This window comes from Streptococcus parasanguinis, from assembly GCF_047465465.1.
Lineage (GTDB): Bacteria > Bacillota > Bacilli > Lactobacillales > Streptococcaceae > Streptococcus > Streptococcus parasanguinis_AI.
Genome location: NZ_JASGZU010000003.1, coordinates 1 through 230,686, shown reverse-complemented (window position 1 = coordinate 230,686; position 230,686 = coordinate 1). Strand labels below are relative to the sequence as shown.

General features: G+C 41.5%; 179 protein-coding genes, 5 tRNA genes, 1 rRNA gene, 1 other RNA gene, 7 pseudogenes and 1 riboswitch. Of the genes and pseudogenes, 50 read left to right on the top strand and 143 right to left on the bottom strand.

From position 1 onward, the window contains the following. Positions 1 to 49: 49 nt before the first annotated feature. The 5 genes from QM351_RS07150 to QM351_RS07130 all read right to left on the bottom strand — a co-directional run bounded on the left by QM351_RS07150 (position 50) and on the right by QM351_RS07130 (position 7,987). Positions 50 to 1,711, bottom strand: coding sequence for a ribonuclease J (locus QM351_RS07150; RefSeq protein ID WP_003008950.1), 1,662 nt, complete (start codon positions 1,709 to 1,711; stop codon positions 50 to 52). A gap of 203 nt (positions 1,712 to 1,914) precedes the next feature. Then, positions 1,915 to 2,457 carry a hypothetical protein gene (locus QM351_RS07145; RefSeq protein WP_070590225.1) on the bottom strand — a complete coding sequence of 181 codons (543 nt, stop codon included), beginning with the start codon at positions 2,455 to 2,457 and terminating at the stop codon, positions 1,915 to 1,917. Between the two features lie 1,037 nt (positions 2,458 to 3,494). Beyond that, on the bottom strand, positions 3,495 to 4,259 hold the full coding sequence (locus QM351_RS07140) for an ABC transporter ATP-binding protein (RefSeq protein WP_021154011.1): 765 nt from the start codon (positions 4,257 to 4,259) through the stop codon (positions 3,495 to 3,497). Next, positions 4,256 to 5,122, bottom strand: coding sequence for an ABC transporter permease (locus QM351_RS07135; protein WP_003008955.1), 867 nt, complete (start codon positions 5,120 to 5,122; stop codon positions 4,256 to 4,258). Before QM351_RS07135 ends, QM351_RS07140 begins: the two co-directional genes overlap by 4 nt. 162 nt (positions 5,123 to 5,284) lie before the next feature. Continuing rightward, complete coding sequence (locus tag QM351_RS07130) at positions 5,285 to 7,987, bottom strand: GbpC/Spa domain-containing protein (protein WP_414327088.1); 2,703 nt, start codon at positions 7,985 to 7,987, stop codon at positions 5,285 to 5,287. Between the two features lie 612 nt (positions 7,988 to 8,599). Here QM351_RS07130 and QM351_RS07125 point away from each other — a divergent pair. Next, positions 8,600 to 12,487 carry a glycoside hydrolase family 66 protein gene (locus tag QM351_RS07125; protein WP_414327087.1) on the top strand — a complete coding sequence of 1,296 codons (3,888 nt, stop codon included), beginning with the start codon at positions 8,600 to 8,602 and terminating at the stop codon, positions 12,485 to 12,487. 435 nt (positions 12,488 to 12,922) lie between these two features. Here QM351_RS07125 and QM351_RS07120 read toward each other — a convergent pair whose 3' ends face one another. From QM351_RS07120 to QM351_RS07085, 8 genes and pseudogenes are all read right to left on the bottom strand, one after another. Further along, positions 12,923 to 26,266 (bottom strand): SspB-related isopeptide-forming adhesin, encoded by a 13,344-nt coding sequence (locus QM351_RS07120; RefSeq protein WP_414327086.1) that lies wholly within the window; start codon positions 26,264 to 26,266, stop codon positions 12,923 to 12,925. Between the two features lie 250 nt (positions 26,267 to 26,516). Further along, positions 26,517 to 27,011, bottom strand: coding sequence for a beta-class carbonic anhydrase (locus tag QM351_RS07115; RefSeq protein ID WP_414327085.1), 495 nt, complete (start codon positions 27,009 to 27,011; stop codon positions 26,517 to 26,519). Positions 27,012 to 27,299: 288 nt separating this feature from the next. Further along, positions 27,300 to 28,661, bottom strand: a complete 1,362-nt coding sequence (gene radA, locus QM351_RS07110; RefSeq protein WP_414327112.1) for a DNA repair protein RadA — start codon at positions 28,659 to 28,661, stop codon at positions 27,300 to 27,302. A 10-nt stretch (positions 28,662 to 28,671) separates the two neighbouring features. Continuing rightward, positions 28,672 to 29,188, bottom strand: a pseudogene (locus tag QM351_RS07105) (histidine phosphatase family protein). Positions 29,189 to 29,212: 24 nt separating this feature from the next. Then, positions 29,213 to 29,410, bottom strand: a pseudogene (locus QM351_RS07100) (isochorismatase family protein); the annotation flags it as partial. Continuing rightward, positions 29,409 to 29,570 (bottom strand): annotated as a pseudogene (locus QM351_RS07095) (DNA repair protein RadA); the annotation flags it as partial. The pseudogenes QM351_RS07100 and QM351_RS07095, both read right to left, overlap by 2 nt. A gap of 10 nt (positions 29,571 to 29,580) precedes the next feature. Next, positions 29,581 to 30,120, bottom strand: a complete 540-nt coding sequence (locus tag QM351_RS07090) for a histidine phosphatase family protein (RefSeq protein WP_223141548.1) — start codon at positions 30,118 to 30,120, stop codon at positions 29,581 to 29,583. A 1-nt stretch (position 30,121) separates the two neighbouring features. Continuing rightward, positions 30,122 to 30,568, bottom strand: a complete 447-nt coding sequence (locus QM351_RS07085; RefSeq protein ID WP_009731797.1) for a dUTP diphosphatase — start codon at positions 30,566 to 30,568, stop codon at positions 30,122 to 30,124. 437 nt (positions 30,569 to 31,005) lie between these two features. Between QM351_RS07085 and QM351_RS07080 the strand changes: the two genes are divergently transcribed. Further along, positions 31,006 to 32,820, top strand: coding sequence for an Ig-like domain-containing protein (locus QM351_RS07080; RefSeq protein ID WP_414327084.1), 1,815 nt, complete (start codon positions 31,006 to 31,008; stop codon positions 32,818 to 32,820). A gap of 240 nt (positions 32,821 to 33,060) precedes the next feature. On the opposite strand, the gene pgfM1 is transcribed toward QM351_RS07080, so the two are convergent. The 5 genes from pgfM1 to QM351_RS07055 form a co-directional block, all read right to left on the bottom strand. Next, positions 33,061 to 35,988, bottom strand: a complete 2,928-nt coding sequence (pgfM1, locus tag QM351_RS07075; RefSeq protein ID WP_414327083.1) for a glycosyltransferase PgfM1 — start codon at positions 35,986 to 35,988, stop codon at positions 33,061 to 33,063. A gap of 17 nt (positions 35,989 to 36,005) precedes the next feature. Then, positions 36,006 to 36,965: a glycosyltransferase PgfS gene (pgfS, locus tag QM351_RS07070; RefSeq protein ID WP_155200159.1), complete on the bottom strand. Its 960-nt coding sequence runs from the start codon at positions 36,963 to 36,965 to the stop codon at positions 36,006 to 36,008. Between the two features lie 71 nt (positions 36,966 to 37,036). Continuing rightward, on the bottom strand, positions 37,037 to 39,112 hold the full coding sequence (locus QM351_RS07065; protein ID WP_414327082.1) for an Ig-like domain-containing protein: 2,076 nt from the start codon (positions 39,110 to 39,112) through the stop codon (positions 37,037 to 37,039). Between the two features lie 162 nt (positions 39,113 to 39,274). After that, positions 39,275 to 41,278, bottom strand: a complete 2,004-nt coding sequence (locus tag QM351_RS07060) for a DUF2079 domain-containing protein (RefSeq protein ID WP_414327081.1) — start codon at positions 41,276 to 41,278, stop codon at positions 39,275 to 39,277. 114 nt (positions 41,279 to 41,392) lie between these two features. After that, the gene (locus QM351_RS07055) at positions 41,393 to 42,082 is read right to left on the bottom strand and encodes a gamma-glutamyl-gamma-aminobutyrate hydrolase family protein (protein WP_414327080.1); all 690 of its coding nucleotides are present in this window, start codon (positions 42,080 to 42,082) and stop codon (positions 41,393 to 41,395) included. A gap of 273 nt (positions 42,083 to 42,355) precedes the next feature. Between QM351_RS07055 and QM351_RS07050 the strand changes: the two genes are divergently transcribed. Next, positions 42,356 to 43,372, top strand: coding sequence for an NAD(P)H-dependent glycerol-3-phosphate dehydrogenase (locus tag QM351_RS07050; protein WP_037608137.1), 1,017 nt, complete (start codon positions 42,356 to 42,358; stop codon positions 43,370 to 43,372). Positions 43,373 to 43,417: 45 nt separating this feature from the next. Next, positions 43,418 to 44,326, top strand: a complete 909-nt coding sequence (galU, locus tag QM351_RS07045) for a UTP--glucose-1-phosphate uridylyltransferase GalU (RefSeq protein ID WP_118396341.1) — start codon at positions 43,418 to 43,420, stop codon at positions 44,324 to 44,326. Between the two features lie 160 nt (positions 44,327 to 44,486). Here galU and QM351_RS07040 read toward each other — a convergent pair whose 3' ends face one another. The 20 genes and pseudogenes from QM351_RS07040 to QM351_RS06945 form a co-directional block, all read right to left on the bottom strand. Beyond that, positions 44,487 to 46,469, bottom strand: coding sequence for a C69 family dipeptidase (locus tag QM351_RS07040; RefSeq protein ID WP_414327079.1), 1,983 nt, complete (start codon positions 46,467 to 46,469; stop codon positions 44,487 to 44,489). Positions 46,470 to 46,918: 449 nt separating this feature from the next. Next, positions 46,919 to 47,596: a rhomboid family intramembrane serine protease gene (locus tag QM351_RS07035; RefSeq protein ID WP_414327078.1), complete on the bottom strand. Its 678-nt coding sequence runs from the start codon at positions 47,594 to 47,596 to the stop codon at positions 46,919 to 46,921. Then, entirely contained in the window at positions 47,580 to 48,119 is a 540-nt protein-coding gene (locus QM351_RS07030; RefSeq protein WP_414327077.1) for a 5-formyltetrahydrofolate cyclo-ligase, read from the bottom strand. Before QM351_RS07030 ends, QM351_RS07035 begins: the two co-directional genes overlap by 17 nt. 109 nt (positions 48,120 to 48,228) lie before the next feature. Next, entirely contained in the window at positions 48,229 to 49,362 is a 1,134-nt protein-coding gene (locus tag QM351_RS07025) for an N-acetyldiaminopimelate deacetylase (RefSeq protein ID WP_414327076.1), read from the bottom strand. Positions 49,363 to 49,415: 53 nt separating this feature from the next. Continuing rightward, entirely contained in the window at positions 49,416 to 50,114 is a 699-nt protein-coding gene (dapD, locus tag QM351_RS07020) for a 2,3,4,5-tetrahydropyridine-2,6-dicarboxylate N-acetyltransferase (protein WP_003016885.1), read from the bottom strand. A 65-nt stretch (positions 50,115 to 50,179) separates the two neighbouring features. Next, on the bottom strand, positions 50,180 to 51,088 hold the full coding sequence (locus QM351_RS07015) for a hypothetical protein (RefSeq protein ID WP_269796622.1): 909 nt from the start codon (positions 51,086 to 51,088) through the stop codon (positions 50,180 to 50,182). A 14-nt stretch (positions 51,089 to 51,102) separates the two neighbouring features. Further along, entirely contained in the window at positions 51,103 to 51,792 is a 690-nt protein-coding gene (locus tag QM351_RS07010; protein ID WP_045759977.1) for a hypothetical protein, read from the bottom strand. Between the two features lie 5 nt (positions 51,793 to 51,797). After that, a complete protein-coding gene (locus QM351_RS07005) occupies positions 51,798 to 52,496 on the bottom strand; it encodes a hypothetical protein (protein ID WP_414327075.1) in 699 nt (232 codons plus the stop codon). Between the two features lie 118 nt (positions 52,497 to 52,614). Next, positions 52,615 to 53,703 (bottom strand): hypothetical protein, encoded by a 1,089-nt coding sequence (locus QM351_RS07000; protein WP_414327074.1) that lies wholly within the window; start codon positions 53,701 to 53,703, stop codon positions 52,615 to 52,617. Positions 53,704 to 53,979: 276 nt separating this feature from the next. Beyond that, a pseudogene (gene pgi / locus QM351_RS06995) lies at positions 53,980 to 54,456 on the bottom strand (glucose-6-phosphate isomerase); the annotation flags it as partial. A 440-nt stretch (positions 54,457 to 54,896) separates the two neighbouring features. Beyond that, positions 54,897 to 55,268 carry a PTS glucitol/sorbitol transporter subunit IIA gene (locus QM351_RS06990; RefSeq protein WP_008808177.1) on the bottom strand — a complete coding sequence of 124 codons (372 nt, stop codon included), beginning with the start codon at positions 55,266 to 55,268 and terminating at the stop codon, positions 54,897 to 54,899. 98 nt (positions 55,269 to 55,366) lie between these two features. Then, positions 55,367 to 56,347: a PTS glucitol/sorbitol transporter subunit IIB gene (locus QM351_RS06985; RefSeq protein ID WP_020992831.1), complete on the bottom strand. Its 981-nt coding sequence runs from the start codon at positions 56,345 to 56,347 to the stop codon at positions 55,367 to 55,369. 13 nt (positions 56,348 to 56,360) lie between these two features. Then, entirely contained in the window at positions 56,361 to 56,906 is a 546-nt protein-coding gene (locus QM351_RS06980) for a PTS glucitol/sorbitol transporter subunit IIC (protein ID WP_001015684.1), read from the bottom strand. After that, positions 56,903 to 57,400, bottom strand: coding sequence for a transcriptional regulator GutM (locus tag QM351_RS06975; RefSeq protein ID WP_001086645.1), 498 nt, complete (start codon positions 57,398 to 57,400; stop codon positions 56,903 to 56,905). The genes QM351_RS06980 and QM351_RS06975 overlap by 4 nt, the downstream gene beginning before the upstream one ends. After that, positions 57,400 to 59,226 (bottom strand): BglG family transcription antiterminator, encoded by a 1,827-nt coding sequence (locus tag QM351_RS06970; protein WP_080981318.1) that lies wholly within the window; start codon positions 59,224 to 59,226, stop codon positions 57,400 to 57,402. The genes QM351_RS06975 and QM351_RS06970 overlap by 1 nt, the downstream gene beginning before the upstream one ends. Positions 59,227 to 59,288: 62 nt before the next feature. Continuing rightward, a complete protein-coding gene (locus tag QM351_RS06965) occupies positions 59,289 to 60,089 on the bottom strand; it encodes an SDR family oxidoreductase (RefSeq protein ID WP_001000837.1) in 801 nt (266 codons plus the stop codon). A gap of 186 nt (positions 60,090 to 60,275) precedes the next feature. Further along, positions 60,276 to 61,625 (bottom strand): glucose-6-phosphate isomerase, encoded by a 1,350-nt coding sequence (locus QM351_RS06960; RefSeq protein WP_008808173.1) that lies wholly within the window; start codon positions 61,623 to 61,625, stop codon positions 60,276 to 60,278. 485 nt (positions 61,626 to 62,110) lie between these two features. Continuing rightward, positions 62,111 to 62,206, bottom strand: an RNA gene (gene ffs / locus QM351_RS06955) — signal recognition particle sRNA small type. A 38-nt stretch (positions 62,207 to 62,244) separates the two neighbouring features. Further along, entirely contained in the window at positions 62,245 to 62,757 is a 513-nt protein-coding gene (tadA, locus tag QM351_RS06950) for a tRNA adenosine(34) deaminase TadA (protein WP_414327073.1), read from the bottom strand. A gap of 219 nt (positions 62,758 to 62,976) precedes the next feature. Continuing rightward, positions 62,977 to 64,269, bottom strand: a complete 1,293-nt coding sequence (locus QM351_RS06945) for an adenylosuccinate synthase (RefSeq protein WP_023919809.1) — start codon at positions 64,267 to 64,269, stop codon at positions 62,977 to 62,979. A gap of 319 nt (positions 64,270 to 64,588) precedes the next feature. Between QM351_RS06945 and hslO the strand changes: the two genes are divergently transcribed. Together hslO and dusB are read left to right on the top strand one after the other, a co-directional pair. After that, a complete protein-coding gene (gene hslO / locus QM351_RS06940; RefSeq protein WP_287312555.1) occupies positions 64,589 to 65,461 on the top strand; it encodes an Hsp33 family molecular chaperone HslO in 873 nt (290 codons plus the stop codon). Further along, the gene (dusB, locus tag QM351_RS06935) at positions 65,448 to 66,425 is read left to right on the top strand and encodes a tRNA dihydrouridine synthase DusB (protein WP_049471951.1); all 978 of its coding nucleotides are present in this window, start codon (positions 65,448 to 65,450) and stop codon (positions 66,423 to 66,425) included. Before hslO ends, dusB begins: the two co-directional genes overlap by 14 nt. Before the next feature lie 304 nt (positions 66,426 to 66,729). Here dusB and QM351_RS06930 read toward each other — a convergent pair whose 3' ends face one another. From QM351_RS06930 to QM351_RS06875, 12 genes and pseudogenes are all read right to left on the bottom strand, one after another. Further along, complete coding sequence (locus tag QM351_RS06930) at positions 66,730 to 67,416, bottom strand: YoaK family protein (protein WP_070665058.1); 687 nt, start codon at positions 67,414 to 67,416, stop codon at positions 66,730 to 66,732. 128 nt (positions 67,417 to 67,544) lie between these two features. Further along, positions 67,545 to 68,321, bottom strand: coding sequence for an NUDIX domain-containing protein (locus QM351_RS06925; RefSeq protein ID WP_414327072.1), 777 nt, complete (start codon positions 68,319 to 68,321; stop codon positions 67,545 to 67,547). Next, positions 68,322 to 68,408 (bottom strand): annotated as a pseudogene (locus tag QM351_RS06920) (nicotinamide riboside transporter PnuC); the annotation flags it as partial. A gap of 145 nt (positions 68,409 to 68,553) precedes the next feature. Next, a complete protein-coding gene (locus tag QM351_RS06915) occupies positions 68,554 to 69,615 on the bottom strand; it encodes an AAA family ATPase (protein ID WP_414327071.1) in 1,062 nt (353 codons plus the stop codon). Between the two features lie 164 nt (positions 69,616 to 69,779). Then, on the bottom strand, positions 69,780 to 70,505 hold the full coding sequence (locus QM351_RS06910) for a hypothetical protein (protein WP_045759992.1): 726 nt from the start codon (positions 70,503 to 70,505) through the stop codon (positions 69,780 to 69,782). A gap of 318 nt (positions 70,506 to 70,823) precedes the next feature. Beyond that, positions 70,824 to 71,231 (bottom strand): DUF4430 domain-containing protein, encoded by a 408-nt coding sequence (locus QM351_RS06905; RefSeq protein ID WP_118396313.1) that lies wholly within the window; start codon positions 71,229 to 71,231, stop codon positions 70,824 to 70,826. Then, positions 71,209 to 71,697, bottom strand: coding sequence for an ECF transporter S component (locus QM351_RS06900; protein WP_118396311.1), 489 nt, complete (start codon positions 71,695 to 71,697; stop codon positions 71,209 to 71,211). Before QM351_RS06900 ends, QM351_RS06905 begins: the two co-directional genes overlap by 23 nt. A 9-nt stretch (positions 71,698 to 71,706) precedes the next feature. Further along, positions 71,707 to 74,136, bottom strand: a complete 2,430-nt coding sequence (locus QM351_RS06895; protein WP_414327070.1) for an ATP-dependent Clp protease ATP-binding subunit — start codon at positions 74,134 to 74,136, stop codon at positions 71,707 to 71,709. Then, positions 74,137 to 74,601 carry a CtsR family transcriptional regulator gene (locus QM351_RS06890; protein ID WP_155200171.1) on the bottom strand — a complete coding sequence of 155 codons (465 nt, stop codon included), beginning with the start codon at positions 74,599 to 74,601 and terminating at the stop codon, positions 74,137 to 74,139. A gap of 215 nt (positions 74,602 to 74,816) precedes the next feature. Continuing rightward, on the bottom strand, positions 74,817 to 78,527 hold the full coding sequence (locus tag QM351_RS06885; RefSeq protein WP_414327069.1) for an alpha-L-fucosidase: 3,711 nt from the start codon (positions 78,525 to 78,527) through the stop codon (positions 74,817 to 74,819). Positions 78,528 to 78,630: 103 nt separating this feature from the next. Continuing rightward, the gene (locus QM351_RS06880; RefSeq protein WP_414327068.1) at positions 78,631 to 85,461 is read right to left on the bottom strand and encodes an Ig-like domain-containing protein; all 6,831 of its coding nucleotides are present in this window, start codon (positions 85,459 to 85,461) and stop codon (positions 78,631 to 78,633) included. A 214-nt stretch (positions 85,462 to 85,675) separates the two neighbouring features. Next, on the bottom strand, positions 85,676 to 86,197 hold the full coding sequence (locus QM351_RS06875; RefSeq protein WP_003001978.1) for a Dps family protein: 522 nt from the start codon (positions 86,195 to 86,197) through the stop codon (positions 85,676 to 85,678). A gap of 154 nt (positions 86,198 to 86,351) precedes the next feature. Between QM351_RS06875 and QM351_RS06870 the strand changes: the two genes are divergently transcribed. After that, the gene (locus QM351_RS06870) at positions 86,352 to 86,822 is read left to right on the top strand and encodes a COG2426 family protein (RefSeq protein ID WP_003002130.1); all 471 of its coding nucleotides are present in this window, start codon (positions 86,352 to 86,354) and stop codon (positions 86,820 to 86,822) included. A 329-nt stretch (positions 86,823 to 87,151) separates the two neighbouring features. Here the strand turns inward: QM351_RS06870 and tsf are convergent, their stop codons facing one another. Next, on the bottom strand, positions 87,152 to 88,192 hold the full coding sequence (tsf, locus tag QM351_RS06865; RefSeq protein WP_003001949.1) for a translation elongation factor Ts: 1,041 nt from the start codon (positions 88,190 to 88,192) through the stop codon (positions 87,152 to 87,154). A gap of 82 nt (positions 88,193 to 88,274) precedes the next feature. Continuing rightward, entirely contained in the window at positions 88,275 to 89,057 is a 783-nt protein-coding gene (rpsB, locus tag QM351_RS06860; protein WP_003002189.1) for a 30S ribosomal protein S2, read from the bottom strand. Between the two features lie 264 nt (positions 89,058 to 89,321). On the opposite strand from rpsB, the gene QM351_RS06855 reads away from it, so the two are divergent. Together QM351_RS06855 and QM351_RS06850 are read left to right on the top strand one after the other, a co-directional pair. Beyond that, positions 89,322 to 89,392 (top strand) — tRNA-Cys (locus QM351_RS06855). A gap of 147 nt (positions 89,393 to 89,539) precedes the next feature. Then, positions 89,540 to 90,298 carry a hypothetical protein gene (locus QM351_RS06850; protein ID WP_023919832.1) on the top strand — a complete coding sequence of 253 codons (759 nt, stop codon included), beginning with the start codon at positions 89,540 to 89,542 and terminating at the stop codon, positions 90,296 to 90,298. Between the two features lie 236 nt (positions 90,299 to 90,534). Here the strand turns inward: QM351_RS06850 and nusG are convergent, their stop codons facing one another. From nusG to rpmG, 3 genes are all read right to left on the bottom strand, one after another. Next, positions 90,535 to 91,071 carry a transcription termination/antitermination protein NusG gene (gene nusG / locus QM351_RS06845; RefSeq protein ID WP_003002077.1) on the bottom strand — a complete coding sequence of 179 codons (537 nt, stop codon included), beginning with the start codon at positions 91,069 to 91,071 and terminating at the stop codon, positions 90,535 to 90,537. 187 nt (positions 91,072 to 91,258) lie between these two features. Further along, positions 91,259 to 91,435, bottom strand: a complete 177-nt coding sequence (gene secE, locus QM351_RS06840) for a preprotein translocase subunit SecE (RefSeq protein ID WP_003002261.1) — start codon at positions 91,433 to 91,435, stop codon at positions 91,259 to 91,261. Positions 91,436 to 91,444: 9 nt separating this feature from the next. Then, positions 91,445 to 91,597: a 50S ribosomal protein L33 gene (gene rpmG / locus QM351_RS06835; protein WP_003009043.1), complete on the bottom strand. Its 153-nt coding sequence runs from the start codon at positions 91,595 to 91,597 to the stop codon at positions 91,445 to 91,447. 144 nt (positions 91,598 to 91,741) lie between these two features. Between rpmG and QM351_RS06830 the strand changes: the two genes are divergently transcribed. Then, the gene (locus tag QM351_RS06830; protein ID WP_049492562.1) at positions 91,742 to 92,653 is read left to right on the top strand and encodes a neutral zinc metallopeptidase; all 912 of its coding nucleotides are present in this window, start codon (positions 91,742 to 91,744) and stop codon (positions 92,651 to 92,653) included. A gap of 41 nt (positions 92,654 to 92,694) precedes the next feature. Here QM351_RS06830 and pbp2a read toward each other — a convergent pair whose 3' ends face one another. Continuing rightward, entirely contained in the window at positions 92,695 to 94,929 is a 2,235-nt protein-coding gene (pbp2a, locus tag QM351_RS06825) for a penicillin-binding protein PBP2A (RefSeq protein WP_023919836.1), read from the bottom strand. Between the two features lie 103 nt (positions 94,930 to 95,032). On the opposite strand from pbp2a, the gene QM351_RS06820 reads away from it, so the two are divergent. After that, positions 95,033 to 95,896 carry an RluA family pseudouridine synthase gene (locus QM351_RS06820; RefSeq protein WP_049472713.1) on the top strand — a complete coding sequence of 288 codons (864 nt, stop codon included), beginning with the start codon at positions 95,033 to 95,035 and terminating at the stop codon, positions 95,894 to 95,896. A 191-nt stretch (positions 95,897 to 96,087) separates the two neighbouring features. On the opposite strand, the gene QM351_RS06815 is transcribed toward QM351_RS06820, so the two are convergent. The 36 genes and pseudogenes from QM351_RS06815 to QM351_RS06640 form a co-directional block, all read right to left on the bottom strand. Then, positions 96,088 to 98,541 (bottom strand): GBS Bsp-like repeat-containing protein, encoded by a 2,454-nt coding sequence (locus tag QM351_RS06815; RefSeq protein ID WP_414327067.1) that lies wholly within the window; start codon positions 98,539 to 98,541, stop codon positions 96,088 to 96,090. Positions 98,542 to 98,679: 138 nt separating this feature from the next. Further along, positions 98,680 to 102,153, bottom strand: a complete 3,474-nt coding sequence (locus tag QM351_RS06810; RefSeq protein ID WP_414327066.1) for a GBS Bsp-like repeat-containing protein — start codon at positions 102,151 to 102,153, stop codon at positions 98,680 to 98,682. A 144-nt stretch (positions 102,154 to 102,297) separates the two neighbouring features. Next, a complete protein-coding gene (locus tag QM351_RS06805) occupies positions 102,298 to 103,350 on the bottom strand; it encodes a galactofuranosyltransferase (RefSeq protein WP_414327065.1) in 1,053 nt (350 codons plus the stop codon). 15 nt (positions 103,351 to 103,365) lie between these two features. Beyond that, positions 103,366 to 104,463, bottom strand: a complete 1,098-nt coding sequence (gene glf / locus QM351_RS06800) for a UDP-galactopyranose mutase (RefSeq protein WP_070594623.1) — start codon at positions 104,461 to 104,463, stop codon at positions 103,366 to 103,368. 81 nt (positions 104,464 to 104,544) lie between these two features. Beyond that, positions 104,545 to 105,702, bottom strand: coding sequence for a polysaccharide polymerase (locus QM351_RS06795; RefSeq protein ID WP_214259985.1), 1,158 nt, complete (start codon positions 105,700 to 105,702; stop codon positions 104,545 to 104,547). 139 nt (positions 105,703 to 105,841) lie between these two features. Next, positions 105,842 to 107,260, bottom strand: a complete 1,419-nt coding sequence (locus QM351_RS06790) for a flippase (RefSeq protein ID WP_414327064.1) — start codon at positions 107,258 to 107,260, stop codon at positions 105,842 to 105,844. A gap of 6 nt (positions 107,261 to 107,266) precedes the next feature. Then, positions 107,267 to 108,292, bottom strand: a complete 1,026-nt coding sequence (locus tag QM351_RS06785) for a zinc-binding dehydrogenase (RefSeq protein WP_414327063.1) — start codon at positions 108,290 to 108,292, stop codon at positions 107,267 to 107,269. A 1-nt stretch (position 108,293) separates the two neighbouring features. Then, a complete protein-coding gene (locus QM351_RS06780; protein WP_287299870.1) occupies positions 108,294 to 109,001 on the bottom strand; it encodes a 2-C-methyl-D-erythritol 4-phosphate cytidylyltransferase in 708 nt (235 codons plus the stop codon). Positions 109,002 to 109,058: 57 nt separating this feature from the next. Continuing rightward, positions 109,059 to 110,024: a glycosyltransferase family 2 protein gene (locus QM351_RS06775; protein ID WP_414327062.1), complete on the bottom strand. Its 966-nt coding sequence runs from the start codon at positions 110,022 to 110,024 to the stop codon at positions 109,059 to 109,061. Further along, a complete protein-coding gene (gene wecB / locus QM351_RS06770) occupies positions 110,024 to 111,118 on the bottom strand; it encodes a non-hydrolyzing UDP-N-acetylglucosamine 2-epimerase (protein WP_201037434.1) in 1,095 nt (364 codons plus the stop codon). The genes QM351_RS06775 and wecB overlap by 1 nt, the downstream gene beginning before the upstream one ends. Continuing rightward, complete coding sequence (locus QM351_RS06765) at positions 111,115 to 112,200, bottom strand: glycosyltransferase family 4 protein (protein WP_414327061.1); 1,086 nt, start codon at positions 112,198 to 112,200, stop codon at positions 111,115 to 111,117. The genes wecB and QM351_RS06765 overlap by 4 nt, the downstream gene beginning before the upstream one ends. After that, on the bottom strand, positions 112,175 to 112,900 hold the full coding sequence (locus QM351_RS06760; protein ID WP_371106568.1) for a WecB/TagA/CpsF family glycosyltransferase: 726 nt from the start codon (positions 112,898 to 112,900) through the stop codon (positions 112,175 to 112,177). Before QM351_RS06760 ends, QM351_RS06765 begins: the two co-directional genes overlap by 26 nt. Before the next feature lie 17 nt (positions 112,901 to 112,917). Further along, positions 112,918 to 113,703, bottom strand: a complete 786-nt coding sequence (locus QM351_RS06755) for a LicD family protein (protein ID WP_023919863.1) — start codon at positions 113,701 to 113,703, stop codon at positions 112,918 to 112,920. A 3-nt stretch (positions 113,704 to 113,706) separates the two neighbouring features. Next, entirely contained in the window at positions 113,707 to 115,083 is a 1,377-nt protein-coding gene (locus QM351_RS06750) for a sugar transferase (protein ID WP_414327060.1), read from the bottom strand. Positions 115,084 to 115,102: 19 nt separating this feature from the next. Continuing rightward, a complete protein-coding gene (locus QM351_RS06745) occupies positions 115,103 to 115,795 on the bottom strand; it encodes a tyrosine-protein kinase (RefSeq protein ID WP_021154082.1) in 693 nt (230 codons plus the stop codon). A gap of 12 nt (positions 115,796 to 115,807) precedes the next feature. Then, positions 115,808 to 116,503, bottom strand: a complete 696-nt coding sequence (locus QM351_RS06740; RefSeq protein WP_023919869.1) for a Wzz/FepE/Etk N-terminal domain-containing protein — start codon at positions 116,501 to 116,503, stop codon at positions 115,808 to 115,810. 44 nt (positions 116,504 to 116,547) lie between these two features. Beyond that, on the bottom strand, positions 116,548 to 117,279 hold the full coding sequence (gene cps4B / locus QM351_RS06735) for a capsular polysaccharide biosynthesis protein Cps4B (protein ID WP_045760016.1): 732 nt from the start codon (positions 117,277 to 117,279) through the stop codon (positions 116,548 to 116,550). Further along, positions 117,276 to 118,745 (bottom strand): LCP family protein, encoded by a 1,470-nt coding sequence (locus QM351_RS06730; protein WP_254728654.1) that lies wholly within the window; start codon positions 118,743 to 118,745, stop codon positions 117,276 to 117,278. Before QM351_RS06730 ends, cps4B begins: the two co-directional genes overlap by 4 nt. 187 nt (positions 118,746 to 118,932) lie before the next feature. Further along, positions 118,933 to 119,532: an anaerobic ribonucleoside-triphosphate reductase activating protein gene (nrdG, locus tag QM351_RS06725; RefSeq protein WP_009731855.1), complete on the bottom strand. Its 600-nt coding sequence runs from the start codon at positions 119,530 to 119,532 to the stop codon at positions 118,933 to 118,935. Continuing rightward, entirely contained in the window at positions 119,498 to 120,043 is a 546-nt protein-coding gene (locus QM351_RS06720) for a GNAT family N-acetyltransferase (protein WP_009731856.1), read from the bottom strand. The genes nrdG and QM351_RS06720 overlap by 35 nt, the downstream gene beginning before the upstream one ends. A 9-nt stretch (positions 120,044 to 120,052) precedes the next feature. After that, positions 120,053 to 120,208: pseudogene (locus QM351_RS06715) on the bottom strand (GNAT family N-acetyltransferase); the annotation flags it as partial. Then, positions 120,199 to 120,279 (bottom strand): annotated as a pseudogene (locus QM351_RS06710) (anaerobic ribonucleoside-triphosphate reductase activating protein); the annotation flags it as partial. The pseudogenes QM351_RS06710 and QM351_RS06715, both read right to left, overlap by 10 nt. Positions 120,280 to 120,283: 4 nt before the next feature. Further along, positions 120,284 to 120,784, bottom strand: a complete 501-nt coding sequence (locus QM351_RS06705; RefSeq protein WP_009731857.1) for a GNAT family N-acetyltransferase — start codon at positions 120,782 to 120,784, stop codon at positions 120,284 to 120,286. Between the two features lie 43 nt (positions 120,785 to 120,827). Next, entirely contained in the window at positions 120,828 to 120,968 is a 141-nt protein-coding gene (locus QM351_RS06700) for a hypothetical protein (protein WP_009731858.1), read from the bottom strand. 11 nt (positions 120,969 to 120,979) lie between these two features. Next, entirely contained in the window at positions 120,980 to 123,190 is a 2,211-nt protein-coding gene (gene nrdD / locus QM351_RS06695) for an anaerobic ribonucleoside-triphosphate reductase (RefSeq protein ID WP_031574358.1), read from the bottom strand. Positions 123,191 to 123,312: 122 nt separating this feature from the next. Next, positions 123,313 to 125,151: an MFS transporter gene (locus QM351_RS06690; RefSeq protein ID WP_414327059.1), complete on the bottom strand. Its 1,839-nt coding sequence runs from the start codon at positions 125,149 to 125,151 to the stop codon at positions 123,313 to 123,315. A gap of 171 nt (positions 125,152 to 125,322) precedes the next feature. Beyond that, positions 125,323 to 126,858, bottom strand: coding sequence for a cardiolipin synthase (gene cls / locus QM351_RS06685; protein WP_257738365.1), 1,536 nt, complete (start codon positions 126,856 to 126,858; stop codon positions 125,323 to 125,325). 276 nt (positions 126,859 to 127,134) lie between these two features. Then, on the bottom strand, positions 127,135 to 127,545 hold the full coding sequence (locus tag QM351_RS06680) for an SP_0198 family lipoprotein (RefSeq protein WP_049482839.1): 411 nt from the start codon (positions 127,543 to 127,545) through the stop codon (positions 127,135 to 127,137). Between the two features lie 76 nt (positions 127,546 to 127,621). Further along, positions 127,622 to 128,854, bottom strand: coding sequence for a bifunctional folylpolyglutamate synthase/dihydrofolate synthase (locus tag QM351_RS06675; RefSeq protein ID WP_214260171.1), 1,233 nt, complete (start codon positions 128,852 to 128,854; stop codon positions 127,622 to 127,624). Positions 128,855 to 129,110: 256 nt separating this feature from the next. After that, positions 129,111 to 129,416 (bottom strand): DUF1292 domain-containing protein, encoded by a 306-nt coding sequence (locus QM351_RS06670; RefSeq protein ID WP_003001941.1) that lies wholly within the window; start codon positions 129,414 to 129,416, stop codon positions 129,111 to 129,113. Between the two features lie 22 nt (positions 129,417 to 129,438). Then, a complete protein-coding gene (gene ruvX, locus QM351_RS06665) occupies positions 129,439 to 129,858 on the bottom strand; it encodes a Holliday junction resolvase RuvX (RefSeq protein WP_257738367.1) in 420 nt (139 codons plus the stop codon). Continuing rightward, entirely contained in the window at positions 129,858 to 130,124 is a 267-nt protein-coding gene (locus tag QM351_RS06660; protein WP_003002070.1) for an IreB family regulatory phosphoprotein, read from the bottom strand. The genes ruvX and QM351_RS06660 overlap by 1 nt, the downstream gene beginning before the upstream one ends. Positions 130,125 to 130,248: 124 nt before the next feature. Then, entirely contained in the window at positions 130,249 to 130,845 is a 597-nt protein-coding gene (locus tag QM351_RS06655; RefSeq protein WP_257738368.1) for an SP0191 family lipoprotein, read from the bottom strand. Positions 130,846 to 130,980: 135 nt separating this feature from the next. Continuing rightward, positions 130,981 to 131,379, bottom strand: coding sequence for a transcriptional regulator Spx (gene spx, locus QM351_RS06650; RefSeq protein WP_003009108.1), 399 nt, complete (start codon positions 131,377 to 131,379; stop codon positions 130,981 to 130,983). An 87-nt stretch (positions 131,380 to 131,466) separates the two neighbouring features. Further along, complete coding sequence (gene recA, locus QM351_RS06645; protein ID WP_003002082.1) at positions 131,467 to 132,612, bottom strand: recombinase RecA; 1,146 nt, start codon at positions 132,610 to 132,612, stop codon at positions 131,467 to 131,469. 119 nt (positions 132,613 to 132,731) lie between these two features. Next, positions 132,732 to 134,000, bottom strand: coding sequence for a competence/damage-inducible protein A (locus QM351_RS06640; RefSeq protein WP_049472112.1), 1,269 nt, complete (start codon positions 133,998 to 134,000; stop codon positions 132,732 to 132,734). Positions 134,001 to 134,374: 374 nt separating this feature from the next. Between QM351_RS06640 and QM351_RS06635 the strand changes: the two genes are divergently transcribed. Further along, on the top strand, positions 134,375 to 135,406 hold the full coding sequence (locus tag QM351_RS06635) for a S66 peptidase family protein (protein WP_049523365.1): 1,032 nt from the start codon (positions 134,375 to 134,377) through the stop codon (positions 135,404 to 135,406). 211 nt (positions 135,407 to 135,617) lie between these two features. Here the strand turns inward: QM351_RS06635 and QM351_RS06630 are convergent, their stop codons facing one another. The 3 genes from QM351_RS06630 to mutL are packed head-to-tail and all read right to left on the bottom strand — an operon-like array spanning position 135,618 to position 138,751. Next, complete coding sequence (locus tag QM351_RS06630) at positions 135,618 to 136,184, bottom strand: DNA-3-methyladenine glycosylase I (protein ID WP_414327058.1); 567 nt, start codon at positions 136,182 to 136,184, stop codon at positions 135,618 to 135,620. A gap of 9 nt (positions 136,185 to 136,193) precedes the next feature. Then, a complete protein-coding gene (gene ruvA, locus QM351_RS06625) occupies positions 136,194 to 136,787 on the bottom strand; it encodes a Holliday junction branch migration protein RuvA (RefSeq protein WP_414327057.1) in 594 nt (197 codons plus the stop codon). Positions 136,788 to 136,807: 20 nt separating this feature from the next. Continuing rightward, entirely contained in the window at positions 136,808 to 138,751 is a 1,944-nt protein-coding gene (gene mutL, locus QM351_RS06620) for a DNA mismatch repair endonuclease MutL (RefSeq protein ID WP_414327056.1), read from the bottom strand. Between the two features lie 248 nt (positions 138,752 to 138,999). Here mutL and QM351_RS06615 point away from each other — a divergent pair, with 248 nt between their 5' ends. Beyond that, on the top strand, positions 139,000 to 139,440 hold the full coding sequence (locus tag QM351_RS06615; RefSeq protein WP_049503862.1) for a LytTR family DNA-binding domain-containing protein: 441 nt from the start codon (positions 139,000 to 139,002) through the stop codon (positions 139,438 to 139,440). Beyond that, on the top strand, positions 139,434 to 139,889 hold the full coding sequence (locus QM351_RS06610) for a DUF3021 domain-containing protein (protein WP_021154102.1): 456 nt from the start codon (positions 139,434 to 139,436) through the stop codon (positions 139,887 to 139,889). The genes QM351_RS06615 and QM351_RS06610 overlap by 7 nt, the downstream gene beginning before the upstream one ends. Before the next feature lie 34 nt (positions 139,890 to 139,923). Here the strand turns inward: QM351_RS06610 and mutS are convergent, their stop codons facing one another. Beyond that, on the bottom strand, positions 139,924 to 142,473 hold the full coding sequence (gene mutS, locus QM351_RS06605; protein ID WP_414327055.1) for a DNA mismatch repair protein MutS: 2,550 nt from the start codon (positions 142,471 to 142,473) through the stop codon (positions 139,924 to 139,926). A gap of 120 nt (positions 142,474 to 142,593) precedes the next feature. Continuing rightward, positions 142,594 to 143,034 carry an arginine repressor gene (argR, locus tag QM351_RS06600; protein WP_023919910.1) on the bottom strand — a complete coding sequence of 147 codons (441 nt, stop codon included), beginning with the start codon at positions 143,032 to 143,034 and terminating at the stop codon, positions 142,594 to 142,596. Between the two features lie 104 nt (positions 143,035 to 143,138). Here argR and argS point away from each other — a divergent pair, with 104 nt between their 5' ends. Continuing rightward, complete coding sequence (gene argS, locus QM351_RS06595; RefSeq protein ID WP_414327054.1) at positions 143,139 to 144,827, top strand: arginine--tRNA ligase; 1,689 nt, start codon at positions 143,139 to 143,141, stop codon at positions 144,825 to 144,827. A 153-nt stretch (positions 144,828 to 144,980) separates the two neighbouring features. Beyond that, positions 144,981 to 145,226, top strand: coding sequence for a hypothetical protein (locus tag QM351_RS06590; RefSeq protein ID WP_023919916.1), 246 nt, complete (start codon positions 144,981 to 144,983; stop codon positions 145,224 to 145,226). A gap of 240 nt (positions 145,227 to 145,466) precedes the next feature. Here QM351_RS06590 and nrdI read toward each other — a convergent pair whose 3' ends face one another. The 5 genes from nrdI to malQ form a co-directional block, all read right to left on the bottom strand. After that, positions 145,467 to 145,922 (bottom strand): class Ib ribonucleoside-diphosphate reductase assembly flavoprotein NrdI, encoded by a 456-nt coding sequence (gene nrdI, locus QM351_RS06585; RefSeq protein WP_155125189.1) that lies wholly within the window; start codon positions 145,920 to 145,922, stop codon positions 145,467 to 145,469. 61 nt (positions 145,923 to 145,983) lie between these two features. Beyond that, positions 145,984 to 146,499, bottom strand: a complete 516-nt coding sequence (locus QM351_RS06580) for a hypothetical protein (protein ID WP_414327053.1) — start codon at positions 146,497 to 146,499, stop codon at positions 145,984 to 145,986. Positions 146,500 to 146,925: 426 nt separating this feature from the next. Next, entirely contained in the window at positions 146,926 to 149,754 is a 2,829-nt protein-coding gene (locus QM351_RS06575; protein WP_414327052.1) for a GbpC/Spa domain-containing protein, read from the bottom strand. A 485-nt stretch (positions 149,755 to 150,239) separates the two neighbouring features. Further along, positions 150,240 to 152,498: a glycogen/starch/alpha-glucan family phosphorylase gene (gene glgP, locus QM351_RS06570; RefSeq protein ID WP_049471794.1), complete on the bottom strand. Its 2,259-nt coding sequence runs from the start codon at positions 152,496 to 152,498 to the stop codon at positions 150,240 to 150,242. Between the two features lie 45 nt (positions 152,499 to 152,543). Continuing rightward, positions 152,544 to 154,073, bottom strand: coding sequence for a 4-alpha-glucanotransferase (malQ, locus tag QM351_RS06565; RefSeq protein WP_134974269.1), 1,530 nt, complete (start codon positions 154,071 to 154,073; stop codon positions 152,544 to 152,546). A gap of 449 nt (positions 154,074 to 154,522) precedes the next feature. Here malQ and QM351_RS06560 point away from each other — a divergent pair, with 449 nt between their 5' ends. The 6 genes from QM351_RS06560 (at position 154,523) to pulA (ending at position 162,074) form a co-directional block, all read left to right on the top strand. Next, a complete protein-coding gene (locus QM351_RS06560) occupies positions 154,523 to 155,779 on the top strand; it encodes an extracellular solute-binding protein (protein ID WP_371608868.1) in 1,257 nt (418 codons plus the stop codon). A gap of 126 nt (positions 155,780 to 155,905) precedes the next feature. Continuing rightward, complete coding sequence (locus tag QM351_RS06555; RefSeq protein WP_003009143.1) at positions 155,906 to 157,204, top strand: carbohydrate ABC transporter permease; 1,299 nt, start codon at positions 155,906 to 155,908, stop codon at positions 157,202 to 157,204. 1 nt (position 157,205) lies between these two features. Continuing rightward, on the top strand, positions 157,206 to 158,048 hold the full coding sequence (locus tag QM351_RS06550; protein ID WP_254728674.1) for a sugar ABC transporter permease: 843 nt from the start codon (positions 157,206 to 157,208) through the stop codon (positions 158,046 to 158,048). A gap of 143 nt (positions 158,049 to 158,191) precedes the next feature. Continuing rightward, on the top strand, positions 158,192 to 159,004 hold the full coding sequence (locus QM351_RS06545; protein ID WP_342986788.1) for a DUF1189 family protein: 813 nt from the start codon (positions 158,192 to 158,194) through the stop codon (positions 159,002 to 159,004). Positions 159,005 to 159,015: 11 nt separating this feature from the next. After that, the gene (locus QM351_RS06540) at positions 159,016 to 159,999 is read left to right on the top strand and encodes a LacI family DNA-binding transcriptional regulator (RefSeq protein WP_414327051.1); all 984 of its coding nucleotides are present in this window, start codon (positions 159,016 to 159,018) and stop codon (positions 159,997 to 159,999) included. A gap of 8 nt (positions 160,000 to 160,007) precedes the next feature. Beyond that, positions 160,008 to 162,074, top strand: coding sequence for a type I pullulanase (gene pulA, locus QM351_RS06535; RefSeq protein ID WP_414327050.1), 2,067 nt, complete (start codon positions 160,008 to 160,010; stop codon positions 162,072 to 162,074). A 35-nt stretch (positions 162,075 to 162,109) separates the two neighbouring features. Here pulA and QM351_RS06530 read toward each other — a convergent pair whose 3' ends face one another. The 11 genes from QM351_RS06530 to QM351_RS06480 form a co-directional block, all read right to left on the bottom strand. Beyond that, positions 162,110 to 163,051: a YitT family protein gene (locus QM351_RS06530; RefSeq protein WP_155125183.1), complete on the bottom strand. Its 942-nt coding sequence runs from the start codon at positions 163,049 to 163,051 to the stop codon at positions 162,110 to 162,112. Positions 163,052 to 163,126: 75 nt separating this feature from the next. Next, entirely contained in the window at positions 163,127 to 164,881 is a 1,755-nt protein-coding gene (gene aspS / locus QM351_RS06525) for an aspartate--tRNA ligase (RefSeq protein WP_414327049.1), read from the bottom strand. A 97-nt stretch (positions 164,882 to 164,978) separates the two neighbouring features. Then, a complete protein-coding gene (locus QM351_RS06520) occupies positions 164,979 to 165,206 on the bottom strand; it encodes a hypothetical protein (RefSeq protein WP_045760041.1) in 228 nt (75 codons plus the stop codon). Positions 165,207 to 165,457: 251 nt separating this feature from the next. Next, entirely contained in the window at positions 165,458 to 166,726 is a 1,269-nt protein-coding gene (gene dltD, locus QM351_RS06515) for a D-alanyl-lipoteichoic acid biosynthesis protein DltD (RefSeq protein ID WP_414327048.1), read from the bottom strand. Continuing rightward, positions 166,719 to 166,958: a D-alanine--poly(phosphoribitol) ligase subunit DltC gene (gene dltC, locus QM351_RS06510; protein WP_024055455.1), complete on the bottom strand. Its 240-nt coding sequence runs from the start codon at positions 166,956 to 166,958 to the stop codon at positions 166,719 to 166,721. Before dltC ends, dltD begins: the two co-directional genes overlap by 8 nt. A 14-nt stretch (positions 166,959 to 166,972) precedes the next feature. Beyond that, positions 166,973 to 168,226, bottom strand: a complete 1,254-nt coding sequence (gene dltB, locus QM351_RS06505) for a D-alanyl-lipoteichoic acid biosynthesis protein DltB (protein ID WP_414327047.1) — start codon at positions 168,224 to 168,226, stop codon at positions 166,973 to 166,975. Further along, positions 168,223 to 169,773, bottom strand: a complete 1,551-nt coding sequence (gene dltA / locus QM351_RS06500; RefSeq protein ID WP_414327046.1) for a D-alanine--poly(phosphoribitol) ligase subunit DltA — start codon at positions 169,771 to 169,773, stop codon at positions 168,223 to 168,225. The genes dltB and dltA overlap by 4 nt, the downstream gene beginning before the upstream one ends. 18 nt (positions 169,774 to 169,791) lie before the next feature. Next, positions 169,792 to 169,920 carry a teichoic acid D-Ala incorporation-associated protein DltX gene (locus tag QM351_RS06495; protein WP_251457995.1) on the bottom strand — a complete coding sequence of 43 codons (129 nt, stop codon included), beginning with the start codon at positions 169,918 to 169,920 and terminating at the stop codon, positions 169,792 to 169,794. 169 nt (positions 169,921 to 170,089) lie between these two features. Further along, on the bottom strand, positions 170,090 to 171,349 hold the full coding sequence (locus QM351_RS06490) for a S41 family peptidase (protein ID WP_414327045.1): 1,260 nt from the start codon (positions 171,347 to 171,349) through the stop codon (positions 170,090 to 170,092). Positions 171,350 to 171,441: 92 nt separating this feature from the next. Further along, a complete protein-coding gene (locus QM351_RS06485) occupies positions 171,442 to 172,125 on the bottom strand; it encodes a DUF4956 domain-containing protein (protein ID WP_414327044.1) in 684 nt (227 codons plus the stop codon). Beyond that, positions 172,118 to 172,897 (bottom strand): polyphosphate polymerase domain-containing protein, encoded by a 780-nt coding sequence (locus QM351_RS06480; protein WP_414327043.1) that lies wholly within the window; start codon positions 172,895 to 172,897, stop codon positions 172,118 to 172,120. Before QM351_RS06480 ends, QM351_RS06485 begins: the two co-directional genes overlap by 8 nt. A gap of 214 nt (positions 172,898 to 173,111) precedes the next feature. Between QM351_RS06480 and QM351_RS06475 the strand changes: the two genes are divergently transcribed. Further along, positions 173,112 to 174,359: a carbohydrate-binding domain-containing protein gene (locus QM351_RS06475; RefSeq protein WP_414327042.1), complete on the top strand. Its 1,248-nt coding sequence runs from the start codon at positions 173,112 to 173,114 to the stop codon at positions 174,357 to 174,359. Positions 174,360 to 174,448: 89 nt separating this feature from the next. Continuing rightward, positions 174,449 to 175,132, top strand: a complete 684-nt coding sequence (locus QM351_RS06470; protein ID WP_414327041.1) for a DUF4947 domain-containing protein — start codon at positions 174,449 to 174,451, stop codon at positions 175,130 to 175,132. A gap of 86 nt (positions 175,133 to 175,218) precedes the next feature. On the opposite strand, the gene QM351_RS06465 is transcribed toward QM351_RS06470, so the two are convergent. Further along, on the bottom strand, positions 175,219 to 178,014 hold the full coding sequence (locus QM351_RS06465) for a YhgE/Pip family protein (protein ID WP_414327040.1): 2,796 nt from the start codon (positions 178,012 to 178,014) through the stop codon (positions 175,219 to 175,221). Between the two features lie 134 nt (positions 178,015 to 178,148). Between QM351_RS06465 and QM351_RS06460 the strand changes: the two genes are divergently transcribed. Beyond that, entirely contained in the window at positions 178,149 to 178,682 is a 534-nt protein-coding gene (locus tag QM351_RS06460) for a TetR/AcrR family transcriptional regulator (RefSeq protein WP_003001962.1), read from the top strand. 150 nt (positions 178,683 to 178,832) lie between these two features. Here the strand turns inward: QM351_RS06460 and rpsD are convergent, their stop codons facing one another. The 12 genes from rpsD to QM351_RS06400 form a co-directional block, all read right to left on the bottom strand. Then, positions 178,833 to 179,444: a 30S ribosomal protein S4 gene (gene rpsD / locus QM351_RS06455; RefSeq protein ID WP_003002210.1), complete on the bottom strand. Its 612-nt coding sequence runs from the start codon at positions 179,442 to 179,444 to the stop codon at positions 178,833 to 178,835. A 205-nt stretch (positions 179,445 to 179,649) separates the two neighbouring features. Beyond that, positions 179,650 to 180,381 carry an ABC transporter ATP-binding protein gene (locus tag QM351_RS06450; protein ID WP_414327039.1) on the bottom strand — a complete coding sequence of 244 codons (732 nt, stop codon included), beginning with the start codon at positions 180,379 to 180,381 and terminating at the stop codon, positions 179,650 to 179,652. Further along, positions 180,374 to 181,369: an ABC transporter substrate-binding protein gene (locus QM351_RS06445; RefSeq protein ID WP_023919971.1), complete on the bottom strand. Its 996-nt coding sequence runs from the start codon at positions 181,367 to 181,369 to the stop codon at positions 180,374 to 180,376. Before QM351_RS06445 ends, QM351_RS06450 begins: the two co-directional genes overlap by 8 nt. A gap of 57 nt (positions 181,370 to 181,426) precedes the next feature. Beyond that, complete coding sequence (locus QM351_RS06440) at positions 181,427 to 182,185, bottom strand: ABC transporter permease (RefSeq protein ID WP_155200082.1); 759 nt, start codon at positions 182,183 to 182,185, stop codon at positions 181,427 to 181,429. A 74-nt stretch (positions 182,186 to 182,259) separates the two neighbouring features. Then, positions 182,260 to 182,361: riboswitch (TPP riboswitch) on the bottom strand. Between the two features lie 34 nt (positions 182,362 to 182,395). Then, on the bottom strand, positions 182,396 to 182,668 hold the full coding sequence (locus QM351_RS06435) for a Veg family protein (protein ID WP_003009183.1): 273 nt from the start codon (positions 182,666 to 182,668) through the stop codon (positions 182,396 to 182,398). A gap of 1 nt (position 182,669) precedes the next feature. Then, on the bottom strand, positions 182,670 to 184,028 hold the full coding sequence (gene dnaB, locus QM351_RS06430; protein WP_070449606.1) for a replicative DNA helicase: 1,359 nt from the start codon (positions 184,026 to 184,028) through the stop codon (positions 182,670 to 182,672). A gap of 25 nt (positions 184,029 to 184,053) precedes the next feature. Next, entirely contained in the window at positions 184,054 to 184,506 is a 453-nt protein-coding gene (rplI, locus tag QM351_RS06425; RefSeq protein WP_003002156.1) for a 50S ribosomal protein L9, read from the bottom strand. Next, positions 184,503 to 186,482 carry a DHH family phosphoesterase gene (locus tag QM351_RS06420; protein WP_414327038.1) on the bottom strand — a complete coding sequence of 660 codons (1,980 nt, stop codon included), beginning with the start codon at positions 186,480 to 186,482 and terminating at the stop codon, positions 184,503 to 184,505. Before QM351_RS06420 ends, rplI begins: the two co-directional genes overlap by 4 nt. A gap of 194 nt (positions 186,483 to 186,676) precedes the next feature. Continuing rightward, positions 186,677 to 188,587 carry a tRNA uridine-5-carboxymethylaminomethyl(34) synthesis enzyme MnmG gene (gene mnmG, locus QM351_RS06415; RefSeq protein WP_061455868.1) on the bottom strand — a complete coding sequence of 637 codons (1,911 nt, stop codon included), beginning with the start codon at positions 188,585 to 188,587 and terminating at the stop codon, positions 186,677 to 186,679. Between the two features lie 8 nt (positions 188,588 to 188,595). Beyond that, positions 188,596 to 189,051: an NUDIX hydrolase gene (locus tag QM351_RS06410; protein WP_155168208.1), complete on the bottom strand. Its 456-nt coding sequence runs from the start codon at positions 189,049 to 189,051 to the stop codon at positions 188,596 to 188,598. A 136-nt stretch (positions 189,052 to 189,187) separates the two neighbouring features. After that, entirely contained in the window at positions 189,188 to 190,309 is a 1,122-nt protein-coding gene (mnmA, locus tag QM351_RS06405; protein WP_414327037.1) for a tRNA 2-thiouridine(34) synthase MnmA, read from the bottom strand. Between the two features lie 204 nt (positions 190,310 to 190,513). After that, positions 190,514 to 191,056, bottom strand: a complete 543-nt coding sequence (locus QM351_RS06400) for a LysM peptidoglycan-binding domain-containing protein (RefSeq protein ID WP_003009194.1) — start codon at positions 191,054 to 191,056, stop codon at positions 190,514 to 190,516. Between the two features lie 228 nt (positions 191,057 to 191,284). Between QM351_RS06400 and sdaAB the strand changes: the two genes are divergently transcribed. From sdaAB to QM351_RS06385, 3 genes are read left to right on the top strand one after another with little or no spacing between them, the layout of a single operon-like run. Further along, positions 191,285 to 191,956 carry an L-serine ammonia-lyase, iron-sulfur-dependent subunit beta gene (gene sdaAB / locus QM351_RS06395; protein ID WP_414327036.1) on the top strand — a complete coding sequence of 224 codons (672 nt, stop codon included), beginning with the start codon at positions 191,285 to 191,287 and terminating at the stop codon, positions 191,954 to 191,956. Positions 191,957 to 191,965: 9 nt separating this feature from the next. After that, positions 191,966 to 192,838 carry an L-serine ammonia-lyase, iron-sulfur-dependent, subunit alpha gene (gene sdaAA, locus QM351_RS06390; RefSeq protein ID WP_003012869.1) on the top strand — a complete coding sequence of 291 codons (873 nt, stop codon included), beginning with the start codon at positions 191,966 to 191,968 and terminating at the stop codon, positions 192,836 to 192,838. Between the two features lies 1 nt (position 192,839). After that, a complete protein-coding gene (locus QM351_RS06385; protein WP_414327035.1) occupies positions 192,840 to 193,469 on the top strand; it encodes an HAD hydrolase-like protein in 630 nt (209 codons plus the stop codon). A 24-nt stretch (positions 193,470 to 193,493) separates the two neighbouring features. On the opposite strand, the gene QM351_RS06380 is transcribed toward QM351_RS06385, so the two are convergent. From QM351_RS06380 to yfmF, 8 genes are all read right to left on the bottom strand, one after another. After that, positions 193,494 to 194,144, bottom strand: coding sequence for a LysM peptidoglycan-binding domain-containing protein (locus QM351_RS06380; protein ID WP_201087699.1), 651 nt, complete (start codon positions 194,142 to 194,144; stop codon positions 193,494 to 193,496). Positions 194,145 to 194,301: 157 nt separating this feature from the next. Continuing rightward, positions 194,302 to 195,099 (bottom strand): energy-coupling factor transporter transmembrane component T family protein, encoded by a 798-nt coding sequence (locus QM351_RS06375; RefSeq protein ID WP_118396220.1) that lies wholly within the window; start codon positions 195,097 to 195,099, stop codon positions 194,302 to 194,304. Next, positions 195,092 to 195,934: an energy-coupling factor transporter ATPase gene (locus tag QM351_RS06370; protein ID WP_414327034.1), complete on the bottom strand. Its 843-nt coding sequence runs from the start codon at positions 195,932 to 195,934 to the stop codon at positions 195,092 to 195,094. The genes QM351_RS06375 and QM351_RS06370 overlap by 8 nt, the downstream gene beginning before the upstream one ends. Further along, positions 195,919 to 196,743: an energy-coupling factor ABC transporter ATP-binding protein gene (locus QM351_RS06365; protein ID WP_003010767.1), complete on the bottom strand. Its 825-nt coding sequence runs from the start codon at positions 196,741 to 196,743 to the stop codon at positions 195,919 to 195,921. Before QM351_RS06365 ends, QM351_RS06370 begins: the two co-directional genes overlap by 16 nt. Beyond that, positions 196,744 to 197,283, bottom strand: a complete 540-nt coding sequence (gene pgsA / locus QM351_RS06360; RefSeq protein ID WP_003009208.1) for a CDP-diacylglycerol--glycerol-3-phosphate 3-phosphatidyltransferase — start codon at positions 197,281 to 197,283, stop codon at positions 196,744 to 196,746. Positions 197,284 to 197,314: 31 nt separating this feature from the next. After that, a complete protein-coding gene (locus tag QM351_RS06355; RefSeq protein WP_003002050.1) occupies positions 197,315 to 197,722 on the bottom strand; it encodes a helix-turn-helix domain-containing protein in 408 nt (135 codons plus the stop codon). A 26-nt stretch (positions 197,723 to 197,748) separates the two neighbouring features. Next, positions 197,749 to 199,023 (bottom strand): EF-P 5-aminopentanol modification-associated protein YfmH, encoded by a 1,275-nt coding sequence (yfmH, locus tag QM351_RS06350; protein WP_414327033.1) that lies wholly within the window; start codon positions 199,021 to 199,023, stop codon positions 197,749 to 197,751. An 8-nt stretch (positions 199,024 to 199,031) separates the two neighbouring features. After that, the gene (gene yfmF, locus QM351_RS06345) at positions 199,032 to 200,279 is read right to left on the bottom strand and encodes an EF-P 5-aminopentanol modification-associated protein YfmF (protein WP_414327111.1); all 1,248 of its coding nucleotides are present in this window, start codon (positions 200,277 to 200,279) and stop codon (positions 199,032 to 199,034) included. Positions 200,280 to 200,434: 155 nt separating this feature from the next. Here yfmF and yaaA point away from each other — a divergent pair, with 155 nt between their 5' ends. Both yaaA and recF read left to right on the top strand, forming a co-directional pair. Continuing rightward, complete coding sequence (gene yaaA / locus QM351_RS06340; protein ID WP_134974248.1) at positions 200,435 to 200,797, top strand: S4 domain-containing protein YaaA; 363 nt, start codon at positions 200,435 to 200,437, stop codon at positions 200,795 to 200,797. Next, on the top strand, positions 200,797 to 201,891 hold the full coding sequence (gene recF / locus QM351_RS06335; RefSeq protein WP_195529262.1) for a DNA replication/repair protein RecF: 1,095 nt from the start codon (positions 200,797 to 200,799) through the stop codon (positions 201,889 to 201,891). The genes yaaA and recF overlap by 1 nt, the downstream gene beginning before the upstream one ends. A gap of 45 nt (positions 201,892 to 201,936) precedes the next feature. Here the strand turns inward: recF and guaB are convergent, their stop codons facing one another. Together guaB and trpS are read right to left on the bottom strand one after the other, a co-directional pair. After that, complete coding sequence (gene guaB / locus QM351_RS06330; RefSeq protein WP_414327032.1) at positions 201,937 to 203,418, bottom strand: IMP dehydrogenase; 1,482 nt, start codon at positions 203,416 to 203,418, stop codon at positions 201,937 to 201,939. A gap of 142 nt (positions 203,419 to 203,560) precedes the next feature. Continuing rightward, entirely contained in the window at positions 203,561 to 204,589 is a 1,029-nt protein-coding gene (gene trpS, locus QM351_RS06325; protein WP_003002236.1) for a tryptophan--tRNA ligase, read from the bottom strand. Positions 204,590 to 204,794: 205 nt separating this feature from the next. Between trpS and QM351_RS06320 the strand changes: the two genes are divergently transcribed. After that, a complete protein-coding gene (locus QM351_RS06320; RefSeq protein WP_049486042.1) occupies positions 204,795 to 206,420 on the top strand; it encodes an ATP-binding cassette domain-containing protein in 1,626 nt (541 codons plus the stop codon). Positions 206,421 to 206,469: 49 nt separating this feature from the next. Continuing rightward, positions 206,470 to 209,037, top strand: a complete 2,568-nt coding sequence (locus QM351_RS06315) for a YfhO family protein (protein WP_414327031.1) — start codon at positions 206,470 to 206,472, stop codon at positions 209,035 to 209,037. A 99-nt stretch (positions 209,038 to 209,136) separates the two neighbouring features. Here the strand turns inward: QM351_RS06315 and QM351_RS06310 are convergent. From QM351_RS06310 to rlmH, 6 genes are all read right to left on the bottom strand, one after another. Further along, positions 209,137 to 209,210 (bottom strand) — tRNA-Asn (locus QM351_RS06310). 8 nt (positions 209,211 to 209,218) lie between these two features. Further along, a tRNA-Glu gene (locus tag QM351_RS06305) sits at positions 209,219 to 209,290 on the bottom strand. Between the two features lie 50 nt (positions 209,291 to 209,340). Next, positions 209,341 to 210,099, bottom strand: a complete 759-nt coding sequence (locus QM351_RS06300) for a response regulator transcription factor (RefSeq protein WP_003009229.1) — start codon at positions 210,097 to 210,099, stop codon at positions 209,341 to 209,343. Continuing rightward, positions 210,096 to 211,436 (bottom strand): GHKL domain-containing protein, encoded by a 1,341-nt coding sequence (locus QM351_RS06295; RefSeq protein WP_021154164.1) that lies wholly within the window; start codon positions 211,434 to 211,436, stop codon positions 210,096 to 210,098. Before QM351_RS06295 ends, QM351_RS06300 begins: the two co-directional genes overlap by 4 nt. Before the next feature lie 349 nt (positions 211,437 to 211,785). Beyond that, positions 211,786 to 211,859: transfer RNA gene (locus QM351_RS06290), tRNA-Arg, on the bottom strand. A 42-nt stretch (positions 211,860 to 211,901) separates the two neighbouring features. Beyond that, positions 211,902 to 212,381 (bottom strand): 23S rRNA (pseudouridine(1915)-N(3))-methyltransferase RlmH, encoded by a 480-nt coding sequence (gene rlmH / locus QM351_RS06285; RefSeq protein ID WP_021154165.1) that lies wholly within the window; start codon positions 212,379 to 212,381, stop codon positions 211,902 to 211,904. Between the two features lie 204 nt (positions 212,382 to 212,585). On the opposite strand from rlmH, the gene QM351_RS06280 reads away from it, so the two are divergent. The 5 genes from QM351_RS06280 to QM351_RS06260 all read left to right on the top strand — a co-directional run bounded on the left by QM351_RS06280 (position 212,586) and on the right by QM351_RS06260 (position 217,717). After that, positions 212,586 to 213,758 (top strand): S1C family serine protease, encoded by a 1,173-nt coding sequence (locus QM351_RS06280; RefSeq protein WP_414327030.1) that lies wholly within the window; start codon positions 212,586 to 212,588, stop codon positions 213,756 to 213,758. Between the two features lie 71 nt (positions 213,759 to 213,829). After that, positions 213,830 to 214,591, top strand: coding sequence for a ParB/RepB/Spo0J family partition protein (locus tag QM351_RS06275; RefSeq protein ID WP_414327029.1), 762 nt, complete (start codon positions 213,830 to 213,832; stop codon positions 214,589 to 214,591). 267 nt (positions 214,592 to 214,858) lie between these two features. Further along, on the top strand, positions 214,859 to 216,217 hold the full coding sequence (dnaA, locus tag QM351_RS06270; protein ID WP_049485692.1) for a chromosomal replication initiator protein DnaA: 1,359 nt from the start codon (positions 214,859 to 214,861) through the stop codon (positions 216,215 to 216,217). 159 nt (positions 216,218 to 216,376) lie between these two features. Then, positions 216,377 to 217,513: a DNA polymerase III subunit beta gene (gene dnaN / locus QM351_RS06265; RefSeq protein WP_414327028.1), complete on the top strand. Its 1,137-nt coding sequence runs from the start codon at positions 216,377 to 216,379 to the stop codon at positions 217,511 to 217,513. A gap of 12 nt (positions 217,514 to 217,525) precedes the next feature. Continuing rightward, the gene (locus tag QM351_RS06260; protein ID WP_003002008.1) at positions 217,526 to 217,717 is read left to right on the top strand and encodes a DUF951 domain-containing protein; all 192 of its coding nucleotides are present in this window, start codon (positions 217,526 to 217,528) and stop codon (positions 217,715 to 217,717) included. A gap of 35 nt (positions 217,718 to 217,752) precedes the next feature. On the opposite strand, the gene QM351_RS06255 is transcribed toward QM351_RS06260, so the two are convergent. After that, on the bottom strand, positions 217,753 to 218,250 hold the full coding sequence (locus QM351_RS06255; protein ID WP_049495817.1) for a DUF1307 domain-containing protein: 498 nt from the start codon (positions 218,248 to 218,250) through the stop codon (positions 217,753 to 217,755). A 177-nt stretch (positions 218,251 to 218,427) separates the two neighbouring features. Here QM351_RS06255 and ychF point away from each other — a divergent pair, with 177 nt between their 5' ends. The 13 genes from ychF to QM351_RS06190 form a co-directional block, all read left to right on the top strand. Then, on the top strand, positions 218,428 to 219,543 hold the full coding sequence (ychF, locus tag QM351_RS06250) for a redox-regulated ATPase YchF (protein ID WP_003010773.1): 1,116 nt from the start codon (positions 218,428 to 218,430) through the stop codon (positions 219,541 to 219,543). Between the two features lie 68 nt (positions 219,544 to 219,611). Beyond that, the gene (gene pth, locus QM351_RS06245; RefSeq protein ID WP_414327027.1) at positions 219,612 to 220,181 is read left to right on the top strand and encodes an aminoacyl-tRNA hydrolase; all 570 of its coding nucleotides are present in this window, start codon (positions 219,612 to 219,614) and stop codon (positions 220,179 to 220,181) included. Between the two features lie 4 nt (positions 220,182 to 220,185). Further along, on the top strand, positions 220,186 to 223,680 hold the full coding sequence (gene mfd, locus QM351_RS06240) for a transcription-repair coupling factor (protein WP_254728722.1): 3,495 nt from the start codon (positions 220,186 to 220,188) through the stop codon (positions 223,678 to 223,680). Positions 223,681 to 223,748: 68 nt separating this feature from the next. Further along, positions 223,749 to 224,015 (top strand): RNA-binding S4 domain-containing protein, encoded by a 267-nt coding sequence (locus QM351_RS06235; RefSeq protein ID WP_003002258.1) that lies wholly within the window; start codon positions 223,749 to 223,751, stop codon positions 224,013 to 224,015. Continuing rightward, on the top strand, positions 224,008 to 224,376 hold the full coding sequence (locus tag QM351_RS06230; protein ID WP_003009251.1) for an FtsB family cell division protein: 369 nt from the start codon (positions 224,008 to 224,010) through the stop codon (positions 224,374 to 224,376). The genes QM351_RS06235 and QM351_RS06230 overlap by 8 nt, the downstream gene beginning before the upstream one ends. A 3-nt stretch (positions 224,377 to 224,379) precedes the next feature. Continuing rightward, complete coding sequence (locus QM351_RS06225; RefSeq protein ID WP_003009253.1) at positions 224,380 to 224,508, top strand: SP_0009 family protein; 129 nt, start codon at positions 224,380 to 224,382, stop codon at positions 224,506 to 224,508. Continuing rightward, positions 224,480 to 225,766: a serine hydrolase gene (locus QM351_RS06220; RefSeq protein WP_414327026.1), complete on the top strand. Its 1,287-nt coding sequence runs from the start codon at positions 224,480 to 224,482 to the stop codon at positions 225,764 to 225,766. Before QM351_RS06225 ends, QM351_RS06220 begins: the two co-directional genes overlap by 29 nt. Continuing rightward, positions 225,766 to 227,040 carry a tRNA lysidine(34) synthetase TilS gene (gene tilS / locus QM351_RS06215; RefSeq protein ID WP_254728728.1) on the top strand — a complete coding sequence of 425 codons (1,275 nt, stop codon included), beginning with the start codon at positions 225,766 to 225,768 and terminating at the stop codon, positions 227,038 to 227,040. The genes QM351_RS06220 and tilS overlap by 1 nt, the downstream gene beginning before the upstream one ends. A 4-nt stretch (positions 227,041 to 227,044) precedes the next feature. Continuing rightward, positions 227,045 to 227,587, top strand: coding sequence for a hypoxanthine phosphoribosyltransferase (hpt, locus tag QM351_RS06210; protein ID WP_003018402.1), 543 nt, complete (start codon positions 227,045 to 227,047; stop codon positions 227,585 to 227,587). 10 nt (positions 227,588 to 227,597) lie between these two features. After that, positions 227,598 to 229,571: an ATP-dependent zinc metalloprotease FtsH gene (gene ftsH, locus QM351_RS06205; protein ID WP_254728735.1), complete on the top strand. Its 1,974-nt coding sequence runs from the start codon at positions 227,598 to 227,600 to the stop codon at positions 229,569 to 229,571. 91 nt (positions 229,572 to 229,662) lie between these two features. After that, positions 229,663 to 229,734: transfer RNA gene (locus QM351_RS06200), tRNA-Glu, on the top strand. Between the two features lie 154 nt (positions 229,735 to 229,888). Next, positions 229,889 to 230,368 (top strand): sigma-70 family RNA polymerase sigma factor, encoded by a 480-nt coding sequence (locus QM351_RS06195; protein WP_049473250.1) that lies wholly within the window; start codon positions 229,889 to 229,891, stop codon positions 230,366 to 230,368. A 242-nt stretch (positions 230,369 to 230,610) separates the two neighbouring features. Further along, positions 230,611 to 230,686, top strand: a 16S ribosomal RNA gene (locus QM351_RS06190); the annotation flags it as partial.

Here is a 230,686-nt window from a genome sequence, read left to right as displayed (position 1 = left end):
TAAAAACACTCGGCAAGCCTCTGGCTGCCAAGCGTTTCCATTTCTTCTATTATTTCACTTCCATCACGACTGGTAGGATGGCTGGACGGCGTTTGGTTTGTTCAAATAAGAACTTAGACAAGTTGTCACGCACCAAACCTTTCAATTCCCCCCAGTCAAAGCTGTCTTGTGCCAAATAGTCTTCAACACTTTGGTTGACCAATTCGCAACTTTCACGAAGAATATCCCGACTCTTCTTGACATAGACAAAACCACGGGTGTGCACGCGCGCTTTGGAAATAATCTTCTTCTCTTTGCGATTCACGGTGAGCGCCACGATAAAGATCCCGTCTTCTGACAAGACCTTGCGGTCACGAAGGACGATATTGCCCACATCACCAATGGCATTCCCATCGATCATGACATCTCCAGCTGAGACGCTACCGGCAGGGACGAAGTCCCCCTTTTCGTACTCCATCACAGTGCCGCGTTTTGGAATAAAGATATTTTCAGGCAAGATACCGACTTCCATCGCTACTCGTGCATGGGCATCCAATTCGCGGTATTCCCCTTGGATCGGGAAGAGGTATTTAGGACGAAGAAGGTTGATCATCAACTGCAAGTCCCGTGCGTTTCCGTGACCAGACACGCGCAAGCTTGACGTGATCAATTTGACAATGCCACCTGCTTGGTAGATCATGTTTTCCACACGAGCCACCACAGCTTCTTTAGCAATAGATGGTGTTGTGACGACGTAGACCAAGTCCCCATCTTTGATTTCCACATAACGGTGACGACCAATCGACATCTTGCGCAAACCGTTGATCGGCTCACCCATCCGGCCTGTTTCCAAAATGATCAATTCATGATCTTCAAAACGGCTCATTTCTTTTGGCTTGATCAAGAGTTTTTCGTTGGCAAGAGACAATTTGTTCAAGCGAATAGCTGTGCGGACGATGTTTTCCACATCAAACCCTGTCAAGACCACTCGACGGCCAGTCTCAGCCGCAGCGTCAAAGACCTGCTGGATCCGAGAAAGGTTGCTGGCTACCGCCGCCACGATGACACGACCATCCCAGTCTGCAATCGTATCTAAGATAGCATCGCCCACTTCTTGCTCACTGGCAACTTGAATATTACTATCCGCATTAGCCGAATCACTCAAGAGGGCAAGCACACCTTCGCGTCCAATCTCAGCTAGGCGAGCAAAGTCTGTCGCGTACGACTCGCTGGCAGTTTGGTCAAATTTAAAGTCTCCTGTGTAGACGATATTGCCCTCAGGAGTGCCAATCACAATCCCGATACTTTCAGGGATGGAGTGGGTTGTTTGAAAGAAAGATACGACGGCATCACCAAAATCAATCTCAGAATTCTGATCGATGACATGGAAGTCGTTGAATTTCTTCACACTGTCATTGCTTTTGACAAAGAGTTTAGCCAACTCAATGGTCAACTCTGTCCCGAATACAGGGACTTTCGCTTCCGCCAAAAGATAAGGCAAGGCCCCAATGGCATCCGCATGACCGTGGGTCAAGAAAACACCCGCAATACGGTCCTTATTTTCAAATAGATAATCCATGTTGGGGATGACGACATCCACCCCAAGTTGCTCATTTTCTGGATACTTCAAACCTGCATCCAAGACAAAAATTGAATCGTTCACTTCGGCAACGTAGAGATTTTTTCCATTTTCTCGAACACCGCCAAGAGTGACTAATTTAATACTACTCACTGTTGTCTCCTTTAGTGTGATTATTTTAATACTTACGGTCCTTGGTTGCCCAAGTCGAATTACAGCTTTGCAAATACTTGCATATCCACTCTATTATACAATTTTTTTCTCTTTTTTTCAAAAAGCTTTCCACAGCAAAAAAGTCCTCTCATCTGAAGTAGATGAGAGGGCTTCTAGGCGCCTATTTTTAGGGGGAAAAGACCCTAAAGATGATAATCTCCCCGTTTATTTTCAATGATCCGCATAGCTGCCTTGATCACATGAAACTTGCCTAACAATTCCTCTAGGCGCTTACTATTTCGCTCGCTCAATTGGCCGTTCTTTACTGCTTGGGACAGGCGATAAAAATCATCCAAGTCCTCCCCAATGTTTTCAAACAGCTCTTTGGCTTCCTTGAGTCGGTAGCGATTGACTAGGTGGTTCACATCTTTTTTGAAGGAAGCGACATTGTTTTCGTGAATGTCCGTATAGGCTTCCTCTTCTTCCTTAGATTCTTGGTAATTAACCGCCTTAAAACAGGTGATAAACTCCCGACTTTTGATATTGCAGACAAAGATGACACCATCACTGGCTACATAGGCTTCTGTATTAGCTGGTTGAACCGCATTACTATCATAAGGAGAGAGGGAGGGGAGGTGTTGGTTGATCCACCTGTTCAGGTGCTGATCATCTACGCCAAAGCGCTCAAAAGCTCTTTGCCGAAAATGGTCACGACAACTATATTCTTGCGCATACGACAATCCCATACTCTCACCTCCTCCTGGGTATTTTATAAAAAATGGCCTCCAGTCTTACGGGACTAGAGGCCTGGTCTGCTTCGCTGACTTGGTGCAATTAACCTATTGGCTAACAAAACAATGTTTATGATGTTGATTTCATTTAATAGTATTTGTGTAAAATACCAGAGGTTTTCTTTGCTATCCCAAATCTAAATTTATGAGCTTTCGACTGGACGCATTGAAGTTTGAAAACCTTTATAAAAAGCTTCTACCTACTATTTCCACGTTTTCTTATGTCTCCGGACAAACTAAGCAGGCTTGCCCGACCGTCCAACCGATCCGACACACACGACATAACTGCTCTTTTACGATAAGAGCATGAACAGCTATCAGCAAAACAGGCCTAAAACGAAGTAACCTAAATTTTAACTCGATAAGGCATTGGTATCAATCCCTTCTTCATCTTTCTAACTACATTATACTCACCTACCTGAGTGATTGCAAGCGATTTCAGCTGAAACTAGTTCCTATTTTTATGTGGTTTTATAGATGATTTAAGAAAAAGAAAAGAAGCTGGGACAAAAGTCCTAGCCTCTCAATTATTTTTGGATTGTCGAGTAAGACGCAGTGGTTGAGTGGGCTCTACTACGCTGATTTCACCAGCTTTTACAGCCCTACTCAACTGTGCGGAGGTGGGACGACGAAATCGAATTCTAACGAATTACCGATTTCTGTCCCACTCTCTAGCATGCAGACAAACTACTTCCACATCAAACAATCTAAGTGATATCGCTTCTGTCCTACTCCCTATTTTGACTTTGCATTTTACGGGCTTTGTATCTTAGTAATTGAACACGCCCTAAATGCTGTGTGAAAAAGATAAATTCTCTTGTGAGCATCGCTCACTGCAAGAATTTCCTATTTTCACTTTGCATTTTACGGGCTTTGTATCTTATTAAATGAACACGGGCTGCGGATTGTGTCAAAAAGATGAATCCTCCTAGAATCTGAAGATTCTGCGTCGTATTCCCTATTTTGACTGTATCCGCTACGCCCTTTGTATCTTATTCTTTCTCAAATAATTCATAGTAGTCTGCGATGGCCATTTGGGCTTTTTCTTCTTGATTGAGATCTTGGACGATATGTCCATCTTTCATCACAATCAAGCGATTGCCATATTTCAAAGCATCTTCCATATGGTGGGTGATCATAAGGGCAGTGAGAGCATCTTGTTTCACAAACTCATCCGTCAAGGTCATCAGAGCCTGGCTGGTTTTCGGATCCAAGGCTGCAGTGTGTTCATCTAATAGCAAAAGTTCTGGACGTTTTAGTGTCGCCATCAACAAGCTCAAAGCTTGACGTTGCCCCCCTGATAGAAACTCAACTGCTGTATCGATATGATTTTCCAAGCCATTGCCGATCTTAGCAAGAACTGTTTGAAACTCTTCTTTATAGCTTGCCAAGTGACGCGGAATCAAACCACGTTTTTCTCCACGAAACTTCGCTACCAAGAGATTTTCTGCCACTGTCATACGAGGCGCTGTTCCCATTTTAGGATCTTGAAAGACACGAGATAGGTACTTGGCTCTCTTCTCAGGAGAGTAGTTGGTCACGTCTTCCCCTAGAATATAGATCTTCCCGCTACTAACTGGAAGTGTCCCAGCAATGGTATTAAAGAGGGTTGATTTCCCAGCTCCATTGCCCCCTAAAATCGTGATAAAATCATGCTCTCGAATTTCCAAGGAGACATCATCCAGAATGACTTTTTCTTCATTCATCCCATTGCTCACAGCTTTGGTTACATTTTTTAATTCTACAATTGCTGTCATTTACTGAGTTTCGCTCCTTTCATGATTTTTCCCTTAAAGGTTGGAATCATCAGGCAGATAGCCAAGATCAAGGCACTGAAGATTCGGATATAGCTTGTATTGATGCCAAGCGCAATCACGGCCCAAATCAAAAATTGGTAGGCGATTGAACCGATTGCAATACTGAGCAAGCGCTCTGTCAAGGTGACATTTGAAAAGAGAACCTCTCCAATAATGAGGCTGGCAAGCCCGATAACGATGACACCAATCCCACGTGAAGCGTCCGCATAGCCTTCTTGTTGAGCCATCAGTGCACCAGAAAGAGCAATAATCCCATTTGAAATGACCAAGCCCATCAATTCCATCCGGTCGGTGTTGATCCCAAAACTTTTGGCCATGTCTGGATTGTCCCCTGTCGCAATATAGGCTTGACCCAAGCGTGTATCCAAGAAGAAGATCAAACCAAGGATCACAAGCGTTACGAAAATTAAACCAATCAGGATCTCATTAAACCCACTGGCAAAAGGAAGAAATTCCTGAATTTTTTTATAACCCAAAAGTCCCAGATTAGCCCGCTGCATGACAAAGAGAATAACCGAGTTACAGGACGTCATCACCAGGATCCCTGACAAGAGCGTGGGGATTCTTCCTTTTGTGTAGAGAAGGCCCGTTGCAAGTCCCGCTAAGCATCCTGCACCAATAGCAGCCAGCGTCGCAAGGAGCGGATTGACCCCCTTGGTAATCAAGGTAACCGCCACCGCTCCTCCAAGCGGGAAGGACCCTTCTGTCGTCATATCTGGAAAATCTAGAATTCGGAACGTCATAAAGATTCCTAACCCTAAAATGGCCCAAATCAAACCTTGTGAAACAATTGAATTAATCATAGTTTCTCCCTTCGATAATAGTAGTTTAATTGTATCACAAATATGGAGGAGAACCTATAGGAAATTGTCATCAATTCCCTTTTCATGCATTATAAAAAAACCAAAAGGTTGTGCCTTCTGGTTTTTAATCGTGATATTTTTTTAAAGGATTAAAAGAAAATCTTAGTCTTCTTTTTTCTTTCGAGCAAGACCCAAACCTGTTGCGATCACACCAAGTAAGCCAAGGCTGGTAAGAGCGGTTGCTGATTCTGTACCTGTGTGTGGCAATACTTCTTTCACCTTCACAACATCTGAGACCAAATTTTCTTCAACTTTTTGCTCTACCATTGGCGCAGGCGTATGGTAGCCAATAGTTGGTTTAGGCTCTGGCTTAGGTGCTGGTTGTGGTTTTGGCTGTGGTTTTGGCTGTGGTTCTGGCTGTGGTTTTGGCTGTGGTTTTGGCTGTGGTTCCGGTTGTGGCTCCGGTTGTGGTTCTGGCTGTGGTTCCGGTTGTGGTTCTGGCTGCGGCTCTTCTTTTGTAACAAGAATATTATTTTTATGCCATTCTACAGTCGGTTTTACAGTTTCTTTTAGCACCGGATCCTTTTCCAATTCAGGAGCTGTTGGCTTCACTGGTTGTTCAGGAACTTTTGGTTCTACCTTGTAAAGTGGACAAGCCGGCGGAACAGGAACTTCCTTTTCAGCTGGAACATCTTTGATTTCAGGTTTTTCAGGGGCTGTTGGAGCAGTTGGAGCGGTTGGTTTCACCGGCTCTTCTCCTGGATCTTGTGGAAAGGCAACATTTGAATTGATTGAGAACCAATAGAGGGTTGCTTCATCCGTAGCATTCGCTCCCTTAGCAGTGAACTCAAGATGGCCGTCTTTCAAGACAACTGCACCACCACCATAGTAGAGATACGGACTTTTTGGATCATCCCATCCCTTAGTTGAACTTGAAGGATCCGCATTAAAAGTTGCACCTTCGTTCATGTACTGGTTTTGTTCCTTGGCAAATACTTCTTTTGTAGTTGGATCTTGGTCAACACTAGAATTTGGCAATTTAATAAATTCTTTATTTCCAATATTTACAGACTCTACGTGAGGTGTATTTTGGTGCTTCATCCGTGGGGTATAGGTCAAAATCCCTGATCCCGCATCAACTGCATAGGTGCCGACAATATCAGAATTATCCCCAAATTGATAGTCTTCTGTTCCGATAGAATGACCATTTCCTCCACCAGAAGCATTGACCGTCGTCACATCAAGGACAGTTTCTTCACTGACTGAGAAGCCATTCCCATCCCAAGTTGCTTTTTGACCAACGATCTTCAATGGATTATCAGCATCATTAAAGACTTGAGCGCTACCGAAGTTTGCATAGCCACGCTTCACAGCGACATCTGCTCCATCAAGACTAGGGTTACTACCATCTGAATAAGGATCCCAAGTTCCACGAACAGTGTTTCCATTGATATCTTTAGCTTCTACAAGAAGGGCACGAGGTTTGTCATTTTCAACATAAGAAGCTCCATTCCAGTGGTTTAAGGAATTCAAAGCCAAAATGGCATTATGGTTAGCTAAATTAATCAATTGATCATTTTCATCATAAAATTCAACATCAACACCAACTGTGACGGGTTGGTCTGTGTCAGTTGAGCTTCCGATCGTCATTGTTACCGCTGGATCATTGTAAATTTGAACGATTCCTCGACCGTCATTAGATGGCAAGCTTTTCACTTCATACTTGTAGACCACTTTAGCGATACTCTTGATATCACGACCTTCTTTGATATTAGCCTGGCGAAGACCCTTGTAAGTGACATCGAACTTGTCTCCAACTTTAACGACTGCCCACTCGATTTCATTATCTGCATATGGGTTCGTTGTTGTCAAATCGGAATCTTGTAGGTTCTTGGTTTCATACATCTTGGTAGCTTTACCGTCCCCATACAAGCGAGATTGACCTTCTTTTGTCAAATACGTAGTAAGACCTGTTGTTTGGTGGTAAAGCGTCGTTGTTTCCCCATCTGCCAACTCTTCTGGAAGTAAGGTCAAATCTTGTTTGTACTTCTCAGGGTTTCCACCACGCTCTGCAACCATCTTATTGAAGGCATCTTTAGCATCATCGTATTGCGCTTTTTTCTTCTTGTATAGTTCATTATCAATCAAGTAAGCTGCTTGCGCTTCATCATAGAGGCGCTTTTTCTCCTTGTAGTCGGCTAATTTGATATCGTAAGCCTTTTGGGCCAAATTGTTTTCTGTCTCAACGGCTTGTTTGGCTTTAACAGACTCAATATAAGCTTTAAAAGCAGTTTGGTATTCTTCAAAGGCTTTTTCATAAGCCGCTTTTGCAGCCTGATTATCTGCTAGGGCTGCAGCATTTTCAGCCACTGCTTTTTCGTAAGCAACTTGCTCTTTGTTATAGGTTTCAACTTCCTTGTCATAAGCTACCTGAGCCGCTGCATTTTTCGCATCTACAACTGCTTTTTCCTTCTCATAAGTTGCTTGATTCGCTGCAACTTCTGCCTTATAGTCTGCTACGGTCTTATCCATAGCAATGGCTTGCTTCGCATAATCTTGCTCAGCAGTTTTTTCATCTGCTTGGGTCTTTGCTTCTGTTTCTGTAACTTCAAGTCCAGTAGTTACCGCATCGGTTTTCGCAGTCTCTAAATAATCTGGTACAGCAACTTCTTTAGTCTCAGTTGTCGATCTTGTTGGAGTAGCCGTTGTTGAAGTGACTGTTGTAGTAGCTGAAACAACTTCATCTGCAGAAACAGATGCAGCACCTGCTACTGCAAGAACCGTAGCGACTGCTACAGAACCAAAAGCGACAGACGTTTTACGCAAGGCATATTTGGTAGTCTTGCTATCTTTAATTAGTGACATATAATTCCTTCTAACCTCTTTTTCAAATTTCTCCTTACAAAAATCAACACTTTAAATATTAATGTCGATTTTTGTAAGGAGATATTAACACTTGCCCCCTTATGTGTCAATATTATTTTTTGATTTTTTTCACATCTCCATTCAAATTTTGCTTCTTTTTTGATAAAACTCCTTGTTTATAAAAGCTTTCTTTTTAGTTTTCTTCTATATATGTCAAACGTTTGACATCTGATTTTTGCCGGTTCATTTTTCTAAAAAAAATTTTTTAACTTTATTTACAGAAATAAAAATAGAATAAACTGCAGAAATTCTTTTACTAATGGGCCTTACAGCTTATGCAAACGTTTCTCCTTGTTTTGTTTTTTATCACTAATTTGTACTATTTTTAAAATGCGGGGAAATTTTGTGTCAAACGTTTTTTGGTTTTTCATTTTTATGAATCAAAAACCCCTATTTAAGGCCATTTTCTAACACTTCCATGAAAATTTTCAAACAGACTTTCGTTCTTAAATTGACACTATCTAGTGAAATGTCGTATACTTATTGGCATCGATAGAACAATTTACTTTAAACTGTTCAACGAACTATACAAACAGTATGTGGGAGAAAAAAATGAATCAACAAAAAAATAGTGTCTCTGAAAAAGGGCACGGCTATTTTCGCAAGCGCAACAAGGCATTAGTCTCTATGATTACCCTTTTTGGAGCCTTGATGTTAAGCTCTGTTGCCATGGCTGACGAGGTCAACACCAATCCGACTTCTGAGATCCCATCAACCGCTCAACCAGTAGCAACCAATAGCAGTACTCCTACCACTACTAGTGAGGAAGTTGCTACAACTGAAGTTGCATCTTCTTCATCGGAATCAACACCAACTGTAACTGCCACTCAATCGGTCAGTGCAGCTCCAGCAACTACTTATAATACTCCAAAAATCACCAACGACGTCACCTTTGATAAAGCGACTTATAAAAGTGGGGAAGACGTCCGCATCTCTATCAACAACCCTGAAGTGGTTTCATCTGATGTCACTGTCTCTCATTTAGATCAGGTCATTTATGAAAAGAAAAACGTTGAAGGTAGCGAACTGACAATTCCAAGTACTGTCTTTTCACCTAATGCTGGATTTATCGTAGATGTCCTTGGTAAGAAAGCAGATGGTTCCCAAGCCTTTCATAAGGCAGCGGGTCTTGCTGTTGAAGATGACTGGACGATCTACCCACGTTATGGGGTGGTTGCCGGCTCAAAAGACAATCACAACTCCATCACCAATGATCAGGTAGAAGGCTACAAGAATAGTATTGACCAATTGGCCAATATGCACATCAACAACTACTTCTTCTACGACGTTTACAATACGCCAGCTAACCCATTCCCAGCAAATGTTGAACGTTTCACTCAAGACTGGGCGACTTTCTTGATTCCAAATAACGAAACAGATCCTGACAAGCGCAAATCCTACTTACCTGTCATCGATACAGAAGCCGTCAAAGAGCTGGTGGCTCATGTCCATACAACTGGTGCCAAAGCCATGCTGTATAACATGATTTACGCAGTTTCCCTCGAAGAAGGGGTCCCAAATGAAGTGAAAAGCGCCATTGTTCGCAATCTACAAGACCATTTCAACTTTGGTAAAAAGGGGGATGTCACAGCGACCGATATCCAACAATTTCTCGATCCAGGCGACCCAAATTGGCAAAAATTTATCATTGAAGTCATGACTAAAGCCATGAAAGAAGGAAATTTTGATGGATGGCAAGGGGATACCATGGGATCTAACTGGGTGGAAAAAGTCAGTGAACCTGGAAAAGGCTTCTCTTTGAGCGAACACTATCCAGAACTAGCCACAGCTGCGACAGAGGCCCTCAAAAAAGAAGGCTATGATTTCATGATCAACGATATCTCCACTGGAGATGCGGATCGACTAGGTAAGACCAATGTCTCTGCACCTTATGCGGAAGTTTGGGGCGATAGCATTGCCTATGACTCTACCTACCAAGCCTTGACGCGCCTTACCGAACGGATGCGTGATCTATACAAGGGGAAATCTCCTATCATCGCAGCCTATACCCATCGTGGTAAAAATGCATCAGCCCTCAGCAAAGACAACGAATTGCTGACAGATGCCATCATCGCAGCGAGCGGTGGTTACCATATGACGACTGCAGCCCTCAATACTTCTCAGGATGCTAAAGGTTTTGGGGTGATCCAAGCAGAATGGTATCTCAATCAAAACCTACCAGTCAATGCTGACTTTGCTAATGCAGAATTCAACTACCAAGAATTCATCGTTGCTTATCAAGAACTTCTCCGCGGGCGCGACACCTTGGCACATGATACTCGTCGGATTGTAGACAATACAAATGTACTGGTGAACGGCAACTTCATCGGATCCAACCTAGATAATGCTGACGGGGTTCAACCTGGAACCGTTTATACCATTACAAAAGAAACCAAGACAGGTGATCGGATTGCTCACTTGATCAATTTGGTCGGCATCACTGAAAACAAATGGAACAGCTCTGTGAATACAACCGAAAAACTAACCAATATTCAAGCTTTTGTTCCACTCGGAAAAATCACAAAAGACCAGGCTGAACACGCCAGCATTTACTGGGCAACACCCGATGCTGTTGAAGGAAAATACAACATCAACCTCCGAGAAACAAGCGCAAATGTTTATTATGACGGAGGGGCTGGCCAATGGATGGCTGCTATCGATGTTCCGAGTTTAGATGTATGGGATATGCTCTATGTCAAACTCAATGAAGCCGCTCATGTTCTTTATCAAGACGAAAACGGAGTTGAGCTCGAGCGTTCCAGTGACTTGGTTGGTCATACAGGTGAAAAGATCAACTACTCTACAAAAGAAACCATTGCCAACTATTTGAAGAAAGGCTATGAACTAGTAGAGAATGGCTTCGATGCAGACGGACAACCAAACTTTGACCGCGACGCTACCAACACCAATGAAGATGGGGTTCAAGAGTTTATTGTCCGCTTGGCACCAAAAATTGTGGAATTTTCTGCAACACAGCCCATCCAAGCCGGTCAAGTTGTTCCAGGAGATAGCGAGGGGCGTGTCTATCCAACTCCTCTAGCTCCAGCTGGTCAAACAACGGCTGATCTGGATCATTTATCTGAAACAGTGATCCGTACAGTGACCTATGTAACAGAGGATCAGGATGGATCTAACCGCCAGCCTGCAGGAATGGCTGATCAAACTGACAGCCTTCATTTCACTCGCAAGGGAACCATCAATTTGGTGACAGGCGAGACAAGTCTTGAAGACTGGACAGCGCAAGACGGCACAAGCTTTGTAGCTCTTGAAAATCCCGTCAAAAAAGACTATGTTGTCGTAGCAGAAGAATCAACTGATGCCATCACTTCTGATCTGACAAAAGCAGGAGAACATACTGGCATTCATGCTGATGCAGCAGACATCACAGATACGGTCATCTATCGCCCAGTCGGGGCTTATAAGATCAGCTATGCTACTGGTAAAGAACCAGCCCATGCTCAAAAAGAGATCCCTTATCTAAATGATCCCACAAATCCAACCGCCATCGCGTCTCCTACTGCTATCCTTCCTTACGTGGAGGGATTAGAGCCAAAAGATGCTCGTGGACAAGTCTTAAACCTTGTGGATCCACTTGACGAAACCAAAGGCTATCTTCTTCCAAGCCCTGAGTCTCCAACAGCTGATACCGCTATTTCCTACACTATCACCAAAGGATCGGTCAGAGTACGATTCCTCACTGAGGGAGGCGATACTGATCTGCAAGAGGCGCAAAACCTCGCTACAGAGGCAGATTTCGGCACCAAGTACACCAGTGAGGCCCCAACAGAAATCACAAAAGATGGTCGTATCTACCATCTAGTTGGACACCGTGCTGATTCTGCTGATCCAAGTGGCACAGTCACTAAGGGAATGAAAACCGTCATCTATGATTACAAGTTAGCTACGGGAACGGTCATCGCGCGATTTGTCATCCAAGATACTAACACTGAATTGCAACCAGAGCTTGCTGTTGCAACAAATGTGGACAATGGAACCCATTACGTCGCTAGCGCACCAGATGAAATCTCCTACGACGGCCACATCTATGAACGGATCGGTGCAGCTGAACAAACTGGGAACGTAGAAGTGGGAACAACCATCTTGATCTTTGCCTACAAGGTCAAAGAAATCCCTACTCCACAACCATCCCCAGAAACAGAAAAAGAAGAAACAGTCAGCCCTCTTCCTTCCGTGACAAAAGCAAACACGACTGATGCTCATGAAGAAAAGGGATCAGCACTTCTCTCTAACAAAGAAGAGGAGAAACCTCTTGAAACAACAAGCCAAAAAGAGGAACTCCCTGAAGTTGTTCCTAACACCCCTCAAGAAGGAACTCATCTACCTGCAACAGGTGAAGAAACCTCTCAGCTAGCCCTACTTGGACTTGGCCTCTTAGCAGGTCTGTCCAGTCTTATCCCTTACAAAAAGAAACAAGAGTAGATCCCAAACACAAAGAAACTTCCTATGGAATTCTGTTCCAAGGAAGTTTTTTTATATTTATACAACTCATTCAGAGTCTAGATCCCTTTTATGAGGGTGACTGACGACAATAAGGGTGTGAAGTACTACCACTCCAAACCCTACTGTATTCCAATTCAAAGTGGATTCATTCCCCTTGTTGCCGGCAGTTTGAAAGATCAAATTGCTTTACTAGTATACTGTTTTCTCTACTTCAAGTCAATGGAATTTTACTGAAACTAGTAACCGAATGAAATGAATATATAGAATTTTACTGAAACTTTTTCATCACATTTATGCATGTTTTTCTAAGTTTCCAATACCAAACAAAGAGGCCTTGCTCTTTCGAGCAAAGCCTCTTCCTGTTGGATCTAAAATTGTCACCTCATCAACAAGTTTGCTGATGTCACCTCAATTTTAGTCTTCGCGTTTTTTGCGTTTTGCAAGTCCCGCAAGGCCAACCATACCAAGTGCAGCACCTAACAATGCAGCAGATGCTGATTGTTCTTCACCAGTTTCAGGAAGTGCTGGAGCTGGAGGAGTTGTAGGTGTTGGTGGCGTTGGTGGTGTTGGCGGTGTTGGTGGTGTTGGCGGTGTTGGTGGTGTTGGTGGCGTTGTCGGCGGTGTTGTCGGTGGTGTATTCGGTGGTGTTGTTGGTGGTGTATTTGGCGGTGTTGTTGGCGGTGTTGTTGGCGGAATAACAGTGTTGTTAAACTCTGTATCTTCTGGCAACTGAGTAATAGCCGTCAATACTTTACCGTCTTTGTTAATCATAATACCCACAGTGGCAACCATCTTATCGTATTCGATGCTAGAATCTGTGCCACGGATTTCTTCTACATGGTAGAGATGAGTTCCTTCTTCACCACGTTTGAATTCAAGATTTGAGAAGGTGATCTTACCAGCCGCATCATTGGTTACGGTTTCGATCACATTTCCTTTTTCGTCCTTAAGAACGAAGCTGAATTCACCAGCCTTCAATGCACGACCTTCCAATTTCTTAGTGAATTGGAATTGAACCTTAACTGGAATGTTGACTACACGTTTTTCAGTTGGTTTTTCTGGTTTTTCTACAGTCTTCTTAGTTGGATCGTATTGGTGTACGATTTGTGAAGCTGTATTTTCAATGTCCACACCATCTTGAGCAGATTGTTTAATTTCTGCAGGAATTTCAAACTTGTAGTAACGTCCAAAGGCCAACTTAGTTGTGTCGATAACTTGTGTATTTTCTGCATCGCCAAGTGACTTAGTCAAGTCTGCTTTAGATGTTGCAGTAATCACACCGTTTTCAACCTTGATATCAAACTTAGCTGTTACATCTTCTCCTGTTACAGAGTCGTATGCCTTAATATCAGCTCCGTTGACAGTCAAGTTTGCACTGTCATATTTATCTGTCACACCAACAGATTGAATATTGTGTGCTTCAGTGAATTTAGTTGTATCCAACCATACTTGGTAGTATACTTTATCACCTTTCTTGAGTGTCTTCGTATTGATATTTTGAGCTTCGTTGTTATCAGTCTTATCAACGTAAGGATTTGCATTTGTGTCCGCAACTTTATTCTTCAACTCGTCATCATCGTCGAGAAGTTTCACACCTGTAAGATCGAATTTAGATTCGTTCAAGATGTATTTCTCTGGGTTGAATTCTGGAGTTTCAGGTGGGCGAACAGTGTTATTGAATTCTTTGTCTGATGGATCCGTTACCTTAGTAAGGAGAGCTTTCGCTGTTCCATCATGAGAAACTTCAACTGTTACAACTGCTTTCATCGTGTCATAAGTAACGGTTGTATCAGTTCCTTTGACTTCTTCTACAGTGTAGTTGTAAGTTCCTTCTTGACCTTTCTTGAATTCAAGAGCTGAGAACTTAACGTTACCAGATGCATCGTTCTTAACTGTTTCAACAACTTTACCTGTTGAATCTTTAAGTACAAAGCTGAATTCGTTAGCTTTAAGCTCACGGCCTTCCAAACGTTTCGTGAAGTTGAATTCTACTGAAACAGGGATGTTCACAACACGTTTTTCAGTTGGTTTGTTTGGTTTCTTCACTGTCTTGCTTGTTGGATCGTATTGGTGAACGATTTGAGCTGCAGTGTTTTCAATATCCGCACCACCCTTAACAGTATCTTTCACTGTTGCTGGGATGTCGAACTTGTAGTAACGTCCAAACGCAAACTTAGTTGTGTCGATCACTGGAGTATTTTCTGCGTCTCCAAGTGACTTAGTCAAGTCCGCTTTAGAAGTTGCAGAGATCACACCGTTTTCAACCTTGATATCAAATTTAGCTGTTACATCTTCGCCTGTTACAGAGTCGTAAGCTTTGATGTTTGCAACATTGATGTCAAGCTTGTCTTCTTCGTAGTCATCAGTAACACCAACAGATTGGATGTTGTGCGCTTCAGTGAATTTCGTTGTATCCAACCATACTTGGTAAACAACCTTATCACCACGTTTCACTGTCTTAGTATTGATGTTTGCTGCTTCATTATTGTCAGCCTTATCAGCGTAAGGATTTGCGTTTGTTTCCGCAACCTTGTCTGCCAATTCTTTATCATCATCAAGAAGTGATTTACCAGTAAGGTCGAATTTCTCAGCGTTCAAGATGTATTTCTCTGGGTTGAACTCTGGAGTTTCTGGAGGAGTCACCTTGTTGTTAAATTCTTTATCCGCAATGTCGCCAACTTTCGCGATCAGAACTTTAGCTTTTCCGTCGTGTGAAACTGTGACTGTTACATTTGCTTTCATTGTGTCGTATGTAACGGTTGCATCGCTTCCTTTAACTTCTTCTACTGTGTAGTTGTGTACGCCTTCTTGACCTTTCTTGAATTCAAGTTTAGAGAACTTAACGTTACCTGAGGCATCGTTCTTAACAGTTTCAAGAGTCTTACCTTCTGAATCTTTAAGCACGAAGCTGAATTCATTGGCTTTAAGCTCACGGCCTTCCATACGTTTAGTAAAGTTGAATTCCACTTCAACTGGCACGCTGTTGACACGTTTTTCAGTTGGTTTGTTTGGTTTTTCAACTTTCTTAGTAGTTGGGTTGTAGTAGTTTACAACTTGAGCCGCAGTATTTTCGATGTCTACTCCACCTGCAACGTCAGCTTTCACTGTAGCTGGGATATCAAACTTGTAGTAACGTCCGAATTCGAATTTAGTTGTGTCAATCACTTGTGTGTTTTCCGCATCTCCAAGTGACTTCGTGAAGCCATCTTTAAGGGTTGCAGTAATCACACCGTTGTTCACAGTGATATCGAATTTAGCTGTTACATCCGCACCAGTCTTACCATCATAAGCTTTGATTTCTGAACCATCAACATCAACTTTAGCCTCATCGTAGTCATCTGAGATTCCTACTGATTGGATATGGTCTTTGTTGTTTGCGTCAAATTTAGTTGTATCCAACCATACTTGGTAAACAAGTTTTTGACCTGGTTTAACTGATTTAGTATTGATATTCGCTTTTTCGTTATTAGATGCATCGTCCGCATATGGGTTCGCATTGGTATCTGCGACCTTGTCTGCCAACTCTTTATCATCATCTAATAATGAAGTTCCAGTTAAATCAAATTCTTTTTCGTTCAGAACATATTTTTCTGGATTGAATTCTGGAGTTTCTGGAGGAGTCACACGGTTGTTAAATTCTTTATCCGCAATGTCGCCTACAGTCGCGATAAGAACTTTAGCTGTTCCGTCGTGTTTCACTGTGACTATTACATTCGCTTTCATTGTGTCGTATGTAACGGTTGCGTCGCTTCCTTTAACTTCTTCTACAGTGTAGTTGTGAACACCTTCGTCACCCTTCTTGAATTCAAGAGCTTTGAACTTAACGTTACCAGATGCATCATTGCTTACAGTTTCAAGAGTCTTACCTTCTGAATCTTTAAGCACGAAGCTGAACTCGTTAGCTTTAAGCTCACGGCCTTCCAAGCGTTTAGTGAAGTTGAATTCCACTTCAACTGGAACATTATTTACACGTTTTTCAGTTGGTTTGCTTGGTTTTTCAACTTTCTTAGTTGTTGGGTTGTAGTAGTTGACAACTTGAGCCGCAGTATTTTCAATATCCACACCACCAGGTACATCAGCTTTCACTGTTGTTGGGATGTCGAACTTGTAGTAACGGCCGAATTCGAATTTAGTTGTGTCGATCACTTGTGTGTTTTCTGCGTCGCCAAGTGACTTAGTGAAGCCATCTTTAAGGGTTGCAGTAATCACACCGTTGTTCACAGCGATATCGAATTTATCTGTTACTTCTGCACCTGTTACTGAATCGTAAGCTTTGATCTTAGTAGAATCAAGTTCCAACTTAGTTTCATCGTAGTCATCTGAGATTCCTACTGATTGGATGTTGTCCTTGTTAGATGCGTCGAATTTAGTTGTATCCAACCATACTTGGTAAACCAACTTGTCGCCACGTTTCACAGTCTTGGTATTCAAGTTTTGTTTTTCGTTGTTTGATGCATCGTCCGCATATGGGTTCGCATTGGTATCTGCGTACTTGTCTGCCAACTCTTTATCGTCATCAACGAGTTTGTCACCTGTGATATCGAATTTCTCTTCAGAAACAACGTATTTCTCTGGTTGGAACTTAGGTTCTTCTGGAGGAGTCACACGGTTGTTAAATTCTTTATCCGCAATGTCGCCTACAGTCGCGATCAGAACTTTAGCAGTACCATCGTGTTTCACTGTGACTGTTACATTCGCTTTCATTGTGTCGTATGTAACGGTTGCGTCTGAGCCTTTAACTTCTTCTACAGTGTAGTTGTGTACGCCTTCTTGACCCTTCTTGAATTCAAGAGCTTTGAACTTAACGTTACCAGATGCATCATTGCTTACAGTTTCAAGAGTCTTACCTTCTGAATCTTTAAGCACGAAGCTGAATTCGTTAGCTTTCAGTTCACGGCCTTCCAAGCGTTTAGTGAAGTTGAATTCTACTTCAACTGGAACGTTGTTTACACGTTTTTCAGTTGGTTTGCTTGGTTTTTCAACTTTCTTAGTTGTTGGGTTGTAGTAGTTAACTACTTGAGCCGCAGTATTTTCAATATCTACACCGCCAGGAACGTCTACGTTCACAGTTGCTGGAATGTCAAATTTATAGTAGCGTCCAAACTCGAACTTAGTAGTGTCGATGATTTGAGTGTTTTCAGCATCACCAAGTGACTTAGTGAAGCCATCTTTGAGGTTAGCTGTGATTACACCGTTAGAGATTGAGATATCAAACTTAGATGTAACATCCGCACCTGATACTGAATCGTATGCCTTGATGTCTGAAGCATTCACAGTCAACTTAGTTTCATCGAAGTCATCTGTGATACCAACTGTTTGGATGTTATCCTTGTTAGCTGCATCAAATTGAGTAGTGTCAAGCCATACTTGGTAGTAAAGTTTTTGGCCACGTTTCACAGTCTTGGTGTTCAAGTTTTCTTCTTCGTTGTTTGATGCATCGTCCGCATATGGGTTAGCGTTTGTATCCGCAACCTTATTAGCCAATTCTTTGTCATCATCAACGAGTTTTGTACCTGTTACATCAAATTTCGCTTCAGAAACAACATATTTTTCAGGATTGAACTTAGGTTCTTCTGGAGGAGTCACACGGTTGTTAAATTCTTTATCCGCAATGTCGCCTACAGTCGCGATTAGAACTTTAGCAGTACCATCATGTTTCACTGTAACTGTTACATTCGCTTTCATTGTGTCGTATGTAACGGTTGCGTCTGAGCCTTTAACTTCTTCTACTGTGTAGTTGTGAACGCCTTCTTGACCTTTCTTGAATTCAAGTTTAGAGAACTTAACGTTACCTGAGGCATCGTTCTTAACAGTTTCAAGAGTCTTACCTTCTGAATCTTTAAGCACGAAGCTGAATTCGTTAGCTTTAAGCTCACGGCCTTCCAAGCGTTTAGTGAAGTTGAATTCTACTTCAACTGGAACGTTGTTTACACGTTTTTCAGTTGGTTTGCTTGGTTTTTCAACCTTCTTAGTTGTTGGGTTGTAGTAGTTTACAACTTGAGCCGCAGTATTTTCAATATCCACACCACCAGGTACATCAGCTTTCACTGTTGTTGGGATGTCGAACTTGTAGTAACGTCCAAATGCGAATTTAGTTGTGTCAATAACTTGTGTGTTTTCTGCGTCGCCAAGTGACTTAGTGAAGCCATCTTTAAGGGTTGCAGTAATCACACCGTTGTTCACAGCGATATCGAATTTATCTGTTACTTCTGCGCCTGTTACTGAATCGTAAGCTTTGATCTTAGTAGAATCAAGTTCCAACTTAGCTTCATCGTAGTCATCTGAGATTCCTACTGATTGGATGTTGTCTTTGTTAGATGCGTCGAATTTAGTTGTATCCAACCATACTTGGTAAACCAACTTGTCGCCACGTTTCACAGTCTTGGTGTTCAAGTTTTCTTCTTCGTTGTTTGATGCATCGTCCGCATATGGGTTCGCATTTGTATCTGCGTACTTGTCTGCCAACTCTTTATCGTCATCAACGAGCTTGTCACCTGTGATATCGAATTTCTCTTCAGAAACAACGTATTTCTCTGGTTGGAACTTAGGTTCTTCTGGAGGACGAACAGTATTGTTGAACTCTTTATCAGCAGGATCTGTCACGTTTGTGATCAAGGCTTTCGCTGTACCATCATGACGAACTTCAACTGTAACGACAGCTTTCATTGTATCGTATGTAACGGTTGCGTCTGAGCCTTTAACTTCTTCTACTGTGTACTTGTAGGTACCTTCTTGACCCTTCTGGTATTTAAGGGCAGTGACAGTTTTACCAGCTTTATTGGTGTACTCTACTGGAGCAAACTTGATCTTACCAGCTTTGTCGTTGGTTGCAGTTGCAATCACAACATTGTCGCTGTCTTTCAACTCGAATGTAAATTCGCCAGCTTTAAGCTCACGACCTTCCAATTTCTTAGTGAAGTTGAATTCAACTGAGATTGGAACACTGTTGACACGTTTTTCAGTTGGTTTGTTTGGTTTTTCAACAGTCTTACTTACTGGATTGTAGTAGTTAACAACTTGAGCTGCTTTGTTTTCAATATCGGCACCAGCTACGACATCGTCTTTCACTGTTGCTGGGATATCAAATTTATAGTAGCGTCCAAATTCGAATTTAGTTGTATCAATGATTTGAGTGTTTTCAGCGTCGCCAAGTGACTTAGTGAAGCCATCCTTAAGGTTAGCTGTCAGAACACCATTGTTATCAGCGATATCGAATTTAGTTGTTACATCCGCACCAGTAACTGAATCGTAAACCTTGATATCTGAAGCATTAACAGTCAATTTATCCTTGTCGTAGTTATCTGTGATACCTACTGTTTGGATGTTATCTTTGTTGTTTGCGTCAAACTTAGTTGTATCCAACCATACTTGGTAGTAAAGTTTAGATCCACGTTCAACTGGTTTCGTATTCAAGTTTTCATCTTCGTTGTTGGCAGTTGTATCGACATATGGATTTGTATTTGTTTCACCATATTTATCTGTCAATTCAGAATCGTCATCAACGAGCTTCGTACCTGTGATATCAAATTTCGCTTTAGAAACAACGTATTTCTCTGGTTGGAACTTAGGTTCTGTTGGTGGAGTGACACGGTTGTTGAATTCTTTATCCGCAGGTTCTGTCACGTTTGTGATCAAAGCTTTCGCAGTACCATCATGACTGACTTTAACAGTTACCACTGCAGCCATTGTATCGTAAGTGACAGTTGAATCTGTACCTTTCACCTCTGTTACAGTGTACGTGTACGTACCTTCTTGACCCTTCTGGTATTTAAGGGCAGTGACAGTTTTACCAGCTTTGTTTGTGTAATCCACTGGAGTAAACTTGAAGTTACCGCTTGCGTCGTTGGTTGCAGTCGCAATCACAACATTGTCGCTGTCTTTCAACTCGAATGTGAATTCGTTAGCTTTAAGCTCACGACCTTCCAATTTCTTAGTGAAGTTAAATTCAACTGAGATTGGAACATTGTTGACACGTTTTTCAGTTGGTTTTTCAGGTTTTTCAACTTTCTTAGTCGTTGGGTTGTAGTAGTTTACAACTTGAGCCGCAGTATTTTCGATATCCGCACCAGCTACCACATCGTCTTTCACTGTTGTTGGGATGTCGAACTTGTAGTAACGTCCAAATGCGAATTTAGTTGTGTCGATGACTTGTGTGTTTTCTGCATCGCCAAGTGACTTCGTGAAGCCAGCTTTCAAGTTAGCAGTGATCACACCGTTGTTGACAGCGATATCGAATTTATCTGTTACTTCTGCGCCTGTTACAGAGTCATAGGCTTTGATGTCAGCTTTATTAAGATTTAATTTAGCTTCATCATAGTTATCTGAGATACCAACTGTTTGGATGTTGTCCTTGTTAGCTGCATCAAATTTAGTTGTATCCAACCATACTTGGTAAACCAATTTAGAACCACGTTCAACAGTCTTGGTATTCAAGTTTTCTGCTTCGTTGTTTGATGCATCGTCCGCATATGGGTTCGCATTGGTATCTGCGTACTTGTCTGCCAACTCTCTATCATCGTCAACGAGCTTGTCACCAGTGATATCATATTTTTCTTTAGAAACAACGTATTTCTCTGGTTGGAACTTAGGTTCTTCTGGAGGTGTTACACGGTTGTTGAATTCTTTATCAGCAGCATCTGTTACGTTGGCAACGATCGCTTTAGCAGTACCATCATGTGATACCACAACTTTAACAGTCGCAACCATTGTGTCGTATTTGACAGTTGCATCTGTACCAGGAGTTTCTTCAACTGTGTAGTTGTATGTCTTACCAAGATCATCACGACCGAATTCAAGAGTCTTGAAGACGATCTTACCAGCAGCGTCATTCTTCACGCGTTCAACTTCAACGCCGTCTTTCTTCAATACGAATTCGAATTCGTTCTTTTGAAGTTCACGACCTTCCAAACGTTTCGTGAAGTTCATTTCCACTGGAACTGGAACACTGTTGACACGTTTTTGTGTTGGCTTTTCAGGTTTTTCAACTGTCTTGCTTACTGGGTTGTAAACGTGAACTGTTTGGTTGGCTGTATTTTCAATATCAGCACCAGCTTTAACAGATTCTTTCACAGTTGCTGGAATATCAAATTTATAGTAACGTCCAAATTCGAACTTAGTTGTATCGATAACAGGAGCGTTTACTTTATCTTTGATAAATTCATCTTTAGAAGTTGCAGTGATGGTGCCGTTTTCAACTTTGATGTCGAATTTATTGGTTACTTCTGCACCAGTTACTGAATCGTATGCTTTGATGTCAGCTGCATTGACGTCCAATTTATCAGCGTCGTATGTATCAGATACACCAACGTATTGGATGTTGTTCGCTTCAGTAAATTTCGTAGTATCAAGCCATACTTGGTAAACCAATTTAGAACCACGTTTAACTGTCTTAGTATTCAAGTTTTCTGGTTCGTTGTTGGTTGTCTTGTCTACATATGGATCTGCATTTGTTTCAGTGTATTCATTTGTCAACTCATCGTCGTCATCCATCAACTTGTTACCAGTGATGTCATATTTCTCTTTAGAAACGACAAATTTTTCTGGTTGGAATTTTGGAGTTTCTGGAGGAGTAACTTTGTTGTTGAATTCTTTATCTGGAGTACCATCAGTAGCGTTACCATTGGCATCTTTACCACCTGTTGATGTCACGTTTGTAACAGTTGTCAATGAATGACCGTTCTTGGCAACTTCAACAGTCACTGTAGCCTTCATTTGGTCGTAAGTCATTCCAAATTCTTTGTTTTCAGGAATCACTTCTTCTACAGTATAAGTGTGTGTACCAACTTTCGTATTGTCAAATGACAAGTTAGAGAAGGATACGTTACCGGCAGCATCATTCTTAACTGTTTCAACAACGGCACCATTCGCATCTTTCAATACGAAGCTGAATTCGCCTGCAGCCAATTTACGGCCAGCCAACTTCTTAGTGAAGTCAAATTTCGTTACAACTGGAGAAACCACATAGTTGTTAAACTCAGTGTCTTCTGGCATTGTAACAGCTGCGCTCAAGATACCTGTAGCTGCATTTTTGGTTACATTAACAGTTACGACTGCATTCATTGAATCGTAGTCGATGTTTGTATCTGCGCCAGCTACTTCACGTACAGTGTAAGTGTGTTCACCTACAGCGTTGTATTCAATCGCATCAAATGTGATAGATCCATCTGCTGCATTTTTCTTGGTTTGGATCACATTGCCATTTTCAAGCAATTCGAATGTGAAGGCATCCTTTGTAAGTTCTTTACCTTCAAGGCGTTTAGTGAACTTGAATTGAGCTTGTGTAGCAGCAGGTGTGAAGGTATTGTTGAACTCTGTATCTGCAGGAAGTGTGTTTGTTGCTTTAAGAACGTGACCTTCTTTAGTAACAGTGATTGTTACTTCAGCTTTCATTGGGTCATAAGTCATTCCTGCTTCAGAACCTTGAACTTCTTCTACAGTGTACTTGTGAGTACCAACTTGTGTGTTGTCAAAAGTCAAATCATCAAAGGCTACAACACCTTTTTTATTGTTGGTCTTGGTTTGAAGAGTCTTACCATCTGCATCTTTCAATACAAATGTAAATTCGCCATCTTTCAACTCACGACCTGCAAGGGCTTTGCTGAAGTCGAAACGAGTCTTAACTGGAGCTACTGCAAAGTTATTAAACTCTGTATCTTCAGGCATTGTAACCTTAGCAGTCAAGACACCAGATGCAGCATCTTTCGTAACGTTAACTTTTACGACTGCATTCATATCATCGTAGTCGATGTTTGTATCTGTTCCAGCTACTTCACGTACAGTGTATGTATGAGCGCCTTCTTTATCGTAAGAAATCGCGTCAAATTGGATGGTTCCATCAGCCGCATTTTTCTTGGTTTGGATGACATTACCATTTTCAAGCAATTCAAATGTGAAGGCATCCTTCGTAAGCTCTTTCCCTTCCAATTTCTTAGTGAACTTGAATTGAGCTTGTGTAGCAACAGGTGTGAAGGTATTGTTGAACTCTGTATCTGCAGGAAGTGTATTTGTTGCTTTAAGAACGTGACCTTCTTTCGTAACAGTGATTGTTACTTCAGCCTTCATCGTATCATATTGCATTCCTGCTTCAGAACCTTGAACTTCTTCTACAGTGTACTTATGTGTACCAATTTGTGTATTGTCAAAGGTCAAATCATCAAAGGCTACAACACCTGCCTTAGTATTGGTCTTAGTTTGAAGGGTCTTACCAGTTGAATCTTTCAATACAAAGCTGAATTCGCCTTCTTTCAACTCACGACCTGCAAGAGCCTTGCTGAAGTCAAACTTGGTCTTAACCGGAGCGACAACGTAGTTGTTGAAGACCTTATCATCCGCGCTTGATTTGAATCCACCTTCAGCACTATATTTAACAGAAGCTTGCAAATCACCTTGAGCATTTTCAGTTACAGTAACTGTCATGGCAACTGTCATTGCATCGTAATCGACGTTTTTATCTGAACCTGGTGTTTCAGTGATTGTATAATTGTATGTACCAACTTTGTTGAAGGCTAATTTACTAAATGTAGCTTTACCGTTTTTGTTAGTTACAGTCTCTTCATATGAAGGAAGTGATTTGTTTTCATTGACTTCTTTAATCTTGAAGCTGAATTCACCATCAACAAGTACACGTCCTTCCAATTGTTTTTCAACTTCTGGAGTGACTTCGACTGGTTTTTGTTTGACATAGTAGTAAACAGGTTGTTTGTACGGTGTCAATGAGTTGAGCAAGTCAACGTTGGTACCGATACCAGTTACTCCACGAACCAATTGTTCGTTTGGAGAAAGGTGACCAATGTTGTCTCCCAAGAATGGAACAAAGACAGTCTTATACGGTGTATATCCAGCAGCTTTTTGGAAGTCAAATGGAACTTCCTTACCATTTGCATAGGTTACACCTTTGCTATCTGTGAAAGGAATGGTGTTAAGAGGTGATTTCTTAACATTTAATTCTTGTTTGTTATAATCACCTGGTTTAATCGGTTTGGTTTCTGCTAGCAACATGTAGCCATCAGTGCTCAAGGTACCGTCAGAACGTTTGCTTTGTTGTTTTGGATCTAGTAAGTAAACACGAACCACTACAGTTCCATCTTCACCTACGATTTCTTTAATCCGTTTAATTCCTGCACGCTCAGCGTCCATGAATTTAGTTCCAACTTTGTAAGGGCGACTTACATAACCTGATTGATCATTTGCATCAGCTGCTTGATACAATTTGTAACCATCAAATTGACGCTCTCCAGATGCTGTGAAGTTTTGACCTTCCATAGCTTTAAGAGTGTATGAAGCTAAGTCTACTTCATTACCATTTGCTACGTAGTCTTGAACAGTTTTATCTGTTTTATTAGCGTTAAATGTTGGGTTGTTTTTATCAACTACTTTATAGTAAGTTGTTTTATTAACTGCTGCTGGAATCTTGGCATTGGTATCCGTAATCGTACGACCGTTATAAGCTGGTTCTACAACGTTTATAATATCTGTTGATGTACGAGCAGCATAAACATCATCGTATAATTTTTTTTCATCCGGAGTAAGGTTATGTCCTGGAGCTACTAAAGCTTGGATACTTGCCCCAACTTCATAACCAAATTGAATAAATGGTTGGTCCGTTTTACCAGGACCAGCTCCTGTACCTGGATCGTAATCAACTTGCCAAGTTAATTCTCCTCTAGATGCAGTAGCAGTAGTAGTGAATTTTTGAATACCACTAGATGCAGTAATCTTTCTAGTTTCTACTACATTACCTGTATTTTTATCAATTAATTCTACAGTAGTATCAGTAGAATCATTAAATCCCTTGTAAGCACGTGTGTAGTAGTTTGTATTGTAACGTTCATTAAAGCGAGTGAGGTCTACGATGCTATAGGTGTAGACATCGCCTTCTTTAGCAGCATATCCTGATGGTACTGTTTGTGAACGAACACTTGCACCGTTAGGATCCGTCATATCAGGTGTAGCAACTTCACCGTCTTTTAGGAAAGTTGTTACAGCAACCGGCTCGTTATTGTGGTCTGTAGCGGCACGACGTCCACGACGGCTACGACTACTTACTGCTAAAGCTCCTGCATTCGTCAAATCAGTTGTTGCACGGTCAAGTGTTTCACTACGAACCTCAGCTGTTGTCCGATCTTCTGGATGAACATCAGTAGCACGAAGTGGAGCTGGCTGCACTGTAGGATTAAGAGCTAGTGGAGTTTCAGGTGTAGCTGCTTCTTCTCTTGCAGCTGCTCTTTCTGAGCTTTCACCTGCTGCAGCACGAGTTGCAGTTGTTGCTGCTGGTGTAGCCGCTGTTGTAGAAGCTGGTTTAGAGCTGGTTTCTACCTTTTTCGCTGTTGGTAGAGCGATTTCTGGCAATGAACCAACGTTTAGTGGTTTTGAAGCTTCTTCAGTTTTTTTAGTTTCAGCTGGCGCTACCTGTTTTTCTGTAGCGGCTGGTGTTGCAGTTGCCTCAGCTTTTTCAATGGCTGAAGCTGGTGTTTCTGAAGTTGCAGCAGTAGTTCCAGAAAGGTCAATTTTTGGAACTGATGCCCCTTCCCCGTATGCCTTAGAAGCAGCTGGTGCTTCTGCTTGACTTGACTCTGTTGTAGCAGGTTGTGCTGCTCCTGAAGCTGTTGTTCCTGCAGATTCAGAGGCTGCTGTTGCTTCATCCGCTGACGCAGATTGAGCTCCTGCAGCAAAGAGTGCCGTTCCTAAAAGAACTGAACAAACCCCAACGCTATATTTTCGCAATGAAAAGCGCTGACGCTTATTAAATACATCCTTCATTTATAGGATCTCCTTTTTCATATTTCATGATTCCATGATACAAATAAAATTGTAACATCCTTGACATCGAGAGTCAATCTGTTGAAATTAATTTGTAATATTCTTGTTAAAATGTCATATTATACCACATATTTTTTAATAATTTGTGCTAAATTGTCACATTTCTTCCTATCCGGTTCACTTTTTTTACACTAAAAAAAGAATACGGGAAAACAGTGATTATTCTGTCTTCCTATACTCTTCTCTATGTTTATTTCACTTCTGAAATCAAACCAGTATCCACATCATACACAGCTCCTGAAATCACTACATCATCTGGAATCAAAGGGGAAGCTTTTAAAAGCTCCATATCTTCACGGACACTCTCTTCAATGTCTTGAAAGGGAAGGAAATCACGATCTCCCACATCCACTCCCAGTTCTTTCTTGAGATGCTGCCGGAAACCTTCGTTTTCAAAGGTTTGTGCGCCACAGTCTGTATGGTGCAAGACGACGATTTCGCGGGTTCCCATCTGTTGCTGGGAAATAACCAAGGAGCGGATCATGTCATCTGTCACGCGCCCTCCAGCATTCCGCAAAATATGGGCATCTCCAAGAGCCAGGCCCAGTGCTGGTGCCACGTGAAGGCGGGAATCCATACAGGTCACGATGGCGACTTGTGTTTTGGGCTTAATCGGAAGACGGAGGTCTCCATGCAACGCCACATAAGCTTGGTTAGCTGTTAAAAAATTATCAAAATAAGACATGGTCTCTCCTTTATTCCTTTGAAATTCAAATCATCTATTATTTTACCACATCTCACTATTTCTGTCAGAGAGGATCTCCCGTCATCTGTCACATCTGAAAAAAGAGAGTGGGACAGAAATCGGTAATTCGTTAGAATTCGATTTCGTCGTCCCACCTCCGCACAGTTGAGCAGGGCTGTAAAAGCTGATGAAATCAGCGTAGTAGAGCCCACTCAACCACTGCGTCTTGCTCGATAATCCAAAAACAATTGAGAGGCTAGGACTTTTGTCCCAGCCTCTTTTCTTCTATTAAAATACTTTCTTCAAGACTTCAGACAGTGTACTCACACCGACCACTTGGATACCTGAAGGTGTCGTGATCCCCGTCAGAGAATTTTTAGGTACATAAATCTTGGTGAAACCGAGCTTAGCAGCTTCATTGATCCGTTGTTCGATCCGATTGACTCTGCGGACTTCTCCGGTCAAGCCCAACTCTCCAACGAAACACTCTTGCGGGTTGGTTGGCTTGTCCTTGTAGCTGGAAGCAATGGCTACGGCTACGGCTAGGTCGATAGCTGGCTCATCCAACTTGACACCACCTGCAGACTTGAGGTAGGCATCCTGATTTTGAAGGAGCAAACCCGCTCGTTTTTCTAGCACTGCCATGATGAGACTAGCTCGATTAAAATCAAGCCCCGTTGTCGTCCGCTTGGCATTTCCAAACATGGTCGGTGTCACCAAGGCCTGCACTTCAGCAAGAATTGGACGTGTCCCTTCCATGGTCACTACGATGGACGAACCAGTCGCACCGTCTAAACGCTCTTCTAGGAAAACTTGACTCGGATTAAGAACTTCGACCAGCCCACCTGATTGCATCTCGAAGATCCCAATCTCATTGGTGGAGCCAAAGCGGTTCTTGACTGCTCTCAGAATTCGGAAGGTATGGTGGCGTTCGCCCTCAAAGTAGAGGACCGTATCCACCATATGTTCCAGCATCCGAGGACCTGCCAAGGTTCCTTCCTTTGTTACGTGCCCGACGATGAAGATGGCGATGTTATTGGTTTTGGCCAACTGCATGAGCTCTGCCGTCACTTCCCGCACCTGAGAAACCGATCCCTGGACCCCTGAAATCTCAGGAGACATAATGGTCTGAATAGAGTCGATGATAAGAAAGTCTGGTTGGATGCGTTCCACTTCTGCTCGCACGCTTTGCATATTGGTCTCGGCATAGAGATAAAACTCACTGTCGATATCCCCCAAGCGCTCTGCCCGTAACTTGATCTGCTGGGCAGACTCCTCGCCACTAACGTAGAGAACCGTTCCCACTTGAGATAGTTGAGTTGAGACTTGAAGGAGGAGGGTCGATTTCCCAATCCCTGGATCACCACCGATGAGGACCAGACTTCCTGGGACCACACCGCCCCCAAGGACGCGGTTAAATTCTTCCATCTCGGTCTTGGTACGATGGACATTGATGGAGGTCACATCCGCCAATTTCATGGGTTTGGTCTTTTCACCTGTCAAGGATACCCGGGCATTCTTAACTTCTGCAACTTCGACTTCCTCCACAAAGGAAGACCAAGAACCACAGTTAGGACAGCGCCCTAGGTATTTGGGTGAATTATAGGCACAATTTTGACAAATAAATGTCGTTTTTTTCTTAGCGATGATAAACCTCTTTCTAAATCTCTATCTCACACTCAATCACTTGGCAAAAATCAATCTTCTCATTTGGCACAAACTGGCGCATGAGCATGCGATGGGCTACAACTACCACAGTTTGATGTTCCCGATACTTAGCCATGCATTCTAGAAAACGAGACTTCATCTCTACAGCTGTCTCATATTGAACAGGAGAATTTGGGAGCAACTCCCCCTTGTTTTCTAAAAACAGACATCTAGCTGTTTCAAAGTTCTCTATACCTGTTTCATAAACCTGCCATTCATGCAATAATGGCTCTACCCTCAAAGGAAGGCCAGTAGCACAGGATACATAAAAAGCCGTTTCTAAAGCTCGCGTCACTGCAGAAGACACCAGGATATCAGCTGAGCCAAACAAAGGATTTTTGCAAAGTTCCTGAGCTTGTTGTCTTCCTTTCTCAGATAAGGGTGCCAAATCTAATCCCGAATCCAGTATAGGAACGCTCCTCTAACTCACGGTAATTTGGCTCCCCGTGACGGATAAAAATAATTTTCATATTAAGATCCCCATAAAACTATTAATTCTCCTTGGTAGCTGCCAAAACGGAAGCCTTAACACAGCCATTGCCATCTACCCCTATAAACTCTATGCTTTTAGCACCGTTTTCCTCTAAAAAATCTTTTAAATCTGGATTATTAAAGCAAGAAGCCCGACGCTTCTCAAAGATACGAGAAGATACAAGCAGCAAGCCGGTCGCAAATTTCTTCTTTCTGTCTTTTCCCCCCCGTCAAGGACACACACGCATTCTTGACCTCTGCAACCTCAACCTCCTCAACAAAAGAAGACCAAGAACCACAGTTGGGACAGCGCCCTAGGTATTTGGATGAATTGTAGGCACAATTTTGACAAATAAATGTCGTTTTTTTCTTAGCGATGATAAACCTCTTTCTAAATCTCTATCTCACACTCAATCACTTGACAAAAATCAATCTTCTCATTTGGCACAAACTGGCGCATGAGCATTCCGTGAGTTACAATGATAATAGTTTTATAATTTTTATATTTTTCCAAAGCTCTTAAAAAACGATGACGCATCTCTAGATCAGTTTCATAGCGATAAGGAGAATCTTCAGATAAACCTCCTTGATGTTTTAGATAATATTCATGAGCTACCAATACACTAGTTAAATCAGAGTTAGTGCCATCTAAGTCTGGACGCCACTCATGAAAAAACGGCTCCACAAATAAGTCCAATCCTGTTTCAACTGCTATATAATGTGCTGTTTCTAAAGCCCTCGTCACAGACGATGAAATAATAATCTCTGCCTTTCCAAAACATGCGGTTTTAGCAACTTCTTTTGCCAGACTGCGACCTTTTCCTGTCAATGGTGCTAAATCACGACCAAAACCACTATAGAGTTGCGGATTTTCAAGTTTATCAAGCATACTATAATCTGGCTCCCCATGACGGACAAAGATAATCTTCATCTTAGTGCCCTGTGCTTCCAAATCCACCAGTACGAACTCCGTCTGCTTCATCTCCATCTGCGATTAAAAATGGTGCAAAAACAGCTTGAACCACGCGTTCCCCAACTTCAAGGACGACTTCTTGGTCCGTAATATTTTTCATCTGAGCAAAGATATGGCCTTCATTTCCTGGATTGCCATAGTAGTCTCCATCAATAACACCCACAGAGTTAATCAAGACCAGGCCTTTTTTGCGAGGGTTAGAAGAACGGTCGTAGAGATAGAGCACCTCACCCGCTTGCATATAGGCCTTGACCCCAGTTGGAACGAGGACGATTTCTCCTGGTGCAATCACTGTGCGCTCGGCTACCTTCAAATCATAGCCAGCCGCATGGGCCGTCTCCCGTTTTGGCAGCAAGTCCTGATTGGTATAGCTTGATACAAGTTCAAATCCACGAATTTTTGTCATCATAATTCCTCTTTCATTCTAAAATGTTTCTATCTCTTCTATTATACCATCACTTTGCCCTAGCGTCTCCTCAATTCTACTATTCGTATTCTTTCAATAAAAACTTACTTTTCCGTCCTTCTTTTTTGTAAATCGGTTGGTATTTTCGTGGTTATTTTCTGAAAGAGAACAAAAGTTGATGAAATATCTTAAAAGTCCGTAATTCCTGCCTCATTTCATCAATTTTAGCTTGAAGCTACTCATTATTTTTGCTATAATTCCCTTTGTAGGGAATAATTTTAAAAGTAAAATATTTTACCCTATAAAATAATTTTATGGAGGTCGTGTCTCAGCACTCAATTCTTATTACCAACAGATAGGATTTGGACGTTCCTATCTTTAAGAGTAATCAGGCATTGATAACTAGGCACTAATTTTTTATGAAAAGGGAAGATAAGATGAAGAATAGAAATATTAAAATTTTCTCATTTGTCCTTTGTTTAGTCGCCATGCTTTTCGCTTTAGGTCTAAATCGCACTTCAGCAGAATCTCCTGGAGTGACCGTTAGCGGAAAATTGGTCGATACGATCAAAAATATCAAAGTTACCAATAATGAAGGTGGCAACCTTGATTGGGAATTACAACAATGGGCAACATTCCGAATTAACGCTGATTACGATTTGTCTGGAAAGAATGTTAAAGCAGGAGATTCAACTGTAGTTACAGTTCCAGATGCTTTAATGATTACTTCAGCTTCCTTTAAAATTCGTGATATCAATACAAATGAAATCATAGCGAATGCTGATGTAAACCCAGACAATAAATCCATTACAATTACCTATACAGATTATGTTGAAAAACACTCAGATACAAGTGGAAATTTCTTCTTCTATGCTCGTATAGATTTCAAAAAACACCCACAAAAAGGTGAAATTCCGATAGAAATCACCATTAACAAAGAAACAAAAGTTGGTGGTAAAGTATCATTTACTGGTATTGGCGATGGTAATCCTTATCTTTTAACAAAGACTAGTTGGGTTAATGAAGGTGATAAAAGAGAGGTCCAATACACTATTTCAGTCAATCGTACAAAACAAAACATCAAAGGTGTAACGATTGAGGACCACTTGCAATTTACAAATGCTTCTTACGTAAAAGATAGCATTAAGATTATTAAAGGTAAATTCTCATATGATACTGGTGAATGGGTATTCTCTGATAGAGTTGATGTAACAGACCAGCATAAGATTACAATTAGCGAAGATGGTCAATCATTTGTTATTGATTTAGGTGACATTACAGATCAAGATCAGTATCGTATTAATTATAAAGTTCGTTTAAATTATGATCCTGCCGACGGAGAAGTCTTGAAAAATGAAGCAACTCTTAAAGGTCTAGGTATTGAAAGTAAAAATGTAACTAATGCTGCTGCTGTTCAAATTGCTGGTGGTGCTGGTGTTGGTTATGTTTACTCAATCAATATCCATAAAGTAGATGATGCGAATCAACCACTTAAAGGTGCTAAGTTTAGAGTTGTTCGTCAAGCGAATAATCAAGTTATCGGTGAGTTTGAATCAGACGAAAATGGTAATATTGCTGTTGGAAAACTCTTAAAAGATAAATATATCTTAACTGAAATCGAAGCCCCTTCAGGTCATATCATCAAAGAAGCGGATACTGTGGTTAATGTTGAAGATTTTGGAGCAGACCATTCAGTAACCAAAACGATTGTGAATCCGAAGGAAGAAACAACTACAACCACTACAACGACCACTACGACAACTACGTCTACTACGACTCAAGAGCCAACAACCACTACGACGACGACTCAAGAGCCGACGACGACTACGACAACAACTGAGGAACCTACTCCTACTACCACTACAACAACTCCAGAGTCAACAACAACTTCAACGACAACTGAAGAACCTACAACAACGACGACTACGACTCAAGAGCCAACAACTACAACAACGACGACAGAAGGTCCAAAACCTACGCCGACAACCACTACAACTACAACTACAACGACGACTACAACTACGTCTGAAAAACCAGTGCCTACGCCGACTACGACAACCACTCCAGAGGGGCCAACAACGAATACGACCAAACCTGGTAATCCAGGTGATTCTGGCACCACAACTTCAAACGGAGGTCGCAAGACATTCCTGCCAAAAACAGGTGAAGCAGTCGCTACTGGTGTCATCTTGATCGGTGTTGCTATCCTATCAGGAGCCGTCATCTTGAAACGCAAGATTTCTAATAACTAATCGTTCGCATGTGCGGATCATATAAAAAAGAGGCTGGGACAAAAGTCCTAGCCTCTTAATTGTTTTTCGATTGTCGAGCAAGACGCAGTGGTTGAGTGGGCTCTACTACGCTGATTTCATCAGCTTTACAGCCCTACTCAACTGTGCGGAGGTGGGACGACGAAATCGAATTCTAACGAATTACCGATTTCTGTCCCACTCTCTTTTTGTGTGGATAACTGTTTTTGATTTTCTTAAATCCTATTGTCCTTCATTACTTCTGCTTCTTCTCATTTGAATGACGAGGTAAGCAACAGAAACAATAGATAACAAGGCACCCAGGATCACGCCTTTTTGTCTAAAGACGAATTCAACCTTATGATTTCCCTTTGAGATTGGGAAGGATAAGAATGCATTCCATGCTTTTTCAGTTTTGACAAACTTCCCATCCACTTTCACTTTCCAGCCATCGCTGTATGGAATGGAAGTCATCATATAGTTACTATCATCTGTAATAGACACATCACCAACAATATGGGTATTTGAAAACTTGGTTACATGTAAACCTTGTTTCTTCCGGTTTTCTAATACCTGTTGAATTTGATCAACGTCAGCGCGATAAACACCTGCATTGCTCATATCGATGTGATCTGTTCTAAATCTAAATTCAATAACAGTTTCTTGGTTTTCAGTTTGATCTGTCAACTGCCAAATTTGTCTTTGCGTGAAAATTTTAGCATTGAGCAACCATTTATTATTGAGTAAGACTGAGTAATCTTGGTTTTGGATCAAAGATGCAGGAGTAAAGAAATAATAGGTGTAATTGGTGCGTGGAGTGACCTTATAACGAATAATGGCATCTTTTGATGAATCCGCTCTCTTATAGATGGCTTCTCCCGTTTCCTTATTGACCTTTTCTTCAATCACATTTTCGGTTTCGATCGAGCTGAACGCCAACGGTTTAAAGTACTCAACGGTATCATTATTGGCCTTTTGATGTCCCTCCATGGAGTTCAAAATAATATTCTGGTTAGCAAAGGCATTATTGGCACCAAATTGAATATTCCTTACCAGACTGTTCGTCCCGTATGCAAGTGGGAAGGAATTTGGATTCTTATAGACGACATAACGCTTATCCTCATAGACCTTGTCTGTGAAATAGCGATGCAGATCAAAGCGGTCTGTAAATCGATAAAAGTACATCTTATCTGGATTGGCTTCAATCTCTTTGGGGTCAAAATCCTTGGCACTCATAAAGTAACGAACACCATATAAAGCATCTGTCAAAGGTGTCCCGTTTGAATATTGGGTCGCCGCATTGACTCCAAGATCTCCCATGAAAGCAAAGTGATCCATGGTGCTACGTTCCAAACTTGAACTAAAGGTACTTAGACCCGGATAGGACACCAAGGAAGGAACAGTTCTGGAATAAGCAAAATCTGTGGCAATCCGATAGAATTTTTGATCTGCATTTTCTTGGATATTGTCTGTCACGCGCTTGACCGAAACGGTCGCATCTGCAAACTTGTGCACATCATCATACCCAAATGTTACTTGGGACAAATAGGCATTATAGCCAAACTCAAAGATTGTCAGCACTGATACGACAATCATGGATAAACGTGAGATCTTAAAGTTTAGGATAAAGAGAATGCTCAAGTAGAGCATCGCTGTAATCCCAACTTGCGACAAGAGATAGCCTGTCTTTAATAAGACAGCAGCTAACACTAAGATGACCGTTGCTAGAGCCATTCGAATCATTTTTTCCAATTGGCTCTTCTGAGATTTTTCCCAATACGCATAGAAGATGAAGCAGGTCACCGCTGCTATTCCCAGAACACTTAGAATAGAGAACTTAGAGAGGAAACGGCTGATCGCTTGCGGTTGAGTCTTTGAGATAAAACTATACTGGTGGAAATAGAGATAGACTACCGACAAGAGCAAGCCCAAGCCGATGATGCAGTTGGTTCGTTTGGAAATAACGATCTTCTGCTTCATCGCTTGATAAGCTAGGACTAGCATAAAGAATGAAAACAGCCAAGAAAAACGGAAGAAGAAACCGGCTGGGTTTTGTCCCATATGCCATATCTTACTGACAAATTCATTGACAAAGGAAATCAGGAAAATGAGGGTAACAATCCCTGCAGCCCATTTTTTGGCTTTTCCAACTTTTTGCGATAGGAAATAAAAGATAAAACCAAGAAAACCAAGCGCTCCAATATAAATATTGGGAAGGTTGGGACCCGCTGACCATCCTGAGGTTGTATCAAAGCCACCAACAACCAACTTAGAAAGAATATCTAAGGGGTTAATTTGGAAGGCAAATGAGAAGGTCATGCCTCCGCCAACTTGCCCCTTACTTTCAATCAGGTTGAAAAACACTGGCAAGAGCAAGACTGAGGCTGTTGCAATCCCAATAATCGAATAGATCACCGCTTGCAGTAAAGGGATACTAAAGTTTTTAATCTTTGTCTTCAGATCCCCCTCAATCAGCAATCTTGGTGATACATAGTAGCAGGCGTACAGAGCGATGAAAATGGAGATCATATAGCCCATGTAAAACTGAAGCAAGACCGTCAATCCCAGAGCAAAAGCATAGCGATAAGGAGATTTCCCATCTAATAGTTCTTCCAAATACACAATCACAATAGGAAGCATGATCATGGCATCATAGAAGATGACGTTCATCTGATAGGAAACCAACATCCCTGACAAGGCATAGGCCGTCGAGAATAATGGAACCAACCATTTTCTAGATTCTAATCCTTTGTAGCGCTTGATTAAAAGGAAAGCAAAGGATAGACCGATTGCCCCGTAGCGGAGCCAAATAGTTAAAAATACTGCTGCCCCAAAATATTTGAGGGGAGCTAGAATGTAGATGATGTTGAAGGGACTCATTAAATAGTAGCCGAGCACACCGATCATATCTCCACCAAGAGACTTGGTGAAAGAATAACTCAAACTAGATAGATCCCCCGTCAAGATGGCATTTTTTAGCAAGCCAAAGAAACTGATATATTGCTGTCCAAAGTCAACAGCCATCAGACTCTTGCTTCCAAAAGGATACATCCCTATAAAAGCCCACACAATGAGCATGATGGTCATTGGGAGCAGGGCACTTGCAGCATAGAGAACTTTCTTTGGATGTTTTTTCCAAAACTCTTGCCAGCGCATGAACCAGATTAACATGTTTTCTCCTATCTTCTTTAGCCGATATGATTTTTCTTCGCTTGTTCGATATTGGTCTCTTCAATAATGAAATGAGGACGACGCTTCACTTCGTAATAGATCTTGCCAATATACTCTCCAAGAATTCCGATGAAGATGAGTTGCACTCCACTAAATAATATAATAGCCGCAATCGTTGTGAAATAACCACTCACATAATTCCCAGCAGCGAAGATATATTTCATCAACTCAAACACTAGATATAAAAGAGCCAGCCCTAAACAGATGAAACCGAATTGAATACAAACACGGAGAGGACGATCATTAAAAGAAATAATCCCTTGAATCGCATAATTCAAAGATTTCTTAAAACCAAACTTGCTCTTTCCAGCCTTACGGGTTTCATTCTTATAAGGAATTACTTTCTCTTTAAAACCAATCCATTCATACAAACCTTTATTAAAGCGATTGTACTCTGGCATTGACACAAAGGCTTCCATCGCTTTTCGGCTAAGCAGTCTCAATTCAGATTTTCCATCTGTTAGATGCACATCCATGGAACGATTTGACAAGAAGTAAAACAAACGTGCAAAGGAACTTCCTACAAAAGATTCTCCTTCACGAGTTCGTTGGCCACTAACAATATCATAGCCCTCATTATAAGCTTCTAAGAATAAGGGAATCAAGTATGGTGGATGCTGGAGATCCCCGTCCATGACCATAACCGCATCCCCACTGGCATATTTAAAACCAGCCAAGATGCCACTCTCTCGTCCAAAATTTCGACTGAAACGGATATATTTGATGCGGTCGTTTTCTCTTGCAAATTCTTCAATCAACTCAAAGGTTTTGTCACTACTTCCATCATCGATATAGAGAATTTCATAATCAGAGAGCTCTTTTCCTAACATTTTCTCAAGCTGATTAGAAATTTCACGATGGGTTTGAGGAAGTACTAGCTCCTCATTCAAGAGGGTTATTAAGATTGATAATTTCATCCCTTTTTCTCCATAATACATTCCCAAAAAAGAGAGAGCTCATGCTCTCCCCTTATATAGAAACTCATTGCTTATTTAATAGACAATTTTCGTTTCAATACGACTGCACCTGCTAACACAAAGGCTCCTGAGAATACAAATCCAGTTGCTGCAACTTCACCTGTATTAGGAAGAAGCGCTTTACGCCCTCCTCCATTGTTTCCACCTTTTGGTCCTGGTTTTCCAGTCGTGGTCGTCGTTGTTGATTCTTCATTTCCTGGAGTCACCGGTTTCTCTGGAGTTGTTGTGGTGGTGGTGGTTGGTTCTGCAGTAGTCGTTGTTGTCGTCGTTGGCTCTACAGTAGTCGTCGGCTCTTCTGTTGTCGTTGTTGAAGTGGTCGTCGGCTCTTCTGTTGTTGTAGTTGTGGTAGTCGTCGACTCTTCTGTTGTTGTAGTTGTAGTAGTCGTCGGCTCTGCAGTAGTCGTTGTTGTTGTCGTTGGCTCCGCAGTAGTCGTCGTTGTTGTCGTTGGTTCTGCAGTAGTTGTTGTCGTTGTGGTTGGCTCTGCAGTAGTCGTCGTTGTGGTTGTTGGCTCTGCAGTAGTTGTTGTCGTTGTGGTTGGCTCTGCAGTAGTCGTCGTTGTGGTTGTTGGCTCTGCAGTAGTCGTTGTTGTTGTCGTTGGCTCTGCAGTAGTCGTTGTAGTGGTTGTCGGCTCTGCAGTAGTCGTTGTTGTTGTCGTTGGCTCTGCAGTAGTCGTTGTAGTGGTTGTCGGCTCTGCAGTAGTCGTTGTAGTGGTTGTCGGCTCTGCAGTAGTCGTCGTTGTGGTTGTCGGCTCTGCAGTAGTCGTCGTTGTGGTTGTCGGCTCTGCAGTAGTCGTTGTTGTGGTTGTCGTTGTTGTGGTAGTTGTAGTCGTTGTCTTTTGGTCTACAATCGTCTTCTCTACTGGAGCTTTTGGTGTTTTAAATTCTCCAGCTTCCACAACAGTATCTGCCGCCAAGTCATAACCTTCTGGAGCTGAAATTTCTTTGATGATATATTTGTCACGCAAGATGTTTTTAACAGTAAATTCACCGTTCGCATCTGATTCGAATTCACCAATAACTTCACCAGTTGCCTGACGAACAACTTGGAATTTCGCACCTTTAAGTGGAGCACCGTTTTCGTCTACTTTTTTCACTTTAATGCTAAATTCGTAACCGATACCTTCACCACCAGCGATTTGAATATCTACTTTACTGTTTGAGTCGTAAGGTTTTTTGTTGTCACCTGCGATAGTCGCTGTATTCTTAATTTGTTCGCCGTCAACAGTTTCATAGTTAGCAACTGCTTCATATTCTACTGCAAAGTGATCGTTAACAGAAATATTACCAAAATCAATAGAGAATGACTTATCTGTTGCGTTTACAGTATAGTTAGCCGTAACGTCTTGTTTATTGTTAAGAGTCCATTTTCCATTAGCGTATTCCCAAGTACCTTTGAAGATTTTGAAACTACCCTTTTTGTAGGTAACCCCTGCTGATGTTATTGAATCTGAAAGGACTGCATTGTTGATTGCTTCGTTAGTTCTGTTTACAGAGATACGGAATCCAAGTTTTTTGTGATCTCCATTATCCCAACCAGATTTGATGATTGTGTAACGTTTACCTTCACCAACTGTTGTACTTGTTACTTTACCGTTGAATTTTACATTACCGTTAACAGAAACCTTAACAGGAACTTCACCATCATTTGGGAATTTATCTTTGTTAACACCAGCGTAGAAGAAGAATGAACCTGAAACGTCATTTTTCGTTTGAGCGAAATCTGTGAATGTCAAGACAATCTTACCAGTTTTTGCATCAACTTTTGCATCGGCAATCTTTTTACCAGTGATTGTATCGTTGATTTCAAAATCCTGAGACTTGATATCGATTGGTCCATCGATAGTGACTTCAGTTGTATCCCCTGCTTTAACATTTTTTCCTTCTAAAGCAAATTTTGCATTCAGACGGAAAGTGTCATAACGACCTAGACCGGTTGCTAATTCTTCACCTTTGCTATTTTGGATCTTGATCTCCGTGATGACATCGACTTTTTTAGACGTTTCCGCCTGTACAGTTTTAGAAAAAAGTGTCAATGACACAATCAATAGCGAACAAACTATTGACAAAAAAACTGCTAACTTTTTCATTTTTTCTCCCTTTCTAGGCTGATTTTTTATAAATCAACGCATATAATATAGCAAAACATAGTGAGAAAGTCAAGATTATTGAACAAAAAATCCATCTTTTGTATATTTAAGGGCTATTTGGCTTGTGAATTTTTTCTAAATAAGCCTCCCTCTTTCAAACAATTATTTTTCCAAAATCAGCACATCTTTTGTAGATAAGTCGCTTTCTTTATACCCTGATTCTTTATAGAGATTTAGAGTGGCTGTTTCAGAATAGCCATTTTTTTCCTCTTGCATTTCCCTTGGAACTACCACTATGTCAATCTTAGAATCAAGCTTTTTGTCATTATGGTAGAAAATATCATACAATTTTTCATGGCTGCGAAGACTCGGCGTATAGCCACCTGCTGCTAAGACCGCTTTATCTTTAGGGATAGCCTGCAGGGTCTTTTCGAGCCCATCAAAATAGTCTTTGCGTGTTTGATAGTATTGGATTTCAAAATTCCAGTTATGCGTAAAACTATATAGAATGGCGCTTGAAAAAATGATGGAAGAAGCTAGTAGAGCCACCAAAACATTATCTGATGCCAACTGGTTCTTGCTTAATTGATCGATAGACAATAAAGCCATCAAAAACAGAAGCGTGACCGAACCATAGCTATACTGAAAACCAATATCATATTGGTAAGGCCAATCCATCAATAAATTAATGAGAAAAAGGGGCAACATCAGAAAATAGGTAGACCAACGTCGCTGAATCAGTGGTAAAAAGCTAAAAGGAAATAGGACCAAAAAGAGGTAGCCAAGTCGTTTCGCTGTAAATAGACTTCCCAAAACATAAAGCGGATTTAGGACTACATTTTTCACAACCATCAGGAGACCATTTTCCCCAGTCAATAATAGATTATTGTATCGAGAAACCATAGCTCCCTCACCATATCTTGCTAAGAGGAACATGGCAAATGCAAAATAAAGTATCGGTAAGGCAAACAAGCTGAGATACAACCACTTTTTAAACTTGGCCTCAAAGGTAAAACGATGTTGAAACGCAAAATAAAGTCCTAAGGACAGCACGTAGACAAAGGCATCCTCTTTCACAAAAAGGAGCAACAAGGTGAACAAGATAGTTCTTCCACGCCACTGAGAAATCAGGCTGTAGAACAACCAAAGTATCAATGGAGGCAAAAAACAATTTTCATGCAAATGGAATCCACCACTCGTTGTCATGACCGGAGTCACAAAAAAGAGGGCAAGCACGAGCGGCGTCATGACTTTTGGCAATTGTATTCTCTTTAGAATCAAACAAAGCGGGATAACTGCTGAAAATACAATCACTGTTTGAGCGATATCTAATGTTTCCACATAAGGAAATAGCATATAAAAGGGCAAGATCAAATAATAAATAGGAGAAATATGGACTCCAAAATGCGATAAGGCCCTATCTCTTTCAAGGGTGGTAACTTGCGAAAAATCATGTCTCATTCTCTCAAACATCTGTGAAAAGATTCCAATATCAAAAGAAGAGACCGCATTGGCTTTAATCTTATAATAGGCAACAATCGATAGATAGAGCACATAGAAAATACCACCGATTATTGTCACCACTGTGAGTCTTCGAACCCAGGTTTCATTAACTTTAGCCAAAGAAACCTTGTGGAGAACGAAACCGATCAGGACGGCAACGATAACGGCTACTAATACTGGCCAAATCAAAGTAGGCAACTTCGATTCAGAAATCGTAAACGTAAAGATTCCCAGTTCCTTATCTTGAAGATTGGCACTGGTTTGTAGCAACAATTTCGGAAAAGACAAGACATCTACCGCTAAGAAGATATAAGCGATTTTTTCTTTTCCTAAATAAAAATATAGAAACAAGACCAGTGAGAGCAACACTAGGCCCAATGACATAAAGAGACTCGGACTTTTCAAAATAGAAATAAATAGGATACCTGCCACGAACCAGAGATTCAATTTTTGTATGCAGATATACTTCTTACTCTCCGTCAAAAACCAAAGAATAGGATAACTAATGAACAAAGCAAGGACCGTATGGGTCCATCCTACTTTACCAAGTTCTAGAAATAATTCCTTTGTTGAAAAACTCAATAGATTGACCATCATGGCCACAAAATAAGAACCTAAAAGTAACCATAAATAGTTAAGGTTCATTGTCTTAGCAAGTTTCATTTCTATCAATACCTCCCAATTGTAGTTCCTATTCTAGCACAAAACCCTTACTATTTCTAGATAGTAATAACCATACCAAAAGAGAGGCTGATACCAATTCAACCTCTCTTTTTCTTATAATTCCTGTAATAAATAACGGAAGAGTTCTAAATTCCCTTTTTCTTCATTGACCAAATATTCTGGATGCCACTGCAAGCCCATAACCCGATGGCCGTCTACTGCTTCAATCGCTTCGATGGTGTGATCGCGCGGATCAAAGGCGGTCGCACGGAAATTTGGTGCAAGATCCTTGATACTTTGACGGTGAACGGAATTGATTCGACTGGCCTGACCAAAGAGTTGCTCTACCACACTACCTTTTTTAGTCTCGATAGAATGGGAAGTCCCAAATGGAAGACCTTGCCAATGCCCTTCAATCTCTTGATTGAGTGTTCCTCCAAAAGCTACATTGATCAACTGAACCCCACGGCAGATTCCTAGAACCGGTTTGTTTTGGCGAACCGCTTCCTTCAGTAGGGCAAGCTCAAATTGGTCCCGTTCGATATTGTAATCATCGCTTTCGATGGTTTTTTCTTCGCCGTAGAGACTAGGATCGACATTTTGACCTCCACTTAGGATCAACTTGTCAATCGTTTCAACATAATCCTTAACTAAGGAAGGATCTCCCATCGGGATGACCATTGGAAGTCCACCTGCTTGACGGATCCCTTCCGCAAATTGACTAGACACGGAGGAATGAAGGTTTTTCCCTTCCGGGTCAACCGGACAGAGATTAGCGGATACTCCAACAATTGTTCTGCACATATTCATTCCTCCTTCATTTTAACTACTACTTATCTTACCACCCATTAGTGATAGTGTCTAATATGTATTTTTTAAAACCGTGATAGATTTTATTTATCACCCTCACCTTCCTCACAAAACAATTGATGATCATACAAGTTTTTTTACCTATATTATGTTAAAATAGAGAGGAAAATAGAATCGTCCTTCAAGGCATACATTAGGCCGTTTCGAAGGTGCAAGCGCTAGATTCCTAGCCTTGTTGAAAAAATAGACATAGAAATGGAAGATACAATGGAAAAACAAACCGTTGCAGTATTGGGTCCTGGTTCATGGGGAACAGCCCTTTCACAAGTCCTCAATGATAACGGCCATGAAGTCCGTCTCTGGGGAAATATCCAAGAACAAATCGATGAAATCAATACCGCTCATACCAATCAACGCTATTTCAAAGACATCGTTATTAGTGATCAAATTACCGCTACGACTGATCTGAAAGCAGCTTTGGACGGTGTGGATGCTATCCTTTTTGTCGTTCCTACAAAGGTGACCCGCTTGGTCGCTAAACAAGTCGCTGAAACACTGGATCACCCTGTCACAGTCATGCACGCTTCTAAAGGGCTCGAACCTGGTACACACGATCGGATTTCTCAAATCCTTGAAGAAGAAATCCCTGCTTCTCTTCGCAGTGAGGTAGTGGTCGTTTCTGGACCGAGTCACGCGGAAGAAACCATCGTACGGGACATCACCCTCATTACAGCAGCTTCAAAAGATTTAGAAGCTGCACGCTATGTTCAAGAACTCTTTAGCAATCACTACTTCCGCCTCTATACCAATACAGATGTTATCGGAGTGGAAACTGCTGGGGCCTTAAAAAATATCATCGCGGTCGGAGCTGGGGCCCTGCACGGTCTTGGTTATGGTGACAATGCCAAAGCAGCCATCATCACGCGCGGTCTCGCTGAAATCACGCGCCTTGGCGTTAAGCTCGGAGCTAGCCCATTGACCTATAGCGGTTTGTCTGGGGTTGGTGACCTGATCGTTACCGGAACTTCTGTTCACTCCCGTAACTGGCGAGCTGGGGATGCTCTCGGACGTGGCGAAAAATTGGAAGACATCGAAGCCAACATGGGTATGATCATTGAAGGGATCTCTACGACCAAAGTCGCCCACGAGCTGGCCCAAGAATTGGATGTCTACATGCCGATTACACAAGCCATTTACCAAGTCATCTATGAAGGAAAAGATATCCGCGAAGCCATCCACCACATGATGAGCAATGAATTTAAAGAAGAAAATGAGTGGAAATAAGTCAACCACCCTAACATCAATCCTACCTTTTAGAAAGGAAACTATATGACTAAAGTTAGAAAAGCAGTCATTCCTGCGGCTGGTTTGGGGACACGCTTCCTCCCAGCTACCAAAGCTTTGGCAAAGGAAATGTTGCCAATCGTTGACAAACCTACGATCCAATTCATCGTAGAAGAGGCTCTGAAATCTGGGATTGAAGAAATCCTTGTCGTAACAGGGAAGGCCAAACGTTCGATCGAAGACCATTTCGATTCTAACTTCGAATTGGAATACAATCTCGAGCAAAAAGGCAAGACTGACTTACTCAAGTTGGTCAATGATACAACAGCGATTAATCTTCATTTCATCCGCCAAAGTCACCCTCGAGGTTTAGGGGACGCTGTTCTTCAAGCCAAGGCCTTTGTTGGAAACGAGCCTTTTGTCGTTATGTTGGGAGATGATCTCATGGACATCACCAATGATGATGCCTTGCCATTGACCAAACAATTGATGAACGACTACGATGAAACCCATGCGTCAACCATCGCTGTAATGGAAGTCCCTCACGAAGAGGTTTCTTCTTACGGTGTGATTGCACCTCAAGGCGAAGGCATTAACGGTCTTTATAGCGTTGAAACTTTTGTCGAAAAACCAAACCCAGAGGACGCTCCAAGTGATCTCGCTATTATCGGACGCTACCTCTTGACTCCTGAAATCTTTGATATTCTTGCAAATCAAGAACCAGGTGCTGGCAATGAAATTCAATTGACAGATGCAATCGATACCCTCAATAAGACCCAACGAGTCTTTGCCCGTGAATTTAAAGGCCAACGCTACGATGTGGGTGATAAATTCGGCTTCATGAAAACTTCGATCGACTATGCCTTGAAACACCCTCAAGTCAAAGATGATCTTAAACAATATATTATCGACCTTGGAAAAAAATTAGAAGCAACTGAACAAACTTCAGACTAATCATTTTCAAATCTACAGAATACAAAAGAGACTGGCCATATCATGTAAGAGCTTTGCTGCCTTACAATGGTCAGTCTTTTTTATAAAAAAGAGGCTGGATAAAAATCCGGCCTCTTTCGTTTCATTGGACTTGGTCCAATTTACTTTTTATTCTTATTGTTTAAGGATGAACATTGTAAGAATAATTGGTATTTGGGAAAGTTTCAACAGTTGCTTTTGCGAAAGATGAACCAAAACGATTGTTCTCATTGCCGCCATTACCAGCTGAAACTGCTTCGGATGGATCTTGAGCTTTTGCTTCTGGTTTCACAAATGTTTCAACTTTAGTAGAAACGTAAGATTCCTTATCTTTTGTAGCTGCATAACCGAAGCGGTTATTTGGATTGCCTTCTTCATTGACTTTGGTTTGAATTGGCTGAGTTTTTTCTGGCTGTACTGGTTTTTCAGGTTGAACTGGTTTCTCAGGTTGAACTGGTTTCTCAGGTTCTACTGGTTTCTCAGGTTGAACCGGTTTTTCAGGTTCTACTGGTTTTTCAGGTTGAACTGGTTTTTCAGGTTCTGGATCTTTGTAATCATCTGGCTTAGAGGCACGATATGGATCATCCTTACGACCTAGCTCAATCAAATGTGCATGCATATCTGCTTCATAAGATTTGAAGTGTTCAAATAGTTTTTTAGAAAGTGCAAGAGCATTTGCTGTAACTTCGTCTTCTACTGCTTTAGCAGCTTCCGGATTATCTTTCAAAGCTTTATATTTCGCATCACTAGCTTCTTGTTCGATGATCAATTGTTTTTCAAGAGCTTTCCAGTGATCTTGGACTGATTTTCCAAAGACATCTTGGTTATTGATCGCCATATTGTCAATGTGCCATACTGTCCAATACCATGAATTTGGATCATAAGTTGCTGTTTGAGGTTTGAAAGCTTCGTAAGTATCTTTTAGATTACCATAGAATGGAACATAAGGAGTGTTCCGAGATGGTCCCATACCAAGCCATAACGTACCACCAAATGATTTTGGAAGTTTTGGATTGATTTGGTAGACATGGGCATCAATAACGTTTTCGTTTCCTAAAGCATACTTGTATTGGTCTTTACGAACAGCATCATTGCTACCATTATCCCCTTGTTTCTTGACACCAATTTGATCGTCTGGAACAAACCGACCATTCAAATGTTCAAAACGGTTGCGTTGGAGAGCAAAGGCATCTTCCAAAGTAAATTTCTTGTTTGGATCTGTTGGTGAGCGGAAGAGTTCGTATTCATCATCTTCATAAGTCACTTTTGATTTTGGATCCAAAAGAGTGATTCCTGCGTAAGTACGTGAACGGTCTCCTTCAGCATATTTTTCTGGTCCATAAGATTTAGCGATATGGAAATTGCCATCTTTATCAGTCTTGTAACTACCTGATTCTTTAGCTACTTTTTCAACATCTTTTGAAGCAATAACATTTTCAGTGTCATTCAAATCCACATGACCAAGGTAGTAGGTATTTGCAAAGACTGCATATTTGTCTTCTGGGACTTTTACTGCTACATATTGGTGACCAGAAAGAATTTCCATGTACCAAGTTTCTTTCTGATCGGCAATAACAACTGTATTCCCCTCAGCTGAACCTTTTTCTTCAATGACTTTCGCAAGTAGTTCGATTCCTTCACGAGCAGACTTAACGCGTGGTAAAACCACGTCCAACATAGCAGCTTCTGGAATTCCCTTTTCTGTCAATGGATCTGTCTTCAAGACTTTTTTGTTTGGAATTGCTGTAACAGTTGATGTCATAGAGACGCCGGCTTCGTTAAATCCGTGTTCACCAAAGGCACCGTTACTACCATCTCCACGAGCAGAGTCATAAGTCGCTGTGTATTTCATTTCACTGGCAGCATGTGGATAGGTAAAACCATTAGATTCGTCTTCCAGTTGATCCCCTTCCTTATAGTTCTTCGCATCAACAACTACAAAGTTTTTGTTGTGCTTTCCACCATTTGGATAGTAAGGGTAGTCTTCTGTCCGACCAAAGAGAGTGGTCCCATCCTTGGTCAATTGGCGACCAATGATAAAACCGCAACAGGCTTGAACAGCTTGAATCGGTAGGAGTAAGAGTGTCATCGCTACCAATGAGAGTTTTAACAACCATTTTTTCATGGCAAATCTCCTTTGTTTTTGCACTACTTTTGACAAAATAGCACTATTTTTGGTTTTTATATCTCCAGTTTACAACTTTCTCAATACTTTTGCAAGCGCTTTCTATTTTGCATTTTTATACCTCTTTACCCATGATTACCTTCTCTATGGACCTAGCAATAGAGGGCTCACTTGACCTCTGCAAACATATTATAATAAATATATACAATTCTTTGCATTTCAAACAATTTTCTGTTAGTTTACGATTGCACTACATTTTTTAGGAAAAAAAGAGAGTGGGACAGAAATCGGTAATTCGTTAGAATTCGATTTCGTCGTCCCACCTCCGCACAGTTGAGTAGGGCTGTAAAAGCTGATGAAATCAGCGTAGTAGAGCCCACTCAACCACTGCGTCTTGCTCGACAATCCAAAAATAATTAAGAGGCTAGGACTTTTGTCCTAGCCTCTTCTTAAAATAGAGTTAAGATTTTACCTAAGAAATAAAGCAAAAGTAAGAGATAAGATAGAGCTGCACTCATCTGATAGGTTCGGTTCATAAAGCGAGCTTCCCCTCTTATTGGAAAGACATAAGCCAACATGACCCCAGCTACTAAGCCACCGATGTGCCCCGCCATACTGATCCCTGGCATGAAGCTAAAGATCAAATTGACCACAATCAAGCTGGTATAGGACTGACTCAAGTGGCGAATATAGGGACTTTGGACAATAAAGCGCAAAGCACCAATGGTCCCAAACAGTCCAAAGAGGGCTGTAGAAGCTCCTGCTGCAATCACATCTGGCGTAAAAATAGCAACAAAGACATTGCCCATCATGCCTGATAAGAGATAAAGAACTAAGAAAGCCTTCGATCCAAAGAGGTCTTCTGCCAAACGTCCCAAGTAATAGAGGGTGATCATATTGAGCACAAAATGTTCTAGGCCGATATGAACAAATGTAGCTGTTACGATTCGCCATAACTGGCTAGGATCGACTTTCACAACCTCTCCAATAATACCACCGCTATAGTAAATAGCAGCACCTGTTTGGTAGTCGCCTCCAAATCGGATAAACATGGAAAGAAAGACTGCCGTTGTCACGAGCAATAAGAGGCTGGTCACAGGATAACGACGATCAAAGAGTAACTTCATAGACTAGCACCTCCTGAACTGCCTGATCAAACGTATCTGGCTGGAAATCCTTCTGCTGAATGGAATAAATCGTACTAACCGTTTTTCCAGTAAAATCTTCCAAATAACGATCATAATAGCCACCACCATAGCCAATTCGGTAGCCTTTTGACTGGAAGACCACGCCTGGTACATGGATCAGATCAATCTCTGACTGATCCACAACCCTTCCTTTTTCATTGGGCTCCAACAAACCAAAGCGTGTCTTTTCCAAAATATTAGGATCGTATTCCACAAATTCCATTCGCCCTTGTGGATAGGTACGGGGAACACAGGCGCGTTTTCCAAGTTGAAGAGCTGCTTGGATCAAGCCAGCTGTGGAAACTTCATGGTCAAAAGACAGATAGGTCGCAAGGGTCTTTGCCTCCTGAAAAGCTGGTAACTCCAAGAGGCGCTGAGTCAGTTCTTCATCTGCTTGAGTTTTTACGGATTCTGGCAACTGTTTCATGGCTGCAATGGTTTCTTTTCGTAGTGTTTTCTTCATTCCCTACTCCTTTTGTCTAGCTTTAATTGTATCATTTTTTAGGAAAGATCCGAACAGTTTTTATACAACAAAGAAAAAATCCAACTCCAGACGGAGTTGAATCATTCCTTTATTGGTTGGCCTTCATTTTCAAAAATTTACCAATGTTTTCCACAGCAAAGGGAAGGGCTGCTTCATTTGGGCTCATCTTCGGATGGTGTAAGGCATAAGGGGCATCAATCCCCAACCAGAACATGACACCAGGGACTTTGCTCAAGAGAAAGCCGAAGTCTTCTCCTGTCATCGCAGGCAGAATATCAATCAGGTTCACGTCTTCCTCAGCTGTGAAAAAGTCCATGAGTTCTTTGGCCAATTCTGGTTGGTTTTCCACAGGTAGGTAGCCTCCTTGCTTGAGTTCCAGGTCCAATTTCACATCAAAGGCTGCTGCAACTCCTTCTGCAATGTCTTTGACCCGTTTTTGAGTCAAAAGGTTCATCTCCATGGTCAAGGTCCGAATGGTCCCATGAAGGAAGGCTGTCTCAGCAATCACATTATTGGTTGTTCCTGCATGCATGGAACCAAAAGTCACCACAGCCCCTTCAATCGGATCGACATTTCGACTCACGACCGATTGGACTTGGGTAATGAAGTAAGAGGCTGCTACAAGAGCGTCATTGGCCTCATGTGGAAAGGCGGCATGCCCTCCCTTTCCTGTAAAGGTGATCTTGACTTCACAGGTCCCCGCAAAAAGGGTACCCGTATTGGTCGCAATGTCCCCCACCTTCAAATCAGGGCGCACATGCAGACCATAAAATTCATCAGGGAGCCAGTCGCCAAAAGCATTGTCCTTATACATGAGCATCCCACCAGCTTCATTTTCTTCAGCTGGTTGGAAGAGAAAGAGCAGGTTATTTTTTGGTTGCACTTGAACCAGTTGATCCAACAGTCCAAGGGCTGTCGTCATGTGCATATCATGACCACAAGCATGCATCCGTCCTTCGTGCTTGGAGGCAAAATCAAGGCCCGTTTGTTCCACAATCGGTAAGCCATCGATATCCGTCCGCCAACCAATAGTTTTTTCCGGAGCAGACCCATGGAGATAAACCAGGATCCCGGTCCGCCAAGTCCGTTGCTCTACAAAGTCCTTGCCCGCTGTGATCTCTGCGATTCGCTCTAAGAGGTAGGCTTGGGTTTCAAATTCTTCCAAGCCAATTTCAGGGATTTGGTGCAAATCCCGTCTGATTTTGATTAAGTCCAATGTCATAGTTGTCTTCTTTCTATTAGAATAGAGGCCTTGCGGCCTCTACTATCAATATGTTACAAATTACGCAAAGCGTCTTCGAGTGCTGTTTTTTGTTGTGTTTTTTCATCAATTTCCTTGATGATGCGAGCTGGGACACCAGCTACGACCACATTTTCAGGGACATCTTGAGTAACGATAGCTCCAGCGGCAACAACTGATCCGTTCCCTACTTGAACCCCTTCAATCACAACAGCGTTAGCACCGACCAAGACATTGTCACCGATCCGAACAGGCTCAGCAGAAGCTGGCTCAATGACACCCGCAAGAACGGCACCTGCACCGATGTGGCTGTTTTTACCAACTGTTGCACGACCTCCAAGGATAGCCCCCATATCAATCATAGTACCTGCACCGATTTCAGCACCGATATTGATGACAGCCCCCATCATCACGACAGCATTATCTTCGATGGTCACTTGGTCACGGATAATAGCACCTGGTTCAATACGTGCATTTAGATAGCGCTTATCCAGCAAGGGAACAGCTGAATTACGACCATCTTGTTCGACCACATAATCCTTGTTCTCTGTCAAGTTGGCAAGAAGGGGCTCGATATCTTTCCAGTCACCGAACAAAACATTGCCAAGCTTGGTAACAGAAGCAGGAACAGCTGTTGCCAATTCCCCTTCAAAGGTTACTTTCACATTTGTTTTCTTTTCTGCATTTCCAATAAAAGCGATAATTTCTTGTGCAGACATTTTTTGTGCAGTCATGAGATTCTCCATTCATTTCAATTAAAGGTATCCATATTATACCACAATCCTAGTGAGATGGACACCTAAGGCGACGTGGAAGTTGATGTCGCTGAATCTTCTAGACCCTTGATTTCACTGATGGTACGATTGCTGCCAAAGTGAATAATGACGGACCGCGAATCAGAAAGCTTATAGTAAAAGGTTAAGAAGGACTCTGAACCCAGCATACTCGACCAAGAAACACTGCTAGGAATTCCTACTGTATTCACAAGATCTGAATAGCTCGTTCCTATTTTCATATTGGCAAAATCTTCTCTGTTTAAGCTACCATTTTTATTGGCTAATCGCTCACTGTTTAAGTTTTTAAAATCAAGAGAAGATAAACGATCAACACCAATATTTGAAAGTAAAACTGTTACGGAAGAAGGAGAGCCTTCAGACTGATACTCCAATTGTGTCATAAAAGGACTGACACCACCTTCTTGGTAGGTTTCTTCCCCACTGCTAGCCTTCCCCAGTACAGCTACCACTTCCTGTGGAGACAGAGAAGTTGAATAATGACGACCTTGATCTCCCTCACTTAAACCAGGAATCAGGGAAATGGCCTTCTCATAGGTCACTTGAAACTGAAATTCCCTCTCCGGAGCAATCAAGCTACTCGTACCACCTCTCAAGATTTCCTTTCTAGTTCCATAAGACAAGCTAGTGCTTCCATATTCACTAGTAGTAGAAGAACTATGAATACCTCCTGAAGCCAGATAGGCAATTAATCCCAGCATGGCCAATAAACCAAAAAAGGCTGCCAGCGAAGACCCTTCACTCTTAGAGGAAGGAGAGTAGGTTTTATCCCTATCCGATTGGGAGTCTAGTACCGTTTGTCTTGGTTCTGAATGCCTGCTTCCCCCTATTGAAGCCAGGTCAGCTTCTGAAATCAAGCGACTCCCACCCTGGTGAGAAGAAGTTGCCTTGATGTCTGTCCGTTGATCGTCCAATGATGTCTCCCTTCTTATACCAACACTAATTTCTTGCCTTTTTTCTTGAATTCCATTACCACTTCTGACTGCCCTGGTAGCTGGTAAGTCGCGCGATACCCCATTCCGCCATCTGACACTTCCCCCCAGATTAAGCGTTGAGGATTTCCTAGTTTCTTAATAAGCTGGGCGAATTCTGCACCTTTGTGCTCTTTTTCAGTAGTGATTTCTTTCTCACTGCTTGTCTTCTCTTTTGCGTCCAACAAATTCGTCGCATCCACCATCGTCAAGCGATACCCCTGGTCTTTCTCTTCTTCAAACCACAAGTTCACACTTTTCTTCCCCTGATCGGTTTGCTTAGCTGCATAAGTCAAGACAAGAACGGTTTGTTCCCCTTGAGCTGTCTTTGTGTAGCGAACTTTTTGTGCTTTTCCCCATTCCGTCACAACTGTTTCCAAGCGGGTTCCTGGTTGCTGACTCTGCTTAAGACGGACTTTCAAATTCGCCACAGCTTCGATGGTCCATTTAAACTGCTTGATTTCTTGATCGTTGCTTACCAAATTCTTGTAATCCTTTGGCTGAAAACGGGAAAGCGTTTGGTCCTCCTTGGTATCGGTTCCCTGCTCTTGCACCTGGATGCTTGCAATCGCAAGTAACAACCCTAAAACAAAACATAAAAACGGCAGCAAGAGTTCTTTTCGATTTTTTTTCATCCACTCGATCATTTGCTTCACCCCTTCTTCGTCAAACGATACTGACCACTCTGGTCGCGTTCAAAGGTCAAAGAGACCAATCCATCTGTCACCTGATAAGACAAAGCTAAAACTTGCTTGTCCTTTACAGAGGTCAAACTAAGAGAATTGGGAAGACCTGATTTTTTCAAGACTTCTTCTACTGCCGTTCCCTTTTCCTTTTTCCCATCTAGCGTCTGATAGCCTGTAAAATCTGCCTGTTTTAAGTCCTTTTTGCTCTGATAGTGAGACGATTTTGGCGCAAATCCTTGAATCGAGCTCAAATAAAAATCATTATCCTGCTTTTGAAATTCTATGGTATAAGGATAGAGCCCCTTCACAGAAGCCCCATAGCCTAACTTGACTTGTGCTCCAAAACTCGTATCTTCTTGTGTAAAGCTCGCTGCTTTTCCAAATTTTTTGACGAATGCAGACAAAGTCACCCAACTTTTTTGTACCTTTCCTTCTCCCCTTACAAGCTCCAATGATAACAAGTCTTCTAAAGCTGGCGCTTTGGAAGAAGACGCAACAAATTGCTGGCTGTCTTCTTGCATGCGAGACAAACTCAACAAGCGATCTTTGGGCAAGGTTTGCACTGGATGAATCATAAACACCAAGCAAATACCAATCATAAAAGCCAGCAAAGCCCCTGCAGCTTTTTGTAGGATCCGCTTATGATGTTCTATCCACTGTTTCATTTCTTCCATCCTTTATGCTCTTTCTATCTAAACACCTTCTATTGTATAGAAAATTAGCGCATTTGTCTTGTCTTATTTGAAAGAAAAAAGGCTTGCGCCTCTTTCTTGTCTTATCCTTTTAGAAGCTATCTTTACTGCTCAAAAGAAAATCTCCATTTTCTTGGCGAATAAAGGTCAAATCCACGTAGTCCCCATTTTTCTTTTGGAAGTCCATGACCAATTCTATCTCGTCTGAATCATCAGATGAACTCACCGTCAGATTGACTGCATCACCGTATTTTTCTAAAAGCTCTTTGTAAGAGGTCCCTCCAGCACCGGTTTCACTATCTCCAACCTTGAACCCATCTGCAAAGTTATCCTCAACCGTAAGATTTTTCCCAAATTGATTAAATTCAAATTTGACAAGCTGGAATTCTTTCCCTTTCTTAGAGTAAGTCGCTTTGACCTCTTTATTATAAGAGTTATCATCCCAAAATAATTTCAATTCTCCACTTTCAAATTGAACGGAGCTAGCTTTCCCATAAGCTTCAATCATTTCCTCAGGAGTCTCCCCAGCATCACTTCCTGTTAAAAACTGAAGTTGCTCGATATCAGACTGTTTCCAGCTAAAATCAACTTCCGCGTCTTCTGCGGTCAATTGATCCAAATCGATATTGGAAGACGAACCAGACTGGTTACCTGACCAAGAAGTCTGCTTTCTAGATGATGACGTGCTAGGGCTAGCATGACCAATCAAATAGCCACTGACTCCACCGATAAGAAGCCCAACTAAAATCCCAAGGGCAAAACGAATCGCCTTCTTGTCTGCAGTATCCATCGGTCTTCCAACAGGAGAAAGAGGAGCTTGTGGAATAGGTGTCTCAGGAACAGGCACTGTTTGCGGACCAACTGGCTCAGCTGCCATGTTTTGAGGAGCTTGAGGCGCAGGTTGGAATGGAGGAGTCGGTTGGGGAGTAGCAACTACATCCGGATGTTCTCCAACAGTTGCTTCATCCACCTTTGGAGGCTCCACTGTTTCTGAAACAGCTGGCTCGTCTGCCTCTTCTTTCGTTGCTTTCGTCTCTGTCACTGAAAGGCCACTAGCTTCTGGAACGACCAAGTCTTCGGCTTCTTCTTTTGGGACAAAGGCTGGCGCAGCCACATCAAATTGAGGCGCACCCTCTACGGGAGTATGTTTCATAAATTGTTCTTGATCTTTCTCGGACATTTCGAATTCTCCTTTTTATTCTTCTCTTCTACTATAACATAAAACCAAGCAAGGACCAACTCCTGTCTTGATAGACTAAAAAAGATCGGAGAGATATCCGACCTTTTAGATGCTTATCTTAAAATTTCTTGCGAAGGGAGACAATAGCAATCAGTTAACCATATGATTGAGAAACATAACTAGATCGTGTTTTTATAATTGATTCCAGGGGACAAAAATATGAGTTTGTTTAGCAAGTAAAAAAACGACCTCTTGCGAGATCGTTTTGTCTATTGATTAAAGACGAGCGTTGAGTTCTGCTCCAAGTTCTTCAAATCCTGGTTTACCAAGAAGGGCAAACATATTTTTCTTGTAGGCTTCAACACCTGGTTGGTCAAATGGGTTGATCGCGTTCAAGTAACCTGAAAGGGCGATGGCCAACTCGAAGAAGTAGATGGCATAACCAAGAGTGAAGGCATCTTGCTCAGGAAGAGTTACGTACATGTTTGGCACGTCACCGTCTGTGTGGGCAAGAAGAACACCGTCAGTTGCTTTTTTGTTTACAAAGTCAACGTCTTTCCCTTGAAGGTAACCAAGTCCATCAAGGTCTTCTTCCAATGTAGGGATGATCACGTTCTTACGTGGTTTGTCCACACGGACAACTGTTTCAAACATGATACGAGTTCCTTCTTGGATAAATTGACCCAATGAGTGCAAGTCTGTTGAGAAGTTTGCTGAAGTTGGGTAAATACCTTTTTGGTCTTTTCCTTCTGTTCAGGCACACCTTATGGATGCATCTGCTGGAAATTCCCTTGCACTGGCTGGCTAGTTTGATTGACTTCAAGCTCTTTGCGCTTGACCTTGACCGTCTTTTTCTGGCATGCTTTTATCCTTATAAATTTTGTTGATTTGTCATATTGCGAAAACATTGAAAAACAATGACAAATTTTACAATATTAAAACATAAATTATTTTCCCTATCAAAAAGGGAGTGGGAAAGAACTTCAAACAAGTTAAAAAGTTCATCTTCCCACCCCCGCACAGTTGATCAGGCAATCTTTGGGGCTTAAAAAGCGAAGGAAGATGCCAATCAACCACCGCGTCATCTATTTTTTCTAATTTAGACCCAGAAGCCTGGACTTTTTGTCCAAGCTCTGAATCAATTTTTTTGACTTTTATGTTTCTAAATTGCTTGATTTTAAATTTTGTTATGGTCAAGCAGTTTCGAAAATCTGAATGGTAGAGTCCTTTTCAATTACTACTGCTTGGTCTGCTGCAACATGGAGAGTGCCCGGCAGGCTGCCCTCTTTTGAACCATCAAAAGAAATCGTGATATGGCCCAGTCCAGTTAAATTTTTTTCTACTACATTTCCTACGGCAGTAATCGAATATTCCTGACTATCTACCACCAGCTTTCCACCTTCTAGTATTGCACCTAGAAGATTTTTGTTATCGATTTTAAAACAATACTCTGCTAAGTCTTCCGGAGCTTCTTCTCCAAACAAAATGAGCATATTGGCATCTTGAATCATATTCTGAGCTTCAGGCCCCACTTGAATTACTTTAGCTTCAAAAATTTTCTTCATCTAATTCCTATTCATCCTTTCTCAAATCTGTCATAAACTTATGCTTATAGATAAGTTTAACATAATAGTTGCTATGTTTACGTGCATCTATCAAAGGTTTACTGATAAAGGCCAATACTAGCTATCCAAGCTACTAGCACCCGCGGAACACCATTGAGAAAGCGTGAATAAAGCACAGAAGGGACACCAACCTCAACTGTTTCAGCCTTGGCTTCAGATAGACCGAGTGCTACAGGAATGAAATCACAACCGTTTTGAGTGTTGATAGCAAATATAGCTGGCAGAGCCATTTGGGGCGGAATATTCCCTTTGCCGATTTCAACTCCAATTAAGGTTCCAATAATCTGACTGATAACAGCTCCGGGGCCTAACAAAGGAGATAGGAATGGCAAGGAACAGATAAAGCCAATCAAAATGAGTCCCCAGATGTTCCCAGCTAGGGGAACCATTAATTTTGCCAGCCAATTTCCAACACCTGAACCTTGAATAACCCCAATCAGCAAGGAAACAAAGGCCATGAAAGGAATGATCGTGTTGAGCATTGTTTGGATGGCTTCACGAGCAGCCTGGTTGAAAGTCGCAACGACCTTCCCAGCGCCCATCCCAATTCTTGCTACAATACTTGTTTCAGCTTTTTGCTCTGTAATTTTTTTACTAGTATCGTAAGTTGGCTTTTCTGTTACCACAGTTGTCGCTTTTTCGTCTTCATTAGCAGCAGAAATTTGATTAAGGCCAACTGCTGACACATAGATTTCCTCGGTTATATATTGAGCTAGAGGCCCACTTTTCCCTGTAGCTACAATATTTATTGTAGGGATCCCCTTTTTAGGATAAATACCACAGCGAAGAGTACCGCCACAATCCACGATTGCTAAAGCAATTTCCTCATCTGGGATAGAAGTTTTAAACCCATTAACAGCTTCCATACCGGTCAAATCAGCAATTTTATCCACAATATCTGGCTTTTCTCCTCCGCCAGTGATATAGATGAATTTATGCTTAGCTTCACTAGGTGTAATGACCAAAGGTCCTCCGAAACCGCCATTTCCTTTAACAACTTTTATACTCTTATATGACATAATTTCACTCTTTCTATAAATCAAATGTTTTACTCAAGGTAACACCTTGCTGTTTTGCTACATAAGCAGTTGTAAAATCGGTCACCCAACCGCCTACAAAGTTCATGACAAGCCCAACAAGCATGTAACGAATGGCTAAGTCCATTTGACTTAAACCTAAAGTTTGAATTCCTGTTGCAATTCCCATCCATACAAACAATTCCCCAGGATTGATATGCGGAAATACACCATTTGAAGTATGGCAGAACTGCATCTGAGCTGCTACAAAACTAGGTTTATAATATTCTGGTAAGAAACGTCCCATACTGATTGCCATCGGATTCCCCAGCATAAAGGCTGAAATGAAAGGTAAAATCATATACCGGCTAACAGGATTTTTGGCAGAAATCTTAGCCAGGGAATTGACCTTCTCTTCTCCCAAGAAAGCGATAAGGGTATTCATTGCAATCAATAGCATTAAGACAAGCGGTACAATATTTGTCATCCAGCTAATAAAGGTTTCTCCACCTAATTGGAAGAGTTTCATAAAACTCTCTGCAAAATTTGTAATGTGATTCATAAGGAACTCCCTTTCTTATTTTTTTTAAATAACTGTTTAATAGATAATTGTAAGTAATTCGCATAAAAGCCGAATCCCAGAAAAGAATCAGATGAACTTGTCTCTTTCTCAATACCTGCCTCATGCCAAAGATAGACTTTTCTAGCATCTTCTATGGCTGATTGCATCAACTTATTTTCTTTTCTCACAAGAGGATTATACTTGTCAAAATAATGGATGTCTTCTCCAACATAATCGTCCATATTTTGAAAACGTGCTAAGATTGTGACTCCTTGCATTTTGCTAGCTTTAAGAACCCGACCGTTTTCATCAACCGCGAACATGACAATCGTACCGGATTTGATTCTTCCGGACTTCCTGCCAATCGCTACGCGCCCCAGTCTTCGGAGCATCGTATAGGTCTTATTGAAGTCTTTGAGTTGCTGCCAGCCGAGGAACATTTGAAATATATAAGCTGCCATGACAAATACAGCGAAAATTATTAGCGAATTCATTAAAATACTCCTTTGCTCTTAGAAAATGATAGAAACTCTGTCTCTGTTTCTACAGCCCTCAAAGCTTCTTTTAGAGAAGGCTCTCCTGCAATTCGAAAAATGTCGTCATACAATTCCAGCAATTCACTCTCCATTTTGCTTTCAATTTCTGAGGGAATGGCGACTAGAAAGATAAATTCAATCCAATCATCTCCTTTTTGATAAGGCTCTTCTAGCTTTCCAAACATTAAAATAGTCTTTGCATAACCCTGGTTAATTGTATGGGGGAAGGCAATTCCTCCACCAAAAATGGTTGATTGTTTTTTCTCCCTATCAATTATCCGATTTCTAAAACCTTCATCAATCATCTGAAGTTTCTCTAACTCTGCAACCATATTTAGCAAGTATTGCTGATAGGTTTTTTGGGGACTCAACCGAAGAAAACGTAAGCTGACTGTTTCTAGATTTTTTTGATGAAAAGCATTGGCCCTCTGCCATTCTTCCCGCAGCCATTGATCATCAAAAAGATGATTAACTTGAATGACTGGAGATTTAGAATCTTTATATTTTAGAGGAACTGTCGTAAAAATCGCGAAATAGTCCTGATTCAAATCCAGATTAAAATCCTCTTCAGAATACTGAGTAATGTCTACATCATTTCCAAGGATTCGTCTGAGTTGCTGAATAATCATCGCAGCAGTTCCTCTTCCTGTTGTGCAAACTACTGCTATCTGCTTGCGAGAACCATTTACAACAGAGTTTTGCTTTCTTAAAATCATTTCAAAATACAAAGCCAGATATCCGATTTCAGATAATTCCAATTCAGAACCAAAAATTGCAGACAGTTCTTCTCCAGCAATTTTCGCCATTTCAAAAGCAAAAGGATATTGAGTTTGAACCTCGCCATGGAATATATCATTAGCTTGCACATGGAAAATCAGTCGATTGATTAAGGGGCCTAGATGAGACTTGATTTCTTCAAATAATTCTTCATCATCAAAGTTAACCAACATTGTTTCTTTGACTTTCTTGACAATCCCTTGAAAAATGTTTGCAAGCTGTTCAGATTGATAAGACGGCTTGCTTAAAGTGTCAATAAAACGGATATTAAACGGAAAACACAAAAAGTCTATTTCAAACTGACTGAGGGAAATCTTATAAGTCATCTCAATATGATAGATTAATTTTTCAACCAAAGGTGTCTCTGTTAAATCATTCCTATAGTAAGGAATAGGGCAACTCAACACCCTAGATGCATAAATACGCTCCACCATAATTGAAATTGTCTTTCGAAGGAGTTCCTTTGTTTCTTTCGGGATTTTATACTCCTGGAGTAGCGTCTCCAGAAAAGAAGATGTTGCCTCGGTGAGTGTCTTTCCTTCAAAGTAAGGGGCCACTTGGTGAATATAGAGCAAGCGCAAATTCAGCTCGGACCCCAAGACCTCCAGCCCACGGTTGGGCTTTCCTGAAATAGTGATAGAGTAACTCTCTGCCAAAGATTTTACTTGTTTTAAATCCTTATTAAGGGTACTTCTACTAACACCTGCCTCCTCAGCCAAGTCGTCAATAAGAAGAGGGGAGGTTGACTTAATTAAACGTTTTAGTAAATAGGCAATTCTTTTACTGGAAGAATTGAAGTCACTCTCCCGTTTTAAACTACCAGATAAAATCCTTTCCAACTCAGTATAGTCATACACCTCTAACATTAACTTATCATCTTGTGAGATAATCTGGATACTCGGAGCCAAAACATCATTTAATTGTTGGATACTCTTTTGCAAGGTTTGCATACTAATATCCAGCTCTGAGCGCATATCTACCAAGGAATAAGTTGGCTGTGAGACCATTTTTTCTAAAATGTTATACCATCGATTTACTATGGTCAACTCTCTTCCTCACCTTCATTTTTTTAACCGCGAGTTTTCCCCCCGGCAATATTTGTAGTGACTCCAGTTATATAGCTAGAACGGTCTGAAATATAGAATGCTACAAGGTCAGCTACTTCCCGTAGTTTACCACTTCGTCCCAAAGGAGTTGTTGAAGTTGAAGCATAACCAGCTCGAATATCTTCTACCGTCTTTCCACGGGTATAAGCAAGAGCTTCCTCATAAGAAAGAGTTCGAAGTCCCGTAGCTTCCATAATTCCTGGAGCAATTCCAACCACACGTACACCATGCTTACCCAGCTCTTTTGCCCATGAACGAGTGTAACTATAGACTGCTGCTTTTGTGGCAGCATAGGCACTTTGTCCTTCAGAACCTTCCAAGCCTGCTTCTGAAGCCATGTTCACAATTACACCTTTTCCATTTTTCACTAAAATACGTCCCACTGCCTGACTAACCAGATACAAACCTTTTTGATTAATCATCGTTACTTTTTCGAACGTCTCATCGTCCAATTCGTAAGGACCTTTAGGATTTTCTGCATCGATTAATAATCTAGGGATATTAATCCCTGCATTATTGACCACTGCATCAATATTGCCAAATCTTTCAACTATTTTGGCAACACCCTCTTCTACTTCAGAGCGAGAAGTTACATCAACTTTTACAAATAATAGATTTGGATGACGCAAATCGTTGTCGCTAAGATCGAAATTCGCTACATTGACACCTAATTCCAGCAATTCTTCAACGATTGCCTTACCGATCCCAGATGACGCGCCAGTCACAAGAACTGTTTTGCCTTTTATGTTTAACCAATCATTCATTTTGATACCTCTCAAATTTTATTTACAAGGCAATTATACAGCGCTTTCATAAAAGAATTAAGACACTCTTTTTTATACTGTTCAAAAAAATAATAAACTAATTATGAGGCTTGTACTAAAAAATCCACAAGAAATGAACTTGTGGATCTCTTTTTATACTCTAAATGAACTCAAGGCATATAAGAATCAAAGGCGTGCATTCAGCTCAGCACCCAGCTCTTCAAAGCCTGGTTTTCCAAGAAGGGCAAACATGTTTTTCTTATAAGCCTCAACTCCAGGCTGGTCAAATGGATTGATACCATTCAGGTAGCCAGAAAGAGCAATAGCCAACTCAAAGAAGTAAATAGTGTAGCCCAAAGTGAACTCATCTTGCTCAGGCAGTGTCACAAACATATTTGGAACTCCACCATCAGTGTGTGCTAACAGCACTCCATCTGTAGCTTTTTTATTGACAAAGTCAACATCTTTTCCTTGCAAGTAGCCAAGACCGTCCAAGTCTTCTGCCAATTCAGGAATCAGCACATTTTTGCGAGGTTTATCTACACGTACAACTGTTTCAAAGAGGATACGGGTACCTTCCTGGATAAATTGTCCCAGAGAGTGCAAGTCTGTTGAGAAGTTGGCTGAAGTTGGGTAAATACCTTTTTGGTCTTTCCCTTCTGACTCACCAGCCAGTTGCTTCCACCACTCAGAGAAGTATTGTAGAGATGGTTCATAGTTAGCTAGAACTTCTGTCAGATAACCTTTACGGTACAAGATATTGCGTACAACTGCATATTGATATGCTTCATTTTCAGCCAACTTATCAGAAGCATAAGCCTTGCGAGCAGCATTTGCTCCTTCCATTAACTTGCTGATATCAGCCCCTGCAGCTGCGATTGGCAAGAGTCCCACTGCTGTCAATACTGTAAAACGACCACCTACACTATCAGGCACTACAAAAGTATCCCAGCCATTAGCATCTGCTTCAACCTTAACTGCACCTTTAGCGCGGTCTGTAGTTGCATAAATCCGTTTATTTGCTTCTTCCTGACCATACTTCTTAACCAAGAGTTCTTTGAAGACACGGAAAGCAATAGCAGGCTCTGTAGTCGTTCCTGACTTAGAAATAACGTTGACAGAGAAATCTTTGTCTGATACATAGTCTACCAAATCAGCCAAATAGCTTGAAGAAATAGAATTTCCAGCATAGAGGATTTGAGGTGCCTTGCGTTCTTCCTTGCTTTGTAGATTTACAAAAGAATTATTCAAGAAATCAATAGCTGCACGAGCTCCTAAATAGGAACCACCAATACCGATTACGATCAATACCTCACTATCAGATTGGATTTTAGCAGCAGCCTTTTGAATACGAGCAAATTCATCTTTGTCATATTCTTCAGGCAAGTTCAACCAGCCAGTCATTTCTGCCCCAGGACCTGTACCATTTCGCAGAGCAGAATCTGCAGCAGTCACTTGAGGCTGCATATAATCTAGTTCATGTGGTGCTACAAATTTATCTAACACCTTTGAGTAGTCAAATTTAATATGTGACATGTTTATCCTCCAATTGTTCTTTTCTTTTATGATAACGCTTTAAGAAAAAATAAGCAAGTGCTTTCACTATTTTAAAACGTTTACATTTTATATTCTATACTATTTTTCTAAATAAGCTAACCTTAGGACATAACCGAGAGCATTCGTTTGCGTAAGACAACAAATTTTAGGCCTATTGAGAAGAACAATTTTGATTGACAAGAAAACAAATACGCTTCTTAAGATTGGATGTCAGCTGAATTCATTTCAGGTCCGTTCAAACTAGATTCGCTGCTCCAATATTCATCTGCACCTTTTAGGCTTGATTCATTATACTTCGGAACCTAGTTCTCACTTTGTTCGAACTGCGTCAATGCACCTAAGTTCATCCGCGTCCGTTGGACTTGATTCACTAAGGGCTATCATAGGTTTACAGCTTTTTCCCTAGCGGGAAAAACTGCATCCATTGCTCTAGGATTCTTCTGCGTCCCTTGGACTTGACTCATCAAGAGCAATAGAAAAGAGCACACAGTTCACTTCGCTTAGGGCTGCTGGATTCCTCCCCTGACCCGCTTCACGCAGAACTGTTGCTCCGATAGGTATTATATCATAATTTGTGGATTTTGCAAAGGTCCGGTTTTTATTCTTGTGTTTCGGCCTTGGCTGCGAGTTTGGCTTGTTTTTTTCGTTCTCGACCTTGGCGGAAGAAGGTCTGCATGATGGCTGCACATTCTGCTTCCAAGATTCCTGTTTCTACTTCGACTCGGTGATTGAGGCGTTCATCTGCCAAAATGTCGTAGAGACTACCTGCTCCACCGAACTTCTGATTGGTCGCCCCGTAAATCACCTGGGGAATCCGAGCTAGACCAATGGCACCACTACACATGACACAGGGCTCAATCGTGACAAAAAGCGTCGTATCCAGCAGGCGCCAGCTATTTTCACGCTGATTGGCCTCCTCGATCGCCATCACCTCCGCATGCATGACCGCTCGCTGCAATTCCTCTCTCGCGTTGTGGCCACGTCCAATGATTTCACCGTCTTTGACAATGACACAGCCAATGGGTATTTCCTCATGGGCCAAGGCGATCTCTGCCTCTTTTAAAGCCTCTCGCATAAAAGCTTCTTTCTCTTCTAGGGTATAGTCTCTCACTTGTACACTCACTTACTTTTTATGTTCTTGTTCTATTATATGATGAAGCCACAAAAAAAGCCACCAATGGGTGACTTCTTATAGGGAGATATTATGAAAAAAGTTAAGAGTGCTAAACAAAGTTGGGAGGTCTTTGTTTATTGTCTTAGTATATCCCAGAGGTCTTAAAGTAATCTTAAGACTCAAAAAAGTTGAGAGAGACTCCCAACTTTTATTGAATTATTTACTTGACCAGACACTTTCAAGGATATTGGTTTGGTCACGATCTGGTCCGACTGAGAAGGTTGAAATGCGCACACCAACCAATTCACCGATCCGGCGGACATAGTTGCGGGCATTTTCTGGAAGCTCATCCAAGTGGCGCACACCGGTGATGTCTTCTGACCAACCTGGCAATTCTTCATAGATTGGTTTGCAACGTTTGAGTTGCTCCAAGCTGGCTGGATAGTGATCAATGCGTTCGCCATCTAAGTCGTAGGCCACACAGATTTTCACTGTATCTAGACCACTCAAAACGTCAATGGAGTTGAGGGAAAGGTTGGTAATTCCTGATACGCGGCGGCTGTGGCGCATAACAACGGAGTCAAACCAGCCCACCCGACGCGGACGGCCAGTCGTTGTACCGTATTCATGCCCCACTTCACGGATGCGCTCGCCCACTTCATCAAACAGCTCTGTTGGGAATGGTCCATCACCGACACGGCTAGTGTAGGCTTTACATACACCGACAACCTTGTCGATCTTGCTTGGGCCGACACCTGATCCGATGGTCACCCCACCTGCAACAGGGTTTGATGAAGTAACAAACGGATAAGTTCCTTGGTCGATATCCAGCATAACCCCTTGAGCTCCTTCGAAGAGCACGCGCTTGCCGTTATCCAAAGCATCGTTCAAGATGACAGAAGTATCGGTTACATATTGCTTGATTTGTTGACCATATTCATAGTATTCTTCGAAGATATCGTCAAATGACAGAGCCTCTGCATCATAGAGTTTGGTAAATTGACGGTTCTTTTCTTCCAAGTTGATGCGAAGACGTTCCGCAAAGACGTCGCGGTCCAAAAGGTCCGCAATCCGGATTCCCACACGCGCAGCCTTGTCCATGTAGGCTGGTCCAATCCCTTTGATGGTCGTTCCGATTTTGTTGTCGCCTTTAGACTCTTCTTGGAGACGGTCCAATTCGATATGGTAAGGAAGGATGACATGGGCACGGTCAGAGATGCGAAGGCTGTCCGTTGATACTCCTTCTTCATGGAGATAAGCCAACTCTTTGACCAATGATTTAGGGTTGACCACCACGCCGTTTCCGATGACAGAGATCTTTTCAGGGAAGAAGATACCAGAAGGAATCAAGTGCAACTTGAACTTTTTGCCGTCGATTACGATGGTGTGTCCGGCATTGTCCCCACCTTGATAGCGAGCAATGACTTCTGCATTGGCTGATAGGAAGTCTGTAATCTTCCCTTTTCCTTCATCACCCCATTGGGTTCCTACTACAACAACTGATGTCATAATTCTTTTTCATATACCATAGATAGTTCCCTATCTATGCCTTTCTTCAAACTAGGGGCAGGAGTCTCACCTGCAAGTTTGTCTTACACTCTATTATAAGCAATTTTTGATGTTTTTTCAAGATCCACTCAGCTATCGTTTATTTTTCTCCTTCCTTTTTAAACCAACTTCTCTATGAAACTCGTCTTTTACTTGGAAATTGCTTCTTTCTAGAAATAACGTTCGGAATTTTCTTTTCTTCTTGCCCTTCTTCTGAAACGGCTGATTTTCGGAATTCTCCTTGCCCCCACTTTGCTTGATTTGTGCTAAAATAGTAGGTATGGACAAAATTATTAAAACTATCTCAGAAAGCGGCGCTTTTCGTGCCTATGTACTAGACAGTACAGAAACTGTACGAACAGCCCAAGAAAAACATCATACACAAGCTAGCTCCACGGTCGCACTTGGCCGTACCCTCATTGCCAGTCAAATCTTGGCAGCAAACGAGAAAGGAGATACTAAAATTACGGTCAAAGTCCTTGGGACTAGCTCACTCGGAGCCATCATCACCGTGGCAGATACCAAGGGAAATGTTAAAGGCTACGTACAAAATCCTGGAGTGGATATCAAGAAGACGGCAACTGGTGAAGTCCTGGTGGGACCATTTGTCGGAAACGGAGAATTCCTGGTCATCACTGACTATGGTACGGGAAATCCTTATCACTCTATGACCCCTCTTGTCACCGGTGAAATCGGAGAAGACCTGGCCTTTTATCTGACGGAAAGCCAACAAACACCTTCTGCAGTTGGACTCAATGTCCTTTTGGATGACGAAGACAAGGTTAAAGTGGCGGGTGGCTTCTTGCTTCAAGTCTTGCCAAATGCCAAGGAAGAAGAAATCGCGCGCTTTGAAAAACGCATCCAAAAAATGCCTGCTATCTCCACACTTTTGGAATCTGAAGACCATATTGAAGCTCTTCTTGCCGCTATCTATGGAGATGAACCTTTCAAACGCCTCTCTGAAGAAGAACTTCGCTTCCAGTGCGACTGCAGCCGTGAGCGTTTCTTGAATGCTTTAGCAAGTCTGCCAGCTAGTGATCTAAAAGAGATGAAAGATGAAGATCACGGTGCAGAGATTACCTGCCAATTCTGCCAAACACACTACCACTTTGACGAAAATGACTTGGAGGAACTCATTCGTGACAAATCTTAATACGCCATTTATGATCGGGAATGTCGAAATCCCTAACCGTACCGTCCTAGCCCCAATGGCCGGAGTGACCAACTCAGCTTTCCGGACCATTGCCAAAGAACTGGGGGCAGGGCTCGTTGTGATGGAAATGGTCTCTGACAAGGGAATCCAATACAACAATGAAAAGACGCTTCACATGCTCCATATCGATGAAGGAGAAAATCCTGTATCGATCCAACTCTTTGGAAGTGACGAAGATAGCCTCGCACGCGCAGCTGAATTTATCCAAGAAAATACCAAGACTGATATCGTCGATATCAACATGGGTTGCCCGGTGAATAAAATCGTCAAGAACGAGGCTGGTGCCATGTGGCTCAAGGACCCAGACAAGATTTACTCCATCATCAATAAGGTTCAATCCGTCCTTGATATCCCCCTCACTGTAAAAATGCGGACGGGTTGGTCAGATCCTTCTCTAGCAGTTGAAAATGCGCTCGCTGCTGAAGCTGCAGGTGTCTCTGCCCTTGCCATGCATGGACGGACTCGGGAGCAAATGTATACGGGGCATGCGGATCTTGAGACCCTTCACAAGGTTGCACAGGCCCTAACTAAGATTCCATTTATCGCAAACGGAGATATCCGTACGGTTCAAGACGCCAAACAACGGATCGAAGAAGTCGGTGCTGATGCGGTCATGATTGGTCGCGCTGCTATGGGCAATCCTTATCTCTTCAACCAAATCAATCACTACTTTGAAACAGGAGAAATCCTGCCTGATTTGACTTTTGAAGACAAGATGAAGATTGCTTACGAACACTTGAAACGCTTGATCGATCTCAAAGGTGAGCACATTGCCGTTCGTGAATTCCGCGGTCTCGCTCCTCACTACCTCCGTGGTACCTCAGGTGCAGCCAAACTCCGTGGAGCCATCTCGCAAGCCAGCACTCTGGCTGAGATTGAAGAACTCTTACAATTAAAAGCATAGAAATACAAAAAACAGGACCTCATGTGAGGTCCTGTACTATTTTTAAATAAGTTAAGCAATTCGGCAAAGAAATATAAATATGTTTTAATTTTTTGAGCGAATCAAAAAAATACCGAAACTTTCCGCTGTGAGAAAAGTGCCTGAAACACGATTGTTTCAGGCACTCGGGAGTTTTGAGACCTTAGGCTCAAAACTAAGTCATGGAACTTCTTCGAAGTTCGCTGACGTCCGTACTCACCTAAGGAAAGTTTCTAAGATGACTTTGTCATTAATCTAAAACAGGACCTCACACGGGGTCCTGTTTCTATAGATTGTCTGTTTGCAGGCCAAGTTGTTTGACCCTTGCGGTGTAGTAGGTCATGATCAAAAAGAGGTTGGCTGTGATCAGCCAGATGGCCCATTGGTGAATGAAATGCATGAGGATGGCTACGCTAATAGCTCCAGCAACAAAGCTTCCAACAACAATCCCGTAATTCATGGCCTGACGCCGATACTCGTCCAAATCTCCCTTTCCTCGAGTGATTCGGTACAAGGCCGTCAGCATCTTGCGGTAATTGCCGGAAGTCATAAAGATCACATAAGGGTGATTTTCAATGAGGCTCCCTGTAAAGGTCAACATCATCATCCCTGTTCCAAAAGCAATAAAGGGAACTTCTACAGGTGGCATGACAGACACCAAGGGAATCAGGAGTGTCACCACAAACAAAGGAATTAACATCTTGGTCCGCCAAAAGGCTGTCTTGCGATACTCTTTGATATGGAGGGCAACCAAAAAGCCGATCGAGAAAAATAAAATAGATGAAAAACGCATGATGGTATTTTCGACACGGGGATCGTGCCAATCAGCGATGAGAAGCAGGAGGTTCCCCGTTTGGGTCGCGACCAAACTCCGATAGTGCATGTGGCAAAAGACATCGAGGCCTCCTCCGATAAAACCAAGCAGAGCCCCCATCAGTCGTGTATTTTGTGGTAAAATTATTTTTTCTTCCATAGTCTTGTCTCTTTTGATTTCAATTATGATTATTATACCACTTTGCACACAAGTGGAGCAGGAAAAATCAGAAAAAGCCCTTGGCTACTACTAGTAACTAAGGGCTGGTAGAATGAACCCAGCTCGATCTATTGTTTTAGGCGATAGGTCTTGCGTGGTTTTTTCTTAGGTACTCGCTTGACACCCACTTCTTCCACGAATTCTCCGAATTTTACGAGGAAGTTATTACTAACGATGGGACGTCCAGGATTGATCAGATTGACCAACTCAGTTGCTTCATAAACGGTGAAAGGCTCCTCTAGCAGATAGAGGAAGGTTGGATTCCAGTCTAGACGCCCCTGAATCCGCTTGATCGATTCTTGAATAATCTGGTAGTGGTCAAAGGCAAAATCAGAAGTAGCTAAGGGTTCTCCATCAAGCAAACACTGGGACTTTTTGAAATCGACATCGAGAAAAACGACTTCCTTGGCATCGTCACCTGCATGGGCTAAGTCTACTGCTTCTGCTGGCAGATAGACCAGATGGGCGATGGTAATGACCCAGCCTCTGGGATCCCGCCCAGGGGTGGAAACTGTCATGAGCTGCTCCACCTTATTAACTGGAAGATCGAGCCCGACTTCTTCTTTGACCTCTCGGATACAAGCATGGGTTGCATCTTCATCCTTGTTCACAAAGCCCCCCACCAAGGCTAGGCAGTGTTGATAAGGGTGGGCCTTGCGGCGAATGGCTAAAAGCTTGAGCTGGCCTTCGACAAAACAGTAGGCCACCATGTCCGCTGTGACACTAGGGGTTTCATAAGTCGGTAAGTCTTGTTCCTTGTACCACTTGAGAAAGTCTGCTTCACTTGCGACCGTCTCAAAATACTCTTTCTCCGTCATTCCTGCTGGAATCAAGAGATTGGTCATTTAGGCCACCTCCTTCTTGAGGGCTTTGGTCCATTGGTACCAGCCCACTAGACTATTCAGCGTGTAGACCCAGTACATCCCTTGAATTTGAATACTCTGATCCCACCAGAGGAGTTTCATAATATTGACAAAGCCTTGCTTTTTCGCTTCTCGGTGGACATTTGTAAAGTCTTGGATAAAGGTTGTGAATTTTTTAGTGAGGTTGTTCATTAGGTGATTCATAAGCTGCTCCTTAGTCGGCTTGGTAGATGGCATCAATAACTTTCTTGGCTTCTTCATAGTTACCGAGGTAGTCTGATCCGAGGAAAGTAGTCGGAATGTTTCCTAGGTATTGCTGGCGCAATTGGTCTAGGTAATTTGAAAAGCTGGTGCGGATCTCTTCATCAGCCATGGTCATGTCTCGGAAACCATCATTGACATAAGAGCCGATCGGCTGAACAAAGAGGATCAAATCCAATTTTTCTTTAGACAAAATACTAACAAATAGGTTGTCAAAGGTATCGGTCATGCTGGTATCCTGGCCTTCGACTTCCATGTAATAGTCGTAGTAACCTTTGGTCACCAGGGAATTGGTATCTGCGATGACCAGGCCTCGATTGGCACTACTATCGATGAGCTTAGAGGTTTGATCATACTGTCCTAAGAGGAGGTAATAGTAATCTTTCGGTGTGAGTTCATCATCTTGAACATTGTTCTTGATCTGGTATTCACGGGCATACTCAAGACTAACAGGAGCATCGTAAAAGCGAGCCAAGTCTTTTGCAAGGGTCGTTTTCCCGTTGCTGGCGCTCCCCATGATCAAGACTTTTTTCGTGAACTGGCGACGGAAGGGCTGGGCGATGTATTTCCAGTATTTGCTTGGATTTTCCCGTATCATAGTAGCAGAGATCCCGAAGCGACGCTCCTCTAAGTGAACTTCAAACCCTCTCGCTTCCAACTCTTCCTTGTAGGCTTTCTCCCCCACATAAAAGATCAACTCTTCTGTCTCTGTTTGATACTGGATGGTATCAAGAGCTATTTGTAACCAAGGTTCCCAGCCCAAGGGATAACGAGGAAGTTCCGTCTCATCTAACTTATAGACTTGGGTCAATTCATCGTTTGAGAAGGCTTCACGGATATAGCGGAAGCGTTTTTGTAAGGTCAAGCCCACTTCTTCGCCACGGTCCCCTTCATAACCAGATACGATGACACGAACACGATCACACTGACGCTTGGCCCGTTGGATCAGGTCAATATGCCCTTGATGAAGAGGAGCAAAGGTTCCAAATACCACAGCGATTCTTTCTTTATTCATACTGCCTCCTTTTTATAATTTTTTATAAATAAGTTTTCTTTATGTTTTTATTATATACTATATTTTCTGGATGTCAACACCTTTTTATAAAATAATATATTTTTCTTCAAAACAGCAAAAAAAGATTTGAAAAGATAAGATTTTCTTTTCAAATCTTTCGACTTTTATTCACGAGTGAGGGAGTGGCTGACACCGTCTTTCAGAACCGTCACACTGGATACAGAGCCATCTTTTCCAACTACGATATCTAGAGTCGCTGCAGATCCATCGCCTGCTGAGAGATTAGCATGGTAATGACCATCATCCAAGGTATAGTTATAAGCGCTGATACCATAGGCTACGGGTTGGCCCCCAGGAAGTTGGATGGTTACTTGACCGCCTTGGCCAATAGTGACTCCAGTGTCGCGTTTGTCAGACCAATTCCCAGCTGCTGCGGAGAAATCCCCTGCTGCTACAGAATAGACTCCCTTGTATTGGGCATTCTCCGTCGCAGAAGCTTGCTTCTTAGCCTGAGCATGACCGTCTTCTAGACTTGGCAATTTTGCTTTCGCTGGTGTTGCTGGAGTGGCTACTTCTTTTGTTTCTTTTGTTACGGGTGCTGCTGGTGTCGCTTCTTTAGCTGGAGCTGGTGTTTGACTAGCTGCAGCTTGGTTATTTTTGCTACCAACGGTATGACTTTCTTCTGATTTGCTATCAGAGGATGAAGAGGCAATTGGATCTTTACTAGTGATCACTTTTTTCTTAGAAGAAGAACTTGTTTGTTTAACCTGACTGGTCTTTGAACTGCTTGCTTCTGAAGTTTTTTCTTCTTTATTCCCGCCACAAGCTCCTAGGAAAAGACTAGCTGTCAAAGCTAGGGCTGCTAGGGAAATGATTTTTTTGTTTTTCATAACAGAACCTCTTTTGTAACATTTGTAATATTTTGTAACATTATTGTAACACTGTTATATGAGGCTGTCAATAGTTTCTTAAATATTTTTCTAATTTGAAAGAAGTTTTAAGTAAGTTCCTAAACTTTAGCAAAAAAGAGGCTGGGACAAAAGTCCTAGCCTCTCAATTATTTTTGGATTGTCGAGCAAGACGCAGTGGTTGAGTGGGCTCTACTACACTGATTTCATCAGCTTTTACAGCCCTACTCAACTGTGCGGAGGTGGGACGACGAAATCGAATTCTAACGAATTACCGATTTCTGTCCCACTATCTCCTCATTATTTATACACTTCTTGATAGAATTCGATCTTATCCCCTTTTTTAACGGTGGTTTCAGCAGCACCTTTTGGAGCCATTTCGCCATTGATCTTGTACATCCAGTAAAGACCTTTTGCTTCATCTTGGCTGTGACCGTCAATCGAGGTGATCATGCCATTTTTTTCTTCAATCTTGTAGTTGGCTTTGAGCACTTTCATGAGATTGCTCTCTTCTGCTACTTTCAAGGTTTTCGATTGCGCTTTTTGACCTTCTGGCGTCACGCTAATCGTAATCGAAATTTCGTTTTTCTTGGCAACTTCTGTGCTAGAAGCACTTGTTTGATTGTTTGTGCTATGAGACGGAGCGCAACTCGCTAAAAGAAGAGCTGCAAGTAAGGTCATCAAGCTAGAAATGATTTTTTTCAACATAAAATCTCCTAAAGATTTGATAGATAATGGGATAGAAAATGATCGTCGACAGAGCATGGGCAAGGTTAAAACTAAAACCATTGACCAAAGCATAGGTCCACCAAGGAATATGGTATATCAAGGCATAAACAGTATCGATCAAGACCCCATAAGCAAAGGACAGTAGGCCCACAAAAAGGATCTGAAGGACATGGGGCAACCACTTGTAACTGATGCGCCAAATGAGCATCAAACAGCCAAAGGCGACAATCTGAAAGAACACAATCAGGCTCATCCCCAGGAAAAAGGCGGAGACAAACATGGTGATCATCATCACAAGAAAAGCAAAGCTATACCCTTCAAATATCACCAAGAGAAAAAAGATGGCAGAAATAGGTTGGACATTTGGGAAAGGGGCAAAAGCCTGACGTAGAGCGACACAAAGGGCCGCCAAAAGCGAAATACGGGTTAATCGCTGAAGCGTCATGACGTCCTCCTAGACAATCTCGAACTTGATCGTTCCGGCTGTCGTTCCAACCTTGATCGTTTGCCCTTCTTGGGCTTGACCTTTCAGCAATAGCTCTGCTAACTGATCTTCCACTTCGGTCTGCAAGACACGACGCAGTGGGCGAGCTCCCATTTCTGGATCGTAGCCTTTGGTTGCTAGCAACTTGAGCGCTGAAGGCTGGAATTTGAGGGTCATGCCTTGTTCTGCCAAGGTCGCGATGAGCGGTTTGACCATGACTTTCACTACCTGCTGCATGTCCTCGCTTGAGAGACTATGGAAGACCACCTTTTCATCAATCCGGTTGATAAACTCTGGACGATAGGTCTTCTTCAACTCTTCAAACATGCGTTTTTCCATATTGGCTTGGTCAAAGCGGATATCTTTGGCACCAAAGCCAACGGTCTTATCATCCCGAAGGGCTGTTGCTCCAAGGTTTGAGGTCATGATGATAATGGTATTGGAGAAGTCGATCTTCCGGCCTTTGCTATCGGTTAAGACTCCGTCATCCAAGACTTGCAAAAGGACATTGAAAATATCTGGATGGGCTTTTTCCACCTCATCAAATAAGAGAACTGAATATGGTTTGTTGCGGACTTTCTCGGTCAACTCGCCTCCTTCTTCGTAGCCCACATAGCCTGGAGGGGCACCGTTGAGGCGGCTGGCTGCGAATTTTTCCATATACTCACTCATATCAAAACGGATGAGGGCCGATTCATCATCAAACAGAACTTCCGCCAAAGCTTTGGCTAGCTCTGTTTTTCCGACACCGGTAGGTCCCAGGAACATGAAAGAACCGATCGGACGCTTGTTGCTACGGATACCTGATTGATTGCGTCGAATAGCCCGACTGATACTCGAAACGGCTTGGTCTTGACCAATCACGCGCTTGTGCAATTCTGTTTCTAAGTTGAGGTACTTCTTGGCATCGGTTTGAGTCAGTTTTTGAGTTGGAATACCAGATAATTGGCTCAAGGTCACTAAGACATCTTGGTCAGTGACTTCTTTTTTGTAGACAATGGGAGCGGCCTCTACTTCTAAGAGTTGGGCTGCTTTCTTCCACTTGCCGTCCATCAAGGCCCGATCCAAGGCGGTCAACTCTTCTTTTACGTGACCGTTGGAATCGCGGTTTTGTACAGTAGCTGCCGCTTCATCCAAGAGATCAATGGCTGAATCTGGCAATTGACGGCTGGTCAAATAGCGGTGGGCATATTTGACAGCTGTTTCGATCGCTTCATCGGTAATGGTCACATGATGGTGGTCCTGGTAGGTTTCTTTCAAGCCTTGGAGAATTTGGATGCTATCTGCAACACTTGGCTCTTCAATGGTGACTTTCGCAAAACGCCGAGAGAGGGCTGCATCTTTTTCGATATGCTTTTGGTACTCATCTTGAGTCGTGGCCCCAACTGTACGCAAGGTTCCCCGTGCCAGGGCTGGTTTTAGAATATTGGCTGCGTCTAAGGTCGAATCAATGCCCGATCCTGACCCCATAATGGTATGCAGTTCATCGATAAAGAGAATCACGTGACCGTCTTCTTCGATATCCTGGATGATATTGTTCATACGTTCTTCAAAGTCCCCACGGAAGCGCGTCCCTGCCACCACATTCATGAGATCCAATTCAAGAACACGCATTTGAGCGATTTCAGCTGGAACATTGCCGCTAGCGACCCGCTGGGCCAGACCTAATGCAAGAGCGGTTTTCCCGACCCCTGCTTCTCCCACCAATACAGGATTATTCTTCGTCTTGCGGCTGAGGATTTGGATCATGCGTGAAATTTCTGCATCCCGGCCGATCACCGGCTCGAGCTGACCTGCACGCGCCATTTCTGTCAAATCACGGGTATAGTCTTCAAGACCTCCACTTGTACTTGGGGGCATGCCCATCATATTCCCCATAGTTTGGCGGTTAGGGTTTTGGGCCCGATAAAGACTCCGGATAGCTTTAATATCATTTTTGTCCCAGCCTGCCTTGTCTTCTAGATTCTTTCGAAGGGAAGCAACGGGAACACCCTTGTCTTGCTCTGTAAAGGCAAAGCCGGCAAACTCCATGACTTGGCTAGCCAAGGTCCCACGGTCCGCTAAAAGAGAGAGGAGCACATGCTCTGTTCCCAAGGTCTTGGCATGAAGGACCTGGGCAATCTCCTTTGCGTGCTTCATCATCGCTTCCATCCGATAAGAAAATGGGAAGATTTCATACCGATTGTCGCTTTGAAAAGCCTGGCCTGTAATATGCTCCGCTGCATCCTGAAATTCGTCAATCTGCATAGGATAATCGTTGAGTACAGAACCTGCCACGCTATAGGGATTATTGGCCATGGCCGTCAAAAGATGCCAAGTATCTAAGGTATTCCCTTGATAGTGGCCTGCTAGTATTTGGGCCGCTTCTATACTTTCTAACAGTGCTGTTGAATAGTTCATCTAGTCGGTATTTCCTTTTCTATCTACTTGTTGAATGATTTTTTTCAGCATATTTGCTCGTATGATGAGAGCATCTCGACCTAGAACCTCATCGGAGGTTGTCGCAAAGAACAGCTGCGTCTCACGTTTTGTCAATAATTTTTCTTCATGGAGCATCTGGAGGATATCATGGAAGACCTGCTGGCTGATGGTCTCTCCAATATTGGCTGCCAAGTCTTGAAGCATCTGATGGTGATCTGAAAACTGGACCTTGCCAATGCGGATATAACCGCCACCACCGCGTTTACTTTCTACAATATAGCCTCGACTCTCGGTAAAGCGGGTCTTAATGACATAGTTAATCTGACTAGGGACGACCTGAAAGACATCTGCCAACTCACTTCTTTTGAGCTCTGCCATGCCAGCTTGAGCCAGCAAGGCCTTGATATAAGCTTCAATGCTATCAGATGTGTTCTTATTTGCCATGATGCTCCTTTCTGACTTGTTTTTTCTAGATGGATGCTCTGTTCTTGGCCCATAAAAAATGGCCTTGGAGTGTTCCTTCTCATCATTGACCTTATTTGACTATTATACAATTTTTACGGCTGTAAATAAAGCAAAGACTCCATGGAAATAGGAATCTCTTAAGAAAACAAAACAAAAGAGGCTAGTAAGAACTAACCTCTTATGCGAAGAAGGAACTACTCTTTGCGACGAGCGAATTTGGCGCCTCCACCCAAGAATCCTAGACCAAGAAGGCCTAACCAAGCAAACAATCCACTTTCTTTTGTACCGGTTTGAGGAAGTTTTCCTTCCGATTGTAGAGAAGGACTTTTAACCACTTCTATTTCCGGATGGTCTGAAGTCGAAACAGAAACTGCTTCTGGGGTTTTCGGTTGCAAGAGGACTGATCTTTCTTTTTCTTTTTTGTCTTCAGCTTGAGAAAGAGTCGCAACTTCTGGTTGCACCTTACTTGGAGTTACAGGAGTGGTTGGAGTCGGCATATTAGCTATCAACGGACTTTCTTCCGCTTCCTTCGTTCCGACTTCTGTGATCTGATCCTGAGCCTCCACTTCGACAAAGGCATCGACTTCTGTCCGAATTTCTTTGCCTTCTTCTTGTCGAACCTCGATCAATTTCAACCGGCGTCCGACCTTTCCTGCTTGAAGGATCCGGCTTTCGCCCTTGGCCAAGTCCTTGTTCTCACGTGTTTGACTCTCAAATGGAATCTCCTCCGCTTCGATGAGAAGTTCTGGCTTTTCAAGAATCAAATCCCGAATACCTTCTTCTGGGCGTGTTTGCGTCAGGGGTTCATAATTGTGAGCATCTTCTAAGATGGTTTCAAGGGCTTCGACTTGATTGGCTGCAGCAACCAAATCTGGGCGCTCTTGATCCAACAACTGAGTCAATTCCGTTAATTGTCCTTGAACAGTTGGTTTGAGGTCTGTTTTCAAGCGCTCGAGAGAAGTAGCCTTGATCTTTTCTACTCCTTCTCTGATGATCTGTTGCAACTCTTCTTGACTGAGCAACTGACTATCTTTCCCTGAGAGGACAAATCGGTCCACCTGGATAGCTCGAGATGAGTGAGGGTCATTGAGGGCTGGATCCAGATGCAGGCGTAGCTGGTGGTAGCCTTTTGCTAGGCCTTGCAGATTGACCAAACTCTGGTCGAACTTGCGTTGGTCTCCATAGCCACTGAAATAATGATCGCCGTCGATCTCATAATCATGGCCCCGACCTTCTTCGAAGGCCATTTCTTTTCCATCCAAAGTGACGCTGTAGAGCCCATGACTTGGGTCGACTACTCCTCGAACCTCCACACCTGTGCCCTTAAAGGTAATGGTCACTTCAATGTGTTTCTTGCCTTCCTCATCGGTCACTTGGTTGAAACTAGACCAAGATTCTGTTCCATTTGAGAAGTCTTTGTTGTCTGTCTCATGATGCCAGCCTTGGCTATAGTGCAGTTTTGGATCTTGGTCATCCACTTCTTTGCGATTTTCTGGCAACTGGTCTTCATTCATCACTTGGACTGTCAGTTCTGGAATAAAGCCGACCAGGCTTCCTTGATCCGGATGGAGCAATTTGACCTTAAAGTCATAGACATCGGTTGCTTTTCCTGCAAAATCAAGGGTTGGAACTTGGACTGTTTTTTCCGTCTCTCCATCTGCGAACTCAAGGGTGACGTTGGTATCTTTGTAGACCTTACCATGAACCCCTGTTCCCGGTTCTGTGATCAATTTGAGACTGGCACTCCCTTTAGAGCCACCTTTTCTCTTGACGACGACTTGCGCTGGGTCGCCTTTCTTAACAGCTAGGATTGGCTGGGCAAACTCAAAGATCCCCTTTTCTTGGTTATTGAGGGCATAAATCCCTTCCGTTGCGATCGCATCTCCCTTGCTATTGACCAAGGTCAAGGTGTGAGATCCTGCTGTCAAATCCGGTGTTTCATAGACCTTTTGGCTCCGTTTGCGGCTTGGGCTTTGGGTATTGACGGTCGCTAGCTTTTGGCCATCGACATAGACATCCATTTCCCCATGACCAGGGTCGACAGTTGCGACCACATAGGCCTTAGTGCCTTCAAACTGATAGGTCACCGAAGCTCCCTTTTCCTTGGTCCACATAGAGGTGCCTCGAACGCCTTCTCCCTCTTCATTCCACTGACCATTGGCCCGGTCAGCAGTCCGGTCAGAATGATAAGTCAAACCAAGCGGATAGCCATCAGTTTCTTCAATGCTGGCTGGCGTCTTATAGACAGAGACTCCGTTCAAGATTGGAGTAGCTTGGGCATCGGTGATGGACACCCGGATATAGCGACTATCAACTGGTTGCCCTTTGATCAATCGGCGGTATCCTACAGTTGAGCCAGCCCCATAAGGAACCCATTGGCCATTCACAGCCACATCAATGGTGAAGCCAGAAATCCGTTGGCCTTTCTCGATGGTTTCTTTGAGCTCTACCACATCAAAATGCTGTTCTTTTCCAAGATCCAGGACAAAAGATCCGGTCTTGGCATCATCTGCAGGGGCCCAACTGGTCTTTTCATCACCATCTGTCAAATGGCTGGCCTTGTAGAGAGGATTGCGTCGTGTCGAGTCAGCTTCTACCAAAGCTCCTGCCGCATAGTTCACACTGTAGAGTTGGTCCAAGATCTGACGGAATTCTTTCAAACGGGCCACATCGGCATCCGCAAATTTTCCGTCTTGGTTGGGTGGAATATTGAGCAAGAGTGGAGTTCCACGGCCGACCGATTTGAAGTAAATGTCCATCAATTCGCGCAAGGACTTAGGCTCTTGATTGTCATGGTAGAACCAGCCGGAGCGAATAGAAACATCGGCTTCTCCCACTGAGTATTGCTTCCCTTCCGGATCCCCGTGATTGAGGTAGCTGTTGGATGGATTGTTGCGGATCTTATCTGGATTGACCTTTTGCCAAACCGGATCTCCGGCAATCCCCTTTTCATTTCCTATCCAACGAACATTGGTCGGCTCAGCTGAGAAGATGGCAATATCCCCTTGGGCCTTGCGAATGGCTTCAAACCACTTGTCAAAGGTATAGGTGACTTTTTGAGCCCCATCGCCACGCGCTCCATCCATCCAGACTTCTACGAACTTACCCTTGTTCCCATATTTTGGATCTTCAAGGATTTCCTTAAGCTGGTTGAGGTAGTATTCGTTGTATTGGTCCTCTGTATCCACATGGTAGAGCGGGCTGTGAGCATCCCAAGGAGAGAGGTAGACCCCCATGTCCATGTCATACTTGCTGGCAGAAGCAGAAACCTCAGCTAGGACATCTCCTTTTCCATCTTTCCAACCACTTTTAGCAATGGTATGGTCGGTGTATTTAGAAGGGTACAAGAGGAAGCCATCGTGGTGCTTGACGACCATGATCGTCCGCTTAAAGCCTGCATCCTTCAGGGTTTTGATCCACTGATCGGTATCCAGATGCTCTGGATAGAAATAATAAGGGTCTTCTTCCCCATCTCCCCACTCACGATCGTAGTAAGTATTCATCCCAAAGTGGATGAAAGCCGCTAGTTCTTCGCGGTGGTATTGCATCTGAGCCTTACTTGGAAGCGGTCCGTAATCTTCAATCTCAGTCTCCTCATCTAGAGAAGTGGCTGGTTGAGTGGCTTCTGTCCCTTGGCTGGCTGTGCGATTTTCTTTCTCGCTAGTAGCTACTGAGGCATGCTCTGATTCTTCTTGGTGCTCGTTCACAGTTTTCTCCTCCTTTCCTTGGTGATCGACATCGCTCGTTTCAACCCGTTCTTCGCGAGTTTCACTCCTCTCAGCTTGTTCCTCTGCGTAACTAGTAGTCACTCCTAAAAAACAAGTCGCTACGACTACCGAGCAGACGCCTACTGAGAGTTTACGAATGCCAAATCGATTTCTCTGATCAACTAATCTTTTTCCCATATTCTATTCCTTTATGTCACCAGGTAAAGAGGGTGGGGTTTCCCCATCCTCCTTCTTTTACCTGTGAACTTTTCACCGTATAGTTACTGGCTTATCCAGCTTTTTACTTGGCCTTATTGGCTCTTTTTTTCTGATCGTCCAGCACAGCACTGGCAAGGCCTGCCGCTAGGATTCCAGCAACGAGGCTTGCGACGCTTTCGTCTGATCCTGTATTTGGTAATTTTCCTTCGGAAACCGGAGCAGCTGAAACTGCTGGTGTTTGAGCCGTTTTTTCGACTTCCTTCTCTACTGCATTTGTCCCTTCCTGACGTACCGCTTTGACCTCAAGCGATGCTTGAGAAGTTGCGGTAGCTACTGGTCCTTCTGAGCCATGAGGATGTTCTGGGTTTGGAAGCGGTTGTGGTTCTGGTTGCGGCTCTGGTTGTGGTTCTGGCTGCGGTTGCGGCTGTGGCTCTGGTTGTGGAGTATCTGGAAGTACTTCTTTCGTGCCCACCTCCGTGATCTCTGCCACTGGATCTAGCTCTACAAAGGCATCTAGTTCCTTCCGGCTTTCCACACCATTTTCTTGAGAGACTTCCACCAAGCGCAATTTGCGGCCTTTTTGACCTTCTTGAACCACACGTTTCTCACCTTTTGGAAGATCCGCATTTGGACGTTCTAAGCGTTCAAAGTCCATCTCTTCTGGCTCAATCACCAACTCTGGTTTGGTATGAACCAGATTCTTAACCCCTTCTTCAGGAATGGCTGAGCCTGTAGGTGCTTTTGCGGAGAGAGAAAGTTGATATACTTTTTCGAGCTTGCCATCTTCTGAGACAACCTTGACAAGAACCGGAGCATTGGCACTTTTAGCATCCACGACCGTAACGGCTGTTCCATTCTTGCCTTTTGCTGAAACGATTGGACGTTCTCCCTCATACTCTAGATGATAATCTGTCACATCTGGTTGAAAACCTTCTAGGTCTTTGCCATTCACTTGGATGGTGACATCAGTTATTGCCTGAGCCTCTTCTGTTGGAGCATAGGCGCTCAATTCAACGATTCCAATTCCTTTTAGATTTTCATCACGGACCATTCTTAAACGGATGGCTTTGGTTCTGGTTTCATTGAAGCTGAGGTTAGAGATATAACCAGGCTCAAAGGCATAATCCAAGCTATACGGAATTTCTTCCCAGTTAGAGGCCTGGTTAAATGGATGATCTGGAAGATTCTTCAGATTGCCATAATCATCCGGAACATCAAAGTCTGGACCAATGTAGCGTTCAAGAACCGTTTTCGTTGGCAGACCTGTTTCCTGATCTGCAAAGAAGTCGACCGCTACTTTATTAACCAATCGCTCTGTTACCTGACCATTTTTCTTGAAGATGAGACCAGCAAACACTTCTGTTTGATCCGGTTCTCTCTTCCAGTTTGTCCAGCGATAGTATTCGTTGTAGCCACCATCGTTGATGTAATCGATATAGTCGATTTGATTTGGATCGAGATCATTGGTTTCACTAGCAAATGCCCTGGTATCTTCTGCATTGTAGTCACGGTTCACAGAGAGGTTTTCTCCTGTCTTTTCTGACACCCGGACGGTCAGCTGAGCAGTCAGATCATAGCCAATGACTTTTCCTTCCAGCGTGAAGCTACCTTCGTGAGAAAGTGCATCAGCTGGGATAGCCTGCCAGTCCACCGTCAGTTCCTTGCGTTCATAGCCTGTATCCCCTTGGAAGTAAACGCCTACGGTAGATGGTAGAACTAGATCTTGACCGACTTTCACAAAACGGCTGCCTGCTTCTACTGCTACTGGAGTAGCTTGTTTCAGTTTTTCTGCATCGCTTGTGAGATGGAGGCGGTATTCTTGTAAGATGGTACCATCTTCCGCTTTATGGATGACACGGATTGGCTCCCCTTCATGGACACTTGGCACAACCGTTGCAAGACCGTGATGGCTGGCTGTCGCTTCCACTTGTGGATAAGCCCGATCACGCGCATCGATGTAGTAATCGGTCACACTTGGGTTGACACTTGGCAAGACATCGCCATTGACGCGAATGGTCAACTGGCTCTTTTCTTCTGCCGCAACCTTATTGGCAAAGATCTGAATCTCTGAAATAGAGCTTCCACGCTTGCCTTCTGGCGTCTTCATACGGATCCGAACAGCATAGGTGTCGACTTTATCAAAACTGAAATGATTCATCTTACCAGCTGCTACCGGTTCTTCAACGGTTAGGTTGCTGACTTCTTTCCAGTTAGCTGGATTGTTAAATGGATGGTCTGTTTCGTCTTTAACACGATTTGGATTGCTTGGAACTGTTGGGATTTGTTCCCCTGTATAGTACTCAATCACATATTCACTTGGAGCTCCAACGCCGTGGTCTTCGTGGAAACCAACATGGAGGTTGTCCACTGCTCGCTTGGTCAAGATACCAGAATCCCCAAACAAGATACCGACAGAATCTTCCGCATTGTTACGACCCCAGTTGGTCCAACGGTTAGCCGGAGCATCGGTAAAGGAGATGACTTTATCATTGACCTTAGCAACTGGATCTGCATCGTTAGAGTCACTTGCAAAAGCGAGTGGCAAGACAGATCCTGTCCATTGCTCTGCTACATTGGCTCCCTTTACCGTGTTGCTAGAAACACGAATATGAAGACGGGTTGGAAGATCCGTTCCTTCTACACGACCGGCTAGGACAACTTCTCCTTCTTTGGCCAAGAGTTGCGGATCGACCGCATCCCAGGCCACCTTAGCTGTATAGGTCTTACCATTAGAGTGATAGGTCCGCACACTTTCTGGAAGTGCTGGTTTTTCACCGACTGGAGTGGTGGTGCTGACTTCTTCTACAGCGATAATGCCTTCAACGGTGACTTGAGCTTGGGCTTCTTTTTCCACACCTTCTACATGACCTGTAACTGTAAAGCTATGGTAATCCTTGACCTGATCTGCTGTCACAGCATCCCAGGTCACGCGTTTTTCTTTCGGGAATCCCTTGTCATACTCAACCAAGACTGTCTCTGGAAGAGCTGGCAACACGTTTTGATCGGTACTAATTCGTACAGGACGCACCTTCACAACTGTCTTTTCTTCTGGATTTGGCGTGATGGTAAAGGTTAATTCCCCTGTTTGTCCTTGGAAGTTAGCTTCTAAATGAACCAATCCTGCTTCTCGCAGTTCCAAACCTTTCTTAGTCGCAACGGCTTTTCCTTGACTACCAGCTCTTGTTTTGACATCGATTTGATCTGCTTTCAGACTTGCTAGACTGCCATCTTGGTAATGGGCAATGACTTCAAGTGGTACCGTTTGGTCTTCCTTGAGTTCCTGTCCTTCTGGCAGACGCAATTCTAAACGCTCAATCTGCGGACTTTCTTCTTGGAATTGGACCACATAGGTCTGTACAGCTCCCGTATCCTTAGCAGTCACATAGATTTGAGCTTTCAAACCATTTTCTCGATTGGCTTGTAGGACCGTCACTTGAGCATTTTCTGCACTCGCTGTAACTTGACCCGGTTCTTGACCATAAGTCAGCGAACGGAAAATGGTATGGTTACCACTACCAAATTTTGGAAGAGCTACTCCATCTAGCTGTACTGTTGGTTTCTTAGCCTTGGCTACATCTCCTCCTGCAACCACTAGTGTTGCTTGAACCGTTTCCCCATTGCCTAGGAGTCCTGTAGCTTTCAAGCGTGCTCCTGGTGTGGATAACTGATCTTCTTGACCAGCTTCCAAGGTCCATTGATCGACTTCATAGTGAGCACTGGTCCCATCGGTGAAGACTAATTGCACAGCCTTATCCACCGTTGCTAAATCTGCCCCCTGCGGGATTTGTTTGATGACTGGAAGGACTTGTTCCACGCCGATCACATCAACCAGAGCTTCGACCGTGCGTCCTTGAACATGACCTGTCACACGAACTTGGCCTGCACGACTATAGTCTGCTTTGTCCCACTCAACGGCTTCTTCTTGGGCCTTGCCATCGCTATAGACCACATTGACCTTACTTGGTAAAGCTGGCTCTTCTCCCAGATAAGCACTTTGTCGAACGGGTTCCACACCCAATACGGTGCGTTCCACTTGGTCCTTCTTACCTGTAAAGAGGCTGACTTGGTCTGATTGCAAGCGGTCTGAGTCTGCATACAGAGTAAAGGCACCCGCCTGCTCAGTTGATTTGACAATGACTACCCCTTTGCCGTTAAAGGCTTTGCGTTGCCATGAGCCATCTGCCTGTGCTTTGTAGCGTTCACGGCTGGCTTGTTCCCCATTATCGACACCGACAATTTGGCCTTGTCCATGCAAATGGAAATGCACCACATTATTGGCAGTTGGCACGACACGGCCTGCTTCATCAACGATTTCATAGGTAATATAGGTCAAATCCTTACCGTCTGCTGCAATCGCATGTTCTTCTTTCAACAAGCGAACACCTGCAGCCTTGCCGGCTGTTTCGACTTGATCTTTCGCAATCACGTCGCCTGCTTCGTTGCGGGCAATGGCTTCCACCTTACCTGGCACATAAGGAACCAACCACTCTAGATAGAGTTCATCCGGATTTGCCCCTTCTTGGTAGGTCCGGCCATCAGCTGTGGTCTTCTTGGTAAAGGTCTTCACTCCTTGTGATTCCCCATTGACAATCAATTCCACACTGTGAGCATTGGAGAAGGTCCGAACAGGGATCCGTCCTTCTTCATCCATGACACGATTGGCTAATTCTGGATTGTCCCAGTTCCAATGTGGCAAGAGATGGACCATCGGATGTTTCTCAGCCGATACCCATTGACTTTGGTAAAGATAAAAATCATTCTTTGGAAGGCCAGCCGTATCGACAATACCAAAATAAGAACTTTTCACAGGTGTGTCATTTTGGTTGTGCCATGGTGTTGGCTCACCGATATAATCAGTACCGGTCCAGATAAATTGTCCTGCATAACCGGCATGATCACGGTCAAAGGTCCAAGAGGCGGTTGCTGTCCGACCCCAACCAACCCGGTCATTGCCGTAGTCTGATTGTTCATAGTGGCGGTCTTCTTGGTTGCTGCCGACCCATTCTCTTTCAGGATGATAGTATGAGCCCCGTGTCCGCGTCGCAGAAGAGGTTTCAGAACCATAAATGAGCCAGTTTGGATGTTTCGCCCGTAAGCTTTCATAGTTGGCTTCTGAATAGTTGAAGCCAACCGCATCGAGCTCTGCCGCTACTTTTTCATGGCCTCCTGAGCCATCGCCAAAGCGGAATTTATCAGCTCCCATGGTGACATAGCGGGTTGCATCCACTTCCTTGATGGTCTTGACCAACCGACGAACAGTTGCGACAGATTTGTCTGAACCATCTGCTTCACCGACTTCGTTACCGATCGACCACATGACAATGGCTGGATTGTTCTTGCCCCGCTCTACCATGGTCCGTAGATCGTAATCTGACCAAGTATCCCCCTTACGAGCTTCTGGGTGAGTGGCATCCTTTTCAAAGAAACGACCGTAATCGTATTGCTTCTTGCCACCATACCAGGTATCAAAAGCTTCTTCTTGGACCATCAAGCCCAACTCAGCAGCAATTTTCAAGGTTTGTTCACTGGCTGGGTTGTGGGTCGTCCGGATGGCATTGACTCCCATGTCTTTCATCTGTTTGAGACGACGGTATTCAGCCTTGTAATTTTCCTCAGCTCCAAGAGCCCCGTGGTCATGGTGAAGGGATACCCCGTGGAATTTCGTCGCCACCCCATTGAGGAAGAAGCCACCTTCTGGCGTCCAGTTGAGATAGCGATAACCAAAGCGTTCCTTTTGCACATCCACTAACTGCGAATCCCGATAAACCCGCGTATACAAGGTATAGAGAGCTGGATGATCCGTTTTCACATCCCAGAGGGTTGGTTTTTCAACATGGAGGGTTTGAGATAGGTTGATCTCTTGACCTGCTAGAACAGCTTGTGCTTCACTGCGCGTTTTTTCGCTCACCACTTGGCCATTTTGATCGACAATTTCATATTCCGCATAAATACTATGGGCTTGATCATCCTGGTTGACAATGCGGCTCTTCACCACTGTATCTACTGCCCCATTTTGCTGTTTTTCCAACTGAGGGGTCGTAATCGTAGTCCCATACTGCGCTAAATGAACCTTGTCCGTTACACTCAGCTTAACATCCCGATAAATCCCGCTACCAGAATACCAACGGCTACTTGGTTGTTGATTGACCACATGAACGGCGATGGTATTCTCGCTTCCATCCGCATTCAAATAAGGAGTAATATCATAAGAAAAGGCATTGTAGCCATTTGGATAATGACCAACGAATTGTCCGTTTACATAGACTTTGGAATCCATATAAACCCCGCCAAATTCCAAGCGAACCTTCTTATCTAGATCTTTGTCGTCCAAACGGAAGGTCTTACGATACCAAGCATCCCCACCGTTTAATTGCCCCCCTTCATTTTGAGCAGGAGAGTTGTGATCGAAATCAAAGAAAATAGACCAGTCATGAGGAAGATCTAATTTTTTCCAATCCTTGACATCCACTTGACGCCCTTCTGCACCAGGAGCTGCATTTAATTTAAAATACCAATCTTTATTAAAATCACGTTCTCGATCTTGCACAATATCCTCCGCTACACGATTTTGATCTGGAGCAGCTGTTGCTTCCGTTCCTGTAGCACGCTCAGATGAAGCAGAAACGGGCTGGCCTTCGCCTTGAGGCGCTGGCTTTTCCTCAGCTCTGGTAGGGGTGATGACAGCTGGAGCTTCTGAAACCCTTGCACCAGCTTCAGGAACTTCCGCTTCTGAATTTTCCGTCGCAACACTTGGTGTCTCCATCGAAGTCGGTTCACTTTCGAGGGCTGGCTTTTCTTCCGCATGGACCCTTGAAAGACCCAAGGCAGAAATCCCAATCACAACAGAACAAGCTCCAACTGAGAGCTTACGAATACTAAAAACAGGACGCTTTTCAAAAAAAGACTTTCCCATAAAAACCTCCTCTTAGGATTAACAATTTAATTTGTAAGCGCTTTCTTATGCCTGTGAACGCTTACAGAAAATCACATATTAACTATACCAAAAAAATAGGAGCGATAGGCCTCGATTTCGCTCCAACTATAGTTAGATTAAGAATTCCTTTAATTAGTGGAAATCCCCTACGAACCAAAAAAATAGAAGCCAACGGCTTCTATTTTTTATGATCTTATAATCCTGGTTCTTGACCAAGTTCAGCAGCCACCATCCAAATGTTCTTTTCAAGTTCTGCTTTAGCCCCAACAAAGATATCGTTGGTTACATCGTCGCCTTCAGCATCGGTAACATCCAAAGCTTTTTGGTAAAGGCCATCAAGGTAATGGAAGATTTCAAGAACACGTGTCAAGCTTTCTTCTACATTTTTTGTAAATGTTCCACGGCGTTCTTCAATATTGCTGTGTTCCAAAAATTCAGTCATGCTAGAATATGGCGCACCACCAAGAGTGATCAAGCGTTCGCTCACTTCATCTAAGGTTGCATCCAAGCTGTCCATGTATTCGTCCATTTTTGGATGCCAAACCATAAAGCCACGTCCACGCATATACCAGTGTACTTGGTGAAGGGCAATGTGAGCCACGTAGAGATCTGCTACGACTTGGTTCAAGAGAGCTTTTGTTTCTGGAAGAGTTTCTTTATTTGAAGGTGCAAAAGTTGCTACATCAGTAGCTGCTTCATGTTTCATAGTTGTCATGTCATTTCTCCTTTTTATAATGATTCTAATTAACTATGTCTTTATTATATGCTTCCTCCACCAGAAAGTCAAGATAAAAGATTAAAAAAGATCATAGTTGTCAATTGAGAAAAGATACGATAGAATGAAGAAGACTAATCGAAAGGCTTGACTAATGAAATATATCTTTACCTTCCTGATCTCCATGGTGCCCCTTGTTGAATTGCGCGGGGCCATCCCTTTTGCCATTGCAAATGGTATTCCCTTATGGACAGCGCTCCTGATCGGAGTGATCGGAAATCTTCTCCCTGTCCCTCTGATCTTCTTTTTCGCCCGCCATATTCTTACTTGGGGGGCAAAAAAACCAATTATCGGAGGCTTTTTTAGCTGGTGTCTCAATAAGGGTCATAGAGGCGGACAGAAATTAGAAAAAGCTGCAGGTGACAAGGGTATCTTCTGGGCCTTGTTGCTCTTTGTGGGAATTCCTCTTCCCGGAACTGGTGCCTGGACTGGAGCCCTTGCAGCTTCTATCCTCGACTGGGACTTCAAACGCAGTAGCCTCGCAGTCATGCTCGGAGTAATCCTAGCCGGCCTCATCATGGGAACCCTGTCCCTGCTCCTAGGAATCGATACCTTCGCACATTAAGCAAATGAATGAGCCCATGATATCAATTCACATAATATCTTCTCTGAATCTTTCCTTAGGTGAGTACGGACGTCAGCGAACTTCTATGAAGTTCCATGACTTAGTTTTGAACCTAAAGTTTCAAAACTCCCGAGTGCTTGAAACTTCATTGTTTCAAGCACTTTTCTCACGGCGGAAAGTTTCAGAAAGTATCTGGATGAATCTTCGGTAACGTCTGTTATTTTTTGAAAACAAAGTTTGTTTAATATTATAAAACATCTTAAACAATGATATAAGATATTTTCCACACAAAAAAGAGGTTTCCTTCGAAACCTCTTATTTTTTTATTCTTAGTTGTTAAGAGCTGCTGCCATTGTAGCTGCAACTTCTGCTTCAAAGTCATTTGAAGCTTTTTCAATACCTTCACCAACTTCAAAACGAACGAATTCGATAACTGAAGCATTTACTGATTCAAGGTAAGCTTCAACTGTCTTGCTGTCATCCATGATGTAGACTTGTGCAAGAAGAGTGTAGGCTTGGTCAACTTTTGTGTTGTCCAAGAAGAAGCGATCCATTTTACCTGGGATGATTTTATCCCAGATTTTTTCTGGTTTACCTTCAGCTGCCAATTCAGCTTTGATATCTTCTTCAGCTTGAGCAACCACTTCGTCAGTCAATTGTGCTTTTGAACCGAATTTCAAGTGTGGAAGAGCTGGTTTACCAACCATTGCACGGCTTTCGTTATCTTGGTCGATGACGTGGTTCAATTGTGCCAATTCATCTTTCACGAATTGTTCATCCAATTCTTTGTATGAAAGAACAGTTGGTTTCATTGCAGCGATGTGCATTGAGATTTGTTTAGCAAGTGCTTCGTCTCCACCTTCGATCACAGAGATAACACCGATACGTCCACCGTTGTGTTGGTAAGCACCGAAGTGTTGTGCATCTGTTTTTTCAAGCAAAGCAAAACGACGGAATGAAATCTTTTCACCGATTGTAGCTGTTGCAGATACGTATGCAGCTTCAAGAGTTTCACCTGAAGGCATTGTCAAAGCAAGAGCTTCTTCGTTGTTAGCTGGTTTACCTTCAGCGATCACTTTCGCTGTTGCGTTTACCAATTCAACGAATTGAGCGTTTTTCGCAACGAAGTCAGTTTCAGCATTCACTTCAACAACTGCTGCAACATTACCGTTGACATAAACACCAGTCAAACCTTCAGCGGCAACACGGTCAGCTTTCTTAGCTGCTTTAGCCATACCTTTTTCGCGAAGCAATTCGATCGCTTTTTCGATATCACCTTCAACTTCAACCAATGCCTTTTTAGCGTCCATGACACCGGCACCAGATTTTTCACGCAATTCTTTTACAAGCTTAGCTGTAATTTCTGCCATTTTTGTTCTCCTATATTTTTTAATAAAATAAGAGGGTCGGGCTGAGCCCTGCCCTCTTAGGTTCGTTACTTATTGAATGAAATTAAGCGTTGTCGCCTTCTACAACTTCAACGATTTCTTCGATTGAATCAGCTTGACCTTCAGTAGCTGCCAATTCAGCTTCTACTGTAGCAACACTGTCTTCACCTTGACGTCCTTCGATAACAGCGTCAGCCATTTTCGCAGTGATCAATTTAACAGCGCGGATAGCGTCATCGTTCGCTGGGATGATAACATCGATATCATCTGGGTCAGTGTTTGTGTCGACCATCGCTACAACTGGGATACCCAATTTCTTAGCTTCTTTAACAGCGATTTGTTCTTTATGTGGATCCACAACGTACATTACGTCTGGGATACGAGGCATGTCTTCGATACCGCCCAAGAATTTTTCAAGACGAGCGCGTTGTTTGTTCAACAATGCAACTTCTTTCTTAGGAAGAACTTCAAAAGTTCCATCTTCTTCCATGCGTTTGATTTCTTTCAAACGAGCGATACGTTTTTGGATTGTTCCCCAGTTAGTAAGAGTTCCACCCAACCAACGGTGGTTGATGAAGTATTGACCTGCACGAACAGCTTCTTCTGCAACAGCATCAGCAGCTTGTTTCTTAGTACCTACGAACAAGATCACTGCATCGTTTGCAGCTGCATCACGCATGAAGTCGTATGCTTGGTCTGCATATTTTACAGTTTGTTGCAAGTCGATAACGTGGATTCCGTTACGTTCTGTGAAGATGTACTTAGCCATCTTAGGGTTCCAGCGACGAGTTTGGTGACCGAAGTGTACACCAGCCTCAAGAAGTTGTTTCATTGAAATTACTGCCATGAGTAGTTTCTCCTTTTTTGTTTTTTTCTCCTCTCTCAGACGTCAACTTGCAGCACGACCACAAGGGCAACGGTGCCACAATGGATCCGAGATGAGTATTTGCTGTCTTAGACAACTCTATAAGTATAGCAGAAATCACTAGAATTCGCAAGCTATTTGAGAGATTTTTTCAATCCCTACGATGAAATGGTTTTCTAAAGTTGTTTGACGTAAAAAGTTTTTCTTGACCTATCTTTATTTTTAGGTTACAATATTATATGTTATGGCGGTATAGCCAAGTGGTAAGGCACGGCTCTGCAAAAGCTTGATCGTCGGTTCAAATCCGTCTACCGCCTTGATAATAAAATTTTTTATCATCTTTTATCTTTTAAAAATTCCCCTAGCAATAGGGGGTTTTTTGTTGCCATTTGCCCCATTCCTTGATTATTGATATAATAAAACCTCGCCTGATAGGCGAAGCACACACATTAGAAAGGGTATTTATGAAAAACATTCGTTTCTTTGCGATCGGCCTTCTTTCACTAGTGACACTAGCCGCTTGCTCACCCGCCAATTCTGCGCAACCAGCAAAAACCGCTTCTAGTTCTAGAAAACCGATCAAACAATCTTCTACCAAAACATCATCTAGTAAATCGTCGAACACTTCTTCAGACAGCAGTAGCTCAGATGATTTTTCAGGTCGCTTCAGCTTGGATCCAGATGATGGCGCATCTCTCCAATATGTGCCAGGAGCTGCATCCATTCCTGAGATCGAAAAGCTCAAGAACCTCCACCCTACCACCGGTTTTGTATTAAGAACCGAAGATGGACAAGAGGTTGGTGGGCCAAAAGAAAGAAGCAGTTACGATGACGTAGTTGCAGCCTTTGGTCAACCCGTAAGTAGCACAGACAGTGCGAATCCTGGTGATGGAGTCAATGTATGGGCAACAGACAATGGCGATATCATGGCTTTCTTCCGCAATAATGTGTTAACAGATATCACCTTCCGACTAAGAGGGGGCGATGCCAACCACCAGTCTACTGGCAGCATTTCCAAATCCGATACACCAAAAACGGCCCTCGAACGTCTCGGAAAACCCTATGCCATTATGCGTTCAGAAAATGGGACCAGCTATGTCTATAAAGATAGCAACGGAGATGAATCTAGCTTTTCTACACAAGGAAATAAGATCTTCAATGTTACGTCTGCTGCAGAAACCAAGCAGTTAAAAAAGATCACTGGCCTGGATAAAAATCAATAATAAGCAATCAAAAGAGGCTGGGACAAAAGTCCTAGCCTCTCAATTATTTTTGGATTGTCGAGCAAGACGCAGTGGTTGAGTGCTCAAAGCACTGCTTTGAGGTGGCGGATAGAACTTGCGAAGCAAGTATCCTAAGTCTTTGTTCGCTTTTTAAGCTTCAAAGATGCCCTATGTTTCCTTTATCTGCAACCTTCAACAGTCTCCCAGACTGTTGAAGCTGTCCCACTCTCTCTTTCTTACAATTCAGCAATTTGGTTCAAATTCACTTCTGCAACCGTATCGTTACCGAACATAGAAATGACCATTTTCACCTTGTTGTTATCAATTTCAGTGATCTTACCAGTATAGTCTGTGAAGGCACCGTCGATGATACGAACCGTATCGCCCACCTTGACATCCAAATCAAACTCTTGAACGGTTTGACCCATAGAGAGCAAGATGCTGCGGATTTCTTCTTCCAACAATGGAGTTGGTTTTGAACGGTTCCCGTGTGATCCGACGAAACCTGTAACGTTCGGTGTATTCCGAACGACAAACCAAGCTTCATCTGTCATGACCATTTCTACCAAGACATAACCTGGGAAGCGATTTTCTTCGATTTCTTTGGTTTTACCGTTTTTCTCAACTTGTACGGTTTGAGTTGGAATCTCTACGCGCAAGATGTTTTCTAACATATTGTAAGTTTGCGCACGTTGCAAAAGATTCTCTTTTACCTTATTTTCATATCCTGAGTAGGTTTGTAGTACAAACCAGCCTTTATCAAAACTGTCCATTTGGGTATCCTTTCTTTCTGTTTAGCCTGCTCGAGCTTTTGTGAACATACTAAAAAAAGCCTCTTGGCTTTCCTTTTCCTAGCTTCATTATACCACATTTTGCAGGAATGCAAAGAGGTTTGCTGATTTATTTTTAAGAAAAGACTACAAAAAGTGGGACCCTGAGGATCCCACATGGCTTCTTTTCTTAAAAGAAATTGATCATGTGCAATAGGCCACGTGCAATGACTTTGTCGAACAAATAAATCAATGCAACAAAGAAAGCGGTGTACTCAATCACTGAGATAAAGTTTTTCCATCTTTCCTTGCGATTTGGCCAAGTTGTATCTTTTAGTAAGACGAAAATATCTTTAATGAATTTCACAACTCTCTCCTATCGTGTTTCTTTATGGATGGTATACTTGCTGCAATGTTTGCAGAATTTATTGACTTCTAGACGTGTTGGTTTTGGCGTCCCACTCAACTTAATGGAGTAATTGCGTGACCCACAAACCGTACACGCTAGACTTGCTTTTTTTAATGCCATAACGCCTCCGTTCACCCCATTATAGCAAGTTTTCCACGTTTTGACAAGAACAGAAAATCTCCTGTCAAGAAAAAAGCAAATCTAAAGCGTTATCACTCTGGTTTTTTCCTCATTTTTGGTAAAATAAAACAAAAGGAGACGAATATGAAAAGTGATAACCTAAAAGAAAGTAGAAATATCGAAGACCGTCGAGGGCAAAGCTACTCCCAATCTTCAGGAAACAGTAACCTTGGCGGGGGCATTTTACAGATCTTACTATCGCCCGGAAGCTTCAAGAGTAAGATCGTCCTCATCCTTCTTCTGGTTCTTCTAGGAGGTGGTGGCGCTAGTCTTGGTGGACTCTTTGGAAACGAGACTTCTCATTCTTACCAGTCTAGCCAGATCACGCGCACCAACAAGACCCATGTCGACGATGCAGATGCTGAGTTCGTCAGCAAGGTCCTTGCCACAACAGAAGATCATTGGCACAAGGTCTTTCAAGCCGAAGGACGGACCTACCAGGAGCCCAAACTAGTCTTCTATACCGGACGGACAAAGACAGGCTGTGGAGTTGGGCAAGCATCGGCTGGTCCCTTCTACTGTCCAACCGACAAAAAGATTTATTTGGATATGAGCTTCTACAAGGAATTAACAACCAAATACAAGGCTAGCGGGGACTTCGCCATGGCCTACGTGATCGCTCACGAAGTCGGCCACCACGTGCAAAATGAGCTGGGAATCCTTGGTAAATACCATCGGATGCAACAAGGTCTTTCTGAAAAGGAACGAAATGCCATCAGTGTCCGCATTGAGCTACAAGCTGATTATCTAGCCGGTGTCTGGGCCCGCTCCATTCAAGACCGAAACCTTCTAGATATCGGCGATATCGAAGAAGCCATGAATGCAGCCCATGCAGTCGGGGATGACACTCTCCAAGAGCAAGCCTACGGCTACTCGGTACCAGATAGCTTTACCCACGGAACTTCAGAGCAACGCATGCGCTGGTTCAAACGAGGCTACCAGTACGGGGATCTCCAACACGGCGATACCTTTAGCTTGTCAGATAGTGAACTTTAAATAAAAAACGATTCAGAAGAATTTCTGAATCGTTTTTTTGATTAGAAACCAAGCCAGCCTTTGAAGGTATCCCAAGCGTTTTTCGCTTTGCCTGGGATATCGGCTTCGTCGATTGCTTTTTTCGCATCATCGACCATATTCGACGCCTTTTCTTTGACATCCTCAAAGAAACCTTTGTCTTCTTTGCTATCTGTTTCTGTCGTTTCTTCTCCGACTGGCGCAATGCCATTTTCAGCATAAGAGTTCTTCACCGAGTCAAACTGAGTACCGTCTGTATAAGGCAGGACACTGTTGGCAACATTGCGGAAGATCTCGGATGCCGTCCCAGCACTACTGTCCGTCAGGTAGTGATTTTCATCGGTCGTTGGGAAACCAAGCCATTGACTGATGACCACATCTGGCGTGTAGCCGATCACCCATTGGTCTCCAGAGAGGTCCTTGTTAAAGCTGGTCTCTGTCGTACCGGTTTTCCCTGCCATGGTATAGCCATAAGGCGCAGCGTTCACCCCTGTACCATTACTGAAGGTACCAAGCATCATATTGGTCATCTTATCTGTCGTTGAACCACTGAGCACTCGGGTTGATTTCTGGCTATGGCTCTTGACCACTTGGCCACTTGCATTTTCGATCTTGGTAATGAGGTGAGCATCATTCATGACCCCGCCGTTAGCAAAGGTGCCATAGGCCTGAGCCATCTGCATCGGATTGGTTGTCACACCAGCTCCCAAGGCAACGGCAAGCGACTTGTCCACCTTATCCATGTTGAGTCCGAATTTTTTCCCGTATTCAAAGACCGTATCGAGACCCAAATCATTAGCGGTCGCTACGGCTGGAAGGTTAAGGGATTCTGCTAAGGCCTGGTACATTGGTACCGTTGGGCTCGACTGGATTCCCGCATAGTTATTAACCTCATAGCTTCCATATTGGGTGGTACTATTGTCCAATTCCTTATTGGTCGACCAACCTTCAGCAACAGCTGGGCTATAGACAACCAAAGGTTTGATGGTTGAGCCTGGACTACGGGCAGCCTGGGTAGCGTAGTTGTAGGTACGGAAACCTGGATTTTGATCGCTTCCGACACGCCCTACGAGAGCCCGAACCCCTCCGGTCTTAGGATCAAGCGCTACACTACCAGATTCCGCGCGCGTGCCGTCTTCCGCTACTGGGAAGAGAGCTGTATTGTCATAGATCACCTGCATGCTTGCTTGGTAATTTTGATCCAGCTCAGTGTAGATCCGGTAGCCATTTTTGACAATATCTTCTTCGGTCAGGCCGTATTCATTGACCGCCTCATTGATCACCGCATCAAAATAGGATGGATAGCGATAGTCCTCTGACTTGCCTTCATAGGCATCGACCAGCTGGCCATGGATATCCACAGCAGCCGACTGATCAGCTGTTTTCTGGTCAATATAGCCAGCCGCCACCATATTTTGGAGGACCGTATTGCGACGATTGGTCGCATTCTCTACTGAATAGAGCGGGTTATAGATTTCCGGTCCCTTGAGCATACCTGCGAGAACCGCAGACTGATCCAGGCTTAATTGACTGGCTGAAACCCCAAAATACTTCTTGGAAGCATCCTCAATACCCCAAACCCCATTTCCAAAATAGGCATTGTTGAGGTACATGGTGAGGATTTCTTTTTTACTGTATTTCTTATTGATTTCAAGCGCCAGGAAGAATTCTTTAGCCTTACGCTCCACCGTCTGGTCCTGAGACAGGTAAGCATTCTTGGCTAGCTGCTGGGTGATGGTCGACCCACCACCTGAGCGACCCAGGGTCAAAATCGCTAAGAAGAAGCGACCATAGTTGATCCCGCTATTCTTGTAAAAGCTCCGGTCCTCTGTTGCGACCACGGCATTTTGCAGATTCTCACTAATGGCATCGAGTTCGACATAGGTTCCTTTTTGCCCGGTCAAACTTCCCGCCTGGTCCCCATTCTTATCATAGATAATAGTGGTCGCCTTCAGTGCATTCTGCAAATCCTTGACGTTGGTCGTCTTTGCGAGGTAGAAGAGATAGCCCCCTGTCAAGAGGCTAAAGCCTAGCCCAATGATCAGGAGAATCTTGGTCAAATGGAATCTGCGCCAAAAACGACGGAAGGGATGTTGAGAGAGAGGCTTGCTTCTGTGCTTGCCTGAGCGACTATAGGTCGGCTCTACTGTCTCTTCCGGTAGTTCCGTGTCTGGCACTTCTTCTGCCACCGCTTTGGGCGGATGATCCTTTCTAAAAAAAGTGATCAGGTTTTCAAATAATTCTTTTATTCTATTCATACCTGTTATTGTAACACCTTATCCTTGTCCTAGCAAGAAAAGATAGCTCATCCCCTTCTCCCATTTAGTTTTCTTTAAGCTTAGATTTTGCTACAATAGGGTCATGAACTATCAATTTACCATTCCACAATCCTTTCCCCAGATGACTGTGAAAGAGTTGCTTGAGGACTACTTCCTCATTCCCCGTAAGATCCGGCATTTTTTACGAACCAAGAAACACGTCTTGGTCAATGGCGAGACCATCAACTGGCAGAGCCCCGTTCAAAAAGGAGACCAGATCCAGCTGATCTTTGACGCGGACGATTACCCTGAAAAAGAGCTCCCAGCCGGAGACCCGAGTCTGGTCGAAGAGCTCTATCAGGATGAGCATGTCATCATCGTCAATAAGCTTGAAGGTATGAAAACCCATGCCAATGAGCCGACAGAAATTGCTCTTCTCAACCATGTTTCCAGCTATGTTGGATCCACCTGCTACGTCGTGCACCGCCTAGATAAGGAAACCAGCGGAGCGATTTTATTTGCTAAAAACCCTTTTATCCTGCCCATTCTCAACCGCATTTTAGAAGATAAAAACATCCAACGCGAGTACTGGGCCTTGATCCAAGGTAGCTTAGCACAAAAAACCATCGTCTACAAGGATAAAATCGGACGCGATCGCCACGATCGGCGCAAGCGCCTGGTCGATCCACGCAAGGGACAGTATGCAGAAACCCAGGTGACGCAACTGAAAAAAATCGGGCGCAACAGCCTGGTTAAATGCCAGCTTAAGACGGGGCGTACCCATCAGATCCGGGTGCATCTCTCCCATCATGGGCACCCGATTGTCGGGGACCCTCTCTATAACCCTGCACGCGGAGAGCGACTCATGCTCCATGCTCACCGCTTGACCTTCACCAATCCATTAACCCTTGAAACCATCCAAGTCGAGGCCCCTTCCAAGAGTTTCGAAGAAGGGTTGAAAAAATGAGAAAAGAAGCAAAAAATAGGCTGGACAAAAACTGTTCAGCCTTTTATATTTGATAGAAATAACTGTATGACGCAGTGGTTGATTGGCATCTTTGTTCTCTTTTTAAGCTCCAAAGATGACCTAATCAACTGTGCGGGGGTGGGAAGACGAACTCTTTTTACTAGTCGGAGTTCTTTCCCACTCCCTTTTTATTATTGATAGCGTGGGGTTGCAAATCCACGGATATTGCCATGTCCGATTCGGTAGGTATTGCGACGGACTTGGTTGTTGGAGTTTCCTTCAATGGTATGAATGATTCCGTTTGAGACGCTTTCGACAATTCCGATGTGATCCGCAAAGCCATTGTTTTGTTGGCTATTTTGATCCCAGTTAAAGGTGATGATGTCCCCTGCTTTTGGTGTAGTGGTACCATCTTCATTCCAGATGCCCAAGCGTTTGAAGATCTGGATGTGACGTTCGACTCCACATTCACGACCAATCAAACCGCTCAAACCTTCCCGCTGGAAGACGGTTGTGACAAAGATATCACACCAGTCATCGGTCGTCTTCACTGCATAACCTACTGGAAGTGGTTTGACACTGTTGTAATCATTGACCAATTGTTGGTGAGCTGCAGTTCCGCCACGAACGCCTACTAGACTAGCTGCTGCCCGTAAGACACGGTCCCGTTGTCCATTCGTTACACGAGGACTAAAAGCAGTTTGATCTACTGTCGCACGGGGATGAAGGGCTGTTTGACCAAGGTTAAAGCCTTCAACGCCACCATCGACATAATCCACATAGACGTGAGTGGTATAGTTACCTGATTGGTACTGGTGATTTGCTGCAGAGACCTGCACTTCTGTATGCATTCCAGAAGGTGCTGTTGAATACCAGAAAAGATTTTCTTGGTGTGCTTGAGACCAGGCTGCGACACGGATGTTCTTAATCCGACGGCCCTGAGGCGCTTGATCCACCGTTACCGTATAGGTTCCAGCACCAGAATTGACATTCTTGATCCCTGTTTGTGTCTTCGTCTGAGCATTTCGGAATTCAACTTCTGTAGTCGTTGAACCGACACCCACACGAGAACCATCATTTTGAATATAGTAAAGGTGAATATGGTACTTACCAGTAGAGTTTTTATGATCGCTCGCTTTGACCGATACCTTGTAGTCTCCATTTGATTGACGAGTCGCTTCATACCAGCGAATATCGTCTTGGCCATCCTTATCAGACCAAGTTGGGACTTGAACCGTCCGCACCCCTTTAGGACTGTAGACATCCTTGATGATGACGTCAAAGGTACCCGCATCCTTGTTGTTGTTTTGGATTAAGAGACTAGCAGTTGGACGTGACTGATTTTTGAAATCAATAAAGGCTTTCTTGACAAACTTGTTTTGTCCTTTGGCATCTACATAGAAGACTTGCGCTTCATACTGGCCATCAGCGTTTTCGTGGTCACTAGCTTTGGCTGTTACAGTATATGAGCCATCTGCTTGACGAGTTGGAGTGTACCAGATGATATCTTTCATCCCATTGGCATGAGACCAGAATGGAATCTTCACTTCTTTATAACCATCGAAACCTTGAAGGTTCTTAGCTGTAATAGTGAAAGTCCCGTCTGACTCTGATTTTGTAATGGTCAGATCAGCAGATGGTTTAGGAGCTGTGTAATCGATAAAGGCTTTCTTGACAAACTTGTTTTGACCTTGGGCATCCACATAGAAAACTTGCGCTTCGTATTTGCCATCAGCGTTTTCGTGGTCACTAGCTTTGGCTGTTACAGTATATGAACCGTCTGCCTGGCGAGTCGGAGTGTACCAGATGATATCTTTTATCCCATTGGCATGAGACCAGAACGGAATCTTCACTTCCTTGTAGCTGTCGAAGCCTTGGAGGTTCTTAGCTGTGATGGTGAAGGTACCGTCTGACTCTGATTTCGTAATGGTCAGATCAGCAGATGGTTTAGGAGCTGTATAGTCAATAAAGGCTTTCTTAACAAACTTGTTTTGGCCTTTAGCATCCACATAGAAAACTTGCGCTTCATATTTGCCATCAGCGTTTTCGTGGTCACTAGCTTTGGCTGTTACAGTATAAGAACCATCTGCTTGACGACTTGGAGTGTACCAGATGATGTCTTTCATCCCATTGGCATGAGACCAGAATGGAATCTTCACTTCTTCATAACCATCCAAGCCTTGAAGATTCTTAGCCGTAATGGTAAAGGTGCCGTCTGACTCTGATTTTGCAATAGTCAAATCTGCGGAAACCGGAGATTCCTGTTGAGGAACACTCTCATTTCTTGCTGCTACCACTCGTGCGCGTGCGCCATATGGTGCACGACTAGCTACCACAGCTGGTGCTGGTTGCTCTGATACAACCTTGTCGCTAGTGCCCTTGTCAGAAGACTGGTTATTGCTAAGAGTCGGTGTGACAGGTGCTGCCTCTGTTGCAACGGTATTTTCTGTCTGAATACCTTTCTCAACTCCCACTTCTTCGCTCGCGGTATTCTGTGCTTCTGATGAAGTTGTTGTTGCAACGATAGCTGATGTATTTTCTGGTGTTTGATCAGACGCATGTTGCTCATCGGCTTTGACTTGTTGTGTCGAAAAAGCCAACAAAACGGCTGTCCCAGCATAAAAAATAAGATCTTTCTTTTTCATGTATCTTCCTTACAATTTTTTATACGGTTGTACCCACATAGTAGTATTATAGCACAAACCGCCGGATCAAGAAACAATATCATGAGAAGAATCCTATTTTTAAAGAAAACAGAAGGCCAGATTGGCCTTCTGATTAGCTTATGCAAAAATTGAGAAGAAAGGTGCTCCAAGCTTGTTATCCATCGGGTCCTTACTCTTAATAGAGTGAAGATAGTTGATGGAGTACCAGCCGTTGTTGCCGCTATTATATGGATCGCGAACATAGGTTCTTCCATTGTCATAACCATGCAAGACTAATTCATGAGTATAAGGATCGCTAGTAAATTGGCTATTACCTACTGCAGCAAGTACATGCTTGCCAGCCATGAGGGCTTCTGCAATGCCTCCAGCTCCATTAATCAATTGGCTCTTCAAGCCCCAGTTCCGAGTGGCAGCTACAATCCCATCAGAATCTGTTCCTGCTTCACCTTTGTTGAATGAATCAGTATTGTTGTAGAGATAATCAGCTACTGTTGTTGGCAAAATAGTTCTACCTAGGATATCTGTGAAGGTCATGGCAAGGGAGGTTGGCACACAACCTGACTGATCGACATTGCTCACACCGTAATATTTCCCAGCCCAACGAGGATCCCGTTGAGAATAATAGGTTGTTTGTGGATTCACCTTTTGATTTCGTGGAGACAAGGCTGTCTGACCGAGGTTAAAACCTTCAACTCCCCCATCTTTGTAGTCTACATAGACGTGAGTGGTATAGTTGCCCGCTTCATTACCGTGATTATTGGCAGAGACAGTGATCTCTGTATGCATACCTGTCGGTGTTGCGGAATACCAGTATAGATTTTCTTGGTGCGCTTTAGACCAAGCTGCGACACGAATATTCTTAATCTGACGTCCCTGAGGTGCCTGATCTACAGCTACTGTATAAGTCCCGTTTGTTGCATTGACATTCTTGATAGCAGCTTGCGTCTTGGTCATGGCATTTCTAACTTCTACGTCTGTAGTAGTGGTACCAATACCAATCCGAGAACCATCATTTTGAATGTAATAAAGGTGAACATGGTACTTACCAGTAGAGTTCTTATGATCGCTCGCTTTGACCGATACCTTGTAATCTCCGTTCGCTTGGCGTGTTGCTTCATACCAGCGAATATCGTCTTGGCCGTCCTTATCAGACCAAGTTGGGACTTGAACGGTCCGCACCCCTTTAGGGCTGTAGACATCCTTGATGATGACATCAAATGTTCCTGTATCCTTGTTGTTGTTTTGGATCAAGAGAGTGCCGGTTGGACGAGATTGATTTTTGTAATCAATAAAGGCTTTCTTGACAAACTTGTTTTGGCCTTGAGCGTCCACATAGAAGACCTGCGCTTCGTACTTGCCATCAGCGTTTTCGTGGTCACTGGCTTTGGCTGTTACAGTATATGAACCGTCTGCTTGACGAGTTGGCGTGTACCAGATGATGTCTTTCATCCCATTGGCATGAGACCAGAATGGAATCTTCACTTCCTTGTAGCCATCGAAGCCTTGAAGGTTCTTAGCTGTGATGGTGAAGGTGCCGTCTTTTTCTGATTTTGTAATGGTCAGATCAGCAGATGGTTTAGAAGCTGTGTAATCGATAAAGGCTTTCTTGACAAACTTATTTTGTCCGTTAGCATCCACATAGAAAACTTGAGCCTCGTACTTGCCATCAGCGTTTTCGTGGTCACTAGCTTTGGCTGTTACAGTATATGAACCATCTGCTTGACGTGTCGGAGTATACCAGATGATATCCTTCATCCCATTGGCATGAGACCAGAATGGAATCTTCACTTCCTTGTAGCCATCGAAGCCTTGAAGATTCCTAGCCGTGATGGTGAAGATGGCATCTTTTTCTGATTTTGTAATGGTCAGATCAGCTGCGACAGCATTGACCGGTTTTGTCGCCGTATAATCGATAAAGGCCTTTTTCACAAATTTGTTTTGACCTTGGGCACCTACATAGAAGACCTGCGCTTCGTATTTACCATCAGCATTTTCGTGGTCACTAGCCTTAGCCGTTACAGTATATGAACCGTCTGCCTGGCGAGTCGGAGTATACCAGATGATGTCTTTCATCCCATTGGCATGAGACCAGAATGGAATCTTCACTTCCTTGTAGCCATCGAAGCCTTGAAGGTTCTTAGCTGTAATGGTGAAGGTACCGTCTTTTTCTGATTTTGCAATAGTCAAATCAGCTGATACTGGTGTCTGATTTTTCTTTCCAACGGCTACTGTCGTCGTTGTTCCACCCACACCCGTCATTTGTCCATTGTTCTGAACATAGTAAAGGTGAACATTGTAAAGACCGGTTGAGTTTTTATGGTCCGCTGCTTTTACATTGACGGTATAGGTCCCATTTGCTTGACGATTGGCTGTATACCAAACAAGGTCATCTTGACCGCCTGTTTCTGACCAGATCGGTACAGAAACGGTTCGAACTCCATTTGGTGCCTTGACATTTGAGATGACAACGTCAAAGCGGCCCGTCATAGTATCGTTATTGACAATGTCAATCTTCCCACTTAAGCTGCCTTCTGTTGGATCCGCTGCAGGTTTTGCGTTCGCTGTGAAGCGACCGGTATAATCCACACTGTGGTCAAAGAGGTGTTTTCCTGGAAGCAATTCCGCTTGAGAAGTGAACTGCCAGGCACCAGCTTTCCCATTGTAACGCAAACTTTTCGCATCGTTTACAGATAGTTTTGGAGAAGGGTATTGGGCAACCCAGAAATTCTGAAGACCAAATTGAGCGGTGTTGACAGGACCTTTCTTGCGAAGGTTGTTTTCATCCAACCAGCTAGCACTGGTGTAGAACATCAAGTTGCTGTAGCCATTTTTACGCATTTCGTCAGCCCAAGCTTGGGTGTTGCGGTTAATATTTGCCTGCATCTTGGCATCCTCAAAGTCATTGACCATGAGGGTGTTCTTTGGAAGATTCAAGCGTTGCGCCTCTGCAATGTAGAATCGCGCTTCTGCACGCGCTGCTTCCTCAGAAGTGTAGCGTGAGAAGTGGTAGGTCGATACTTGCAGACCCGCAGCTTGTGCATTACGAATTTGGTTCTCCGCATTCGGGTTCTTGTACCAAGTGTCTTCTGTCAATTTGATAACGACACCGCCTACGCCTTTATTAGCTAGGGTACGGTAGTCGCCAATACTAATGTCTCCGTTGTGGCTACTCACATCAACAAATGATTTTGGTTGAACCGCCACATCTGTTGAACGACCAGCAGGAGCGTGAGCGCCTGTGTTAAAGAAGGTCGTGCTTCCTGTATTAGACGGAAGAGGGGTTTCTTCTTTCTCAGTAGTCGATGCTTCTGTAGCTTTCTCTACAGATGGTGTACGACTTTCTGTAGCAGTGCTACTGCTTCCAGAAACCACAGGCTGCTCGGTCACATTTGCTGGTGCAGCATAGTTACTTGCGACAGGCACTACAGTCTTATCAGCAACCGTTACTTCTGGTGCTGTTTCAGCTTGGACTTGGTTGCCTTCAGTAGTAGCGACTTCTTTTGAAACCAGCTCATCTGCACTGACTCCCTGGGCAGATACAGCCATCAAGACTGCCGCTCCGGCATAAAAAATAAGATCTTTCTTTTTCATATAAACTTCCCTTTATACAAATTTTATACGTTAATCATTTTACCACACGGTTTTAGGGATTAAAAGTTTTATACGGCAAATTTTTAAAATTAGTGATATTTTTTTGAAAAACTAAAAAAGAAGTCCTTCTGACTTCTTTTGATTTTATGCCAAATGATTTAAGGCCGTCTTTAGATAGTGACCGTCTCGGATTTCCTGACCAACACGCTTGGCATTATCCACCAAGTTTTGGTAATCAGCATCAGAGAGTTTGTCGATTGTCACCTTCAAATCATGAAGAGACTCTACTGCAATCCCACAGTCCTTCTCAAGCACAAAGTGAGACAAGGCTGACTGTTTCCACACTACAAGTGGGAAACCCGATGCTAAGTAAAGCGAAGCCTTGTGCGAGTTGTTGTAGCGAAGGTACTCGCCAAAAACACCACTACAGGTTTCCGCACTATCCCCATCCCAGACCAGTCCAAAACCACCCTCAAGGGCTGCAGGAAGCTCATCCGGTAGGAAGGAGCCAAAGTAAGTTTCATTCTCTAAAGCTCTACTCTCATCAAAACCAACACCATAGAGATTATAGGCAGGTTCTGCAGGAAGAGCATAGAGATAACCAGCTTTTTCCTGGGCCAAATTACCCGCCACAATCATCGGCTGGTCTTTTGTTTGGCCACTTTTTTCTTGGAAATCTGGAATTAAATAGTCAAAAATACCAAGGCTGATAATCTTATCTTCCGCAATTCCTTTATCCACCAAGACAGATTTCATAACTGGATTGTGGGCGATGATCCCATCAGCTGCCTTGAGAAAACTTGCTTCTTGAAGGTACATCCGAATTCTGTGTTTTAAAGGTAGTGAAGTCATATTGGCATGGCGAAGCACTTCTAGGTCATGAATCAAGAGATAGACTTTAATCCCTCTTTTTTGTGCTTTTTTAACCAAATGGGTTGAGAAAAAACTATGGTGGAGCATTGGAAACTGGATCAGCAACTCATCTCCTTGCTTTAGTTGATCCAAGGCTTGACCGAAAGCCTTCGCCTTATGGCGTTGAGCCACAAGGGTACTCATCTGATACCAATTGTCGACAGAAAGGACCAAGGGATGATAGCCTTCTTCTTTCACAATACTTTCTACGTCATTGCGTGCTTTATTTCCTGCGTTCTTTGCGTTGACATCATGCAGGAATTCTTCTTTTAAGTAGTATTTCATAGATTATGGTTTCTTTCAATCAAACTCATTTGCTACGACTTCTAGAGCACGCTCAATAACCACGTGCATATCGTAGTATTTATAGTCTGCTAGCCGTCCACAGAAGATGACCTTGTTGTTTTTCTCAGCTTCTTCTTGGTACTTAGCAAACATGGCGTTGTTCTTTTCATCATTGATTGGGTAGTAGGGTTCATCCCCACGTTTCCAGTCAGCTGGGTACTCACGTGTGATAACTGTCTTGGGTTGTGTACCATACTCAAAGTGCTTATGCTCGATGATCCGAGTGTAAGGAATCTCACGCTCGGTATAGTTAACCACGGCATTCCCTTGATGGTTTTCCTCATCTAAGATTTCGTGTTCAAAACGAAGACTACGGTACTCCAACTCACCGTGTTTGTAGTCAAAGTACTGGTCAATCATTCCTGTAAAGACAACTTTATCAGCTGAGCTTTCTAGCTCTTCACGATTGGCAAAGAAGTCAACTCCAAGTTCTACTTCTACATCACCCAGCATGTTTTCAATGATGACATTGTAACCACCGATTGGAATCCCTTGGTAACGGTCATTAAAGTAGTTGTTATCAAAGGTTAAACGAACTGGAAGACGTTTGATGATAAAGGGTGGAAGGTCTGTCGCAGAGCGTCCCCATTGTTTTTCAGTATAGCCCTTAATCAACTTTTCGTAGATATCTGGACCAATCAACTTGATAGCTTGTTCTTCCAAGTTCTTCGGTTCAACATCCTTCATGTCAGCTGTTTGCTCGGCAATCTTGTCCTTGACTTCTTGAGGAGTCTTAGTTCCCCACATAGCATAAAAAGTATTCATGTTAAAGGGAAGATTGTAAAGACTGCCCTTGTAGTTAGCAATTGGTGAGTTGATATAGTTGTTGAATTCAGCGAACTGGTTGACATAGTCCCAAACCTTTTTGTTGGACGTATGGAAAATGTGGGCACCGTACTTATGGACGTTGATGCCTTCAACCTCCTCGCAGTAGATATTGCCACCGATGTGATCTCGCTTGTCAATCACTTTTACTTTTTTACCACGTTTAGTAGCTTCATGTGCGAAAATGGCTCCAGACAAACCAGCACCAACAATCAGATAATCGTACATAGTAGACTCCATTATTTTTCTATTTTAAAATATATCTAAACTCTCAGCCATATCATAGACTCATAGCTATAGATTAGATCTTCAAATCCCCCCAATTTCCTCACTATAAGAGAGGGAATTGGCCGGCTTTTTCTTGACAATTTCTGTCGCAAAGAGTGTGAACATAAAGATGTTATAAGTCGGTACAAACCAAAATGCTTCAATCATACAGTTAATCGCAATGAGGGACAAAATTGCAACAAATAAATAACGTCCCTTCTTGAATTCATATTTTGAAACAATGACATAAATGCCGACTAATAAAGCAACCGGTACGATACCATAGGTAAATAACATCTGGACATAAGACGAATCGACATAATTATAATTGAGGACAGACTCTGTGCTTCCTCCAGATCCAATAAACTGAACCTCTCTTGTTCCGAACCAATTCAAAGGGTATAAATTAAAAGCATTTTTACCTAAGGCTAACCGACCTGTAATGAATTGATTAATTTGAACATAAAGTGGAGATGACCAGGAGAAATGATAGGTCAAGTAGATCATTCCGCTTGAAAAAAGGATGATCGAATAAGGCAACAAGTGATACAACTTCAACTTTTTCTCTTTTGTAAAATAAAAGAAGAGAAAGAGCAAGACAGCGACCAAAAGCGAGATCGCATTCATACGAGCGTCACAGAACTTGATAATAAAGAGAGCTAGAAGAACGCCACTCAGAGATCGTAAGCCAATATACCGATCTTTTAGCAAATAGGAGATTGCGACATAAAGGTAGAAACAATGGGCTGCGAAATCTGTTGGATAGATAAACCCAAATGAATTACGGATAACAGCACCCCGACTATATTGTAAGTTTGGAACAACCTTTAACAGTGACAATAGAAATACTGCAAGGACAATCGTACCTGCAACACCTACATAAGTTTTTAAAATGACTTTCCTATCCGCATTGACCAATAAAACCATTAAGAGAGAATAAACTAAGAAATTTAACTTATCCGTCTTGAAATAAACCATAACAGCTACCATCAATAACATGGCAGACAAGATTAGATAATGATAGGGAATCGAGATTTTATTAAAAAAACGAAGTAATAAGAGAGCTACAACCACTAAGAGGGAGCTCGCACCAACATGCAAAAAGCCCTTATTTAACATCGTAGTGGATATTGTATTAAAGAAGATCACAATCGAGACGACAAAACCAACCAGTAGATCGTCAAATTTCATTTTTATCATTAAGTTACCTGATAAAGAATTTTTAAAGAAAAGCTCATTCTGTCTAGATTGGAATGCCTGCTTTGGGAACACCTGTGCTATAGCATTCTTTTCTAAAGATTTTGTTTACTTAAAAATTCATATCCTTCCTTTCTACTCTCTACTGTTTATTTAAAAATTGTTGTTTTAATTCTTTCACATCTACCACTCTCAGAGATAGGATAGCGATCAGATAAATGATCCCACCAAGCACCGCATACACGAGTACATTCAGAGTAGGGGTGAAATGTAGGAATGGTTTTATAAGGAGCAAGAGGCCATACATCACAGCAGATGCAAAAATAATTTTTGTCATAGATCCAATAATTGGAACTTCCCTGAGGTAATGACGGGTATAGTACAATTGAATCAGCCATACCAAGGATTCTGTTAAGACGGATACAATGGCTGCGCCAATAAAACCAAAATGGGGTAAGAAGAGCAGGTTCAACCCGACACTGACGATAGCAGGAATCGTAGTTGACAGCATAAATTCTTTGTTCTTATCATGCGGGATGAGAATTTGAATCCCCATGATATTGGTCCATCCGATGAAGAACATGCGGAAGATCATGATAGCGATGGCATAGCGAGCATCTTGGAAATCCTTCCCTAAGAAGAATCGAACAAAGTCATCGTTGACGATCAGCATACCCGCAATGATTGGGAAAATGACCAAATTATAGATCAAAAAGGACATTTGGTGCATTTTATTAACAGCCTTGTGATCTCCGGAAGCCAAGAGACTCGCCACGCGCGGAAGCATGACACTTCCTAAAGACGTCACAAGGGTCAGCAAAATATTAACCAATTTCAAGGCCTGGTCGTAAATCCCTACATCCTTTGTAGAGGCGAGAGCTCCCAGCATGGTCCGGTCCAAGGTGACATAGAGGGAAATAGCAATCTGCGGTAAAAAGAGCAGAATGACCGGTTTTAAGTGCACCCGTGCATAGGCCATATCAAAATGGGCTTTCCCAATGAATTCCTGAGCAGGTAGCCACATACTGAGCTGACCTAAGAGCTCAAAGATAGTGAGTAAGAATACATAGAGATACAGATCATTAGCAGATTTGACAAACAAGAAGATGGAGATGACTCCAACCAGTTTGACCGTGATATTCCGAACCGTAATCTTGCGGAAGTCCTCTAACCCCTGAAAAAGCCAGGAGATATCGAGTCCCTTTGAAACCAAACTGAGCCCTAAGATATAGGCAACAGGGTTTTGCATGGAAGGAAGCGCCAAGCACAGCAAGACATAGAGTAGGATGGACACAAATGTCGCTCCTAACTGGAGGGTATAAATCCCCCAGAAATTCTTTTGAATGTCTTTGCGGTGTCCTGAGATCTCCTTGGTCCCGTAGTTAGCCACTCCCAAGGTCGCCAAAAGGATAAAATAGGTGACGATGGAGTTGAAATAGCCATAGGTCCCCAAGTCATTCGAGCTAAAGACCCGCGTCACATACGGAGTGGTAATAATCGGTAAGATAATCACCAGCAACTGGTAGGAGAGATTATAGGCGTAATTTTTTAACACTTTCATGACTGTCTACAATCCCCACTTGAAGACCGTTTTAAACGGTGTGATCAAATCCGTCGCAAAAGCTCGATGAATATCTGGAATGGTTTGAACTTCTCCATCAACGTGGATAATGTTTTTCAAACGGCTTTGGACCCGACGATTAGCCAGCATCTCTACAGCCCGCTCAAAATCCTCACGACCTGAGCGAGAAGATCCTACAAAAGTCAAGCCCTTTTCAAGTACATCTCTTGTATTAACTGCGACCCGGTTATCACTAACCCCCATTAACATCACAGTTCCTTGGGGCTTGATATGATCGATAATGTCATTGATGGCCGGTTCACTTCCTTGGCCACCAGTACACTCAAAGGCGTGATCAAACCGTTGATCGTCTGTCAACTCGCTGGTTAAAATGGCCTGATGAATGAAATTAAACAATTGTAGTTTATCACTATTACGCCCAACAACTGTAATCTTCAGCTCTGGATAAAGATAGTGCAAAGAAGTCGCAACCACATATGAAAGACTCCCATCTCCTAAAATCAAAACAGACTCTCTTCGTTGATGGGCAATGAGATCAAAGCGATGAATGGCATGCATGGCAACACTACTAAATTCCGCTAAGGCTGTCACAGGGCCCCGAACTTCCTCTGGATAAGCCACTACACGATCCAGTGGCAAGGCAACGACTTCTTGCATAAAACCATTAAAGCCACTAGACAAGAAGTGCGTCCCCTCCAAATAATTTTCAAAGAAGACACCCTCTGTTTGATGAGGAGGTTGATTGGGAACCATGGCCACAATCTGTCCTGGTTGATAGGTTCCCGTAGGATCCGCTACCATGATACCAGACGACTCATGGATCAGGGCCATGGGTAATTTCTTTTTAAGCACCTTAGGATCCCGTTTCCCTTGATAGTAACGTTGGTCCGCATGACAAATAGCCATGTAATAAGGGCGTATTAACACCTTGTCTCCACGGCTCATGTCTTCTTCTTGGTATTTGATGGTGATATTTTTCGGCTGGGTCAGCTGAAAGATTTGGTTCAACATATTAATTGTCCTCAATCATACCGCGTGCAATTTTCAAATCTGTAATCGTCGTAATTTTAATATTGGAATATTCCCCTTTTGCAAGGGCAACTTTTTTACCATTGATGACAAAGATCTTGCAGGCATCTGTCAAGACTTCTTTTTGTTGGTCACTTAAATCATGATACAAGGCAAGAAAGTCTTTCATTTTGAAGGTTTGAGGGGTTTGACCCTGATAGAGGTATTGGCGTTCAGGAATATCCGTGATAAAGGTATTGTCCAAGCTTTGAACAATGGTATCCGTCGCTTCGACCACTGTATCCACAACATCATGGCTCTTGGCCAATTCAATGTTTTCTTGGATAGTTTTTAGGCTGACAAAGGGACGAACCGAATCATGGGTGACGATAATATCCTCATCTGTCAAAGGCTGCAGCTCATCGATAGCTGTGATAATGTTTTCGATGGTAGAGTTGCGGTCACTTCCTCCCTCTACAACCAAGATCCGATCCTTATAAGAAGCCAAGTACTTGTCGACCAGATCTTCCGTATAGGTCACCCAGTCCGGATGAATCCCCAATACAATCTTTTGAATCTCATGGACCAATAAGAACTTCTCAACCGTGTGGATTAAAATAGGACGTCCACCCAAATCCAAAAATTGTTTGGGCATATCCGTAATCCCCATCCGTGAGCCTGTTCCACCTGCTAAAATCCCTGCATAAATCATCCTAAACCTCCTGATGTTGTCTCTTTTTCCTTCTCTAGAACATGGCTATTTAGCAATCTAGCCTAGTTTTGCTCTCACCTTTTGATACAAATGAGGAGAAAGGAGCAAAAGAAGGTATTTGAGTTTATTTTTTCTTGTAATATGTGAATTGATTAGAATATCTTTCCAATAGCGACGATACTCTTTGCGAATTTTGTTAACCTGATCATACATATGAGAACCCAGCATAGCATGGACCACATGCAAGCCATTAAAGACATAGCGGGTATTGAGCGCTTTTTTCATTTCCGGATCATCAGGATAGTCTCTCTCGACATAGGCTCTGTTCCATTCCATGGCCTTGTAGAAATCCAAGAGCCGATCGCTATAAGAAGAATTGACGATACTCCCTGGTCTTCGATAGTATTTATAAAGATTAAGATTGCTTACAGCAATCTCCTTACAAGCTGCAATATGTTCATAAGCAACAGCCAAATCTTCATAAATCATTCCTTCTGGATAGGGATGTTGGAGTAAGATCTCTTTCTTGTAGAGTTTACCTCCTGAATGGGTCCCAACGTGGTGACCATAGAACATTTCTTTGAGGGCTGTATGACGATCTAATTTCCTTGAACTTTTTTCATTTAGATCTCCTGAAAAATCTTTGTCCTCATGATTTCTGACTTCAATAACCGGTGTCGATACAAGGTCAACTTTATACTGTTCTTTTAAGCTAACCAAATATTCGACTGTTCTAATGTCATAATAATCATCTGAATCAAGGAAGATAATCCAGTCAGTTGTCGCAGCTTTCACTCCTGTATTTCGAGCATTAGACAATCCTCCATTTTGAAGATGGAGCACTCGAATACGGTCATCTTCCTGAGCATACTGGTCGCAAATTTCTCCTGATCGATCAGTCGATCCATCATCGACTAGGATGATTTCGATATTTGAATAGGTCTGTTGTCTAAGACTACCGACACTATACTGTAAATACTCCTCGACATTATAGACCGGTATGACAATCGAAACCTTTTCCATTATGCTAATCCCTTCATGATAATTTCTACAATCTGTTGACAAGCCGTTCCATCCCCATAAGGATTACTTGCCTGGCTCATCTTCTCGTATTCATCTTGGTCTTCCAGAAGGAGCTTGAAGTTGCGATAGATGTTTTCTTCTTCTGTTCCGACCAATTTCAAAGTCCCTGCAGCCACACCTTCTGGACGCTCTGTCGTATCACGCATGACAAGGACGGGTTTTCCTAAAGAAGGTGCTTCTTCTTGGACACCACCTGAGTCTGTCAAGATCATATAGCTTTGGTTCATGAAATTATGAAAATCAATCACTTCCAAAGGCTCAATGATTTTCATTCGCTCATTCTCTCCAAAAATCTTGCTAGCCAATTCTCTGACCTTTGGATTTTTGTGAATAGGATAGACTACCTTGACATCTTCAAACTCTTCTAAAATCCGGTTGACCGCACGGAACATGTGCTCCATGGGTTCTCCAAGATTTTCTCGACGGTGGGCCGTCAACATGATGAGCTTGCTTCCTTTCGCCCATTCCAATATAGGGTGGTCGTAGTCTTCTTGGACTGTAGTTTTTAAGGCATCAATAACGGTATTTCCCGTAACGAAAATATTTGTCCGTCCTTCTTTTTGAAGATTCTCTTTTGAAACCTGGGTTGGAGCAAAATTGTAATCTGCCACTATGGAAGTAGCTTGACGGTTAAACTCTTCAGGATATGGGCTTTGAAGATTGTAAGTCCGAAGCCCTGCCTCCACATGCCCCACTTTGATGCCCATATAAAAGGCCGCCAAAGCTGTTGCAAAGGTGGTTGTGGTATCTCCATGGACGAGGACAATATCAGGTTTTTCTTGCTCCAAGACTGGTTGGATTTTTTCCAAGATAGAGGTCGTAATAGTAAACAAGGTTTGATTGGCCTTCATAATGCCAAGATTATAGTCTGGAACAACACGAAAAACGTCTAACACTTGGTCCAGCATTTCCTTGTGCTGCCCTGTTACACAGACTACGGTTTCAATGGTATCGTGTTGTTTGAGTTCATTGACCAAAGGACACATTTTAATGGCTTCTGGACGCGTCCCAAACACTAACATTACTTTTTTCATTTCGAACCCTTCCTCATCGATTGGTAAAAGTTACGATAGTTGTCTAAAAAGATCGGATAGCTAAACTTGTTATCATAATCTCTTTTTGCTCGAGCAGCTAAAGAGGCTCTTTTCTCAGGATCCTCTGCCAATTTTTTAATTGCTTGAGCTAAGGCCTGCGGATCCTCAGCTGGGACGAGGATCCCATTGCCAGAATTCACCACTTCGTTCACACCTGGAATATCTGTTGCAATCATCGTTTTGCCGTTCATAAAGGCCTCGATTGCAACCAATCCAAATCCTTCAAAGATCGATGGAAGAACACAAAAGTCAAAGCTATTGATACACTCTACCACGTCACTACGGTAGCCCAAAAAATGAATTCTTTCTTCCAGATTCAACTCTTTTGTTTGATTTATCAAATCATTTTTTAATTCTCCGTCACCGATAAGAAACAAGGATACACTTGGATTTGTCACAAGTGACATGGCTTGGATCAGATAGGGTAACCCTTTTTGTTCGGACAGGCGAGCGATACAGCCTATTTTGATACCGTCACACTGAGTAATTTCATTTACTGTATGCTCACTTTGTTTCATTTTCACTCCATTATAAATCACAATAGAGTTTTTTGACCCTACATCATTAAGGATATTTCCCTGGACAGCTTGACTGACAGCAACCGTTCGAGCCTTTCCTAGGGCGAATTTATAAAGTGGTAATTTATCCTTGAAAACATTATGGGCTGTATAGACATGGATCAATTTTGGATGGCGCATCTGCAGCAAACGAATATAGAAAGCAGCCATCCGGTGATGGGTGTGAACAAGAGTGATCTCATTTTCTTTGATGATCTTGGAAAGACTAGCAAGAATCTTGAGGACAGTAGCTGGCTGTTTGCTATCGACATCTAGAATCCGATGGTGTTGAATCCCATTCTCTGCTAGTTTTTCTTCCCACAATCCACCAGTAGACGCAACATGAACCTGGTCAAATTCATCCTTGAGGTCTGTCGCCAACTGATAGACAATGCGCTCTGCCCCACCGATATCCATGGTCCGCGAAATGTGCAGAATATTATTTTTTTGCTTTCCGTTTTTCATGTACTACTCTCTTAATAAAAGTGGCATTTCCTACAAAATAGCGCTTAAAGAGGCGTTTTGGTTCATTGGCCACACGGAATAACCATTCCAGATTGGCCTTTTGCATCCACATAGGTGCCCGCTTGATATGTCCTGAAAGGACATCAAAGCTTCCTCCCACTCCCATAAAGACAGAGTTGACTCCATTGTCCATAAACTTCTGGATCAAGTACTCTTTTTTAGGAGAGGTAATGCCGACAAAGACAAAATCTGGATTCTTCTCACGAATATCTTCTTGAATAGCCTCTTCCTCTTCAGCAGAGAAATAGCCATTGCGATGCCCCACTACTCGGAGATTCGGATAATCCTTTTTAAAGATAGTTAACATATCTGTCAAGACTTCCTCTTTTGCCCCGAAGAAGTAGACAGAGTAGCCTTTTTCATTGGCCAAATGGAGCAATTCCTGCATCAAATCAATGCCTGCCACGCGCTCTGGTACAGAATAGCCCAAATAGCGCGCTGCGAGAACAACAGAAGCACCGTCTGCATTAATGATTTCAGATTCATTAACTATCTTCTTGATGGCTTCGTCTGTCGCACACTGATTGAGCTTATCTGCGTTGACCCCCATCAAATGGAGTGGTTTTTTATCTCGTACAAATTTTTCTGTAGCAGCAACGGTTTCTGCCATTGTTAAAGGGTCAATTCTGACCCCCATCATTGTAAAACTTTTCAAGCTTATTCTCCCCAAGTGGATTCAAAGTGACCTTTTTGCTCTGACTCTTCTGGCAACTTCATATAATCGCCATAGATCTTTGTCAGATAAGCATCCGGATCAGCATGACCACTGATTTTAATAGTTTCAAAATCAAGGAGTTGTGGCTCCCCAAATACCTCTTTGTAGGCCAATTCTCTCTCGCGATAGGATCCTAAGACATTTCCCACGAGATCACTTGTCTCAAAGTCATATTTTTTAATCGTATTTTGTAACTTTTGATTGATTTTTTCAGTATTTAGTAATTTGTCTAGGTGAAGGATCTTAGAAACCTTCACAATTGAATTTTCAAAGAAACCTCGGTCGCGATTGTGCAATCGATTGATGACAGATATTTTGGAAAGGGCACGATAATACTTAATTTTATTGGTGTGTAAGAAATAGTGGAAGCCATCTGATGGGTAACCATCTAAAGGAAACACATCGATAAAAGGACTACACACAACCCCACCAAATTCAATTTGAAGCGAGGTATCCATGATCGATGTATTGCCTAAATTATCATCATGGATTCTCAAGATGACATTGCTTGGTAATTCGTTTTGGCAAATTTCCAGAAACTTTTCATAGTCTTTTCTAGGCATGCCCAAATCCATATCATCATCCCAAGGGATAAAGCCCTTGTGACGAATGGCTCCCAATAAAGTGCCCCCTAAAGCATAGTATCGAAGATTGTGTTTTGTGCAAATCTCAATATACTTTTCTAATAAGGATAGTTCTCCTAATTGAATCTGTCTAACTTTACTCACAGCCTACTTCGCTCCTTCTTTTCTAAGTACAACCTTCACGGTCTTGAGCAGGATCTGAATATCTCTCCAGATCGTCCAACCATCCATATACGCAACGTCGAGCTTGACCACTTCGTCAAAATCTGTAATCTCACTGCGTCCGCTCACTTGCCAAAGGCCGGTAATCCCTGGCTTGAAACTGAGTCGGCGTTTTTGGGCTGGCGTATAGTCTTGGTATTCGTCTACCGTTGGAGGACGAGTTCCGACTAGACTCATGTCACCGATCAACACATTGTAAAATTGTGGCAATTCATCCAGACTGGTCTTACGGATAAAGCGTCCGATTGGCGTTACCCTCGGATCATTTTCCATCTTGAACATGCCACCCGTCATGGTGTTTTGCGCCATCAGATCTTTTTTAATCTCTTCGGCATCCACACGCATGGAGCGGAATTTATAGAAGTTAAAATACCGTCCGTTCTTTCCGACCCGTTTTTGTACAAAGAAAGCAGGTCCGCCATCTTTGCGGATTAGAGGGACCAAAACGATACTCACTAGTCCACAAATCAAGAGACCAAAGAGGGCTCCTGCAATGTCCAAGAGACGTTTGGCAAAGACGTGGCTCGGTTTGTAGAAATTGGTTGAGAAAGTGACGACACTTAGTCCCCCAACTTCTCGAACCCGTTTATTACCCAAGGAAGCGAAGTTAAAGGCATTGAGATTGACCGATACATCGATCCCCATACTCTCAAACTCCGAGACGAAGTCACTAATACTGTAGTCCTCACTTGGCAGATTGATAAACACTTCATCTACCACTTCCTTGGTCACAAAGTTCATCATTTGGTCCGGCTGCACCACCCGTACATCCGAATGGGTGAAATCCGTATCATCCATGACGGTGACACCGATCAATTCCCCATGATAAAGGCTAGGCGAATGCAGAATATCAAATACCTTTTCCATCCGACTGGTCGCTGTGATCAAGAAAATCTTTCGCGAACTTTTCCGCCGTGGCGAAACAGACTTCCGGTATCTCTTGAGCAAGAGATCCATGATATAGACGGAAAACGTATTGAAAAGAAAGAAGTAGATCATCCCCCGACGAGAGATGGAAAAGACCCCATCGAGCATAAAAGAGGTAAAGGTGATCCCAACAGCGAAAAATACGTTGTATTTCAAGACCTGAAAGAGCTCATCTAGATAGCCTCTGCTATAAAAACGATAGGCAATATTGCTAATGTAAAAGGATACAAAATGCAAGAGATAGAGAATGGCAATTGTCTGCGACGTGTATTCTGCATCCTTAAAAAGACTCACAATGTAAGCCGAAAATAGGACAGCTAAACTTTGAAAGAGAACAATATTTAGTTTTTCCAGTTCAATTCTTTCTTCTCCCATTTTCCCTCAATCCTATTCTTTACTTTTTCCCATACTCTCCGTAAGATCCATATCCACCATATGAACCATACTCAGCAGCTTTAATGTTAAATTTATTGAGCACCACTCCTAAGAAAGGTGTGCCTGTTTGTTCTAATTGGTCCTTGGCCTTTTGGACAGCCTTGCGTCCATTGGCACCAGATTCCGTGATCAAGACAGTTCCATCACAGCGTTGGGCGATAATCGCCGCATCGATCACGACCCCAATTGGAGGCGTATCGACAATGATGTAGTCAAAATGCTCACGCAGGGCATCCATCATCACAGTGAAGTTCTTGCTTTGCAAGAGACCTGTTGGGTTTGGCGCGACCTGTCCAGACTCGATGATATCCAAGTTTGGAAAATCAGTCGCATACAAGATTTGGTCCAATTGGCTACGACCAGATAAGAAGTCAGTCAAGCCTTGGATCTTATCCCGACTACGGAAAATCCCTGTCATGACAGAGTTCCGGATATCACAGTCGACTAAGAGGGTCTTGTAACCCGCACGCGCAAAGGCAACGGCCAAGTTGGTTGAAGTGGTTGATTTCCCTTCATTTTCTTGAACAGATGAGATAGCGATGACTTTTAAGTCCACCCCACTCAATTGGATATTCGTCGCTAAGGCATTGAAGTACTCTTCTGCCTTCCGAATTTCTTGTAATTTATTTTTTGAAATTTCTAACGTATTCATGCGATCCCCAGTCTACAGTTTCTTAATATCTGGCACAATACCAAGCAAGGTTAAGCCCATCAACTCTTCGATATCTTCTGGTCTCTTGACACGATCGTCCAAGACTTCTACTACGACCATGAGAACCACCATCAAGCCAGCTCCAGCAATAAAGCCAAGAAGGACATTGCGTCGGATATTTGGTGAAGAAGGTGATTGAGGCACTTCTGCTTCATCCAAGGTCGTAACATCTGACACCTTGGTCACAGCAATGATCTTTTCAGCTGCTACATTCCGAAGCCCATTGGCAATACGAGCCGCTTCTTTTGGATTTCCGTCCTTAGCCGTGATCGAAAGGATACGAGTATCTGTTGGAACGGATACACTGATCTTTTTGGACAACTCAGCAGGTGTCATATCGAGTTTCAATTCTTCGATGGCTTGACTCAAGACATTTTGAGAAAGAATGATCTCACGGTAGTCCTTAACCAAGTATGAACCAGCCTGCAAATCAGAGTTTGTCAAGGCATTGTTGTCTTGGTTTTGACGACTGACCACATAGATCCGGCTAGTACTTTGGTATTCTTTCTTGGCTAAAAAGGCACTGTAGCCAAATGCTGCAATGGCAAAGACAAGAGCGACCAAAACGATCGAAAACTTGCGTTTCCATAGGGTCTTCAGCATAGCGAAAACATCAATTTCCACTGCTTGATTTTCTTGATTGTTCATTTCCTAATTACTCCTTCATGTGGATCTCTCCACCTGTTTTCTGGTTAGATTAATTCATCCGCTAACAAGAGTTCTTGATTGCTGACAAAGAGAGCTTGTGCTCGTTGTTCTCCGTATTCTTCCTTGATCAAGCGATAGGCTTCTGCCATATAAGGCGGTCGTTTATCCACATTGTGCATATCACTGGCCACAAAGTGCACCAAGTCTTTTTCTAAGAAGTACCGAGCTCGTTTTTTGAGTTGTTTTTGTTCATCCCCAAAGAGGCGAGGCTTGAGAACACTGGAACTATTGATCTGCATGTAGCAGCCCATGTCAATCATCTCTTGCACGCGCTCCTCATTTTTCTCCAAGCACTTGTAGCGCTCGATATGGGCCACCACTGGTGTCACACCTAGATGGAGCAAACGGTCCAAGGCCGTATGAATCTCCTTGTAAGGTGTTCCCATGCTGAATTCAATCAGCGCAAAGCGCGTCTCAGCTAAACGTGGAATGATCTTTTCTTCCAGTTTTTTCAAGACATCATTCGTAAAGTAGATCTCTGCCCCGTAATGAATCGTTAAATCTGGCGCGACCTCTGCCGCAATTTTTTTCACTTCTTGAAAATTTTCAGAAATCTTTTCTTCGGGAGTTTCAAACATCCCCTTGCGACGATGAGAAGTGGAGATAATAGTCCGCACCCCTTGGCGATAGCTTTCTTCCAATAAGGCACGCGTATCTTCTCTTGTCTTTGGTCCATCATCCACATCAAAGACGATGTGCGAGTGGATATCAATCATTTTTCTTTTCCTTCCATTACTTTTTGAATGGTTTCCTTAGCCTTGGTCAAGCTCGCTTGATCCAACTCCATGACATAGAGGTTGGATCCAGGCATAGCATAAGACGGCAAGTCATTTCGTCCTTGACCGGTAATCGCTTGAGAAGTCACCTCATAAGAACCACCTGTTTCTAACTGGGTATTGATCAAGTTCATCATAGTCGGCAACTGCATATTGGTTTGGACAGAATCTTGGAGGTTTCCGATAATCTCATTGTAGTTGCTTAAGACCTTGGTAGAGGTCAACTTTTTGATAATGGCCGCAATGACTTTTTCTTGGTTTTTCCCACGGTCATTGTCGCCACCTTGAAGAGAGTAGCGTTCTCGGACAAAACCGAGGGCTTGCTCTGAATTCAAATGAACCTTTCCAACTGGGAAATGGAACTTGCCATGAAGGCTCGTGAATTCTTGGTCATTTTCCACATCGATTCCCCCTAGAAGGTCAATCAACTTGAGGAAGGAGGTGAAATTGAGACGAACATAATAGTTGAGCTTGATATCATAGAGATTCTCAAGAGTATGGATCGAAGCATCCACTCCGTAGATCCCTGCATGGGTCAACTTATCGTTCTGGTTGTTACCACCATCTGCAATCGGTACATAGGCATCCCGCGGCGTCGTTGTCAATAGGACTTGCTTGGTCTTCCGATTAACCGTCATGATGATATTGACATCTGATCGAGAAACCGAGGTTACTGGGCCATAGGTATCGATCCCGCTGACATAGATGTTAAAGACATCCGCATTGGCAGACACCTTGCTCGTCGCTGCTACTTCTTTTCGAATCTTGTAGGAATAGATTTTCTTCAACTTCTTCGCATAGTCGGCATCTTCAGCAGCGATAGTATCTTCAAAGGTACTGTTGAGCACCATGGCAGAAGCATTCCCTTCTTGCAGGCTCTTATAGGCATCTAGATAAGTCTGTGCATCGACTACAGAAATTTCCTGACCCTTGGTCTTTTTGATATTGTCCAAGAGGGCCGTGAGATTGGCTTCATTATTGTTGCCCTTTGGTGCCACCACTTCCTTGATTTCTTTGATGTCTTTGATGTCACTGTCTTTCTTGACATAGACAGCCATCTCAAACTCTGTATAGTTAGAATGGCCATTGACATTGCTCGTCAGATTTAGCAGCTGTTGACTAGCAAACAAAACTCCCGAACTAGCCAATAAGCCGACAAGAAGCAAGACCAAAGTTGTCTTTTTGGCCTGATTTTTGATCACAAACCAAGCTGATAAGAGCAAGAGAAGAGCTAGTAGTGCAATCACGAGAACATTGACATAGCGAAAAGCCAAGATGTTATTGGCCAACATAGTATAGGTCGCCCAACTTGCAGTCATAAGCAAAAAAATAAGCAATACGGAATTAATGATTCGCAATTGCCCCCACTTATGTTCTGAACGACGACTCCGTCTCCTTTGTGACATAAATACCTCCAATTAGTCCTAATCATGTTTATTGTAACATATTTTTAGCAAAAAATGCATTAATTATCACTTTTTTGTCCATTATGGACATTTGGAAAGTAAGCGTTTTCAAAAACAAGCAAAATCCCTTGTATACTTATGCAGAGAATCCAAAAAAACCGGGTGAAACACCCGGTTTTTGAAGATCCTACAAAAGATCATCCCGCTTGACTTGCTCAAAACTTTCCTTGCCATCATTGAGCTTGTCCCAGATGACAACCTTTCCTTCTTTCAATGATTTTTGAACATCAATAATCCGCTGGTTGGAAGAACCACGAAATTGCAACATGAGGTTGCGCTTGCTTTTATCATACCGTCCATCGACCAGGATATCAATCAGCGACAATAGCTCCAGTTTATCAGGCGTTTCTAACATCATTTCTTCCCAAGTGTAGCCGGTCCAAGACCAAATATCTTTTTCCGGCAATTCTTTCCGAATACGTTTTACAAGGGGTAAAAGAATACCTGTATTAAGAAAAGGCTCTCCCCCTAGCAAGGTTAAGCCTTGGACATAGGGTTGGGCCAGATCTTCCATGATCTGCTCTTCCAATTCTTTGGTATAAGGAATGCCTGCATTGAAAGACCAGGTCGCTACATTGTAACAGCCCTCACAGTGAAACATGCAACCGGCCACGTAAAGGGAGTTGCGCACTCCTTCTCCATCTACAAAGTTAAAGGCCTTATAGTCAATGATTCGCCCTTTACTCAGCTCCTCACTTTTCCATTCTTGAGGTTTGGGATTGTTCATCTTCATCCTCCAAATCAATCCAGTAGCGCTGACTTCTGTCGATTGTGTTTTCGTAAACACCGCCAGCAGAGAGAATGGTGCGACGACTGGCTTCGTTGTCTTCATCACAGGTAATCAGTACTCGTTCCAATCCTTGCTTTCGAGCCTCTGCTAATCCTAGCTCTAGCTGCAACTTAGCCAAGCCCTTTCTGCGTTGACTGGGCCGGATGGAATAGCCAATGTGACCACCCTCTACAAATAATTTGTCATTCAAGGACAAGCGCAGGGCTAAAAAGCCCAGAGGGTAGCCAGTCTCATCAAAGGATAAAAATTGAATGGTAGGAACCCAGCCTTCTGGCAGATTCTCAGTATCCTCCTGCTGCTCTACAATTCGCAACCAATCCGCAAAATCCTTTGCTCGCTTCCAAGTGGAGCCCATGCCACCGTGCATATAGGATTTTGCAGCATCGAACTCAGCAATCATCTCTAAAATCGCGTCTTTATCTTCTAAAGTTGGTCGTTGTAACTTCATAAACTTTCCTCAATCTAAATCAATCCAATAGCGCTCTTTCCCGCCTCGAACATCCTCTAAAGCTCCGCCATTAGTCAGAATCACTGCTCGACTGGCAGCATTATCACAATCGCAAGTCACTAGGACTCGCTTTATATTTTTACTTCTAGCTACTTGTAAGCCTTGTAGTCAATAATCCGTCCTTGACTCAGTTCCTCACTCTTCCATTCGCCTGGTTTTGGTGTATTCCATGTCATCTTTCTAGTCCACCTCTATCCAATACCGTTCCGTTCCATTTCGAACATCCTCATAAACACCACCGTTAGCTATGATGACCGCTCGACTGGCAGGATTTTCTGTGCTACAAGTTACCAGAGCTCGTTTGATATTCTTTTCCTTAGCAACTTGTAAACCTTGACGGAGGGCTTCCTTGGCGTAGCCCTTGCCCCTTTCAGACGGTCGGATGGAATAGCCAATATGCCCAGCATGATTCAGCAACCCCTCATTCAGTCTCAGCCGTAGATTCAAAAAACCTAGAGCACGACCTACATCATCAAATGATACAAATTGAATAGAAGGAACACGATTTTCAGGCAAATTTATTCCCATTTCTTTATTATGGCTAGTTTCTAGCCACTCCTCATAATCAAAGTTCTCAGCATCCCAAAAGCCACCGTCATGAGCCGATTGGGTCTCTTCAAACTCTGCCATCATGCTTAGAATGGCCTCTTTATCCGCTAGAGTTGGTCTACGTAATTTCATCTTTACCTCCCCATAAGAGAAAAGTGAGAGCGGACTCTCACTTTTATTTTTTCTTAGCCTTTTTTAAAAATTGTTCTCTCAGGCTTGCTACTCGGTCTTTTTTATTGACTCCACCTGTTGAATGCTTCTCGTGGAATCGTTGCACCTGAGCCTTGCCCTTATCATCTAATTGGTATTTTCCCATAATGTCCTTTTCTAATCTGTCACTTGGTGTCCAGCTGATTTGATCGTGGAGCCATTCATGTGTTTGACACGCGCAGCGATTTCCTTATGACGGCCATTGACCATCGGACGAGCTTGCGGGTTTCCTAGATAACCACAGGTCCGTTTGACCACATCGACCGTTTTCGGATCGCTATTGCCACAGTTTGGACAAGCAAATCCGCGCTCAGTCGGTGTGAAATCTCCTTCAAAATCACACTTGTAACAACGGTCAATCGGCGTATTGGTTCCTAGATAACCGACCCGGTCATAGGCATAATCCCAAACCGCTTCCAGGGCTTTTGGATTTTGTTGGAGCACAGGGTATTCACAATAGTGGATAAAGCCACCAGAAGCCCCTGCTTCAGGATAAACTTTTTCAAAATCCAACTTCTCAAATGGCGTTGGGTTCTTACGAACATCGTAGTGGAAACTATTGGTGTAGTATTCCTTGTCTGTGATATCTGGGACCTTCCCAAATTTCTCCGTATCCAGGCGACAGAAGCGGTCTGTCAAACTTTCTGACGGTGTCGAATAAATAGAGAAGTGGTAATCATACTGGTCAGACCATTCTTCCACGCGCGCTTTCATATCCTTGATGATATCGATCGTGAATTGTTTGGCTTCTGGATTGTGTTCCCAATTTGGACCATAAAAGACGGTTGCAACTTCATAGAGACCGATATAACCAAGAGAAACGGTTGCTCTGCGATGACGGAAGAGCTGATCTACCTGGTCATATTTGCCCAAGCGTTTCCCGAAAGCGCCATATTGGTAGAGAATCGGTGCATTGGCTGGTGTCGCTTCTTTGGTGCGTTCCACCCGGTAAACCAAGGCATCTTCAGCGATGTTCATCCGTTCATTAAAGATTTGCCAGAATTTCTCCTTGTCTCCGCCAGATTCCAAGGCAATTCGAGGTAAATTGACCGTCACGACTCCAAGATTCATCCGGCCAGAATTAACTTCCACACCATTCTCGTCCTTCCAACCTTGAAGGAAAGAGCGACATCCCATGGGCACCTTGAAGGAGCCTGTCAACTCGACAATCTTGTCATAAGACAAAACGTCTGGGTACATGCGCTTAGTGGCACATTCCAAGGCCAATTGCTTGATGTCATAGTTAGGGGTTCCAGGTTCTAGGTTGAGCCCCCTCTTGAGGGTAAAGATCAGTTTTGGAAAGATAGCTGTCCGATGCTCTGATCCAAGTCCCTTAATCCGGATTTCCAAAATCGCCTTTTGGATTTCCCGCTCGAAGCGATTGGTCCCAAGACCAAAACCAAGCGAAGTGAAAGGAGTTTGCCCGTTTGAAGTAAAGAGGGTATTGATCTCATATTCTAGCGATTGCATGGCATCATAGATATCTTTTTGAGTCTTGCTCCAAGCATAGTCCTCTTGCTTTTCAGGAAGCACCCACTCTTTGGCATCTGCCAAGTGTTTTTGGTAGTTCTTTTCTGCATAAGGGGCCAAGACCTCATCGATCCGATCAGCCGAGCAACCCCCGTACTGACTAGAGGCTACATTGGCAATAATCTGCGAGATTTGAGCCGTTGCAGTTTGGATGGACTTAGGACTTTCTACTTCTGCATTCCCAATCTTAAAGCCATTTCTGAGCATGCCTTCAAAATCGATCAAACAGCAGTTGGTCATCGGTGTATAAGGGCTATAGTCCAAATCATGGTAGTGGATATCCCCTTTTTGGTGGGCATTGGCTACGTGTTTAGGCAACATTTTGAGACCAATAGACTTCCCAACGATCCCTGCCGTCAAATCCCGTTGCGTATTAAAGACATCGCTGTCCTTATTGGCATTTTCATTGACAACCGCTTGGTCCTTATTGAGGAGTTTGCCAATTGTAAAGTTGATATCCGTCGCTTTTGAGCGCTCAAAATCCCGCTGAGTCCGATAAGTAATGTAGCTCTCAGCAATCGCATATTCATTGGCTTGAAGCAATTCATGTTCGACAACATTTTGGATCTCATAGATCTTCACGCCATTTGGAAAACGTTCCAAGATCTCTGCGATCACACGATCGACAATAGCTTCTAGTTTGGCTTCCATCACTGGAGTGAGAGAAGTCACTTCTTCTGTCGCCTTCAACAAGGCTTTATAAATTTTTTCAACATCGAATTGAACACGACGGCCATCTCGTTTTTCAACAAAAATATCCGGGGCCATTCTCAGTTTTTCTTCTCTCAAGGTGATCATACCAAACATGCCTCTCTTCATTTATTTACATACAAGTTGTATTATACCACTCCAAAAATAAAAATCAATATCTTGTGGTGAAAATTCTAAAAAACTTTCTAAAACACAAGATATTGATTTTCTTAAGAGCGTTGATAGAGTTTGAAATGACGGTATTTCTTCTCAACTAGACGATAATTTTCTTTGAGCAAGTCCTTCATATTGGAGGTCAACTCTACCTGATTGTTGACCACAATATACTTGGGTTCAGACCGATCGATTTGTTGGATCACATTGGTCCGATTTTCATTAATTCCCAGATAAGATGTCGGAGTCAATAAGGCAGAAGCTGCCAAACGATCGCTATCTTGATAGAGAGTAGCTGTCGTATCCCAAGCATAAATGGTATCTTTCGACTTGGTGTGGTTTTTAATGTAGCTGGCAATAGCGCTCCGTTCACTGGATTGACCAGACTGAAGCACGACATCTTGAACCACTGGATTCGCCAAGAGATAGACGAGGGCTACTAGCGGTAAGAAAACTTGGCTCGTAAAGTAAGCGGCCCAAACTTCCTTGTTTTTCTTCTTCCGACCACGACGTTCGATCCCGTCGTTTTCTTCCCCATCTCGTGAGAACCAGATCGCAAACAAAGGAAGAACAAATGGCAACATCGGTAACAATTGGTAAGCTCCCTGTTCAGGAAGACCAATCGACACAATGAGGACCACCAAGCTACCTGCCCATCCCATAAAGCGGAAGATCCGGCGAGCACTGCTATTTTGCTTCGTAAAGGACATCAAAAAGGCAGAGACCAGACCAAAGGCCAGCGCCAATAGTCCATAATAAATGGCATTACTGAAGGTCTGTCCATTGCTAAAATTCAAGGCATTAAAGACATAGGTCACTTGGTTAATGGCATAACCAAAAGTCTGATTCAAAACGGTGATATAGCCAATTGGATAAAAGACGAGTGAAAAACCAAGGAGAGCTGCCAGCAGTTGATAAAAGCCACGCGCCCATCTCTTTTGCTTGATATTAAAGGCTGTTAATCCAAGGAAGGCCAACAAATAAAACAGGGCACTGGTCATCGGATCAATCAAGAAAGCCACAGCTGCAATCGCACCATAAAGGATAAAGCCTTCATCCTTACGATGCCCAATCAAATAAGCCAAAATGAAATTCATGCTGGCAAATAGGATTGGAAGGCTAAAGAGAGTCACATAAGTCCCTCCAAAACCAAGGCCTAACACCAAGAAATAAAAGAGTAACTGGACATTCTTCGCTGTATCTTTATCAGACACCAGCAAGCGCGCAACCCGATAGAGATAGGTCCCCGCAAAGAAGAGGGCAATCGCTTGGAGGATCATCAAGATCCAATGTCCACCAGCTAAACTCCCCAACCAGTTGATTGCATAATAGAGGAGACCATTGGTTCCGTAAAAATCACCAAACGGTACTTGACCCTTGGTCATTGCCCAGCCAGCATACAAGTTTTGAGATTGTTGATTGGTGGCAAAACGGGTTAAAAATGGCACCCCGACATGCAGCAAACTAATCAAGAGACTCAACACAAAAGGAATCGCTAGGGGCACTGGACGCTTGGATTGACGACGGATCGGCTCAACTGCCACATCTGCTTCTAGCTCTTCCGTATCCTCTTCCACTTTAGATGCTTCCGCTTTTGTCGCTTCAACTCCCGCCTTACGTGAACGACGACTCATCCGACTGAGCGGTTGCTCAGCTTCCTGTTCAGATTCTTGTGTAGGTTCTGCTACTGCTTCTGGCTTGGCATCACGAATTTCCTCTGATGCCTCCATTGCAACCGGCTCCTCCAAGACTTCTGCCTGCTGGCTATGAGTCGGCTCTTCTTCACGAAAGACTGATTTATCTAGCACTTCGCGAATTTCACGTGTATCCTGAAAACTATCTCCCACGTGAAGCCCTAACTTTTTCGAAGTCATTTCTTGCTCTTTTTCGCTCATTCTTTTTCCTTTTCTTCGCTATTCCTCTGCTCTTTCCTTTTAGAAAAAAGCCCATTATCTTCTCTAGTATACCAAATTCTGCCGACCATGTCAGCCTCTTGCCACATAGTCCTATGGAAAAAGAGTCAGATCTCTCAGCTTCTGACTCTTTCTTCTGTATTCCCACACCTATTACAACATCGGTGCGAACAATTGCATAATTTCCTTGATTAAGCTTTGGTGCCATGTAAAGCGGAAGGTATCCTCTGTAATTTCTTGAGACACTTCAAAGATATGGTCAAAGTCCTCCCGAATCTTTTTCAAGGCAGGCGTCCGATACATCCAGACAGCATTTTCATAGTGATGGACCAGGCTGCGGTAATCAAAGTTAATCGACCCTACAACCGCCATTTCGTCATCTGCCAGGACTTGCTTGCTATGGACAAAACCAGGCGTGTACTCATAGATTTTCACACCAGCATCCATCAGATCCAAGTAAGCCCCACGCGTAACAATTTGGATCAATTTTTTATCCGGAATATGCGGGGTCACGATGCGAACATCCACCCCACGAAGGGCAGCATTGCGGATATCTTCTGTCAAATCATAATCGATGATCAAATAAGGAGTCGTGATATAGACGTAATCCGTCGCTTGATTGATCATATTTTGATAAACCGTCTTTCCGACCTGCGACTTGTAAATTGGCTTTGGCCCACTCCCATAGGGAATGTAGAGCCCTTCGCCTTCAACTGCCTTATTTTCAATATGGTAGCGGTCAAAATCCTCGATTTCCCCACGGTTGATGTACCAGTTCATGAGGAAGAGTCGCGTCAAGGCCTTAACAGCTCGTCCATCTAAACGGATGGCACTGTCCTTCCAGTGACCAAACCGCTCAATGTGGTTGATATACTCGTCTGCCAAATTGACACCACCCGTATAGCCGATCTGACCATCAATGACCAAGATCTTACGGTGGTCTCGGTTGTTATAAGCCACTGTTAGACGGGGGATCACCTTGTTAAACTTATGGGCATCAATCCCCATCTTTCGCAACCGTTTGGTATAGTTCCCTGCCAAGGTCGCCATACAGCCGATATCGTCATAAAGGAGTTTGACTTCGACCCCCTCTTTCACTTTCTGCTCTAAAATCTCTAGGATACTGTTCCACATCAAGCCCTCATCAATGATGTAAAACTCGATGAAGATAAATTTTTTCGCTGCTTTTAGATCCTCAAGTAATTGCTCATACATGTCCTCCCCTAAAGGGTAAAAGGTCGATGCCGTCCCATTATAGAGATCCGCATTGTGGTCCATGGATAAAATCGACTTGACCAAGCCATAAACCGCTTTGCTTTCTTGCTTGAGCTCCTTACGCAACTGATGACTATTGTCCTCTCGAAACTTCATGGACTCCATATTTTTCAGCTGGATCATTTCCTTTTTGGACAAACGCCGCTCGCCAAACATGAGGTATAAAAGCGATCCAAAGACAGGAATGACGGCAATTAAGAGCCAGGTCACCTTATTTTCAGGCGGGGTATTTCGATTAACAATAGCTAAGATTGTCGACACATATAAGAGCCCAATGACTGCAACAGATAGCCAATGAGGGAACCATCTATTGAGCCAAAAGAAGGCCGCAAAGGATGCCCATAGTTCAAAGCCCATAAACAAAATACTAAATCCATATTTGGACATTAATAGACGTAATTTTCGAAAGGTCACAGCATCCTCCTTGTTTCTTTCTACTAGTATACCAATTCTTTTTACCCATTGCAACGACCAACCAAGCCCCTTCTAGACAAACAAAAAGAGAGTGGGACAGAAGTCCTAGCCTCTCAATTATTTTTAGATTGTCGAGCAAGACGCAGTGGTTGAGTGGGCTCTACTACGCTGATTTCATCAGCTTTTACAGCCCTACTCAACTGTGCGGAGGTGGGACGACGAAATCGAATTCTAACGAATTACCGATTTCTGTCCCACTCTCTCTTGTTTCGTCCCTTATTGCTTGGTCAAAACGATAATCCCTTGATCATCCTCTGCTTGCTCCAGGTCTTCTAGCGACAACTGATCTCCTTCGATCCGATAGCGATAAGGCTCATCCCCGATACGCATGGATTGATTGACCGGATCAATGCTGACCTCTTTGGTCTCTTCTTCTCCATCAGCATCTTGCACCGTAAACGTGCCTTTTTGACCCGTCACAACTAAGAGGATCGTATTTTCCTCGTCCTGTCCTCGATAGCTTCCATCTATGGACACCCCTTGCTCTGACTTTTCACTGGTCGAAGCCACTGTCTCAGATGAATGTGAGCTAGCGCTACTTGAGGCTTTTGGCGTTTGTTCTTGCTGGCTACAAGCAGTCAGGAAAAGGGCTACTGCCAAGGTCATTATAGACATGATTTTTTTCATTAAGATCGGCTCCTTTCGCCATAACCGTATACTATCTACCACCAGTATACGCCAAGAAAGTCTTTAGGTCAATTGTTTACCCCTCTAATAAAAATGCCCTTACTTCCGCAATAAAATACAAGGATCCTGTGACAAATAAGACTTCATCTGGGGAACTCTGATCCATAAATTCTTTGATATAGGCCTTGTAGTCCGCTACATAGGGCAGGTCTTGTCGGTCGCCTTGTGCCACCACTTCACCGTAATGAAAGGTCGTCAAAATCAATTCAGCTTCCGGCAATCCCGCTTGAAGCGTTTGGAGCATCCCGCTATAATCTTTTCGCTTGAGGGCCCCAAATAAAATCTTCACGCGCTTTCCTGCTAAGCTATTGGCAAACTCGATCAAGCGCAACATAGCATGAGGATTATGGGCGCCATCCAGATACACCTGGTCGCCAAACAACTCTAGACGGCCCGGCCACCGCGTCTCTTGCAAGGCGTGCTTGACCTGCTCCATATCCACTTCTTCATCTAGGCCTTCCATATAGAGAAGAAAGGCCTCCAGAGCTACTGCAGCATTTTCCCGTTGGTAATCACCCTTCAAGCCCAGAGATGGCAAGACAATATCCACACTTTCATTCCAAAAACGATCCTGCTCTATGCCAAAATCTTTCTGGAAGGCGTGGAGATCCACAGCCAATTGCTCCGCTTTTTCTTGACAAACAGCTATAGCATCATCCGATAAGGGACCCACCACAGCTTTCTTGCCCTTCTTAAAGATTCCTGCCTTTTGCTGGGCGATTTCCGCAATCGTCCCTCCCAGTGTTTCCTGGTGATCCAGGCCAACCGAAGTGATCACTGCGATCTCTCCCGTCACTACATTAGTGGTATCTAGAAGCCCACCGATACCAACTTCCAATAAGACCACGTCCACAGCTTGTTCCTTAAAATACAAGAGGGCCATGAGGCAGATAATCTCAAAATAAGAGAGTTGATCCTGGGTTTGAAGCAAGGTCTGCTCCATTTGTTGGACTTCTTGGCCAATCCGAGTAAAATCTTCATCTGAAATCGGCTGATCCCCAATACAAATCCGATCATGGATACTGATCATATGAGGAGAGGTAAAGGTCCCAACCTTCTTTCCTTGAGCCATCAATAATTGACGCAGAAAGGCGATTGTGGATCCCTTCCCATTTGTCCCTGTCACATGAAGGATCGGATAAGCTTTATCCGGCCTTCCTAAAAGGCACACTGCCTGCTCCATACGATCCAGTCCCGATCGAAAATTCAGACCGATACGACTATTCATCCATTGCTCAATCTTATTCACATCTTCCTCCTAAAAGAAAAAAGCGACAAAACCTCTTCTGACGTTTGCGCTCCTTTCTTTTGTAGTTATTTCTTTCTCATTTTTACAGCAAGTCCATCGGACTTCCTGCTTTTTCTTGCTTCTTAAAGCAGGGCTAAAAACGTCCCCCGGACTTACTTGCTGTCTTTGTTTCTAGCGCAAGGGTAAAAACATCCCCCGGACTTACCAACTCTTTCTAATTTCTTGGAGTTGGGGTAAAAACATCCACTGGATGTTTTTACTCCTCCATAAAGCTGTTGAAGACTTCCTCGATCATATCCCATTCTGCATCTGAGTCTTCTGGGATTGGTTGAAGGTCGCCTTCTGTTCCGTCTTCGTTTTCTGTAAATGAATAAGCTTGGATTTCAACTTCGCCGTTTTCATCTTCTTCTGCATTTGCAGGGATCAAAAGGACATAGTTCTTTCCAAATTCTTCTTTGCCATCAATGGTCAAAAGAATTTCAAACAAGGTTTCATTTCCTTGTTCATCCACCAATGTGATTAATTCACGTTCTTCATGGTCGTGGTTATGATCATGTGCCATACTATTCTTCCTCGTTTTCTTTCTAAAAATTGCGATCTAAATAATTTTGTAAAATAAGCTGCGCCGCTAACTTATCAATAACTTTTTTACGTTTGCTACGGCTAACGTCTGCTTGCTCAATCAACATCCGCTCTGCAGCAACTGTCGTCAACCGTTCATCTTGGTAGTCGACTGGCAACTCAAACTTTTCAGCAATCATTGCGCCATAAGCCTGACTGGCTTCCACACGCGGTCCGCTGGTGTTGTTCATGTTTTTTGGTAAGCCTACAACAAAACGGTCCACCTTATATTGAGCCACTAATTCGGCCAAGCGCTCCAAACCGAATTCTTTTTTGTCTTCATCGATTTGGATGATTTCAAGACCCTGAGCTGTAAAACCGAGAGGATCACTCACAGCAACCCCGACGGTCTTTGAGCCAACATCCAATCCCATAATTCTCATTAGAGGTCTATTCCTTGCCCTTTCAAATAATAACGTACCAATTCTTCCACGATCTCATCTCGTTCATATTTACGAATTTGGTTCCGTGCATTATTATAACGAGGTACATAGGCAGGATCACCACTGAGTACGTATCCTACGATTTGATTAATTGGATTGTAGCCTTTTTCATCCAGTGACAAGTAAACATCTTTCAAGGTCTCGCTAATTTCCTTACGATTTGAATCATCAAGATTAAAACGTACTGTTTCATCTGTAAATCCCACAAGAACACCCTCTTTCCTTAGAATATTACCATTATACCATAATCAAGAGTTTTCCACAACGGTCAAGCCCTTGATTTTACAGCTTTTTCAAGCATTTTTGAGCTATTTCAGTTAAACTGTTTTTTTATTTTTGCTCACTTGCTCCAGCATTGATAAGATTGTCCGCAAATTGACTCGGTGTCAACTTCAACAACTCTGGTAAGTGATTATTTTTGAAGTAGGTCATACCTTCAGCCTTCTTCACATCCATCGCTTCAAAGTCATAGGTGATCGTCACCTTGTATTCATTCTCATTTTCCAAGGTCAAATCAGCTGTGAAACCTGGCACTGTCAAAGCTTCCTTAAAGGCATCATCCTTGTTAAAGGATTCTCTCAACTGCTTTTGCGCTTCCTCTACTCCAACCTGTTGGATCCCTTTTTTCATCTCCTCATCGGTTGCCGTCACATTGATAGTCTCCAATTTTTTAAAGGTATTCCCCACATAGGTGACGATTTGCGTCTGTTGTGTCCCCTTGTCATCTTTTGGAAAGACAAAGGTTCTAGTGATGACTTTATTCTCTTCAGCTTTTTGCAGAATACTCTTATTATCCTTTTGCAGCTGCTCTGCTTTTGCTTGGATTTCCTTTTGTTCACTTGAATTTGGCGTTTTCGCTTGTTTTTTTTGACCGCATCCAGTCAAACACAAGGCAAGTGCACCCAATAAGAAGATTTTCCTTTTCATTTTCCATTCCTTACTAGTTATTGTTTTCTAAAATATTGTATCATAGATTTCGTAAAATGGCGCAGTAAACTGCTTTTCATTCCAATTTTTAAAAAGAAAAAATCAGAAACAAATTGTTTCTGATTTTCAATCGTTTTAAAGAGCTGCACGCATCCGCGCTTCTGCATTTTCTACATTTCGAACTGATCGTGGCAAGAAGGCACGAATATCGTCTTCTTTGTAGCCCACTTGGAGACGTTTGTCATCTACCAAGATCGGACTTTTAAGAATACGAGGTGTTTCCATGATGATGTCAATGACTTCATTGACACTCAAGTCTTCGATGTCCACTCCTAGATTTTTAGCGTATCGATTTTTTGAAGAGACAATACTTGCCACTCCATTTTCAGTCTTTGTAAGGATATCCAATAATTCTTCTTTGGTGATCCCTTCCTTACCGAGGTTTTGTTCTTTATAAGTTAGCTGGTGAGCGTTGAGCCAAGTCTTTGCTTTTTTACAGCTGGTGCAACTTGACACTGTATAAATTTTAATCATGCATGCACTCCTTTCGCTACACGATAATACTATCGTATTAAATTATAACACAAAAACCATCAGTCTAGCGACCTATTTTGAAAAAAATTAATCTTCAATTTCAATCGCGTCATCTAAATCTAGAGTTACTTCTTCTACGACAGGAGCTGCTTCTTCAGTTTTATCAAGGGTTTTCACTGCTTCGTCTTCTTCGATCAAACCAAAATGAACCCGAACCTTGTGGTCGATTTCGTCAAAAATTTCTGGGTGGTCAGCCAAGAATTTCTTAGCATTTTCAGATCCTTGACCAATTTTTTCGCCATTATAGGAGTACCACGCACCCGCTTTTTGGATGATATCCAAATCTGTTGCAATCTTCACCAATTCACCTGTACGTGAAATTCCTTCCCCGTACATGATTTCGACCATAGCTTCTTTGAACGGTGGAGCTACCTTGTTCTTCACAACCTTGATCTTGGTTTCCTTACCAACGTTGGTATCTTTTTGGTCCCCAGTCCCCTTGATTTGAGTGTTTCCACGGACATCTAAACGAACCGAAGCATAGAATTTCAGGGCACGACCACCAGGTGTGGTTTCAGGGTTCCCAAACATGACCCCAACTTTTTCACGCAATTGGTTGATAAAGATGGCAATGGTCTTGGTCTTATTGATCGAAGCTCCAAGCTTACGCATCGCTTGGCTCATCATCCGCGCTTGCAAACCAACGTGGCTATCTCCGATATCTCCATCGATTTCCGCACGTGGGACCAAGGCCGCAACAGAGTCGACAACCACCAAATCAACCGCACCAGAGTCGATCAATTTACCAGCAATTTCAAGTCCTTGTTCCCCTGAGTCTGGTTGAGACAAGAGAAGTTCGTCGATATTGACCCCAAGAGCTGCTGCATAAGATGGATCCAAGGCATGCTCGGCATCGATAAAGGCAGCAATGCCTCCTTCTTTCTGTGCTTGCGCTACTGCATGGAGGGCAACGGTTGTTTTACCAGATGATTCTGGACCATAGATTTCGATGATCCGACCTTTTGGATAACCACCAGCACCCAAGGCAATATCAAGCGCCAAGGAACCAGAGCTCATGACTTGAACTTTTTGCTCTGCACGTTCGCCCAAACGCATGATCGATCCTTTACCAAAATCCTTCTCGATCAACTTCAGGGCATCATTAAGCGCTTTTTCACGCTCATCTCCAAATTTCTTAGAGATGTCATCTAATTTTTTCTGTTTTTTCGCCATTCTTTTCTCCTATTTTTTGCTATACAGGAAATGCATGCAACTCACTGACGTTTTCCGTCATTTGAAAGGCACATTTCCTATCCATTTTTAGAATTATTCTTCATTTGGCACAAGCTTCATTATACCAAATTTTCACCATTTAATACAGCCAAGCGCACCAAATTAAAGGCATGAAGGACTGCAATTTCGCGGACATCCGCCCGGCTACGTCCAGCGATATTAACTTGGACACTATCCACTCCATTTGGAGTCGCAAGTCCGATAAAGACAGTCCCTGCTGGGTGCCCTTCTAGACTATCTGGCCCCGCAACTCCGGTTAGGCTAACACCATAATCGGATCCTGTTAACTTACGGGCCTGTGAAGCCATGGCTTGAGCTGTAAAATGAGACACTACTCCATGTTGCTCCAACTCTTGAGCTGGAATGGACAACATCTTGCTTTTTTCTTCCAGACTATAGGTGACAAAACCACCTGCAAAGATGCTAGACGCCCCTGAAAAATCTGCCAAAGTCGCTTGGAAGAGGCCAGCCGTCAGGCTTTCTGCAGCTGTAATGGTCTTACCAGTCCGTTTCAAGAGATCAAAGGCCACCTTGGCCATCGAATTGTCATCCCCATAACCGTAAAACAACTCTTGCAAAGGTTGATGATCCAGGGTGTGGCGTGATAAGATTTCCTTTTCTAAGACATCGAGCTTAGCATCCGCTGAAGTTTGATCCTTCGCCTTTGTAGACAGACGCAAGGTCACTTCTCCTGTCTTGGCATAAGGGGCCACTGTCGGATCACTCTGCTCTTCAATGATATCTGCTAGGATCGTAACCAGCTGGCTTTCCCCAATCCCAAAGAAGCGCAAGACTCTTGAAAAGAGCTGCTCCCCTGTTGTCAAATGAGGCACCAATTGTTCATTGACCATGGGTTTTAACTCACTTGGTGGACCAGGTAGAACGACATAGGTCACACCATCGACTTCAATCAAACCTCCAACCGCGAGACCTGTACGGTTTTGAAGGGGGATTGAACCGGCAATCAATTGTGCTTGTCGCTCATTATTGGGCGTCCGGACATAATCAGGGCGACTGGCAAAGAAGGTGTCGAGTTTGGCAAGCGCTGTCGGATCAAAAACCAGTTCTTTCCCTAAAAACTTAGCAAGGGTTTGCTTGGTCAAATCATCCTCTGTTGGCCCAAGTCCACCACATAAAATCACCAAATCACTGCGTTTTGAAGCTGTCTCAATGGTCGAGAAGAGACGACCTTCATTATCTCCTACCGCCACATGATAATAGACATCAATCCCTAAACTAGCCAATTTTTCAGACAAGAACTGAGCATTGGTGTTCACAATTTGTCCTGTTAGAATTTCCGTTCCAACTGCAATAATTTCCGCCTTCATGGTGCCTCCTACTTATACTATTCGTAATTTTCATTTCATTTTAACACAATTTCCTAAATTATTTAAAAAACAGATTGAAGATAAAGTCCATTTTGGACAACTTTCTTCAATCCTTTTCTTTTAGTGTATAAAGTAAAAACTCTTAGAAATACCATTACATCAGCATTCCTAAGAATTTTAACTATGTGGCAATCAACTTCTAAAGGGCTATTTCTATTGTTGATAGAGCTTATCCATATTCTGAAGCAACCATATCGAGTGGTTGCTTTTTTACTACTTTCTTGATCTGAAAGCCTTCTTCTGACTCTAATTCTTGTTGTTTCCCCTCATCTTTTGTGATACAATAGCATCAATTTTTTCTAGGAGGATGAGATATGGTTTCTACTATTGGTATTATAAGTTTATCTAGTGGGATTATCGGAGAGGACTTTGTCAAGCACGAAGTGGACTTGGGGGTCCAACGACTCAAAGACCTCGGACTCAATCCTATCTTTTTACCTCATTCACTAAAAGGCTTAGACTTTATCAAAGAACATCCTGAAGCTCGTGCAGAGGATTTGATTCAGGCCTTTTCCGATGATAGCATCGACATGATCTTATGCGCCATCGGTGGAAACGATACCTATCGCTTGCTACCTTATCTTTTTGAAAATGACCAACTACAAAAGGTTATCAAGCAAAAGATTTTTCTTGGCTTCTCGGATACGACCATGAACCATCTCATGTTGCATAAACTAGGAATCAAGACTTTTTATGGGCAATCCTTTTTTGCAGACATTTGTGAGTTAGACAAAGAAATGTTGCCATATAGCTGCCACTACTTTAAAGAATTGATTGAGACTGGTAGAATCTCAGAAATTCGCCCTAGTAACGTTTGGTATGAGGAACGGACTGATTTTAGTCCCGAGGCTCTGGGAACACCTCGTGTCAGCCATGAAAATACAGGTTTTGACTTGTTACAAGGCAATGCTCAGTTTGAGGGAGAAATCCTCGGTGGTTGTCTTGAGTCTCTCTATGATATTTTTGACAACTCTCTACACGCGGATAGCATAGACCTCTGCCAAAAATACAAACTTTTCCCTGACTTATCCGACTGGGAAGGAAAAATCCTCTTGCTAGAAACCAGCCAAGAAAAGCCTAATCCTGAAGACTTCAAAAAGATGTTGAGGACTTTAAAGGAAACTGGTATATTCGAGGTCATCAGTGGACTCTTGGTCGGAAAACCTATGGATGAAACTTTCTATGACGACTATAAAGAAGCACTATTGGATATCATTGATAGCAATATCCCAATTGTCTATAATCTGAATGTTGGACACGCAACTCCAAGAGCAATTGTCCCCTTCGGAGTCCATGCCCATGTAGATGCAACGGAGCAAGTCATTCGCTTTGACTATAACAAATAAGAGGCTGGGACAAAAGTCCTAGCCTCTCAATTATTTTTGGATTGTAGAGCAAGACGCAGTGGTTGAGTGGGCTCTACTACGCTGATTTCATCAGCTTTTACAGCCCTACTCAACTGTGCGGAGGTGGGACGACGAAATCGAATTCTAACGAATTACCGATTTCTGTCCCACTCTCTTTTTCTATATTCTCTGATGTTCTAGTCATCTAACGTCACTTATTTCCGCTTTTCCACTCACAATCATTCTCGTGGTCATCAACCAACCCTGCTGCCTGTAAAAAAGACAAGACCGCAACGGGACCTGTAAACTTGAAGCCACGCTTTTTGAGGTCCTTGGCTAGCTTCTCAGAAAGAGCTGTCTTCGCTGGAGCCTGCTGGTAATCTGGAACATCATTGTTGATGGTTTTCCCATCGACAAAAGACCAAAGATAGGCATCAAAGGTGCCAAATTCTGCCTGGACTTGTAGAAAGGCTTGAGCATTCGCCCGTGTCGCAAAAATCTTTGCACGATTGCGGATGATGGCTGGATTGTCTAACAAAGTTTCCAGTTCAGAGTCGGTCATCTCTGCGACGCGTTGAAGGTGGTAACCATGAAAAGATTCTCGGAAAGCCTGCCGTTTATTGAGCACCGTTTCCCAAGATAGACCGGCCTGATAAGTCTCCATACAGAGCAACTCAAAAAGCGCCTGGTCATCATGGAGGGGCCGACCCCATTCTTCATCATGGTAAGCTACATATAACGGATTGGTCATTTTGACCCAGCCACAGCGTTTTGGCATCTTCTTCTCCTATTTCACCAACATCTTAAGGGCAGACTTGATGTAGTTTTCAGCAGTATCAGAAGTTCCTTCAAAGAATTTCTTGATTTTCTTAAGTTCCGTTGCCTTGTAGCCCAATGCCAACATGGCTTCCATAGCTTCTTCAAGGGCTTGGTTTTCTTCTGCAACTTTGGCTTTGGACTGAGCCGGTGCATCTTCTAGATCAAGATTGATCTTACCTTCCAGATCCAAGACCATCTGTTGGGCTGTTTTCTTGCCGATCTTTGGAAACTTGGTCAAGTAGGTAATGTTCTTGCTTTCGATGGCTTGGACAAGGCCTGCATTGTCATCTGCAGCGATAATAGCCAGAGCTGAGACAGGTCCAATCCCAGAGACTGAGATCAAGTTTAAAAAGAGCTGTTTCTCTTCTTCGGTCGCAAAACCATAGAAAAGATGAGCATCTTCCCGAACCACCTGGTGCAGATAGACTTGCACCTCTTGATTCATTTTTCCAGAGTAGGCATAAGGATTGGCCACATGCAAGAGATAGCCGATCCCAGCTGTTTCTACCACAATGTATTTAGCGGTGATTTTTGTTAAGATTCCTTTAATGTATTCGTACATAATCTTCCTTTATTGTTTGTTTAATACTTGCCCAATTCCCGTAAACTGGTGTGATTTTCCTGAATACGTCGGAACATCTTTTCCATATCCGACTTGGTGAAGTTGACCAAGACAGGACGGCCATGAGGGCAGTTATAAGGGTTGTCACATTGGGACAGTTGATAGATCAGATCCCGTGCAGAGTAATCATCCAGTGTGTGATTGGCCTTGATGGAGCGTTTGCAGGACATCATGATGGCCAACTCAGCTCGGTATTTCTTGATGGACACTTCCTTGGTCAAGAGGAGCATGTCACACATCTCATAGATGCCCGACTCAATCTCTTCTTCCTTCATCCAGATCGGATGCTCCCGCAAGATCAACTGGTTGGCTCCGTACTCTTCAAGATAAACTCCCACTTCCTCTAGGAGGTGTTTGCGCTGTTGCAGGCGGATCAGATCGTCTGCAGGGAACTCAAAGATATAAGGAACCAGCAGTTGTTGCTGACTGCCGTCTACGTCCCCAATGCTCTCCCGGTATTCTTCGTATTTGACCCGCTCTTGGGCCGCGTGCTGGTCAATGATGTAGAGACCTCCATTGCCTTGGGCAAAGAGATAGGTTCCATGCATTTGACCGAAATATTCCAACTCTGGGAAGGTCGAATGTTCTTCCCCATCCAACTTATCATAGGCCTTGTCTAGACTAGCCAGATCCAGCTCTGGGTGATCCAGTTCATCATAAACCACAGCCTTTCTTTCCGCAAACTTGATCGCGCTTGTCGGTTTTTCTACTGGGTTTTCTTGGATTCTAGCTTCAGTAGCAGTCTCATCTGCTAGAGGCCGTTGAGGATCTGCCACCTCTGGTCGAAGCTTGAAATCTTGACTCTCTCGGTCATAATAGAGACGGTTTTCTTTTAAAGGCAGGGTCGTCTGTACTGGCTTTTCTGTTCGACGAATAGTCGACTTGGCTAGATTTTCTAGAGCATCCGGAATCAGGTCCTGCTCTTTCAAAGCGTTCGCAATAGCCTGGGAGATCAAGGCCATTAGTTCTCGTTCTTTGGAGATGCGAACCTCTTGCTTAGTGGGGTGAACATTGACATCCGCTAAGTAAGGATCGATCTTGATATTAATGATCGCGAGCGGAAAGCGGCCCACCATGAGTTTACTGCCGTAGCCGTCTAAAATAGCCCGATTGAGCAAGAAATTCTTGATATAACGGCCGTTGATAAAGAGACTGATGTAATTGCGATTGGCACGAGTCAATTCAGGCAAAGACACAAAGCCCGTCACTTCAAAATCTAGGTCACGGTTTTCAATGGACACCATCTTCTTGGCAGACGCGAGGCCATAGACGCCCGCAATCGCCTGCCGGAGATTACCAGTCCCCGCTGTTTTGGTCATTTCTTTTCCATCATTGATCAAGGTAAAGGCAATCTCAGGATGAGCCAAACTCAAGCGGTTGAGAATATCCACGATATGGGACAACTCTGCCTGCTGGCTCTTTAAATACTTGAGACGAGCAGGGGTATTAAAAAAGAGATCTTCCACTGTGATCTTGGTCCCGACAGGGCTTGTCGCTGGCTCCACTTCCTCAATTTCGCCACCCTTTGCGACCAATTTGGTCCCGTGGGCAGCTCCTTCTTGCGCCGTTAGAAGGGTTAGAATACTGACAGAAGCAATGGAAGGCATGGCCTCACCACGAAAACCAAGCGTTCGAATACGAAAGAGATCCGCTTGACTCTTGATCTTACTGGTCGCATGTCGACGGAGGGCCAAAGCGACCTCATCGTGCGCAATTCCTTCCCCATTGTCTGTAATCCGAATCGACTTCAATCCTGCTTCTTCGATTTCAACAACGATCTGGCTAGCCCCAGCATCGATCGAGTTTTCAACCAATTCCTTGACCACACTAGCAGGTCGTTCAATCACTTCACCTGCCGCAATCTGATTGGCTAGGACTTCTGGCAATTCAATAATCTGTGACATGTCTGCTCCTTTACCTATTTTTTCACCGATACATGTAGCTCTATTATACCACAGATCCACAAGACTCCCTTTCTTAAAAAATAGAGGCCAGTCCCATCTTCTTCCTTAAAAACCGCATAGGCAAAGAAAACGACCACATAGACAAATCTCCTTGTCTTCCCTTTGGAAAAAGTGTTTAATAGTAGTGTAAAGAAGGAGCCGGGCTAGCAGGCCAACCGACTTTACCCAAAGGAGGGAGAAACGATCTTATGAAAGTTGAAGTACACATTGATTCCCACTTCCAAGAAGAAGCGGTGATGATCACAGCACCTGCACTATCTGCGCGTGTAGAGAAAATCCGTGACTTTGTGGAAGAGTTGGATCAAAAAGGACGCTTACGTGCCAAAAAGGATGGGGAAGCTTACCTGATCGAAAGCCAGCTATTCCAACGTTTTTACATTGAAAATCGGCAAGTAATTGGTGAGACCATGACAGATCAATTTATTCTGACTGGGCCACTCTATCAGTTATCTGAAGACTTACCGACCTGCTTTCTCAAAATTTCCCAATCTGAAATTATCAACACAAAAGAAATCGATCACCTGCACTTTACTAGTGGAGGATCGGTGCAAATCTATCTTAAAAACGGGAGTCTGACCTACTCCTCCCGTCGTTACTTGAAAGCCATTAAGGAGAAATTATCATGCTAAAACAATCTTTTTCTGACGCCCTAAAAGGGATTTTCATCGGGCTCATCTTATCCATCTTCTTTTCCTATCTCTTCTCACCTGAGTTGTACCTTCCCTTAAGTCCCAACTCTGCAGTCGGCCGCTGGATGTTCTTGCATCATGTTCACGGCTCACTGGTCATGCTCTATTGTGCCCTCGTTTGGGGTGCGATTGGGGTCCTCTTTAGCTTCGGAAGTCTCCTCTTTCAAAAAGACTGGAGCCTCTTACGGGCTACTCTGAGCCATTACCTACTCATGTTACTTGGGTTTATTCCCCTAGCTACCTTGGCCGGCTGGTTTCCAGCACGACTCGGATTTTACTTCTCACTCGTTGTCGAATTCACCCTCGTTTACGTGATCATCTGGTTGGTCTCCCATCATTTTTATAAAAAACAAGTCCAAGAAATCAATCAAAGCATTACTAACCACTAAAATAAAAGATCCTCGCCATCACGAGGATCTTTTATTATAATTTCTTTTTCAATTCGGCGACTGCCATCATGACTTCCATGGGAGTCATATTGTAGAGATCCAGATTTTTCAATTCTGTGATCACTGTATTTTCTGCCTCCTCCTCAAAGAGGGACATTTGTTCAGCAACCTGCGAAGACACTTCCTTTTTAGGAGTTGCATCTGCAAGCGGTACTTGCTGGGCTTGTCCTTCGAGCTTGGTCAAAATCGCATCCGCCCGCTTCAGCAATTCTTCTGGTAAACCAGCGATCTTGGCCACGTGAATCCCATAGGATTTATCTGCTGGGCCGGATTCAATCTTGTGCAAGAAGGTAACCTGACCATCTCGCTCCAAGGTCGCAACATGGACATTTTCCAAACGGGACAAGGTCTCTGAGAGAGCCGTCAACTCATGGTAATGAGTCGCAAACAAGGTTTTGGCACCGGTTCGATCGTGAATGTATTCGATGATGGATTGGGCGAGGGCCATCCCATCATAGGTCGCCGTTCCCCGTCCCAACTCATCAAACAAAATCAAGGACTGGGGTGTTGCCTTGCGAATGGCGTGATTGGCTTCCATCATTTCCACCATAAAGGTAGACTGACCCGATACCAGGTCATCAGCAGCTCCGATCCGAGTATAAATCGCATCAAAGATTGGCAACTCGGCCTTTTGCGCTGGAACATAGGAGCCAATCTGGGCAAGAATCACAATGATCGCCAATTGGCGCATATAGGTAGACTTCCCGCTCATATTTGGCCCCGTAATCAGCTGAATATCCCGTTCCTCATCCATAAAGATGCTATTAGGAATATAGGACTGGGCTCCCATCACTTTCTCAACAACCGGATGGCGGCCTTTGTCGATTGCGATTCGTCGTTCTTCATGAAAGAGGGGACGATTCAACCGTTGCGACTCAGCGACACTGGCTAAACTTTGTAAAACATCAACCGTTGCAATCGCCTGAGCTAATTGTTGCAGACGTTGGATATACTTGCCAACTTCTTCCCGAATCCGCATAAAAATCGTATATTCCAGATTAGCAGACTTCTCACGCGCCTCTAGCATATCTCCTTCGATGCGAGCCAATTCCTCCGTACCAAAGCGTTCTGAATTTTTCAAGGTCGCCTTGCGGAAAAAGTGAGCAGGAACGTGACTCAATTGAGAATTGGTGACATGGAAATAGTAGCCATCCTTCTTGTTGTAATCGATTTTTAGACCTGTAATGCCGCTGGCTTCGCGCTCCTTGGCCTCAATCTCAGCAATCCAACCAGTACCATCCCGAAGAACGACACGGTACTGGTCCAATTGCTCGTCAAACCCAGTTCGGATGATATTTCCCTCCGTAATAACAGCAGACGCTTCCGGAGCAATAGCTGAGGTAATCAAGCGGTGCAACTCAGGAAGTTCATCCAAGCGTGCAATCAAGACATCTAAGACTGGATCACCAATCCCCAGTAGAATCGACTTGATCGTCGGCACATGCCCCAGAGTATCTCCTAGCTGCAAGAGATCCTTAGGGGTGATCTTGCCAAAGGAAACCCGACTCGCTAAGCGTTCAATGTCATAGACCCCTTTGAGGCTGTCGATCAAATCGCTCCGTTCAAAGAAATGATCCATAAAGACCTGAATGATGTCCTGGCGCTCTCGAATCCGTTTCAAATCGACTAAGGGCTTCTGAATCCAGGACCGCAACAAACGACCGCCCATGGCCGTCTTGGTTTCATCCAAATACCAATACAAGCTACCATGTTTCTTCCCAGTTCGCGCATTCTCTGTCAAATCAAGACTAGCCTTGGTCGCAAAGTCCATCTGCAAGAAATCGCAAATCTCATAATGATGGGCTTTTTTGAGGTGGCTCAATTCCCGCATTTGTGTCTGGTGGACATACTGGAGAAGTTTTCCAGCCGTTTTCTTTTCTAGCTCACTCAACTGATCCCCTAAGAGTTGAACATCGTCGAGCGCCGTCTCTACATGTGACAACAAGAGATTCATCTGGCTAACAAACACACGCTCTTCCTGTTCTGGCAGCTCGTAACCCAGGACCACCTCACGCGCACGTAAATTGCGGATTTCTCCACAAACCATGCTAAAGTCATTGAGAGTCGTCACCTGAAACTCCCCTGTCACCAGATCCATATAGGCTAGCCCATACTCATTTCCTGAACGATCCAAAGCAACCAGGAAGTTGTTCTCACTATCTGGCTTGGTCGAATCCACCACTGTACCCGGCGTAATCACCTGTACGACTTCCCGCTTAACGACCCCCTTAGCTTCTTTGGGGTCTTCCATTTGTTCTGCAATCGCGACCTTATAGCCCTGTTCAATGAGAACATCAATATACTGCTGGGCCGAGTGGTAGGGAACACCTGCCATGGGAATTGGATTCTCTGCATTTTTATTCCGTGATGTTAAGGAAATCTCTAAAATTTGAGCTGCATTCACTGCATCTTCATAAAATAATTCGTAAAAATCTCCCATTCGAAACAGCAAAAAGGCATCCGGATAATCTTTTTTGATATCTAGATACTGCTGCATTCCAGGGGATATTTTCTCTACTGCCATACTTCTTTATTCCTTACTGTTGCATCATTTTCTGACACAAGCTCCATAGATGAAAACAGGAGTAGATAGCTCACTATCTTCCTCCTTTTGACATCTCTCTTTCTCTCCAACGGGGCTTGACTACTGCATCATCCCTAAAATTTCATTTTGAATTTCAATGGCTGCCTCTTGGTCACGGCAGACAATCAAGAGGGTATTGGCCCCTGCTACTGTTCCCAAAATACGCTCATCTGACATTTCATCTACACCATTGGCCAAGAGAGCTGCTTCTCCTAGCTCTGTCCGCAAGACCAAGGTGAATTCCGCTCGTGAGACAGACTTGGCGTGGCTGGACAACATAATATAAATCTCCGCCACCTCAGGCTCATTTGGCAAAATATAATACAACTGGTCTTTTCGTTTCACCTTGACTAGACCCAGATCGCGCAAATCTCGTGACAGAGTTGTTTGCGTTACAGCAATTCCTTTTGCTTCTAATCGATCCTGAATCTCTTTTTGAGTCGACAATTTTTCATTTCGAATCATTTGTTGAATCAAAAGGTGACGTTCTGTCTTTTTCATTGGACCTCCACTTTTGAATAAATATACTTTAAATTATACCAAAAAAATTGAAAATTCGCTCAGAATTGTGTTAAAATAATAGTTAAAAGGACTAAGGAGCTAATATGAACAATAAAGAACTCATTGCTAGTGAATTGGCCAAAGTGATTGACTCTCTTGACCAAGATGCTATTTTAAATTTGCTTGAACAACCAAAATCATCTGATCTTGGTGACATTGCTTTTCCAGCCTTCTCACTTGCAAAAGTGGAACGCAGGGCTCCTCAAGCAATCGCTGCAGATATTGCTGAAAAGATCGACCAAAGCGCCTTCGAAAAAGTTGTTGCAACTGGACCTTACGTGAACTTCTTCTTAGACAAATCTAAGATCTCTGGTCAGGTAATCAAATCCGTCATCGAAGCAGGGGCAGACTACGGTCAACAAGACGAAGGTCATGGCCAAAACATTACCATCGACCTTTCAAGTCCAAATATCGCAAAACCATTCTCAGTTGGTCACTTGCGCTCAACCGTTATCGGGGATGCTCTTTCAAACATCTTCCGCAAAATGGGCTACAACACGATTAAAATCAACCACTTGGGAGACTGGGGTAAACAGTTCGGTCTCTTGATGGTAGCCTACAAAAAATGGGGTAGTAAGGAAGCTGTCGAAGCCAACCCAATCGATGAATTGCTAAAACTTTACGTTCGGATCAACGCTGAAATCGAAAACGATCCTGAGCTTGATGATGAAGGACGTCTCTGGTTCAAGAAACTGGAAGATGGAGATCCAGAAGCGACTGAGTTGTGGCAATGGTTCCGTGACGAAAGCTTGGTAGAATTCAACCGTATCTACAAACTCCTCGGTGTTGAATTTGACAGCTTAAACGGAGAAGCTTTCTACAATGACAAGATGGATGAAGCTGTCCAAATTCTTGAAGACAAAGGCTTGTTGAAAGAGTCTAAGGGAGCTAGCATCGTTGAGCTCGATGATGTCAACCTTCCACCGGCTATGATTAAGAAATCAGACGGTGCCACTCTTTATATCACTCGTGATATCGCAACCGCTATCTACCGTGCACGGACTTACAACTTTGTGAAAAACATCTATGCTGTAGGTCAAGAACAATCTAACCACTTCCGTCAATTGAAAGCTGTTTTGAAGAAAATGGGATTTGACTGGAGCGATGATATGGTTCACGTTGACTTTGGTTTGGTGACAAAAAACCGCCAAAAATTGTCAACTCGTAAAGGAAATATCATCCTTCTCGAACCAACTCTTCAAGAAGCCATCTCTCGTGCCAAAGCTCAGATCGAAGAAAAGAATCCTGAACTTGAAAACAAGGAAGAAGTGGCACATGCAGTCGGTGTTGGTGCGGTTAAATTCTACGACTTGAAGACAGACCGTCGCAACGGTTATGACTTCGACCTCGAAGCCATGGTATCCTTCGAAGGAGAAACTGGACCTTACGTTCAATACGCTTACGCTCGTATCCAATCGATCCTTCGCAAAGCCAACTTCACACCATCTACAGATGCGACATACAGCTTGAGCGATCCTGAAAGCTGGGAAATCATCAAGCTTCTCCAAGACTTCTCTCGTGTTGTCAAACGTGCCGCTGAAAACTATGACCCATCTTTGATTGCAAAATATGCCATCAACTTGGCTCAAGCCTTCAACAAATACTATGCACACACTCGTATCTTGGATGAAAGCCCAGAACGCGAAAGCCGTCTTGCTCTTAGCTACTCAACTGCAGTAGTCTTAAAAGAAGCCCTTCGCTTACTTGGTGTCGATGCACCTGAGAAAATGTAATTTCTTATCTAATGATTGATAAGTAGAACATCTCTTATGGGAGTGAGAGGAGAAACTAAATGCGATTCAATTTAGTTCTTTCTCACTCCTTTTCTCATGCCTAATGCCCTTCATTCTCTACATTTTCAAATCCTTTATATACAGGAGAAATCTATGAATCAAACCGTTTACATCTTAATCCTCATCAGTTTAGTGGTCCTCTTTTTATTCAACAAGTACGAAAGAGAAAAACTACAACGGCTCTTACAAGAGCAACTCTTGAAAGATCAAGCTTTCAAAGATAGCATCAAGGAAAAAATCCAAGAGACCGACAATATCAACGATGTCATCCATGCCATCAACAAAGACTATCGATTGGGACTCCTACTTGCTAAAGAAATCACAGAAAAATTAAAATAAGCCATAGAAGAGGAGTCATATAAAATGTGACTCCTCTTCTATTCAGTCGCAACAAATAAGAGGCTGGGACAAAAGTCCTAGCCTCTCAATTATTTTTGGATTGTCGAGCAAGACGCAGTGGTTGAGTGGGCTCTACTACGCTGATTTCATCAGCTTTTACAGCCCTACTCAACTGTGCGGAGGTGGGACGACGAAATCGAATTCTAACGAATTACCGATTTCTGTCCCACTCTCTTTATTTTAAAGATGATACAAATCTTCTACAATGGCGGCTACTTTTTTAATATCTCCCAACATCCCCCGCATTTCAAAATCGGCTAACATAGGGAAACCAAAGCGTTGGCTGTATTGCTTAGCGGTTAAACAATATTGATTGTTAAAATTCCGATTGCCTGATCCAACCACTCCTAAGCACTTGCTGGCGTTGCCTCCGTAAGCAATAAAATCTGCGACATCTGTCGTCAAAATTTCCACATCGCCATTGTCAACACCATTTCCACCCTCCAAATAGGTTGGCAAAAAAGTAATAAAAGGATTGGTCATTTCAAAGAAGGGCTGGCCCTCTTTGACCAGGTCTTTCACATGCACTTTCTCGATTTCAAGTCCGGGATGGGCTTCCAGCAAATAGTCACTTAAGCGGCGGACAAAACTCTCTGTATTCCCACTCAGACTAATATAAACAAAGGATACTTTCATCTTTTTTCTCCAATCAAGAAGCTCTCTTATCCTCTAAGAGAGCTCCATTCAAACTTATCTATTATGCCGTAGCTTGAGCTTTTCTCAAACGCAAGGTTTTATACAAAACAATCCCAAGGAAGAGAAGAGATAAAGCAGTCAAGAGTAACAAAGCAATGGACGAAGATGCCAGATATCGTTGGCGAAGGGACGGGGTTGAAAAACTAGCTAATAGTGGACGCCCTGCAAAATAATTATAGCAAGAGAAGGCTTGACTTAATAAAATCTGCCCCATGTAAGTATAATGGGCTGTTAACAGATCCTGCTTCATAAAGAGGAAATAGAAAGTTGCCAGTAAGGCAATCAGAATCAGGGAAACAAATAAAAAGGTTAGTGGAGACTGATTGAGTTGGGTTGATTTCTCATAATATGTCACGTAGTCAGCCTTGTCTTGAGCCGTTGTTAAACCAAGTTGTTTCGCAAAATCATCTGTCAGCTCAAAACTCTTTGAAGCTCCAAAGGTTGAGACAGCTGAAGTCAGGGTTCCAACCGTAGAGAAAAATAACAGGATGTAAAGATAGATAGGTTTCTTTTTCATACAAACTCCTTTTCATTTCTTACACCCTATTATATCGCGATACAGATAGAAAGGCAAGCGCCTCAAAACCGTGGAAGCACTTGCCTGATCACTGATACGTTCAAATGAAATTCATTTGGAAAAGTAATGTGTGCAAAAGATGAAAAGCCATCGCAACTGTATCATTGGAATGATTAGAGATATAACGGAGTCCTATAAACTTTCATTCGAACACCACCAGTATACCTCATTCTCTTCTTCTTGTGTCATCCATTTCTATTCTGCTTCATTTCGACACGATTTGGTCTATAAAAGCCATTTCCTCTCCTCATCCAAAAACTATTCTGTTCTATTTCTCAACTATTTGGTCATCACTCCATCAAAAAAGCCAGAAGAACTTGCCTTCTGACTTTCTTTATTTAGATGAATGAACGACAGAAATAAGAATTAATCTTCTTTTTTCTTGCGTGCAAGACCCAATCCAAGCAATCCAGCCATCGCACCTGCAAGAACAGCTGCAGTTGAGCTTTCTGTACCTGTATTTGGAAGCGTAGGTGTTTGTGGTTGCGCAGGTTGTACAGGCTGTTCCGGAACTTCAGGAGTTGGTTCGGTTGGAACCTCTGGAGTTGGTGGAACGATTGGTGTAGGTGGAACAATTGGTGTAGGTGGGTTGTATGGAGTTGGTGGAGTTGGTGGAACTGGTGTTGGTGGGGTTGGAATATCTGTTTCCGTTACCACTTTATTCTTATGCCATTTCACTTCAGCTTCCGGTTTCACCGGATTCGTATTTGGAACGACTTCAGGAGTTGGTGGGGTTGGCTCTGTTGGTGGAGTTGGAGCTTTTGGTTCCTCCACATCGACCGTAATCACAGTGTAGTTAGGTGCTGTTGGCGGAGTTGGTGATTTAGGTTCTTCAGGTTTACTTGGCTCTGCTGGCACTTCCACAACTGTTGGTGTTGGTGGAGTTGGAGCCTTTGGTTCTGTTGGTTTTGTTGGCTCTTTCGGTTTTTCTCCTGGCTCTTTAGGAAGACCTACATTTGAGTTGATGGCAAACCAATAAACCGTTGGTTGACCAGCCGCATTGGCACCATTAGCCGTAAAGACTAAGTGTCCATCTGACATCTTCAAGCCTGCTCCACCATAATAGAGGTATGGAGAAGATGGATTATCCCAACCTTCAAGAGTTGTTGAAGATTCACCGTTAAAGACAGAGCCATGTTCAATATATTGGTTATCTTTAAAGGAAGTCACTTCTTTAGTAGCAGCATCATAAGAAACACTTGAGTTTGGAATTGGAATAAATTTATTATTTCCAACATTTACAGACTCTTGGTGTTCCACGTTTTCAAATTTCTTCTTAGGCGTGAACGTAATTTGACCTGTAGTTGCATCTACTTTGTATGATCCGATAACATCATCCTTACCTTCAAAGGTAAATTCTTCTGTACCAATAGAATGAACACTTCCTGAACCCGAAGCATTTACAGTTAACGCATCCGTTACTTCTTCCTTCTCAGGTGTCGTACCAGGAACCCATTTACCTGTGTCATCTTTAACATAACCATATTTCTGAGTCACAATTTTGAGAGGGTTGTCTGCTGAAATGGAAACAGTTGCAGTACCAAAGTCTGCTTTTCCTGTTTTAACCTTCACTTCATTGTTTTCAATGCTCATGGATGAACCATCTGCATATGGATCCCAAGTTCCACGAACAGTGTTGCCATTTTTATCTTTGGCTTCTACTGTAAGGGCACGAGGTTTGTCTCCACTATCGACATAGGAAGCACCTGTCCAGTGGTTGAGCGAGTTCAAAGCGACAATGGCATTGCGTTGAGTCAAATCAAATTTATTGCCATCACCATCATAGAATTCAACATCGACAGCAACCTTAACAGGTTTGTCTTGGTCTGTTGAAGCACCCACTGTCATGGTTACCGTTGGATCTGCGTTGACTGCTGCAATCCCTTTGCCATCATTTGATGGAAGACTTAAAATCTCATAACGGTAAATCACACGTTTGATTGGATGCATATCCGTATTTTCACGCATGCTGGACTGATTCAAGTTATCATAAGTAACGACAAATTTATCGCCTTCTTTCACTTGAATGTACTCAGTTTCATTATTGGCCCAAGGACTAGTTGCTACAATATCTGAAGCTTCCAATTTATTAGAATCATATTGATGGACATTGCTTGTATTTAAACGAGCTTGAGCATCACGAGTAAGATAAGTGCTGATGCCGTCAATGGTGTGAGTTGCACCACCTTCACGTTGGAAGGTCAAATCTTGAACAGTTGAAACATTTTTAAGGTCAGCATACGCATTGTCTGTCATATATTTGTCGTATGCTTGTTTCGCGTCCGTATATTGTTTTTTGGCAACTTCGTATTCAGCTAATTTCTTTTGATAAGCAATATAATCATTTTCGTACTGTACTTTTTCTACATTGTATTTTGCAAGATCAGCTTCGTATTGAGCCTTAGCAGCATCTTCTTCTGCCTTCTTCGCTACCAATTGATCATAAGCTGCTTTATCTTTATCGTATTGCGCTTTCTTAGTTTGGTATTCTTGTAAATCTTTATCGTATTGCGCTTTCGCTGTATTGTAAACAGCCATTTCTGCTTCATACTTAGCTTTTGCTTCTGCATTGGCCTTATCTGCTGCTGCTTTTTCTGCTACTTTAGCATCGTAGGCTACCTTTTTAGCATTGTACTCTTCTAAAGCTTTATCATAAGCTGCTTGTTGGGTTTTGTAGTCTTCTACTTGTTTCTTGTAAGCCGCTTCTGCTTCTGCATTTCTCTTTTCAATCAATGTGATTTCTTGAGATTTTGCTTCATACTCCGCTTTTGCCTTTTTGTAGTTATCAACTACTGTGTTGATTTCAGCTGTTTGAGCTTTATTATCTGCTTCTGCTGCTGCGATAGATGGTTGGACTTTTTCAGCTTCTTCTGTAACGGTCACACCTTCTGTAGCCGCATCAGCTTTTGCTTTTTCAAGTTCTGGTGATTCTACATAAGTCGTCGTAACTGTTTTATTTCCTTCTGTCACAGTTGTAGATGTCAACTTAGAACTTGTTGAAACAGCTGCATCGCTTGTTGCTGTATCCGTAGTAGTCGCTTCAGTTGCAGGCGCTGTTGCTTCATCTGCTTTCACTTCTGCTCCGTAGGTATTAACAGTAGCCAATCCAGCGATGGCCAATGAAACAACACCGACTGATAACTTACGAATTGAAAATTTTTCCTGCTTCGAAACATGTTCACGATAGCTTTTCATTTTCAAAACTCTCCTTTTTTGTTTAAAAAAATCTCACTGTAGAGGCAAAAATATGCTACTTCCAGTTAACTTCATTGTATCACAATCAACCATTTTTATATATTTGTCAATTTAATTTTTTATTTTACTTTAAATATATAACAACTTGAATCCCCAAACTTTCCTTGCCTTCCCCATCTTTAGTTGAAAATATATGCAAACGCCTGTGAAAAAATCCTTTATTTTCAAGGGTTTTTAAGACACTTTCTCTTTTTATAAATTTCACCGAAAGGCTTTTTAAAGGGAAGTATTTTTTTATACCAATAAATTAGATTTGAAGACTGAAATAAAAATTATGTAATTTTTTCCCTTTAGGGGTTGCAAAATTCAAAAAAACAACACTTTTTGCAGAGTGTCCATTCCCTAAACTAGCTCCATTTCTTCTCCCAAATGAGAAGTAATGAAAAAGACCAAGGTCTTATGGACCTTGGTCTAACAACTAATGATTAGTTTAAGTGCCAGATATCTTCATTGTACTGAGCGATCGTACGGTCAGATGAGAAGAATCCTGCTTTAGCAATGTTTACGATAACTTGATCCAACCATGCATCACGGTCTTCGTAATCAGCCAACATGCGTTCTTTGGTTACAATGTAGTCTTCCAAGTCAAGAAGAGTCATGAACCAGTCTTTGTTGATCAATTCCTTGTGAAGACGAGTCAAGCGTTCCTTGTTACCAACTGCAAGAACGGCATCGCTGATAATGAAGTCTACCAATGGTTTGATAGCTTCACGTTCATAGAAGTCCGCTGATTTGTATGCTGATTTCTCATATAGATCGATTACAGTTTCTGAATCTTCACCGAAGATGTAGATGTTGTCACGTCCAACCAATTCAGCGATTTCCACGTTTGCTCCATCCATAGTACCAAGTGTTAACGCACCATTCAACATGAATTTCATGTTACCAGTACCTGAAGCTTCCTTAGAAGCAAGGGAGATTTGCTCAGAAATATCGCTAGCTGGAATCAAGTAGCTTGCAGCAGTCACGTTGTAGTTTTCTACCATAACGACTTGCAAGTGTGGAGCTACTGCTGGATCGTTTGCAATCACTTCAGACAAGCAAAGGATCAAGTGGATAATATCTTGTGCAATGGTGTAGGCAGGAGCTGCTTTACCACCAAAGAGAACAGTGATTGGGCGAGCAGGGATATTTCCAGCTTTGATGTCCAAGTATTTGTGGATCACATACAAAGCGTTCATTTGTTGACGTTTGTATTCGTGGAGACGTTTGATTTGGGTATCAAAGATAGAGTTAGGATTGATTTCCACACCTTGATGGTCTTTCAAGAAACGAGCCAATTTCCGTTTGTTGTGAGACTTGATGTTTTCCAATTTTGCTTTGACTGCATCTTTATCTTCATAAGAAAGAAGGTCTTCCAATTTAGATGCGTCATGGTGCCAGTCACGTCCGAGGATATCATCCAAGTAGTGTGACAAGGTTGGGTTGGCATGCATGAGCCAACGACGGAATGTGATACCGTTTGTTTTGTTGTTGAATTTTTCAGGGTAAATGTCGTAGAAGGCTTTCAACTCAGAATTCTTCAAGATTTCTGTGTGAAGTGCTGCTACCCCGTTTACGCTAAATCCATAGTGGATATCCATGTGCGCCATGTGTACGCGATCATTCTCATCGATGATTTGAACAGCTGGATCTTTGTATTCAGCGCGAACACGGCGGTCCAATTCTTCAATGATTGGAACCAAGTGAGGAACCACTTCTTGCAAGAATTCAAGTGGCCATTTTTCAAGGGCTTCTGCAAGGATTGTGTGGTTAGTGTAAGCCGTCATGCTACGAACGATAGAGATGGCTTCATCCATTCCAATACCACGTTCTGTCAAAAGACGGATCAATTCAGGGATGACCATTGATGGGTGAGTATCGTTGATTTGGACAACAGCATAGTCAGCAAGGTCATGCAAGTTGCTTCCTTTTTCGATGGCTTCGTCGATGATCAATTGTGCACCGTTTGATACCATGAAGTATTGTTGGAAGATACGGAGCAATTCCCCTTGACGGTTACTATCATCTGGGTACAAGAAGAGGGTCAAGTTGCGAGCGATATCTGTCTTGTCAAAGTTAATACCATCTTCAATAATAGATGAATCAACTGAATCCAAGTCGAACAAACGCAAACGGTTCTTGGTTTCAATCTTGTAACCAGGGACATCGATATCATAAAGGGTAGAAGTCAATGTGAAGTGTGCAAATGGCACTTGGTAGCTACGGCTTGAACGAACGAGCCAGCTTTGGTCAGTCAACCATGCATTTGGAATCGTTTCTTGTTGGTTGTTTTTAAGGACTTGTTGGAACAAACCAAAGTGGTAGTTCAAACCAACCCCATCCCCTGTCAAACCAAGGCTTGAGATAGAGTCGATAAAGCAGGCTGCCAAACGTCCCAAACCACCGTTACCAAGTGATGGTTCCAATTCCACTTCTTCGACTTCGATCAAGTCTTTACCAGCATCTGACAATTCTTTTTTAACATCGTCGTAAAGACCCAAGTTGATCAAGTTGTTAGACAAGAGTTTACCGATCAAGAACTCAGCTGAGATGTAGTAAACTTTTTTCTTACCAGTATTTAATTTCTTTTGAGCGCTTGCTTGCTTCGTGTAATTTAGCAAGGCAATGTACAATTCTTCATTTGAACATTCAGCAATTGTTTTTTGATGATGATCAATCACATATTTTTGTAATGATTCCATGTTGGGAGTCTCCTTTGTTTCAACAATTTTAATAGGGGGGAAAGATTATTTTTTTGCTTTCTTAACTTCTTTTTTCAAGTCTTTGTTTTCACGACGATAGATCGTAGTGAAATCAAGCAATTCTTGCTCGACAGCTGGAGTCAATTGATCCGCTGTCATTCGCCATGACCAGTTACCACCGAGAGTAGATGGGAAGTTCATCCGAGCTGAGCCATCTAACTCAAGCAAGTCTTGCATCGTAGCAATCGCCATGAAGCTGACGGAAGCAAAGACGGTGCGAAGCATAGCATGCGGTACAGATTCGTACTCTTTCCGGTTGGTATAACGAGCAAGATACTCACGAGTTGGATCGTCGATTTCATTGCGGTACCATCCAAGAACTGTGTTGTTATCATGTGTTCCAGTGTACATCACAGAGTTGTTTGGTGCCAAGTGAGGGCTATCGATACTTTCATCGTCAGGATTGAAGGCGAATTGAAGAATCTTCATTCCTGGGAAACCAGTACGTTCGCGAAGCTCAATAACTTCATCCGTCATAAAGCCAAGGTCCTCAGCGATGATGTTCAAATCACCGAGCTCTTCCTTCACGGCTGCAAAGAGTTTGTAGCCAGGACCTTTGACCCATTTACCTGGTGCTGCAGTTTCAGAACCAGCAGGGATTTCCCAGTATGATTCGAAACCACGGAAGTGGTCGATCCGAACGATGTCATAGATCTTGAAGCTTTCACGCAAGCGTTCAATCCACCATTGGTAGCCATCTTTGTCCATTGCTTCCCAGTCATAGATTGGGTTCCCCCAAAGTTGACCAGTTGCTGAGAACTCATCTGGCGGGCATCCTGCAATGCAAGTTGCTTTTCCGTTTTCATCTGTTTTGAAGAGATGAGGATTAGCCCACATGTCACTTGAATCTTCCGCTACATAGATTGGCATATCTCCCACAATTTCAATGTGGTGGTCGTTGGCATAAGCTTTCAAGGCCAACCATTGTTGGAAGAAGAAGAATTGAGTTACACGATGGTAAGTCAATTGATCAGCCAATTCTTCACGGTATTTAGCCAAAGCTTTTGGCTCACGCGCACGAATAGCTGCATCTGGCCACTCTGTCCAAGCTTTCAAATCAAAGTGTTCTTTAATAGCCATGTATTCTGCGAAGAGCTCCAACCAAGAAGCATTGGCTTCGCAAAAGGCTTGGAATTCTTTTTGATCACCTGATTTCAAGAAGTTCGCAACGGCTTTTTCAAGTAGCGGACGACGTTGTTCGAAAACCTTTGCATAATCCACTTGAGTAGGATCTTGACCAAAGTCCACTCCTTTAAGATCTGCTTCTGTCAACAAACCTCGTTCAATCAAAAGATCGAAATCAATAAAATGAGTGTTCCCAGCAAAAGCTGAGAAAGATTGGTATGGAGAATCTCCATAACTAGTTGTACCAAGCGGCAAGATTTGCCAGTAACGTTGCTTGGTCCGAACGAGGAAATCAACAAAATCATATGCTGATTGACCGAATGATCCGATCCCGTATTGTCCAGGAAGGGAAGAAATGTGCATCAAAACACCACTTTGACGTTTTTTCATGGGTTACCACCTTTTTTTATTTCTTTGAAGCCTGCGATTCGGTGCACGGTATGGGTATCGTTGCAGAGTCGTATCCAGCTCTCAAGCGGCTCTACTCTTTGTTAAAAATCGAACAGGCGCAACTCAGTTTACGCAATTTTTGCGAAAACGTTTGCGTACCATGTTATTATAAACTTTTTCCCTATTTTCTGCAAGGGATTTCTTAAAAACTTTTTTAACTTTTTTCAGAATGTCCTCACCCCCTTAGTGTATTCTTTCCTTTGGCTAATGTCAACAAATTTGATGCATTTTATAGAAGAAAGTTCGGAATTAAAATATTTTTAAAAAAATTGTTTAAAACTACTTGCAAACGTTTTCGCCTTGTGATATACTTAAGACGTTTTAGGAAAACGTTTGTCTAAAACGGTTTCTAATTATTATCTTTTTTTATTCTTTAGGAGGAATAAATCATGAAACGTACAATTTTACGTAGTGCTGCTGTACTTGGTACAGTTGGTTTTGCCGGCTTCTTACTTGCTGCTTGTAGCAATAGCTCATCAGGTTCTTCTGAGGCAAGTAAAGAAATCAACGTCTATGTAGACAAAGGCTACAAATCTTATGTTGAAGAAGCTGCAAAAGCTTTTGAAAAAGAAAATGGCGTAAAAGTTAACATCAAGACTGGTGATGCTCTTGGTGGATTGGATAACCTTTCTCTTGATAACCAATCTAAAAAAGCTCCAGACGTAATGATGGCTCCATACGACCGTGTAGGTGGTCTTGGTAGCGATGGTCAATTGGCTGAAGTGACATTAAACAAAGATAGCCATACAGATAAAACAACTGAAGCTCTTGTAACAAACGGTGGTAAAGTTTACGGTGCACCTGCTGTCATCGAAACATTGGTTCTCTACTATAACAAAGATCTTGTAAGCGAAGCTCCAAAAACATTTGGTGATCTTGAAAATCTTGCAAAAGATAGCAAGTACGACTTCGCTAGCGAACCTGGTAAAACAACTGCCTTCTTAGCTGACTGGACAAACTTCTACTACACTTACGGTTTACTTTCAGGTAACGGCGGTTATGTGTTTGGTAAAGACGGTACAGATCCTAAAGATATTGGATTGAACAACCAAGGTTCTATCGATGGTATCGAATATGCAAAAACTTGGTATGCTAAATGGCCAAAAGGTTTGCAAGATACAAAAGGTGCTGCTAACTTCATCCAAACACAATTCCAAGAAGGTAAAACAGCTGCTATCATCGATGGTCCTTGGAAAGCTGCTTCATTGAAAGAAGCTAAAGTAAACTACGGTGTCGCAACGATTCCAACTCTTCCAAACGGAAAACAATACTCTGCCTTTGGTGGTGGTAAAGCTTGGGTTATCCCTGCAGGTGCGAAAAACCTTGATGGCGCTCAAAAATTCATTGACTTCTTGACAAGTACTGATCAACAAAAAGCTTTGTTTGACAAGACCAATGAAGTTCCTGCCAACACCGAAGCTCGTAAATATGCGGTTAGCAAAAACGATGAATTGACAACTGCCGTTGTTGATCAATTCAAGAACGCTCAACCAATGCCAAATATCTCAGAAATGAGTGCTGTTTGGGATCCAGCTGCTACTATGCTTTTCGATGCTGTAAGTGGTAAAAAATCTGCAAAAGCATCTGCTGACGATGCAGTGAAATTGATTAAAGAAACCATCGAACAAAAATTCGGTAGCAAATAAGACAGTTTTTAGGTGTGAGTAAGAGGTTGGAGACAAGGTCCCAACCTCTTATGTTCAATTTTCAAGCACAACTTACTGTCTGACTTGTCTTCTTGCTCTCTGGCAAGGACATTATAGGAGATTTGAATGACTACAGAACAAAACCCTAAAAAGGCTATGTGGCTCTCTTTGATCCCGGGTCTTGGGCAAATTTATAACAAACAAAAAACCAAAGGCTATATTTTTCTTGCCGTAACTGTTCTCTTTCTCGCCTATTTCCTAGGAATCGGAGTTGGAGAATTAGCGAAATTGGTTACACTTGGAACCGTCCGTGGACAAGATAATTCTCTCTTTATCTTGATTCGTGGCGCCTTCCACTTGATCATTACCATTGTTTACTTCCTATTTTATGCCTTAAATATTAAGGATGCTGGAACCGTTGCAAAACGTATCAACAATGGCATTGCTGTTCCAAAAACTGGAAAAGAAATGGTTCAAGCCATCTATGAAAATGGCTTCCCATATTTATTGATCATTCCTTCATACATTGCTATGACATTTGCGATTATCTTCCCAGTTTTAGTAACTTTGATGATCGCCTTTACCAACTACGACTTCAAACATACCGCTCCAACAGCCTTGCTTGATTGGATCGGGTTCCAAAACTTCACTAATATGTGGACCTTGAGTACCTTCCGCTCAGCCTTCACATCGGTTCTTGGTTGGACCTTTATTTGGGCCCTCGCAGCTTCTACTCTTCAAATCGTACTCGGTATCTTGACCGCTATTGTTGCCAACCAACCATTCGTAAAAGGAAAACGGATCTTTGGGGTTATCTTCTTGCTTCCTTGGGCTGTTCCAGCCTTCATCACGATCCTAACTTTCTCAAATATGTTTAATGATAGTGTCGGGGCCATCAATGCGCAAGTTATCCCATTATTTGCAAAGATCTTCCCATTCTTAGATGGGGTCTTGATTCCTTGGAAGACTGATCCTACTTGGACAAAAATCGCTTTGATTATGATGCAAGGTTGGCTCGGTTTCCCTTACCTCTACGTCTTGACTTTAGGGATTCTTCAATCTATTCCAAACGATCTTTACGAAGCTGCTTATATTGATGGTGCCAACGGTTGGCAAAAATTCCGCAACATCACTTTCCCAATGATCCTTGCGGTTGCAGCACCAACCTTGATCAGTCAATACACCTTCAACTTTAACAACTTCTCCATCATTTACTTGTTTAACGATGGGGGACCTGGTTCTGTCGGAGGAAACGCTGGATCTACAGATATCTTGATCTCTTGGATCTATAAATTGACAACATCGAACTCAACGCCTCAATATTCAATGGCTGCTGCAGTTACCTTGATTGTCTCTGTGATTGTAATCTCAATTTCTATGATTGCCTTCAAGAAACTACATGCATTTGATATGGAGGATGTATAAAATGAAAAATTCAGTTCAATTTAAACGCCGCCTCAATCATTTCTTGACTTACCTGTACATGGTGGTTCTTTCAATCGTTATCATTTATCCATTGTTGATTACGGTTCTATCAGCCTTCAAATCAGGGAATGTCAGTGCCTTTACACTTGATTTTAGTGGCAATCTTAGTTTTGATAACTTCTCAAAACTTTTCTCTGAAACTCATTATGGCACTTGGTATATGAACACCTTGGTTATCGCCATTATCACCATGATTGTACAAACAAGTATCGTTACCTTCGCAGGTTACGCATACAGCCGTTACAATTTCTTGGCGCGTAAACAAAGTTTGGTCTTCTTCTTGATTATTCAAATGGTCCCAACCATGGCAGCCCTCACAGCCTTCTTCGTTATGGCTTTGATGCTGAATGCCTTGAACCAACCTTGGTTCTTGATCTTCCTTTATGTTGGTGGTGGTATTCCAATGAATGCCTGGTTGATGAAGGGATACTTCGATACTGTTCCAATTTCCCTCGATGAATCTGCGAAATTGGATGGAGCTGGACACTTCCGTCGCTTCTGGCAAATCGTCCTTCCTCTTGTTCGTCCAATGATTGCCGTTCAAGCACTTTGGGCTTTCATGGGGCCTTTCGGAGACTATATCTTGTCTAAATTCTTGCTTCGTGACGAAGTGAACTTTACGGTAGCCGTTGGTCTTCAAACCTTTATCAGTGACCAAAAAAATCAAAAAATCGCCTTCTTTGCAGCCGGTGCTATTTTGATCGCGGTTCCAATCTGTATCTTATTCTTCTTCCTACAAAAGAACTTTGTTTCAGGCTTGACAGCTGGTGGAGATAAAGGATAAAATAGAATCTTATTTCAAGCACATTTTATTTTTAAGTTAAGGGTAGTATGGTGGATGCTTTACTACCCTTCGTTAAGAATAAAATCAATCAAAGAGATTTCTCTTTGCATTTCTGATACTCTTATGTTTAGAAAGGTCATCTTATGCCCTATCCTTTTAATTATTTCGCAAGTATCTTCAATTTTCGCTCTTCTTTTGCAAACCGCAAAAAACTGAGCTGGTTCCAAATGATTTTTACTTCTTTCTTTCTAATCTCTATCACACTATTACCTGTGGCTCTGCAAAATGCTCAACTCAAAACCTATCCTTTGACAACCTTTGTCAGCGATGTGTTTGATCCTTTATCAACAGACGTTATGAAAGATATCCAAGAACACGTCGTGATCAAAGACCAAGAGCTCACCTATACAGGGACTAACCCTGTACACAAGACTTCAAAAGGACAGGTTATCTTAGGCCAAGAGGCAAAGGCTAGTGAAGGCAAGGAGTTAACACTCCATTTTGATCGCAAACAATTGATTATCTCAAAAGAAAATAAAGAACTCGCTACCGTCTCATACCAGGCTATCAATCAGGAGAGCCTCCGGGATAAAAAAAGCTTCACTCAAGCTATCTCTAGCGATTGGTTCCGTGAAAATCGACTCCCTGTCAGTCTCTTTCTCGTGATTTTCTCCGGCTTCTTATCGACAGTCAATTATTTGATTCTCATCGTAGGGGCATCTTTCTTCCTCTACTTGACACGAAAATCTCGACTCTTTTCACTACAAACTTTCAAGGAATGTTTCAATTGTATTCTGAATTGCTTGGGACTCCCTATTTTACTAAGTGTCCTCATCAGTTTACTATTCCATCAAGTATTTACTACGACGATCATGATCCAAAATGTCTTATTTGTACTCTATCTTGCTATGGTATTTTATAAGACCCACTTCCGTGATCCAGACTATCACCGCTAGGAGGTTTTCTCATGCGTGTTACCATCAAAGATGTGGCGAAACTCGCTGGCGTCGCGCCTTCAACTGTCACGCGCGTCATCCAAAACAAATCCACGATTAGTGATGAAACAAAAAAACGTGTCCGTGAGGCCATGGTCGAATTGGACTACCATCCCAATCTTAATGCTCGCAGCCTTGTCAGCCAATCTAGTCAAGTCATTGCTTTGGTCCTACCAATCGACAGTGACGTCTTCTACCAGAATCCTTTCTTCCCAACTGTTTTAAGAGGGATTACCCAGATCGCGTCAGACAATGATTATGCCATCCAAATCTGTACGGGGCAAAATGAAGAACGGCGGCTCGATAATCTCAAACAACTCATCTACGGAAATCGTGTAGATGGTTTGATTTTCCTTTATTCCAACCCGAATGATCCCCTCGTTGAATTTGCAATGAAGGACAAGTTTCCCTTCCTCATCCTTGGAAAGGCGGTCTCTCCTTTTGTTTCGCTAGTCGATAATGACAATATCAAGGCCGCATTTGATGCAACAGATTATTTTATTCAACAAAACTACCGAAAAATTGCTTTTATCGGGGGAAACAAAGAGCTGTTTGTGTCTCAAGACCGCTACGAAGGTTATAAAGAAGCCCTCCAAAAAGCAGGGATTCCTCTCGATGAAAAACTCGTTCATTTTTCATTTGGGTTTATGTTAGAAGATAATTCTTATCAAATGATGGAGAGTCTACCATTAACAGAACTAGATGCGATTATGACGACCGATATTCTCGTTGCTGAAGGGGTGCGCCAATACCTATTAGAACACCAGCTGACAATCCCGATTATTTCCTTTGATTCGATCAAGCCACGACTCGATATTGAAGCCTATATTGACATCAATGCGGTGGAACTCGGGCGTGAATCTGTCCGGACCATCCTTCAAATCATCAAAGATCACAAAGAAGGAAAAACCGTCTGCTACCGTCAATTGATTGACCATACCATTACGAAACTTTAGGAGTCTTTATGTCTACATTTACTGCTTATTTAGATGACCAAGACCTCATTCGTATCCAAAAGGGAGAGGAGCATATCCTTCCTTTTTATTTGAAAACGAACCAAGGTCATCTTGCCTTAATCCCTGTCAAAACGTCAAGTGCAGCGACTGACACAGGAGACTATTTCTTAAGCCCTATTCCACTTGAACTCGGAGAAGAGTACACCATCTACGATGCTACTGGAAATTCTTCTATACTCCACTATCGAAACATCGTTCGCAAACCCATTTTTGATCAAACCTTCACCTATAGTGGAGAGGATCTAGGAAGTTTCTACACACCACATCAGACGCAATTTAAATTCTGGGCACCCATTTCGCAAGATGTGACCCTTCATATCGAAGATCAGGTCTATCCAATGCATCGTACAGAAAATGGAGTCTGGGAACTTTTGCTTAAAGGGGACTGGGAAGGAGCTGCCTACCACTATGAGTTCCGTGTCAATGGCCTAGAACGTCGGATCCACGATCCCTATGCTCTATCCTCTTTAGCAAACTCTGGAGATAGCTTAGTCGTCGACCGCAAGAAGATCACACGTCCTATCACACGTGCTGCTCGTCAACTAGACCCGACAGAAGCAATCATCTACGAGATGAGCGTTCGGGACTTCTCTGTCCAAAAAGAGGCCGGCTTTAAACACCCTGGTAAGTTTAAAGGCTTGACAGAATCGCCTCAACTCAATGGTCAAATCCTTGGATTTGATTACCTTCAAAAACTTGGCATTACCCATGTACAGTTACTTCCTGTCTATGATTTCGGTAGTGTTGATGAAGAGAATCAATGGAAAGCCTACAACTGGGGTTATGATCCTGTCCAATACAATGTTCCAGAAGGTAGTTATGCCAGTGACCCCAACGATCCTTATGCACGGATTTGGGAGCTCCAAGATGCTATTGCAACCTATCACCAATCTAATCTCAGTGTTATCATGGATGTGGTCTATAATCACGTCTACCAGGCCGATGAGTATGCATTTGAACAAATCGTACCCGGTTATTTCTACCGCTATAATGCAGAAGGAGGGCGGACCAATGGAACCTTCTGTGGGAATGATGTCGCAAGTGAACGCTCCATGGTGAGACACTATATCAAGCAATCCCTCAAGCAATGGGTTTCCCTCTACGGTTTTGATGGTTTTCGCTTTGACTTGATGGGAATCTTAGACATTCAAACCATGACAGAGATTGCAGAGGAGCTCCGTGAAATCTATCCTAACGTCTATCTCTATGGGGAAGGGTGGAAGATGGATACAGGCCTCTCTGAAGACCAGCTCGCTCACCAGTACAACTCAAAACGATTACCAGATTTTGGCTTTTTCAGTGATAATTTCCGGGATACGGTCAAGAGAACACTCTTAGCCGGTCACCGTTGTGATAGTCAACATCCAGCCAATGATTTTTCTAATATCCTAACAGCAAATGTCGGGAAAGCAGGACCTGCTCATTTCATCCAACCTCAACAAGCCATTCAGTACGTCGAATGCCACGATAATGCAACTGTTTTTGATTATTTCCAACTTGAAAAAGAAGAGATTCGTCTAGAGGAGCGAAAAGCTCTCTCACGCCTCGCTCTTCATTTGGTATTATTATCCCAAGGTGTACCTTTTATCCATGCTGGTCAAGAACGTTACCGCACAAAAGGGCTCGAAGAAAACACCTATAACTTGCCAGATAGTCTCAACCAATTGGACTGGACATCCCTTTCAAAATGCCAAGAAGAACTTGCTTTTCTTAAAGAATTGATTGCTTACCGGAAATCGCAACCTCTCCTTCGTTTGAAAAAAGGACAAGAGATTCGAGATTACTGTGACGTCAAATGGTTGTCTGATTATCATTTTATCTACACGATTGAAAAAAATCGTGAAAAAATAACGATTCTCGTTAATATCGGTGATCAGGACATGACCTATCAACATCCGAGCGATAGTCAACTGCTATTTGCCTATCCTCATGCAAATCTCCAAACACCTATTCCTAAAGGAAAGGAACTTTCTATTTCCGCCCATAGTTGGCTCCTTCTCCGAGAAGCTGAATAAACAAAATAAGGTCACCACAATGTGGGACCTTATTTTTATTCTTCTGTTTCCACAAAGCGTCCAATGATATGAACGTTATCTGAAATGGTGATAAAAGCCTGAGGATCAGCTTTTTTCATAATATATTTGAATTCATTAAACTCTGCACGCGTAATAACTGTCAGCAGAACTGCTTTTTCCTGATGGTTATAGGTTCCTTCTGCATTGTGGATAATGGTCGCTCCACGATGCAATTTTTTATGAATCTTCTCAATAATGGCATCTGGCTGGCTCGTTACGATCATTGCCTGCATCCGTTTTTGCTTGGTAAAGACAGCATCCGTTACTCGACTCGATACAAAGATGGTAATCATAGAGTAAAGGGCATACTTCCAACCAAAAGTCAGACCAGCAATCAACATAATGGTCCCATTGACCAAAAAGGAGATACTGCCGACATTCTTTCCTGTCCGTTTTCGAATCGTCAAACTGACAATATCCGTTCCCCCACTGGAAATATTATTCCGAAGAGCAAAACCAATCCCTGTTCCCATGACAACCCCACCAAATAGGGCATTCATGATCGGATCGTTGGTCAACGTAATCACTGGCACGAACTGAATAAAGAGGGAACTCATCGAAACCGTAATAAAGGTAAAGATGGTAAATTTATGGCCAATTTGATACCAAGCCACAATCATCAAAGGGATATTGATGGCATAAAAGGTTAAGGAAACGGGAATCGTAAAGCCAATAAAGCGTTGGCTCAGAACAGATAAAATCTGAGCTAGACCTGTTGCACCACTGGAGTAGACATGGCCCGGTTGAAAGAAGAAGTTGACAGCAATTGCTGATAGAAATCCATACAGCAAGGAAGCTGACACTTTTTCATCGTATTTCTCACGGGAGATGCTCTTCAGCACGCGCAATAATTTAATGTTATAAGCTAGTCGCCACACATGATAGCGAAATAGCTTATGAAAGCGAGTTTTTTTCATTTTCAATCCATCGATTAGAAGAAAAGGAGAATCTTAAAGCAACTAATTCCTAGACTTTCCTTTTTCTCTCTTGTCCTATTCTTGCTCTGCCACTTCTACTTGAAGGTTTAACTCATCCAATTGTTTCTCAGAAACGACAGAAGGAGCTTGTGTCATTGGATCTGTCGCCTTGTTATTCTTAGGAAAGGCAATGACTTCCCGAATATTGTCTTCACCTGCAAGAAGCATTACGAAGCGGTCCAAGCCAATCGCCAATCCTCCATGTGGTGGGAAACCGTAATCCATTGCTTCCAACAAGAACCCAAATTGTTCATTAGCAGCTTCTTTTGTAAATCCAAGCGCCTTGAACATCCGTTCTTGTATATCTTTATGATTAATCCGCAGGCTTCCTCCACCCAATTCATAGCCATTTAAGACGATATCATAGGCAATCGCCCGAACTTTTGAAAGATCGCCTTCCAATTCATGCTCTGTTTCAGCTTGTGGAAGTGTAAATGGATGGTGAGCAGACATATAACGGCCTTCTTCTTCAGACCATTCAAACATTGGCCAATCCACTACCCAAAGGAAGTTGAATTGATTGTTGTCAATCAAGTCAAGCTCTTTCGCAAGACGAACACGCAAAGCACCAAGTGTTGCATTGGCTACTTCAAGAGTATCTGCTACAAAGAGGACTAGATCTTTGTCTTCTAATTGTAAAGCAACTGTCAAGTCACTTGTCAATTCTGTCAAGAACTTCGCAACAGGACCGTTCAAGGCACCTTCAGCATATTTTACCCAAGCAAGACCTTTCGCACCGTATTGCTTCGCAACTTCTGTCAATTTATCGATGTCTTTACGAGAGTAATGATCCGCTGCACCTTTGACAACGATCGCCTTAACTGCTGGAGCTTCTGAAAAGACTTTGAAGTCTACACCCTTGACAAGCTCTGTCAAGTCTTGAAGCAACATTTCAAAACGTGTATCTGGTTTATCTGAACCATACAAGGCCATGGCATCATCATAATTCATCCGTGGGAATGGGAGTGTTACCTCAATTCCCTTGGTTTCTTTCATGACACGTGCAATCAAGCCTTCTGTGATATCTTGGATTTCTTGATCACTCAAGAAAGAGGTTTCCAAGTCGACCTGTGTAAATTCAGGTTGACGGTCTCCCCGTAAATCCTCATCCCGGAAACACTTCACGATTTGATAATAGCGGTCAAATCCAGCATTCATCAACAATTGTTTTGTAATCTGAGGACTTTGTGGAAGGGCATAGAAATGGCCTTTGTTGACACGGGAAGGAACCAAGTAGTCACGTGCTCCTTCTGGAGTTGACTTAGAAAGGAACGGTGTTTCCACATCAATAAACTCTAATTCATCTAAATAATTGCGGATTGAATGAGTTACTTTTGCACGGAGTTTGAGGTTTTCCAACATCTCAGGACGACGAAGGTCTAAGTAGCGGTAACGAAGACGAGTATCATCATTGGCTTCAATTCCGTCCTTGATTTCAAATGGCGTTGTTTTGGCAGTATTAAGAACCGTAATAGCCTCTACCTTAAGTTCTACTGCTCCAGTTGGCAAGTTCGGATTCGCTTGTTCACGAGCTTCCACAAGACCTGTCACTTCTACAACATATTCACTGCGGATGCTTTCAGCTGTGGCCATCACTTCTGCACTAACTGTTTCTGGATTGATCACCAATTGCATGATTCCTTCGCGGTCGCGTAAATCAATAAAGATCAAACCACCCAAGTCACGACGACGGCTAACCCATCCTTTCAAGGTAATATGAGTTCCAATGTGTTCTTCACGAACACGTCCAGCATACATTGAACGTTTCATTTCTAATTAATCTCCAAACTAATATTCTTCCTTCTATTTTACCATAAAGACCAGCAGAAAGTGGCCTTTAGCTCAACTTTTTCAGTTACCAACTTCTTTAGTTATCGTGGCCAACTTCTTCCTTCTTTTTGGGATCATCGTAGAGAGTGGGGGCTATCACCTTCATTAAAGTCGCTGTCCCAAATCTCAAGACAGCTGCTGCTAGTCCAAAAATAGGGGATAAGTAACGGAAAAAGAAATCTCCCCTAAGTGCGTAGGTCATGCCACCCACAATAAAAAAGATCACAATCCCCTGAACAATTGCGTAAAACCAAATTTTTTTCACACTACTTCTCCTTTTCACATGCTAGCTGACTTATCCACCGTTTTTCATCACTTATCCACAAAAATGTGGATAACTTTTACCTATTTTCCCCTTAAAAGAGGAAGGTTCATCAGCATCAGGACCTGTTTTCATCCATTTACAAGTAAGTTTCCCACAGCCTGTGGATAACTATCTTGCTTACTTGTGACTTTCCGTCCCTTTCCTCACAAATCAAGGAGCCAGGATTCGATCCTGCCCCCTTTGATCAAGCATTATTTAAATTCGTCTGGTGCTCCTTTATATTGGGCCCAATCTTTACTGAAGAAGCGATCATTTAGATGGTAAGTTGGTGCTTTTTCAGCCTTTGTGACAAAGGGATTTACCGCTTTATCAAAGGCTAGCCAACCATTCCATCCCATATGAATCGTGTCTTCCATAAAGTAGGGCTGATCACCATCTTTAGAAAAGTCTGCAATATTAGTGAAACCTTGACTTTCTAATTGGTAACGAATCTTTTGAACAGCCTGTTCATACTTTTCTTGGCTCAAGCCTGTGTATTTCATCCATTTGGCATTGACTGGAGGAATCACAAAGATGACATTGGTCCGAGATTTAGCAAACTGGTCTAGAACCAACTGCAAGTCATTGTACTCTGGAGATTGAACATAGGATTCGTTCTTTTGGAAACCTTTTAGTTTCTTCAACTTCATTTTTAAACGAGTATTGTAAAAATGATTGCTGATTCCAAGGTCGTTGTTATTGGTTTTGACTTTTGCTTCAGCCGTTGCAATTTCCTCCAATTTCTCATATGAGAATTGATCTGGCAAATCTTGTAGACGTTTTTTGACCTTCTTATCGTAATTCCCGTTTGTACGAGTAGCGAGATTGCTAAATAAGGCATCTTCGCGCTGAACAAGATGGGAAACAAGCTGGTTCAAAGACTGATCAAATCTTGAAATTTTCTTTCCTTGAGAAATGTTCGTCACAACACTTTGAAAGGCGACATTTGGATACTGTTGCAACAGGCGTTTCGCGGCATACTGGGATGCAGCATCCTGTTGGTGATTGGCAATAAAGCTATTCAACTGATCGCTATTAAAGAATTGTTGAAAGGCAGAGGAATCATAGCCCTTCTTGGTAAACCATTGCGGAGAAACCACATAAACAGCTGTATTGTCCTTAAGTTCTGGCAAAATCTGTTGCATTCCAAAATACTGGTTCAAAGAAGCCGCACCACGTTCTCCTAAAAAGTAGGGTCTGTAATTACGGTCATATTTTTCAGCCAAAACTGCTGGATGCACCACATCAAAACGCAACCATTCACTTGAGCCGAAATAAGGAACAAATCGATGCTGTGGATCAGAAAGTGCTTCTTGCTTCTTTGTACGACTCTTGAAGCCTTCTGCATTCAGACTAACCGCAGCTTTTTTCTCTTCGGTATAGTTGTGCTTATGATTGATTGGATAAAAGAATAATAAAGCTGCTACCATGAGGAGCGCGCAAAATACGGGCCCTAAAATCAGCCATAAACGCTTAAGCATTCTGAAGCTCCGTTACACCTTCTACGATCTTGTTAGCAGTATTCCAATCATCGCGTCCAAATTCAGATACAGGAACACGGATGCCAAAGCGACTTTCCAATTCCACAATCAATTCGACTGTTCCCATACTATCAAGAACACCCGCATCAAAGAGATCCTCATCCATCATGTCTGAGACATCTTCCATAAACAATTCGTCAATAATTTCAATTACTTGTGATTTTACATCCATTTTTTATTCTCCTTTTATTTCACTTTTGGGAACCATTGCTGATCCAAGAATCCTGAGAAGATCAGGAAGGACAGCATCACTGTATTAAAGGTGATAAAGATCCCCAAAGCCTTGGTCCAACGATTGTCCGGTATCGGATCCAATCCTTTTGCTTTTCTTTCTTTATTGATGGTCTTTTTCTTGCGAATCCAAGCATCATTGATAACCATTCCAAGCCCATGGAAGAGCCCATAAGCGATGTAGTACCAAGTCACCCCGTGCCAGAAGCCCATGACCAACATATTGATAATGTAGGCAACATTTGAGGTGGTAATTCGGCTCTTGAATACTTTATTGCGCATCAATACCATCACGAGACGCATAAAGACAAAATCACGGAACCAGAAAGATAAACTCATATGCCAACGATTCCAGAATTCCTTTAAGTCACGTGATTTAAAGGGACGGTCAAAGTTGATGGGACTTTTAATCCCCATCAGATTGGAAGCTGCTAAAGCAAACATCGAATAGCCCGCGAAGTCAAAGAAGAGGTCAAAGCCATAAACATACATGACTCCCAGCGTTCCGATATTGAAGAATCCACCTTGAGACAAGGCATAGGTCTGCACATGACCTAACAATAAGTGGCCAAAAATATGAGCCAGGATAAATTTATAAAGGAAGCCATACATGATATACTTAACAGCTTGCTCCAACATATCCAATAATTCTTCACGCTCAGGAATGGTTTTATAATCCTCATTAAAACGCTTGAAACGATCAATCGGCCCACTTGAGAAGGTCGGCATAAAGAGCATAAAGCGTAAGAATTCCCAGAGTGTGAATTCTTTCAAGACACCATCTCGCATTTCGATGATCATTCCGACAGCCCGGAAGGTTAAATACGAAATCCCTAAAAATCCAAACAAGGATTGGTGCCCATTCTTGATCGCTGGCTCTACCTTAACAAAGATCAAGGGCAAGACAGACAAGAAGGAATGAAGATAGAAAATCCACTTATTGTCCGCTTTCTGACGATAGATTTTGTAGGAATACACAATCAAGATTTGCCAGACTACGTAAAAGAGCAGGGCATAAATTTGCTTGAGATTCGAACCTGTCAGCATCAAAATGATAAAGATCAGACTCACCAGTCCTTCATAGACCGGAAATCTCTTTTTGAAAAAGAGGCCCACAAAGATCGGCAAAAAAGCTAGAATGAGGTAGACAAAATAGATCGGTGTTCCATAGTGTTCTAAATGAGGGAGCTGTTTCAAAAACTCGATCATCGGTTATTAACCTCGCTAATCAACCCTTTGATGTCGATTTTCCCGTTTGGTGTTAATGGCAGGCTATCACGATAGAGGAATTTTGAAGGCATCATATAAGACATCATGATGTTTTCTAAATCTTCCTTGATGGCTTTTGTGATATCAATTTCGCGCTCAAATTGTTCTTTGACGCCCTCTTTTAAGATGACATAGGCCAAGAGATTTTGGACCTTGTGATCCTTATTATAACGCGGTACTGCGACTGCTGAGTCAATATACTTCGATTTGTTCAAGTTTTGAGAGACATCCTCTAGCTCGATACGATAACCGTTAAACTTGATTTGGAAGTCCATCCGACCACCATAGAGAAGAAGGCCTTCATCCGTCATGGTTCCGACATCTCCCGTATGGTAGGCTGGAAGACCTTCAAATTCGAAGAAAGCTTCTGCTGTTTTCTCTGGATTATTCATATAACCTTTTGAAACGGCTGGGCCAGATACGATGATCTCCCCTTGCTCACCATTTGGCAATTTGTCTCCTGCCTCATCAATGATGAAGGTTGGAGAATCTTCTTTGGTGTAACCAATTGGCAGACGTTTCAAAGTAGCTAACATCTCATCTGTTACGGCTACAGCTGAAAGAGCTACAGTTGCTTCAGTTGGGCCATAAGCATTGATGATGCGTGCATTTGGAAAACGCTCGCGCAGTTTCTGAGCGGTTTTCACGGTCAACTCTTCCCCATCAAAGTAGAAATGGGTGATCCCTGGCATCTTTTCAGCATTGAAATCCTCAGACAACATGGCCATATCTGCAAAAGATGGTGTTGAAGTCCAGATAGCAATCGGAAGAGAAAAGATCGTCGCAAAGAGTTGTTTGAAGTCTTGAGTAATGGCTGATGGAAGGGCAAAAAGCGTTCCCCCAAGAGCTAAGGTCGGTGCCCAATACATGACAGACAAATCAAAGGAATAGGGCGGTTGTGCCAACATTTGCGGACGCTCTGGCGTTGCAAATTCCTTGTCCGTAATCATCCAGTTGGTAAAGCTGAGCAAGTTATCGTGCGAAATTTGCACCCCTTTTGGTTTCCCAGTTGTCCCTGAGGTAAAGATGATATAGTAGTTATCATCCCCTCTGACCGGATGTTGCAAGTCATAGGCATGCTGAGCCGCATAAGCTTCACGCACTTGCTCCAAGGACATGATTGGAGCAGCTGGGTTTTCCAATGGAAATTCATTGATAGCAATAATCAAGCTTGGCTCTGCTACTTCAACAATGGCAGACACGCGCTCCAAGGCAGAGTGGCTATCAATTGGGATATAAGCATGGCCAGATTTGGTCAAAGCCACAAAGGTTGCTAACATTTCATATTCTTGTCCACCAAAGACAACAACAGGTGACTTTTCAGGAAGTCCCATTTGATCAATGTGGGCAGCCAAGCTATCTGAATCAGCCTTCAATTGGCCATAGGTATGCTCCTCACCAAGGACATTGTAGACCGGATAGTCTGGTTGTAGTTGCGCATAACGTTCAATTGTCTCGATCATATCGTGAATAGGTTGGTTTGACACGGGTAGGAGTCTCCTTTTCTAAAATTCGTTGTAGATAAAGCCACCCTGACCTTGACCAAGGTAACTAAAGAAATAAAGTAGGGCTAGGAAAATGGCAAAATACAAGACCGTCTGCCCGATAAATTTATAAAGTGTTTGATGTTTCATAAGCTTCACTCTTCATTTTGATTGTTATTCACTATTTTACCATTTTTTATACCAAGTAAGCAATCTTAAACATAGTGAGAATGTGGTAGAAAACGTTATCATTTCAGATCATTCAAGCCGTTTAACGAAAGCATTTTTCTTTAATCAGTTTTCTGGTTGAAATCCTATTCTATTTTACATTACCCTGATGAATCAACTCCAGACACTTGTCCAGATCCACATCTCTCTCGAAATGGCTAGGTGTCCAAGGATTCTCTATATCGGGTAGAACACCCTGATCCGTCATCCCTTTACCTTGATCCACGCTTAAACAGCGAGAGGTGGGAAACATTAAACAAAAATTATCATAATCAACCGTACAACAATTAGAGTAGTCTAGAATCCCGAGAGTTGGTCGACCCACCACCGTTACCTTCTTAAACTGCCTCATCATCTGGACGAAGTTATCTCCAGAAGAAGCGCAGTAGATATCTGACAAGATAAAGATCTGTTCAGGATAGTGGCTTCCTCTGACCTCTGGGAAGAATTCCTCGCTTTCTTCCTTATATGCTACATAGCCTTTTCCCCGATGGCGGAGCAAATCCCCTTTCATATCTTCAAGCAGCTTAACTGTTTCAGGACTAATTTCTTTCTGTTGCATCCAGTCCTCAAAGTCTTTCAAGCGCAGGTCAACATTGCGCTCTGTGTAGAGAATTTCCATGCCATCATCATCCCAGTCAAGCGAATCATAGCCCTGATCCTTCTCTAAGCCTAGATGTAATAGAGGGAAATATAAAGAATCCGTCCCTCCACTGTTGCGTCGGACATCAATGATAAGAAACTTGACTTCCGTCATCGTCGGTAAACACTCTTGGTATAAACGACCCAAAGATCCTTCATCCATAAAGTTATCCAGACGAAGATAAAGAATCCCATCGTCTAATCGTTTCCAAAAAATCTGATCCTGGATCGGTTCTCGACTGGGTACTACTTTAATGGTCTTTTCTATCCCTTCTCGAAGCAGGGTGACACTCGTTGACTGAGAGACCAAATCTGCCCATTCTCTATAATGTCTTTCTGGGGTCTTGCTGATAAAATAGTCTTTATGAAGAGAAGCTATCTGATCCAAGTCACTTCCATCCAGAGCTAGGATTTGATCTCCTACTTGAAGACCCGTATCTTCATTAGCTTCCTCAACATACAGTTTCTGTCCATTTATTCTCAAAAGAAACCCTTTTTGACTGGCCTTTTTATCTCGAAAGGAAACATGCCCGATCACCCCAAAACTAGCTAGGTAAGTCTTCACTTGATAGAGAAAGGCATCATCTGTCATATCATCTGTAATGTTTTCTCGAAAACGATCTGGATCGCATCCTTTTCTATCCTTGATGGTCGATGAATCATGGGTCATAATGGAGACGACATCTTCAAAAATAGCAGTCTTTTTCATAAAGGATTCCTTCCATTTTTTAGAAACAGTATACCACTTTTTCTTAAAAAGTTCTTAAAACCCTAAAAAACTATCCTAAAGTAGGATAGCAGTTATAAATTCTTTCTTTTCTTCGCTTTCTTTGTCAGAGCGACATCACAATTTTCAATCTCGCTAATCAATAGATTGGCAAGGCCAAAATCATCGATGTTCGATTTCATATTTACCTCGTAGTTCAAGGTCAGTTGTTCTCCAGCTTGGGCCGTTGTGACAGAAATAAAGTCAATCTCTGAACACCTTTGGTCCAACAACTGGCTGATTTGTTCTGCAACAGAATCTTGTTTTGAGACGGTAATGGTCAAATGACGGCGCCGTTGATGGTCTGCCTTGCTCTGTTTGTTCTCTAATACCAGCCATACCCCTAGTAAAGAAAGGGTTGATAATATGGCCAATAAAAGATAGCCTGAACCTGCCACTAGTCCTATAATCATAGCTAAGAAAATGGCAATCAACTCTCTCGAACCACTCGTAGCCGAACGAAAACGGATCAAACTAAAGGTCCCTGCCACTGCAATCGAGGTTCCCAAACTTCCATTGACCAAAAAGATCACTAAGGTCATCATACAAGGAAGCAAGGTCAAACTAATGACAAACTCTCGAGTGTAAAGTGTCCGGTATTTATAGGTCCAAGATAGGGCCAGCCCTAGAAAGAGGCTGACCAAAAGGGCCAGCAGTAAGCGAAAGGGATCCACCGTTGCTGTAGCATTATTAAAAATAGAATCAAATAGATTAGACATAGACAGCACCTACCGTTTCTTGAACTGGTCTTGGGGCATAATCCAAGCCTTGTGATTTATGATAAGCACAGCTATATTTTGAAAATTTCTGTTTGACCAGTCCGTACTTATCTAGAATATCCTTTAGCCATTTAGGTTCTTGGCCAGGAGCCTTAATTTCCATGATCACGAAGTCATCCTCTAGTAGAGGTTCTCCTTTCTTCCCATCAAAAAGGCTAACAGCCTGATCTCGAAAGACTAGGTTTTGATCGATTGTCACGCGAATCTTCTGATAAGGATAACCCTGAATGGATTTCTTTTCTTTGAGAGACAAGCGATCGTAGTAAATGAACATCCGTGGTTCCAATCGATGACCATAACGTTTGCTCAATCTCCGAATCTCTTGCACTAAGTCTGGATCTTGTATCTGATGATCTACTTTCCCATCTGTCATCAAGTTGATAATGGCTTGCGAAGTGGCGACTAGACGGAATTTATGTCCAATTCCTTCTTCATCTTTTGACTTCACTTCTAGAAATACTGGACTGTCTGCTTGAGGTTTTTCTATATAAGTCCGCATCCGAATTTTTTCACGGCGGTGTTGTTTGGAAAGAACATCTTGAATGACATCAAAATTTTCCGTATCAAAATAAATGTTTGAAATGGTTGAGGTTGGGTAATCATCTTCTACGACGTATTCTTTTAAGTCTTTGATCAAGTCCTTCACGTCATCTTTTGCGACGATATATTTTGTTTCGATTCGTTTGAAACTTGTCTCAATTGTTTTTTTCATGTTTCTTCTCCTTTAAGGGGGATCTATTGTTTCTAACCTTCGGTAAGTATGAATACGACTTACGTGCTTTCTAGTTTAATGGGACTTTCTTAACTGGTCATTAAGCCAAACTTAAAGAAAACTAAAGTTAAGGTTCCTTTCAGAAAAACTTTAGGAAACTTTCAGCTAGCAACTTTAGACTAGGAGCATATCAATTGAACGAGAGGAAAAGCTCATGAAATCAAACAAATGGAAATTTTTATTAACGGGGGCCGCAACCCTCACCTTACTGACAGCTTGTACCCAGGCGTCATCACAATCAGCTACAAAAAGCAATACTGCACAAACAACCACTATCTCTACTTCAAAAAATAAAACAAACAATTCCAACTATTTTACAGATAAGGACAAGGACAGCTCTTATGATGAAAGCAAAGCCTCTACTGTAAAACTATCTGGTTCGTCTGCAACTGTTTCAGGGGATGGCATAGCCGTTTCTGGATCAACTGTGACCATCTCAAAGGCCGGAACCTATGTCATCTCTGGTGAATCCGATGGGGTTCAAATCAAGGTCGAAGCAGGTGACTCAGATGATGTTCATATCGTCTTGAAAGGCGTTACCATGACCAACACCAACGCGCCAATTTCTGCTACGAAAGCAGGTCATGTCTACCTTACCCTAGCAGACGGCACGACCAATACCTTGTCTGATTCAAGTTCAAACAATGATGAAGATGCCGATGCGGTCATCTTCTCTAAAGGCGACCTCACCATCAATGGTTCAGGTACACTCAACATTGACGCCAAGAAGAACAACGGTATCAAGGCCAATGACACTCTCCATATCACAGGTGGAACCTATAAGATCACGGCTGTAGGAGATGCCTTCAACGTCAATGACGAACTCAATATCACTGGCACGACCATGACCATCGATGCAGATGAAGATGCAGTCAAGGTGGATAATGATGAAGATACTTCGGTCGGAACCATGTATCTTTCAGATAACAAAATGACCATCACCGCAGGAGACGATGGCATCCATGCTTCTGGTGATCTGATCATCGATAGCGGAACCTATGAGGTAACAGAGTCTGTCGAAGGTCTCGAAGGAAAATCGATCACCATCAACGGCGGAGATATCACCATCTATGCAACTGACGATGGGGTCAATGCTGCCAATGCTAATGCCAACCAAGATGAAATTTTCTTCACCATGAATGGTGGAACCCTCAACGTTGAAGTTGGCCAAGGCGATACCGATCCAATTGATTCGAATGGAAATATCACTGTTACCGGAGGAACCATCAATTTAACAGGGCAATCCGGCTTTGACTTTGATGGTACTGCTACCTATACCGGTGGAGATATCTATATCAATGGTGAAAAACAAACAGAAATTGTCAATTCCATGCCTGGAGGCGGTGGTGCTCCCGGCGGTGGCGGACCTCAAGGCGGTGGACCTGGAGGTGGGCATCCATAATAACAAATAAAGGCAGGATTTCTTCCTAACCTTTTTTTGTTACCCTTTTTATGATAGAATAGAAAATCAATCAGCTTATCGAAAGGAACATGATGAAAAAACAAACACTCCCTCTTTTCTTCACACTGTTGCTGTCTCTTCTTTTTCTATCAGCCTGTATGCCGGACCTTAAGATCAACTTTAAAAAAGTACCCACTACTACCAGCTCAAAAAAGAAAACCTTTAAAAAAAGAAGCTCGAGTCGTTCTAGCCTCCCGAGTCGCTCAACCAGTTCAAATAGCTCAAGCAACTCCTCTAGCTCTCCTTCAACCACTACACAGCCCTCTTCGGACATCGTCACAACCGAAGGACTCCCTAGAAATGCTCAAGAAGCACCCAAAGATAAAATTTATGCGACAGGGAACTTAAAAGTAGCCTACTCTAGAAATGACGATAAAATTTTTGCACAGACGCCGGATTATGAAGGATATACCACCGCTCTTGTCCAAACAATTCTTGGAAATCCAGAGAAACAAATAACAGACCCTGCTTATATTGCTGAATCTTTTGAAAATACCGAATTAGAAAATATTAAAGGGCTCTACCACGAGGGAAAAATCACAGGGGAACAAGCTCACGCCTTTTTGATGGGAGCTGTTGATCTCAAACAAGCTTCTAAATTCGGAGTAAACTACACCATTTACACCTATAAAAACAACACTATCCAACTGGTCTTTGAAAACGACCAACTTCTCTATATTACTCCAAATCCTGATGTCGTCTTCTTTAAATAATTTACATTCTCGCTTAGACAAGCGAGAATTTTTGTTTCACATGAAACAAAAAACTCCCAACACATTCTGTTGGGAGTTCCCGAAGATTAGTCCTCTTCATATTGTTTTGGATTATAGAACCACATTCCTAGCCCTGCAAAAAGAGCAATAGTCATCAGAAGGAAGGCCACTTGATTTCCAATTTCTCCTGTCATCGAAATCGTTTGACGAAGACCAGAAACGGTATAACTCATTGGCAAGAATGGATGAATGGCTTGGAAAAATCCATTTGTCAAAGCAAGAGGATAGGTTCCTGCACTAGAAGCCAATTGCAAGAGCAAGAGGATCAAGGAAAAGAAAGCACCGATCTTTCTTTGCCATGTTGTCAAAGCAGTCACGATAGACATGAAGGCCACACTACCAATCACACAAAGGAAGAGAGTAGCCATCTCATGATTAGCTGATAAACCAATCAAGTGAACGGCACCATAGACCAAGACTCCTGCAATCACCGCAATCGTTCCGTTGACCTCAAAGCGAGATTTAAACCATGCCCAGCGACTTTCAGGATGACGACCGGATGGCAATTTTGCAAAGATCATATTGGTTGACAAGGCACAAACAAAGAGTGCTACAGAGATCATATAAGGAGCCATTCCGACACCATTCACCGGGACATTGTCATGGTCTGTTTTAGACAAAGTGACAGGATCTGCTAAGGTTTTAGCGTTTTCTTTTTCAGTTGTAGCCACATTCAATTGTCCCTTAGCATCGTTTAATCCTTGACTCAAGGTTTGGCTTCCTGTTGCTAATTCACCTAAACCATTTGTCAATGCTTGGCCACCTGCTGCTAATTTGCTGGACCCATCTGAGATTTGATTTGCACCGTCGGCTAGTTTATCAGCTCCGGTCACCAGTTGACCTGATTTTTCTGTCAACTGATTGACACCAGTGACAAGTTTATTGACACCACCTGCCAACTCTGGAGTCTTGCTGTTCAATTGTCCTACACCGTCAGCTAATTTTCCAGCACCAGCAACCAATTCACCCGACTTACCTGTTAATTGGGTCGCTCCTGAAGCCAGTTGATTCATGCCTGATGTCAAGGCAGGCATCTTCCCATTTAACTCACCTAGACCAGAAGCTAATTGATTGCTTCCTGCAAGTAATTCTGATGATTTACTATCTAGTTGACCAACACCTGCTGCTAACTGACTAGCCCCATTTGTTAAAGTACTGCTATTCGTCTGAAGTTGGGTTGCTCCATTAGCGATTTTATCAACACCAGCTGTATAAGCGCTGATCCCTTGACTGATGGTTTGACTAGCTGGCAACAATTGTCCACTAACTGCGGATTGGATCTTAGACAAGCCACTTGACAAGTCTGTCAAGGTAGAAGAAGCTGTCGGTAAAACTTGATTGGCTGCCGTTTGCAGTTGTGTCAAGCTATTTCCTGTATTCAAACTACCTTGGATCGTTTGAATCGTTGTCAAGATTCCTTGAGCCGCCGTTTCACTCGAGCTTGGGCTCGATGAGATCGCCGCATTGATCTCCGCTTGTTGGTCAGCTGTCATTGCTTGATAGGCTGCTGTTCCTTGCACACTTGCAAGGGCATTTGCACGATCCGCTTGGGCTGAAGCAAGGATTGATTGAGCTGAATTCGCAATACTCGTCAATCCAGACGAAAGTTGACTGGTATCTACTGTAGCATTTTGAATCGCTGCATTTAATTGGTTTAAACCAGCTGCCAATTGATCAATCTGAGCAGATTGACTTGTAGAAGCTTGTAGCTGGCTTGATAATGTTTGAATACCTGATTCTAATTGTGAAACCCCATTTCGAAGGGTAGCAGATTGACTACTTAATTGACCCGCTCCCTCTGATAAAGTAGCGACTCCATTTGTATAGGTTGCTAAACCATTTGAAAAGTTAGACAGGCCTGAATTCAATTGACGCACACCATTGGTATAATTCCCAAGACCATCATTGAGGGTCCCCATACCACTGGTTAATTGACCAACTCCTGAGGCCAACTGAGGGGTTTGACTCGCCATTTGATTGAGACCATTTCCTAATCGATCCACTCCGGTAGCGTAAGCCATCAAGCCTGTATTAAAAGTACCAAACCCATTATTTAATTGATTGACGCCAGATACCAAGTTTGGAAGTTGACCAGCCATTTGATTGAGACCATTTCCTAATTGACCAACACCATCTGTATAAGCCGCAAGACCCGTACGAAGAGTGGTTGCACCATCTGAAAATGCTAAGCTTGAACGAGCCAATGTATTCAAATTAGTAGACAGTGTTTGACCACCATCTTCCAATTTACTTGCACCATCTGCTAATTTAGCACTTCCATCTGCCGCTGTCCCCATACCAGTTTTAAGCGATCCCATTTTAGAAAATAAAGCTGTTGTATACGTACTGGTCACTTTTTCAGCCACTGACTGCTTCATTTTTGTCATCGCAGTGTCACTCATTTTCCCTGCGATAAAACTATGACCACTGGATGTTTGGTAATCAATGGTCATCTGTTCCGGATGATTGGTTAAGATGGAGCTAGCTTTTTTTGAAAGATCCTCAGGCAGGGTTACAATCATATAATAATCGCCATTTTTGAGACCATCTTTCGCAGCTTTCTCATCTACAAAATGAAAATCAAGTGAGTCATTGTCCTTCAAATTGGACACCATGTCTTTCCCGATTTCCATTTTTTGTCCATTATATGTAGCAGATTGATCCTTATTGACAACCGCTACAGGAAGATCCGAAACTTGGCCATATGGATCCCACATGGAAGATAGAAAAATAATATTATAAAGAGCTGGAATCAAAGCAACTCCAATCATGACAATGATAAATGTTGGCTTTTTAAGAATAGCCTTCCATTCTTTCATCATATTTTTTGTCTCCTTTTTATACACATTGTCTAAATTTCTGATATAATAGATTATACAGTTTCTAGAAATTTTCACAAGTAAGAAATCTTTATTTTTAGACACTGTGTATATTTTTGTGCAAAAAGGATTAACAGATGACTGAGAGCAATAAACGATTAAAAACAAAACGAAATATCGAGGAGGCGATGGTTCGACTACTAGAAAAGGAATCATTCGACCAAATCACAACGGTTGAGTTAGCACAAGAATCCGGCATTAGTCGCTCTAGCTTTTATACCCACTATCGAGACAAGTATGATATGATCGAGCGCTACCAACAAGCACTCTTTCACAAGCTTGAATATATCTTTGATAAACACCAAGATGACAAGCGCCAAGCGATTACAGAAGTGTTCGAATTTCTAACCAAGGAGCCACTCTTTGCGGTTCTTCTGACAGAGAATGGAACCAAAGAGATCCAAACCTTCTTACGACATAAATTACAGATTCTTTTGGTTGATAGTTTGCAAGAGCGCTATAGTCATAAATCATTAACAGATATTGAAAGAGTCTACAGTTCTGTCTATCTGACCAATGCCTTCTTCGGAGTCTGTCAAATGTGGGTTTCTCGGGGAAAAAAAGAAAGCCCTCAACAAATGGCTGAATTTTTAATGAAAATGCTACGGTAACAGTGCCTCCTGATCTAGATAGATCAGGATTTTTTTATTAGCAGTTTTAGGTTTTAAGAAAACAAAAAGGGGAGCAAAGCCAGAAATCAACCCTTTAAGACAAAACAAAAAGCCCACTGTAGTAGGCTTTCTGCAAAGTATATCTTAAAATTAAAGCATTTTGTTGTAGAATTCTACGACAAGTGCTTCGTTGATTTCTGGGTTGATTTCATCGCGTTCTGGAAGGCGAGTCAATGAACCTTCAAGTTTGTCAGCATCGAATGATACGAATGCTGGACGTCCAACTGTAGCTTCAACAGCTTCAAGGATAGCTGGAACTTTAGCTGATTTTTCGCGAACTGAGATCACTTGACCTGGAGTTACGCGGTATGAAGGGATATCAACGCGTTTTCCGTCAACAAGGATGTGACCGTGGTTAACGAATTGACGAGCTTGACGACGAGTAGTCGCAAGTCCAAGACGGTAAACAACGTTATCCAAACGACGTTCCAAAAGAAGCATGAAGTTGAAACCGACAGTTCCTTCTTTAACTTTAGTAGCTTGTACGAACAAGTTACGGAATTGTTTTTCACCAAGTCCGTAAGAGAAACGAAGTTTTTGTTTTTCAGCTAACTGCAAACCGTATTCTGACAATTTTGAACGGTTGTTTGGTCCGTGTTGACCTGGTACGTAGTTACGACGTGCCAATTCTTTACCTGTACCTGTAAGTGACAAGCCAAGACGGCGAGATTGTTTCCAAGATGGTCCTGTATAACGTGACATTTGAAATGTCCTCCTATAAAAATAATTTTTGTAGGAAATAACGTTTTAGACAAACCTGATTCGTTCAGAAAGCCTTCGCCCAAACAGCAAAGGTTACTTTTCTAGCTGACTTCCTGTTGACGAGCTTCATTTTGTCCTGCTGTCATTTCGCACAAATTCTATTCTATCACGGAATAGAAACTTTGTAAAGTCCTTCAAAACAATTTCAATGAAATTCAGACAATAATTCTATGATTCGTTTTTTATATTGCAATTGTTGCCAGTCTCTATCCGTTGCTGGATCCCATTTTAAAGGAAGATCTGCAATAATTTCACCGGGATTATGATTTAAGATATAGATCCGGTCACTCAATGTCAAAGCTTCTTCGATACTATGAGTGATCACTAGAGTGGTGAGACCAAGACGTTCCTTACTGTCTAGATACCAGTGATAAAGATCCTGCCTTGTCAATTCATCTAAGGCACTAAAAGCTTCATCTAATAGGAAGACAGAATGACCCAGAAGATAGGTTCTCAATAGCGCCACCCGTTGCCGCATCCCCCCACTCAGGGCATTGGGATAAAGGTTGGCGATACTTCCTAATTTAAATTCATCTAACAATTTTAGAGCTGTAGATGTCGCCTCTTCCTTAGGAATCTTTTTTAATTGAAGGGGAAGAATAATATTTCCCAATACTGTCTTATGTTCCAACAAAAGATCTTTTTGTAGCATATAGCTGACTTTCCCAAAGGAGATCGGGGCATTATCTACTTCTATTGCGCCCTTTTGTAAGGGAAGGATCCCAGCAATTAAATTAAACAAGGTTGATTTCCCTACCCCACTTGGACCTAGAATAGAGACGATTTCTCCTTTTTGCACTTCTAGTGATACATTGTTTAAAACTGCTTTATCTCCAAAAGAGAAACTTACATCTTTTACGGTTAAAATATCAGTCACCTACCAATTCATTTGTGAAACCTTTGTCTTCTAAGTCATTTGAAACCAATCCTTGCTCTTTTGCCCAAGCATAAAAAGCATTCCAACGCTTGGAGTCAAACTGCCCCCATTTATCCTTGTCTGAAGCATATTGACTGGAAAGATATTTTTGGGAAGCAAGTACAAAATCACGCTGGTTAGCTAAGGCAGGGGCCTGTTTGATCAAGATATCCGCAGCTTCTTCTGGATGCTCTATAGCATATTGGTAGCCTTTTTTCACCGCCTGAATGAATTTTTTTGCTTCCTCTTTATGAGACTTTAAATAGTCATTGTTAACAATAATAACAGGCGAATAGTAGTCAAATGCAGGAACAAAATCTTTCATATAGAAGAAATTTGTCTTCATTCCCTTTTGCTCAGCCAAAATTCCATCCCAACCATGATAAATCCAAGCAGCATCAAAGACCTTATTTTCAATCGGAGTAATAGAATTTGAATCACTATTTGGAACCAATTTTACTTGATTAAAATCAGCCCCCTCTTTTTTCATCATCGATTTGATCATTTCCAACTCAATTGGATCATTCCAGGTACCATACTTCTTACCAACCAAATCTTTTGGACTTGTGATCGCTGCATCTTTTCTTGAAATAATTCCTGACGTATTGTGTTCGACGATAGCTGCAACAGCGGTAATACCCGCACCTTTATCCAATTTCTTGGCCATAGAATCTTGGAAATAAATACCAAATGGAGCTTTCCCATTGATAATCAAATCAGAACTACTGTCTTCCGGAGGAAGTTTTATATCTACATCCAGTCCTGCTTCTTTAAAGTACCCTTTTTCCTTTGCTACATAGAGACCCGTATGATTGGTATTCGGGGTCCAATCTAGAATAAAATCAATCTTTTTCAAACCACTTGACGATTGCTTGACAGAATTTTGACAAGCACTCAAGAAAACAAATCCCAATATTATTGAGAAAAATAAACCTATTGACTTTTTCATTAGCTATACCTCTTTTACATTTTTGTCAATTTAATTTTTACACCATTTACAAGTTTGTCAATCCTTTTTCCATTTTAGAATGTTTTTTTCTAATTGGTCAACGAGAAACATACCGAGTAAACTAATAGCAGAAATCAATACAATGATCGCAAACATCGTATCATACTGAAATAACTTCTTCGATTGGATCATATAGACCCCCAATCCATCAAAACCTCCTAACCATTCTGAAACTACCGTACTGATAAAAGCATAGGAAACGCTCACACGTAAGCCTGCAAAAAAATAAGGAAGCGCTGCAGGAATTTTATAATGAACTAAGGTCTGAAAGCGATTGGCTTGCATAATCTGAAACAATCTCAGAATGTCTTGATCGCAATGCCGAAAACCATCTAAGAAACTAACTACGATGGGAAATACCACCGTAATAATGATCAAAACCAGTTTTGGAAGCATACCATAACCAAACCAAAGAACCAGGATAGGGGCCAAGGCAATCGTCGGAATGGTTTGAATAACAACCATAAAAGGATAGACCAGATCATTCACCCATTGAAAACTATCCATGAGAATCGCAAAGCCAGCAGCAAGAAGAACCCCTATAACAAGTCCGATCAAGGCCACTTGAAGGGTAGACAAACTGTGATGAATCAGGAGAGCTCGATCTCGTACAAAGGCATTCCCAATTTCAAGTGGCGTTGGTAATACAAATTTTGGGAGGACATTTAAAAATCCTGCTAACTGCCATAAGATAAGAAGGCTGCTAAAACCTGCAAATCCTATCAACTGTTTTGAATATCTTTTTACAAGAGACATCGTAACCTCCTTTCTCACAAATAAAAAACGCCTCCAAAATAGGAGACGTATTGCACAAGGTCACTCATAACGAAAAATACATTTCATTTGTTTCCTACGCTGGCATTACCCAGATCAGGTGCGGTCGAAGCTTACACTTCCTCTCAGACTGTACACAGACTCCCATATGTATTTATTATAATAACTGATTTTGACGATAAAAGCAAGAAATTAATCCAAATAACGAATTAAATTCTTCTCTGTCAAAATATCTGAATAGGTGTAAGACTCCACGTAGGTATTGGCCGGTTCACCTGGTAAGCTATTGTCGTTCGTATACTCGATAATAAATAAAGAAGGATAGACCTCAATCAAGCGTCCAAATTTATTTTTTTGACGTTTCCGTCCATTTTCAAGCGTCATTTCAACCACTTGTCCTTCATGGGCCTTAATTTCTTCCTTAATTTTTTTCATTTTTGCAACATCTGTAAATGCATCACTCATCTTATTGATCCTCTCTCTTTGAAATACTTGAGAATTTATTATATTCCTTTTGGAATATTAATTCGACTGTCCCACGCGCACCTGAACGGTTTTTCTCGATAATCACTTCAACCGTATTATTAGGCATTCCGTCTTCTTCCTCTTCACCAGCTCGATCATAATAATCATCACGGTACAAGAAAGCAACAATATCCGCATCCTGTTCAATCGATCCAGATTCACGAATATCAGAAAGAACCGGACGTTTATCTTGGCGCTGTTCCACACCACGTGATAGCTGACTCAAAGCAATGACGGGAACTTTTAGTTCCTTAGCCAAAATTTTTAACTGACGAGAAATTTCTGAAACTTCCTGTTGACGGTTTTCTCTTCCAGTCCCTGTAATCAGCTGCAGGTAGTCAATCAGAATAAGACCGAGATTCCCTGTTTCCTGCGCTAATTTTCTTGCTCTCGAACGAATCTCAGTGATCCGAATTCCCGGAGTATCATCAATGTAAATACTCGCATTGGCCAAATTCCCTTGAGCAATAGCATATTTTCGCCACTCTTCATCCGTCAATTGACCTGTACGAATCGAATGGGATTCAATCAAGCCTTCAGCAGCTAGCATCCGGTCTACCAAACTTTCAGCACCCATTTCTAATGAGAAAATAGCCACTGTCTTATCCAACTTTGTCCCGATATTTTGAGCAATATTTAGAGCAAAGGCTGTTTTCCCTACTGCGGGACGAGCTGCTAAAATAATCAACTCTTCCTCATGTAGCCCCGTCGTCATATGGTCCAAATCGCGATAGCCTGTCGCAATACCCGTAATATCAGTGGTTTGAAGCGAGCGGGCTTCTAAGCTACCAAAATTTATATTTAAGATGTCTCGAATATTTTTAAATCCACTACGATTTGCGTTTTCACTAACATCAATCAGAGCTTTTTCAGCACCCGCAATGATTTCATCTGAAGGACTTGCACCATCATAAGCTTGATTAATACTTTCCGTTAATCGAGAGATCAACCGACGTAAGACAGCTTTTTCGGCAACAATCTTCGCGTAATACTCTGCGTTAGCTGAAGTTGGTACCGAATTAATGACTTCAACCAAATAGGAGAGACCGCCAATATTTTGGAGATCCCCCTGACTATCTAAAATATTTCGAACAGTCGTTGCATCAATCGCATCCCCGCGGTCAGCTAGATCGATCATGGCTTTAAAAATCAAACGGTGCGAGTACTTAAAGAAATCGCCAGGCTCGATATATTCACGAACAAAGACCAATTTCCCCTCATCAATAAAGATGGCTCCCAACACTGATTGCTCCGCTTGGATATCCTGAGGTTGTGTTCGTAATTCCTCTATCTCAGCCATAAAAAAACCTTTCTATCGATCGTGTTTATCCTTCGTTTACACGAATATTAATCACACCTGTAACATCTTGATAAATTTTTACAGGGACGTCAATCAAACCTGTTGAACGAATTGGAGAGGAAACTTGGATATGACGTTTATCAATTTTAATGCCAAATTGTTTCTCAAGCTCTTCTGCAATCTTTTTATTGGTAATAGAGCCGAAGGTACGGCCATCTGGCCCAATTTTTTCAGTAAATTGAACAACAGTTGCTTCTTCTTCTAATTTTGCTTTAATCTTTTGCGCTTCCGCTAACAATTCAGCATGCGCTTTTTCTTCTGACTTTTGCTTTCCACGAAGTTCACCGATTGCTTGGGCATTGGCTTCTTTCGCAAGATTTTTCTTGATCAAAAAGTTTTGTGCATAACCAGTAGGTACTTCTTTAATTTCGCCTTTTTTACCTTTACCTTTTACATCCGCTAAGAAAATAACTTTCATTCTACATTCTCCTTTTCAATAGTTACTTCGTTTTCAATCGTCTCAATCAGTTGTTGACGAATACTCATCAAATCTTGACCCTCAATTTGAGAGGCTGCCGAGTTGAAATGACCTCCTCCGCCAAGCTGTTCCATGATACGCTGTACATTGACTTTGCTTCGACTTCGTGCAGAAATCGAGACAGTCCCACTTTGATTACAAGCAATGACAAAGGTTGCTTCCACCTCAGACATGGCTAGCATACTATCAGCTGCTTTACTAATAGTTACTGAATCATAGGCTTTAGTCGTATTGGCACAAGCTACGATGATATGTGGCAAAATCTTTTCACCAGTCAAGATCAGTTCGTTCACTTCGCGGTACTCATCAAACTGAATCGCAGAGATCTCCTGGATGGTTACACTATCACTACCTCTTGAACGAAGGTAACTCGCCACATCAAAGGTCCGACTCGTAACACGTGCGGAGAAGTTCTTAGTATCCAGCATGATCCCAGCCATCAAGACACTAGCTTGAATCTTCGTCAACCGATTTTTCTTCGACTTCTGGAACTGAATAAGTTCACTAACCAATTCGCTCGCGCTACTTGCTCCACTTTCAATATAGGTGATCAGAACATTTTCAGGGAAATCATCATCCCGACGGTGATGGTCAATGACAATAATCTGTTGAAATTTCTGATAAAATTCTTTAGAAAGGGTCAAAGCTGTCTTAGAATGGTCAACCATAATTAACAAAGAGCGATCCGTCACCATTTGCATGGCTTCCTCTAGGGGAAGGATTTTCGTTACCTGCTCTTCTTCTAGTTTCGCAATTGCTCTTGAAATATCACTAGCCATTGCATGCGGGTCATAGACCACATAAGAGGAAGCCAAAATATTGCTAGAGAAAAACTGCATTCCCACAGACGCTCCTAAAGCGTCCATATCCAAGTTTCTATGCCCAACAATGAAAACTTGATCAACGGATTTAATCTTATCCGAAATAGCTGTCATCATAGCGCGTGTGCGAGTCCGAGTCCGCTTCACAGCCGAAGCTGTTCCCCCACCAAAGAAAATAGGGTTTTTCTGTTCATCATTTTCTTTGACAACCGCTTGATCCCCACCACGAACTTCCGCAAGGTTTAGGTTCAAGAGAGCCACTTTACCAATCTCATCATGCTCCCCGTCACCATACGAGAATCCCATACTTAAGGTAATAGGTAGCTCACGATTTTTAGCTTCTTCACGGAATTGATCGATGACAGAAAATTTTGATTCCATCAACTGTTCTAAGACCGTGTAGTCTGTAAACAAATAGAAACGATCCATCCCCACACGTCTGTAAAACATATGGTAATGAGCTGTAAACTCTTCTACAAAGTTGGCAATAAAACTATTGATATTGCTAATATCAGAGTCTGAAATGACATCTTCTAGATCATCATAGTTATCAACAGAAATAATACCGATAACGGGACGAGTTGTCACCAATCCCACAGTTGCTTCATACTCACTTGAAACATCAAAAAAGTAAACAACACTAGACGTCTGATCAAAGTAAACAGAATATTTCTTATCGGCTACAGTGACATAATGACCTTTATCCTCAAACAGAGTATTGAGTAACTTTTTCAAGGATTCAACATCAAAGTCTCCATCATCTGTTGAAAAAATCAATTCAGCATAAGGGTTGAACCACTCTACTTCATTTGATTCTTCATTAATCTTGATAACTCCAACAGGCATTTTATCAAGGAGGGATGCTAATCCGCTTTCTGCCTGATGGTTAACATATTGTATTTGTTCTAATTCATCTAACTCTGAAATTTGTAACTGGTATTCAAATAAAGCAATCAATCCAGCTAAGACTAAAAAAATTGCAATGAGAGTTACATAGCCTTTGCCAAAGATTCTTAAAAAAATTGCTAAAATTGCAAATGAAATAAAACCAATTAACACATAATGGATGAACGATAAACGAAATTTTTTCATCATAAACCTCTTCTCGGAATTATACCATAAATAGAGGTAAAAAGCGAGGTTTCTCTCTATATTACAGAGAAGATCGACCTGTAAAAGCTCTTCCTCGGCTTCACTACTTTGTAAACAAGGTTTACAACTGTGTAAACAGCAACAACAGATTTCAACCCATAAAATTGAGGCTGAAACATCATCTCAGCCCCATTTGATTAGTGGTTTGCTTTGTTTTTGGAGATACTCCGAGATTTACCTTCCAAGTAAACCATTAAAATAGAGATATCCGCTGGATTGACACCTGAGATACGACTTGCTTGACCAATCGTTTCTGGATTAATTAATTTAAATTTTTGACGCGCTTCGGTTGCAATAGAGTCAATATCATCCCAGTCAATATTCGCAGGAATTCGTTTTTCTTCCATACGCTTCATTTTTTCGACTTGGTCCATTGCTTTTGAGATATAGCCTTCGTATTTAATTTCAGTTTCAATCAATTCAATGATTTTATCATCCAGTTCTTCAGCTGCAGGACCGATAAATTCTACCACATCTTGGTAAGAGACCTCTGGTCTTCGCAAGAATTCTTTAGCAGTGACAGCATCTGTCAATGGTTTAAAGCCCATTGCAGCAACCTTCTCATTGGTTTCCTTTACAGGCTTTAACTTAATGCTATCCAAACGCTTCATCTCGTTTTCAAACTGATACTTCTTGGTTTCGAAACGTTGCCAACGTTCATCATCTACCAATCCAATTGCTCGTCCCATTTCTGTCAAGCGCATATCGGCATTATCATGACGCAAAATCAGACGGTATTCTGCACGGCTTGTTAACAAACGATACGGTTCGATCGTTCCCTTTGTTACCAAATCATCGATCATGACCCCAATATAACCATCACTGCGTTTCAAAATGAGTTCTGGTTTTCCTTGGATTTTTAGAGCCGCATTGATCCCTGCAATAATCCCTTGACCAGCGGCCTCCTCATAGCCAGACGTTCCATTGGTTTGGCCAGCTGTAAAGAGACCTGAAATTTTCTTGGTTTCCAAAGTTGCGCGCAATTGATGAGGCAAAACCATATCATACTCAATTGCATAACCCGTTCGCATCATTTCTGCCTTCTCAAGTCCCTTAATAGAATGGACGAGATCCCGTTGAACATCCTCTGGTAAACTCGTCGACAGCCCTTGAACATAGACTTCTTCTGTATTTCGTCCCTCAGGTTCTAAAAATAGTTGATGACGCTCTTTGTCAGCAAAACGGACAATTTTATCCTCAATGGACGGACAATAGCGAGGACCCACTCCTTTTACAACCCCTGTAAACATAGGTGCACGGTGTAAATTATTTTGTATAATTTCATGGCTATGCCCATTCGTATAAGTCAACCAACAAGGAACCTGATCCTTTACATAATCTTCATCACGCGATGTATAAGAAAAATGATTTGGAGCTTCATCTCCAGGTTGAATTTCCGTTTCGTCATAATTAATTGACGATGCCTTTACACGAGGTGGCGTCCCTGTTTTGAAACGTCCAATTTCTAATCCTAGCTGTTTGAGATTATCGGCTAAATTGATAGAAGCTAGACTATGATTAGGTCCTGACGAATACTTGAGATCTCCAATGATAATTTCTCCGCGTAAAGCTGTCCCAGTAGTGACAATAACAGCCTTTGCCCCATACTCTTGGTGAGTCGCAGTCCTTACACCAACAACCTTACCATTCTCCACCAAAATCTCATCAATCATAGTTTGGCGAAGAGTTAAATTTTCTTGGTTTTCAACCGTTTTCCGCATTTCTTTTGAGTAAAGTTCCTTGTCTGCTTGAGCTCGAAGTGCACGAACCGCAGGACCTTTACCAGTATTGAGCATTTTCATTTGGATGTAGGTCTTGTCGATGTTTTTCGCCATTTCTCCACCGAGGGCATCGACTTCACGCACGACAATCCCCTTAGCAGAACCACCGATAGAGGGATTACAAGGCATAAAAGCCAGCATTTCAATGTTAATAGTCGCAAGTAAGACCTTACAACCCATACGGCTAGCAGCTAGAGAGGCTTCTACTCCCGCATGCCCCGCACCGATTACAATGATATCGTATTCTTCAATAAAATTATAAGTCATTTTTTCTCCTATTTTTCAAGATGGATGTGTCGTAATTTTCCGTCCCATTCTGGTAGGGCCGATTTTAAAAAAGCCGGTTTCAGGTCAACAGTATGTAAATCATCTAAAGCAATCCAACGACAAGGTAATTGCTTTGTATCTTCCTGCATGACCAAAGGTGCATCTTCCAGCAAGTCTACAAAATAATGAAATTCAATGTTATGGTAGTGGATTCCAGCTTGTTCAAAGTGATTTTCAACCACGAAAGCTAGTGGACCTGCTTTAGATGTAACACCAAGTTCCTCTTTGACTTCCCGAACTACAGCATCTTCTGTAGTTTCATTGACTTGAATAGCACCTCCGATTGTATAACAGCCGTCCTCATCTTCTATGACGAACAAGCGATTATCTTTTACAATCAAAGCAGTCGCTCTCACACCAAAAACAGTAGAACCTATTTTCGTCCGAAAATCCTGTTGCCTCATTTTACTTCCTTTCGAAATCACACAAAAATAGTCAAAACTCTGAGAAGTGCAGGACAAAAAAGCCTGCAACATCCATGAGCTTTGACCATCATTTCTATTGCTTTTATTATTGTAGCAAATTGAGAAATTTTGTCAATTAAATATACTGACAAACTTTTCCATCCCGATAAGCATTGTCAATCAAGCCTCCGCCTAGACACTCTTCACCGTCGTAAAAGACAACAGCTTGTCCTGGTGTAATGGCTCGTTGAGGTTCTGCGAAAATCACTTCTGCCTTGTCACCTTTAACGTGTACAGTCACCTTGGAGTCAGGCTGACGATAGCGGAACTTAGCTGTACACTCTAATGTCAACTCTTCTGGCATATCTCGTGTAAAGTGAACTTGACTAGCCTGTAAACTTGTTGACATCAATGCTTCATGGTAGAACCCTTGACCGACATAAAGAATATTTTGACTGAGGTCTTTACCAACTACAAACCAAGGAGCATTATCTCCACCTTGTTGGCCACCAATTCCAAGTCCACCCCGTTGACCGATTGTGTAATACATCAAACCAGCATGTTCACCCATATCTCGTCCATCGATGGTCATCATTCGACCTGGTTGGGCAGGAAGGTAGTTCCCTAGAAATTCTTTGAAATTCTTTTCTCCGATAAAGCAAATTCCAGTTGAGTCTTTCTTTTTAGCTGTTGCCAATCCAGCTTCTTCAGCTAGACGGCGAACCTCAGGCTTTTCCAAATGTCCCAATGGGAACATGGTTTTTTGAAGTTGTTCTTGTGACAGTTGGCTTAAGAAATAAGTTTGATCCTTCCCGTTGTCAACGCCACGTAACATATGGACAATACCATCCTCATCATGCGACACGCGCGCATAGTGCCCTGTGGCCACATAATCTGCACCGAGTGTCATAGCATAATCTAAAAAGGCCTTAAATTTGATTTCCTTATTACACATGACATCCGGATTTGGTGTTCGACCAGCTCGGTATTCAGCAAGGAAATATTCAAAGACACGATCCCAGTATTCTTTCTCAAAGTTGACAGAATAGTAAGGAATGCCAATTTGGTCTGCGACCGCTGCTACATCTTTGTAATCTTCTGTAGCTGTACAGACGCCATTTTCGTCTGTGTCGTCCCAGTTTTTCATGAAGATGCCGATGACATCGTAACCCTGTTGCTTTAATAATAAAGCTGTTACAGATGAATCCACACCACCACTCATACCAACAACAACACGTGTTTTCGAGTTATCACTCATAGATTTCTCCCATCTTTTCGTTTCTCACGATTGAAGGTCGTGGTTTGCTTCAACGATTGAAGGTCGTTTTGAGCAGTTACCATTTTAACACGCTTTATATTAGAAAACAAGCATCTTACTATTCTTTTTGTTGATCAGGATCGATGGGTTTACAAGTCTGTAAATATAAAAAGAGTCCTATTCAAGAACTCTTTTTAAACGAATTTAATACCAGCCATTTGCCAACCAGAAATTTTTAGCTGCTGACCATGATCCATAACGGTTGACAACATATTGATTGGCCACTTTTTCTTGGTTTGCAGGTGATAAATCACCATTCAAATAAGTGATAGTCAATTGGTAACGACCATAATATTGGCCATTTTGTGCTGTATAACTACCACTTGACTCTTTTTGGGCAATCCATTCCTTAGCAGCTGCATCTTCCGCACTCAAGCCATCTGAAGCAGAGACAGTAGTTGTTGCTTGTGTAGTATCCGTTTTACTAGCAGGAGCTTGCTCCGTGGTTTTCTGCGTTGTATTTGCATCTTCAATTTCAAGAACTTGACCAACTGAGATGAGATTCACGTTACTAATCTTATTTTTCTTAGCAATTGCATCAACCGTTGTGTTCTTCTCTTTAGCAATAGCTGATAAAGTATCACCTGATTTTACAGTATAAGAATCTGCATTCGCTACAATTGGAAGGAAAAGTCCTGCAAGTAAACTAAGTCCAATAATTCGTTTCATCATTTGTTTTTTATTCATTATTATATACTCCTTTATTGGTATACCTCTATACTACACAAGAAATATTTCATATTTATTGAAATAATGTGTCAAATATTTCAGTCAGATGTTAGAAATACTAAAAATCCAGGATAATATAAATGCTTTAAGCCCCCTTTAAGATTTCTCAGATATTTCGGGAAAAATAGAAGAAATCATCAGCCATATCTGATATAATGAAGTAAAGTGATCACAAAGGAGCAGAGCATGAACTCTTTAAAATTCCAATCAGTTTTTGATATTATTGGACCTGTGATGATCGGCCCATCCAGTAGTCACACTGCAGGCGCTGTTCGAATTGGTAAAATTGTTTCTTCTATCTTTGGAGAGGAACCAAAAGAAGTTGAGTTCCAATTATTTAATTCCTTCGCCAAAACCTATCGTGGTCATGGAACAGATTTAGCCTTAGTAGCGGGCATCTTAGGAATGGACACAGATGATCCTAGAATCCCAGATAGTCTAAAAATTGCACATGAACGAGGCATTCGGATTGTTTGGTCTATTCAAAAAGAAAGTAATGCTCCTCACCCAAACACAACGACTATTACTGTTAAAAATGATCATAAAACGATTTCTGTCACTGGAATCTCAATTGGTGGTGGGAACATACAGGTTACTGAGTTAAATGGCTTTGCTATCTCGCTAAATATGAATACTCCAACCATTATCATTGTTCACCAGGACGTCCCTGGAATGATCGCCCATGTGACAGAAGCTCTTTCTCGCTATGATATTAACATTGCGCAAATGAATGTGACGCGGGAAAAAGCTGGAGAAAAAGCGATTATGATTATAGAAGTTGACTCAAGGAGTTGTGAAGCAGCGATCGAAGATATCTGTAAAATTCCTCATCTTCATAATGTCAACTTTTTCAAATAAGGAGTTCATATGTTTTATTCAATTGTAGACCTCGTAGAACAAGCAAGTACGCAATACGAAGGAAACGTCGCAGAGCTAATGATTGCAACTGAATTTGAACTAACTGGTCGTGAACGAGAAGAAGTCCTACGATTAATGACCCGTAATTTAGAAGTGATGATTGATTCTGTAAGGCTAGGATTAAATGAAAACCACTCTCGTAGTGGGTTAACCGGTGGGGATGCCGCAAAATTAGATCGCTATATCAAATCAGGAAAAACGTTATCTGACTTGACCGTCCTAACCGCAGCGAAGAATGCTATTGCTGTCAACGAACACAATGCTAAGATGGGACTGGTCTGCGCAACACCTACTGCAGGATCTGCTGGTTGCCTTCCCGCAGTTCTCACTGCAGCAACTCAAAAATTAGGGTTAAACCGTCAGCAACAATTAGATTTTTTACTGACAGCTGGAGCTTTTGGTTTAGTGATCGCAAATAATGCTTCTATTTCAGGTGCAGAAGGTGGTTGTCAAGCAGAAGTTGGTTCTGCTTCAGCTATGAGTGCGGCAGCATTGACACTAGCTGCTGGAGGAACTCCTTATCAAGCGAGTCAGGCAGTCTGTTTTGTCATCAAAAACATGCTTGGCCTCATTTGTGATCCAGTAGCAGGACTCGTGGAAGTTCCATGTGTCAAACGAAACGCAATGGGAGCCAGCTACGCCTTCATTGCTGCTGATATGGCCTTAGCAGGCATTGAATCAAAAATACCTGTTGATGAAGTGATTGACGCCATGTACCAAGTTGGTTCTAGTCTTCCGACTGCCTTTAGAGAAACAGCTGAAGGAGGTTTGGCAGCAACACCAACCGGACGTAGATTACAAAAAGAGATATTTGGAGAATAACATGCAAGCCTTGTTTTTTGATTTAGATGGAACATTAGTTGACAGTTCCAAGGGAATTACAGAGAGCTTTCAACATACATTCGATACTTTGAAGGTTCCTCAACCCGATCTCAAAACCATCCGTAGTTTTATGGGACCACCTTTGATTTCTAGTTTTGAAGCCACTCTTCCTGAAACTTTGGTAGATCAAGCCGTAACCATCTATCGCCAGTATTATCATGAAAAAGGTCAATACAAATCCACTCTGTTTCTTCAGATAGTAGAAGCTTTGGAAGCATTACAAGACGAAAACATTCCTCTTTATGTAACCACTTCAAAACATGAACCAGTTGCTTTACAGATGTGTCAAGATTTAGGTATCGCTAAATACTTTAAAGGAATTTATGGATCAAATTCAGATCGTATCCACAAAGCCGATGTCATTCGATACGCCTTGTCAATCAATGACCTTCCAAAAGAGGAGACAGTGATTATTGGAGACACAAAATTTGACCTCATTGGAGGTCAAACAGTTGGTATAAAAACCATGGCAGTCACTTGGGGATTTGGAGATCTTGAAGAGCTACTTCTTTACTCACCAGATTTTATTTGTCACTCTCCACTTGTCATTCTTGAGACATTAAAAAAATAGGTTTACAAATTGTAAACCTATTTTTTAATAACCCCAAGCTGATAAACCTTGTGAGCTATATGCATTGTATGCGGCCTGGATTTGATCATCAACTGTTGCAGTTGAACCCCAACCTGGCATTGTTTGGAACAAACCACTGGCACCAGAAGCATTTGCTGCATTTACTTGACCATTTGATTCACGGGCAATGATTGCTTCCCAAGTAGAAGCAGGTACACCAGTCATTTCAGCCATACGAGCAGCCGCATAAGATCCTTGTTCTCCAGCAGTATTCCCATTTGATAGAACAATTCCACCATTTGTTGATTGTGCAGAAGTCACTGCAGCATTTGCTGCATAAGTTGTTTGTTTTTGAGCAGTTTGTGCTGTTGCAGTTGCTGTAGATGCACTTTCAGCAGGTTTTGCTTGCTCTTGTGGAGCAACTTTATCAATCATAGATTTTGAACGCTCACCTAACTCAATAATTTGTCCTGCATAGATCAAATCTTCATTGGTCAGATTGTTAGATGCAATAATATTTTCTACTGAAGTGTTATTTTCTAGTGCAATTTTTGATAGAGTATCTCCAGACTTCACTTCGTAAGTTTCAGCATTCACTGTAGCAATACCAGAAATGAAAAGTGATGCTGCTGAAAGTAGGGAAGTGACTGTCCATTGGAACTTTTTACTGTTCATGAATTCTATTCTCCTTTCGAACATAATTCTATCATACACACAAAATGTTACAGTTTATTGTAGAATATATTACAAATGTTACAAGAATATGTGAATTTAATGTAAAAAGCGCTTTGTATAGCGCTTTTTCCTTATTTTTGAACCAATACAACTAGCTCTATCCATTTTTTAGATAAAAAACTATCAACATGAGGCACAGAATAACGAGCAATGCCAGGGTATCTTTTACTCCCCACTGCAGAGTCCGATAGCGTGTTCGTCCCTCACCGCCTTTGTACCCTCTCGCTTCCATCGCAATTGCTAATGCATCTGCGCGTTTAAAACTTGAGGCAAACAAAGGAATGAGGATCGGAATAAAGGAACGGATCCTTTTTAATAGATTTCCTTCACCAAAATCAACACCACGCGCCCTTTGCGCATTCATAATTCGATTCGTATCATCTACTAAGGTTGGAACAAAGCGCAAACTCATAGATAGCATTAAGCCAATCTCATGAGCTGGAACCTTAATAATTTTTAGTGGGGTAAGGATCTTTTCAACAGCATCTGCTAAACTCAATGGTGTCGTCGTCACGGTTAAAATCGTCGAATAAAAAATAATTAAAATAAATCTACAAAATATGATGGTGGCTTGCATCAATCCTTGGTCGGTTAATTTAAAAAACCACCATTGATACAAAATAGTTCCTTGAGAGGTCGCAAATAATTGAAAAATAGTTGTAAAAGCAATGATAAAAATCATTGATTTTAAGCCTTTAATATAAAAACTAACCGAAATCCTCGTTAGATACATTAAAACAAAAATAAAAGCAAAGAGAAGAACATTTGTCTGGATATTATTTGCCCAAAACAGAAGAAATATGAATAAAAACATTGAGAGCAACTTCCCACGAGGATCTAGTTGGTGGATAATGGAGTTTCCAGGAATATACCTTCCTAAAATCATATTATTCATGAAGTAACAGCTCCTTTAGTTCCTCAATTTTGATTGGTAGTCTGTTCAGAGGAAGTCCTCTTCGTTTCAATTGAAGAGCAAAATTCGTAATTTGTGGGACTCCTAATTGAAGTTTTTGTAAATACTCAACCTGTTGAAACACTCCCCTTGGGGATCCGTTTAGGACAAGTTTTCCCGCTTCTAAAGCAAATACGGTATCAGCAAAATTTGCTACATCATCCATCGTATGAGTTACCAGAACTAGAGTCATCCCATTTTTATGTAATGTTTCAAACAGCGCCATCAATTCCTTTCTTCCAGCAGGATCTAGCCCTGCTGTTGGCTCGTCCAATACTAAAATCTCTGGTTCAATAGCTAAAATACCCGCGATCGCAACCCGTCTCATTTGTCCACCAGATAGTTCAAATGGACTTTTATCATAGATAGACTCTTCTAAACCAACGATCGCTAATTTTTCTTTGGCTATTTCCTCCGCTTTGTCCTTAGGTACCCCAAAATTTTGTGGTCCAAAGGCTACATCAGCTAGAACAGTTTCCGCAAATAGCTGACTTTCTGGAAATTGAAAAACCAAACCGACTTTTTTTCTCAGGTACTTCATTTCTTTTGGCTCAGAATGATTATCTAAAACAAAATCTTCAAATTGAATCGTTCCTTTAGTCGGACGCAGTAAACCATTTAGTAATTGCAACAAAGTAGACTTGCCACTACCAGTATGCCCGATGATGGCTGTATAAGATCCATCTTTTATTTCCAAACTAATATCAGAAAGCGCCTGCCCTTCAAAAGGACTTCCCTCTTGATAAGTATAATAGACATTCTTTAAAGAGATTCCCATAGTTGGTCTAATAACTCACTTTCTGTTAGATAATCCTGTTTTAGCGGAAAATGCGAGCTGAGAGATTCTTGAACCTGCTTACTAAAAGGCTTATCTAGTCCAATCTCATTAAGGTCATTTCTTGAAAACAATTCCCGCGGCGTCATAGAAGACTCTAGTTTTCCTTTTTGAAATACCAGTGTTCGATCACTTAAGGCAATTTCGGTTAAATCATGGGTAATGGAGATAATTGTTAATTGAAATTTTTTCTGAAGTTCTCTCATTACCGCCATTAGATCCTCTCTGCCTTCTGGATCTAACATACTAGTTGCTTCATCAAGGATAATAATAGTTGGTCTCAAGGCGATAATACCTGCTATGGCCACCCGTTGCTTTTGACCACCTGACAAACGAGATGGTTCGCGATCTTTAAACTCCAGCATACCAACTTGCTCAATAGCCTTCTCCACTCGTTGAAGCATTTCTTCCCGTGGAATTCCTTGATTTTCTAAACCAAAGGCAACATCATCTTCTACTGTCGCACCAACAAATTGGTTGTCAGGGTTCTGAAATACAATCCCAATTTTACTACGGATTTCCCATATGGTTTCACGAGTCAGTTGTTTTCCATCAACGTAAATCTCACCAGACTCAGCTTCCAAAAGGCCATCAATCAGGCGTACAACTGTAGATTTCCCACTACCATTATGTCCAACAATCGAAAGCCACTCTCCTTGTTTCACGTGAAACGAAACCGTGTCAATTTGATACTCTTCTACTGTTTTATCGTATCGAAAGGATACATTTTTTAGCTCAATCATCTGTTTCATTTATTTAAATGTATCTTTAAAGAGATAGCTACTTCCCTTAAAGTAGTCGTAACCAGAATAAATTGTGAAAATCAATGCAATATAAAGCAACACTTGCCCTGGAAGAGTCCAATGGCAGAGCAAAAAGATAATAGCAAACATTTGGCTAAAGGTTTTAATTTTTCCTGGCATGGCTGCAGCAAGAACTGTACCACCTGTCTCAACAAGTAGAAGACGCAAACCAGTAACAGCTAACTCACGACAAATGATAACGGCTGCAATCCAAGCAGGAACCATTTTTAATTCAATCATCATGATAAAAGCTGACATGACCAATAATTTATCTGCCATCGGATCGGCAAATTTACCAAAATTACTAACTACATTCCATTTTCGTGCAAGAAAGCCATCTAAATAATCTGTAATGCTAGCAATTGCAAAAATAACTGCCGCTACAATATGTCCTAAGTAAGAGTGACTTAAGCTTAAAATGGCAATAAAAATAGGAATCATCACAACCCGAATTAATGTCAATGCATTAGGAATATTTTCTTTTTTCATACTTCCTCCAAAAAATAAACTATCTTTACATCTATTTTACAGATGCTGTAAACTCATAAAAATATACGATATAAATCACAAAGCCAAGAATGGCAAAACTAACTAGTAGATAATACAGGATTGGTAACCAGCTCGCTTTCTGTCTTAATTTTCTTGAATGAAGCTCTTCGTCATCTACAAGTATTTCTTCATCAAATAACAATTCTTTTCCTTCACGAAAAGCTGTCAATAGGATGGACTCATCTAATCCCAAAGCCCATGCTAACTTTTTAAGATAGATCTGAGCGTAAAAGGGACTCGGTAATAGATCAAACTCATCGTTTTCCAACGCTTCTATATAAGGAATTCCAATGGCTGTTTTATTTGACACATCCTGTAAACTTAAGTGTAAATTTACTCTTGACAGTCTTAACACTTGACCAATCGTTCTCTTCTTCATGTTTTCCCTTCTTGATACATTGTTTACTACTTTTGAAAAATCATATAGTCAACCATCTCAGCCTGGTCGATGAACTGACGCCCTAATTTGATGATATCTTGTAAACTAATACCTTGTAAAATCTTTGGAAGATCATAAGAAGTGCTACCGTCTGAAAAATATTCAAACTGAGTGGCACTATACTCAAGCGAATTTAAACCTTGTAAGAAATCACCAAACATTTCGCTTTTAATCGTATCCAAATGTTCCTGATTGACATCTGGATCCTTCTCAAATTGTTTGATTGCTGACCTAAATTGATGAGATAGGGACACCGGTTCTTGAGTATCCATTGTCAAAATAACGAAATGAAATAATTCCTCAACCTCGACTTCAAGTGTCAATGAGTTGTCAATCTTCCCAGCTTCATATAAACTTTGAAACCGTTGCGAAGTCCAACCAAACATCATCGAAAACAGTAATTTCAACATCAATTTATAACGAAATTTTTCCTCTTCCTTAATGATATCATTTCCTCGAATTCCAATTGCCAACTTAGGAGTAGCAACTTCCATTCTACAAGATTGATTCAATCTTACTTCATTTTTTTCTACAGGAAAACGTTCTAACTCCACAGATGGATGAAGAGGAACTAGATCATATTCCTTTACTACTTGCAATACTTCATCAACATCAAAGTTTCCGATCACTAATAAGTGCATTTGAGAGGGATGATAGAATAGATCAAAGTTTTCACGGAGATTATCTATTGTAATGTCAGAAATAGACTCCCTAGTTCCAGCAATATCATCTGCTAACGGTGTTCCAGGATATAAATTTTCTAAAGCACCAAAAAATAATCGATAGTCTGGACTATCTTGGTACATTCCAATTTCTTGTTGAATGATTTTTCTTTCCTTAGATACAGATTTTTCTGTAAAGGAAACCTTTGAAACCATCTCCAATAACAATTGAATATTTTCAGGGACCTTTGAAGTTGTTGAGAAAAGATAACTTGTCTTTGTAAAGCTTGTAAAGGCATTACTTTCCGATCCTAAATGAACGAATTTTTTTAAATAATCTTGACCATTTTCATCTTCAAATACTTTGTGTTCTAGGAAATGAGCAATTCCTGCAGGATATTGCCTTTCATTACCATTCACTAGAATTCGTGTATCCACTGAGCCAAACTTAGTTGTGATTATTCCATAGGTTTCATAATAATCTTCTTTTGGAATTAAATGAATAGTCAACCCATTTGACAAGCGTGTAAAGTAAACTTGCTCACCAACTGATTCATAATATTTTTCTTTAATTTTCAATCTTTACACTACTTTCCTTCCATAAAATAAACAGACTGTAAATTAATTGTTTTTGCCACTTCAATAATTTCTTCTCTACTAACCTTATCGATGGACTCTAACCACTCTTCTAAAGAAAGGACTTTCTTTCCTAGGATCGTTTTCAAATATTCCCTTTCAATCAAGGTATTTTGCCGATCCTGTGCTAATAAGGTCGTATTCACCAACATTTCTTTTGTCAATTGAAGCTCTGACTCTGTAAACTTGCCTCGTTTTAAATCATTCAACTGTCTCATAATCAAGGTCATTACTTTGGTACGAGATTCCTTATCAATGCCTGCAAAAACTCTCATAAAGCCTGTAAAAATATCAAAATGGCTAGAGATGGTATAAGCAAGTCCTTCTTTCTCACGAATTATTTGAAAAAGTCTCGAATGCGAGAAAGCTCCCAGCATCCCATTTAATACAACTAGTGGGATATGGAGAGATTCTCCATACTGGGTAGAAAAATGGTAACCTAATTCTAGAATAGATTGTTGGTTTTGTTTTTGCTCTAACTTTTCTCTAACAACATTTGTAAAAGGTTGTTGATAGGTGACAGACAAATTGTTATCACGTGGCTTGAATTCAAACTGGTTCACTCGATCCACAATAGCGACCTCATTAAAATCGCCTATGAAAAAGAAGTCAATATTATCTAATTGGAGCATCTGGTGAAACTGTGAAAGAGAACTTTGAGCTGTCTCTTGTCTCACTAAATCAACTTTCCCCAATCTTGACATCCCGATTGTTTCGTCTTCAAAAAATAGTTGATTCAATTGCCCATGTGCATAATAATAAGGCTCTTCAATTTCTGACTCCAAATCGGAAATTGTATTTTTCTTTTCAACGTCAAATGTATCACTGTCAAAGTGATCTTCTACTACCAAAGGTGAAAAGAAGATAGTTTCTATAATGTCCAAAACTTCATCAGTAAGAACATTTTTCTTGCTCAAAAAGTCATCGCGCACAAAGGAAATATTCAAATCAACATAATGAACACGCCCCCTCTTAGAGACTGAGGTGGACAATTCTACCCCGTATAGACTCGCTAATTTTTCACGGAATAATTGTGAAGTTGGATATTTTTGATTTGCAGTTTCCATCATACAGGCTGCCAAAACACGCGCAGCCACGGTATTTTCATCTAATGGCGATGAAAAACGGACCTTAATTTTATTGGTTTTAAATTTTTTTGATTGAAGAAAGTGAAGATTCACGCCCTTTACTAATTCCATTTTCATCCTCGTTCTACTCAATAGTAACTTTCATTATAACACGAAATCACACTAAAATCCTAATTCAAACTGTGAAAAAGCTTCTCAAATCACTCAACATTCTCTACCCTAGATAAACTAAAAATATGGTATAATAACACGCAAAGAGGTGAACTATGAATTACAAATTATTTGATGACTTTATTACATTGCAAGCAATCTTAAAAGAACTCGGTATTATACAGAGTGGTGGTGCAATCAAAGCCTTTCTTCAAGAAAAAGAAGTCTTTGTTAATGGTGAATTAGAACAACGGAGAGGTCGTAAACTTCGTGTCAACGATCAAATTAACATTCCTGAACTGAGCATGACTATCACCATTCTTGAACCTTCTCAAGAGGAAATAGAAGAGCATCTTAAAGAGAAGGAAGAAAAGGAACGTGTTGCTAAACTTGTCAAGCAACTCAATCAACAACAAAAGAAACAACCGACAAAGACTAACAAAAAAGAAAAAGCAATTCGCTTTCCTGGTATCTCGTAATGTGGTTAAAACACTTATCCATTCAACATTTTCGTAATTATCAAGAACTTGAAGTCGAGTTTCATCCTGGATTAAATATTTTCCTAGGTCAAAATGCTCAAGGAAAGACCAATATTCTCGAATCAATTTATTTTCTAGCTTTAACCAGAAGTCATCGAACACGAAATGATAGAGATCTCATCTATTTTGAATCCACAGATTTCAAAGTTTCTGGTCAATTACAAAGAGAAACTGGTCCCCTTCCATTAGAAATTTCCTTGACACCAAAAGGTCGGATAACTAAGGTAAATCATTTGAAACAAGCCAAATTATCGAACTATATTGGCCATATGAATGTTGTCCTTTTCGCACCCGAAGATTTGCAACTGATCAAAGGATCACCTGCAGGGCGTCGAAAGTTTATTGACATTGAATTAGGTCAGATGAAACCTCTCTACTTATCTGACTTATCTCAATACAACCATGTACTGAAACAAAGAAATAGTTATCTAAAAAATTCGGAAAAAATTGATGCTACATTTTTGGAGGTCTTAGATTCACAACTAGCTAGTTTTGGAAGTCGCGTCATCCATCATCGGCTTGAGTTTATTAAAAAATTAGAAGCTAAAGCAAAAGAAAAACATACTCGACTTTCTGACAACAAAGAAAACCTATCAATTCAATATCAGTCAACTGCTTTTTCTGAAGAAGGAAATGATATAGAAGAGCAGTTTCTCTCTATGTTGGAAAAAAACCGTCAGAAGGATATTTTTAGGAAAACAACAAGTATTGGGCCTCACAGGGATGATTTGGCATTTTTTATCAATAATATGAATGCTACCTTTGGTAGTCAAGGCCAGCATCGAAGTGTTGTTCTCTCTCTAAAATTAGCAGAAATCGAATTGATGGAAGAAATCACAAGAGAAAAGCCTATTTTATTACTTGACGATGTCATGAGCGAACTTGACAATTATCGTCAACTTCAACTACTTGAAACTATCTCTAATAATATTCAAACATTTATTACAACGACCACTCTCGATCATTTAAAAGAACTGCCTGAAGAGTTGAAAATTTTCACTATTCAAGCTGGTCATATCAAAACAGCATCTTGACAATATTGTCAAGATGCTGTTGTTTTTGTTTACAAATGTGTAAATTTATTGTGCTGAGTAGTTAGGAGCCTCGTTTGTGATTTGCACATCATGAGGATGGCTTTCTTTCAATCCGGCACCACTCATTTCAACGAATTGTGCATGATCATGTAAATCTTGAATGGTTGCTGCACCAACATAACCCATACCTGAACGAATACCACCGATCATTTGGAAGACCATATCTGCTACAGAACCTTTATAAGCAACGCGTCCTTCAATTCCTTCAGGAACCAATTTATTGGCTTCATTGACAGATCCTTGGAAGTAACGGTCGCTAGAACCTTTCTTCATTGCTGCAATAGATCCCATACCACGGTATGTTTTAAATTTACGACCTTGGAAGATTTCTGTTTCACCTGGTGCTTCATCTGTACCTGCAAGCATTGAGCCAAGCATAACCGCATTTCCACCAGCTGCGAGTGCTTTGACAATATCTCCTGAATACTTGATACCACCATCAGCAATGATCGTTTTTCCATATTCACGAGCTACAGCGGCTGCGTCATAAATAGCAGTCACTTGAGGAACACCAACCCCTGCAACAACACGAGTTGTACAGATTGATCCTGGACCAATTCCGACCTTAACTACGTCTACCCCTTCATCAAATAATGCACGAGCACCTTCAGCGGTTGCAATATTTCCTGCAATCAAGGTACGATCTGGGAAGTGGGCACGAATTTCTGCAATCTTACGAAGAACACCCGCAGAATGTCCATGAGCAGTATCGATGACAATGGCGTCTGCACCAGCTTCAAAAAGAGCTTCTGCACGTTCAAAAGTATCTGAAGTAACCCCTACGGCACCAGCTACAAGCAAACGACCAAATTCATCCTTAGCCGCATTTGGGAACTCAATAACTTTTTCAATATCTTTGATTGTAATCAAGCCAGAAAGACGACCATTTTCATCTACCAATGGTAATTTTTCAATACGGTGCTCTTGTAGAATGCGTTCAGCTGTTTCCAAATCAGTTCCAACCGGTGCAGTCACCAAATTTTCACTCGTCATATGATTTGAAATGGGTTGATTGTAATCAGAAATAAAACGCAAATCCCGGTTTGTAAGGATACCAACTAATTTACGATTTTCAAGTGTTTCAACAACAGGAACACCACTGATTCGGTATCGTCCCATCAACTCATCTGCTTCTGCAATTGTATGAGACGGAGTCAAATAGAACGGATCAATGATAACCCCATTTTCAGAACGTTTTACTTTGCGTACTTCATCTGCCTGTTGCTCAATTGACATGTTTTTATGGATCACACCAAGTCCACCAGCACGTGCCATAGCAATTGCCATTTGACTTTCAGTCACCGTATCCATAGCAGCAGTAATGATTGGGATATTCAAGCGTAAATTACTTGCTAATTGTGTACTTAAATCTGCATCATTAGGCAATACGTGACTTTCTGCTGGAATCAAAAGCACGTCATCGAATGTAAACCCTTTTTTTAAAAACTTTGTGTCCCAATTAGACATTAGCTGGATCCTCTTTTCTTTTTATTTGAGCAAGGCTCGAATTTTTATTGTTAATATCATACCATTCTATGGCAATTTGTCAATCATTTATTGGTAAATTATCAATGAACAGTAAGAAAAGTTCGCTTTTAATGAAGTCGTTTTATTTTTTAAAATAGGTAATTCCCATCGCAGATTTTACTTCATCCAGTGTTTGAGCTGCTACATTTCGAGCGCGCTCACTTCCTTTTTCAAGAATAGAGTAGACCTCACCCATATCCTTTGCAAACTCAAGGCGTCTTTCACGAATCGGTCTTAATTCACGATCTAAAATTTCTAAAAGATATCGTTTGGTCTTTACATCACCAAGTCCACCACGTTGATAATGTTCTTTCATTTCTGCAATTTCAGCTGCATCTTCTGGACGGCCAAATACATCCAGGTAATGAAACACCATATTGCCTTCGATTTTTCCTGGATCCTCTACTTTAATATGATCAGGATCAGTATACATACTCATCACTTTTTTCTTTAAAGTATCTGCATCATCAGCTAGGTAAATACCATTATTCAACGATTTAGACATTTTAGCATTTCCGTCTAAACCAGGTAAGCGCCCTGCTGCTTCATTTTCAGGATAAATCCCTTCCGGTTCCACCAAAGTATCTGTGTTGTAAGCATGATTAAAGGAGCGCACAATCTCACGGGTTTGCTCAATCATTGGCTTTTGATCATTTCCTACTGGAACAAAATTCGCTTTAAATGCTGTGATATCGGCTGCTTGTGAAATAGGGTATACCAAAAATCCTGTTGGAATACTCTCACCAAAACCTTTTTGAGAAATCTCGGTTTTTACAGTTGGGTTTCTTTCAAGTCGCGCCAAAGATACAAGATTCATGTAATACATGGTCAATTCCGCTAATTCAGGAATCTGACTTTGAATGAAAATCGTAACTTTTTCAGGATCTAGTCCAGCTGCCAGATAATCCAAAGCAACATTACCAATAGATTCTACAATCGTTTTTGGATCTTTTGCATGGTCTGTCAAAGCTTGCTGGTCTGCTAGGAAAACAAACATATTATACTCGTCTTTATTTTGCAACAAGACGCGATTTTTTAAAGAACCAACATAGTGGCCAATATGGAGTTTTCCTGTCGGTCTATCTCCTGTCAGAATGATGGGTTTTGTCATACTCTTCTCCTTAATCGTTATCCCTATCATTATAGCACTTTCTAGTTGAAAATGTTAGTCTATCCTCTATGTTTGTAAGGAATTAACACTTTACTAAACTGTCAATTTAGTTTACATAGTTGTAAAAACAAATTGACAGTAAAAAAGTTGAATTTTCCCCTATTTTCTAGTAAAATGAAGACATTATAGAAAGAGGAGAAAATCATTGCTTACAGTATCAGACGTCTCACTACGTTTTAGTGATCGAAAATTGTTTGACGATGTCAATATCAACTTTACAGAAGGAAATACATACGGCCTCATCGGTGCCAACGGTGCTGGAAAGTCAACCTTTTTAAAAATTTTAGCTGGAGATATTGAACCAACAACTGGTCATATTTCTCTTGGCCCTGATGAACGTTTGTCTGTTTTGCGTCAAAATCACTTTGACTACGAAGACGAGCGGGTCATCGATGTTGTCATTATGGGAAATGAAAAGCTCTACAACATTATGAAAGAAAAAGATGCTATCTACATGAAAGAAGATTTCTCTGATGAAGATGGTGTCCGTGCAGCTGAACTTGAAGGTGAATTTGCTGAACTTGGTGGATGGGAAGCAGAGAGTGAAGCATCTCAATTACTTCAAAATCTAAATATTTCAGAAGACCTTCATTATCAAACTATGAGCGAGTTAGCCAATGGGGATAAAGTGAAAGTTCTCTTAGCTAAAGCCCTTTTTGGTAAACCAGATGTCCTTCTTTTGGACGAGCCGACCAATGGATTGGATATTCAATCCATTACCTGGTTAGAAGATTTTCTGATTGATTTTGAAAATACGGTTATCGTTGTATCCCACGACCGCCACTTTTTGAACAAAGTCTGCACCCATATGGCGGATCTCGACTTTGGAAAAATTAAACTTTACGTCGGAAACTATGATTTCTGGAAAGAATCTTCTGAACTTGCAGCAAAATTACAAGCAGATAGAAATGCAAAAGCTGAAGAAAAAATTAAACAATTACAAGAGTTTGTCGCACGTTTCTCAGCCAACGCTTCAAAATCAAAACAAGCAACTTCGCGTAAAAAAATGCTTGACAAGATTGAACTTGAAGAAATTGTTCCATCTAGTCGGAAGTACCCATTTATCAACTTTAAGGCAGAACGAGAAATTGGTAACGATCTCTTGACAGTTGAAAATCTTTCTGTCAAGATTGATGGAGAAACTATCCTTGACAATATCAGCTTTATCTTACGTCCTGGTGACAAAACCGCCCTTATCGGACAGAACGATATTCAAACAACCGCTTTGATCCGTGCATTGATGGATGATATTGAATATGAAGGAACTGTCAAGTGGGGAGTTACAACTAGTCGGTCTTATCTACCAAAAGACAACAGTCGGGATTTTGCAGGTGGTGAAAGTATTCTTGATTGGCTTCGTCAATTTGCAAGTAAAGAAGAAGATGACAATACTTTCCTTCGTGGTTTCTTAGGACGTATGCTCTTTTCGGGTGACGAAGTTAACAAGTCTGTCAACGTCTTGTCAGGGGGAGAAAAAGTTCGTGTCATGTTGTCTAAATTGATGCTCCTCAAGTCAAATGTTCTTGTACTGGATGATCCAACCAATCACTTGGATTTGGAGTCTATTTCAAGTTTGAATGATGGATTGAAGAATTTTAAAGAATCGATTATCTTTGCCAGCCATGACCACGAATTCATTCAAACACTCGCCAACCATATTATCGTTCTTTCAAAAAACGGCGTAATCGATCGTATTGATGAAACCTATGATGAGTTTCTTGAAAATGAAGAAGTTCAAGCAAAAGTGAAAGAACTTTGGAGTCAATCATAAAAATAAAGAGCCCTGAAATAATGATTTCAGGCTCTTTCAGTAGAAATATATGAATAAAACAAAGCTAAAAACATCCCTTTTTATAGTATCTTCTTTCCTGATTCCAGCTATCATGATGTTCTTTATTTACCTCTCGCAAGGAATCTACTGGAACAGTGATACATCCCCCTTATTAGGAGATGGTTATCATCAGTATGTCATTTTTGATACCACACTTCGAAATATTTTACACGGGACAGATAGCCTATTTTACAGTTTTCAAAGTGGACTAGGCATTAATTTCTATGCACTCAGTAGCTATTATCTAGGAAGTTTCTTTTCTCCTCTTGTCTTCTTCTTTAATGCACAATCCATGCCGAATGCTGTTTACCTCATCACTCTTCTTAAATTTGGAGCTATTGGGTTAAGCACTTATATTAGTTTACATGGAATGTTTTCTAAAATTCCTAGATCTCTGGTTCTTACCCTTTCAACCTCATTTGCTCTTATGAGCTTTGCTATTAGCCAAATTGAAATCAAAACTTGGCTAGATGTTTTTATCCTAGCACCATTAATTCTTTATGGATTCAAAAAACTAATTTACAATGAGGGAGATATTCTCTACTTTATCAGCTTAACCAGCTTGTTTATCCAAAATTATTATTTTGGGTTTATGATGTCTATTTTTCTCATTTTATGGTACTTGACACAACTGTCATGGGACATCAAAGAAATTGGAAAACGCTTCTTTCATTTTGTGATTGTATCTCTTTTATCAGTTATAACAAGCTTTGTGATGTTATATCCAACCTTCTTAGATTTACGCACTCATGGAGAAAGTTTTTCAAAGGTTGACAGTATCTTTACAGAAAAAAGTTGGTATCTTGACGTATTTGCAAAAAATTTCATTGGAAGTTTTGATACTACTAAATATGGATCAATTCCAATGATCTACGTGGGATTATTTCCACTTCTTTTAGCGATTACCTTTTTCTTTCTCAAGTCGATCAAGTTTCACGTGAAACTTTCTTACTTTATACTCTTGACCATTCTTATTTTGAGTTTTCGTTTTCAATTATTAGATCTCCTTTGGCAAGGTATGCACGCGCCAAATATGTTTCTTCATCGATACTCTTGGATCTTTTCTTTGACGATTATTCTGATGGCAGGAGAAGTACTAAATCGAATTGAGGAGATCACTTGGATTCGTTTTAGTCTTGCTAATTTCCTCCTTATTCTAGGATTTGGAGCAACTGTCCTTTACAGCAGTCACTATAAATTTTTAGATGCAGTCAATTTCATTGTTACTTTTGAGTTTTTAATTGCTTTCTATTTGGTCTGTTTAGGATTTATCCTAAAAAAGATACCGCCTAGACTTTTCTATCTTTCGATCCTGTTTTTCTCCATCTTTGAATTATCGGTGAATAGTTATTATCAAATAGAAGGAATTGCGAATGAATGGGTCTTTGCTTCTCGGTCATCCTACGAACGAGACTTAAAAGCCATCCAATCCTTAGTAAGAGAGAAGACAGACTCTAATTATCGGACTGAGATTCTACAGCCACAAACGGGCAATGATAGCATGAAGTATGGTTATAATGGAATTTCTCAATTTTCATCTGTACGAAATACGGATGCTAGCTCGACATTGGACAAACTTGGATTTAAATCTGAAGGAACCAACCTCAATCTTCGATACCAAAACAATTCTATTTTAATGGATAGTCTATTTGGTGTTCGCTATAATTTAAGCCAACAACCTGTTCAAAAATTTGGATTTAAAGAGATTGCAACCAAAAATGGAGTCTCACTTTCAGAAAACGAATATGCCTTACCAATCGCCTATCTGTCAGCAAAACCTTATAAAAATACTTCCTTTACGAATTTGACACTGGATAATCAGACACGATTCATCCATCAAATCACGGATGAAAAATATAAATTTTATAAGAAATTAAATATTCTCTCGCCTACTTCACAAAATACTACATCTTCGTTGCAAACTGCAAAAATTGAAGAAGATAGTCATCTATCCTACGCAAGTATTCAATATGAAGTAACGGTTCCTGCCCATAGCCAACTATATGTCAATGTTCCAAATTTACAATTTTCAAACGATGATCGGAAAGATATTGAAATCAGCTACAATGGACAGACCCAACGCTATACCATTGATAATGCCTTTCCATTCTTTTCGATTGACCATTTTGACACAGAGAAAACAGTTACTATTCGTATGAGTTTCCCAGAAAATTCGACAGTTTCCTTTGATGTACCAGAATTTTTTGCTCTGGATCTTGACCAATACACACAAGCTATCGCTAGTATTCGTCAGCAAGAAGTTGCTATTCACAAAAAGAAAAACAAATTGGTAGCAGCCTATAACGCAAATAGAGACACTACCCTTATTTTTACACTCCCTTATGATAAAGGCTGGTCAGCTAAACAAAATGGAAAGCCTATCCAAATTCATCGCATCCAGAAAGGATTAATGGGAGTTCGTGTTTCAAAAGGATCCGGAACAGTCACCTTAACATTTGTTCCCCAAGGTTTCATTGAAGGACTCATTGCCTTTTTCGTTGGAATCATTCTCTTCTTCCTCTACGAATGGAGACAAATAAAAAGACGAAAAAGTTAAGGAATCTAACCATCGGTTCACTTATAAATAAAAGGCTAGGATAGTCATTATCCTAGCCTTTTCAAAACAAAAAAAACACCCAAATGGGTGCTATACTAGCTCCGCCAGTAGGACTCGAACCTACGACATCATGATTAACAGTCATGCGCTACTACCAACTGAGCTATGGCGGAATGAGATATAGTCCGTACGGGATTCGAACCCGTGTTACCGCCGTGAAAAGGCGGTGTCTTAACCCCTTGACCAACGGACCATATATTCATTAACAGAACATATCCCATTATATCAAAATTTAACTAATTGTCAAGCACTAAATTCTAAATTTTGCTCTTCAATTAATTTTTTGGCACGTTTGATATTACTTCTTGAGATTGGACAAGAATACCCTTCTTTCAACAGCAGCTGTTTCTTTTTCTTATCCATTCCAATGATCATACTTCTATTCACGATAAAAGATTGATGGGGACTGAAATATCTCTCCTCCACATCTTTCTCCAAGACATCTGATAAACTTCCCGCAATTTCTTTTTGAAAATTTTTCCCAACTAAGTTTAATTTATAAGCCGAACCAACAGTTTCAATATAAAGAATATCCTTAAATGGAATTTTTATCTTTTTATCCTTAAAGTCATACTCAAAATAATCTGTCAAATCATCATTTCCAATTTGAATAGTCGTTAGGTACTCAATACACTCCTTAATTTTTAATCTAAATAAATCTTCATTCAAATTTTTATCAATAAAATCTAAGGCAGATACTTTATAACGATAGGTAATCGAAGCGAATTCTGATTTTGTAGTAATAAAAACAATAATGGCATAAGGATTTGCTTCTCGTATTTTTTGAGCAATTTCCAGACCACAATACTCATTGTCTTGGATATGAATATCTAGAAAATATAATTGGTGGATATCCGAATGCTGGATATAATTTTCAAATTCCGAAATTTTACCGGTAGAAATCACTTCAAGTTTAATTTCTAATTCCTTAGCAATTTCTGCAATATGTTTTTCTACCCGTATCTGTTGAGAGAGCTCATCTTCTAATAAAAAAATCTTCATTCTTGTTCGTATCCTCCAATCTTCAAAACTTGTAAAAAACGATTTCCTTGCAATTCCGTTTCTAAAAACATCGTTCCATAATTTGCTAAGATTTTTCTCACATTATTTAATCCTAGTCCTCTATTTTCTCCTTTTGTTGAATAACCTTCTTCATATATTTTTCTAATATCAAAAGTGATTTCATTTGTTGTATTATGAATCACTAAGTAAACAATTTTTGAAATAGAGAAAATAGCAATATGAACTTTCTTTTCTTCTGCTTCTTTTGAAGCTTCCAAAGCGTTTGTCACTAGAATCCCAACGATTCTCACGATATCTAATAAATCAACTGGTAGTTGCTCGATTGGTTCACTCGTTTCAAAGGTCATTTCTACCCCAGCATCTCTTGCATCCAACCAGCCTCGAATCAAAATACTTCGTAAAGCAGAATCTTTGATATTGACCAAGTTGAATCCTGATAATGCTTCTGTATTGATCTCTTTATAACCTTTTTCCAATACTTCTCTATGAATTCTCTGTATTTCTGGAATATTTTCTTCCTCAATGGCTAACGACATAGAAATAACTAAATTTCCCAAATCATGACGAAATCCCCTGACAATAGAATAGAGACTTTGAATTTCAGCCATATACCGACTCATTTGTTGCTCAGAAAATTCTTTATACTCCAGTTCTAAATTTTTACGATACTGATCTCGCTCGATTTTCATATGGAATAAGCTGACTACAAAAGAGAAAAAACAAATCGTTGCCAACATACTCCCAAAATTTTTATATTGCGCTTGTTCACTAATCCATAAAGCAAAATTAATCACTACAAATATAGCAAAATAGACACAGATGAGTCTCTTTAAATATTTTTCAAATTCTTTCTCATAAAAAGGAGTGAAATCAAATTCAAATAGGTCAATTAACTTCAAAATGATTCCTAAAGAAATCAAACGAATGCACATATTGTAGACAATCGAGTAAGCTGCTACAACAGCATCCCCCAATACTGAAGAGACAATTATCGTCAGAAAAGTTGCTGTTCCTTCAACCGCTAAATAAGTAAAAAAAGAATAAAAAATGGCGCACAAGCGATTCGTCCGATTGGCATAATGATAATAAGGATATAAATAAACCGGCCATAAGAGCATATTTAAATCAGAGAGTCGAATATTTGAAAATAAAGTCACATCTAAAAATACTAAGAGACTTTCAAAAAGAAGAACAAAGGTGCTCAGCAGAAAGATAAATGCAAATTGATGTTCCTGATAGATTTTTTCGTCCACTAATGCAAACGTCAGAACAATGATCCCTCCCAAGAGAAAAGACAAGATTAATGACTGAATCACACAAACTCTCCCACTTTGTTTTTTCTATTTTATTATACTCTAGTATTATTATAAAAAAATAAAATTTTATATACAAAAAATTATAATATAAAATAGCCTAAAATTAAAGGGAATAGGTAAAATTGTAATGTTTTTAATGTTTTTGTTACATGAATGAAAACTATTTTACACAATTTATATAATCTACACTTTGCACTATATAGGGATTGTTAGTTCTTTTTTAAAATATTCCTAATAAATCATTTCATCACTATTAATCTATAGCAAAGTATACAAAAATTAATAGATAATGAGAATTTATACATTTTAACATAAAAGAAAAGATGCAGCAAAAGCTGCATCTCTCATTTGATCCCAGCAGGATTCGAACCTGCGACCGTTCGCTTAGAAGGCGAATGCTCTATCCAGCTGAGCTATGAGACCGAACTTACTTCATTTTAGCAGAAAAAGGAAGGAGCGTCAAGGTTATTTATGGTAAGGACTCCCCTGTTGAATCATGAAAGCACGATAGATTTGTTCCACCAACACTAATTTCATCAACTGATGAGGAAGAGTTAATTGACCAAAGCTCATTAATAGATTTCCTCTTTTTTTCACTTCAGGAGACAGACCAAGACTGCCTCCAATAACAAAAGTAAGGTTTGAATAACCAGATGTCATAATCTGGTCAATCGTTTGACTAAATTTATCTGAAGGAAATTGTTTTCCTTCGATGGCTAATACAATCACATATTCCTTATCTGAAATCTTAGAGAGAATTCGTTGCCCCTCTTTTTCAAGGATTTGTTGATTTTCGAGTTGACTGGCACGATCTGGAGTTTTTTCATCAACTAACTCAACCTGTTCTACTTTTGCAAATCGACCAAGCCTTTTAATATACTCCGCGATCCCATCTTTTAAGTATTTTTCTTTTAATTTTCCAACGGTTATCAATTTAATTTTCATTCCCCTATTGTAGCATAATTCTTCAATTCCACAAATAATCCACAGCTATAGAAAGGAAATCTATTCTATAAAGTCCTTTTTAAAGCCATTTCTCAACTAAATTCTACAACTTATCCACAATTTGTGGATAACTTTAGTTATTTAAGATATAATTAAGAAAGTTTTTCTATACTTTAGACAATTTGATATCCTTAGGAGGAAAATATGAAATCTTCATCTAATTTACTGAAAAAACTTGGAAACATAACCCTCATTTTCGTTGTAGGTTTTCTAGGTGGGATTCTTGGAACCTTTTTAACCTCTAATTCTTCTACTTCAAATACTGAAAGTAAGCAAGTACACTCAACCACTGTTAAAACAGCTTATAAAAATACAACCTCAACTAGTGAGGCCGTAGACAAGGTGAAAAATGCTGTGGTTTCTGTGATTACTTATTCTGATTCTTCGAATCAAGGGTTATTTGAAAAAGAAGAAAACTCTGACTCACAAATTTCTAGTGAAGGTTCTGGGGTCATTTATAAAAAAGAAGGAAAATATGCCTACCTTGTTACCAACACCCATGTAATCAATGGTGCTAAAAAAGTAGACATTCTTTTAGCAGATGGGAATAAAGTACCTGGAGAAGTAGTTGGATCAGATGTCTATTCTGATATTGCAGTCGTTCGCATTAGTGCGGATAAAGCAAAGGCAGTAGCTGAATTCGGAGATTCAAACCAATTAACAGTCGGTGAGACTGCAATTGCAATTGGTAGCCCTCTTGGAACAGATTATGCTAATTCTGTTACTCAAGGGATCATTTCTAGCCAAGGTCGCAATGTGAATTTGAAAGCTGATAATGGACAAAATATCTCTACACGCGCTCTACAAACAGACGCAGCCATCAACCCAGGAAACTCTGGAGGTCCATTAATCAATATTCAAGGACAAGTCATTGGGATTACCTCAAGTAAAATTTCAAATAACGGACAAACTTCAGTAGAAGGAATGGGATTTGCAATTCCTGCAAATGATGTTGTCAATATTATCAAGCAACTAGAAGAAAAAGGAAAAGTAGTTCGACCAGCTCTTGGAATCCAAATGATGGATTTATCCAACCTTTCAACTTCTGATTTAAGCCAATTAAAACTTCCTGAAAAAATCTCTGGAGGAGTACTGGTTCGTTCAACACTTGAAAATATGCCTGCTTCAGATAAATTGCAACGTTATGATGTCATCACAAAGATCGATGATACAGATATCGAGTCAACAGCAGATTTACAATCCGCCCTCTATTCTCACCAAATCAATGATACGATCAAGGTCACATTCTATCGTGATGGAAAACAACAAACAACTTCTATCAAGTTGATAAAATCAACTGAGGATCTGAGCGATTAACTTTCACTTTCTTGACATACTTGTAAACACACCTTTACGAATTTGTAAAGGTGTGTTATTCTATTCATAAGATGGAAAAATTAGAAAAAATAGCGGTAAAGGACATTCGAACCAATCCTTTCCAACCAAGAAAAGTATTTGATCAAGAAAAATTAGAAGAACTGGCTCAGTCAATCAAAGAAAATGGCTTAATTCAACCCATTATTGTCAGAAAATCTCCAATAATTGGTTTTGAATTGCTTGCAGGTGAAAGACGTTTTAAAGCTTCAAAAATTGCTGGATTAGATCTTGTTCCTGCGATTATTAAAGAGTTAACGGATCAAGAAATGATGCGACAAGCCATTATTGAAAATCTTCAACGAGAAGATCTCAATCCAATTGAAGAAGCTATCTCCTACCAGAAGCTCGTTGATCATGGCTATAAGCACGACCAAATCGCTCAATTTATGGGGAAATCTAGACCCTATATCAGCAATATGCTTCGCTTGTTACATCTAGCTCCCTCTGTTCAAGAAGCAGTCATTCAAAATGATATTTCTTCGGCTCACGCGCGTGTTCTTGTTCCTCTTGATGAAGAAGAGCAGCGCTTTTGGTTGGAGCGAATCAAACAGGATCATTTAAATGTTCGAACATTAGAAAATAAGATCAGTTCAAAAAGAAAACAGAAAAATAAAAAAGCAAAAGAGAGCTTCCTACTAGAAGAGGAACAACGATTGAAAAAAATATTAGGAACAGATGTGACGATACACTCCTCTTCTCAAAATAAAGGAACTATCCAAATTTCTTTTTCCAGTCTTGATGAATACCAACGAATTATCAACAGCCTCAAATAAGGCTGTTATTTTTATTTTTTGTATTGACAAGCTTTTCCACCATAAAAATCTTTTGTAAATAGCAGAAAAATAAGGATATTCTCTAGTTATCCCCACTTTGTGGATAACTTTTAAAAACAATGTGAATTTAAATCCACAACTTGTGGAAAAGTTTAAAACTATAATTTAATTTCATGAAATTTAGCCTGTGGAAAACTATTTTTGTTTGTGGTAGAATAGGAGTACGTATGATTTGATACAATTCAAGAAAAGGAGGGAAGTCTGATAGTGTCACAAGAAGAGCAATTTTGGTCTCGTTTTTTAGAATTAGCCCAATTACAACTAAAAGATAGTGCCTATGATTTTTTTGTCGCCGATTCAAAATTAGTCAAAATCGATGGAGAGACGGCTACCATTTATCTTGATGGAAATTATAAAGAATTATTTTGGGAAACAAATCTAAAAAATGCTTTGATCACAGCCAGCTTTGAAGTCTACAATACAGATTTGAAGTTCCATTTCGTTTTTGAAGATACCGAAGAAATTCCTAGTAGTCATAGCAGTGAGAATAGGAGATTATCTTCAGCTAGCTTAACAACCGAACCGTTGCCTAAAATTGATACAGGTCTGAAATCAAAGTACACCTTTGATAATTTTGTGCAAGGGGATGGAAATATTTGGGCGAAAGCAGCAGCGCTTGCAGTTTCTGAAAATCTTGCAACAACATACAACCCTCTCTTTATCTATGGTGGACCAGGGCTTGGAAAGACTCACCTATTGAACGCAATTGGAAATCAAATCCTAGAAAATATTCCAAATGCACGGGTTAAGTATGTCCCAGCAGAAACATTTATTAATGAATTTTTAGAACACCTTCGATTAGGAGAAATGAAGACGTTCAAGAATACCTATCGAAGTCTTGATCTCTTACTGATCGATGATATCCAGTCACTTGGTGGGAAAAAAGTCACGACTCAAGAGGAATTCTTTAATACCTTTAATGCTCTCCATAGCGACAACAAACAGATTGTTCTAACAAGCGATCGAAGTCCGGATCATTTAGATAGTCTTGAAGAGCGGCTGGTCACTCGTTTCAAATGGGGACTAACGCAAAATATAACACCACCTGATTTTGAAACTCGGATTGCCATCTTACGGAATAAAATTGAAGATCTAGACTATATTTTTCCTAATGACACACTAGAATATCTAGCTGGTCAGTTTGATTCAAATGTCCGAGACTTAGAAGGTGCCTTAAATGATATTTCTTTAATGGCGAAGGTAAAAAAACTAAAAGAAATTACGATCGATGTTGCAGCTGAAGCTATTCGAGCTCGTAAAAACGATAATAGCAAGACGCTTGTCATCCCCATTGAAAAAATTCAGGAAGCAGTTGGAGCCTTTTATGGAGTCAGTGTAAAAGAAATCAAAGGTTCTCGAAGAGTTCAGAATATTGTCCTAGCACGACAAGTGGCCATGTATCTTTCAAGAGAGATGACGGACAACTCACTTCCTCGAATCGGAAAAGAATTCGGTGGAAAAGACCACACGACTGTCATTCATGCTTATGAAAAAATTAAAAGTATGGTCGACACAGATGATAATCTACGACTCGAAATTCAAAGTATCAAGAAAAAGCTAAATTAATCTGTGGATAACTTCCTCTAAACTTCTAGGGGTTATGCACAATTTTTAAACAAGTAACTTTTTAAGTCATAGATAGGATTCTGAGAGTTTTCCACAACTTCCACATAATCTACTATTACTATTAACTTACTAATCATAAAATAAATAAAAGGAATGACCATGATAAATTTCTCTATTAACAAAACTTTATTTTTACAAGCACTAAATACTACCAAAAGAGCAATCAGTTCAAAAAATGCTATCCCAATTCTTTCCACGATTAAAATTGATGTCACTCCAGAAGGAGTTGCCTTATCTGGATCGAATGGCCAAATTTCAATTGAAAACTTTATTTCTATCAAAGATGAAAATGCTGGTTTACTAGTGACCTCTCCAGGTTCTATTTTATTGGAAGCAACTTTCTTTATTAATGTGGTTTCAAGTTTACCAGATGTTACTTTAGATTTTAAAGAGATTGAACAAAAACAGGTTCTTTTAACAAGTGGAAAATCAGAAATTACACTTAAAGGAAAAGATGCAGATCAATATCCACGTATTCAAGAAATTGTTGCAAGTAATCCATTAGTTTTGGAAACAAAATTATTAAAACAATTAATTAATGAAACAGCATTTGCAGCAAGTGTACAAGAAAGTCGGCCAATTTTGACAGGTGTTCACTTTGTTCTATCGGATAATAAAGAGCTAAAAACAGTAGCAACAGACTCTCACCGTATGAGTCAAAAAGTGATTACACTGGAGAAAAATGGAGACAACTTTGATGTTGTCATCCCAAGTCGCTCTCTTCGTGAATTCACCTCTGTTTTTTCTGATGATATTGAAACAGTTGAGGTTTTCTTTGCTAACAATCAAATTCTCTTTAGAAGTGAACACATTAGTTTCTATACCCGTTTGCTAGAAGGAAATTATCCTGATACAGACCGTCTCATTCCAACAGAATTCAATACAGAGGCAACCTTCAATGTGGCCAACCTTCGATTTGCAATGGAGCGTGCTCGTCTTCTTTCAAATGCGACTCAAAACGGAACGGTTAAATTAGAGTTCAAAAATGGAGTGGTTTCTTCTCACGTTCATTCACCAGAAGTTGGGCGAGTAAATGAAGAGATCGATACGAGCGCCGTTTCAGGAGAGGATTTGTCTATTAGCTTTAATCCAACTTATTTGATTGAAGCGCTCAAAGCTATTGACAGTGAACAAGTTGTTATTCGTTTTATTTCTTCTGTTAGACCGTTTACATTGGTTCCAGAAGGAAATGAACAAGGGTTCATTCAATTGATTACGCCAGTTCGCACAAATTAACAAAGGTGAATCATGTATACGTTAGGTGATTTTGTAGAAATGAAAAAGCCTCACGCTTGTGTGATTAAAGAAACAGGCAAAAAGGCAAATCGTTGGGAAATTACGCGACTTGGTGCAGACATAAAAATCAAGTGTAGCAATTGTGACCATGTGGTCATGATGAGTCGCCATGATTTTGAACAGAAAATGAAGAAAGTACTATAAAAGGTTCAGTCACTTATGTGACCGAACCTTTTCGATTATTTTAATTCTTCAAATTTTCCATTTTTAACTTCTTTGAAACCACCCTGTTTCATCATATCAAAAGTTGATTTAAAGCTGATATAGTCGACTTTTTTATCTTTTTGTGTCATTACTAATTTCTTTTCAATTAGCTGATCTAAGTCTGCCTTTTCATAATTTAGTGTTGTTTTTTCAACCATATAGTCATCTTTATATTCAGCAGAATGTGTGAATCCTTTGACATCTTTGTATTCTTCATCATATTTATCGATCATTTCCTTTAATTGATCTTTCGTAACTCCCGCCTCTTTGTAATAAATAGTAGTGGTGGTTTGGTTACTGATCGCTTTATCACCTTTATGTTCTAGTGTAATACGAACATCTGTTTTCTTTTCTTGGTTGATTGCCTGAAGATAGGATTTTTGAACAGATTGTTGTCCACAAGCTCCAAGAAGAAAGAGAGTAAAGATAGCGATTAAAGAAAGAAAAATAGATTTCCATGTTTGTTTTTTCATCTGAAAAACTCCTTTGTTCATTGTTAAATATAGTATACCATTTTTATCTTTTTAGAACGTTACAGTTTGATGAAAAAATCTAGTTTCAAAGGTGATGAAATATTTCATTTTTCATCACTTGTCTTTTGAATTATGTTATAATAAAAGAGATTGAAATTTGAACGGAGAAAAAGAAAAATGGCATTAACAGCAGGTATCGTTGGCTTACCAAACGTTGGTAAATCAACCCTATTTAACGCAATTACAAAAGCAGGAGCAGAGGCCGCAAACTATCCCTTTGCGACCATTGATCCAAACGTCGGGATGGTAGAAGTTCCAGATGAACGCCTCCAAAAATTGACGGAAATGATTACTCCTAAGAAGACAGTTCCGACTACTTTTGAATTTACAGATATTGCTGGGATTGTGAAAGGAGCTTCTAAAGGGGAAGGACTTGGTAATAAATTCTTGGCCAACATCCGTGAAGTAGATGCCATTGTCCATGTAGTGCGTGCTTTTGATGATGAAAATGTCATGCGGGAGCAAGGTCGTGAAGATGCCTTTGTTGATCCACTGGCAGATATTGATACCATCAATTTAGAATTAATTTTAGCCGACTTAGAGTCTGTCAATAAACGCTATGCGCGTGTAGAAAAAATCGCTCGTACACAAAAAGATAAGGATTCTGTTGCGGAATTTAATGTTCTACAAAAAATCAAACCAGTTCTTGAAGATGGTAAATCAGCTCGGACCATTGAATTCACTGAGGAAGAACAAAAAGTGGTGAAAGGACTTTTCCTTTTGACTACCAAACCAGTTCTTTATGTAGCCAATGTGGATGAAGATGTTGTTGCAGATCCAGATTCTATCGAGTATGTGAAGCAAATTCGTGACTTTGCGGCAACAGAGAACGCGGAAGTCGTGGTGATTTCTGCGCGTGCTGAGGAAGAAATTTCTGAGCTAGATGATGCAGATAAACAAGAATTTTTAGAGGCGATTGGCCTAACAGAGTCTGGAGTTGATAAACTTACGCGTGCAGCTTATCACTTGTTGGGACTTGGCACTTATTTCACAGCTGGTGAAAAAGAAGTGCGTGCTTGGACCTTCAAACGTGGCATGAAAGCTCCTCAAGCAGCTGGAATCATCCACTCCGATTTTGAAAAAGGATTTATTCGTGCCGTGACTATGTCCTACGATGATTTGGTCAAATACGGTTCTGAAAAGGCTGTAAAAGAAGCAGGACGCTTGCGCGAAGAAGGAAAAGAATATGTTGTCCAAGATGGGGACATCATGGAATTCCGTTTTAATGTATAAGAGAGTTAAAAAGATGTAAAGGTTGGAAAAAATATTTCCAACCCTTTTAGTGTTTTGAAAGGAAAGAGATGACGAAATTAATTGTTGGATTGGGAAATCCAGGTGATAAGTATTTTGAAACCAAACACAATGTAGGCTTTATGTTAGTTGATCAAATGGCAAAGTCTTTAAATCTTACTTTCTCCCATGATAAGATTTTTCAAGCTGATATCGCCTCAACATTTTTGAATGGAGAAAAGGTCTATTTTGTAAAGCCGACCACTTTCATGAATGAGAGTGGAAAAGCAGTCCATGCCCTTCTGACTTATTATGGTCTGGATATTGAAGATCTTTTGGTTATTTACGATGATTTAGATATGGAAGTTGGTAAGATTCGTCTTCGAGCTAAAGGATCAGCTGGAGGTCATAACGGAATCAAATCGATTATCAATCATATTGGAACTCAGACTTTTTATCGAATTAAGATTGGAATTGGAAGACCTAAGCAGGGCATGTCAGTTGTTCATCATGTTTTAGGGAAATTTGATAAAGACGATTACATCACTATTCTACAAACAATTGATCGAGTAGAAGAAGTGGTTAACGATTACTTGGTAGAAGAAAATTTTGAAAGAAGCATGCAGAAATACAACGGGTAAGTAGATGAATGTAATTGATTTAGTGAGTCAAAACTCCAACCTTCTATCCTGGCAACAAGGTTTACAAAAAAATAATAGGGAATTGATCTTAGGATTATCTGCGACCACAAAGGCTATTGTAATGGCTTCAGCCTTTGATTCTATTGAAAAAGCAGTCCTCATCACTTCCAGTTATAACGAAGCAGAACGATTGGCCAGTGATTTTATTGCCCTACTTGGAGAAGAGAAAGTCCATACATTTTTGGGAGATGATAACCCTTTAGCAGAATTTGTTTTTGCTTCACAAGAAAGGCAATTTGCACGATTAGAGGCTTTGAACTTTTTATGCCAAGAAGATCGTCAAGGCATCCTTGTGACCAATGTGAGTGGTATAAAACTACTATTACCTTCTCCTAAAGTTTTTGCATCTAGCATTTTTCAATTGAAGGTTGGTCAAGAAATAGACTTAACTACTCTGAGTGAAACATTACAGAAGATTGGCTACCAAAAGGTGAGCCAAGTTTTGCAACAGGGAGAGTTTAGTCTACGAGGAGATATTTTAGATATCTTTGAGATCGACCAACTCCAACCCTATCGGATTGAATTTTTCGGAGATGAGATTGATGGAATCCGAATCTTTGACCCAGAAAGTCAGCGTTCTGTTGAAAATGTTGAAGAAGTTCAACTTAAGGCAGTGAGTGATCTATTGTTGCAAGAGGAAGATTTTATACGTGGTCAGCAGCAAATCGAACAATTGCAAGAACAGAGTGCAAATGAAGAATTTAAATCTTATCTAGCAGAAATTCTGGGAGATATTTCTCAAAGGAAACTCCATCCGGATCTTAGAAAATTTATTAGTTTCTTTTACAAGAAACAATATACCCTATTCGATTATCTCCCTAAACACACTCCAGTCTTTCTGGATGATTATCAAAAAATAGCAGATCAAATAGCGAGATTTGAACTAGATACAGCTAATCTCTTGACGGAAGATTTACATAAAAATAGAGCTTCTTCTCGCCAAGTGTATTTTGCAGACACCAGTACAACATTACGAAAATATACGCCTGCAACTTATTTTTCAAACTTTCAAAAAGGATTGGGAAATCTGAAGTTTGATCATTTGTATCAATTCAATCAATATCCCATGCAGGAGTTTTTTGGACAATTTGATTTACTAAAAGAGGAAATTGAACGGTATCGAAAATCAAACTATACTGTTATTGTCCAAGCAATTTCTCATCACAATCTTCAACAGCTCCATAAAAATTTAGAAGAGTATGGGATTCGATTAGATTATATTGATGGGGATACGATCATTCCTCAAGCTAGTCAATTAGTCGTTGGAGGATTAGCTCACGGTTTTCAATTTGTTGATGAAAAAATTGTCTACATTACAGAATCAGAGATTTATCAGAAAAAGATCAAACGAAAGATTCGCAGGCAAAATATTTCCAATGCAGAACGCCTAAAAAATTATAATGAATTGGAAAAAGGGGACTATGTTGTTCACCAAGTTCATGGTATTGGTCAATATTTGGGAATTGAAACGATTGAAATTTCGGGTGTCCATCGTGATTATGTTTCAATTCAATATCAAAATGGAGATCGCATCTCGATTCCTGTCGATCAGATTCAGATGTTGTCCAAATACGTTGCAAGTGATGGAAAAACGCCAAAAATTAACAAGTTAAATGATGGGCGTTTCCAAAAAACGAAGCAAAAGGTTCAGACCCAGGTGGAGGACATTGCGGATGATTTGATAAAACTTTATGCGGAGCGTAGTCAATTAGAAGGCTTTGCCTATTCCAAAGATGATGAAAACCAAGAGGCTTTTGAACAAGATTTTCCATATATTGAAACAGATGATCAATTACGTTCCATTGAAGAAATTAAAAAAGATATGGAATCGAATTGTCCGATGGATCGATTGCTGGTTGGAGACGTCGGTTTTGGAAAAACAGAGGTCGCTATGCGAGCAGCCTTTAAGGCAGTAAATGATCATAAACAAGTAGCAGTGCTGGTTCCTACCACGGTTCTTGCCCAACAACATTATGCCAATTTTAAGGAGCGTTTTGAATCTTTTGCAGTAGAGGTTGCTGTTTTAAGCCGTTTCCAGAGTAAGGCAGAGCAGAAAGAAACGCTTGAAAAGTTGAAAAAAGGACGAGTGGATATTATTATTGGAACTCACCGGCTCTTGTCCAAAGATGTTGTTTTTTCAGACTTAGGCTTAATCGTGATCGATGAAGAACAACGTTTTGGAGTGAAGCACAAAGAAACCTTGAAAGAATTGAAAAAAAAGGTGGATGTGCTTACCTTGACAGCTACCCCTATACCTCGAACTCTTCATATGTCTATGCTAGGAATTCGAGATTTGTCTGTCATCGAAACACCTCCGACCAATCGGTATCCTGTGCAAACTTTTGTACTAGAGACTAATCCAACCATTATTCGAGATGCTGTGTTGCGGGAGATGGATCGTGGAGGACAGGCCTATTATCTTTACAATAAGGTAGATACAATTGAACAAAAGGTGTCTGAATTAAAAGAGTTGATTCCAGAAGCTTCGATTGGCTTTGTTCATGGTCAGATGAGTGAAGTTCGCCTGGAAAATACCCTGTTGGATTTCATTAATGGCGAATACGATGTCTTAGTGACGACAACCATTATTGAGACAGGTGTGGATATTCCAAATGCCAATACACTCTTTATTGAAAATGCGGATCATATGGGACTTTCAACTCTTTATCAACTAAGAGGTCGTGTGGGACGAAGCAATCGAATTGCTTATGCTTATTTGATGTATCGTCCAGACAAATCTCTTACAGAAGTGTCTGAAAAACGTTTAGAAGCTATTAAAGGTTTTACTGAGTTGGGGTCTGGATTTAAAATTGCTATGCGAGATTTATCGATCCGTGGAGCAGGGAATATCCTTGGAGCTTCTCAATCTGGTTTCATCGATTCAGTTGGTTTTGAAATGTATTCTCAATTGTTAGAAGAAGCTATTGCTAAGAAACAAGGCCAAGAGCATCGCAGACAAAAGAGCAATGCAGAGTTGAACCTTCAAATAGATGCGTATTTACCTAATGAATATATTTCAGATCAACGTCAAAAAATTGAAATTTACAAACAAATTCGTGAAATGGATTCTGCAACGGACTATGAATACTTGCAAGATGAATTGATCGATCGTTTTGGAGAATATCCAGATGTTGTCGCCTACCTACTTGAAATTGGTTTAGTGAAAGCTTACTTGGATCAAGTCTTTGTCCGTCTTGTTGAAAGAAAACAACAAAAAGTGACAGTGAAATTTGAACCTATTGCCAAACAACTGTTTTTAACACAGGATTATTTCAAAGCTCTGTCAATGACACAGTTAAAGGCACAGATTGCAGAAGAAAAGGGATTAATTGAAGTGATCTTCGATATTCGAAATAAGAAAGATTTTGAAATTTTGGAAGCTCTGAAGCAATTTGGTCAAACCTTATTGGAAATTAAACAGGAAAAAGAAAAGGACTAGCAGTTCTTAGCTCATTTTTCGCATTTTATGTATAAAAAATGATACAATACTATGTTAGAGGTGACAGTATGAGATTAGATAAATATTTAAAAGTTTCTCGCATTATTAAGCGTCGTCCTGTTGCAAAGGAAGTTGCAGATAAAGGGCGGATCAAAGTCAATGGAGTATTAGCCAAAAGTTCAACGGATTTGAAAGTGAATGATCAAATTGAAGTTCGTTTTGGAAATAAAGTATTGACGGTTAAAGTCTTGGAAATGTTGGATAGTACAAAAAAAGAAGATGCATCCAAAATGTACGAAATAATTAGTGAAACAAGGATAGAAGAAGATGCCTAAAAATATCGTTCAAATGAACAATAAATATATCAAAGACGAAAGTCAGCGAAAACGTTTTTTAGAAGAAGAAAGAAAAAAACGCAATCGTTTTCTGGGGCTTGTCTTGATATTGGTCATGTTATTATTTATTCTTCCAACTTATAATTTAGCCCAGAGCTATCAATCGCTACAAGATAAAAAAGAACAATACAAACAGTTGGAAAAAGAGTATAAAGAAACAAGTGAACAAAAAGAATACCAACAAGACATCGCTAAAAAATTAAAAGACGATGATTATGCAACAAAATATGCACGCGCTAAGTATTCTTTTTCAAAAGATGGTGAATATGTTTATACCATCCCAGATTTACTCCCCCAATAACCGATGGAAAATATCTTACAAACAGTTAAACAATTCCTTGAATTTTCGGATGAAAAATTAGAGGAATTAAAAAAGAAAAACCAAATGATTAAACTTCAAAAGGATGAAAAAGAAAGGAATACAGGTGTCTAAACGATTTCTGCTCCTATTGTTAGTTCCAATTTTATTTATTGGATCTCAAGCAGCGAGTGTCGAGCAGTCTGAGTCTTCTCAGACAACGGCTCATCCATCAGAACTTTATTTTTCTTCAATTCCAGCAAACCCGAATGTCTATCGCAAAATTTCTGTTTTTTCTGATCCTCAGTTGAAAAAAGCAAAAGGAGAAATTCTTCCCAACACACCGTTTACAATCGAACAACTCTTTGTAAATGATGAAGGGAAAGCTGTATTTAAAATAGCAGAGAAAGGATATGTATTAGCAGATTCTTCTGTCATTTTTTCTGATGTTGTACAAGAAACACAAGAAAAAAAACAAGACATGTGGCTAAAACCTGGTTTTAAAGTGTATGACCGACCCTTAATAAATGGTGCAAAAGAAAAAAATACACCTCTTTCTCCTTATACAAAAGTGACAGTCTTACGTACAGCTAAGACTTTACGAGATGAGTTTGTGGAGATTGAAGGTCAGGGCTGGGTGAACAAAGCATTCGTTACTGAAAAAGATAATCGAATAGAAAAAGTCCAGGACTTGTTAAATAGTAAATACAATTCTCCTTCGTATGGAATCTATGTAAAACAATTAGAGACTGGAAATACTGCTGGAATCAATCCGCAAAAAGAAATGTATTCTGCCAGTGTAACGAAATTACCATACTTGTACTACGTCCAAGAACAGCTCAATAAAAAAGCCATTTCTCCAACCACAACCTACAAATATATTCCAGAAGTCAATGATTTCAAAGGTGGCTATGAACCAGAAGGAAGTGGTAGCCTTTCAAAAACACCAGATGGAAAAGAATATAGTGTTCAAGAGTTGGTAGATAAGATTGCAAAAGAATCAGATAATGTTGGACATAATATCTTGAATTATTATGTCACTCATCAATCAGATCAAGACTTCCAAAAAACATTGGATAAAATTGCAAAAAAACATTGGGATGTTGAAAAAAGAGAAGCATCCGCTGAAATGGCTGGCAATGTCATGGAGGCTGTCTATCAACAAAATGGCCCTATTATTGATGCGCTCTCCTCTACAAAATATGATGATCAACGGATTGCGCGTGACCTTCCAGTAAAGGTTGCTCATAAAATTGGAGATGCCTATGATTTTAGACATGATGTTGCAATTGTATACACAAATTCACCCTATGTAATAGCCATTTTTACAGATCATTCGAATTATGATACGATTTCCAACATTTCAAAAGATATCTATGAGGTATTGAAATAATGGAAAAGCGATTTTTAGAGTTTTGTGAAAAACAAGATCTATTTACTCCCCATCGCCGTGTTTTAGTTGCCTTATCTGGTGGATTGGATTCAATGAATCTGTATGAACTTTTATATAAGAATAAAGAACGATTGAAAATCCATCTGGTACTCGCTCATGTCAATCATGGACAAAGACCAGAATCGGATTTAGAAGAAAGTGAACTTCGAACGCTAGCTGATAGGCGAGAGACACGTATCCATGTGGCTCACTATTCGGGTGATTTTACAGAAGCAAAAGCTCGTACCTTTCGTTATGATTTTTTTAAACAGATTATGGAGAAAGAGGATTGCACCGCTTTAGTAACAGGTCATCATGCAAACGATCAAGCCGAAACAACTTTCATGCGCTTAATACGAGGAACAAAATTACGCCATTTAAGTGGTATTCCTGTACGCCAACCATTTGGTAAGGGTGAGTTAATCCGTCCTTTGTTAACTTTTACCAAAGATGAGTTGATGAAAATCCCTCACTTTGAAGACAGTAGCAATGACTCACAGGACTATTTTCGAAATCGTGTACGCCATCAATACCTTCCAGAATTTGAAAAAGAAAATCCCCAAATGCAAGCAAGTCTTCGCTATTTAGCAGAGGAAGTGAATCATTGGCACCAAGCACTAAAAGAATTGACTAGCAAGTTAAGCATTCAAGATTTAGCTTCTTTTAGAACGTATTCTCATTCTGTACAATCATTCTTATTAGAAGAGTATTTGGCACAATTTCCAGATTTGCAACTTGGTAGGGCCCAGTTTCAAGAATTATTAGATTTACTGCGAAAAAAAAGAAATTGCATTCATTATTTAAAGTCGAATTATGAACTACATCAAGAATATGATTTCTTTGAAATACGAAAAATCAGTCAAAAGTCGGATGACCAACCCCTTCCTTTTTTGTTAGAATTTGGGAATATCTTTGATATTGCAAATTATAAACTATCTTTTGGACAACCATTAGTAGGGGAAAATGTAGAAATTCTTTCTGTTTCACGCGAAACTCCCATCTTAATTAGAGGGAGAAAGGAAGGAGATCACCTGCTTGTTAATGGCCACCATCAAAAATTAAGACGGTGGTTTATCAACCATAAAATTCCAATTTCGCTTCGACAAAAAGCTCTCATTATAGAACAGAATCATAATATTCTTTCTGTAGTGGGATTGGTAACGAGTGATTTGAGTAAGCTCTCAAAAAGTGGTATAATGAAAGATAGTCTTTATATTCAAAAAATAGATAGGTAAAAACATGTTAGAAAAAGATATAAAAAAAGTATTGGTTTCACATGATGAAATTGTAGAAGCAGCAAAGAAATTGGGTGAAACCCTAACAAAAGAGTACCAAGGGAAAAATCCAATTTTTGTTGGAATTTTGAAAGGCTCTGTTCCATTTATGGCAGAGTTGATCAACCACGTGGATACACATATTGAATTGGATTTTATGCTGGTTTCAAGTTATCATGGTGGTACGGCAAGCTCAGGTATTATTAATATTATCAAGGATATCGACCAAGATATTACTGGTAGAGATATTTTATTTGTAGAAGATATTATCGATACAGGTAAAACCCTCAAGAGTCTAAAAGAACTCTTTGAAGAACGAAATGCAGCATCTGTGAAGATTGCTACCTTATTGGATAAACCTGAAGGACGTTTGGTTGAGATTGAAGCAGATTACACCTGCTTTACGATTCCAAATGAGTTTGTTGTAGGATATGGTTTAGACTATGATGAAAATTATCGTAACCTACCCTATGTTGGTGTATTAAAAGAGGAAGTGTACTCAAAATAGAGGAGACTAGATGAATAACAGAAAAAATAACGGTTTTGTCCGAAATCCATTTCTGTATTTGTTGATTATTGTAGCGGCTGTGACAGGATTCCAGTACTTTTTTGCGGGTAATGGGGTTGGTCAAAGTCAGCAAATCAACTACACAGAATTGGTCAAAGAAATTAAAAATGATAATGTAAAAACGATCAGTTACCAACCAAATGGTAGTGTGATTGAAATTGCAGGTACCTATAATAAAGCAAAAGAATCAAAAGAAGATACAGGAATTCAATTTTTTACCCCAAGTGTTCAAAAAGTATCTCGCTTTACTAGTGTCATCCTTCCATCTGATATCACCGTCAATGAATTACAAAAATTAGCAGCTGACCACAAAGCAGAAATCACCATTAAGCGTGAGAGCTCAAGTGGCATGTGGATAACAATTCTCACTTCAATTGTTCCATTTGTTATTGTCATGTTCTTCTTCTTCTCAATGATGAACCAAGGCGGTGGCGGAGGTGCCAGAGGTGCCATGAACTTTGGTCGTAATAAAGCCCGCGCTGCTAATAAAGAAGATATTAAAGTTCGTTTTTCAGATGTAGCAGGAGCTGAAGAAGAAAAACAAGAACTTGTTGAAGTTGTTGAATTTTTAAAAGATCCAAAACGCTTTACTAAATTGGGTGCAAGAATCCCAGCAGGTGTGCTTCTTGAAGGCCCTCCCGGAACTGGTAAAACCCTTTTAGCAAAAGCAGTAGCTGGTGAAGCTGGAGTGCCATTCTTCAGTATCTCTGGTTCTGACTTCGTTGAAATGTTTGTCGGAGTCGGTGCTAGCCGGGTTCGTTCACTTTTTGAAGATGCTAAAAAAGCAGCACCAGCCATTATCTTTATCGATGAAATTGATGCTGTTGGGCGCCAGCGTGGTGTAGGTCTTGGTGGCGGAAATGATGAACGTGAACAAACCCTCAACCAGCTCTTGATTGAGATGGATGGTTTTGAAGGCAACGAAGGAATCATTGTTATCGCAGCAACTAACCGTTCTGATGTCCTTGACCCTGCCCTTCTTCGTCCTGGCCGTTTTGACCGTAAAGTATTGGTTGGACGTCCAGATGTGAAAGGTCGTGAGGCAATTCTTCGTGTTCATGCTAAGAATAAGCCACTTGCTCAAGATGTGGACTTGAAATTGGTTGCTCAACAAACACCAGGATTTGTCGGTGCTGATCTCGAAAATGTTTTGAACGAAGCAGCCTTGGTTGCAGCTCGTCGAAATAAAAAAGTAATTGATGCTGCTGATATCGATGAAGCAGAAGATCGTGTTATTGCAGGTCCATCTAAGAAAGATCGGACGATTTCACAAAAAGAACGTGAAATGGTTGCTTATCACGAAGCTGGTCATACAATTGTTGGTCTGGTCTTATCAAATGCTCGTGTAGTTCATAAAGTTACTATTGTTCCACGTGGTCGTGCAGGCGGTTACATGATTGCCCTTCCTAAAGAAGATCAAATGTTACTTTCTAAAGAAGATATGAAAGAACAATTAGCTGGGCTCATGGGAGGCCGTGTTGCCGAAGAAATTATTTTCAATTCGCAAACAACGGGTGCTTCAAATGACTTTGAACAAGCTACCCAAATGGCGCGTGCAATGGTGACAGAATATGGTATGAGTGAAAAACTTGGACCGGTCCAATATGAAGGAAATCATGCGATGTTTGGTGCTCAAAGCCCACAAAAAATGATTTCAGAACAAACAGCTTACGAAATTGATGAAGAAGTTCGTAGTCTGTTGAATGAAGCCCGTAATAAAGCGGCAGAAATTATTCAAGGAAATAGAGAAACGCATAAACTAATTGCGGAAGCTCTATTAAAATATGAAACCTTGGATAGTGTTCAAATTAAATCATTATATGAAACAGGAAAAATGCCTGAAAATTCAGAGCATGAATTAGAAGAAGAAGCAAAACCTCTATCATATGATGAGATTAAGTCAAAATTAGAAGAAAATAACTAATTCAAAAGAAGGAAAATATTTCCTTCTTTTTTTATTAAAAAAGTGTTGACAGAGTAAAAATATTCTGTATAATAGAATATGTTGTAAAAATGGTCCGTTGGTCAAGGGGTTAAGACACCGCCTTTTCACGGCGGTAACACGGGTTCGAATCCCGTACGGACTATCGATGAACTGTCACCAAGTGGCAGTTTTTTTGTGTATTTGGAAAAAATAATTAAAAATAATAACCAAATAGTTAAAAAAACGTGCAGAATAGAAAAAAAGTCCAATGGGCTTCTTTATTTTTATAAAATACAGATAAAAGTAAAGGAGAGCTTATGGAATTTAATAAAATGTATCAAAAAGTAAAATATATCGTAAGAAAATGTGAAAAAGAATATTATATTCAATTATGGGAAAAGGATGATTGGGAACAAGAAGGACAGCTAACACTCTTTGAACTTTATCAAAAAAATCCTGAAATTGAAACAAATGAAGAATTACTTTATACATATTTTAAAACAAAATTTAGAAATCATATTAAAGATAAAATAAGACAACAGGAAAGTGATAAGAGAAAAATAAATAGACTTCCATATATTGAAATTGGAGAAATTAGTCACAGAATTTCATCAAGAAAAATATATTTAGATGAGCTGGTTGTTCTTAGAGATGCATTAAAACGTTTTAAAGAAAAATTAACCGTAAAAGAAAAAGAACAATATGAAGCATTACTAGCAAACAGAAGATGTCTAGGAAAAACAAAAATGAAAAAGAAATTAGAGAACTATCTGAAGGATTTTAAAAATACAATTTAAGAACTGAAAGTTGACAGTGTATAAATGAACTTTCAAAAAAATAAAATTTTTTGAGAAAAAGTGTTGACAGTAAGGAGAGGTCATGATATACTAATATAGTTGTCGCGCGAGAGCGACAAAGACCTTTGAAAACTGAACAAGACGAACCAATGTGCAGGGCGCTATAACGAAAGTTATAGTAACTGAACAATAAAAAACAATAAATCTGTCAGTGACAGAATGAGTTTAAGACAAACAATTATTTTAATGAGAGTTTGATCCTGGCTCAGGATGAACGCTGGCGGCGTGCCTAATACATGCAAGTAGAACGCTGAAGCT

Coding starts and splice junctions, on each gene's coding strand:
- tilS (WP_254728728.1), top strand. CDS start 225,766: ATGGAAAAGCGATTTTTAGAGTTTTGTGAAAAACAAGATCTATTTACT.
- QM351_RS07120 (WP_414327086.1), bottom strand. CDS start 26,266: ATGAAGGATGTATTTAATAAGCGTCAGCGCTTTTCATTGCGAAAATAT.
- QM351_RS06870 (WP_003002130.1), top strand. CDS start 86,352: ATGAAATATATCTTTACCTTCCTGATCTCCATGGTGCCCCTTGTTGAA.
- QM351_RS06915 (WP_414327071.1), bottom strand. CDS start 69,615: ATGAATAAAGAAAGAATCGCTGTGGTATTTGGAACCTTTGCTCCTCTT.
- QM351_RS06750 (WP_414327060.1), bottom strand. CDS start 115,083: ATGGGAGAAGAAAGAATTGAACTGGAAAAACTAAATATTGTTCTCTTT.
- glgP (WP_049471794.1), bottom strand. CDS start 152,498: ATGGAATCATTACAAAAATATGTGATTGATCATCATCAAAAAACAATT.
- QM351_RS07005 (WP_414327075.1), bottom strand. CDS start 52,496: ATGAAACAGTGGATAGAACATCATAAGCGGATCCTACAAAAAGCTGCA.
- hpt (WP_003018402.1), top strand. CDS start 227,045: ATGTTAGAAAAAGATATAAAAAAAGTATTGGTTTCACATGATGAAATT.
- QM351_RS06905 (WP_118396313.1), bottom strand. CDS start 71,231: ATGTTGAAAAAAATCATTTCTAGCTTGATGACCTTACTTGCAGCTCTT.
- QM351_RS07060 (WP_414327081.1), bottom strand. CDS start 41,278: ATGAAACTTGCTAAGACAATGAACCTTAACTATTTATGGTTACTTTTA.
- QM351_RS06490 (WP_414327045.1), bottom strand. CDS start 171,349: ATGAAAAAGACTGCTATTTTTGAAGATGTCGTCTCCATTATGACCCAT.
- pbp2a (WP_023919836.1), bottom strand. CDS start 94,929: ATGAATAGAATAAAAGAATTATTTGAAAACCTGATCACTTTTTTTAGA.
- QM351_RS06990 (WP_008808177.1), bottom strand. CDS start 55,268: ATGAAGAAAATTTTTGAAGCTAAAGTAATTCAAGTGGGGCCTGAAGCT.
- QM351_RS06475 (WP_414327042.1), top strand. CDS start 173,112: ATGAAATCAAACAAATGGAAATTTTTATTAACGGGGGCCGCAACCCTC.
- QM351_RS06850 (WP_023919832.1), top strand. CDS start 89,540: ATGAAAAACATTCGTTTCTTTGCGATCGGCCTTCTTTCACTAGTGACA.
- QM351_RS06895 (WP_414327070.1), bottom strand. CDS start 74,136: ATGAACTATTCAACAGCACTGTTAGAAAGTATAGAAGCGGCCCAAATA.
- ruvA (WP_414327057.1), bottom strand. CDS start 136,787: ATGTACGAATACATTAAAGGAATCTTAACAAAAATCACCGCTAAATAC.
- QM351_RS07130 (WP_414327088.1), bottom strand. CDS start 7,987: ATGTCACTAATTAAAGATAGCAAGACTACCAAATATGCCTTGCGTAAA.
- QM351_RS06705 (WP_009731857.1), bottom strand. CDS start 120,784: ATGAAATTACGTAGACCAACTCTAGCGGATAAAGAGGCCATTCTAAGC.
- QM351_RS06910 (WP_045759992.1), bottom strand. CDS start 70,505: ATGAAAAACAAAAAAATCATTTCCCTAGCAGCCCTAGCTTTGACAGCT.
- QM351_RS06640 (WP_049472112.1), bottom strand. CDS start 134,000: ATGAAGGCGGAAATTATTGCAGTTGGAACGGAAATTCTAACAGGACAA.
- guaB (WP_414327032.1), bottom strand. CDS start 203,418: ATGTCTAATTGGGACACAAAGTTTTTAAAAAAAGGGTTTACATTCGAT.
- trpS (WP_003002236.1), bottom strand. CDS start 204,589: ATGACAAAACCCATCATTCTGACAGGAGATAGACCGACAGGAAAACTC.
- QM351_RS06775 (WP_414327062.1), bottom strand. CDS start 110,024: ATGGAAAAGGTTTCGATTGTCATACCGGTCTATAATGTCGAGGAGTAT.
- QM351_RS06795 (WP_214259985.1), bottom strand. CDS start 105,702: ATGATAAAAATGAAATTTGACGATCTACTGGTTGGTTTTGTCGTCTCG.
- rpsB (WP_003002189.1), bottom strand. CDS start 89,057: ATGGCAGTAATTTCAATGAAACAACTTCTTGAGGCTGGTGTACACTTC.
- wecB (WP_201037434.1), bottom strand. CDS start 111,118: ATGAAAAAAGTAATGTTAGTGTTTGGGACGCGTCCAGAAGCCATTAAA.
- QM351_RS06300 (WP_003009229.1), bottom strand. CDS start 210,099: ATGAAGATTTTTTTATTAGAAGATGAGCTCTCTCAACAGATACGGGTA.
- QM351_RS06875 (WP_003001978.1), bottom strand. CDS start 86,197: ATGACAACTATGAAACATGAAGCAGCTACTGATGTAGCAACTTTTGCA.
- QM351_RS06440 (WP_155200082.1), bottom strand. CDS start 182,185: ATGTCTCTTGTAAAAAGATATTCAAAACAGTTGATAGGATTTGCAGGT.
- QM351_RS06970 (WP_080981318.1), bottom strand. CDS start 59,226: ATGGTCTCACAGCCAACTTATTCCTTGGTAGATATGCGCTCAGAGCTG.
- QM351_RS07125 (WP_414327087.1), top strand. CDS start 8,600: ATGAATCAACAAAAAAATAGTGTCTCTGAAAAAGGGCACGGCTATTTT.
- QM351_RS06235 (WP_003002258.1), top strand. CDS start 223,749: ATGAGATTAGATAAATATTTAAAAGTTTCTCGCATTATTAAGCGTCGT.
- QM351_RS06615 (WP_049503862.1), top strand. CDS start 139,000: ATGAAAGTTGAAGTACACATTGATTCCCACTTCCAAGAAGAAGCGGTG.
- QM351_RS06635 (WP_049523365.1), top strand. CDS start 134,375: ATGGTTTCTACTATTGGTATTATAAGTTTATCTAGTGGGATTATCGGA.
- dltB (WP_414327047.1), bottom strand. CDS start 168,226: ATGATCGAGTTTTTGAAACAGCTCCCTCATTTAGAACACTATGGAACA.
- QM351_RS06460 (WP_003001962.1), top strand. CDS start 178,149: ATGACTGAGAGCAATAAACGATTAAAAACAAAACGAAATATCGAGGAG.
- QM351_RS06560 (WP_371608868.1), top strand. CDS start 154,523: ATGAAACGTACAATTTTACGTAGTGCTGCTGTACTTGGTACAGTTGGT.
- QM351_RS06365 (WP_003010767.1), bottom strand. CDS start 196,743: ATGAAACAGATGATTGAGCTAAAAAATGTATCCTTTCGATACGATAAA.
- rlmH (WP_021154165.1), bottom strand. CDS start 212,381: ATGAAAATTAAATTGATAACCGTTGGAAAATTAAAAGAAAAATACTTA.
- spx (WP_003009108.1), bottom strand. CDS start 131,379: ATGATTAAAATTTATACAGTGTCAAGTTGCACCAGCTGTAAAAAAGCA.
- QM351_RS06225 (WP_003009253.1), top strand. CDS start 224,380: ATGGAAAATATCTTACAAACAGTTAAACAATTCCTTGAATTTTCGGAT.
- QM351_RS06370 (WP_414327034.1), bottom strand. CDS start 195,934: ATGGGAATCTCTTTAAAGAATGTCTATTATACTTATCAAGAGGGAAGT.
- rpmG (WP_003009043.1), bottom strand. CDS start 91,597: ATGGCATTAAAAAAAGCAAGTCTAGCGTGTACGGTTTGTGGGTCACGC.
- rpsD (WP_003002210.1), bottom strand. CDS start 179,444: ATGTCACGTTATACAGGACCATCTTGGAAACAATCTCGCCGTCTTGGC.
- QM351_RS06540 (WP_414327051.1), top strand. CDS start 159,016: ATGCGTGTTACCATCAAAGATGTGGCGAAACTCGCTGGCGTCGCGCCT.
- nusG (WP_003002077.1), bottom strand. CDS start 91,071: ATGGACAGTTTTGATAAAGGCTGGTTTGTACTACAAACCTACTCAGGA.
- QM351_RS06965 (WP_001000837.1), bottom strand. CDS start 60,089: ATGAATGATTGGTTAAACATAAAAGGCAAAACAGTTCTTGTGACTGGC.
- QM351_RS06445 (WP_023919971.1), bottom strand. CDS start 181,369: ATGAAAAAGTCAATAGGTTTATTTTTCTCAATAATATTGGGATTTGTT.
- QM351_RS07000 (WP_414327074.1), bottom strand. CDS start 53,703: ATGTCCGAGAAAGATCAAGAACAATTTATGAAACATACTCCCGTAGAG.
- QM351_RS06545 (WP_342986788.1), top strand. CDS start 158,192: ATGCCCTATCCTTTTAATTATTTCGCAAGTATCTTCAATTTTCGCTCT.
- QM351_RS06630 (WP_414327058.1), bottom strand. CDS start 136,184: ATGCCAAAACGCTGTGGCTGGGTCAAAATGACCAATCCGTTATATGTA.
- pgsA (WP_003009208.1), bottom strand. CDS start 197,283: ATGAAAAAAGAAAATATTCCTAATGCATTGACATTAATTCGGGTTGTG.
- QM351_RS06945 (WP_023919809.1), bottom strand. CDS start 64,269: ATGACATCAGTTGTTGTAGTAGGAACCCAATGGGGTGATGAAGGAAAA.
- QM351_RS06985 (WP_020992831.1), bottom strand. CDS start 56,347: ATGTCATATAAGAGTATAAAAGTTGTTAAAGGAAATGGCGGTTTCGGA.
- pgfS (WP_155200159.1), bottom strand. CDS start 36,965: ATGAAATTATCAATCTTAATAACCCTCTTGAATGAGGAGCTAGTACTT.
- QM351_RS06785 (WP_414327063.1), bottom strand. CDS start 108,292: ATGTTGAACCAAATCTTTCAGCTGACCCAGCCGAAAAATATCACCATC.
- QM351_RS06805 (WP_414327065.1), bottom strand. CDS start 103,350: ATGAAATACTACTTAAAAGAAGAATTCCTGCATGATGTCAACGCAAAG.
- QM351_RS06410 (WP_155168208.1), bottom strand. CDS start 189,051: ATGAGGCAACAGGATTTTCGGACGAAAATAGGTTCTACTGTTTTTGGT.
- QM351_RS06385 (WP_414327035.1), top strand. CDS start 192,840: ATGCAAGCCTTGTTTTTTGATTTAGATGGAACATTAGTTGACAGTTCC.
- QM351_RS07140 (WP_021154011.1), bottom strand. CDS start 4,259: ATGACAGCAATTGTAGAATTAAAAAATGTAACCAAAGCTGTGAGCAAT.
- QM351_RS06730 (WP_254728654.1), bottom strand. CDS start 118,745: ATGTCACAAAGGAGACGGAGTCGTCGTTCAGAACATAAGTGGGGGCAA.
- ftsH (WP_254728735.1), top strand. CDS start 227,598: ATGAATAACAGAAAAAATAACGGTTTTGTCCGAAATCCATTTCTGTAT.
- QM351_RS06530 (WP_155125183.1), bottom strand. CDS start 163,051: ATGAAAAAAACTCGCTTTCATAAGCTATTTCGCTATCATGTGTGGCGA.
- QM351_RS06975 (WP_001086645.1), bottom strand. CDS start 57,400: ATGAATTCGCTAATAATTTTCGCTGTATTTGTCATGGCAGCTTATATA.
- mfd (WP_254728722.1), top strand. CDS start 220,186: ATGAATGTAATTGATTTAGTGAGTCAAAACTCCAACCTTCTATCCTGG.
- ruvX (WP_257738367.1), bottom strand. CDS start 129,858: ATGAGAATTATGGGATTGGATGTTGGCTCAAAGACCGTCGGGGTTGCT.
- QM351_RS06880 (WP_414327068.1), bottom strand. CDS start 85,461: ATGGGAAAGTCTTTTTTTGAAAAGCGTCCTGTTTTTAGTATTCGTAAG.
- QM351_RS07050 (WP_037608137.1), top strand. CDS start 42,356: ATGGAAAAACAAACCGTTGCAGTATTGGGTCCTGGTTCATGGGGAACA.
- QM351_RS06790 (WP_414327064.1), bottom strand. CDS start 107,260: ATGAAAGTGTTAAAAAATTACGCCTATAATCTCTCCTACCAGTTGCTG.
- QM351_RS06815 (WP_414327067.1), bottom strand. CDS start 98,541: ATGAAAAAGAAAGATCTTATTTTTTATGCTGGGACAGCCGTTTTGTTG.
- dnaB (WP_070449606.1), bottom strand. CDS start 184,028: ATGGCTGAGATAGAGGAATTACGAACACAACCTCAGGATATCCAAGCG.
- QM351_RS07115 (WP_414327085.1), bottom strand. CDS start 27,011: ATGTCTTATTTTGATAATTTTTTAACAGCTAACCAAGCTTATGTGGCG.
- mutS (WP_414327055.1), bottom strand. CDS start 142,473: ATGGCAGTAGAGAAAATATCCCCTGGAATGCAGCAGTATCTAGATATC.
- QM351_RS06930 (WP_070665058.1), bottom strand. CDS start 67,416: ATGGAAGAAAAAATAATTTTACCACAAAATACACGACTGATGGGGGCT.
- QM351_RS07010 (WP_045759977.1), bottom strand. CDS start 51,792: ATGATCGAGTGGATGAAAAAAAATCGAAAAGAACTCTTGCTGCCGTTT.
- tsf (WP_003001949.1), bottom strand. CDS start 88,192: ATGGCAGAAATTACAGCTAAGCTTGTAAAAGAATTGCGTGAAAAATCT.
- QM351_RS06315 (WP_414327031.1), top strand. CDS start 206,470: ATGAATAAAACAAAGCTAAAAACATCCCTTTTTATAGTATCTTCTTTC.
- QM351_RS07025 (WP_414327076.1), bottom strand. CDS start 49,362: ATGACATTGGACTTAATCAAAATCAGACGGGATTTGCACCAAATCCCT.
- QM351_RS06670 (WP_003001941.1), bottom strand. CDS start 129,416: ATGGCACATGATCATAACCACGACCATGAAGAACGTGAATTAATCACA.
- QM351_RS06980 (WP_001015684.1), bottom strand. CDS start 56,906: ATGAATCACATTACAAATTTTGCAGAGAGTTTTATGAAACTCTTCCAA.
- QM351_RS06580 (WP_414327053.1), bottom strand. CDS start 146,499: ATGAAAAAGAAACCTATCTATCTTTACATCCTGTTATTTTTCTCTACG.
- QM351_RS06400 (WP_003009194.1), bottom strand. CDS start 191,056: ATGAATAAAAAACAAATGATGAAACGAATTATTGGACTTAGTTTACTT.
- QM351_RS07030 (WP_414327077.1), bottom strand. CDS start 48,119: ATGAAGAAAACACTACGAAAAGAAACCATTGCAGCCATGAAACAGTTG.
- QM351_RS06760 (WP_371106568.1), bottom strand. CDS start 112,900: ATGATGGGGGTCAGAATTGACCCTTTAACAATGGCAGAAACCGTTGCT.
- QM351_RS06420 (WP_414327038.1), bottom strand. CDS start 186,482: ATGATGAAAAAATTTCGTTTATCGTTCATCCATTATGTGTTAATTGGT.
- QM351_RS06885 (WP_414327069.1), bottom strand. CDS start 78,527: ATGGGAAAAAGATTAGTTGATCAGAGAAATCGATTTGGCATTCGTAAA.
- QM351_RS06435 (WP_003009183.1), bottom strand. CDS start 182,668: ATGAGTGATGCATTTACAGATGTTGCAAAAATGAAAAAAATTAAGGAA.
- QM351_RS06590 (WP_023919916.1), top strand. CDS start 144,981: ATGAATCAAACCGTTTACATCTTAATCCTCATCAGTTTAGTGGTCCTC.
- pulA (WP_414327050.1), top strand. CDS start 160,008: ATGTCTACATTTACTGCTTATTTAGATGACCAAGACCTCATTCGTATC.
- QM351_RS06820 (WP_049472713.1), top strand. CDS start 95,033: ATGAACTATCAATTTACCATTCCACAATCCTTTCCCCAGATGACTGTG.
- QM351_RS07090 (WP_223141548.1), bottom strand. CDS start 30,120: ATGAAGATTATCTTTGTCCGTCATGGGGAGCCAGATTATAGTATGCTT.
- QM351_RS06480 (WP_414327043.1), bottom strand. CDS start 172,897: ATGAAAAAAACAATTGAGACAAGTTTCAAACGAATCGAAACAAAATAT.
- QM351_RS06485 (WP_414327044.1), bottom strand. CDS start 172,125: ATGTCTAATCTATTTGATTCTATTTTTAATAATGCTACAGCAACGGTG.
- QM351_RS06960 (WP_008808173.1), bottom strand. CDS start 61,625: ATGTCACATATTAAATTTGACTACTCAAAGGTGTTAGATAAATTTGTA.
- nrdG (WP_009731855.1), bottom strand. CDS start 119,532: ATGAACAATCCCAAACCTCAAGAATGGAAAAGTGAGGAGCTGAGTAAA.
- QM351_RS06810 (WP_414327066.1), bottom strand. CDS start 102,153: ATGAAAAAGAAAGATCTTATTTTTTATGCCGGAGCGGCAGTCTTGATG.
- cps4B (WP_045760016.1), bottom strand. CDS start 117,279: ATGATTGATATCCACTCGCACATCGTCTTTGATGTGGATGATGGACCA.
- argS (WP_414327054.1), top strand. CDS start 143,139: ATGAACAATAAAGAACTCATTGCTAGTGAATTGGCCAAAGTGATTGAC.
- QM351_RS06765 (WP_414327061.1), bottom strand. CDS start 112,200: ATGAAAAACGGAAAGCAAAAAAATAATATTCTGCACATTTCGCGGACC.
- QM351_RS06720 (WP_009731856.1), bottom strand. CDS start 120,043: ATGAAGTTACAACGACCAACTTTAGAAGATAAAGACGCGATTTTAGAG.
- dapD (WP_003016885.1), bottom strand. CDS start 50,114: ATGACTGCACAAAAAATGTCTGCACAAGAAATTATCGCTTTTATTGGA.
- QM351_RS06465 (WP_414327040.1), bottom strand. CDS start 178,014: ATGATGAAAGAATGGAAGGCTATTCTTAAAAAGCCAACATTTATCATT.
- galU (WP_118396341.1), top strand. CDS start 43,418: ATGACTAAAGTTAGAAAAGCAGTCATTCCTGCGGCTGGTTTGGGGACA.
- QM351_RS07035 (WP_414327078.1), bottom strand. CDS start 47,596: ATGAAGTTACTCTTTGATCGTCGTTATCCTGTGACCAGCCTCTTATTG.
- QM351_RS07040 (WP_414327079.1), bottom strand. CDS start 46,469: ATGAAAAAATGGTTGTTAAAACTCTCATTGGTAGCGATGACACTCTTA.
- hslO (WP_287312555.1), top strand. CDS start 64,589: ATGGACAAAATTATTAAAACTATCTCAGAAAGCGGCGCTTTTCGTGCC.
- yfmF (WP_414327111.1), bottom strand. CDS start 200,279: ATGGAATTAGTAAAGGGCGTGAATCTTCACTTTCTTCAATCAAAAAAA.
- pgfM1 (WP_414327083.1), bottom strand. CDS start 35,988: ATGTTAATCTGGTTCATGCGCTGGCAAGAGTTTTGGAAAAAACATCCA.
- nrdD (WP_031574358.1), bottom strand. CDS start 123,190: ATGATCACCTTGAGAGAAGAAAAACTGAGAATGGCCCCGGATATTTTT.
- QM351_RS06690 (WP_414327059.1), bottom strand. CDS start 125,151: ATGAGCGAAAAAGAGCAAGAAATGACTTCGAAAAAGTTAGGGCTTCAC.
- dltD (WP_414327048.1), bottom strand. CDS start 166,726: ATGCTTAAGCGTTTATGGCTGATTTTAGGGCCCGTATTTTGCGCGCTC.
- QM351_RS06555 (WP_003009143.1), top strand. CDS start 155,906: ATGACTACAGAACAAAACCCTAAAAAGGCTATGTGGCTCTCTTTGATC.
- ychF (WP_003010773.1), top strand. CDS start 218,428: ATGGCATTAACAGCAGGTATCGTTGGCTTACCAAACGTTGGTAAATCA.
- QM351_RS06745 (WP_021154082.1), bottom strand. CDS start 115,795: ATGAATACGTTAGAAATTTCAAAAAATAAATTACAAGAAATTCGGAAG.
- QM351_RS06890 (WP_155200171.1), bottom strand. CDS start 74,601: ATGGCAAATAAGAACACATCTGATAGCATTGAAGCTTATATCAAGGCC.
- rplI (WP_003002156.1), bottom strand. CDS start 184,506: ATGAAAGTTATTTTCTTAGCGGATGTAAAAGGTAAAGGTAAAAAAGGC.
- QM351_RS06495 (WP_251457995.1), bottom strand. CDS start 169,920: ATGAAACATCAAACACTTTATAAATTTATCGGGCAGACGGTCTTGTAT.
- mutL (WP_414327056.1), bottom strand. CDS start 138,751: ATGTCACAGATTATTGAATTGCCAGAAGTCCTAGCCAATCAGATTGCG.
- QM351_RS06255 (WP_049495817.1), bottom strand. CDS start 218,250: ATGAAAAAACAAACATGGAAATCTATTTTTCTTTCTTTAATCGCTATC.
- QM351_RS07080 (WP_414327084.1), top strand. CDS start 31,006: ATGAAGAATAGAAATATTAAAATTTTCTCATTTGTCCTTTGTTTAGTC.
- QM351_RS06260 (WP_003002008.1), top strand. CDS start 217,526: ATGTATACGTTAGGTGATTTTGTAGAAATGAAAAAGCCTCACGCTTGT.
- QM351_RS07085 (WP_009731797.1), bottom strand. CDS start 30,568: ATGACAAAAATTCGTGGATTTGAACTTGTATCAAGCTATACCAATCAG.
- sdaAB (WP_414327036.1), top strand. CDS start 191,285: ATGAACTCTTTAAAATTCCAATCAGTTTTTGATATTATTGGACCTGTG.
- QM351_RS07145 (WP_070590225.1), bottom strand. CDS start 2,457: ATGGGATTGTCGTATGCGCAAGAATATAGTTGTCGTGACCATTTTCGG.
- sdaAA (WP_003012869.1), top strand. CDS start 191,966: ATGTTTTATTCAATTGTAGACCTCGTAGAACAAGCAAGTACGCAATAC.
- malQ (WP_134974269.1), bottom strand. CDS start 154,073: ATGAAAAAACGTCAAAGTGGTGTTTTGATGCACATTTCTTCCCTTCCT.
- aspS (WP_414327049.1), bottom strand. CDS start 164,881: ATGAAACGTTCAATGTATGCTGGACGTGTTCGTGAAGAACACATTGGA.
- QM351_RS06550 (WP_254728674.1), top strand. CDS start 157,206: ATGAAAAATTCAGTTCAATTTAAACGCCGCCTCAATCATTTCTTGACT.
- QM351_RS06680 (WP_049482839.1), bottom strand. CDS start 127,545: ATGAAAAAAATCATGTCTATAATGACCTTGGCAGTAGCCCTTTTCCTG.
- QM351_RS06575 (WP_414327052.1), bottom strand. CDS start 149,754: ATGAAAAGCTATCGTGAACATGTTTCGAAGCAGGAAAAATTTTCAATT.
- QM351_RS06700 (WP_009731858.1), bottom strand. CDS start 120,968: ATGGGAAAATACCAATTAGATGATAAGGGCAAGGCTCAGGTGCAACGA.
- QM351_RS06655 (WP_257738368.1), bottom strand. CDS start 130,845: ATGAAAAGGAAAATCTTCTTATTGGGTGCACTTGCCTTGTGTTTGACT.
- QM351_RS06380 (WP_201087699.1), bottom strand. CDS start 194,144: ATGAACAGTAAAAAGTTCCAATGGACAGTCACTTCCCTACTTTCAGCA.
- nrdI (WP_155125189.1), bottom strand. CDS start 145,922: ATGAAAGTATCCTTTGTTTATATTAGTCTGAGTGGGAATACAGAGAGT.
- QM351_RS06195 (WP_049473250.1), top strand. CDS start 229,889: ATGGAATTTAATAAAATGTATCAAAAAGTAAAATATATCGTAAGAAAA.
- QM351_RS06830 (WP_049492562.1), top strand. CDS start 91,742: ATGAAAAGTGATAACCTAAAAGAAAGTAGAAATATCGAAGACCGTCGA.
- QM351_RS06740 (WP_023919869.1), bottom strand. CDS start 116,503: ATGAACAATCAAGAAAATCAAGCAGTGGAAATTGATGTTTTCGCTATG.
- QM351_RS06230 (WP_003009251.1), top strand. CDS start 224,008: ATGCCTAAAAATATCGTTCAAATGAACAATAAATATATCAAAGACGAA.
- QM351_RS06470 (WP_414327041.1), top strand. CDS start 174,449: ATGATGAAAAAACAAACACTCCCTCTTTTCTTCACACTGTTGCTGTCT.
- QM351_RS07055 (WP_414327080.1), bottom strand. CDS start 42,082: ATGTGCAGAACAATTGTTGGAGTATCCGCTAATCTCTGTCCGGTTGAC.
- QM351_RS06355 (WP_003002050.1), bottom strand. CDS start 197,722: ATGAAGAAGAGAACGATTGGTCAAGTGTTAAGACTGTCAAGAGTAAAT.
- dltC (WP_024055455.1), bottom strand. CDS start 166,958: ATGGATGTAAAATCACAAGTAATTGAAATTATTGACGAATTGTTTATG.
- QM351_RS06280 (WP_414327030.1), top strand. CDS start 212,586: ATGAAATCTTCATCTAATTTACTGAAAAAACTTGGAAACATAACCCTC.
- glf (WP_070594623.1), bottom strand. CDS start 104,463: ATGTACGATTATCTGATTGTTGGTGCTGGTTTGTCTGGAGCCATTTTC.
- yaaA (WP_134974248.1), top strand. CDS start 200,435: ATGAATTACAAATTATTTGATGACTTTATTACATTGCAAGCAATCTTA.
- QM351_RS06375 (WP_118396220.1), bottom strand. CDS start 195,099: ATGAATAATATGATTTTAGGAAGGTATATTCCTGGAAACTCCATTATC.
- argR (WP_023919910.1), bottom strand. CDS start 143,034: ATGAAAAAGACAGAACGTCACCTTTTGATTCAACAAATGATTCGAAAT.
- QM351_RS07135 (WP_003008955.1), bottom strand. CDS start 5,122: ATGATTAATTCAATTGTTTCACAAGGTTTGATTTGGGCCATTTTAGGG.
- recF (WP_195529262.1), top strand. CDS start 200,797: ATGTGGTTAAAACACTTATCCATTCAACATTTTCGTAATTATCAAGAA.
- QM351_RS06925 (WP_414327072.1), bottom strand. CDS start 68,321: ATGACCAATCTCTTGATTCCAGCAGGAATGACGGAGAAAGAGTATTTT.
- QM351_RS06275 (WP_414327029.1), top strand. CDS start 213,830: ATGGAAAAATTAGAAAAAATAGCGGTAAAGGACATTCGAACCAATCCT.
- QM351_RS06220 (WP_414327026.1), top strand. CDS start 224,480: ATGAAAAAGAAAGGAATACAGGTGTCTAAACGATTTCTGCTCCTATTG.
- recA (WP_003002082.1), bottom strand. CDS start 132,612: ATGGCGAAAAAACAGAAAAAATTAGATGACATCTCTAAGAAATTTGGA.
- dnaN (WP_414327028.1), top strand. CDS start 216,377: ATGATAAATTTCTCTATTAACAAAACTTTATTTTTACAAGCACTAAAT.
- mnmG (WP_061455868.1), bottom strand. CDS start 188,587: ATGACTTATAATTTTATTGAAGAATACGATATCATTGTAATCGGTGCG.
- QM351_RS06780 (WP_287299870.1), bottom strand. CDS start 109,001: ATGATTTATGCAGGGATTTTAGCAGGTGGAACAGGCTCACGGATGGGG.
- QM351_RS06610 (WP_021154102.1), top strand. CDS start 139,434: ATGCTAAAACAATCTTTTTCTGACGCCCTAAAAGGGATTTTCATCGGG.
- mnmA (WP_414327037.1), bottom strand. CDS start 190,309: ATGAGTGATAACTCGAAAACACGTGTTGTTGTTGGTATGAGTGGTGGT.
- QM351_RS07065 (WP_414327082.1), bottom strand. CDS start 39,112: ATGAAAAAGTTAGCAGTTTTTTTGTCAATAGTTTGTTCGCTATTGATT.
- QM351_RS06900 (WP_118396311.1), bottom strand. CDS start 71,697: ATGACGCTTCAGCGATTAACCCGTATTTCGCTTTTGGCGGCCCTTTGT.
- pth (WP_414327027.1), top strand. CDS start 219,612: ATGACGAAATTAATTGTTGGATTGGGAAATCCAGGTGATAAGTATTTT.